Below are 224,542 nucleotides of genomic sequence, written 5' to 3' on the forward strand. Positions count from 1 at the left end.
CCGCCGCCGAATACCACGGTGCGCTGGAGAGCATCGCGCAGGACGTGACCGAGCTCGAGGAGCTGATCGACATGAGCCTCACGTATGCGCGGCTCGAATACAGCTCGCTGCAGTCGAACCTCGAACTGACCGCGCCGGTCGCGTGGTTCGAGCACCAGGTCAGCGACGCGCAGCTGCTGTATCCGGAGCGCGCGATCGAGTCGCGCATCGCGATCGCGTCGGACCTGCGCGTGAAGATGGACCGGCGGCTGATGTCGTACGCGATGCGCAACCTGCTGCGCAACGCGAGCAAATATGCGGCGTCGCGGATCGTCGTCGGGATCGCGATCGAGCACGGCAACATCGCGATCTTCGTCGAGGACGACGGCCCGGGCGTGCCGGAGAGCGAGCGCGAGCGGATCTTCGACGCGTTCGTGCGCCTCGACCGCCGCACCGGCGGCTACGGGCTCGGCCTCGCGATCACGCGGCAGGTGCTCCACGCGCACAACGGCCGGATCGCGGTGGTGGATCCGGTCGAACTCGGCGGCGCGCGCTTCGAGATCAGCTGGCCGATCTGAGCGCCGTCAATACGTGCGGCCGAGCTGCAGGTAGATGTTGCGCCGGCCGCCCGGCGCGAGCGCGACACCCATGTACAGCGGACCGAATGCGGTCGACAGGCTCGTGAAGAACGTGTAGCTCTGCTTGAGCGTGCCGCCGCCGACCTTCACACCGCTCGACCACACATTGCCGACTTCCGCGCTGGCGCCGACCGACAGCGCCTTGATCGGGGACGCGTTGAACGTCATCAGCTGGTTCATGTACGTCACGTTACCGTACGCGAGTTCATTGCCGGTCAGCTGGTCGGCCGCATACGCGGCCAGATGCTGGAACCCGCCGAGCGTGAAGTTGAACGCGTTGATCAGGTTGGTGCCGCCGATGCTCTTGCCGCCCTCGATCGTTGCGCTGACGCTGTGCCGGCCGAACTGCTGCGCGATCATCGCCTTGCCGTAGAGCTCGGTGTAAGGCGTGTTCGACGTATCGGCGAGGTCCTCCGCGGACTGGCTGTTGTGCGACCACAGCGATCGTTCGACGCGGAATTCGCCGTAGTAGCCGCGGCGCGGGAACATCGGATCGTCGAGCTGATCGATGACGAGCCGCGCCCGCGCGGTCAGCGCCTGCGACGTGAAGCTCGGCCATATCAGCGTCGAGCTGCCGTCATCGAACGGGAACGGCAGGTTGTAGTTCGGCGAGCCGTGCCCGGTCGCGTAGCCGATGCCCATCCGGAAGTCGCCGAGCCGGGCGATCGGCAGGCCGAAGTCGAGCCCGGTGCGCGCCGTCTGCATCAAGTACTGATTCAGCTTCACCTCGCCGCTGTCGTCGTACAGGTTCACGTAGCGGCGCTGATATTCCGCATAGGGCGAAATGTACAAGCCGTATGCGGCCGGCAACGGCTGGCGCAATTCGACGCGCGCCGACTGCAGATCGCTGCCGATCGTCGTGTCCGCGCGGAACTCGAGGCCCGATTCGGTGAGCCACGGCCGCCGGTAGCCGATGTGCAGGCGGAAGCCGCCCTCGTCGGTCGAGCTGCTCGACATCCCGACGCCGAACAGCAGGAAATTCGGCCCCCAATATTTTTCCCGCGCATCGATCTCGAGCACATTCTCGTCGCCGTGGCTCACGATCTGCTGCGTCACGCTCTCGAAATTGCCGCCGGTCGTCAGCCCGAGCAGGTCCTGGCTGACGGTCGCCGGATCGTAGGTGTCGCCCGGTTTCACGTGCAGCGCGTCGCTGACGACGCGCTTCGGCACGCCGCCGGTCGTCTTGATCTCGACCCGCGTGATGCGGATCGGCGGCGGCAGCGGCTGCGCATGCGCGGACCGGTAGGCCGCGTACTGTTCCGGGGTGAGCGCAAAGTGCCTGAGCCGCGGCAGCGCCGCGGTCGCGGCGGCCGCGCCGGCGGCGATCGCCTGTTTCGCGTTCTGGAAATCGGTGAACGCGAGCGTGCCGAGGTCGGGGGTGAGCAGCACGTCCTGCGCGGCGAGTTGCTTGCGCTGCAACGTCACGTTCTGGCGGATCAGGATGCCGACCATCTGCTGCATCACGTCGGCCGGCGACGCGAGCGCGTCGAGCGGGCGCAGCGGCGAGCCGATGTCGACGGCGATCACGACGTTCGCACCCATCTGCCGCGCGGTGTCGACCGGCAGGTTGCTCACGAGGCCGCCGTCGACGAGCGCGCGGCCGTTGATCTCGGCCGGCGCGAACAGCCCGGGCATCGCCATGCTCGCGCGGATCGCGAGCGGCAGCGAGCCGTGGTCCAGCACGACCATCTGACCCGTTTGCAGATCAGTTGCGACCGCGCGATACGGGATCGGCAACTGGTCGAACGGCTGATTGGTCGGCACGGCGGCCGTCCAGTTCGCGAGCAGCGCCTGCAGCCGGTTGCCCTGCACGAGGCCGACCGGCGCCTTCACGCCTTTCTTGCCGAAGCCGAGTGTAAGGCTGTTGATGTAGAGTCGCTCGTCCTCGCGGCTGCTTTGCGGCAGGTCCGCGCGGTCGGTCACGTCGAACGCGATGTCGGCCAGGTTCACCTCCGACAACTGCTTCTGCATCTCGTCGGCGGCCATCCCGCTCGCATACAGGCCGCCGACCACGGCGCCCATGCTGGTGCCGGCGATGCAATCGATCGGGATGCGGTTCTCCTCGAGCACTTTCAGCACGCCCAAGTGTGCGTACCCGCGGGCGCCGCCGCCGGACAGCACGAGGCCGATCGCCGGCCGGCCGGCCGGACCGCCGTCGGCGTTGCAGGTCGGCGCGGGCCTGGCGGTGGGGGCGGCGGCTGTCGTGACGGGGGCGGCCGGCGCGGCGGAAGTGGCCGCCGTCGCGGTGCGGGGGGCGGTGTCGGCTGCCGGCAAGGGCTGCGCGGCAACGGTGCAACACCAGAGCGCAACGAGCGTTGCGCCCAGTTGGCGCACCCCGAGCCAGCGGGGAAAAGCGGTCGCTGTCATGGAGGAATACCTGGCGTGATCGGGCGTCGGACGCCTGCCGGGAGCAGGCAAGACCGAGAGATTACCGTGTTTTACAAGCCCGACGCGAGAGGCCGATGCGTAGCCGCGGACCTGCCGAAACACACATTCGGCAATCTCGTCGCGAAAAGATCATCGGAATTGTCTAAAGTACAGGGGCGATTTGCCGCTAAATCCCTGATGGGGCGGTAAAAGCGCGCCGCGGGGATGCGGCCTGGCCGTTTCGGCCGGTTTGTTCAAATAAAGGCTTGATATGTCGACACCGCTGTTCGGAAAGTTGTTTGCGCAACCCGTTGCGATCGACCCTGGAACGGCGAGTACGCGGATTTATACGCACGAGCGCGGCGTGGTGCTGAACGAGCCGTCGGTCGTCTGCTTTCGCAAGGGCGGCGCGGCGGACGCGCGACCGACGCTCGAAGCGGTCGGCGAGCGCGCGAAGGCGCTGCTCGGCCGGGAGCCGGGGCATCTGGAGGCCGTGCGGCCCATGCGGCACGGCGTGATCGCCGATGCGCACGCCGCCGAGCAGATGATCCGCCGCTTCATCGACATGTCGCGCACGCGTTCGCGTTTCGGCCGCCGCGTCGAGGTCACGCTGTGCGTGCCGTCGGACGCGACGGCGGTCGAGCGCCGCGCGATCCGCGAGGCCGCGTTCGCGGCCGGTGTATCGGACGTCGAACTGATCGAGGAAGCGCTCGCCGCCGGGCTTGGTGCGGGCCTGCCGGTGACCGAGGCGGTCGGCTCGATGGTGATCGATATCGGTGGCGGGACGACCGAAGTGGCCGTGATCGCGCTCGGCGGCATCGTCTACCGCGAGGCGATCCGCGTGGGCGGCAACCAGTTCGACGCGGCGATCGTCAACCACGTGCGCAACCTGTACGGCGTGCTGCTCGGCGAGCAGACGGCCGAGCGTGTGAAGAATACGATCGGCTCGGCAACCAGCGCGGTGCCGCGCACGTCGACGCGCGCGATCGGGCGCAGCGTCGCGGACGGCCTGCCGCGGTCGATCGAGTTGTCCAACCACGACGTGGCGGACGCGCTGGCCGCACCGCTCAAGCAGGTGATCGGCGCGGTGAAGTCGGTGCTGGAAAATGCGCCGGCCGAACTCCTGACCGACATCGCGCATCGCGGCGTGGTGCTCACGGGCGGCGGCGCGCTGCTCGCGGACCTCGAACGTCTGCTGCTCGACGAGACCGGACTGACCGCGCGGATCGCCGACGAGCCGGCCACCTGCGCGGTGCGCGGCGCGGGGGAGGCGAAGGGTCGGCTCACGACGTGTCCGGTGGATTGACGCCGGCCGGGTCGGCGCATGGGCGTTCCTTGCCGGTCTTTCGAACCCCGAATTTCCCGCATGCCGAACGTCGTGTCGACCTCGTTACCTGGACGGGCCGGCAGCGGCGTGCGTGACAACGCAGTGCCCGGCAACATCCTGTGGACGTTCTGACCGTCGCCTGAAGTGCCTGCGCGCGACCCGCTGCGGCGGCGGCAACGCCGCGGGGGCCGCGTCCTTTTCGTCGCTGCGCGCCCCCCCGGTTCTGGCCTATCCTGTGCGAAACACGCGACGCGCACCGCGCGTTGCGTCTCGACACAGGAGCATCGATGCCGAATCACGCCGAAGCCACCACGACTCAGGCGCCGCAAGTCGCGCCGGTTCCCCCGACCCAGGCGACGGGCCCCGCGTTCATCGCGCCCGAAGCCGATCCGCAGGCACTCGCACGCAACAACCAGTACGTATTGAAATCCGGCGACGCATTCGTGGTCAGCGATGCGCTCGGCGACATCGGCGGCCATGACGACGGCCTGTTCGTCGACGACATGCGCGTGCTGTCGACATGGCGTTTGACCTTCGGCGGCCGCGCGCCGTCGCTGCTGTCGGGCGCGACGAGCGCGGACAACGCGTCGTTTACCGCACACCTGACGAACCGCCCGCTGCCGCCGCTCGGCGGCCGCGAGACGCCCGAGGGCGTGATCCACATCGAACGGACGCGCGTGCTCGCGGGCGACGTGCTGCACGAAGCGCTGACGCTGACGAACTACGGCGCGAGCGAGGCCGAGGTGCCGCTGTCGCTGTCGTTCGCGGCGGATTTCAAGGACATGTTCGAAGTGCGCGGCACGCTGCGCCCGAAGCGCGGCACGGTGGCCGCGCCGCGCGTCGACGCCGGTGCGGTGCGGCTGCGTTACGACGGCCTCGACGAGGTCGAGCGCAACGTGACCGTGCATTTCTCGCCGGCACCCGACGCGCTGTCGGTCGACCGCGCCGATTACACGCTGACGATCGCCGCGCAGGCGTGCGTGTCGATCTACCTGACCGTCGACGCGACGCTCGGCCAGGCGCGCGACGGGGAAGGCCCGGGATGCGGCCGTGTCGCGCTGCGCACCGCGCTCGTCGGCGTGCATCGCGAGATGCGGTCGCGGCGCGAGTCGATGGCGCGCGTGAACACGAGCAATCCGCTGTTCGACGCATGGCTCGACCGGTCGCTCGCGGATCTCGGGCTGCTCACGACGCAGCTCGACACCGGGCCGTATCCGTATGCGGGCATTCCATGGTTCTCGACGCCGTTCGGCCGCGACGCGGTGATCACGTCGCTGCAGATGCTGTGGCTGCAGCCGGCGCTCGCGCGCGGCGTGCTGCGCTTTCTCGCGGAGCACCAGGCGCGCGAGACGTCCGCGTTCCGCGATGCGGAGCCCGGCAAGATCATGCACGAATTCCGCCGCAGCGAGATGGCCGCGACGGGCGAGGTGCCGTTCGCGCTGTATTACGGTGGCGTCGATACGACCCCGCTGTTCATCGTGCTCGCGGGGGCGTACGTCGAACACACCGGCGACGATGCGCTGATCGACGAGCTGTGGCCCGCGCTCGAGCGCGCCGCGCAGTGGGTGATCGACAAGTGCGACCGCAATCCGTACGGGCTGCTCGATTACCAGCGCACGTCGGAGCGCGGCCTCGCGAACCAGGGCTGGAAGGATAGCCACGATTCGGTGTTCCACGCGGACGGCCGCTTCCCCGACGGCCCGATCGCGCTTGTCGAAGTTCAGGCGTATGCGTGCGCGGCGCTCGATGCGATGTCGATGTGCTCGCACCGGCGCGGACACGCGGCTGACGCGACACGCTATGCGTTGCGCGCGAAGACGCTGCGCGAGCAGGTCGAGGCACTGTTCTGGATGCCGGAGTCCGAGTTCTACGGGATCGCGCTCGACGGTCACGGTGACTTGTGCCGCGTGCTGGCGTCGAACGCGGGCCATCTGCTCGCGTTCGGTCTGCCCGACGCCGGGCGCGGCGCGGCGGTCGCCGGCGTGCTCGGCTCGACGCTGTTCCAGACGGGTTGGGGCATTCGCACGCTCGCGGCCGGCCAGCCGCGCTTCAATCCGATGGCCTATCACAACGGTTCGGTGTGGCCGCACGACAATGCGCTGATCGCGCGCGGGCTCGCGCGCTACGGCGACAAGACGGCCGCGGTGAATCTGCTGCGCGCGCTGTTCGAAGCCGCGGTCAGCTTCGAGATGCGGCTGCCGGAGCTGTTCTGCGGGTTCCCGCGCCGGCGCGGCGAGCCGCCGACGGCGTATCCGGTCGCGTGCCTGCCGCAGGCGTGGGCGGCCGGTGCGCCGTTCATGATGCTGCAGGCCTGTCTCGGCGTGAGCGTCGACGCGGCGCGCCACGAAGTGCGTGTCGAACGCCCGGCGCTGCCTGAAGGCGTCGACTGGCTGCGCATCGACGAACTGCGGGTCGGCGACGAGACCGTATCGCTGACGTTCCGGCGCGTCGACGGCCAGGTGTTCGCGGCGGCCACGCAGCCGGGGCGGGTGAAGGTGGTCGCCGTGCTGTAGTTTTGCAGCAGTCTGCACGGACGTTGCGCGATGTCGCGCCACGTCCGCGCGCAGCGGCATAGAATCGTGACATGACCCTTGAACGATGGCGGAGGCACCTACGATGACGACCGACAATCGGCCCGACGACGGCGAGCACAAGCTCGAGAATCTGGAAGCGGCGGTCGACCACCTGCACAAGTCGATCGAGTCGCAGAGCATCGCGGCTGGCGCGGCGAAGGGCATCCTGTTCAGCCTGATCGAAACGCTCGGCGCGCTGATCGGCGATCCCGACCTGCCCGAACATGCGCGCTCCGGATACGAGGCGCTGCGCGACAAGGCGAGCGAATTGCGCGGCGGGCTCGACCGGCATTGATGAACCGGCAGCGCCGGCGTCGGCCGCAGGGCCTGCGCCGGCGCTGCACAATCTTGCGCGGCGCGCACAAAACCCCGTGCGCTCAATGAGTTAGCCGGCCGGTGCGCAGGATATCCACAAGCTTGCCAACACAATCTGTGGAGAACCGTCCGGCCCCCGAGCCGGCGCGCAGGGTGCGCGCCGCGAGGCCACAACCGATGCCGCGTCATTGACCTGTCTGGCCCGATCTACTGAATCCCCTTTTGTATCAGTGTGTTACGCGACACATTGATGGAATATCCACAGGCTTGCCAACAAAATCTGTGGATAAGTCTGACGTGATTGCTTCCTGATGGTTGAGGATTCGGCGCGCGGCGGCCGTTGCGTTCAAGCGCCAGGCGGCACGGGCTGCCCGATGCGTGCATCGGCGCGGTAATTCGTGCGCGATCAATGGGTTAGGCGCCGGGTACCCAGGATATCCACATCCTTGCCAACACAATCTGTGGACAAGCAGGGCCTCATCATTCGACCGGCGCCGCGTCGGCCGCTTCCGCAACGATCCAGTCGCGAAACAGCGTCATTGCAGGCGTGAGCGGCTTCGACTTCAGCGACGTGAGCCAGTAGCCGCCCGCGCGCACGTCGATGTCGAGCGGCCGCGCGAGCTGGCCGAGTTGCAGTTCGCGCGCGAACATGCAGGCCGGCGCGAGCGCGATGCCCGCGCCCTGCATCGCGGCCTCGACCATCAGTCGCGACGAATCGAACACCGGCCCGTTCACTGGCCACGGTTCGAGCTGCGCGGCGTCGAACCAGCCGAGCCATTCGTCGGTGCGGTACGAGCGCAGCAGCGTTTCGTTCGCGAGATCGGTCGGCCGTGCGAGGCGCCGCGCGATCTCCGGCGCGCACAGCGCGGTGAGCGGTGCGTCAAGCAGCCGCTCGTTGCGCGTCGCTGGCCAGTTGCCTTCCCCGAAGCGGATCGCGAAATCGAGGCCCTCGGCCGCGAGGTCGACGACGTTGTTGTTGGTCCGCAGCCGCAGCTCGACGAACGGGTGCGTGTCGCCGAAGCGCTTCAGCCGTGGCATTAGCCAGCCTATGGCAAAGGTGCCGACCACGCCGAGCGTCAGCACCTCGTGGAAGCGTCCGCCCTCGAATTGCTTGAGCACGGTTTCGATCCTGCTGAATGCGTCGCTGAGCACCGGCAGCAGCGCGCGCCCTTCGTCGGTGAGCCCGAGGCCGCGCGGCAGCCGCGTGAACAGCGCGCAGCCGAGCCGCTCCTCGAGCGAGCGCACCTGCTGGCTCACGGCAGCCTGGGTCACGCTCAGCTCGAGACCGGCGCGCGTGAAGTTCAGGTGGCGCGCCGACGATTCGAATGCGCGCAACGCGTTGAGCGGAAGATGAGGGCGGAGCTTAGTCATAAGAATTTCTTGTGTCAGCGCTCAATTATCGTTGCTTGTCAGGCAACCGTAAAGTCACGATAGTGCTGTCTCGCCGGCCGGCTGTTCCGCATCCATTCCACCACGAGAGACACGACATGACCTACTCATCGCAACGTCGAACCCTGTTGCTCGCCGCCGCGACGGCGCCGCTCGTCCTGACCGTCGCCGCGTGCGCGTCACCGCCGGCCGCGGGGCAGGACGTTTCGTCCGCGACGTCGTTTGCCGCGCTCGAGCGCGCCGCGGGCGGCCGTCTCGGCGTGTGCGCGATCGACACCGCGAGCGGCCGGCTCGCGCGGCATCGCGCGGACGAACGCTTCCCGTTCTGCAGCACGTTCAAGGCGATGTTGAGCGCGGCGGTGCTCGCGCAGAGCGTCGAGCACCCGGGGCTGCTGCAGCAGCGCGTGACGATCGCGCAGTCCGATCTCGTGAACTACTCGCCGGTCTCGGGCAAGCACGTCGGCACCGGGATGACCGTCGCCGAGTTGTGCGAGGCGGCGATCCAGTACAGCGACAATTCGGCCGCGAACCTGGCGATGAAGCTGATCGGCGGGCCGGCGGCGGTGACCGCGTATGCACGCTCGATCGGCGACGACACGTTCCGGCTCGATCGCTGGGAGACCGAACTGAACACCGCGTTGCCGGGCGACCTGCGCGATACGACGACGCCCGACGCGATGGCCGCGAGCATGCGCGTGCTCACGCTCGGCGAAGCGCTGCCGCCCGCGCAGCGTGCGCAGCTCGTCGCGTGGCTGCGCGGCAACAAGGTCGGCGACAAGCGGATTCGCGCGGGCGTGCCTGCCGGGTGGCAGGTGGCCGACAAGACCGGCACCGGCGACTACGGGACGACGAACGATGCGGGCGTGATCTGGCCGCCGTCGCGCGCGCCGATCGTGCTCGTCGTGTACTACACGCAGGCGCGTGCCGATGCGAAGGCGAAGGACGACGTGATCGCGGCCGCCGCGCGCATCGCGGTCGCGACGTTCGCCTGAGCGGGCGGCGCGGCGTGCGTTCATCGATGGCTGGACGAAGCGATGGAGGCACACCGTGCCGCAGGCGTGACCGGCAGGTCGAAACGTTGTGCGATCAACGACTTAGGTCACGCATGCTCAGGATATCCACATGCTTGCCAACAAAAATTGTGGACAAGCTCGCGAGCGGTCTCGTTCATCGCGCGGCGGGCACGGCGCTCGCGTGCCGCGGGCCTGCCTGCACGGTTCGAAGCGGCACGGACAAAACCTTTCGGATCAAGCGCTTGTGCGTGGTATGCGCAGGCTATCCACACGCTTGCCAACACAATCTGTGGACAAGCGGCGTGGCGCGCGCGACATGCGGTCCGTCGCATCGCATGACGATGCGCGAACGGCATGGTGCCTGCCGCGTGACGCATTCGAAGCGATGGGGACAAAGTCTTTCGGATCAAGCGCTTGAGCGCGGTATGCGCAGGCTATCCACATGCTTGCCAACAAAATCTGTGGACAAGCCCGCCCGATGTTCAGCCATGCCGATCGTCGACCGAGGGCCAGCGCGCGAACGCGAACACCCACAACATGATGAAGTTCAGGACCGGGACGAACATCGTCAGGATCCACCAGCCTGAATGCCCGGTACGCCGAACGATCCGGACATACGGATAGACGACGATCGCGACGAGCACGAGCGAGACGATCAACTGCCCTGCGGTGAAGTGTTCCATGGTCTTCCTCGGATGATGTGTCGTTGTACGATGCGGGCCGAACGGCCCGCACGCCGCGTGCGGCTCGTGTGATCCTGACGTGTCGTATGCACGAACGTCAAGCTGCGTTCAGGGGGCGCCGTTTGCGCCGGATCGTCCGATTGCGCGCGTGAGCGGACCGCGCGCTGCCGCAACGGTGGCGCGGCGCATGAATCATTGGCCGATCAACGGGTTAGGCGATACATGCGCAGGATATCCACAAGCTTGCCAACATTTTCTGTGGGTAAGTGGCGCGACGGTCGCGCCGTGTATCGAACGCGCATCGACGTGGCATCGTGATGCGAAGTGCGGCGAACCGGCGCGTGTGACGGCGCGCCGCGCGCCGCGTCTGCATCACGCGTGCCAAAGTCCGTCGGATCAAGGGCTTAGCGTCGCGGTGCGCAGGATATCCACAAGCTTGCCAACATTTTCTGTGGAGAAGTCCGCGTGGCGATCGCGCGGCGCGGCACCGCGTGCAAACCGTGCGTCGCACCGCCTCGCGCATCGGCTCACGCGGTACACACGCCTGCCACGGCGACTTTCTGGAACAGGTGCGGGCTCGCGACGGCGGACGACGGATAAGCCGACAGTTTCGCGACGAACGCCGGATGCGTGAAGGCCGCGCGAAACGCGTCGGTCGATTCCCAGATCGCGTAGTTGAAGTAAGTCGGACTGTCGCCGAGTGCGCGATGAAGCTGGGTCGAAATGAATCCGGGCTGCCGTTTCATGAACTCGGCGTCGTCCTTCCACACGGCCAGGAAATCCGCTTCGTCGGCTGGATCCAGCGTGAAGACGTTGACGAGGACGACGGGTTGCGCGTCGATGCCGAGCTGTTGCTGGATCGGAAAGGCCGGGTCCATCGGTTTGAATTGAGGCATGAAGCACTCCTGCAAGTAATTGAGGCGATGGCGCGATCACGCCTGCCCGGTCGGCGCATGAGCGCCGGACATCGTCGACAGCACGCGAATCGCCGCATCGAGATCGGCCGAACTGAATTGACCGGCGATGTCGCGGACATGCTGCTGCCATTGCCCGACCACCGCCTGGTAGGCCGCGGCACCGCGCGGGGTCAGCGCGTACAACGGAGAGCGCTTGTGCGTCGGGTTCGGCAGCGGTTGCACCAGCCCTTCTTCCACGAGCACGTTGATCTGTTTCAGGACGGCCTGCCGCGTGATGCCCATGGCGTCGGCGATCTGCGGGATGTTCGGGGCTTCCGGCGCCATCGAGATGGCGCCCAGCACCTGCCAGCGCGCGCTGGTCAGGCCGTGGGGCGCGGCAAAGGTATTGCCCCATTCGATCAACAGGCCGTTCAGGCGGAAGACGGACAGCGCGACGGCAGTCAACTTGGCGGATTTCGTCATGGTCGGGATGCACGATAAATTGACAACCAATTTACGTAATGGGTAACTGGTTGTCAAGTTTGTCGTGGATTGCCGCGGCCGGACGGGCGTGCCGGCCTTGGCAGGAGAGGAGGGATCGGTACGCGATGTCGGGTCCGGACGTGAGCGTGTCCGGCGCGGTCTGGCGCATTCGCTGCGCACGACCGACAAACCCTTTCGGATCAATCGCTTGTCTTCGTTAGCGGCCGGTTGTCCACAAGCTTGCCAACACAATCTGTGGAAAAGCCGCCCGTCGGGCGGGCGTCAGGCCGGCACGGGAAAACGCACCGTCACGGTCAGCCCGCGCCCGCCTTGCGTCGTGCCGAGCGCGACCGTCGCGCGATGCTGTTCGGCGATCCGCTTGACGATCGACAGGCCGAGCCCGCTGCCCGACGACGTGGCAGCCTGCGCGCCTTCGCCGCGATAGAAGCGCTCCCATACATCCGTGCGCTCGGCTTCCGGAATGCCGGGGCCGTCGTCGGCGACTTCGAGCACGGGTGTCGCGCCGTCGAGGCGCGCGGACACGTCGACGCGCGCGCCGTCACCCGCATAGCGGATCGCGTTGTCGACGAGGTTGTTCAGCAGCACGCGCAACGTGTCCATGTTGCCCGTGGCCATCACCGGCGACGCCACGATCGCGCCGAGGTCGATCCGGTGCGCATCCGCGACGCGCGTGCGGTCGGCGACCACCGAGCGGCACAGCGCGGCGAGATCGACGCTCGCGGACGCCGCGGCGGACGCCTGCGCGTCGGGTTCGAGGCGCGCGAGTGTCAGCAACTGTTCGGCGAGGTGGCCGAGGCGTGTCGTGCCGGCCTGGATCTGCGCGAGGATCTGCTCGCGCTCGTCGGCCGTCGACGCGCGCCGCAGCAATTGCGACTGGATCGACAGCCCCATGATCGGCGTGCGCAACTCGTGCGCGGCATCGGCGATGAAGTGCCGCTGCAGCGTGAACGAGCGGTCGAGCCGCGCGAGCAGGTCGTTGATCGCTTCGGCGAGCGGGCGGACCTCGTTCGGCATCGACGCGATGTCGACAGGTTCGAGATTGTTCGCATTCCTGCGCTTAAGGCCGGATGCGATCGTGCGCAGCGGCCGAAGCCCCGCGCCGATGCCGAACCACAGTCCGATCGCGAGCACCGGCAGCATCGAGAACACCGGCCACAGCAGGTGAACCGCGATGCCCGCGATCGCTTCCCAGCGCGCATGGCGCGCCTGCGCGAGCCGGATCGTCGTGCCGCCGCGTTCGGTCACGTAGGTGCGCCACGGCTGGCCGCCGACGTCGACGGTCCCGATGCCCGTCTGCGCGGGCGGCGGCAGCTCGGACTTGCGATCGGTCGAGTAAACCAGCGTGCCGTTGCGCCAGACCTGCAGCAGCACCGCGTCGGGATCGCTGGCCTCGAAGTCGTGCTTGCCGTCGCCGTGATTGCGGAACGACAGTTCGCCGTCCGGGCCGACGACGATCTGCTTCGACATGCTGCGCATCTGGTCGTCGAGGAGATCGTCGAGCTCGCGCAGCGCGCCCCAGTAGGTGCCCGCACTCGCGACCAGCCCGATCACGCACGCGGCCGGCAGCAGCCACATCAACAGGCGCCGCCGCAGCGATGCGCTGCGCCAGCGCGCGATCGCGTGTTGCAGACGCGTCATGCGCCGTCACCGATCCGGTAGCCGACGCCGCGCACCGTGCGGATCATGTCGTGGCCGAGTTTCTTGCGCAGGTTGTGGATGTGCACTTGCACCGCGTTGCTCTCGATTTCCTCGCCCCAGCTGTACAGCCGTTCCTCGAACTGTTCGCGCGAGATCACCGCGCCGGGGTCGCGCATCAGTTCTTGCAGCAGCACGAATTCCTTCGGCGACAGCGTGACTTCGTCGTCGTTGAGCCACACCAGGTGCTTGACGGGATCGAGACGCAGCGGGCCGATCGCGAGCGTCGTCTGCGCGCGCCCCGCGTGGCGGCGGTTGACCGCGCGAATGCGCGCGAGCAGTTCCTCGAGCACGAACGGCTTGACGAGGTAGTCGTCGGCGCCGCTGTCGAGGCCCGCGATGCGGTCCGGCACGCCGTCGCGCGCGGTGATGATGATCGCGGGCAGGGTTTCATCGCGGCGGCGCAGCGACGCGAGCACCGACAGGCCGTCGCGGTTCGGCAGCCCGAGGTCGAGCAGCAGCAGGCCGTAGCCGGTCGAGCGCAGCGCGAGCGTCGCGGCGTCGCCGTCCTTGACCCAGTCGACCGCGAAGCCTTCCTGTTTGAGGCCCTGTTCGAGCCCGCTGCCGATCAGCGGATCGTCCTCGACGAGCAGTACGCGCATGGATTCGTGTCTGTTGGCGGGCGTGGCGCCCGGGGTTCCCATCATAAGCGCAGGTGTCTTAGGCCGAGCTTAAACACGGGCGCTTCCGTGCGTTCGCGCACCGAAACGCCGCGACGGCATGCCGCGGCGGAGGGCCTTCAGGTTTGCTTAATCTTACGCTTCGTAATCTCGGGCCGTCGCGTTCAACGGGAGCGCGACGTACTCGAAAAACTGGAGGAACGAGATCATGAAACACCTGACGAGAATCCTGGCGGTCGCGCTGGCCGTGCTGCCCGCCGCCGTCTACGCGGAATACACGGGGCCGTCCACGCTGACCACGACGACCGTGAAGGAACTGCTCGCGAACGGCAAGGACGACCAGCACGTGCAACTCCAGGGGCGCATCGTCAAGCATACCGGCGGCGAGGACTACGAGTTCGTCGATGCAACCGGCACGATCCGCGTCGAGATCGACAAAAAGCTGTGGGCGGCCGGCCAGCCCGTCAGCGACAAGAGCGAAGTGAAGCTGACCGGCGAGTTCGAGCGCAAGTGGTCGGGCAAGGTGAAGGTCGACGCCGATCACGTCGAAGTGCTGCGCTGACCGGCGCATGGGTGCACCGGTGCATCGGTGCACACGGGGCCGGTGATACCATGGACGACCGGTTCCCGTTCTCACCAAGATGGCTGCCAATTTCGATGAACTCGCGTCCCGGATCCGGGCGCAATTTTCCGAACTGAGCCCGCAATTCCAGGCGGGCGCTGCATTTCTGCTCGATCATCCCGACGAGGTCGCCACCTCGTCGATGCGCAAGGTCGCGCAGCGCGCGCAGGTTCAACCCGCGTCGCTCGTGCGGCTCGCGCAGCAATTCGGTTTCCCCGGCTGGAACGAGCTGCGCGACCTGTGCGTCGCGCGCGTGCGCACGCGTCCCGAGCCGCTCACGCAGCGAGCGCGTTCGCTCGTGCGGCCCGACGCGAAGGCGTCGCTCGCGCACGACCTGCTTGCCGCGCAGCAGCATAATCTCGTCGCCACCTCCGCCCAGAACGAGCACGCGCTCGCCGACGCCGCGAAGCTGATCCGCAAGGCGTCGCACGTGCACGTCGCGGGGTTTCGGTCGTGCTATCCGGTCGCGTTCGGATTCGTGTACGGCTACCGGCTGTTCCGGCCGACCGTGTCGTTGCTCAACGGCGTCGCCGGCTCGCTCGAGATGGAGCTGCGCACGATCGCGAAGCAGAGCGTGACGGTGATCATCAGTTTCGCGCCGTATTCCGCGGAAGCGACGCGTGTCGCGCAGGCAGCGAAGGCGCAGGGCAGCAAGATCGTCGCGATCACCGACAGCGCGGTGTCGCCGATTGCGCTGCATGCGGACGCGCAGCTGATCTTCACGCACGACAGCCCGTCGTTCTTTCCGTCGCTGGTCGCCGCGCATGCAATGGCCGAGGCGCTGGTCGCGCAGTTGCTGGCGCTGGAAGGCAGCGATGCGATCGCGGCGCTCGAGCGCACGGAAGCGGAACTGCATGCGAAGGGCGCCTACGTGGTGTAGCCGCGCGCGGGTCCGGCCGTCTTGCCATCTGCCGTTTTCTTCCTGATTCGACGTAACCGATGACGCTCACCTACGACGTGACCGACGCCGGCGACGCGGACGTCCGCAAGCAGATCGCGGCGCCGCTCGTCCGGTTCAACGAACGCCAGGCCGGCCCGATCGATTTCCGGCCGCTGGCCGTGCGCGTGACCGACGCCGACGGCACGGTCGTGGGCGGCCTGTGGGGCAGCACGGCGTTCGGCTGGCTGCATGTCGACCTGCTCGTCGTGCCCGAGGCCGCGCGCGGCCAGGGAGTCGGCTCGCGCATCATGGATCTCGCCGAGGCGGAAGCCGTCGCGCGCGGCTGCCACGGCGCGTGGCTCGATACGTTCGACTTCCAGGCGCGGCCGTTCTACGAGAAGCGCGGTTATGTCCGTTTCGGCGAGCTGCCGGATTACCCGGCCGGGCATGCGCGCATTTTCCTGACGAAGGCGCTCGGTCCCCGCGCGGCGGCGTGACTGGCGGCACGCCGCGCCGCGCGCGACGCTCCGGCATCCACATCGATATTTCAGCGCGCCCCGAACCGTCGCGGTACCGCGCGCGCGTATGCTGACGTCTCCATTCCGAGGAGACCGCGATGTCCGATTCCAACGTGCAGTTTCGCCAAGCCGAGACCTTCCGTGCGCTGCACACGCGGCCCGGCGCCTTCATCATCCCGAACCCGTGGGATGCCGGTTCCGCCCGGCTGCTCGCGATGGCCGGCTTCGAAGCGCTTGCCACCACGAGCGCTGGCTTCGCCTTTTCGAGAGGGCGGCCCGACAACGCGATCGATCGCGACGAAATGCTCGACCACATCGCCGAGATCGTCGCCGCGGGCAGCCTGCCGGTCAGCGCCGATCTCGAGAACGGCTTCGGCGACGCGCCTGAGACGGTCGCCGAGACGATTCGCCTGGCGGCCGACGCCGGCGCGGTGGGCGGCTCGATCGAGGATGCGACCGGCCGTGCCGATGCGCCGATCTACCCGCACGACCTGGCGGTCGAGCGCATCGCGGCGGCGGTCGACGCGGCGCGCTCGCTGCGGTTTCCGTTCACGCTGACCGCGCGCTGTGAAAACTACCTGCACGGCCGCGCCGACCTGGCCGACACGATCGCGCGGCTGGTCGCGTACCGCGACGCGGGCGCCGACGTGCTCTACGCACCCGGCGTGACCGATCCCGACGACATCGCGGCGGTTACGCGCGCGGTCGGTGCGCCGGTCAATGTCGTGATGGGGCTGCAGGGCGGGTTGCTCAGCCTCGAGGCGCTCGCGGTGCTCGGCGTGAAGCGCGTCAGCGTCGGCGGCGCGCTGGCGCGGGCCGCATTCGGCGCGTTCCTGCGCGCTGCAACGGAAATGGCGCGCGACGGCACGTTCACGTTTACGCAAGCGGCGGTGCCGGGACGCGACCTCAATCGCTGGTTTTCGGCGCCGGACAATTCACCCGTGCGGTTCGAACAATGAGCGCCGAAAAAACGTGGGAACGTTTCCAGCCGGAAACCGATTGACAGTAATCAATCGAAACCGGCGCCGATTTGAAGTTCGATGACGGCGCAAAATTCATCGTTTATTCTCTGCGCTCCGGTTGTTTGACCATAATCGGCGCGCAAGCCACGCCGATTATGGTGTCAGAAGCCCGCCACGCGAACCGGTGCCGCGTCGTGTTGCGATTTTCCGGTCGATGTTTTGGGGTATTCGGGAGTTGCCGGTTATTTGCTGGATTGGTAATCTGCCGCATATCCGAATGGCCTGTCAGCGGGCCGCCGGAAAATGAATATATAAAAAATCGAGAGAGTGATGAAAATCCGAGAAAATCCCAGCAACGGCTTTCGCGTCGGCGATGTCGTGACGCTGAAAACCGGCGGGCCGCGCATGACCGTCACGTATGTCGGGCCGGTCGTGTTCGACGATGCCGACTGGCTGATCTGCCAGTGGTTCGACGACGGCGGCCGCTTCCGGCAGGAAATGTTTCATCACGAAACGGTGGTGCCCGAACCGCGTGCGATTTCCGCCGGGCGCGTCCGCCTGCGCATGCAGGCGCACCGCTACCGGTCGGCAGCCTGACGCCACGTCCGACACGGCGCCGCGCCGCTTGCCGCCCGCAGGTTGCTGCGTCGCAGCAGTCCGCGGTGCCGGCATGAGCATGACCGCGACATCCGCGACATTTCACGTCAACCCGAAACATGCGGCGGCCCGGCGCGCCGATACTGCACGCATGAACCCGACCAATCCGATTGCCGCGGTCACGCACCGCGATCCTTATCCTTACTACTCGACGCTCGTCGACGGGCCACCGCTCGCGTTCGACGCCTCGCTCGGCCTGTGGGTCGCGAGCCGGGCGGCGAGCGTGACGGCCGTGCTCGGCCACCCGGCGTGCCGCGTCAGGCCGCTCGATGCGCCGGTACCGCCCGCATTGCGTGGGACGACGGCGGGCGCGCTGTTCGGCGAACTGGTGCGCATGAACGACGGCGCATTGCGGCACGACGTGCCGAAGCAGGCGCTGCGCGCGGCGTGCGCGCCGATCGACGTCGACGCGTTGCGCGAGCGGGCCGCGCAACTCGCCGGCAGCCGGTTGCGCGTGCCGTACGACGCCGATGCGCTGAACGCGTGGTGCCTGACGGTGCCCGTTTGCGCGGTCGCCGATCTGCTCGGCTTCGACGACACGCAGCTCGACGATATCGCCGCGCTGGTCGTCGACTTCGTCGCCGCGCTGTCGCCGCTGTCGGACGACGCGGCACTGGCCCGCGCGAGCGAGGCCGCGCGGCAACTGCTCGACCGGATGACTGAGCGTGTCGCGCGCACACACGCGCAGGACGGCTCATGGGTCGCGGCGATTCAGCAGGCGGCCGGTGCCGCGGGTTGGCACGCGAGCGGCGCGCTCGTCGCGAATCTCGTCGGGTTGCTGTCGCAGACGTGCGAGGCGACGGCGGCGTGGCTCGGCAATGTGCTGGTCGCGTGGGATGCAACCGGTGCCGAACGCACGCTGCCGGATGCCGCGATGCTCGAGGCATTCGTTGCCGAGGTCGGTCGATTCGATTCGCCGGTGCAGAACACACGCCGCTTCGTCGCGTCGCGCACGACGATCGAAGGCGTGACCGTCGATGCCGGTGCGGCCATCCTGGTCGTGCTCGCGGCGGCGAACCGCGATCCGGCCGTGCATCGCGAGCCGGACCGATTGCTGCCGGGCCGCGCGCCGGGGCCGAACTTCGGGTTCGGCACGGGGCCGCACGGCTGCCCGGGCGAGCGGATCGCGCGGGCGGTGACGGCGGGGGCGTTCGGGGCGTGGCTGCGCGCGGGCGGTGAGGCGCCGCGCGAGAGGCTGGTGTGGGACTACCGGGCCTCGACCAACGTCAGGATGCCGAAGTTCGGCGCGGCGAGGTAACGCAAAGAAAAGGGAACGGCGGGACTGCCTAGCGGCAACCTTGCTTCTCGGCCCATTGCTCCTGGGCGGCGACGCGGCGCTGCACGCGTTCGACGAGGCCGGTCGAGAAAGTCCGCATGCTGATGCCGCGGCGCTTCGCGAGGATGGCTTGCGCGACGTCGGTTTGCGGGTTCGGCTGGCATGCCCAGTAGAGCGTCATCAGCCAGCCGATGCCCGTCCACGCGAACAGCGCGTTGAACATCGCGATCGTCAGCCTGTCGTGCCGGCCGCGCCGGTCGGCGACGATGGCCGGAAGAAAATAGAGCGCGATCGCCGCGACCGAACCGGCCACCTGAATCAGGACTGCGTGTTCCATGTTGCTGCTCCATCCGAACTGCAATGGGGCCGATTGTCGCGCTTTTTCCGTTCGTGTGCCGGAAATTGATTGTTGCGTTTTTAATAACGATCAGCGCGTGGCGACGTCCTCCGGTTGCACTTCGTTGCACAACGCGAAACCTTCGTCGAGCCAGCCGGTGACCCCGCCGATCATCAGCTTCACCGGGCGGCCGAGGCGCGCGAGCCGGATCGCCGCGCGCGCGGCACCGTTGCAGTGCGGGCCGGCGCAGTAGACGACGAACAGCGTGTCGGCCGGGTGGTCGGCGAGCTTGCCGGCGACGATCTTGCGGTGCGGCAGGTTGCGCGCGCCGGGCACGTGGCCGGCGGCAAACTGCTCCGGACCCCGAACGTCGAGCAGCACGAAATCGGGCGCGCCGGACGCAAGCGCGTCGTGCACGTCCCAGCAATCGGTCTCGAAGCGCAGCGATGCTTCGAAGTGCGCGAGGGCGGCGGCGCTGTCGGCGGCGGGGACGTCGGTGACGTAAGACATGAAATGCGCTCCTGAAAGACGGCGCGGAATGCGCCGGGATGAAGGGCAGTATCGCGGTTCGGCGGCCATCGCGGCAGTGGCGCGATCGACAAGTTCCGGTAACATCGCGCCATGCACAATCATCTCGTCGTCGCGCTCGCCTACGATCGCCTCTGCACCTTCGAATTCGGCTGCGTGGTCGAACTGTTCGCGCTCGAACGCCCGGAACTCGGCGTCGACTGGTATCGCTTCGCCGTCTGCGCGAGCGAGCCCGGCCCCGTGCGCGCGGCGGGCGGCATCACGGTCGCCGCGCCGTACCGGCTCGCGATGCTCGATCGCGCGGACACCATCGTGATTCCCGGCTGGCGCGATCCGGACGAACCGCCGCCGGAACCGCTGCTGAAGAAGCTGCGTGCCGCGCATCGCCGCGGCGCGCGGCTCTGTTCGATCTGCTCGGGCGTGTTCGTGCTCGCGGCGGCTGGCGTGCTGGACGGGCTCACCGTCACGACGCACTGGCGCTACGCCGAGCGCCTGCAGGCGCGCTATCCGGCGCTGCGCGTGAATCCCGACGCGCTGTACGTCGACGAACGGCAGATCGTCACGTCGGCCGGCTCGGCGGCGGGGCTCGACATGCTGCTGCATCTCGTGCGCCGCGACCACGGCGGCGCGATTGCGAACCGGGTCGCGCAGCGCCTCGTGCTGCCGCCGCATCGCGACGGCGGCCAGGCGCAGTTCGTGCCGCGACCGGTCGCCCCGGGCGGCAGCGACCGGCTCGCGAAGCTGATCGACTGGATGCGCGCGCATGCGGCCGAGCCGCACACGCTCGCGTCGCTGGCCGCGCAGGCGGCGATGAGCACGCGCACGCTGCAGCGGCAGTTCGCGGACGCGACGGGGATGTCGCCGCTCGCGTGGCTGATCCGCGAGCGCGTGAACGTCGCGAAGGACATGCTCGAAGCGCATCCCGGGATGTCGCTCGCGCAGATTGCCGCGCGCGCGGGGTTCGGTTCCGAGGAGTCGTTGCGCCGGCACTTCCGGCGCGTCGCGGCGACGAGCCCTGCCGCGTACCGGCGCGGGATGGATCGCGGCGTGAGGCCCACGGACGCGTGAGCGTCGCGCCTTGCTTCGCCACATCAGCGCCCGGTCGCCGTTCACTTCCTGCTGACTTCGAGCGCGCGTAAGATGGCGGTCGCCGTGCGGCGATCCGGTTCACGCGCGCCGCGCTTCCTGCGCCGCTGCAACCAGCCGCCATTCATCCATCACAACGACAAGGACAATCGCCATGGGCCTGCTGGGAAAGCTGTTCGGAAAGAAACCGCGTGATGAAGCGGCGACGCCCGCGCCTTCCGCGAACGACGCACCCGACGCATCCGAAGGCGCGGACGATCAGAACGGCCCCGACATCGCGCCCGAGCTCGCGCCCGCGCTGAAGGCATTCCAGGCCGGCCGGCACGAAGCCGCGATCGCGGCCGCCGCGCCGCATGCGGAGCGGCTGGCCGATGCGGCGCGCCTGTGCGCGCTGTCGTACTCGGCGATGGAGCGTTATCCGGAAGCGTTTCCGTACTGGCTTGCGCTGTTCGACCGCGAGCCGAGCGCGCACAACGCGGTGCAGCTCGCGACGACGTCGGTGATGTGCGGCGAAGTGGAGCGCGGCGAAGCGTGGATGCAAAAGGCCGCCGAGGTCAATCACGACACGCACGAGCAGTCCGACGTCGCCGCGCGCGTGAACTTCATTTCCGCGCTGATGCAAAGTGGCCACCAGCGCGAGGCACTGCCGCATCTCGCGTGGGTGCGCGACGTGTACGGCCACGTGCGCATCACCGATTCGACCTTCCTCTACATGCGCGGCATTCCGTTTTTTACGTCGTTCCTCGAGAACAGTCTCGACATCCTGAAGGCCACGCAGCCGGCCGATGCGATCGCGCCGTGGTACGGCGAACTGAAAGGCAAGCTCGACGAAGAAGGCGAAGCGCAGCTCGCCGAGTGGGTCGGTCGCTTGCCGGCATGACCGGCGAGTCGTCACGCATCGCGACGCCGGCCGCGTTCTGCCGGCGCGGCGTCGCGGCGCGCATGCTCAGCGCGTGTTGGTGTCGCGCGCGGTTTTCTTGATGCACGCGATCCGGTACACGCCGTCCTCGACTTCGACGCCATGCGTGTCGTGCGTGAAGCCGGGGAAGCGCAGGTCGTATTGCTCGAGCGCCTTCAGGTAGCCGAGCAGCGGGCCGTCGGCGGGCCCTGCGTTCTCGCCGGGCATCAGCAGCGGAATGCCGGGCGGGTAGGGCACGACGCCTGTCGCGACGGTGCGGCCTTCCATCTCCGACAGCTCCAGCATCTCGATGTCGTTGTGCACGAGATGCTCGAACGCCTCGGCCGGGCTGAAGTCGGGCTGCGGCAGCGTCGAGAAGCCGCGCGACATCATCTCGGTCGTCTTCAGGTCGCTCATCGCGCTGAACATCAGGTCGCACAGATCGCGCAGGCCGAGCTTGCCGTAGCGGTCCGGATAGCGCGCGACGAGTTCCGGCAGCGCCTGTTCGAGCGGCGCGTTCGCGTCGTAGTCGCGCTTGAAGTCGAGCAGCGTGTTGACGAGCGTGCCCCACTTGCCCTTCGTCACGCCGAGCGAGAACAGGAACAGGATCGTGAAGTCGGTCGTCTTCTCGACGACGATCCCGTGCCGGTCCAGATACGCGGTGACGACCGACGCCGGAATGCCGACCGGCATCAGGCCGCCGTGCGGCGCGACGCCCGGCGTGACGATCGACACCTTGATCGGATCGAGCATGCAGTAGTCGTCCTCGATCTCGCCGAAGCCGTGCCACGTCTCGCCCGGATGCAGCACCCAGCACGACGGATCGGTGGCGAGCAGCGTTTCGTCCGCTTCATGGAACGGCACGCGCCGGCCCGTCTTGCGATCGACCACGGTGTCCGGCTGCCAGCCGTTGAAGAACCAGTCGTCGTTCTCCTCGCATTCCGCATGCAGCCGCGCGAGCATCCGGCGGAACGACACGGCCTCGCGGATCGCGTCGGTCGTCAGCGCCTCGCCGCCGGGGCCGTCCATCATCGCGGCGCTTACGTCGTTCGACGCGATGATCGCGTAGTTCGGCGACGTCGACGCATGCATCATGTATGCCTCGTTGAAGCGTGCATGCTCGATCGGATTGCGGCCGTCGCGGACGTGGATGAACGACGCCTGCGACAGCGCGGCGAGCAGCTTGTGCGTCGACTGCGTCGCGAACACGGTCGGCTTGCTTGCGTCGTGCTGCGACGGATCGCCGTGCATCGCGTGACGATCGCGGTAGATCGGGTTGAAGCGCGCATAGCCGTACCACGCTTCATCGAAATGCAATCGGTCGACGCTCTGGCCGAGCAGTTCCTCGACGCGCGCGACGTTGTAGCAGAGGCCGTCGTACGTCGAGTTCGTGATCAGTGCATGCACGGGCGTCGGATCGATGCCGTCGCGCCCGCGCACCAGCGGGTTCGCGTCGATCGCGAGACGCACGGCGGCGGCCGTGAGCCGTTCCGGCATGATCGGCCCGATGATCCCGTAATGGTTGCGTGACGGGATCAGGTAGGTCGGAATCGCACCGGACATCGTCATCGCGTGCTCGGCCGACTTGTGGCAGTTGCGGTCGCACAGCGCGACCTGGTTGCGCGTGACGCTCGCCATCAGGATCACGCGGTTCGACATCGACGAACCGTTCGTCACGTGATACGTGCGGTGCGCGCCGAACACGCGCGCCGCGTAGCGTTCGCTTTCGCCGATCGGACCGGAGTGGTCGAGCAGCGAGCCGAGTTCGCCGACCGAGATCGACAGGTCCGAGCGGAACAGCGCCTCGCCGAAGAATTCGAAGTACGCGCGGCCGACCGGCGATTTCAAGAACGCGGTGCCGCCCGTGTGGCCCGGCGTGTGCCACGAGTATTCGTACACGCGCGAGAACTGCGCGAGCGCGCGGAACATCGGCGGCAGCACGGTTTCGCGGTAGCGTTCGATCGCGGCGACGATCCGCCCGCCGATGAACGCGGTGGTGTCTTCCAGCATCCAGATGAAGTCGTCGGCCTTGCGCATCGCGTCGACGGGAATCGCGGCTGCGCTCGCGCGGCTCGCGAGCAGGAACACCGGCACCGTCGCATTGCGCGCGCGCATCGCGTCGAGCACGGCCTGGGCGGGCGCATGGGCGGGATCGTTGCCGAGCTCCCAGTTGAGCAGCAGGCACTGGATCGCGGGATCGGCGTCGACCACCGCGCGCGCGTCGTCGGCGGAGGTCGCGATCACGACGTCGACGAGCCGCGTGCGCAATTCTTCGACGAGCGCGGTGGCCGCGCGTCCGGTGGCGGTGCGTTCGTCGATGTCGTGCTGCACGAGCAGCGCCTTCATGCCGAGGCGACGGAACGCCGGTTGGGTCAAGGAAGCGGTCATGGGTCATTCCCCCGTTTGCTGGGTTGCCTGGACGCCCGCGGCCGGCGAGCGTGCGTGAAGGATGTCGGCCGTGTGTCGGCCCACGGAGATCCAGAAGGTCGCGACGAGCGCGGCGATGGTGATGCCGAGCGCGAGGTAGCGCACCCAGCGCGGCGAGCGGCCGCCCGGATGGATGTGGGTTTCCTCGATTTCGCGCTGACGGTTGATCGACAGCTCGTAGAACACGATCGTCGCGATCACGAAGATCAGCGACCAGCGCGTCTGCTGGCCGTCGGAGCCGACCATCGCCCACAGCGCGTAGACGGCGCCGATCAGGCCGACGATCGTGTAGAAGGTGAACTGGTGCGACGGCATCTTGCCGTAGCCGAGCACCTTGATCGCGATGCACGAGTAGATGTATGGCAGGAGCGTCATGATCACGGCGATCGACGCGATCTTGCCGAACTGCTCGCTCGCGCTCGGCGACATCGTCGCGAGCACCTGCACCGACATGATGACCGCGACGATCGCAAGGCCGGCCGACGGCACGTTCTTCGAGTTGACGCGGGCGAACACGCCGGCGAACAGACCGTCGTCGGCCGCGGCCTTCGCGGTCTGGCCGACCAGCAGCGTCCAGCCCGCGAGCGAGCCGAGGCAGCCGAGCGCCGCGCAGATCGCGACCGCGTTCGCGGCGGTGTCGCCGAGCGCGAGGCGCGCGGCATCCGCGAACGGCGCGCTCGACGCGAGCAGTGCCTTGTTCGGGATCATCCCCATGATCACGGTCGAGCTGAGCACGTAGCAGACGGCCGCGAGCACGACGCCGCCGACGGTCGCGATCGGCACGTTGCGCGACGGGTTTTCGACGACACCGGCCGACACCGACGCGCTCTCGACGCCGATGAACGCCCACAGCGTGAAGTTCAAGGTCGCGCCGATCGCGCCGAAGCTGCTCGTACCCGACACGTTCCAGCCGGCGAAGTAGACGTCCTTGCTGAACCAGAACCAGCCGAACACGGCCATCCCGAGGATCGGCACGAGCGCGAAGATCGTCGTGACCGACTGCACGCGGCCGACCACGTTCGGTCCGAGAATGTTCGCGTAGGTGAACAACCAGATCACGAAGATCTGCGCGAGCGCGAATACCAGCGGGTCGCGCAGCATCGGGAAGAAGTGCGTGAGATAGCCGAGGCCGGCGACCGCCAGGCCGACGTTGCCGAGCACGTTCGCGAGCCAGTAGATCAGATTGGTCTGGTAGCCGATGTACGGGCCGAACGACTTGCGCGCATACGCATACGGACCGCCGGCGGCCGGGTCGATTGCCGCGAGCTTCGCGAACACCAGCGCGAGCGACACGGCGCCGACGACGGTGATCAGCCAGCCGAAGATCGCGATGCCGCCGGTGGCGGCGAGGTTCGCGGGCAGCATGAAGACGCCGGAGCCCATCATGTTGCCCGCCACCATCAGCGTGGCGGGGATGACGCCGATTTTCGGCGAGGCGGTCGCGGCTGGCGCGACGGTGGAGCGGGAGGGGGACGAGCTGGCATCGGACATGCGAGGCTCCTTGAATGATCGTGATGCGGTTGAGGTGGCGCGGCCCGGCGCCAGTCGACGATTCCGGAATGGTCCGTCGTTTTATTGAACGACAGCATCTTATCTCTTAATTGAATTCGAGTAAGAGTAAACGATGTAATTTAATATCTTGAATATTGATGATCATCATTGATGAAGGTGAAATGTCATGGTGCGACCCGATGGGGGTGCATGGCCCCGCGCGGCGGGCTTGAGCCGGCTCCGGTCATGTTCGCGGGCGAGGTGTCGTGAAAATTGAACGGATAATTGTTTTTTGCCGAACTGGTTAATTCAATTTATGGGCTGAATGACTCGGGAAGTCCTGATTGAATTGGTCGGTTATTATCGAGCGCTCGAAATGCGCTCGCCGGCGCCCGTGATTGTTTATACCGAACGGTGATTCCGATGACGATGCCGCCTTCCCGCAGGCGGTTTGAGCGGGCGCGCCAGGCGCTGCGGGAAACGGGCCCGAACGGACCCCTGAATACGGCCGCGGAAAGCACCCCTGGGGCGGGGCATCGGCGTATCATCCGGTTTTTCGTCAGCCCTATCCAGGCACCCCACCATGACCTCCGTCGACACTACCCCCGTCCTCGACCATGACAAGCTCGTTACCTTCGTCGAGCGCAAGTGGAACGATGAAATTCTCCACGCACTGACCGACTACATCGCGATCCCGGCGAAGAGCCCCGCGTTCGACCCCGACTGGGCGAAGCGCGGGTATCTCGAGCGGGTCGTCACCGATGCCGCGCAGTGGGCCGAACGCCAGCCGGTGAAAGGCCTGAAGCTCGAGATCGTGCGCTTGCCCGGCCGCACGCCGGTGATCTTCTTCGAAACGCCTGCGACGCGCTCGGGCAGCACCGACACGATCCTGCTGTACGGCCACCTCGACAAGCAGCCCGAATTCGACGGCTGGCGCGCGGACCTCGGCCCGTGGACACCGAAGTACGAGAACGGCAAGCTGTACGGCCGCGGCGGCGCGGACGACGGCTATGCGATCTACGCGAGCCTCGCGGCGCTCGGCGCGCTCGACGAGCAGGGCGTCGAACGGCCGCGCTGCGTCGGCCTGATCGAGACCTGCGAGGAGTCGGGCAGCTACGACCTGCTGCCGTACGTCGACGCGCTGCGCGACCGGCTCGGCCAGGTGTCGCTCGTCGTGTGCCTCGATTCGGGCGCGGGCAACTACGACCAGATGTGGCTCACGACGTCGCTGCGCGGGCTGGTGTCCGGCGACCTGCAGGTCGAGGTGCTCGAGGAAGGCGTGCACTCCGGCGTCTTCGGCGGCATCGCGCCGTCGAGCTTCCGCGTGATGCGCCAGCTGTTCGAGCGCCTGGAAGATGCGAAGAACGGCAACCTGCTGCCGGGCGTGTTCCATTGCGAGATTCCCGACAGCCGCGTGCGCGAAGCCGACACGGCCGCCGCGATCCTCGGCGACGCCGTGTGGAAGGGGCTGCCGTGGGCATGCGGCGCGGACGGCAAGCCGGTGCTGCCGACCACGACCGATCCGCGCGAGGCGCTGCTGAATTCGACGTGGCGTCCGTCGCTGTCCGTGACGGGCGCGGCCGGTCTGCCGGCGCTCGCCGACGCGGGCAACGTGCTGCGTCCGCGCACCGCGTTCAAGCTGTCGCTGCGCCTGCCGCCGCTCGTCGACGCCGCACAGGCCGTGCAGCAGCTGAAGGAACTGCTCGAACTCGATCCGCCGTACAACGCGAAGGTCACGTTCAAGCCGGACGCGGGCGCCGCGACCGGCTGGAGCGCGCCGGATCTCGCGCCGTGGCTCGCGTCGTCGCTCGACGCCGCGTCGCGTCGCCACTTCGGCGCGGACTGCGCGTACATGGGTCTCGGCGGCACGATCCCGCTGATGAACGTGCTGCAGGCCGGCTTCCCGTCCGCGCAGTTCATGGTGTGCGGCGTGCTCGGGCCGAAGTCGAATGCGCACGGCCCGAACGAGTTCCTGCACGTGCCGTACGCGAAGAAGCTGACCGCGGCGGTGGCGGACGTGATCGCGTCCGCGCGCTGAGCGTTCGCGCTGCCCGACCCGAACGGATTCGACCGGATTCACCCGGATTCATCCCGACCTCACGGAGCCTTGCCGATGACCGCGCTGCCGACTTCCGATACCGACCCGCTGAGCATGCGCGCCGAACCGCTGCATGCATTCGTCGCGGCACTCTGGGAGCGGGCCGGCAGCAGCGAGCGTGAGGCGCGGCTCGTTGCCGATCACCTGGTCGGCGCGAATCTGGCGGGGCACGATTCGCACGGGATCGGGATGATCCCGAACTACGTGGCGTCGTGGCGGGAAGGGCAACTGCAATTGAACGGGCACGCGTCGATCGTTCGCGACGGCGGCGCGGTGCTGACGATCGACGGCGGGCGCGGCTTCGGCCAGGTGATCGCGTTCGAGGCGATGGTCGAAGGGATCGAGCGCGCGCGACGCATGGGCATCTGCGCGATCGGGCTGCGCGACGTCCATCACCTCGGCCGCATCGGGCACTGGGCCGAGCAGTGCGCGCGCTCGGGGCTCGTGTCGTTCCATTTCGTCAACGTGCCGGGTGACCTGCTTGTCGCGCCGCTGCACGGCACTGATCCGCGTTTCGGCACGAATCCGTTCTGCGCCGCGTATCCGCGCGCGGGCCGGCCGCCGCTGCTGCTCGATTTCGCGACGAGCGCGATCGCGTATGGCAAGACGCGGGTGGCATACAACCAGGGCAAGCGCGTGCCGGCCGGGTCGCTGATCGATCATCGCGGCCGGCCGACCGACGATCCGGCAGTCATGCACGAGCAGCCGTTCGGCTCGCTGCTGCCGTTCGGACTGCACAAGGGTTATGCGCTGGCGGCGATGTGCGAGATCTTCGGCGGCGCGCTGGTCGGCGGGCATACGACCTACGGCGGCACGCTGCAGAAGACGAGCGCGATCGTCAACGGGATGCTGTCGGTGCTGATCGATCCGAACGCGTTCGACGCGGCCGATGCGGAGCGTGAAGCCGATGCGTTCGTCGAATGGGCGAAGGCGTCGCCGCGGGCGGGCGACGCGCCGGTGCGGATGCCCGGCGAGCCGGAGGAGGCGAGCCGCGCCGCGCGCGGCGCGGACGGCATTCCGGTCGATCGTGCGACGTGGCGGCAGATCCGCGAGAGCGCGGCGGCCGTGGGCTTCGACGACGCGGAACTCGACGTGTGGACGCAGCGCTGCATGGGGCTCGCATGAGCTGGCAATCGGAGAAGGCGCACGGCGAGGAGATCGCGTATCGGCTCGCGCCGCTCGGTAACGTACAGGTCGTGCGGTTCTTCAGCGGCGCCGCGATGCGGCTCGACGGCGTGATGTTCGGCTTCATGTCGCGCGGGTCGCTGTTCCTGCGCGTCGACGACGTGAACCGTCCCGCGTTCGTCGCGGCGGGGATGGGGCCGTTCTCGTATGAGCGTCCCACGCGCACCGTTGCACTCGATGGCTATTACGAAACGCCGGCCGACGTGCTCGAGGACACGGGCGCGCTGTTCGACTGGTGTCGCGGCGCGTATCGCGCGGCGCTGCTGGCCGGGGCGCCGAAGCGCAAGGCACGGCCGAAGTCGAAGCCGGCGCCGAAACCGGAAGCGACACGCAAGCGCACCTAGCGCCGAGCGTACGGCGGCGCATTTCCTTTCCTTGCTTTCGAGCCACCGCGGGTGCACGCAAGCGCCGGGTTTGACGCACCGCATGTTCCGGCTGCTTCACAACGGCGGCCCCGGCGTTTATGATCGGCGCGATTGTGTCCATGCCCGGCGCAACCCGAGCCGGTCTCGCTGCCGGCCTCGCGAACGGCGCATCGAAAGCCGCGCGAATGATTCCCAACTCATCGTTCCAGACGGAGATAGCCGATGCTCGTCCTGATTCTCGGTTTAGCGATCTTCCTCGGTGTGCATTCGATCCGGATCGTCGCGGACGGCTGGCGATCCGCGACCATCGAGCGGATCGGCGAGAAACGCTGGAAGGGCCCCTATGCGATCGTGTCGATCGTCGGCTTCGTGCTGATCGTCTGGGGTTACGGGATTGCGCGCCAGGGCGGGACGCTGCTGTGGATGTCGCCCGTCGGCATTCGCCATCTCACCGGCATGCTGACCGCGATCGCGTTCGTGCTGATCGCCGCGTCCTACGTGCCGCGCAACCGCATCAAGACGCTCGTCGGCCATCCGATGGTGGCCGGCGTGATGGTGTGGGCGATCGCGCACCTGCTCGCGAACGGCACGCTGCACGCGGTCGTGCTGTTCGGCGCATTCTTCGTGTGGTCGCTGGTCGATTTCGTCGTGTGGCGCGCGCGCGATCGCCTCGACGGCGTCCGCTATCCGGCGGGCAGGCTGTCGGGCGATGCCGTGACGATCGTTGCCGGGCTCGTCGTATGGGCCGTCTTCGCGCTGTTCCTGCACGGCCCGCTGATCGGCGTGCGGCCGCTCGGCTGAACGCACCCGCCTGCAAGGATCGAAGCGCGGGGCGCGCAAGTTGTCGAAAGCGCCCGCGACATCGAGGCGGGCGCGTGACTCCGCCAGCGCTCGGCGCACGGCCGCTTGCCCATCGCTTGCGAATCCGTCGCGACCGACGGCGTGCGTGTCATCCGCGCGCTCGGCGCGTGTGCATCAGATCGGTTTGACGAACAGCCCGACGGTCAGCGCGGCGCCGATGCAGACGATCGCGATCCGCAGCACGCGCTCGTTCACGCGGTGCAGCGCCCACGCACCGAGCAGGCCGCCGACGATCGCGCCGCCGCCGAGCGCGATGGCCTCGCGCCAGTGCAGGTGCGGCGAGGTCAGGAACAGCACGACCGCCGACGCGTTTATCACGCCAGCGAGCGCATTCTTCGTCGACATCGCGTGACGCGGCGACAGGCCGGCCATCGTCAGCGCGGCCATCATCAGGAACCCGATGCCGCCGCCGAAGTAGCCGCCGTAGATCGCGATCAGGAATTGCGAGATCGCGGCGGTGACGGGGCCGAGATGCTGCGTGCCGGCGCCGGGCTTGCGGAAGAAGCTGCCCCATGCGAACACGACCGTCGCGAACAGCACGAGCCACGGCACGAGGTGCGAGAAGATCGACGACGGGGTTTTCAGTAGCAGCAGGCCGCCGAGCGCGCCGCCGACCACGCTGATCGCGAACAGCGCGCGAAACGACAGCTTGCCCGCGCCGCGCACCATGTTCCGGCTCGCCCAGCCCGTCGTGACCTGGCCGGGGAACAGCGCGACCGTCGACGTGATGTTCGCCGCGAGCGGCGACATCCCCGACACGATCAGCGCGGGCAGCGTGACGAACGAGCCGCCGCCCGCGAGGGCGTTCTGCAGGCCGGCCCACAGGCCGGCGATGATGATGAGGGCGAGCATCGGTGCGGGAGTGCAGAGGTGGCGGGGCGCGCGCGTACGCGCGGTGGACGCACGATGGTAATGCAGGATCGCGGCGGCGCAAAGCGGGGTGAGCGTGCAGCGTATCGGGTGCGCAGCGGGCACGGTCGATCGACGTGGGCGTTGCATCGGGTCTGCGCACCTTCACGCTTTCATGTCGTCACGGCATCACGCGCACGATCGGTGACGCGTCACGCGGTCGGCCGCGCGCCGGCTTCGTCTGCTGGCGCGTCGCCTTCGACGTCCGGATAGACGATCGTCCCGTCGTCCCGGATCGCCGCGCCGGCCGTGAGGCGCGCGGGCTCCACGCGATTCGTGCCCATGATATGCAGCACCGTTTCGCCGCGCGCAATCAGGTAATCGGACACGATGCGCCGATGACAGCGCCACCACACGGCTTCCGAACACATGATCGCGCAGCGCTGCCGGTGCCCTTGCGCGATCAGCCGGTCGAGGCCCGTTCGAAACTCGGGCGACAGCGCGTAGTCGGCGTAGCGATGGAAGCTGCGGTTCGTCCAGAAGCCGTTGACCTCGTCGGGCACGCCGCGCGACTTGCCGCGCAGTCCGCCGAGTGCCGCGATGTGCTCGTACGCGATGTCGACCGCGGCCAGCGCGGCGGGGAGCGTTGCTTCGTTGAACTGCGGATTGGTGCGCGAACGCGTCATCTTCCGGATATCGGCCAGCAGCGCGATATCGACCGCGTCGAGCATCCCGACGAACGCGTCGAGCGTGCGGTTCGAATGGCCGATCGTGTAGAACGGGAGCGTCACGTGTCGTCCTTGTCGGCAATGCGTTCGAGCACGCGCCCGCGATGCGCGGCGATGTGGTCGGTGCGATCGCTCTTGATCTTGTATTGCGGATCGTCGGGCGACGCACGGTGGCGATGGCCCTTGTAGTCGAAATCCTGCGTGTGGATCGCGATGATCGTGCCGGTCACGTAACCGGCTTCGGAATTCCAGCGGACGTGGTCGCCCGGCTTGAACGGCGTCGTCATGCGGGGAGCCTCCTTGCCTCGGTGCGGTGTCGTCGGCCGTTGCCGTACGCATTATCGGCGCCGGCCGCGCATGGAGAAAGATTCAGAGGGCGGGCGCAAGCGTCATGCCCGCAACCGGCGAGGCTTTCATTTATCTGACGATATGTACCCTCAAGTCCCCAGAACCAAATCTCACCCACCAAATTTCCGGGGGCATCCATGTCTGAATTGACCGAATCCAGAAGCGTCTGCGGCGTGCAGCCGATCATCGGTTCAATCGATTCGACTGCCGTTCACATCGAAGGATGTTCGCTACGCTGCTCGCGTACCAGTCGCACTGCACGCTCTCGAACATCCGGGGAAAACGTGCTTGCCTTCTTGTTCATGGCTCGATTCTCTCAAGAATACGCGCCTCCACCCAATTCGGTGCGGTTCAGTGCCGCTGCGCGCTGATCAGATACGAAGGTCGATCTCACCGTGACTGCCTGCCTCGCGTTGCCGAACGGCGTGCTGGGCCAGATCGCATGCAGCTTCAACACGGCGTTTCCCCGTCACGGCGGATCACGGGAACCGACGGCATCCTCGAGACGACCTTCGTCAACAGCCCGCCGCAAGCCGGGCCGCCCGAGATTCATCTGCGCCGCGGCGTTTCGTCCACGACGCCGCAGGAAACCATCGTGCTGCCGGGCGACAGCGGCCTTCTCGCGGAAACCGAGCGCTTCGTGCGCGCCGTCCGGCCCGGCCGGGAGCCGTGGAACGGCAGCACCGAAGCGGAGTCGGTCGATACGATCGCCACGCTCGAGGCGATCGCGCGCAGCATCCGTTCGGGAACCCGGGAACCCGGGAACCCGGGAACGCGTCTTGCGGGATTCACGTCCGTGCAGGCGCTGCAGGCAGCGAATCGGTTGCTCGTCTTGCTTGCGGCAACTGGCGGTGGCTTCTAGAAACGGTCGATCATCCCGAACTGAATTCCGCGCACCGACGCCCCCGGCCACGACGGCGTGAGGCCGATCACGTTCACGCCTTTCAGCGTGAACGCGGCCTGGCCACGGTTATGCAGCCAGGCCGCGCTTGCATAGAGCAGGACGCGCTTCGACAGATCGTATTCGCACGCGGCGCTGAACTGGTCGGCGTCGTTGTCGCCGCCCGATCGGTCACGCAGCCACGTGTACCCCAGCGACGTGCGAAAACGCGCGCTCACCGCATAGCGCGCGGAGGCCGACACGCCGTCGTTGTGGTAGCGGGGCGTTCCGCCGTCGCCATTGAAATACGACAGGAAGCCGGTCACCGGGCCGAATGCATAGGAGGCGCCGCCGAGGTTTGCGCGCAATGCGCCGCTGCCGTGGGTTTGCTGGTGCGCATATGAAATGCGGAGCGGGCCGTCATGCCACGAGAACGTCTCGATGTGGCCTGCCAGTCCGTTGCCGTCGCCGTCGGTTGGCGCGCGCAACGACGCCATGATCGTGGTCGAGAAGCCATGGACCTCGGGTGAAAGGTACGTGATCGCGTTGCTCTCGTACGGCGTGATCTTCGACAGATTGTCGAGGCCCGACGCGATCGTGCCAGCACCGAACGCATCGAGCTGCCCCTTGAACGGGATGTAGATCGGCGAATACTGGCGGCCGATCCGCACGGTGCCGTAGCGCGAACTGACGCCGATCCAGGCCTGGCGGTTGAACAACGTGCCGGCGACGGCCTGACTGCCGTCCGTCGAGCCGAAGCCGTTCTCGAGATCGAACAGGATCTTTACGCCGTTGCCGATATCCTCGGCGCCGCGCACGCCGATGCGCGAGCCGCGATACGCACCGGAATCCATCCGCGCGACGTAGCCGGAGCCCGGATTCGTGATTTCGATGCTCGTGTCGATCGCACCGTACAGCGTCACGCTGCTTTGTGCATGGACCACGGATGCGTGCGCGGCAATGGCCGCGGCTGCGACACCAATGCGGAGCGCGACACGTGTGCCGGCCGCCGGCCGGCGCGCTCGGCCGTTTTCCGACGCGGCATCGTGACGTCGGGGGCGGGAAGCGGGAAGGGAATGACTCATGGGCAAGGGAGGCGGGCAGCCTCGGCAGTGGGGCGACGCGTCGCGTGCGGCGTGGTGCGGCGAGGGTTGCCGCACCACGCCGCACGCAATCCGGTCGAATCAGGCGCTTACTTGTTGTCCGGCAATGCGTAGGCAACCACGTAGTCGCCTCGATCGGGCGACTGGCGCGCACCGCCTGCCGAGATGACGATGTACTGCTTGCCGTTGAGGGTATAGCTCATCGGCGTGCCCTGGCTTCCCACCGGCAAACGCGCCTTCCACACTTCCTTGCCCGTCGAGCTGTCGAACGCGCGCAGGTAGTAGTCCTGCGTCGCGGCGAAGAACACGAGGCCGCCGCCCGTCGTGAGCGAGCCGCCGATGGTGGGCATGCCGATCGGCGACGGCATGTGCATCGGCACGCCGTAGAGGCGCGTGTCCTTCACGGTGCCGAGCGGGACTTGCCATGCGATGCTACGGGTTTTCAGGTCGACCGCGGTGAGACTGCCGAACGGCGGCTTCTGGCACGGGATGCCGAGCGGCGAGAAGAAGCGGTCCTTCAGCACCGAGTACGGCGTGCCGCCGAGCGGCACCGCACCCATGCCTGCGTTCACCGATTCGTTGCCGTTGGATGTACCGCTGCGGTTCTTTTCCTTTTCCAGATGGACCCAGAGGCCGAGGCGCATGTCGTTCACGTAGATCATGTCCGCGTTCGGATCATACGAGAGGCCGCCCCAGTTCATGCCGCCGAGCGAACCCGGGAAGCTGAGCGAACGATCGGTGTCCGGTGCAGTGAAAAGGCCGTCGTAGCGCATGCCGCGGAAGATCACGCGGCACATCAACTGGTCGATCGGCGTGACGCCCCACATGTCCGAATCCTTGAGCACGTCCGCGCCGATCTGAGGCATGCCGACGGACAGCGGTTGGGTCTTCGAATACGGCTCGTTCGCAATCGACGCGGTCTTGACCGGATGTTCGACGACCTTCGTCAGCGGCTTGCCGGTCGCGCGATCGAGCACGAACAGCTGGCCCATCTTGGTGCCGACGATCAGCGCCGGCACGCGCTTGCCATCTTCCATCGGGAAGTCGATCAGCGTCGGCTGCATCGGCACGTCGTAGTCCCACAGGTCGTGGTGAACGGTCTGGAAGTGCCACTTTTCCGCGCCCGTCGTCGCGTCGAGCGCGAGGATGGATGCACCGTACTTCTCGTCGAGCGCGGTGCGCTTCACGCCCCACAGGTCGATCGCCGCATTGCCCACCGGCATGTAGATCGTGTTCGACGTCGCGTCATAGGTCATCGGCGCCCACACGTTGGGCGTCGAGCGCGTGAAGATCTTGCCCGGTGCCGGCTCCGCGTGATCGTCCGGATTGCCCGGATCGAACGCCCACTTCATCTTGCCGGTCATCACGTCGAAGCCGCGGATCACGCCGCCGGGCATGTCGAGCGACACGTTGTCGGCCACGCGGCCACCCGTGACCACCGTTGTGCCCGCGACCGTCGGCGCCGACGTGAGTTCGTACAGCGGGCTCTTCGCGTTACCGAGGCCGGCCTTCATGTCGACGATGCCGTGATCGCCGAATGCGTCGCAGAGCTTGCCGGTGTCGGCATCGAGTGCGACGAGCTTCGCATCGATCGTGTTCATGAAGATGCGGCGGCGGCACACGGCCGGATCGCCGGACGCGGCGATCGGCAGGACAGGCGTCGACCCGGCGACGGTCGGCTGCACGAGCGGCTTGTCCGCGTCGAAGTAGGCGAGGCCGCGGCAGCGCACCCAGACCGTCGTCTTGGTCGGAAACGCATGGCGCCATTTTTCGGTGCCGGTTGCGGCGTCCACGGCGATCACCGTGTTGTGCGGCGAGCACAGGAACAGCGTCTTGCCGACCTGCAGCGGAGTTTCCTGGTCTTCCGAGCCGCCGCCGTCCGGGCTGAGCGGCGTGTCGCCGGTGTGGAACGTCCATGCGACCTGCAGGTTCTTCACCGTGTCGCGGTTGATCTGCGTGTAGCCCGCGAAGCGGTCGCCGCCGGCCGAGTGACCGTATGCCGTCCAGTCCTCGGTGCCTGCGATGCCCGCCGCCGGCGCGGGCGTCTCGGTGCCGAACGTGCCGTGCGGCACGAACATCCCGTAGACGAACACGCCGTTGCAGGCGAGCAGCACGGCGGCGATGCCCCATGCCGCGCCTCGTGCGGGCGCCTTGCCTTCGGCACGGCGCAGCAGCGGCCAGACCGTCACGAGCAGCATGCCGATCATCGAGAACATGAAGATCCGCGCGTTGAGTGGCCAGAACGCGAAGCCGACTTCCCAGACGGCCCACAGCGCCGTGGCGATCAGCATGACGAGGTAGATCGCGACCGCGCTGGAGCGACGGCGGGCGAGCTGGACGCCGGTCGCGCACAGCGCAAGCCCTGCCAGCAGGTAATACCAGCTACCGCCGCGTGCGACGAGCATGCCGCCGCCGATGATGAAATAGAGCCCGAGAAGCAGCGAGACCAATCCCGCGGCGATCAGGCCGATTCGGGCCGAAGCATGAATCGGCCCTGCAGTTGATTGCTTGGACATGAGTGTCTTCTATCCGGTTGCGCCTGGGCTGCATCGAAAGGCAGGAAGAGGGCGCAGCGGGTGGCCCTGTTCGACCACATGGAGGCGCCGCCGCGTTGCATGCATGCGCGGATGCGGGCTTCGCAGATCCTGATCGTGCAGCCTGGTTAGCTGTAGAAATTAACTAAGCGGTGCATTTTAAGGGCGAGCCGCGGATTTTGCTCGCCCTTTTTTTCTTCGATTGTTGTCTGGATGGTTGAAAGTGTGTTGTCGGATTTCGCAACTGGCGCTCGTCGGGATCGGGGAGCGCTGCGGCGGCGATCACGCGGGAAGTGCGTGGTCTGGAGGGGGGACGGGAGCGGCGCGTTGACATGATCTCGCTCGAATAGAGCAAGCGTGGGCAGCGGAAGTCGCGCGGCTGGTGCTTTGGACAGCGCGGGAGCGGCGTGCCTTTGCGAATGCAGGCAGCGCACGCGATGCAGCCATTCGGCGTTCACCGTATCACTCTCGAGTCGCCAGCAGAACGGGAGGTTCGGCATACCGTTTGTTGGCCATTCACCTGATAAAAGCATCTGTCCTATCAACGGGCGCGACCCTGTAATCTCGGAAACGGAGTCGCACTCCGGTTGCTGAATCCATTGAGCGCCGGACCTCGGGGCGTGCGCAATGCCCGCCCCCGGTTCTTCATTCAGCCGGGTCCCACTGCGGCGCGAAAGCCGGGCTGACGAGGCGCTGGTTCTTCGGCAGGCCGCCGATCAGCGCACGATCGGCGTCGTCCAGGTCCACGTCGAGCGATGCCAGGTTGGCGAGCTGATTGCGTTGTCCGGCCGCCTTCGGCACGGCGGCCACGTTCGGCTGGTCAAGCAGCCATTTCAGCGCGACCTGGGTCGGCAGCACGCGATGCTTGTCGGCGATCCGCTGCAGCTCCGGAATCTCCGACACGCGGTTGCGCGCGAGCGGGCTGTACGCGATCAGCGCCATGTCGTGCTCGCGCGCGAATTGAAGCAGCCGCGCCTGACCCAGCAGCACGTGGTACTCGACCTGTATCGCGGCCAGCGGTGCCTGCCGGTTTTCAACGACATCGCGCAACAGCGGAAGCGGAAAGTTCGCGACGCCGATCGCCCGGGCGCGTCCTTGCTCCTTGAACGACACGAGCGTGTCGATCGTCTCGGCAAGATTCCAGTCGGGCGCCGGCCAGTGGATCAGGAACAGGTCCACGTAGTCGGAGCGCAGCGCGCGCAACGTGTTGTCGAGCGATTTCCGCATGCGTTCGGGGCTCAACCGGTCCCACCACACTTTGCTGGTCACGTGAATCTGCTCGCGCGGGACGTTCGACGCCGCGATGGCCTCGCCGACCGCCGCTTCGTTCTCGTACGCGGCCGCGGTATCGAGGTGCCGATAACCCGACTCCAGCGCGAGCGCGACCGCGCGCGTGCAGTCGTCGCCGAGCATGGGCCACGTGCCGAGCCCCAGTTTCGGCATGTTCAACGCGTGGCGGTTGACGATACATTGCATGAACGATTCCTCCTCGATGGGTTGAGCCGGCTCGGCTTGCCCGTGCCGTGCCGGCGCGTTCGTCAGCCGTGGGCGCTGTCGCAGGTCGAGCGATGCGCGGTGGTCGCGGCCGATGTGCCCGTCGACCCCGCGTCGCGTCGCGCGACGAATTTCGCGATGCGCCAGCCGAATACGATGGCCGGGCCGAGCGTCGTGCCGGGGCCCGGATAGGTGCCGCGGAAGATCGACGCGAGATCGTTGCCGCACGCGAACAGGCCGGGAATCACGCGCCCGTCGACGTCGACCACCTCGCCGTTCGCCGTGCCGCTCAGCCCCGCGCTGCACGCGAGGTCGGCGGGCCATACGGTCACGGCATAGTAGGGCCCGGCGCCGATCGGGCGAATGCACGGGTTCGGCTGTTGCGCCGGGTCGCCATTGAAGCGGCTCATCGGGCTGCTGCCGCGCTGGAACGCCGGATCCTCGCCGTTGGCGGCGTCGCGGTTGTAGGTCGCGACGGTACGCGCCAAGCCGTTCGCATCCACCTGCAATTTCGCTGCCAGCTCGGCCAGCGTCGCGCCCTTGACCAGATAGCCGGCACGCTCGAACGCCGCGATGCGCGCCGCGCTGCGCGCCGGCATCAGCAGGCCGAGGCCATAGGTCCGGATGAACGCCGCATCGACGATCAGATGGGCCGGCACGCTGGGCCCGTTGCCGCTGTCGCGCAGCATGCCCATCACAAAGTCGTGATACGAGTCCGACTCGTTGACGAAGCGCTCGCCGCGGCTGTTGACCGCGATGAGGCCGGGTTTCGCGCGATCGAGAATGATGTGCGGCCAGACGCTGTCGCCGTCGCCGCCCAGGGCACGGCGAATCGAGCACGGCATCCACAGCCCCGGGCTGTCGCCGCCGTTTTCGACCCGCGCATCGACGCGCTGCGCGCGGTCGACGCCGTCGCCGGTGTGCGTCGCCGGCGACAGCGACAGCGGCCGGGCCGCGGCGGGGAAGAACTGCTGGCGCAGCGACGGATGGCGCGTGATGCCGCCGGTCGCGAGCACCACGCCGCGCCGCGCGCCGATTCGCCTGCGGCCGCCGTCCGGCGTCGTGACGATGGCGCCGGTGACGCGGCCGTCGTCGCGTATCAGTTCGAGTAGTGGCGTGTCGAAGCGAATCTCGACCTGGCGCTTGAGCAGGCTGTAATAGAGCCGCGCGGCGAGCGCGTTGCCCATTACGAGCTGCGTGCCGCGCGGAAAACGTAGGCGGTCCATCGCATAGCGGCCGACGACCGCGACCGTGCGTTTGAAGTTCGCGGCCGATGCGAACGGCGCGAGCAGCGCATTGAGGTCGGCGCGCGCGACCATCATCCCGCCGAGCCCCATGAACTCCTTGCGAGGCGGGCGCACGCGCGCGAATGCGCGGCCGAGCACGCGCGCATCGAACGGCGCGGGCACGAGCGCCCGCCCGCCATAGGCCGCGCCGGGGCCGTTCACGTAATCGGGATGCGCGGCGGCGGCGACGAACTTGACTTCGCTGATGCGCGCGAGCTCGTCGATCGCATCGGGGCCGCTCTGCAGGAAGGCTTCGCGCGCGTCGTCGCCGCCGCGTGCGCCGACCACCGACTGCAGGAAGCGGCGCGCATCGTCGACGCTGTCGGGCACGCCCGCATCGACGCTCAGGCGGGTGCCCGGCACCCACGTCGTGCCGCCCGACGTGGACGTGATGCCGCCCACCACGGCTGTTTTTTCGCAGACGAGGACCGCAAGCCCCTCGTGATGCGCGACGAGCGCGGCGGTCATGCCCGCCGCCCCCGCGCCGAATACCAGCAGGTCTACTTCCTCGTCCCAGTCCTGTTGCACCGCACCCATGTCCACGTCTCCTTCATGTCGTTCCGTCGCGCACCCGGATTCGATGCGCGGCGGAAGATGCTCCGATAATTATGGAATGTTATTCCAATAAATAGCAAAGTGGAATAGTGTTCTAAAAAGTGGGTGAAGCGGCGTGCGGCGACGTTCAGAAGCGGTGCACGATGCCGACGCCGGCCGCGAACTGGCTGCGCGTGGACGACGGCGCCGAGTTGAAGCCGCCGCCGAGCGTGGCGGTCGCGTCGATGATGTGGTCGCTGCCCGTGGTGGCGAACGGGATTCGGCGGGGCGCGCCGCGCACGGCGCTCGCGCCCCGCCCGCACGCGCTCAGGCGGCGGTATCGATCAGGAACGCGACCATCCGGTCACAGACCCGCGAGAACATCTGCGTGCCCGTGACGGTTCGGCAGCCGCGGGCACGCGCCGCTTCGATGAACGGCGTGAGCGGCGGCTTCGTGACGACGTCGCCGACGAAGGTGGTGGCCGGCACGCGCGATACGTCGACGGGCGGTGGATCGTCCGCCCGCATGCCCATCGGCGACGCATTGACGATCACGTCGAACGATTCGGGCGCGAGGTCCGCGGCGGCGACGCGCACCGTGCCGCGTTGCAGCGTCGCCAGCCGGTCGACCAGCGACGCGGTGCGGGCGGCATCGTTGTCGCGCACGTCGAGCGACGCGACGCCCGCCATCACCAGCGCATGGCCGATCGCCGAGCCTGCGCCGCCCGCGCCGACCAGCAGCGCGCGCTTGCCGCGCAGGTCGCAGCCTGCGTCGCCGAGCGCGGCGACGAAGCCGGTGCCGTCGAACATGCCGCCGTGCCAGCCACCGTCGGCGGTGCGGCGCAGCGTATTGGCCGCGCCGAGGAATGCGGCTTCGTCGGACAGGCTCGTGCAGAACCCGGCGGCGCTGAACTTGTGCGGCACCGTGATGATCACGCCGTCGACGTTGCGCATCGGCGTGATGCCCGCGAAGAACGCCGCGAGATCGTCCGGCGCGACGTGCGCGGGGACGACCAGCGCGTCGAGTCCGGCCTCGCGCAGCGCGGCCGTCACGCCCTTGGGCGAACGGACCTGCGCGATCGGATCGCCGACGATGAAGTGGACGCGGGTCGCACCGCTCAGGCCTTCGTCGAGCGAAACCGGGGTGGTCGGGGTCAAGGGGGCAATCATGCTGTTTTCATCTCCTGGGTGGAACCGGCTTCGTTGTGTACGATGCCGAGCAATTTCGCCTGGGTGGCGGGGTCCTGTTCGAGCGCGACCGCGCTGCTTTCGTGCGCGACGCGACCGTTGACGAGCACGTATGCGCGATCGGCGATCGGCAGCACCATGTCGGCCTGGTGCTCGACGATCACGACGCTCGCGCGCTCGCGTAGCCTGACGACCGCGTCGAGCACTTCCTGCACGACGGCGGGCGCGAGCCCTTCGAACGGCTCGTCGAGCAGGATGGCCTTCGCCGGCGCCATCAGCGCGCGGGCGATCGCCACCATCTGCCGTTCGCCGCCGGACAGGTGTTCGGCACGCGCATCCTTGCGCGCCGCGAGGCGCGGGAACAGCGTGAACATTTCGTCGACGCTCGCGCCGCCCTTGCGCGCGGCGAGCCGCAGGTTCTCGGCAACCGTGAGGTTGGGGAACAGCCGGCGGCCTTCGGGCACCATCGCGAGCCCGAGGCGATTGATCTCGTGCGCGGGGCGCCCGGTGATGTCGTGGCCGTCGAACACGATGCGCCCGGCCGTGACTTCGGCGACGCCGGTCGCGGCGCGCAACGTCGTCGTCTTGCCGACGCCGTTGCGGCCGAGGATCGCGATGACTTCGCCTTCGTGGAGCGTGAGGTCGATGCCGTCGAGGATCGTGTTGCCGGTGTAACCGGCCTTCACGCCTTCGAGGCGCAGCAGCGGGCGTCGCGCCGGCGCGGCTTCTTCGTGCTGCGCGCCGCGTCGTGCGGCCAGCCGCGCATCGACCGGCCGCTCGCCCTTCGCGTGGCCGAGATAGGCTTCGACCACCTCGGGATGGCGCGCGACTTCGGCGGGCGAGCCGTCCGCGATCAGCCGGCCGCGATGGAGCACGCTGACGCGATCGGAGATCGTCAGCACGCGATCGATGTCGTGCTCGATCAGCAGCACCGCATGATGGTTGGCCAGCTCGCGGATGATCGCCGCCACGCGCACGCGATCGGCCTCGGCAAGCCCCGCGAGCGGTTCGTCGAGCAGCAGCAGGCGCGCGCGGGTCGCGAGCGACAGCGCAATTTCGAGCAGGCGCTGCTCGCCGTGCGACAGGCTTTCGCAGCCGTGCGCCGCGCGATCGTCCAGCCCGACCGCCGCGAGCAGCGACCAGGTCAGCGCATTCTGTTCGCCGAGCGTGTGCGCGTCGCGCCACATGCCGAGGCGATCGTGCTGCGCGGCCTGTACGGCCACGCGCACGTTCTCGAACACGGTGAGGTTGCGGAACACGCTGAGGATCTGGAACGAGCGGCTCATGCCGAGCCGCACGCGGCGGAACATCGCGAGCTTCGTCACGTCCCGGCCGTCGAACGTGATCGTGCCGGCCGTCGGCGACAGCACGCCCGTCAGCATGTTGAAGAACGTGGTCTTGCCCGCGCCGTTCGGGCCGATGAAGCTGTGCAGCCGGCGCGGATGGACGTCGAGGTCGATCTGTTCGGCGGTCACGAGCGAGCCGAAATGTTTCGACAGCCCGCGCACGCTCAGCACGGGCTTGTCGGAATCGGTGTCGATGCCGCCGGCGCGATACGGCGCGATCATGTCGGGACGCGCGGGAATCGTGTCGCGCACGAGGGTCCAGCGCGGGCGTCGCAGCAACCGCTGCACGATGCCGTGGATGCCCTCGGGCGAGAAGAACGCGAACGCGATGATGATCGGCGCGAAGATCAGCCACCAGTGCTCGGTCAGGCTGCTGAGCTTGTCCTCGAGCAGGATGAACGCGATCGCGCCCCACAGCGGCCCGAGAAACTGGTGGACGCCGCCGAGCACGGTCATCAACAGGCTGTCGCCCGCGTGCTCCCAGCTCAGGTTGTTCGCGTATGCGCCTTGCAGCATCAGGCACAGCAGGCCGCCTGCGTAGCCGATCACGGCGGCCGAGATCACGAACGCACGCAGCTTGAGCCGATACGTGTCGTAGCCGAGACTCGCCGCGCGCTGCTCGTTGTCGCGCAACGCCTGCAGCGCCCGCCCGAACGGCGAGTGCACGAGGCGCCACAGCAGATACGCGATGGCGATCACCGTCACGCACGCGAACACGTGGAAGCCGACGGTCGTCGGGAAAGTCGGGCGCGGCACGTTCTGCAGGCCGTTTTCGCCGCCGGTCACATCCGTCCACTTGAACGCGATCTCGAATGCGATCTGCGAACAGGCGAGGGTGAGCAAAGAGAAGTACAGCCCGCGCCGGCGCAACACGATCGCGCCGATCAGCGCGGCCAGCACGGTCGTCACGAGCACGCTGGCCGCGAGCGCGAGCAGCTCGTTGCCGAGCACGCGCAGCAGCGACACGGCGACCAGGTACGTGGCCGTGCCGAAGAACACCGATGCGCCGAACGGCACGAGGCCCGTGTACGCGACCAGCAGGTTCACGCCCATTCCGTAGAGCGTGTAGATCGCGATCTGGGTCGCGCGCTCGAGCGGCGTGCCGGTCGCGGTGAGCGCGAGCGACACGAGGACGAGCGCGGTGGTCAGCACCGCGACAGGGTGGCGGGTCAGATAGTCGGGTTTCACTCGAAGCGCTCCCAGCGTTCACCAAACAGCCCGCGAGGGCGGACGAGAAGGACGAGTGCCATCAGCACGTACATGGCGACTGACGAGCCCTCCGGAAAGAACTGGACGGCCAGCGCGGTCACGATGCCGACCAGCAGGCCCGCGACCACGGCCCCGGCGAACGAGCCGAGCCCGCCGATCGTCACGATCACGAATGCGGGCATCACGGCGGTCGTCGCCATCCCCGGCGTGACCGTGACGAGCGGCGCGGCGAGCACGCCGGCGGAGCCCGCGAGCAGTGCGCCGAGCGCGAAGGCGCCGGTCAGCACGCGCGGCAGGTTGATGCCGAGCAGCCCGACCATTTCCGGATCGCGGCTGCCGGCGCGCAGGATCCGCCCGTACGGCGTGTAGTTCATGAACCACCACAGCACGACGAGGATCGCGACCGTCGCGGCGAGCACGAACAGCCGGTACTTCGTGATCAGCAGCGGCCCGTACACGAGGAAGCCGTTGAGCATTTCGGGCGGGCTGAACGGCAGGCCGCCCGCGCCCCACACGAGGCGCACCAGCGCGGTCAGCAGCAGCGACAGCGCGAACGTGACGATCAGGCCGAGCAGCGGCTCCTTGCCGTACAGGCGTCGGATGAACACCAGTTCGATCAGCACGCCAACCGCCGCGACGAGCAACGGCGCGAGCACGACGGCGGCCCATCCGAACTGCGTCGACAGCGCGATCGCGAAATAGGCGCCGAGCGCGAACAGCGCGCCATGCGCGAAATTCACGATGCCGAGCAGCCCGCAGATGATCGACAGTCCGATCGCGAGCAATACATAGAGGAATCCCAGCACCAGTCCGTTGGCGACCTGGGACAACAACATTTCAGCCATGCCCTTACTCCAGAGTGCGGCCCGCCGCCGCCGCGCCCCGTGGTGACGGGCGAGCGGCGGGCCGCGACGCGCGCGGGATACGCTTGGGGCCGTGTCGATTCGGGCGCCGCCGCAGCAGCGGCGGCGCGCGGGCTCAGCGCGCGGCCATCCGGCAGCCGATCTCCTGGCGCGTGCCGAACAGGCGGTCGAGCTCGGCGGGGTTCTGCGGCACGACGGAGATCGGGTCGAGCCAGTCCCATTTGTCCGCGATCCGGTCCTTCACCTTGAACACGCTCCAGCGCCGCAGCAGCTGGTGGTCCCACGGGCGGAAATTCGCGGGGCCGCTGCCGTCGGTGAGCTGAATGGTTTCCAGGCTCTGCACGATGTCCGCTCCGGACGTGCTCTTCGCGTGGTTGATCGCCTGCAGCAGCGCGCGCGCCGTGAACCAGCCGATCCAGGCCTTGTCGGCCGGCGGCTTGCCGTACTTCGCCGTGTACTTCCTGACGAACGCGACTTCTTCCGGCGAATGGCCCGGCGAGCTGAAATGCCACGGCTTGCCGTAGTAGCCGGTCGCCGCATCGGCGTTGATCGACCACAGATCCGAGTCGCCGATGATCGGGCACGCCACCGGGATCCGGCCTTTCATGCCCATTTCCGCGTATTGCTTCAGGAACGTCGACAGGTCGCCGCCCGGCAGGCCGAGCAGCACGACGTCGGGTTTCGACTGGCGGATCTTCAGGATGAACGAGCTGAAATCGGTGGTGTTGAGCGGCGTGACGTCGACGCCGGTGATCGAGCCGCCCGACTGCTTCAGCAAGTCCGACATCGCCCGCTGGATGTCCTGCCCGTACGCATAGTTCGCGACGAGGAAGTGCCATTTCTTGCCGATCGCGAGCAGCGACGGCGCGAGCGCGCGGCACGCGACGGGCGTCGGGCTCAACACGCGGAACGTGTACGGGTTGCAGCTGCTGCCGGTGAGCTCGCGCGCCGCGGCGTTCGGTGCGATGTAGGGCGTCTTGGTGCGCCACGCGACCGACGACATCGCCAGCGACGTGCCGCTGTTCGTGCCGCCGATCACCGCTATCGCCTTGTCCTGCTCGACGAGCTTCTGCATGTTCTGCTGCGCCGACTGCGGATTCGGTTCGTCGTACCAGACGAGATCGACGCGCCGGCCGCGCGCCTGGTTGCCCGCGTCGTCGAGCGCGAGCTTGACGCCGTTCGCGATCACCTCGCCCTGTTCGGTCCACACGCCCTGCTTGGCCATCAGCAGGCCCAGCTTCAGCGGTTGCTCGCCCTGCGCGCGCACGATCGCCGGCGCGGCGAGCGCCGCCGCACCGCCCGCGAGCGCCTTGCCCGCGGTGACGAGCCACGCGCGGCGCGGCAACGCCGGGCTGTCGGGCGCGTCCGCCGGGTGGCTGGAAAGGGTGTCGTTCTGCTCGTGCTGGTCAGTCATGTGTCTGGCCTCCTGTTTCCTGGTCAAGGTCGATTCCGCGCGGTCCTTGGGCAGGCCGCGCGACACGTGTCGAATTTTTTCGTGAATTCTGGTTTGAAGTGGAATAGTATTCAACAATTAAAGTAGATTTCAATAAATCGGGGTATTCACCCGGTCGGTCCGGAATGCGAACGACTCGACGCGATGCGGACGCCCCGAACAACGGAGATGAAGCGATGGCAAGAAGACGGCTGGTAGTGATCGGTGCGGGCGCAATCGGGCGGATGCACGTGGAGCGCGCACGAACGCATCCGCAGGTGGAAGTGGTGGCGATCGCCGATCCATCGCCGGCGGCCGAACAGTTCGCGCGTGCCGAGGGGGTACGCGGGTTCGCCGATTACGCGACGATGCTCGACGCGGTGCGCCCGGACGGCGCGATCGTCGCGACGCCGAATGCGACACATGTGGAGGTCGGCCTTGCGTGCATCGCGCGCGGCGTGCCGGCGTTGATCGAGAAGCCGGTATCGGACAGCGTCGCGGCGGCAGCCGAGCTGGGGCGCGCCGCACGCGAAGCCGGCGTGCCGCTGTTGGTCGGCCACCATCGCCGCCACAATCCGATCCTGCGGCGCGCGCGAGAGATCGTGCAGTCGGGGCGGCTCGGCAAGCCGGTCGCGGCCAATGCGCTCGCGACCTTCTACAAGCCCGACGCGTATTTCGAGGTCGAATGGCGCCGTCGCGCGGGCGGCGGCCCCGTGCTGATCAACCTGATCCACGACATCGACATCATGCGGTTCCTGCTCGGCGAGATCGTCGAGGTGCAGGCCCAGGCGTCCAATCGCGTGCGCGGCTTCGACGTGGAAGACACGGCCGCCGTGCTCCTTCGCTTCGACAGCGGCGCGCTCGGCACGCTGGCCGTGTCCGATTGCGCGGCGTCACCCTGGAACTGGGATCTCGCGGCGGGCGAGGCCTCGCACTATCCACGCCAGCAGGTGAACACGCATTTCCTCATCGGCACAGATGCCTCGCTCACGCTGCCGCAACTCGATCTGTGGGAATACCGCAGCGGGAAGGGCTGGCACGATCCGTTGACGGTCGAGCGCTGCACGCCGCATGGCGCCGATCCGTATCACGAGCAGTTGCGCCACTTCGCGGCGGTGATCGCGGGCGACGAGGCGCCGCTTTGTTCGGCCGACGACGCCGCGCGCACGCTCGCGGCGACGCTCGCCGTGCATCGTGCGGCCGCGACGCGCACGGGCGTTGTGCCCGCGGACGTCGCGGCATAGCCGCGGGGGCGTGCGCCGGCCTAGCGCTGGCGCCGGTAGAACGCCACCGTCTGCCGCAGGCCGTCGTCGAGCGCGGTCCGCGGCAGGCCGGGCAGCAGGCGCCCGAGCGCGGGGTCGTCGGGGAACGCCGTCGCGATCGGCAGCGGCGGCCCGCCGGCATCGAGGTGCGCACCCGGCACGATGGCCGCGATCCGCTCGATCAGCGTGTTCACCGGGGTGATCTCGCCCGCGAGCGTGAACGCGTGCGCGCCGTCGATCTCGGCCAGCAGCGCGGCCTCGTAGGCGGCGGCGACGTCGTCGGCGAACACGAGGCCCGTCGTGCCGGTAAACGGAATCGTGTAGCGCTCGCCGCGCGCGGCCGCCCGGCACGCCAGGCTCGGCCCCGCGCTCGATCCGGTCTCGCGCCCGGCGCCATAGACGACGAGCGGACGGAAGCCCACGCTCGCGATCCCGTGGTCGTGCCAGTACGCGCGCGCCGATCCTTCGCACGCCAGCTTGAACGCACCGTAGTGGGTTTGCGGTAGCGGCACGGCGCCGTCGTCGGGGCCGAATACGCCGGCGCTGCTCGCATAGAGCACGCGTCGCAGCCCGGACGCGCGGGCGGCCTCGAATACGTTCAGCGTGCCGACCAGGTTGACTCGGGCGCCGCGCACGGGATCGGCCGCGCAGTCCGTCGTAAGGATGCCCGCGAGATGGATCGCCGCGTCGCAGCCGTCGAATGCGCGTGCCGTGGCGGCCGCGTCGGCGATGTCGCCGGTGCGCCACTGCACGGCCGCGGCCCGCTCTGGCGCGAGCGCCTCGACGAGGCGCGGGTTCGTGCGCACGTCGAAACTCACGCATTCCATGCCGCGCGCGAGCAGCCTCCTGATGATCCATGCGCCGAGAAAACCGCTGCCACCCGTTACCAGTACTCGCATTGCGCTGCCTCCCTTTCGTTAAAGTCTTTGCTAAACTCGATTTAGTGGAATAGTATTCCACTTCGAAAGAATATTCCATAGACGTCGCGATCGGGTCGCATCCGGCGTTGGAGACACTGAACGGGCAGATTGAACATGAAGCGTGAACCGATACTCGATTGCGACGTGCTGGTACTGGGCTCCGGTGCGGGCGGCCTCGCGGCGGCGGTCACGGCGGCGGCGCAGGGCCTGCGCGTGATCGTCGCCGAGAAGGAGGCCGTGTTTGGCGGCACGACCGCGTGGTCGGGCGGATGGATGTGGATTCCACGCAATCCGCTCGCGGCGCGGGCCGGCATTCGCGAGGACATCGAGGTGCCGCGCACGTATCTGAAGAACGAACTGGGCGCGCAGTTCGATGCGGCGAAGGCCGATGCGCTGCTTGAACGCGGCCCGGAGATGGTCGAATTCTTCGAGCGGAACACGGCCGTGCGCTTCGTCGACGGCAACCGCATTCCCGATTTCCACACCACGCCGGGTGCCGGCACGGGCGGGCGCTCGGTCTGCGCGATGCCGTTCGACGGTCGCGAACTGGGCCCGCTGATCGACCGGTTGCGCGAGCCGCTGTCGGTGACGACGCTCAAGGGGATGGCGCTCGCGTCCGGCCAGGATCTCGCGCATTTCTATCGCGCCACGCGCTCGCTGAAGTCGGCGCTGCATGTCGGCCGCCGGCTGGCCGCGTTCGGGTGGCACAAGTTGCGCTACGGGCGCTCGATGCATCTGGTGAACGGCAATGCGCTCGTCGCGCGCCTGCTGAAATCGGCGGCCGATCGCGGGGTCGACCTGCGCACGAATGCGAAGGCGATCGGCCTGGTGCGCGACGACGCACGCGTGACCGGCGCACGCGTGGCGATCGACGGCATCGTGCACGAGGTGCGCGCGGCGCGCGGCGTCGTGCTGGCTTGCGGCGGTTTCCCGCACGATCAGGCGCGGCGCGCGCAGACGTTCGCCTATACGCCGTCGGGCCGCGAACACTGGTCGGCGGCGCCGCGTTGCAATACCGGCGACGGGATCCGGCTCGGCGAATCGATCGGCGCACATTTCGACCGGTCGCTCGATGCGCCGGCGGCGTGGGCGCCCGTCTCGCTGGTGCCGCAGCCGGGCGGCGATGCGGTCGCGTTTCCGCATCTGATCGAGCGCGCGAAGCCGGGCGTGATCGCGGTGACGTGCGCGGGCAAGCGCTTCGTGAACGAGGCGTCGTCGTATCACGACTTCATTTCCGCGCTGCTCGACACGACGCCGGCCGGTGAAGAAGTGTGCGCGTGGCTCGTTTGCGACCATCGCTTTCAGCGGCGCTACGGGCTCGGTTTCTCGAAGCCGTTTCCGTTCCCGACCGGCCCGTACCGGCGCTCCGGCTATCTCAAGCGCGGCGCGACGCTCGATGCGCTCGCGCGCGAATGCGGAATCGACGCAGCCTCGCTGGCGGACACGGTATCGGCCTACAACCAGTACGCGAAGCAAGGCTGCGATCCGGCGTTTCACAAGGGCTCGACACCGTACAACCGCGTGCAGGGCGACGCCGACCGGCAGCCGAACCCGTGTCTCGCGCCGATCGAAGCGGGGCCGTTCTATGCGGTGAAGCTGTTGCCCGGCAGCCTTGGCACGTTCGCGGGCCTGGCCACCGATCGCGATGCACGCGCGCTCGACTCAGCCGGCCGGGCCATCGCCGGCCTCTACGCGGTCGGCAACGATTCGGCCAGCATGATGGGCGGCTGCTATCCCAGCGGCGGCATCACACTCGGTCCGGCGATGACGTTCGGTTATCTCGCCGGCCTTTCTCTCGCCGACGCCGCGCCCGAACCCGCGCGTGCCGGCATCGATTCATCCTCGAGGACAATGCAATGACACTGTATGACGTAGTGACGCTCACGGTGAAGATCGGCGCGAACGCGCAGGTCTTCGAAGGGATTCAGGCCAGCGGCGATCCGCAGGGCGGCAAGCTGCTCGGCGCGTGGTATTCGGACATCGGCACGCTCGGCCAGGTGCTGGTGCTGCGCGGCTATGAATCGGAGGCCGCGCTCGTCGGCGAGCGCAAGCGGATGCTGCTCGAAGGCAACCCGTTCGGCTGCGGCGAATCCATCATCGACGTGAAGACGGCCAGCTATGCGCTGTTCCCGTTCCTGCCGCCGATCGAACCGGCCGTGCACGGCGGCATCTACGAGATGCGCGTGTACGGCACGAAGCTCGGCAGCCTGCAGCACACGATCGATGTGTGGGAACAGGCGGTGCCGGAGCGCACCCGGCGCTCGCCGCTGGTCGGCGCGATGTATGCGCTCGACGGCGATACGCCGCGCTTCCTGAACATCTGGCCGTATGCGAGCGTGGACGAGCGTTCGCGCATTCGCGCCGAGGCGGTCAAGGACGGCATCTGGCCGCCGAAGGGCGGCCCGGCCCATCTCACGACCATGGAGTCGACGATCTGCGTGCCCGCGCCGTTCTCGCCGTTGCGCTGAACCTGCCGCGTGTTACGCCATGACGCTCAAGGAGACGATATGACCCAGCCTCAATCCCGCGCGCTGTCGCTGTCGGCGCTGACCGTGCTCGAACTGAGTCCGCCGCGGATGGTGCAATGCGCCGTCGACGCGGGCTACGACTACGTCGGCCTGCGACTGCTGCCGGCCACCGACACCGAGGTTCGCCACGAGATCATCGGCGATACGCGGCTCAAGCGCGAAACGCTCGCGGTCCTGCGCGATACCGGCATGCGCGTGCTCGACGTCGAGATCGTGCGGCTGAAGCCCGATACCGACGTGACGCACTACCTGCCGATGCTCGAAACGGCGGCGGAACTCGGCGCGCGCTACGTCCTCGTGGCCGGCAACGATCCCGACGAAGCGCGCACCATCGACCGGCTCGGCCGGCTGTGCGACCTGGCCGCGCCGCTCGGCCTGTTGCCGTCGCTGGAGCCGATGCCGTGGACCGACGTGAAGGACATCGGCGCCGGGGCGCGCATCGTCGACGCGTGCGGCCGACGCAACACCGGGCTGATCGTCGACCCGATCCACTTCGATCGTGCCGGCTCGTCGCCTGACGCGTTGCGGGCGTTGCCGCACGCGTACTTCGGCTACGTGCAGTTCTGCGATGCGCCGGCCGAGCGGCCGACCGACGTCGACACGCTGCTGTTCCAGGCACGCTGCGCGCGGATGGTGCCGGGCGAGGGCGGGCTCGATCTCGCGGGCATCCTGCGCGCGCTGCCCGCTCACTTGCCAGTGAGCGTCGAGGTGCCGAACGAAGCGTGGGCGAAGACGACGCCGGCCGTCGAGCGGGCGCGCCGCTTGCGCGAGGCCACCGTTGCCGTGATCGACGCGGCGGCCGTGCCGGCCTGAGCACACGCCGGCCGCCTTCGCGACCCAACGGGCCCGATCGGCGCCAGGCATCGTGCCGGCGCGCGGATCGGGCATTCGACACGACGACAAGAACAACATTTCCGGAGACATCAGCATGACTTCCTCGCAGACGGCCCGAAAGCCGAAGCAGACTATTCAGGATCGCGAATCGAAAGACGCGCGCTCGCTCGACGTTCAACAGTTTCTCGATACGCGGCCGGTGGGCGCGTTCCAGTGGCTCGTGCTGTTGTTGTGCATGCTGATCGTGATGCTCGACGGGCTCGACACGGTGATGATCGGCTTCATCGCGCCGTCGATTTCCAGCGCGTGGTCGATTCCGCGCGACGCGCTGGGGCCGGTAATGAGCGGCGGCCTGCTCGGTCTCGCATTCGGCGCGCTCACGGCCGGCCCGATGTCCGACCGCTTCGGCCGCAAGACGGTGATGGTCAGCGCGGTGGCGTTCTTTGGCCTCTGGAGCATTGCGTCGGCGTTTGCGACGGGCGTGGTGTCGCTGACGGTGCTGCGCTTTTTGACCGGCATCGGCCTGGGCGCGTCGATGCCGAACGCGGCCACGCTGATGGCCGAATATGCGCCGCCGCGGCGGCGCGCGCTGATGGTGACGGCCGTGTTCTGCGGCTTCACCTTCGGTGCGGCAGGCGGCGGCTTCGTGAGCGCGTGGCTGATCGAAACGTGGGGCTGGCATTCGGTTCTGCTGCTCGGCGGCGTGCTGCCGATTGCGTACGTGCCCATCCTCGTCAAATGGCTGCCGGAATCCGCGCGCTATCTCGCGCTGTCGGAGCAGCGCCGCGCACGGCTCATCGGCGTGCTGAACCGCGTGCAGCCCGGCGTTGCCGACGCGCGCACGCGCTTCGTGTCGGCCGAGCCGGTGCGCGATGCGCGCAGCCCCGTCCGCGCGATTCTGTCGCGCGAACATGCGTTCGGCACGGTGATGCTGTGGATCTGCTACTTCGCGGGCTTGCTGACCGTGTATCTGCTCGGCAACTGGTTGCCGACGCTGATCCGCGGGCTCGGGTTTTCGCTGGCCGAGGCCGCGATCGTCGGCGCGCTGTTCCAGGCGGGCGGCACGGTCGGCTCGCTGCTGATCGGGTGGCAGATGGACCGTTTCAATCCGCACGCGGCGCTTGGCGCGACCGTGCTCGCCGGCGGCGCGCTTGCCTGGTACATGGGCGTATCGGCCCATCCGTTCACGGTGATCTGCGTACTGGCGTTCGGCATCGGCTACTGCATGAACGGTTCGAATACGGGCTTCTGCGCGCTGGCGGCCGGCTCCTATCCGACCGAGATGCGGGCCACCGGGACCAGCTGGATGCTCGGCGTCGGCCGTTTCGGCGGCATTGCGGGCGCGATGCTGGGCGCGGCCATGCTCCATGCGAACTGGAGCTTCGGCCAGGTCTTCGCGGCGCTTGCGGTGCCGGCGGCCGTGGGCGGCGCAGCGGTGCTGCTCAAGGGCGCGCGCCATCGCGGCACGTTCGTGGCCGTGAGCGGGGCGGCCGGCCATTGATGGCGGGCGCGGCGCCGCGGCCACGGTCTCGGCGCCGCGCAAATTCGCTTGAATTCCAGTATGGAATTATGTTCTTATTTGACATTCACCATACGGACGAGAAGGCGCCATGGCAGGAAACCTCGAGCGTGCGCTCGCAGTGCTGGAATTGCTGGCAAAGAACGGCGGCCGCATGCCGCTGGCCACCATTGCAGATACGCTGAACATTCCCCGCAGCGGCACGCATCGCCTGCTGTCGATGCTGATCGATGAAGGGTTCGTGCGTCAGGATGAAGAGCACGGCGAGTACATGCTGGCGCTGAAGCTGGTGTCGCTCGCGCTGATCTACCTGTCGACGAGCGGGGTGTTCGACATTTCCCAGCCGGTGCTCGATCGCCTGGCCGAGTCGTCCGGCGAACTGGCGCGGCTCGGTGTGGTCGAGGACGATCACATCACGTTCGTCGGCAAGGCGCAGGGTGCGAAATCCGGCCTGCGTTACGACCCGGACATGGGCAGCCAGCCGCCGCTGCATTGCACCGCGAGCGGCCAGGCATGGCTCGCGACGCTGCCCGACGAGCGCGCGATCGAGCTGGTGTCGAAGCAGGGCGGGCTCAGCGCGAAGACGCAGAACGTGCCGCGCGCGCCGAAGACCATCCAGCAATTCCTGAAGGACCTGAAGGGTGCGCGCGAGCGTGGCTACGGCGTGGCGATCGAGACGTACGAGATCGGTATGACGTCGATCGCGGCAGCGGTGCGTAATCCCGTGACGAACGAAGTAGTCGGCATCGTGAGCCTCGCCGGCCCGACTAGCCGCTTGCCGGAATCCCGGCTGAAAGAGCTCGCACCGCTGTTGCTCGCCTCTGCGGCTGACATGAGCGCGGCCACGCTTGGTTCGCCCTGGTTCAAGCGGACGGCACTGGCGTCGACGCAAGCCTCACCGATTGCGACTGCGAAGGCGGCACCGCGCGGGCGCTCGTCGAAGCGTTAGGGAGCTTCGCAAAGCGGCGTTGCACCGGCTGCGCGCTGGTGCATGGTCGCCGCATTCGAATGTTGACCATCATCGATATGTGGAACCGGGCGTGCCCGCACATCGAGGTCGACTTCTCGCTGACGGGTGTTCGCGTGAAGCGTGTGCTCGAGCAGTCGCGGCAGCGAGGACGGCGCCCCAATCTGATTCAGGTGGATAACGGCCCGGAGTTCGTCAGCAGGGCGCTCGACGCCTGGGCACACGAGCACGGCGTAAAACCGCAGTTCATTCGGCCCGGCAAACCGGTGGAGAACGCTCACATCGAGAGCTTCAACGGCCGACTGCGTGAAGAGTGTTTGAATCAGCATGCGTTCGTCAGTCTCGACGATGTACGCAGGCGAATCGAAGCGTGGCGCGCGACCACAACTCGGTGCGTCCGCATAGTGCGTTGGGGCAATTGGCGCCGGACCAATTCGGGCAATTGCATCAACCGAAAACCGGCGAGACCACTAACTTACGAACGGCGTACTCGGCGGGGCAAGGTCACCTCGGACTCCAGGGTCACGTCGGATTTCCTCGGACTTCATTCTCCCGCTTGCCCTCGTGAAATTGTCGTGCTAATTTTTCATGAAAGTTGGCGATGAAAATTTCACGGGAATCCGCATGTTCGTGCAGTCCGACCGTCACGTCGCAAGCTACTACGCCGGCACTTATCCGGCGCCGATTTCGCGGCGTCCCGAACTGGACGAACGCGTCGACGCCGACGTACTGGTCGTCGGCGCGGGCTTCAGCGGGCTGCATACGGCATTGCGCCTCGCGCTCGCGGGCAAGCGCGTGGTCGTGCTCGAGGCGAGTCGCGTCGCGTGGGCCGCATCGGGCCGCAACGGCGGACAGGCGCTGCTCGGCTGGTCGTGCGACATGCAGCCGCTCGAGGATTCGCTCGGCCGCGACGGCGCGCGCGTGCTGTGGGGCAGCATGCGCTGGGCCGCGGCCGAAGTGCGCGAACTGCCCGCGCGGCATGGCTTCGACATCGACTACCGGCCCGGCAGTCTGTGGGCCGCGGTGCGGCCGCGTCGCGTCGCGATGCTCGCGCAGGCCCGCGACGAGGCAGCGCAGCGCTGGGGCTACGACCGCCTGCGCGTGATCGGGCAGGACGAGATGCCCGAGTGGATCGGCAGCGCGCGCTATCTCGCCGCGCTCCACGATCCCGAGGCCGGCCATCTGAATCCACTGAAGCTCGCGCTCGGTCTCGCGCAGACGATCGAACGGGCCGGCGGCCGCATCTTCGAGCAGAGCCGCGTGCTCGAGTATCGCGAGACCGAAGGCGGTCACGTTGCCCGCACCGCGCACGGCGAGGTGCGCGCGGACGTGCTGGTGCTCGCGTGCAACGCGTATGTCGACCGGCTCGATCCCGAACTGTCGCGCCGGTTGCTGCCGGTCGGCACCTACCAGGTCGCGACCGCGCCGCTCGCGCCGGAGGTCGCACGCTCGCTGCTGCCGCGCAACAGTTGCGTGATCGACAACCAGTTCGTGCCCGACTACTTCCGCCTGAGCCCCGACAATCGCCTGCTGTTCGGCGGGGGCTGCACGTATCTCGGCGGGATTCCGGCCGACATCGCGGCTGCGACGCGCCCGCACCTTGAACGCGTGTTCCCGCAACTGGCCGGCGTGTCGCTCGACTACGCGTGGGGTGGCCACATCGACATCAGCATGCGACGCACGCCGGACATCGGCCGTCGCGGCCAGCGTTTCTGGCTGCAGGGCTTCTCGGGGCACGGTGTGTTGCCGACGCTCGCCGGCGCGCGCGCGGTCGCCGACGCCGTGCTCGGCGACGATCGCCTGCTCGCGCTGTACCAGTGCATCCGCAACCCGCGCTTCCCCGGCGGCGACCGCCTCGCCGCGCCGCTGGAAGCGATCGGCAAGGCCTGGTACCGTTTGCGCGATACCGTCTGACGCACCGGAATCCATCATGAACGAGCAGGAAGAGATAGAAAGTCTGGCGATCCTGATCCGCGATCTGCGCAAGCATCGCAAGGTCACGCTCAACGATCTCGCGGAACGAATCGGCCGCTCCGTCGGCTTTCTATCGCAGGTCGAGCGCGGGCTGTCGCGCCCGACGGTCGCGGATCTCACCGCGATCGGCGAGGCGCTCGGCGTGCCGACCACGTATTTCTACAGCCTCAGCAAACCGCGCAGCGTGCCGTGGGTCACACGGCCCGACGAGCGGCGCACCGTGTATTACGCGGCCGGCATCACGGACATCCTCGTGTCGCCGAACATGCGTTCGCGCTTCTCGATTCTGGAGAGTCATCTCGCGCCCGGGGCGAGCAGCGGCGAGCGCTCCGTCGACGACAGCGACGAGCAGGGCGGCTTCGTGCTCGAAGGCGAGCTGACGATCTGGATCGACGGCGACGACACACCCATCACGCTCGGCCCGAACGACGCATTCCAGCTTCCCGCGCACAAGCGGTTCCGTTACGCGAACCTGGGCGATGCCCCGGCGCGCGTGATCTGGGTGTTCACCTAAGTTTGTGGGCCGGCGGCCCGAGGGGCCGTCTCGCCGTGTTGCCGGTTTGCAGTACTGACCGATATTGGGCATGTGACGTGCCGCATGCCGGTGAGTCCGGTTCGCCGCGTTGCGGCACCGCCATACAAGACATGGAAAGGATGAGACATGGCTGACGTCGTTCCCGTGCTGGTCGATGAAATCCGCGCATTCCGGCAGGCGCATCCCGAGATCCGTTATGTCGACCTGATCTGTCTCGACCTGCCGGGCCATTTCTACGGCAAGCGCTATCCGATCGATGCGCTCGAGAAGGTCGCGTCGGGTTCGCTGCTGAAGCTGCCGCAGAACTGCGTGCTGCTCGGCACGCAGGGCGGCCTCTACAAGATCGGCGATTACTGCTTCAACGACGGCGACCCGGACGCGCCGCGTCGCCTGATTCCCGGCACGCTGAAGCCGGTGCGCTGGGAGCGGAAGCCGCTCGCGCAGATGCTGATCAGCTCCGATGGCACGGATGCGCCGATCGAGTTCGAGCCGCGCGAAGTGCTGGCGCGCGTGCTGCGGCGGTTCGCGGCACGCGGCATCCGACCGGTCGTCGCGTTCGAGCTCGAGTTCTATCTGTTCGCTGCGCAGCTCGCGGACGGGATGCCGCAGTATCCGCGCGATCGCTTGAGCGACGACCGCGACGACCAGCCGAACATGCACATCGAACGCCTGTCACGGTTTTCCGACGTGCTGCACGAGATGGTCGAGGCCGCGTGCGAGCAGGGTGTCGACGCGACGGTGATCACGGCCGAGCTCGGGCCCGGCCAGTTCGAGATCAACTTCGGCCATACCGACGACGCGTTGCGCGCGGCCGACTGGTCGGCGCTGTTCTGCCGCAGCACGCGCGGCGTCGCGTTGCAGCACGGCTATCGCGCGAGCTTCATGGGCAAGCCGTATCTGCATGCGCCGGGCAGCGGGATGCATGTGCACGTGAGCCTGTACGACGACGCGGGCCGCAACCTGCTCGCCGCGGATGGGCAGCGGCCGCTACGGCATGCGGTGGCCGGCTGCCTCGAGCTGCTGCCGCACTGCATGCCGGTGTTCGCGCCGAATCACAATGCGTTCCGGCGCTATGGATCGATGGTGAACGCGGCGAGCCGTGCAAGCTGGGGCTTCGAGGATCGCGACGCGTGCATCCGGATTCCGGAATCGGATGCGCGCAATCTGCGGATCGAGCATCGGCTCGCGAGCGCGGACGCGAATCCGTACCTCGTGCTCGCGGCGATCCTCAGCGGGATGGAGCACGGGCTCGACGCACGGATCGAGCCGATCGCGCCGCTGAACGACGATCGCGGCAGCGGGATCGATTTTCCGAAGGAGATGCTGTCGGCCGTCGCGGCGATGCAGGATCACGCGGCCGTGCGTGAAGGGCTCGGCAGTGAATTCGTGATGGTGTATTGCGAGAACAAGCGGCAGGAGGAGCTGGATTTTCGCAACGAGATCGGGGCGCGGGAGTATCGGTGGTTCCTGTGACGACGCGACGCGTGACTTCGCAGTGGGCGGAATCCTTGCCGGTGTCGCACGTTGGACCCTCTCGACGTCGTCGATATGCCGTCGGATTTCCGCATCACCGATGGTGCACGAAAGAAGGTACCGCACCGCGAATCGGCTCACGGCACGGCACCCGAGCAGCCCTTACTCCCCGAGCTTCGCCGTCACGCACCCCGTGCTCGAGCATTCGCGCTCGCGTTCGCGCAGGAACGACAGGCGCGATTGCGTGAAGTCGATCGCGCATTGCAGGTTCACGAGATAGCCGTCGTCGCGCGTTTCGCTGCAGCGGTCGTCGCGCTGCTTCATCCACGCGAGCTGGCCCGTCTTCAGCTTGGCCTGCTGGTCGCCGCTCAACTGCTTGCGCACGCGGCCGTACTCGTCGTTCAGTTCACGGTCGAGCTGCGAGAACTCGTTGCTGCTGCAGTACACCTGGTCGAACGCGCTGCGCGGTTTACCGCAGCCGGCCGCATGCGCGGCGAACGGCGCGGCGAGCGCAAGCAGCGCGCAGGATACGAGCAGATTCTTCTTTTTCATGGGGCGCCTCCTCACTGGGTGAAAACCGTTGAAGCCAACGGGCATTACCTTTACCTGGCCGCCGTACAGGCGTCGATCCCGCTCGCGATCGCGGTGGCGAGGCGCTGGATCGTTTCGCGCTGCGCGAGCCGCTTTTCCTCGTCGGGATTGACGATCACGCCGGCCTCGACCAGCACGGCCGGAATCGGCGCGGTGCGCAGCACGACGAGATCATCGAAGCGGTGGATGCCGAGTTGCGGATCGATCAGCGGACGGTTCTCGCCCTTGATCGGCTGCGCGTGATACAGCGACGGCCGTTCGCCGGCCGCGACCAGCCGCTCGGCGATCGCCTTTGCGCAACGCAGGCTTTCCGCGTAGTGCGGATTGCGCTCCGACACGAACACGGCGAAACCGCGGAATTCGCGTTGCCGCCCCGCGTCGATGAACTGCTGCTGCATCGAATCGTGATGGATCGACACGAACAGGTTCGCGTCAGGCGCCTGCGTCGAGCGCTGGTCGAGCGCGATCTCGCGGCCGTCGGCCGACGTGCGCAGCACGCGATCGCCGTGCGCGGCGAGTTTCTCCGCGACGGCGGCGGACAGGTCGAGGTTGTACCGGTATTCGACGCGGCCGCTGGCGCCGGTGGCACCCGGGTGGGCCGGCGTATGGCCGGTGTCGACGACGATGTAGCGGCCGGAGGCCGGCTGCGCATCCGGGCTTGCGGCATCGGCCGCATGCAGCGCCGGCGGCACGCCCAGCAGCGGGGCGCACGCGAGCAGACGCGCGGCGGCGCGCACGAACGGGCGAAGGCGTCGAACGGTTCGGTTTGTCATTGTTGTCGTCGAGGAGGACATGCGGCGCGTCGCACGGCGCGCACCGTCGGCCTGCTCAATGCAGTCGGAATGTCGCGCGATTATAGCGGTTGCCGGCGGCGCCGCAATGACGCCATGACCACTGCCGCACGGAAGGCGCGAACCGGCAATCAGGCGAGCATGCGCCGGGCGGCGAGCATGCCCCAGTACGACGCTTCCTCGAACAGCGACAGCCCGGACAGGTCCGCGTGCGCGAACACGACGGGGCCGTCTGCGTCGCGCAGCGCGAGCAGCCCCGGCCGGCTCAGGAAACCGACGTCGGGCGTCGCCATCGCGTGGCCGCGCACGGTGATCTCGAGCGCGGTCGCATGTTTCCACAGCTCGCGTCCGTATACGGCCTGCAGGTCGATCGCCGCCTGCTCGCGCAGCGCGTCGGGTTTCGCCTGCGCGAGCCAGCGACGCGTGTCGTCCGGCGCGCGCGCGCTGAGCGCCTGATAGGCGGAGAACACCGAACGCGTCGGCGGCGACATCCGGATCAGCTGGTGCGTCGACACAACGTAGCCGAGCCCCGCGCCGTCGTAGACGACGTTGTCCCATGCAAGCGGCACGCCGGCTGCCTCGGCCGGCATCCCGTCGAGCAGGAAATTGGACACGAGCCACGGCGCGCGCGGCGGCAGGTCGCGCACGGGATCGAAGCCGTATGCGTGAAGCTGCGGAAACACGCGCGCCGCGACGAACAGCGGCATCGCGCTGACGACCCGCCGCGCCTTCAGCGTGAACGTCGTCAGCGTACCGTCGTCAGCGACGCGCGCGCACAGCACGTCGATGCCGCCGCTGCGTTCGGTCGCGCGAACGGCGAAGCCGTCCCGCGACCACGCGTTCGAGCCGGTGCGCGCGGTGATCGAGTCGCTCAGCTTCGTCGCCATCGTGTGCAGTCCGTCGGGCCAGGTCAGCACCGCGCCGTCGCCCGCATCGCTCGCGTGACCGCCGCGCGACGAGAAGTAGTGCAGGCCGGCCCACGCGGACACGTGCTCGTAGCCCGCGCCGTAGTCGTCGCGGCAGCAGTAGTTCAGGTACCAGTGCAGCGCGCTCGCGGTGTAGCCCTCGTCGAGCAGCCACTGTTTGAACGAACGCCGGTCGAGCGCGCGCCAGCGCGTATCGCGCGACGATTCGGCGATCGGGATGCAGAACACTTTACGGCCGTCCGCGCCGCGCGCGGTGCGCAAACTGTCGGTGTAGGCGAAGAAGCGTGTTTGCTGCGCGAGCGCGGCGTCGTCGAGGCCGGTCGTCGGCATGATGCCGTCCTGCCACTGGCCGGCGATGAACAGCCGCTCGTCGGGCGCGTGCACGAGCGCGCGTTCGTCGTACACGGGGCGCGCGGAGAACGGCGCCGATTCGATCACGCCGAGATCGGCGAGCATGTCGCGCAGATGCGCGGATTCGAGCGACGGCAGCGGCAGGTAGTGTGCGCCCTTCGGATAGCCGAGCTGGCCGAAGCGGCCGCCGGCCATATTGCCGCCGAATTCGGGGCCGGCGAGCACGACGAAGCGCGTGTGACCGGCACGCGCAAGCTGCCACGCACACGACAGGCCGGCCGCGCCCGCGCCGAGGATCGCGACGTCGGTCTCGATCGTGCCGGACGGCGGTGGCAGCGCTGCGTGATCTCGCAGCGCGTGACCTTCGCGCATGCCGGGGTAGCCGACGCGCGGCGTCGTCTCGATCCAGCCGGTGCGGCCGCATGCGGCAAGCGACGCGGCCGCGGACGCGAGGAGGAACGTGCGGCGATCCATCAGCGCAGCACGTGCTTCCAGTCCTCGTCGAAGCGGCGCACGAGCGGCTGGTCGTTGAGTTCGTTCGGCGACATCGGCAGCGCCGGCATGTCGGCCGGGAAATGAAACATCTCGGCGGCCGTCTGCGCGTCGAGCCAGCGCGTCGGCACCGAATAGCGCGTCGGCACGGTGAAGTCGCGGCGTTTGCCCGCGATCACGAAGCCCCAGTCGCCGAACGACGGCACGTAGCAGTGGTACGGCCACGTGTTGAGCCCGGCTTCGTGCAGCGTCGCGATGATCGTCCAGTATGCGTGCGGCGCGAAGTACGGCGACGTCGACTGGATCACCGCATAGCCGTTTTCCGACAGGTGGCGGGCGAGCAGCCGGAACACCGGCACCGAATAGAGGCGCCCGAGCCCGAAGTTGGTCGGATCGGGGAAGTCGACGACGATCGCGTCGTACACGTCGGCATTCGATTCGAGCCAGCGCACCGCGTCGTCGTTGATCACCTGCACGCGCGGGTCCTTCAGGGCGCCCTGGTTCAGTTTCACGAGCGGCGCGGAGGTCGAGAACAGCTTCGTCATCGCGGGGTCGAGATCGACGAGCGTGATCCGTTCGAGGTTGCGGTGCTTGAGCAGTTCGCGCACCGCGAGGCCGTCGCCGCCGCCGAGCACGAGCACGCGTTTCGCCCACGGCAGCGCCTCGATCGTCGGATGGATCAGCGCCTCGTGATAGCGATGCTCGTCACGCGACGAGAACTGCAGGTTGCCGTTCAGGTACAGCCGCATGTCGTCGTGCCATTGCGTGAGCACGATGCGCTGGTATGGCGTCGTTTCGGAATAGATCGTCTCGTCGCCGTACACGCCGTGCTCGGCCCAGTGTGTGATGCGGTCCGACAGCGCGAAGCCGGCGACGAGCAGTCCGATCACGAGCGACGCGCGCATCAGCTTGCCGCGCACGTTGCGGATCTCGTCGCGGAACAGGTGCGTGGTCCACAGCGCGACGAATGCGTTCAGCAGCCCGAACAGAAAGCTCGTGCGCAACAGGCCGAGACGCGGCGCGAGCACGAGCGGGAAGATCAGCGACACGGCGAGCGAGCCGAGATAGTCGAAGGTCAGCACCTCGCTGACGGTATGGCGAAACGCCTGGCGGCGCTGCTGGAACGCGCGCATCACGAGCGGGATCTCCATCCCGATCAGCAGGCCGAGCGCGAGCACGAGCGCGTAGAGCGCCGCGCGGAACGGCGCGGCCAGCCACGCGAACACCGCGAAAAGGAGTGCTGCCGACACGCCGCCGAGCAGGCCGACGAGCAGCTCGATGTCGACGAAGCGGTCGAGCACGTCGTTGTCCTCGACGAACTTCGCGAGCCACGAGCCGATCCCCATCGCGAACAGGTAGCAGCCGATCACCGACGAGAACTGCAGGATCGAATCGCCGAGCAGGTAGCTCGACAGCGCGCTGCTGATCAGTTCGTAGCCGAGCCCGCACGACGCGAGCACGAGGATCGACAGGACGAGCGCGCGCTTATGCAGCATGGCGCGTCCGTTGTGCAGGGCTCGTCAATGTCGCTATACTGGCGCGGATTTCCGAAGGGCGGCCCGCCATGGGCCGGCCGGCGAGGGGGCGGCGAACCGAGCACAAAATCCGAGGAAAAGAATGAATAGTGCCTATCTTTATGCGGTTCATTTGCTGTCGGCGTTCGTGCTGCTTTTCGTGTTCGCGGCAGTGTACCTGAAGGTCACTCCGTTCGACGAACTGGCGCTGATTCGCGACGGCAACGCGGCCGCGACGCTGTCGTTCGGCGGTGCGCTGATCGGCTTCTGCCTGACGCTTGCCTCCAGCATCGCGCACAACTCGACGCTCGGCGAAGTCGTGCTGTGGGCCGTCGGCGCGATGGCCGTGCAACTCGTCACCTATGCGGTGCTGACTCGCCTGATTCCCGGCATGAACCATGCGATCGAGGATCGCAACGTCGCGATGGGCGGCCTGATGGGCACCGCGTCGCTCGTCGTCGGCATCATCAATGCCGCCTGCCTGACCTGACGCGCCACGCGCGCGAGGAGACCGACATGAGTCTGGGTTCGTTTATCCGCAAGCAGTTCATCGACGTCCTGCAATGGACGGAAGACACCGACGGCGTGCTCGCCTGGCGCTATCCGATGGAAGATCAGGAGATCCAGTACGGCGGCCAGCTGACCGTGCGCGAAACGCAGGTCGCGATCTTCGTCAACGAAGGCAAGGTCGCCGACGTGTTCCAGCCCGGCCTGTACAAGCTGGAAACGCGGACGCTGCCGGTGCTCACGTACCTGAAGAACTGGGACAAGTTCTTTCAGTCACCTTTCAAGTCGGATGTGTACTTCTTCAGCACGCGGCTGCAGCTCGGCCGGCGCTGGGGCACCGCGCAGCCGGTGACGATCCGCGATCGCGAATTCGGCTTCGTGCAGCTGCGCGCGTTCGGCATCTACTCGTACCGGATCGTCGACGCGGCCGCGTTCCACCGCGAGGTGAGCGGCACGCGCGCGCAGTACACGGTCGACGATCTCGAACAGCAGCTGCGCAACCTGGTCGTCACCGCGATGAGCACGACGTTCGGCTCGGCCGACGTGCCATTCGTCGACATGGCCGCGAACCAGACGCTGCTGTCGCAACGCGTCGCCGAGGCGCTGGTCCCGGTGTTCACGCGCTACGGCCTCGCGCTCGATGCGTTCGCGGTCGAAAGCGTATCGCTGCCGGCCGAGCTGCAGAAGGCGCTCGACCTGCGAATCGGCGCGGGGATGGCCGGCGATCTCGCTCGCGCGACGCAATACCAGACGGCACAGGCGATCCCGCTGGCCGCGCAGAACCCGGGCGGCATCGCGGGCGTCGGCGCGGGGCTCGCGGCCGGCGCGGCGATCGGGCAGGCGATGGCTGGCCAGATCGCGGGCGCCGCGCATCCGGCGCAGGCCGCACCCGCACCCGCCGTGGCACCGGTCGCTGCCGCGCAGCCGGCCGCGCCGGCCGAAGGAACCGATTACGTGCAGCGTCTCGAACAACTGAAGGCGTTGCTCGACAAGGGCCTTGTGACCGAAGAAGACTATTCGCGCGCGAAGGCGGAAATCCTCGCGAAGCTCACCCGGTAAGCGTCGCGCATGTTCAGCACTTCGTGCCCCCAGTGCGGCGCGCCGGTCGAGTTTCGCTCGGCGGCGGCGGTGATGGCCGTCTGCGCGTTCTGTCGCAGCACGCTGCTCAAGCGCGGTGCCGATGTCGAACGCATCGGCGAGCTGGCCACGGTGCTCGACGACGCTTCGCCGATCCAGATCGGCACGGCCGGACGCTACGGCAAGCGCACGTTCACGGTGCTCGGCCGTCTCCAGATGACCTACGACGCCGGCGCGTGGAGCGAGTGGTACGTCGTGTTCGACGACGGCGCGTTCGGCTGGCTGTCGGATGCGTCGGGCCAGTATGCGGTCACGGTGCGCGAGCCCGACGACGCATCCGGCGGCGCGTGGCCGGCGTTCGGCACGCTGGAACCGGGCATGCGGATCGACCACGGCGGCCGCGCGTTTCTCGTGTCCGACGTGCGCACCGCGCGCTGCACGGGCGGCGACGGGGAGTTGCCGTTCCGCGTCGACGCGGGCTGGGAAGCGCGCGTCGTCGACCTGCGCACCGGCAACGCGTTCGCGACCTTCGACTATTCCGACGCCGATGCGAACGGCGGGAGCCCCGCCGTCTATTCGGGCGAGGCACTGGAGTTCGACGCGCTCGCGTTCACCGGGTTGCGCGATACCGAAACCGATACGCGCGAGAAGCGCGGCGCGGAGATGGTGCCGTTCGCGTGCCCGAGCTGCGGCGCGCCGCTGACTTATGCGCCGAACGTGGCCGATTACGTCGTGTGCGGCAGCTGTCATGCGGGCGTGCAGTGCACGGCCGAGCAGCAGACCGTGTTCGCGGCGCAGCGCACGCTCGAATCGGTGAAAGGTGCGCTGGAGCTGGGCGCGATCGGCACGTTCGACGGCGTGAAGTACACGGTGATCGGCATGATGCGATGCCGCGTGCCGGGCGACGAAGAGACGTGGGACGAATACCTGCTGCTGAACCCGAAACGCGGCTTCCTGTGGCTCGTGCAGAGCGAAGGGCGTTGGGAGCGCGTGCAGGTGCTCGACCATTGGCCGACGATCGGCGGCGAGTCCGACGTGACCGACGGCGGCAAGACTTACCGCCTGCGCGAGGCGTATGAATCGGAGGTCGTCTACGTGGTCGGTGCGTTCAACTGGCGCGTGCAGGTGGGCGATCGCACGTCGATCATCGATTACGGCTGGCAGAAGGACAAGCTGACGCGCGAGCGCAGCGCTGCGGAGATCGTGTGGTCGCGCGCGCAACCGTTGTCGGGCAGCGCGCTCGCCGAGCGCTTCGGCACGCCGGCGCTCGCGACGGCGGCTGCGACGGGCGCCACCGCGTCGACGGGCCTGTTCGGCGGGAAACACCCGCACAGCTTCGCGCCGCTGCCGTGGGTGTTCAGCGCGCTGCTCGTGATTTTCAACATGGACTCGCTGTTCTCGTTCAGCGGCCGCACCGTCTACGTGCTGGTCGGCCTGCTGGTGCTGTGGCTGCCTGAATGGCTGTGGAAGGGTTTCGCGTCGGACGGGGGCAACGCGTAATGCGCTACATCCTCTACGGACTTTACGGGCTGATCGTCGTCACGTTGTTCAGCTGCGCGTCGCTCGGCGGCAGCGGGTCGGGCGGCAGCGGCTGGGGCAGTTCGTCGGCGCGCAGCGGCTACTCGTCGTACGGGTCGCACAAATGACCGCCCGCGACGGTCTTGCCGCGCCGCGTGCGATGGTCGGCGCGCACGTGCTGGCCGACCTGGCCGGCATCGACGCGGCGCTGCTGCGCGATGCCGCGCGGCTTGAAACGATCCTGACCGAAGCGGCGCAACGGGCAGGCGCGCGCGTAGTCGGTGCGCACTTTCATCATTTCGGCGGCGAGCATGGCGTGACGGGTGTCGTGCTGCTCGCCGAATCTCACATCACGATCCATACGTGGCCCGAGCATCGCTTCGCGGCCGTCGATGCGTTCATGTGCGGCGCGGCACGCGCGGCCGATGCGGTCGACGCGATCGCCGCTGCGCTCGGTACGCAGGCGCAGGTCCGGCAGCAGGTGGCGCGCGGCGGCACATTGACGTGAGCGAACGCGTCACACTGACTGCTGATATGCATACAGGAATTCGATTCGCCGCATTGCTCGGCTTTGCACTGTTGAACGGCAGCGTTGCCGCGGAGTTGTTGCCGAAGCCGCCCGGGCCCGTCGTGATGGTCCATTTCGACTACTACGAGAAGGACCAGGCGCGGCTTCATGCACTGGAACATCGGCTGGATCGCGCAGTGAGGCAGGCAGGCGCGGGCGAACTCGGCGAGACCGAACTGCATCGCGACGGCAACGACGGCTATCTGTACCTGTACGGCACCAGCGCCGATCGGCTGTACGCGCTCGCGCGCCCGATCCTGAAATCGTCGGGATGGCTAACCGGTACGGAAGTCACGTTGCGCCGCGATGCCGGCACGGAAACGTTTCCGATAGGCCGGGGCGGAGTACGTTAGCGCCCGGGCCGTCCGAATGCCAGATGCCCGATGGCGCGGCCATCGTGCATTCGAATCCATTCGGAGGGAGAGGGCGCAGATGCGCCGGGCCGCGCGGCGGTGCGTGTCAGCGCGTGTCAGCGTGGCAACGCTTCGGCTTCGGCCCAGCGCTTGAACGAATCGAGACGCCGGCGCGTGTGCACGAGATAGAACGCGCCGATCAGCGGTTCGAGCAGCCAGCGCAGCCAGGACGGCTGCGCGCGGAAGTGGTACGTGAATTTCACTTCGGTCGAACCCGGCGTGTGTTCGGTGAAGTTCCAGCTGCCGCTGAAGCGTTCGAGCACCTTCGGCCCTTCGACCATTTCGATGGCCGCGACCTGCGGCGGGCGGTACGAGATGTAGCGCGACACCATCGTCGCGCCCGACTGACTGCGGCAGAACGCGTCGACGCCGACGTCGGCCGTCGTTTCGTCGAGCAGATAGGCATCGGTGAGGAAGTTGTCCCATACGAGCCGCCGCGCGTAGTCCTGCGACCACGTGAAGAGGCGTCTGCGATCGACACCGACGGTCCGGCTGACTGAGATCCTCATGATGGCGGGCACCGTGGCGCGGATTGGAATGAAATCGAGTGTAACCCGCCAATAACGCGCCTTTCGTCAGACTTCGTCAAGTCGAGCGCGTGCTCGATTGACCTTCTCCGGGAATTCCCCTACGATCGATTCCATGCCTTCGGGATAGACCCGAAGCGTTTCAATCTCTTGAGGGAGCCTCATGAGTACGCAACAGAACCGGCGCTTCGACGCGCTCGTTTTCATTGGTCGTTTCCAGCCCCCGCATCGTGGTCACCTGAACGTGCTGAAGTCGGCACTGAGCCGGGCCGAGCGCGTGTGCGTGCTGATCGGGTCGACCGACAAGCCCCGCACCATCAAGGATCCGTTCTCGTTCGACGAGCGCTGCCAGATGCTGGCCTCGCTGCTCGAGCCGTCCGAGCGCGAGCGCGTGACGGTCGCGCCCGTGCAGGATTCGACGTACAACGACGGCGACTGGGTGCGCTGGGTGCAGGATGCCGTGGCCGCCGCGCTCGGCGACGTCGCGCAGCGCAAGGTCGGTCTTATCGGCCACGAAAAGGACGCCACGTCGTATTACCTGCGGATGTTCCCGCAATGGGAGCTCGTCGACGTCGATGCGACCGAAGACATCTCCGCCACCGAAATCCGCGACCAGTATTTCGCCGAACGCACCAACAGCTTCGTGCAATGGGCCGTGCCGGAACCCGTGTTCGGCTGGCTCGAGCATTTCCGCACGCAGCCGCAATTCGCGCAGCTGAAGGCCGAGGCCGAATTCATCGCCGCGTATCGCAAGGCATGGTCGGCCGCACCGTATCCGGTCACGTTCGTGACGGTCGACGCGGTGGTCGTGCACTCGGGCCATATCCTGCTCGTGCGCCGGCGCAGCGAACCGGGCCGCGGCCTGTGGGCGCTGCCGGGCGGGTTCGTGAACCAGGACGAACGGCTCGACGCGGCGTGCATCCGCGAATTACGCGAGGAAACCGGCCTGAAGCTGCCGGAGCCCGTGCTGCGCGGCTCGATCAAGGATCGCCAGGTGTTCGATCATCCGGCCCGCTCGCTGCGCGGCCGCACGATCACGCACGCGTGCCTGTTCAACTTCCCGACCGGCGAGCTGCCGCGCGTGAAGGGCAGCGACGACGCCGACAAGGCGCGCTGGGTGCCGCTCAACGAATTCGCGCAGATGCGCAACGTGATGTTCGAGGATCACTTCGAGATCGCGTATCACTTCCTGGGGAAGCTGTGACGCGCTGATTCCCCGGATTCCGGTCCGTCGCGACAGACGCGGCGGCACTTCAACGGCCTAGAGGAGCTCTAGCCATGCAAAACGATCCCGGCGGCTTTGCCGCGGTTCTCGCCAATCCGATCCTCAACACGGATTCGTACAAGGCTTCCCACTTCCTGCAATATCCGCCCGACGCGCAGGCGATGTTCTCGTACGTCGAATCGCGCGGCGGCCGCTACGACCGCACGCTGTTCTTCGGCCTGCAGATGCTGCTGAAGGAATATCTGTGCCGGCCCGTCACGCACGCGATGATCGACGACGCCCGCGATTTCTTCGCGGTGCATGGCGAGCCGTTCAACGAGGACGGCTGGCGCCACATCGTCGAGCACTACGACGGCTACCTGCCCGTGAAGATTCGCGCGGTGCCGGAGGGTTCGGTCGTGCCGGTGCACAACGTGCTGATGACCGTCGAATGCGACGACCCGAAGGTGTTCTGGCTCGCGTCGTATCTGGAGACGATGCTGCTGCGCGTGTGGTACCCGGTGACGGTCGCGACGCGCAGCTGGCACCTGCGGCAGACGATCCGACGCTTTCTCGAGAAGACCGACGACGATCTCGCGCAGTTGCCGTTCAAGCTGCACGACTTCGGCGCGCGCGGCGTATCGAGCGCGGAATCGGCCGCGATCGGCGGCGCCGCGCATCTCGTGAGCTTCATGGGTTCGGACACGGTGCTCGGCGTGCTGGCCGCGAACCGCTTCTATCGCGAGCCGATGGCCGCGTATTCGGTGCCGGCGGCCGAGCACAGCACGATCACGTCCTGGGGGCGTGAGCACGAAGCCGATGCGTATCGCAACATGATCGCCCGCTTCGGTCTGCCCGGCGCGATCGTGTCGGTCGTGTCGGACTCCTACGATCTGTTCGCCGCACTCGAGATGTGGGGCGGCGAGCTTCGGCAAGCCGTGATCGATTCGGGCGCGACGCTGGTCGTGCGCCCAGATTCGGGCGACCCCGTGGCGATCGTGCTGCAGACCGTGCGCGCGCTCGACGCATTGTTCGGTTCGTCCGTGAACGGCAAGGGACGGCGCGTGCTGAACCATGTGCGCGTGATCCAGGGTGACGGCGTCGACGAACTGTCGATCGACGCGATTCTCTCCGCGCTCGACGACGCAGGCTATGCGGCCGGCAACGTCGTGTTTGGCATGGGCGGCGCGCTGCTGCAGCAGGTGAACCGCGATACGCAGCGCTTCGCGATGAAGTGCTCGGCGATCCGTCGCGGCGACGTATGGCACGACGTCCGCAAGGATCCGGTCACCGATCAGGGTAAGCGTTCGAAGAAGGGGCGGCTCACGTTGCTGCGCAATCGGCGCACGGGCGAATACCGGACGGTGACGCTGCCGGTCGCATGGGACGATCGCGCGTTGGAAGGCGAATGGGACGAGGCGCTCGAAACGGTGTTCGATACGGGGAGAATGCTGGTCGATACGACGTTCGCCGAGGTGCGGGCGAGGGCGCACGCGGCGCAAATGTGAGGGCGTCGGCGGGGCGTTCGTGCGCCCCGCCGCGCTGGATGTTCATCGGTCGCCGGCCGGTGTGCGGCCGCTGCGCTCCGCCGCACGCGTGGCATCCATCGCCCGCGCCAGCGCATCGAACACCGCCGGCCCCTTGCAGCGCGACACGTTGAAGCGCATGAACGACGTCGCGCCGTGCGACGCACTGAACACGTTGCCGGGCGCGAGCACCACATCGTGGTCGAGTGCATGACGCGCGACGCGCGCGGCATCGAGCCCGTCGGGCAGTTCCGCCCATACGAACAGGCCGCCGCGCGGTTCGGTCCAGATCCCGAGCCCGGCGCGCGCGAGCCGCCGGATCGTTTCGCCCATCGCATCGGCCAGCTGCGCACGCAGGCCGTCGAGATGGCGCCGGTAGGTGCCGTCGATCAGCAGCCGGTGCACGATGTTCGCGCCGATCTGCGCATTGCCGAACGACGTCGCGAGCTTCAGGTCGACGAGCGCGTCGATCCATTCGGGGCGCGCCGCGACATAGCCGCAGCGGATTGCGGCCGACAGCGTCTTCGAGAAGCTGCCGATCGACACGACGCGCGACAGCCCGTCGAATGCCGCGAGGCGCGGCGCGGGCGTGCTCTCGAAATCCGCGAAGATGTCGTCCTCGACGATCAGCAGGCCGTGCTCGGCCGCCAGCGTCAGCAGCCGGTGCGCGACCGGCGGCGCGAGCGTCGCGCCGGTCGGGTTGTGCAGCGCCGCGTTGGTGATGTACAGGCGCGGCCGATGCTCGGCAAGCACCTGCTCGAAGCGTGCGAGATCGGGGCCGTTCGGCGTGTACGGCACGCTGACGATGCGCGCGCGATGCGCGCGCAGCAGCGCCTGGAAGTTGAAGTAGCACGGATCGTCGAGCACGACGGTGTCGCCCGGCTCCAGCAGCAGCCGGCACACGAGATCGAGCGCGTGCGTGCCGCCGTCGGTCAGCATGATCTGCGTGGGTTCCGCATGAACGCCGTGCTGCGCGAGCCGCCACGCCAACTGCTGGCGCAACGCGGGCAGCCCGAGCGGCGTCGCGTAGTCGGTCAGCGCGTCGGCTTCGTCGCGTGACACCGCGCGCAGCGCACGTCGCAGGCTTTCGTCCGGCAGCCACGACGACGGCAGCCAGCCGCAGCCCGGCTTCACCGAGCTCGGCGCCGCCTCGAGCGCCTGGCGCGACAGCCACAGCGGATCGAGTTCGCGATCGAGGCGCGGGCCGAGTTCGGCGAGCGCGAGCGGCGGCGCGTGCCCCGACACGTAGAAGCCGGAGCCGCGCCGCGCGACGAGCACGCCTTCGCTCGCGAGCCGCTCGTATGCGTCGACGACGGTCGATTTCGACACGTGCAGCGAGTCGGCCATCATCCGGATCGACGGCACGCGCGCGCCGGGCATCAGCGCGCGGCTCGCGATCCGCGCGCGCAGCGTGTCCATCACGGTTTCCACGCGGGTGCGCGACGGCGCGGGCGGAGCAGGAGCTTGCAGGGAACGGCTCATGGCGAGAGGGAACTGTACGGACGGTTGTCCAGTACAGTTCGTCCGAATTGTATTGGGCTGTAGCTTACGCGCTTTTCACGGGCGGCGGATCATCGGTCATTCACCTTTTCCGATCAGGATTTCCCGTGCAAAAGACGACCGACGGATGGCTCAGCGGCCTGCTGGGCGTGATCATCTTCAGTGGCTCGCTGCCCGCGACGCGCGTCGCGGTGCAGGGGCTCGACCCGCTGTTCCTCACGTTCGCGCGCGCGACGATCGCCGGCGTGCTCGGCCTGATCCTGCTCGTCGCGCTGAAACAGAAGCGGCCGACGCGTACCGAGACCGCGTCGCTCATCGTCGTCGCGCTCGGGGTCGTGGTCGGTTTCCCGTTGCTGACGGCGCTCGCGCTCAAGCACGTGACGTCCGCGCATGCGATCGTGTTCGTCGGGCTGTTGCCGCTCGCGACCGCGCTGTTCGGTGTCTGGCGTGGCGGCGAACGGCCGCGGCTGCCGTTCTGGATCTTCTCGCTGCTCGGCAGCGGCGCGGTGGCCGCGTTCGCGCTGCGCAACGGCGCAAGCGCGTCGGTGGTGGGCGATGCGCTGATGCTGGCCGCGATCGTCGCGTGCGGGCTCGGTTATGCGGAAGGCGCGCGCCTGTCGCGCCAGCTCGGCGGCTGGCAGGTGATCTCGTGGGCGCTCGTGCTGTCGCTGCCGGTGATGCTGCCGCTCGCGTGGTTCACGTGGCCCGCGACGTTCGACGGCGTCGACGCTGCCGCGCTGTGGGGGCTCGCGTACGTGTCGCTGTTCAGCATGCTGATCGGCTTCGTGTTCTGGTATCGCGGCCTCGCGCTCGGCGGGATCGCGGGCGTCGGCCAGCTTCAGTTGCTGCAGCCGTTCTTCGGTTTCCTGCTCGCGGCCGGGCTGCTGCACGAGACGGTGCCGCCGTCGATGCTCGCCGTGACGGCCGTGGTTGTCGGCTGCGTCGCGGGTGCGAAATACTTCTCGAAGATGACGCCCGTGCAGCGCGCGGGCTGACGCGCCGGCGCGCGACGACGTGACGGGTGCCACCCGTTCGCCGTCGCGCGGGCGTGGCTTGCGGCTTACCCCATCACCACGTTCGCGAGCCGGAACTGGTACGCGGTCGCGGTGGTGCCGCCGCCGCCGCCCGTCATCACGATGTCCGCGCTCTTGATTCCCAGCAGCGACAGTTCGGTGTTGATGTCGGACAGCACGGCCGAATTCATCACCGCGCCCTGTTCGATCTGCGACGCCGTGCCGATCCACAGCGTGGGCTTGAACTCGAACACGGCTTTCTGCCCCGGCACGATGCCCGTCTTGTGCGCGAGCAGCCGATTGTCCTTGAAGACAGATGCGGTGATCGCCCCCTGGCTCAGGTCGTTGCGCAGCTGGATCTCGCGCGACGTCGGCGCCGGGCCGGCCAACGCGAGCACGTTGCCCGACGTCGAGCGCGACACGTTGAAAACCTGTCCGTTGTCCGCGCGCTTCTGCGGCATGTAGTTGCCGTCTGCATCGCTCGCGGAGACGGTCGTCAGCATCGGGAATACGAACGGATGGTTGTCGCCGCGCCCGCAGTTGGTGATGACCTTCCACGCGATCGCGAGCTCGTCGAAGTCCGTCGACACGTTCTTCTGGAAGATCACGATCTGGCTGTTGTTGACGTCGTTCGACAGGTTGACGAAGTTGAGATTGATGTCCATGAGTCACCTTGGTTAGATTTGGATAACTGATTGAATGGGCGCCGGCCGTGCGTCGCCGGCGCACGAACCGTTACGCCATCACCACGTTTTCCAGCCGGAACGTGAACGGCATCGAGCGCGGGCCGGGGCCGCCGCCGGTCATCACGATGTCGGCGCTCGCGATGCCGAGCAGCGACAGTTCCGTGTTGATGTCGGAGATCACCGCGGAGTTCATCAGCGCACCCTGTTCGATCTGCGACGCGACGCCGATCCAGATCGTCGGCTTGAACTGGAACACGGCCTTCTGGCCCGGCGCGACGGAAGTCTTGCGCGCAAGCGCGCTGCCGTCCTTGTAGATCGTCGCGTTGATCGCGCCGGCCGGCAGGTCGTTGCGCACCTGCACCTCGGAGCTTGCGCCCGGGTCGCCGCCGAGTTGCAGCACGTCGCCCGAGCTGGAGCGCACGACCTGGAACACCTGGCCGTTCGAGGCGACCTGCTGCGGCATGTAGTTGCCCCAGCTGTCGCTCGCGCTCACGCTCATCGTCATCGGAAACTTGAACGGATGGTTGTCGCCCTGGCCGCAATTGCGGATCACCTTCCACGCGATCGCGAGTTCGTCGAAGTCGGTCGCCACGTTCTTCTGGAAGATCACGACGCTCGAGTTGTTCGCGTCGTTCGAGCGGTTGATCAGGTTCAGTTGGATATCCATGTCGTTGCTCCTTGAGTTTGAAAAGACGGCAGTCGGTCTGCCGCACACCTTTCCCGCCGGCCCGGCCGCGAAGCCGTGCCGTCAAGCCGGTTCAATCCGTGTCTGGCGGCGCTAGGCGCGCACGATGTGTTCGAGCGCGAATGCAAACGGCTGCGCGTCGGTGCCGGTGCCGCCGCCCGTCATCACGATGTCGGCCGCGGCGACGCCCGCCAGCGGCAGAAGGGTGTTCGCGCTCGAGATCACCGCCGCGTGCAGCGCGCGGCTTTCCTGTATCTGCGACGCCACGCCGATCCACAGCGTCGGCGTGAAGCGAAACACGGCCTTCTGCCCGGGCGCGACCGCTTCCTTCACCGCGATCAGCCGGCCCGCGCTGAACGCATTGACGTTCACGGCGCCGCGCGGCATCCGGTTGACGACCTCGATGTCGCCACCCGGCGCGTCGGCCGGGTCGGGCACGAGGCGGCCGCGTCCCGTCGGCTGCGCGTCGACCACTAAGCGCACGCCGGCGGGCGCCGTGACGCGCGGCGAGAAGTTGCCGTGCTCGTCGCCGAGCGCGACGTCGATGTCGGTCGAGTAGTCGAACGGATGGAAGCAGTCGCGTCCGCAATGACGGATCACCTTCCACGCGATCGCAAATGCGTCGAGATCGGGGATCACGTCGCGCTGGAACAGCACGACCTCGCTGTTGCCGCAGTCGTTCGAGCGGTTGACGAAGCGGAGCTTGATGTTCATGACGCCTGCTCCTGATCGGACGTGCCGCGATCGTCGCGCAGCGTGCGCTCGGCCCACTGCGCAAGCGCGGGCGCGACGCCGTTCGCGAGCGACGCGACGTGCAGCGCATGTGCACGCGCCTGGGCGTGAAGGTCGCCCGCGAAGCGGCCGAGCGCCATCACGGCATCGGCGGGGCCGCGCGCGCGGCCGAGATCGTCGAGATATTGCGCGGCCGCGTCGGCCATCGCGCCCGCATGCTGCAAATGGCTCTGCGTGACGCGTGTGGCGAGATCGGCGTTCAGTGCCGCCAGCTCCTTGACCGCGGCGGCCGAACTGCCGGGCGCGAACCGTTCGAGCTGGCCGCGCCACAACGCGTCGGTCGCGGCCTGGCAGGCGTCCGTGTAACGGTGGCAGGCGAGCAGCGCGGTGTGCGCGAACGCGCGCCACGCGGGGCCGCCGGGCGTGCAGCCGGTGCCGGTCGTCTGCGCGGCGACCTTGCCGAACTGCTGGAGCGCGTCGGCGTGCGCGCGTTCCCATTGGGCGATGAACGTGGAGAACATGGCGATTCCTCGTGATGAAGGAGCGGTGACGGCGCGATGGCGGCCGATACGCGGATTACTGACGCGCGGCGCCGAGGCGCTGCACCATCCGCATTACGGCGGCCATCTGCGGCGCGTCGCGGCGGTAGAAGCCTGGGTGGAGCGGATCGGTGCTCGTATAGCCCCAGAAATCCCAGCAGCCGAGCGGATTGACGGCCGATTTTTCGACCTGCGGATAGAGCACGATCAGCCGGTTCGTATCGGCGATCTCGTTGTAGCCGACGCCGCGAATCATCTTCTCGCCGACGGCGGCGACGTTCTGCACGCAGCCGTGGAACACCACGTGCACCGCGCAGGCCACGCGCTCGCAGTCGGCCGGCACGTATGCGTAGCCCGTGTCGCCGAGCGCCGCGCGGCGCTGCGGATCGAACGCGCGCTGATCGAACTTCAGCAGCTTGCCGCCTGCCTGAACGGCCGGTGGATTGAGCGGCTTGTCAGGTGTGCCGTAGATCCAGCGCACGATGTCGTGCGCCTGCTGGAAGCCGCAGTTGTCGATATACGGGCTCGCGTTCGCACTGCATGCGTTGTCTTCGGGGCGGTTCGTGATGAACGCATGCCCGGCGTCCGGCGATTCGCGTTACTGGAGGTTCGCGGCCGGGACTTGCGCGAGCGTGTAGAAGCGCGCGGTCTGGTCGACGACGCGCGTCGACACCACCGTATCCTTCGCGCCGCTGAACACATAGATGCGCTGACCGCGCAGCGCGGCCGGATCGTCGATCTCGCCGCGCTGCGCGAACATGCGCGCGGCGCGCCATGCATCGGCCGCGGATGGCGCGGGGCCGATCGGCTGCATGCACAGCGTGGTCGCGGCCACCGCCGGCGGGATAAACGCGCTCACGCCCGCGCAGTAGAACGGCCCGCCCGCCACGATGCCCGCGCCGATCAGCCGGCTCGAGAACGCGACGTCGAACTGCGCGGCCATGAAGCCGCCGGACGACAGCCCCGACACCGACGTGCGCTGGAGGTCGGCGCTGTATGCGGGCAGCGGATCGGCGGGGGCGGCGACGGCGTGCGGCGCGACCGACGCCACTGCGGCAACGGCGACGCATGCGGCGCCGAGCACGCGGCGCAGCGTGCGCGAAACGATGGAACGGGGCGGCGTCGTGCGGCCGGGCGAGCAAGTGACCTTCATGCGGGACTCCTGTCGTGACGAGTAACGAATGGCGAATGACGAACGGCTGGAACGGATGCGGCAAGACTTCAGCGACGGTTTCAGCTTACGGGCAGCCGACGACCTGCGAAATGGCGCGAACGACCTGCGCGGCGACCCGTGACGTTCGGCCGGTGCGGTGCCCCGGCGCTCACGATACAAACAGCGCGCGCTCCGCCTGGCGGCGCTTGGTGAGCCCCGCGAGCGGCTTGCCGCCGGCCTTGTTCCAGACGAGGAACTGGTCGGCCGCACGCGCGCCCGCGCCGGCGTTCAGGTAGCGCAGCAGCGTGGACGAGCGCAGCCGTCCCGCGCCGAGATTGAAGACGAACGACATCAGCGCATCGAACTGCTGCTGCGTGACCGGCACGCGCAGCAGCTTGCGCAGGTTCAGCTCGGCGACGCGCAGGTCGCGCCGCAACAGCGCTTCGGCTTCGGCCGGCGTGAGCGGTCGTGTGAAGCGCTCGTTCGGCAGGATCAGGTGCCCGTAGCCGATCGTCGGCTTGCCGACCGCGTCGAGATAGCGCGCGAGCCGCAGCCCCTCGAACTGCTTGATCAGCGCAATGCCTTGCTCACCGGTGTGTTCAGGCTGGTTCGCCATCGTCGTTCTCCTTGCTGCCCGGCCGTGCGCGCGGCACCAGGCGATGCGTGTATTCGTCGATCACGCGCATGATCGCTTCGGGCGGCGGCAGCGCCGCGAACTGCATTTCGATGTCGATGTGCTCGGTGTCGCGCTGCCGCGCGTTGCCCTGCGCGTCCTTCTTCGCGGAGCGCGGCGCGAACGTCACGTAGAAGCGGCCGCGCTGGTCGTCGTCGCCCGCGACACCGCCGGCCGGCAACGCCTCGGTGAAGTCGCCGCGCACGGTCAGGTGCACGATCATCCGGTCGAGCGCGAGTCCGCGCGGCGTGGCGAGCGCGACGAGCGGCACCGGCATCGTGTGCTCCGCATCGAGCGCGACCGTGACCTCGCGTGGCGCGAGCAGGCCGTCGTCGCGCAGGTCGAAGAACTGATCGAGCACGGCCGTGTACTGGTGCGCGAGCAGTTGGTTCGCGGCGGCCGCCGCGTGCTGCATCCCGCGCGCGATTTCGTCGAGCGCGATGCCACGTGGCGGCGGGCGCTCGTCGTCGGCCGGCGTGCCGGGCGGCGCCGGCGGGGCGGGCGGAGCGGGGGGCAAGCCGCCGGCGGACGCGCCGGGCGCGGTGCCCGGTGCGTCGTGCGTGCCCGGCGCGGCCCCGGCCGGAGAGCCGGAGGCCTCGGGCGGCACGTGGCGCACCGGATCGGCGGTTGCCGCCGCCGAGGCGCCGGTGCCTGAGACCGTCCCGGTATGGCCTGCCGCCGCACCGGCCGGCGGCGGGGCCGTCCCGTCCGGTTCCGGTCGGGCTGTGCTGCCGCCCGGACGCGTATCCCCGTCGTCGTGCCCGCCGTCCGCGCGGCGAGACCGTCTGAAGAGCCTGAACATGGCCGGCCCGCGCGCTTACGCGTGCGCCGGCTGCTGGGCGTCCGAACCGGCTCCGGCAGGCGCGGCCGTGCCGCCGCCCGCCGCCGACGCATCGCCGACCAGCTTGCCGTCGGTCGGCGTCGCCGGCAGCGGCTTCACCGCCTTCGCGTTGCCTTCCGTGACGACCGGCTTGGTCGCGGCTTCGGTCAGGAAGTCGATCACGCGCATCAGCGCTTCGGGCGGCGACTGGCGCTTCACCTGCGTATGGATCGAATATTTCGCGCGCGTGTCGGTGCTGCGCGTCTGCTCCGCCTTGTGCGACACACGCCCGGACACGCTGACGCTGATCGGTCCCCAGCCGAACTTCGCCTGGAATTCGCCGCCGGCCTCGGTCGACGACGACGACTTCTCCGATTGCGTAATCTCCATTTCGAAGTCGATCGTGCCTTCCTCGATCGCGATGATCGGATGGACGATCGCCGCGAGCAGCGGGATGCGCATCGTCTTCTGCACGACGCCCTTCGACACGCCGGCTTCGTCCACCAGCGTCTCGTCGTAGTCGAACTGGACGGCCACGGCCTTGCCGCCCTGGATGCAGACCTGCATCAGGAAATCCGCGTAGCTCTTCGCGGCCTGCGTCTGCGCACTGATCATCGCCTTTAACGGGCCGGCGATCATTTGGTCCATGGGTAAAGCGTTAATCACTGAGCCGATGAAATTCGCGTCCATGAATAAACTCCTCTTCGTGTTGAAGACAACGGAAATTCGTTGTCTTTATTTACATTAGGAAATAGAAGACGTTTACAAAATATGACGTCCGTCACGTCAGGCGGCCCTGGCAGGCCCGCGGCGGGCATCGGTACGCGCGGCGGGGCGCGGCGTGGATGAATTAGGCCATTCGTCACGGAGCGACGGGCCTAGTGCGCGGCGGGTAAAACAGCGGTAAAAAAACGCAGGGTAGGGAAGCAAAAAAACCTAAACCGAGCATCCCGATTTCGAGGAAACCGCGCAATGAACGTTCTGATGATCGATAGCCCGCCGTTATTCGTCGCGGGCGTGGCGGACGTACTGTGTAAACGCGATGTCAACTGGCATGTGTGGTCGGCCCGCCGTCCCGAGGACGTCTTGCGCTTGCGCGACGCGTTGTTGCCCGGGACGGTCGAGGCGATCACGATCGAATGCGACGAGCACGCCGCGCGGCCGAGCTGGCCGAGCGTGCTGAACGAGACGTTCGCCGGCGCGCCGTGGTTGTGCGTGGTGGCCACCGTGTGCCGCCGCACGATTGCCGATGCGCTGCTGGCGGGGGCGGCCGGCATCATCGACCGGCACGCGAGCGCCGACGAGTTCGCGGACGCGCTCGGCCGGGTCGCGGCCGGTGCGATCTACGTGCCGCCGAACGACGGCGGCGCGACGCAGGCGCGCCCGGGCGGCGCGCCGGCCGGGGACGATCGCGCATTCGAGCGTCTCACGCCGCGCCAGCGCGACGTGCTGCGGCTGCTGGCCGAAGGCAAGTCGAACAAGCAGATCTGCCGCGTGCTCAACGTCGCGGAAGGCACGATCAAGAACCACCTGTATGCGCTGTTCCGCCAGATCGGCGTGAGCAACCGGACCGAGGCCGCATTGTGGCTCGCACGCCACGTGCCGTCCGAGCCGGCGGCATTCGCGTTCGCGCCCGTCTGCAGTTCGCCCGGCTGATGCGGGTCGCGGCGGGCCCCGGTGTGTGCCAGCATCCGGTGTCGCGTTGCGTTGAAGTCCATCGGGCCGGAGGCGGGGTGCCCGGGCCGGCCATCGGTCGCGGCGAGCCGCGTGGCCGAGTACATCGCGCGCGCGGCGACGTGCGTGCAGGAAGAGGCGAACGGGCCGCGCCGGCCGCGCGCCCCGTTCGGAGGCGCCCGTCGAGACCGGGCGCCGGCGTGCTTACGCGACGTGCGCGACGCCGTATTGCGAGGAAAGGTAGCGCCGGATATCGGCCGGCGAATCGATGAAGCGGCGGCCGTTGTGTTCGCGAATCCCGACCGCGTCGTCCTTCGGCACCTGCCCGTCGCCCAGCACGAGCACCGGCGCGGATTGGTTGTCCTCGCCGATCAGCGCGACGATCGGCCGGCGCGGGCGCGGCGCGTCGACGTACTCGACCGAGACGGCATCGCGCAACTGCGGATAGAAACTCAGCAGCCCTTCGACGGCAACCGAGTCGCCGCAGTAGAACGGACCTTCGGAGTCCTTGAAGAAACCCGGGCGGAGAATGAACAGCGTGTCTTTCATGATGGTCTCGCTATCAGTGGTGGTCGAACGTTGAAAAAAACGGGAGTGCGGGGTGATGCGCGCGACGCGCCCGATGTCAGGCTTCCGCGAGCGCGGCCGCGGCGGCACGCATTCTCGCGAAACCGGCGTCGAGGTCGGTGATCATGTCGTCGGGATGCTCGAGCCCTGCGTGGATGCGCAGCAGCGGGCCGGCTGCCAGCCATGGCGTCGCGGTACGGTGGCGCGACGGATTCGACGGGATGATGAGGCTTTCGAAGCCGCCCCAGCTGTAGCCCATGCCGAAGCACGTCAGGCCGTCGAGCAGCGCGCGCACGGCATCGTCGGGCTGCGGATGCAGCACCAGGCCGAACAAGCCGCACGCGCCCGTGAAGTCGCGCCGCCACAGCGCATGGCCGGCATCGCCCGGCCGGGCCGGATACAGGATCTGCGCGACTTCCGGCTGCCGCGCGAGCCATTCGGTCAGCACGTGCGCGTTGCGCTGGTGGCGTTCGAGGCGCACCGACAACGTGCGCAGCCCGCGCAGCGCGAGATACGCATCGTCGCCGCTGACGGTCATTCCGAGCTGCCGGTAGCAGCGCGTGACCTTCTGAGCGAGCGCCTCGGTGGTCAGGATCACGCCCATCAGCACGTCGGAGTGTCCGGCGATGTACTTGGTCGCCGCGTGAATCGACACGTCGACGCCGTGCGAGAACGAGCGGAAATTCAGCGGCGTGCCCCACGTATTGTCGAGCAGCACGACCGCATCGTGCTGGTGCGCGACGCGGCAGATCGCGGGAATGTCCTGCACCTCGAAGGTCAGCGAGCCCGGCGATTCGGTAAAGACCGCGCGCGTGTTCGGCCGCATCAGCGACGCGATGCCGGCGCCGATCGACGGATCGTAGTAGGTCGTCTCGATGCCGAGGCGCGCGAGCGTTTCGTCGCAGAACGAGCGGGTCGGGTCGTACACCGAGTCGGCCATCAGCAGATGGTCGCCGGGGTTCAGGACCGCGAGCAGCGCGGTCGTGATCGCGCTGAGCCCGCTCGGCGTGAGCAGCGCGGCGTGCGCGCCTTCGAGGCGTGCGAGCGCCTTTTCGAGCGCACGCGTGGTCGGGCTGCCGTGGCGTCCGTATGCGAGCGGAGTGCCGCGCACCGCGTCGAGCGCGTCGGTGCCGTGAAAGAGCAGCGTCGACTGGCGATACACGGGCGGGTTCACCGGCGAGCCGGGCTGGCCGTGCGCGCGGCCTTCGTGAGCGAGCAGGGTATCGATCGAGTGCGGTTGGTTCAAGATGTCGTCCTTTGAAAGTCGGTCAAATCGGAGCGAAGCCGTCGCGCGGTCAGTGCAGGATCTTGTCGAGGAAGTCGCGCGCGCGTTCGGAGCGCGGCGCGGCGAAGAATGCTTCGCTCGCCGCATCCTCGACCACCGCGCCCTGATCCATGAAGATCACGCGATGCGCGACCTTCCTCGCGAAGCCCATCTCGTGCGTGACGCACACCATCGTCATGCCGTCGCGCGCGAGCTCGACCATCACGTCGAGCACTTCGTTGATCATCTCGGGATCGAGCGCGGAGGTCGGTTCGTCGAACAGCATCGCGACGGGGTTCATCGACAGCGCGCGTGCAATCGCGACGCGTTGCTGCTGCCCGCCCGACAATTGCCCCGGATACTTGTGCGCGTGCGCCCTCAGGCCGACGCGATCGAGCAGCTTCATCGCGTTCTCGATCGCTTCGTCCTTGCGACGGCCGAGCACCTTGACCTGCGCGAGCGTCAGGTTGTCGGTGATCGACAGGTGCGGGAACAGCTCGAAATGCTGGAACACCATGCCGACGCGTGCGCGCAGTTGCGCGAGTTTCGCGGCGGGATCGCCGAGCCGCATGCCGTCGACGACGATGCTGCCTTTCTGGAACGGCTCGAGGCCGTTGATCGTCTTGATCAGCGTCGACTTGCCGGAGCCCGACGGCCCGCAGACGACGACCACTTCGCCTTTCGATACCGTCGCGCTGCATTCGGAAAGGACCTGATGCTTGCCATACCACTTGGAAACGTTGTCGAGCGTAATCATGGTTGTCCGTGGTTGAGGTTCGGGTTGAACGAGGTGCGCATGCTCAATGCGTGGACGGCAGCGAGAGGCGCGTCTCGACGCGGCCCTGCAGCCGCGTGAGCAGCGTGCTCAGCACCCAGTAGATCGCGGCCGCCGCGAGGTAGAGCGGCAGCGGCTGGAACGTCGCGGCGATCACTTCCTGCGTCGAGCGCAGCAGCTCGGTGACGGTGATGACGGACACGAGCGACGTGTCCTTGATCAGGCTGATCAGCGTGTTGCCGAGGCTCGGCACCGCGAGGCGCAACGCCTGCGGGCAGACGATGTAGCGCAGCGTCTGCACGTGCGTGAGGCCGAGGCTGTGCGCGGCCGCCCATTGTCCGCGGCCGATGCCGAGGATCGCGCCGCGCATGCTTTCCGACAGGTAAGCGCCGGCGTTGAGCGTCAGCGTGAAGATGCCAGCCGTCGTCGGATCGAGCGTGATGCCGAGATCGGGCAGCCCGTAGTAGACGACGAACATCTGCACGAGCAGCGGCGTGCCGCGCATCAGGCTGACGTAGCCCTGCGCGAGACCGGACGCGAGCCGGTTGCTGCCGATCCGCATGATCGCGACCACGAGCCCGACGACGAGGCCGAGGGCCATCGACGCCACCGCGAACTTCAGCGTGAGCAGCGCGCCCTTCACCATCACGGGCAGGGTTTGAATGACCAGATCGAGTGCTTCCATCGCGTGTCTCCTGATTGTGTGTCGTGTGCGCCGGGGTGGCGGCCGGCCCGCGCGAGCGTGTGCGCGGCCGCGTGACGGCTGCGTTATTGCGCGATCGGTTTCGTCGTGTCCGAGCCGAACCACTGCATCGAGATTTTCTTCAGCGTGCCGTCCTGCTGCAGCGACGCGACCGCGTCGTCGATCGCCTTCGCGAACTTCGGGTTGCCCTTGCGGAACGGGATCCCCATCCGGTCCTCGCCGCCGGCGAGCACGGAACCGGGGCGTAGCGGCAGGTGCGAGTTCTTGATCAGATAGCTCAGCATCAGGCGGTCGTTGACCGCCGCGTCGATACGCCCCGCCGCGAGGTCGCGCAGGTTTTCCGGTGTACCCGGATAGACCTGCAGATCGATCGCGGGCACGGTCTTCACGAGATCGACGTAGTTGCTGCCCATCGTCACGCCGACCTTCTTGCCCTTCAGCTCGTCGAGCGACTTGAACGCACGCGTGTCGTTCTGGCGCTGCAGCAGCTGCGCGGAGGAATACACGTACGGCGTGCTGAAGTCGAGCGCCTGCTGGCGCGACGGCGTGATCGCGACCTGGTTGACGATCACGTCGAACTTGCCGGCCTGCAGCCCGGCGAGAATCCCGCTCCATTCGGTCGTGACGAACTGCGGCTTCACGCCGAGCCGTGCGGCGACCGCCTTCGCGACGTCGACGTCGAACCCTTCGAGTTGTCCTTCGGCATTGCGGTAGTCGAACGGCGGGTAGGTGCCTTCGAGCGCGATCTTCAGCACGCCGGCCTGCTTGACGGTGTCGAGCAGGTCCGCCGCGTGCGATGCGGTGGCCGCCACGCAGAGGAGGGCGGCGGCGAGGCCTTGCTTGAGCGTCGGGGTGAAGGGCTTCATGGTTGTCTCCGGGGTTGTTGTCGAAACGTCGTTGTCGAAAATTCAGGGTGAGCGCGTCCGCGGCGACGGGCGGCGTCGCCGTGGGCGGGAAGCGGGAAACAGGGCGGCGAGAGACGGCGCGAGCCGTGTGCCGCGAGGCGTTACGGCATGCGTTCGCGCACGGTGGCGTAGCGTTGCGCGGCGAAGAGTTCAAGCATCGTGTTCATGAGTGCCCGTGCGGCTTGCGAGTGGGGTAGACCGGCTGCATCGTCGATGCGTGTCCGGTGACGCAAATGCTGAACGACTGAGGGCAATCTTAGTTTTGTCAAAAAGGAAAGTGCTTCCAAAAATGCAGGGACTTTCCACGCGGCGTGGAAAGTTTTTCTCCATGCGTGAAGCACGTTGCATGCGATCTGCTGCGGTTGTACGGGGTGCGCAGCATCGGGTGCTACGGCGCGGTCGAGTGGTTGCGCCCGAAACGATCGATGAAAAGCAGAACGGCCAGGCATGCCGGTAGTGGCAAGCCTGACCGTTGGCGTCCGCCGCGTTGAACGCGGCGCGAAGGCGCGTTTTACTCGAACGTTTCGAGCGCAAGCAGTTCGTCGATCGTCTGCCGGCGGCGGATCAGCCGCGGCGTGCCGCGATCGACGAGCACTTCCGGCGCGAGCGGCCGGCTGTTGTAGTTCGAGGACATCGATGCGCCGTATGCGCCCGCATCGTGCAGGAACAGCAGGTCGCCGATCTGCGGTTGCGCGAGCTTGCGGTGCGTGACCACGCCGCCCGCGTCCTGCGTGAACACGTCGCCCGACTCGCACAGCGGCCCTGCGATCGCGATGTCGACGAGCGGCCGGCCGTCAGGCAGCGCGCCGTCGTGCGTGTGCACGGACACCGCGTGGTAGCTGCCGTACATCGACGGACGCATCAGGTCGTTGAAGCCCGCGTCGATCAGCACGAAGTCGTGCTTCGGCCGGCGGTTCACGGCCTGCACTTCGGTGACGAGCGTGCCGGCTTCCGCGACGAGGAAGCGGCCCGGTTCGATCTCGATGCGCACCGCGTGGCCGAGATGCCGTTCGATCCGCTTGCGCGCGGCGTCCCACTGGCTGAAGTAGTGACCGACGTCGACGCGCGGCTCGCCGTCGCGATACGGAATCGACAGCCCGCCGCCGGCGGAGATGGCTTCGATGTCGTGGCCGAGCGACGTGACGAGCTCGACCATCGCGTCGCACACCTGCGACAGATGGCCGTAGTCGACGCCCGAGCCGATATGCATGTGGATGCCGACCAGCTTCAGCCCGTACTGGCGCACGATCTCGATCGCGCGCGGCACGTCGTCGATCCAGATGCCGTGCTTGCTCTGCGGACCGCCGGTGTTGGTCTTGTTGCTGTGGCCGTGGCCGAAGCCCGGGTTCACGCGCAGCCATACGCGGTGGCCGGGCGCATGCTCGCCGACGCGCGCGAGCATGTCGAGCGAGCCGGCGTTCACGGTCACGCCGTGCTTCAGCACGGCCGCGAGCGTCGGGCGGTCGATCAGGTCGGCCGTGAACACGACGCCTTCCGGTTCGCCCGCAGGACTGAACCCGGCCGCGAGGCTGCGCTCGATTTCGCCGAGCGACACGGCGTCGACGCACGCACCTTCGTCGCGCATCAGCTTCAGGATATGCAGGTTCGAGTTCGCCTTCTGCGCATAGCGGATCACGTCGAACTGGCGCAGTTGGGCGATGCGGTCGCGGATGACGTCGGCGTCGTACACCCACAGCGGAGTGCCGTATTGCTGCGCGAGCGCCGCGAGCTGGCGGGAATCGAGGGACATGGCGAAGGAATCGGGTCGAATGAACGGATAGCGTGAATGATGCGCCTGAACGTCTATACAGTAAAATGCCTGTTTTTCTAGATTCTATTCATTTTGGATATAAGTCCTCATGCTCACACACCGGCACATCGAGGTCTTCCGCGCGCTGATGGTCACCGGCAGCACGACGCGTGCGGCCGAGATGCTCTATACGTCGCAGCCGACGATCAGCCGCGAGCTCGCGCGCATGGAGCAGGTGATCGGCTTCGCGCTGTTCGAGCGCTCGCACGGGCGGCTGCGGCCGACGATGGCCGCGCTCACGCTGTTCGACGACGTGCGGCTCGCGTATGTGGGGCTCGAGCGCGTCGCGGCGACGGCCGCGCGGCTGCGCGAGTTTCGCGACGGGCAGTTGTCGGTGATCGCGCTGCCGGCGTTTTCGCACGCGATCCTGCCCGGCGCCTGCCGGCGTTTCCATGACGCGCATGCGGGCGTGAGCGTGTCGGTCGCGACGCAGGAGTCACCGGTGCTCGAGGAGTGGCTGACCGCGCAGCGCTACGATCTCGGGCTGACCGAACACGACATCGCGCCGGCCGGCACGGTCCTCACGCCGTTGCTCGAAGTCGACGAGGTATGCGTGCTGCCCGACGGCCATCCGCTGCTCGCGCAACGCGCGATCGATCTCGCGGATCTCGCCGATCGCCCGTTCGTGAGCCTGTCGCTGAACGACCCGTACCGGATCCTGATCGACGAGGCGTTCGCGCAGCTCGGCGTGGCGCCGCGTTCGATCGTCGAGACGCCGTCGGCCGTGTCGGTGTGCGCATTCGTGCGGCAGGGGCTCGGCGCCGCGATCGTCAACCCGCTGACCGCGCTCGATTTCGTCGGGCGCGACCTGCACGTGCGGCCGCTCACGCGCTCGTTTCCGTACCGCGTCAGCGTGATCGTGCCCGAGCACCGGCCGAAGAGCCTGCTCGTCGACGCATTCGCCGACGCGCTGCGCGGCGAAGCGCACGCGATTCGCCAGCGGCTCGCCGCGCTGCCCGGCTGACGCCGGCAGTATGATGGGCGTTTCTCTGCGCGGCGGGTCATCCTCCGCGTCATCTTCATGGAAACGGAACCGGACATGACGGACGCTTCATCCTCCCTCGAACAACCGACGCTCACCGGCGAGCGCATCGTACTACGGCCCCTCGAGGCATCCGACCGGCAAGCGTTGCTCGATGCGGCGGCGGACGGTCGGCTGTGGGACCTGAAGGTCACGGTCGTGCCGGGCGAGGACACGGTCGACGCCTATATCGACACGGCGCTGCAAGGTCGCGCGGCCGGCACCGTGATGCCGTTCGTGATCGTCGATCGCGCGTCGGGCCGCGCGATCGGCAGCACGCGTTTCTGGAAGATCGACCGCAACAATCGCAAGCTCGAGATCGGTCACACGTGGCTGAGCGAATCGGCGCAGCGCACGCGTGCGAATACCGAGGCGAAATGGCTGCTGCTCGCGTACGCGTTCGACACGCTGCACTGCGTGCGCGTGCAGTTCACGACCGATGAACTGAACGAGAAGTCACGCGCGGCGATTCTGCGGCTCGGCGCGAAGCAGGAAGGGATCGTGCGTCACGAGCGGATCATGCCCGACGGCCGCAAGCGCAATTCGGTGCGCTTCAGCATCATCGACGACGAATGGCCGGACGTGAGCGAGCGGTTGCGGGCGAAGCTCGCGACGTAACGCGAACCGGGGGGGCGCCGGCGTCGCGCCGCCGAAAGGGGGCGGCGACGCGACGAGCGGGGAAGCGGGGAAAAGGGGGCACCGCGCGCGATGCGCGGTGGAGCATCGCGTTACTGTGCCGATGCGAGGTGGTGACGCTGCGCGAGCTTCTGCGCGTCCGCGTAGTGCGCCTGCAGCATCGGCAGCGCCTGGCGTGCGACTTCCTTCAGCTTCGTGTCGCGGCCCGAGGCGATTTCAGCCTGGAATGCCGAGATCGTCTTTTGCTGGCCGGCGAGCGCGACCTGCTCGATGTATGCCTTGTCGAATTCCGCGCCGCGCAGGTTCTTGATGCCGTCCAGCACGGCCGTGTCGGGATCGTTGGCCGGCACGTCGATGCCGCGCGGGCTGGCCGCGCGCATCGCCTGGATGATCTTCTCATCGTCGGTCGACACGCGCTGCGCGAACGCCTTCACCTGGCTGTCCGACGTGCGCGAATTGGCGATGCGTGCGGCATCGTGCTGCGTCGACACGGTTTTCGTGCCGTCGTTGATGAAAGTCTGGTCGGCTTCGTGGATGCGCGTTTGCGTCGCGGCGGCCGGTGCGGACGGCGCCGGTTGCGCGGTTTGCGCGGTCGCGGTCACGGCGACGAGAAGCAGGCCAGCGGCAGACAATGCAAGGCGCGAGACTTGGGGAAAGCGGTTCATGGGACCTCCTTTCTATCGGGGCTCTGATTAACGGGCGGATCGGGCGATCCGCAGCTGTGCGAGAGACCGGGCGCGCCCGGGCCGGACTCGGTGGCCGCTCTGCCGCGGCGGCGTTCGAAGTGTTTCCCGGCCCGACTGATTCTAGGAGAGCGCTCGGATAGCAGGTGCAACCGCGCTGTGGTTTGTGTAACGGTTGGTAAGACGAATCGATGTGTGTGCGTGCGGGCCGGTAGAGCGTACTTGTCGCGCGCATCGTGGCGGAAATTTTTGCGTGCGCGGCGTGCACGCAATGGCTGCGATGTGAGCGCGTGTCATCGGCGTTTCATCGTCTCGCGGGCAGCGCGCGTCGGTTGCTTCGCGATCCGTCGAATCGAACGCGCGATTCGCGCTGCGTCCTCACACGCGGTCGAGCAAGGCGTCGAGATGCGGCAGCAATGGCGTCGCGCAATGCGCCTGCAACGCATCGGCGGCCGTATAACCCCACGAGACACCCTGGAAGGCGATCCGCGCGCGGCGAGCCGCTTCGGCGTCGCGGATTTCGTCGCCGACATACAGCACGTCGTCGGGCTGCATGCCCGCTTCGCGCACGAGCGCGCGCAGCCGACGTGCCTTGCCGAACAGCGGAATGCCGCACGCGAACGTGTCGACGCATCGGCTCGCATGCGGGCCGAGCCGGTCGCGCACGATGTCCTCGCTATTCGACGTCGCGATCGCGATGCGGATGCCGCGCGCGACGAGCGCGTCGAAGGTCGCGTCGACACCCGGGAACAGCTTCACGTGCGCGATGCGTGGCCGCATCAGCCGGCGCATGTCGAGCGTCACGCGCGGCACTTTCCACATCGGCACCTCGAGCGCGCGAATGATCTCGCGCGCCGACATGCCGCGTAGCGCCGGGCGAAGATCGGGTGTCGCGTCGCGAAAGCCGTGCATGCGCGACGCTTCGGTCAGCGCCGCGAGAAAGCAGTCGAGCGAATCGGCGAGCGTGCCGTCGAAGTCGAACGCGATGAGTCGATAGGGCATGAAGCGATGCGGCGAGTTCATTGAGCCGGTGACGATATCACCGAATCGAACCGCGTGGCCCGTGCGATCGATGGCGCCCGTGGCGAGGCGAGACGAGACGGTCGGGCAGACGCCGGAGAGCGTCGCGCGGTGTTCGGTTGCTTCGGCGGGTCGAGTCGCGCTATCGTTGCTGCTCCGCCCCCGACCCGAACGGAGAGCCGACGTGCCCGCAGCCACGCCCGCCACGCTGAGATTTTCCACCGACAAGCGCGAACTCGACATCGACGCGATCTTCGATTTCCTGCACCGGGACGCGTACTGGTCGCAGGGCATTCCGCGCGACGTCGTCGAGCGTGCGATCGACGGATCGCTGTGCTTCGGCGCGTATGTGGGCGACCGGCTCGTCGGGTTCGCTCGGCTCGTGACCGACCACGCGACGTTCGCGTACCTGTGCGACGTCTTCGTATTGCCGGCCGACCGCGGCAACGGCTATGGCCGCGCGCTGATCGACCACGTATTCGCTCAGCCGATGGTGCGCAGCCTGCGCCGCATCATGCTCGTGACGACCGACGCGCACGAACTGTACCGGCCGGTCGGCTTCGGGCCGTCCGCGAATCCCGAGCGGCTGATGGAGATTCGCCGCCCCGACATCTACGCGAAACGCTGACGCGCGGCGAGCGCCTACAATACGCGCTTTCGTTTTTGCCGAAGGGAAGCAGATCATGACCGAACAGGAAGCCGAACAACTCGCCACGCATCGCCACTACAAGGGCGGGCTGTATCGCTACATCGGCGTCGCCCGTCATTCCGAAACCGAGGAATCGGTGGTGGTGTACGAGCATCTGTGGCCGCATGCGCGCGGCTTGTGGGTGCGGCCGGAAGCGATGTTCAACGAGAACCTGCCGGACGGCACCCCGCGTTTTCGAAAACTGCGCGACTGAGTCGCGGCAGGCGGAGTGAGACGGGCGCGCCGCCGCGCAATCGCAAGCGGCGCGCCCGTCGCTGTTGCCCGTCGCGCGGCGTGGCTCCGCCGGCCTTATGCGCCGGCCAGCGCCTTCGACAATTCGGGCGGCGCGTGCGCGACCGTCACCTCCGGCGTGCCGTGCCACGCCGCCAGCCGTTTCACGGCCTTCGCGACGTCGGCCGCGAGCCCCGTGCCGAACCGCACGCCCGGCTCGACATGCACCGCCTTCAATTCGAACGTGCCGAGCGCGCGATGCGCTTTCGCGTCGACACGCCCGATCAGCCGGCCGCGATGCAGCACCGGCAGGCAGAAATAGCCGTAGCGCCGCTTGTGCGCGGGCGTATAGCACTCGATCGTGTAGTCGAACCCGAATAGCGTCGACGCGCGCCGCCGGTCCCACACCACCGGATCGAACGGCGACAGCAGCGTCGTGACGGTCGAGCGCAGCGTATCGGCCGCGGCGGCCGGCAGCAGCGCTTCGAGCGAGCGATGCACGTAGGCCGGCTCCTTCCAGTCCGCGATCTCCACTGGAATCAGCTCGCCCGCATCCGCGAGCCGCTCGAGCTCCGCGCGGTACGAACGGCGCGGCAGCCGGTAGTAATCGGCCACCCAGTCCGCGCGCACGATGCCGAGCGCGCGGCATGTGTAGTCGAGCAGCGCGGGCAGCACCGCGTCGCGCGGCGGCAGGTCGCGTGCATCGTCCCAGCCGGGCAGCACGCGCTCGCGCACGTCGTAGATCCGCTGAAAGTTGCGGCGTTCCGACACCATCAGGTCGCCGGTGGTGAACAGTACCTCCAGGTGCTTTTTCTCGGGCTTGCGGTCCCACCATCCGTTGCCCTTCGCGCCGTCTTCGCGAATGAAATCCGCCGACCGCACCGGGCCTTCGTCGCGAATTCGCGCGAGCATGCGGTCGATGTCCGCGCGATTTTTCTCGTGCCATTCGGCCGCATATTTCCAGCCCATTCCCGACGGATCGAGCATCTTGTAGCGCATCAGCCCGAATTGCTCGACCGGCAGGAAGCACGCCTCGTGCGACCAGTATTCGAACAGGCGCGCCTCGGCGAGATGTTCGTCGAGCCACTGCGGGGCGAAGTCGCCGAGGCGGCTGAACAGCACGAGATACGGGCTGCGCGCGACGACGTGAATGGTATCGATCTGCAACTGCGCCATCCGGTGGATCGTGTCGAGCACATCGGCCTTGGTGGCCTTGCGGCGGGGCGGGGTCAGCAGGCCCTGCGCGGCGAGATGCAGCGCGCGGGCGGCGGCGGGCGTGAGCGTAAGCATCGGAACGGCGGCTGAGGGTGGCAGTCGGGCACCACTTTAGCGCGAAAGCGGCGCACGTGTGCGACGCATGCACGCAACGCGTCTGACAATGGTTGACAGATGCGCGGCGCGACTTTCCCTATAGTGCAGTCATGGCGCGACGAAATGTGCGCGCAACGATTCGGCTTCCGACGCACATATGTCCATGGCACGCAGGAAGCAGATCCGGGACTCTCTACCCCCAATGAGAGACCGGAGCCCTGAGCGGACATCCATGCGGCTGTGCACCGGCCCCGTGTGGATGTCCGCTGATTTTTTTGTTTTTTCGGTTGTTCCGCTGCCAGCCCTTTCCCGGACCGCCTGTTTATTGCCGCTTGCCGCGCGCGACTTCATCGCCGGCGCCGGGCGGCAGCCGTCGCGTGATCGGAATCGACGCGAACGAACATAGCCCGACCACGACGAACGCGGGCCAGAAATCCGACCACACCATCGTCTGATGCCCCTGCAGCCAGTGCGACACGTGCAGCACGAGGCCCGCGACCGTCACGCCGAGCCCGAGCGACATCTGCTGCACGACACTGCCGAGGCTCGTCGCGCGGCCTGCATCGGCCTGCGAAATATCCGCGTAGATCATCGAATTCAGGCTCGTGAACTGCAGCGCGGGGAAGATGCCGCCGACCAGGACGATCGTCCAGATCGCCCAGGTCGCCATGCCCGGATGGAACACGCCGTAGGCGGCGATCGCGAGCCCGGCGAACGCGGCGTTATAGATCAGCACCGTGCGAAAGCCGAAGCGGCGCAGCGTATGAGTGGCCGTCGAGCGGCTCACCGCGCCGCCGAGCGCGGATGCGCAGGTGATCAGCCCGGAGTGGAACGCGCTCATCCCGAGGCCTTCCTGGAGCGCGAGCGGCAGCAGGAACGGCACCGCGCCGAGGCCGATGCGGAACAGCGACCCGCCGACCACGCTTGCGTGATAGGTCGGAATCTTCAGGAAACTGAGGTCGAGCACCGGACGCGCCTTGCGGCGCGCGTACGGCACGTAGAGCGCGAGCATCACCGCGCCGGCCACGCACATCAGCAGCGCGTTGCCGCGCGACGTGAGCGAGCCGTCGATCAGCGTGAGGCCCATCAGCAGCAGTGCGGCGCCGCTTGCCGACAGCAGGAAGCCGAACCAGTCGAGCGGGCCGGGATCGGCCTCGTGCGTGTTCGCGATGTGCTTGCTCGCGAGGTAGATCCCGTAGATGCCGATCGGCACGTTGATGAAGAAGATCATCCGCCAGTGCAGGTAGGTCGTGATGAAGCCGCCGACGAGCGGCCCGACCGTTGGCCCGAACAGCGCGGGAATCGCGAGGTAGTTCATCGCGCGCACGAGATCGGAGCGCGGCACCGCGCGGAAGATGATGATCCGGCCGACCGGCACCATCATCGCGCCGCCGACGCCCTGCACGAAGCGCGCGAACGTCAGCACGCCGAGCGAGTTGGAGGCCGCGCACATCAGTGAGCCGGCGACGAAGATGCCGATCGCGGTGCGGAAGACGGTGCGCGCGCTGAAGCGGTCGGCAAGCCATCCGCAGATCGGGATGAATACGCCGAGGCCGACCACGTAGGCCGTGATCGCAATGTTCAGCGTGACGGGGTTGTGCCCGAAGTCCCTCGCCATCGCGGGCAGTGCGGTGACGATGATGTTCGCGTCGACGCTTTCCATGAACAACGCACAGGCAACGATGAGCGGTGCTAGAAAGACGGGCGACATGGGCAGGGCGCGCGGTAAAGACGCCATTATGCCCACAATGTGGTCGTTGCGTCACGCGGGACACGGGTTGTTCCGCATGTTGCAACAGTCGTTCTTGTTACCGCGCGTGAAAGAAGGAACGACTGCGATGCCGGATGCGGTTCGTGACTCGGCACATGACGTGCGCTCGCCGTGGCCGCCGCGAAACTTGCGTGCGATGCGCGTTTCGTGCGACAGTCGGAACGCATCTGCGTAATACAACGACGCGCATCGATCGACGGCCATCGAGACGAGCGCACGCGCGAACGAGACCCCTGCCGAACCATTCACCATCGAAAGGAGGGGACACGTCATGACGTCACGTCGTGCCGCATCGACCGCATCGCATCCTGCCTCGCATCCGTCCGTTCCCGCGCCGCGTCTGCGCTGGGCCGCCGTCCTTGCCGTTGCTTACCTCGCCGTCACCGGTTGCGCGGCGCAGGCCGACAGCGCGAATCAAGCCTCGATGCAGGCGGCCAGCCAGTCCGCCGCGTCCGCCACGGCGACGCTCGCGAGCCCGGCTTCCGGCACGCTGCTGCCGCCCCCTCGCCAGCTCTACGGCGACTTGTTCGTCGCGGTGCAGACGGCTCAAATCTATCCCGATCAGAAGACCTTCGTCGACGCGACGCCCGACACCGATCCGGCGACGATCGTACAGTTGTATCAGCAACAGAAGTCGCAGCCGGGCTTCTCGCTGAAGGCGTTCGTCGACCAGCACTTCACGCCGCCGCCGGAAGGCGGCGTCACGCCACCCGCGAACCAGACGCTGCGCCAGCACATCGACTGGCTGTGGCCGCAGCTCACGCGCACCAGCATGACGGTGCCGCCGTACGGCTCGCTGATCGCGATGCCGAAGCCGTACGTGGTGCCGGGCGGCCGCTTCCGCGAAGGCTACTACTGGGATACCTATTTCACGATGCTCGGGCTGCAGGTGTCGGGGCGCGAGGATCTCGTCGACGACATGCTCGACAACTTCGCGTATCTGATCGACACGATCGGCCACATCCCGAACGGCAATCGCACGTACTACGCGAGCCGATCGCAGCCGCCGTTCTTCGCCTACATGGTCACGCTCGCCGCGCAGGCCGAAGGCGACAAGGTCTACCAGAAATATCTGCCGGCGCTGCGCAAGGAGCATGCGTACTGGATGCAGGGCGAAACCACGACGCCGCGCGGGCAGGCGGCGCGCCACGTGGTCGCGATGCCGGACGGCGCGGTGCTGAACCGCTACTGGGACGCGAGCGACACGCCGCGCGACGAGTCGTATCTCGAGGACGTGACGACCGCGAAGGCGGTGCCGAATCGCCCCGCGAACGAGGTGTACCGCGACCTGCGCGCGGGCGCCGAAAGCGGCTGGGACTACAGCTCGCGCTGGTTCGGCGACGGCAAGACGCTTGCGACGATCCGCACGACGTCGATCGTGCCGGTCGACCTGAACAGCCTGATGTTCCATCTCGAGACGACGATCGTGAAGGGCTGCGCGGTCACGCGCGACATCGCGTGCGTGGCGGATTTTTCCGGCCGGGCGGCGCGGCGCGCGGCGGCGATCAACCACTATCTGTGGAATCGCCGCGGTTATTACGGCGACTACGACTGGCAGTTGCGCAAGCCGCGCGACGGCGTGACGGCGGCCGCGCTGTATCCGCTGTTCGCGGGTGTCGCATGGCCCGAACGCGCGAAGGCGACCGCGCGCGAGGTGCGCAAGACGCTGCTGCAACCGGGCGGCCTCGCGACGACGACCGAGAACACCGGCCAGCAATGGGACGCGCCGAATGGCTGGGCGCCGTTGCAGTGGATCGCGATCGACGGGCTGCGCCGCTACGATGAACCGGCGCTCGCGAAGGACATCGGCACGCGCTTCCTGGCCGACGTGAAGCATGTGTATGCGACCGAAGGCAAGCTCGTCGAGAAGTACGTGGTCGAAGGGGCCGGCGCAGGCGGTGGCGGTGGCGGCGAATATCCGTTGCAGGACGGCTTCGGCTGGACCAACGGCGTCACGCTGAAACTGTTCGGCCTGGTTGGCGAGTGACGGGCGCGTGCGTTGCACGCGGGCACGCAGGCACGTAAGCGGACACGGGCCGGATCGCCGCGCGAGCGGCAGTCCGGCCCGTGTCGCATGCGCGGGTGTCAGAACGTGATCGTCGTGCGTACGCCGACCACCGTTTCGTCGCCGATGCGCGCGCCGTCCTGGTTCGGATTCGGGATGCCGCCGCCGGGCCGGAAGAAGTGCTGCAGGTCGGCCTGCAGTTGCCACCACGGTGTGACCTGGTACTGATAGGTCGCCTCGATCACCGTTTCCGCGCGACGCACCGGATAGCCGGGCGTCGTATACGTGCCCGTATCGCCGTCGAGCGCACGTGCGTGCGAGCCGATCTTCGCGTAGCCGATCGCGATGCCCGCCGTATCGTCGTCGCGGCCCTTGAACGGCGCCTTGAGCGTCACGCCCGCATTCGCCGCGAAATCGACGACGTTGCGATCGCCCGGCGCGCCCATCACGCGTGCGAACACGCCGACCGAACGCGGGCTGTCCGCCGACGGCCGCCACACCATCTGATCCGCGACCGCATAGAAACCGTAGTTGCCGCGATGCATGGCGGGGATTCCGTTGCTGGCCGGATTCGCGAGCGACAGCCCGTCGGTGCCGACGCGCGGATCGTTCGCGTGCTGCGACTGATACCAGAAGCCGAGCTTGTACGTGCCCGGCAGGCCGAGCGGTTGCGGCGCCTTCGGATCGGCCGGCGGCGCGTTCAGCGCGTACTGGAGTTCGCCGATCACGAACGCGCCGCTGCGCAGGTTGAAGTTGGTGCCGTGCGCGTTCAGCACCTGTGCGTCGCCGTCGCTGCGGCCGGCCGGGTTGCCGTCGAACACGCCGACCATCGCGGTCCACGCGTCGGCCGGCTTCAAGCGCAGCCGCACGCCGAGCGACGACAGCGGATACGCGGCGCCGCCGGACGGCAGGTCGGTCGACGGCAGCACGGGCCAGCCGAACGTCGCGTTCATGAAGGTCGCCGCGTACTGGCTCACCATGAATTCCTGGTCGACGCTCTGCTGGCCGACCCGCACGTCGGCCTTGCCGGCGAGGAACGCCTGCTGGTACCAGAGTTCCCACAGCCGCGTGGTCGAATTCGCCTCGATGCCGGTCGCGGTCTGCAGCGTCTGCAAATAGCGCTGCGTGAGGTTGGTGCCGTGGATCTGCAGCGCCGACACGTTGAACGTGCCGCCCGACAATCCGATCGCCTTTTCCGTATCGACGTTGAAGCCGAATTGCGTGACGCCCTGATAGGCACCGCCGCGTTGCGTGCCGCCTGCGGCGTTGTACAGGTATTCGCTGGTTTCCTGCAGGTTCAGCGTGATGCCGTGATCGCCGAGCACGTCGCGCAGGCCGCCCATGTTGCCGAGCAGGTTCGAGCGCTCCCAGAAACCGGTGGGCGCCGGCGCGGCAGCATCGGCGGCCGGTGCGGGGGCGGCGTCGCTGACGCCGGCCGCCGGCTCGGCCGTGGCGGACGCTGCGGCCGGCGACGACGATTGCGCGAACGCGGGCGCGGCGGCGAGCGACAGCAGCAACGCGGCGAGCGCATCGAGGCGCGGTGTACGCGGTGCGGATTCGAAGCGATTTTTCATGCGGGCTCCGTTGTTTGATTGATTTGCTTGGACTGAAGAAACGGGAACGTGAAGCGATGGCCTCGGTGCGGGCAGCGGCGCGCAGGCATGCCGCGCGTGGCGCACGCCGGTTACGGCAGCCAGCCGCCGATCCGCCATACGTGTGCGAAGCCGAGGCGCGACGCGGCCGTGCAGAGCAGCGCGACGAGCGCGACGGCGGCGGCCATCGCACCGATCAGCACGCAGTCGAGCGGGCGCGGTGCCGCCGGCAGGTGCGCGAGGGCGCTGCCGCGCCAGTTGCCGAACGCGTGGACGAGCGGCGAAAGGGCCGAAACCAACAAGCGGTCGGACGCGACGTGTGCGCGTCGCTTGAGTCCGGCCGCGAACGATTGAAAGAACATGACGACTCTCCGTCCGGTCCGGCACATGCCGGACGACGTGATCGAGCGCGGGTGCATGACGCGACCTGCGATCGGCGGTTGGAACGTAACGGAGCGTGCGACGGACGAGCCGGCTATGCCGGCATCGGGGGAAGCGCGCTAACCCGACGAATGCGAGCTAGCGGCGAATGACATGCGTCTGGCTGCTATCTCGCGATGGCTTGGCCGGCCTGGACCGGCATCGAACTGCAACTGGAGCATGTGTCCACGAAGGGACTCCCTTGATGAATTGGGGCGGATTGTAGTCGCGAGCTTTGCTGCGGTGCAAGCAAAAAAGCAGCGGTGTTGCGCATATTGCATCGGCTGCGTCGCCGCCCCGCAAGCAGGCCGATGCCCGCCACGGCCGCCCGCCGGCGGCAGCGGCGACTGTTGCTCGCGCGCATCGGCGGCGCGCGCGCTGCGACGCGTTGAAAGGTTGCGGCGCGCCATTCCGGGCGCGAATCTTTCAGTGTGTAGGGGACAGAAAAAAAATTCCCCGCAGCGCATGCCAGAGGGTTGACTTGCGTTTCTGCCGGTCAATAGAATCGGGCATCTTCACTCTTGGGGCCGCCGCCTTGGACGCTTGCAGTAGTCGATCTTCGACCGAAATTTCCGCCTGAGCGACCGACGTCCGCGCCTCATCGAAGCCGCCGTTTGTCGTCCAGGCAAACGGTGCGCGCAGCAGTATTCCGCAGCAACTCCCTACGTGCACCCTGATTCGCGCCGGTTAGCGTGATGCGTTTTCGCATGCGCCTTCCGGTTTTGCCGCCGCCCGGCGCGCGGCCGCGTTCGCGCATGCGTTTCGCATGCACCCGAACGGCGGAGCGCGCCTGACGGCAGTCAACCGTGTTCTCCGGAACATCGCACAAGGAGCCGCCGTGAACGACAGTGACAGTTGTCCCTTATGCCCGTTGCATCAACAGACCCTTTTGAACCCGGGTCGCAGGGACATGCCGGCCGACTAGCCTGACACTCCGTTCAGGCCCCGGACTGGCCCCGCGCCCACCAAGCGGCCGGCACGCATGCCGTTGCCGCCAGGAGCCAGACCATGAACTTCGGCCTTCTGCTGTCGAACCTCCCGCACGTCACGGAATCGCGTCCGCATTACGACGCGATGCTGACGCTCGACGCCCGTCCGCGGGTGTTCTCACGTTTGCTTGACCAGCTGAAATCGTTGTTCTGCTGAAGAAGCGCCGAGCGTGTCTCGGCATGCGCGCGCGGACCCATTCTGCGCGCGTATTCCAAGGCCACACGCTTGCCGGATAAAAAAACCAGCCGTACGGAATTCATCATGTCCACGCCATCGAACGTCTCTCCACCGATCGCCGTCGAACGCAGCGCCGTGCTCGACGAAGCCCATCTGGGCGACATCCGCGGCGCGCTCGGCACCATCGCGCATCACGACATCGCCGCGCGCGGCACGTGGTGGGCGCGCCTGCGCACGCTGCTCGCGATCATCGGCCCCGGCCTGATCGTGATGGTCGGCGACAACGACGCCGGCGCATTCGGCACCTATACGCAGGCCGGCCAGAACTACGGCACGACGCTGCTGTGGACGCTGCTGCTGCTCGTGCCGGTGCTGTACGTGAATCAGGAGATGGTGCTGCGCCTCGGCGCGGTCACGGGCGTCGGCCATGCGCGCCTGATCTTCGAGCGCTTCGGCAAGTTCTGGGGCGCGTTCAGCGTAATCGACCTGTTCCTGCTCAATGCGCTGACGATCGTCACCGAGTTCATCGGCATTACGTTCGTGCTGGCTTTCTTCGGTCTCCCGAAGGTTGCGGGAGTCTGCGTGGCGGCCGCGTTGACGATGGCGGCGGTGAGTACCGGCGACTTCAGGCGCTTCGAGCGGTTCGCGATCGTGCTGTGCGTGATGAGCCTGCTGCTCGTGCCGGTGCTCGTGTCGATCCACCCGCCGGTGGCGCAGATGTCGCGCGATTTCTTCGTGCCGAACTGGCCCGCGCACACGAAGCTGTCCGACGTGATGCTGCTCGTGATCGGCATTGTCGGCACGACGGTCGCGCCATGGCAGCTGTTCTTCCAGCAGAGCTACGTGATCGACAAGCGCATCACGCCGCGCTTCATGAAGTATGAAAAGGTCGACCTGTGGATCGGCATCGCGTTCGTGCTGATCGGCGCGGTCGCGATGATCGGCTTCAGTGCCGCGCTGTTCGGCGGTCATCCGGAAGCGGGCAGCTTCACCGATGCGGGCGGCGTGATCGCGGGCCTCGAGAAATATGCGGGCCGCACGAGCGCGACGCTGTTCGCGGTCGCGCTGCTCGACGCGTGCATCATCGGTGCGGCGGCGGTGTCGCTGTCGACTGCGTACGCGATCGGCGACGTGTTCAAGATCCGTCATTCGCTGCATCGCGGCGTGTCGGATGCGAAGGGCTTCTATCTCGTCTACTTCGGCATCGTCGCGGCGGCTGCCGCGCTCGTGCTGATTCCCGGCAGCCCGCTCGGCCTGCTGACCGAAGCGGTGCAGACGCTCGCCGGTGTGCTGCTGCCGAGCGCGACCGTGTTCCTGCTCGTGCTCTGCAACGATCGCCAGGTGCTCGGCCCGTGGGTCAACTCCACGAAGCTGAACGTGTTCACGGGCGCGGTGATCTGGGTGCTCGTACTGCTGTCGATCATCCTGACCGCATCGGTGATGTATCCGGACATCAGCGGCGAAGCGATCGTCGACGTGCTGATCGGCGGCACCGTGCTCGCGATTTCCGGTTATCTCGCGACGGTGCTGATTCGCCGCAACAAGCGTGTCGTCGACCCGGGCATCGACCGCACGCTGCGCGAAACATGGCGCATGCCGCCGCTCGATTCTCTCGAGCCGCAGAAGATGACGGTCGCGACGCGCGTCTGGATGGCCGTGATGCGCGGCTATCTGGCGATCGCGGTCGGCCTCGTGATCGTCAAGGTCGTGCAGATGACGCTGCTGAAGTAGTGCCGTACGGCGTCGTCGCCAGGTGTGCGTATACGCGGGTTCGTCGCGCGCGTCAAATCAGTTCGAGCTTCGACGTCAGGTACGTGAGCTGGATGCGGTTCGCGACGCCGAAGCGCTTGCGCAGCTTGCGCAGGTGATAGTCGACGTTGTGCGCGCTGGTGTCGAGGCGCCGGCCGATCTCCTTGTCCGACGCGCCTTCCGCGATGCCCAGCAGCAGTTCCTGTTCGAACGGCGTGAGCCCGTTCACCGCGCGTTCGCGCGACGTCGCGATCAGTTGCGGCGATGCGAACTTGTGCACCGACAGCCCGATCGACAGCGCCTGCTCGATCGTCGCCGGCGTGATCCACTCGCGCGTGCGGCGCGGCGCGGTGAAGCTCATGAACGCGTGCAGCCGCGTGCCGGGCACGGCCATCGAATACATGATGCCGCTGCACATGCCGTCGTCCTGCATCGTCTGCAGGAAGCCGTCGAGCGCCGCCGGCGTCACGCACGGCGCGTCGTTGCGCTCGCGGTGTTCGCGGCGCAGCTGCTGCAGATCCCACACGATCGGCATGTTGCACACGCGCGCGCCAAGCGTGCGCGGATCGATGTCGTGATGGTTGTGCCTTACGTAGTCGCCGCGATAGGTGGCCGGCGTGAACGCCTCGTGGAGGTAGAGACTTTCGACGCGCTCTCGCGAGAATTCGAGCGCGAAATACGCGAACGTCGAGAAGCCCGTCAGGTGCAGCAGGCTTGCGACGATCCGGTTGCGCTCCGCGGTGCTCTGCGCGTGCGCGAGCGTATCGGCGACGCCAAGCTTCGGCGCGTGCGGCTGCGCGATGTCGCCGCGCGTGATGTCGTCGCACCAGACGACCTGCACCGGGCGTTCTCTCGACGCGTCGGAGCAGGCGGCCGTCCGCCGCGACGAACGGGACAACGTTGGGGCGACCGCTTCTTCTTGCAATGCAATATCGGACATGAGCCATCCCTCGGAATCGACGCGCATCGCGTGGCGGCAGCCGTATCGTGGACGGCACTCGCGACGATGCGATCGAGCATCCTTATGATATGCGTCGATCGTCATCCTGACGAAACGCGGGGGCATTGTACAAAAATGCCGGTGTGCGCGTAATATGCCGTAATACTAATTCGGGCGAAAGGTTCATATTCGCGCCGGTATAGAGAAGACCAGAAAAACATAAAGAAAAGACCAGATCGTGACGGGGCAGGTTCACATATTGGGAAAGGGTGGGCTCCTCATGACATATGCTGACGACGCGCCACGCGTCGAGTGGTTCTCGCAAGCCGATATCGCTGCCGCTGCTGCTTATTCAAAAGAAATTCATGCAATCGAGCGCGACGTTTTTACCGGCATTCAATTCGCGCCCGGTAAATCCGACCTCGCTCCTGTCGATTTCACTCAATGCCATGCCCGATTGCGGCAAATCGGTTTCAGCACACTCGGTTACGGCGCATATGAAATGATCGGGCGGCGCATTCTGTGCGCGCATCTGCTGCGCGACCTCGCGCCCGCGACGTTCGTGCAGCCGTATATCGAGGGCATGCTCTACGAGAGCGACCCGCGTTTCGCGCAAGTGCGGCAAAGCGGCTTTCCGGTCGCGTGGCGGCTCGACGAGATCGAGTCGTCCGCGCAGGGCAGCGGCGACCGCAAGGTGCTCGCACTGGCCGGCCATCTGCGTGCGCATGCGATGAACAGCGGCGTGATCTTCAGCTTGTCGGCGCCGCGGCTCGACCTGCGCGTCGCGGTGAACGTGACGTCGGAAGCGCACGGTACCGAGTGGATCGACGATCGCGTGATCGGCGGCGCCTTGGCGGTGAGCCTCGCCGTGCATCGCGTCGCGCTGCCGTTTCTCGAGGCGCGCATCGCGCGCATGCGCGGCTTCGCGCTGGGCGACGAGCAGCAGCAGGTGCTCGAGCGCCTCGTGTGCGGGCTGTCCGACCAGGAGATCGCGAGCGCGCTGCGCACGTCGCTGCACAAGGTCGGTCACCATATCCGTTCGCTCGAAAAACTTTTCAACGTCCGGAATCGCGCGCAGCTCGCGTATCTCGCCGCACGTCGTCTGGAGTCCTGACCCTGCCTGCGCGCGCGGCGCCCGCCGCGCGATGGAAGCGGTTCCGGCGATGTGCGCGAGCAGGCGCCGCCGGGTTTCGTAGTCGGATTCGATCGTCACCGGAAAACCGCCGCGCCGCTACGAGGCGCATCCGTTTTTGCGCGGTGTCGCGTCGCTACACTCGTCCCATTCAACGGTCCGCGCGACACGGGGCATGACGGCCCGTGCCCGCCGGCGACAACGACAGGACGACGGCACGATGGCAGAACCGAAGGCGCTCCCTCGCGACTGGCAGTGGCTCTTTTCCGCCGCCCGCAGCGTGTCCGGGCGACGTCTCGGGGCATCGCCGCGCGCCGACCTGTTTCTCGCCGCGTTCATCGTGTCGGTGGTCGCGCTGTTCATCCTGCCGCTGCCGCAAGCCGCGCTCGACGGGATGATCTCGCTGAATCTCGCCGCGAGCGTCGTGCTGCTGACGGTGTCGACTTACGTGCCTTCGGCGGTCAGCTTCTCGTCGTTCCCCGCGCTGCTGCTGTTCACGACACTGTTCCGGCTTGCGCTGAACATCGCGTCGTGCAAGCTGATCCTGCTGCACGCGAACGCGGGCCACGTGATCGACGCGTTCGGCCGGCTCGTGGTCGGCAACAACGTCGTGGTGGGCGGCGTGGTGTTCCTCGTGATCGCCGTCGTGCAGTTCATCGTGATCGCGAAGGGCTCCGAGCGGGTCGCCGAAGTCGGCGCGCGCTTCTCGCTCGACGCGATGCCGGGCAAGCAGATGAGCATCGACGCGGACCTGCGCGCGGGGATCATCAGCGCCGACGAAGCGCGCGAGCGTCGCGAGAAGCTCGAACAGGAATCGCAGATGCACGGCGCGATGGACGGCGCGATGAAGTTCGTGAAGGGCGACGCGATCGCGGGCCTGGTGATCGCGTTCATCAACATCGTCGCGGGCATCGCGGTCGGCACGCTGATGCACGGCATGGACATCGGCGAGGCGCTGCAACGTTACGCGATCCTGACGGTCGGCGACGGGATGGCGTCGCAGATCCCGTCGCTGCTGGTGTCGATCGCGGCCGGCATCGTGACGACGCGCGTCGCGACGCGCGACACGCGGCAGCGCCAGCTCGGCGAACAACTGGGCGAGCAGCTCGGCGCGCATCCGCGCGCGCTGCTGATCGCGGCGCTGGTGCTGGCCGGCTTCCTCGTCGTGCCCGGTTTTCCGAAGTGGTCGTTCGCGCTGATCGCGTTCGGCCTCGGCGCGTTCGCATTCACGCAGCTGAAGCGCAAGACGACCGCGCCGAGCTTCAACCTGATTCATATCGCGGGCCGCATCGGTGCGACCGACGACGGCCAGCCCGCGAAGGTGTCGCATGCGGCGGGCGTCACGTCGCTGATCGCGGTGTCGCTGTCGGACGACCTGCGCACGACGCTCAACCTTGCGCAGCTGCAGACCGCGCTGTCGAGCGCGAAGGCGCGCGTCGACGCGGGTATCGGCACGGTATTTCCGCGCATCACGCTGAACGACGACGAAGGAGCAGCGGCCGGCACGTACCGGATCTATCTGCAGGACGTGCTCGCGGCGCATGGCGCGCTGAAGCCGGGCTGGCTGCTGTGGGACGGCGTCGCGCCGCTGCCCGAGCGCGCGGAGCGCCAGCCGGCCGAGGCGTTCGGCCCGTTCGCGACCGCCCTGTGGATCAAGCCCGACGGCGCGGCGCCGGACGGCAAGTGGCTGACGAGCGAAGGCGCGCTCGCCGCGCACGTCGAGCAGATCGTGCGCCAGCATGCGGACGAACTGATCGGCATCCAGGAAACGCAGGCGCTCGTGCACCTGGTGCGCCGCGAGCATCCCGAACTCGTCGGCGAACTGACGCGGCTCGTGCCGCTGCAGCGCGTGACCGAGGTGCTGCGCCGGCTGCTTGCCGAACAGGTGCCGATCCGCAACCTGCGCGTGATTTTCGAAAGCCTCATCACGTGGGCGCCGAACGAGCCGGACGACGTGATCGCGCTGGTCGAGCTGGTGCGCGTCGACCTGCGCCGGATGATCACCGATCGTCATGCGGGCGCGACGCGGCAGCTGCGCGTCGTGCTGTTCGAGCAGAACCTGCAGGAGCGGATCGAGAACGCGGTCATGCGCACGAAGCAGGGCAATTTCCTCGCGCTGTCGAGCGCGATCAAGCAGGACATCGGCGAACAGGTGCGCGCGATCGTGCAGGCGGCGACGTCGGCGCAGCCCGGCGCGGGCGGCCATGGCAACGCGCAAGGCGCCGCGCGACTCGCGGTGATGGTCGCGCTCGGCGCGCGTCGCTACGTGAAGACGATCCTGCAGCCGGTGCTGCCCGAACTCGCGGTGCTGTCGTACCAGGAGGTCGAGGAGGACGTGCAGCTGCATACGGTCGGCTGGGTGAAGAATCCGCCCGACGACGGCACGCTCGGCGCGGGCGCCGGCGTGCGTGCGCCGGGAGTCGCGCAATGACGAGCTCGACGATCCTCGACCTGACCCGGCAGGCGCTGATGCTGGTGCTGCTGCTGTCGCTGCCGATCGTGCTGATCGCCACCGTCACCGGCCTCGTGGTCGCGATCCTGCAGGCGGTCACGCAGGTGCAGGACGCCAATATCGGCATCGCGGTGCGGCTGATCGCCGTGATGGTCGCGCTCGTGCTGCTGTCGGGCTGGCTCGGCAGCGAGGTGCTGCGCTTCGCACAGCAGGCGCTTGAACGCATGTTCGTTTCTTCCACAGGAGTGCTTTGATGCGCCGACGCGTCACCCCGATCCGGTTTCAACCGCGCCGCCTGCAACGGGCCGCGCTCGCCATGTGCGCGACCGCGCTGCTCACGGCAGCGCTGTGCATGACGGTCGCGCAGCCGGCGCGCGCGGCGGACCTGCGCTGGCGCAACAAGCCGTTTACGATCGTCGCGAACGGCAAGAAGATCGGTGACTTCATTCGCGAGCTCGCATCGTCGCAGGGTGTGACGGCCGTGGTCGACCCGAAGGTCGACGGCGTGATCAGCGGCCGATTCTCGGGCACGCCGCAGCAGACGCTCGACACGATCTGCTCGACCTACGGGCTCACGTGGTACTACGACGGCTCGTTTCTGTACGTCGACCCGGCCGACCAGTCGCAGACGCAGATGATCCCGATCCCGCCGAACGCGGCCGGAGAGATCGGGCGCGCGCTGCAGGCGATGCAGATTCCCGACAAGCGCTATACGCTCGTGATCAACGACCGCGCGAACAGCGTATACGTGGCCGGCCCGCGCCGCTACGTGGAGCTCGTGCGGCAGGCGGTCGGCTCGGTCGGCGATCCGTCGGCGAACGGCGCGCATGCGGACATCCGCGCTTTCCGGCTCAGGTACGGCTGGGCGTCCGACTTCACGATCAACCGCTCGGGCAAGGAAGTGACGGTGCCGGGTGTCGCGACGATCCTGCGCCGGCTGTTCGGCAGGGGCGGCGGCACGAGCGAACTGCCGTCGAGCACGCCGCTCGGGCAGGCCGCGCGTCAGGTGAAGCTCGGCTCGGGGCTGACGATCGCCGTGCCGCGGCTCGACTTCCCGGACATGTCCGGCGGCCCGCGCCAGGGCGGCTATGGCGGCGCGGACAGCAGCGCCGGCGGCTTCTCGCCGTTCTCGAGCGGCGGTGGTGGCGACACGCTGCCGCAGATCGTTGCCGATCCGGCGATCAACGCGGTGATCGTGCGCGACCTGCCGGAGAACATGTACCGCTACCAGTCGCTGATCAACCAGCTCGACGAGCGGCCGCGCATCGTCGAGATCAACGTGACGATCATCGACATCAACGAGGATTCGCTCGACAGCCTGGGGATCGACTGGCGCCTGCACACGACGCACGGCGACGTGCAGATCGGCAACGGCCAGAATCCGCTGAACGGCAACACGCAGTTCAATGGCGCCGGCAATCCGCCGCTGACGTTCGGCATCGGCACGTCGGAAACCGGGCAGACCGGCGCCTTCATGCCGACCGGGATCGCGCTGACCGCGTCGATCGGCGGCTCGCTGCGCAACTACCTGCTCACGCGCGTGAATGCGCTCGCGCAGAAGGGGCAGGCGCAGCTGCGATCGAAGCCGAAGGTGCTCGCGCTCGACAACACCGAGGCCATTCTCGAAAACCTGACGCAGTTCTACGTTCAGGTGCAGGGCTACCAGGATTCGTCGCTGTACAGCGTGACGACCGGCACGAGCATCAAGGTGACGCCGATGATCGTCGACGAGGCGATCCGCAACGCGGCCGCCGTCTCCGGCAACCCGCAGAGCGTGATGATGTCGATCGACATCCAGGACGGCAACATCGTGCCGGGGCAGGCCGTGTCGAACGTGCCGGTGATCCAGCAACGCAACATCGTCACGAAGACGATGATCGACGAAGGCAAGAGCCTGCTGATCGCGGGCTTCAACGACGACGAGGTGAGGCTGAACAAGAGCGGCGTGCCGTGGCTGTCCGACATCCCGCTGATCGGCAACCTGTTCAAGTACACCGACAAGTCGGGCAACCACATGGAGCGGTTCTACCTGCTGACGCCGCGCGTGGTGACGACCGCGTCGATGTATGCGCCCGACGGCTCGCCGGTGAATCCGGGCGCGGACGGGCCGGCCGGTTCGAACGGCACGTCGATGTACCGCCCGCCAGACAACGACATCGCGGTGCCGCTCACGCCCGCGCCGCTGCCCGGCACGAAGTTCGGCCCGCCTGCGCTGCCGCCGCCGAAGGATTCGGCCGCGCAGCCCGTGGCGACGACCGCAGGAGCGTCCACTCATGTCGACGACCATCATTGATCCGCACGGCGACGGCGCATTGCCCGGCGGCGCGGGAGGCGCCGCGGCCGGGTCGGCCGCGCTCGCGTCGCCGTGGAACCTGTGTTTCCTGAGCGGGCCGATGTACGGCCGCACGATGTCGCTCGCGCGCGGCGCGAACTGGGTCGGCACCGCGGCCGACTGCGAGGTGATCCTGCCCGATCGCGAGATCGGCGCGAAACAGGTGTGTCTGCAGGTCGGCGCGCTCGCGGTGACGGTGCAGAACCACGGCGGCGACGGCGGTGCGCCGGTGCTGTTCAACGACGAGCCGCTCGGCGCGGGCCGCCGCTCGCTGACGCCGCATGACGTCGTGACGGTCGGCTCGATCCGGCTCGGCATCGCGCGGCACGCGCAGGCGAGCGTCGCGCTGCCGGATGAAACCGGTGCGCCGGATGCCGCGCGCGAGGCCGCGTGGCTCGGCTGGCTCGCAGGCGGGCTGCGTCGCCTCGGCAGCCGGCGGCTCGTGATCGCGCTGGTCGCACTGTGGCTCGGCGTGCTGCTGGGCGCGCTCGGCTACGGCTTCGTCACCTGGTCAGGGCGCCTGCCGTGGCAGCACGAATCGGTGCTCGCGCGCACGCACCGGCTGCAGCAACTGCTGCACGCGTATCCGGAGCTGGCCGTCGCGCCGCGCGACGACGGCGTGATCGTGTCGGGCTACGTGAGCGACCCGGCCGCGCGCGAACGCGTCGCGCAGATCGTCGCGGGCGTCGACAACGCGGCGCTCGGCAACATCTACGTGGTCAGCGACCTGGTCGCGACCGCGCAGACCTATTTCAGCGACACGGCGCTGACGGTCGCGTACCTCGGCCGCGGCCGGATCGAATTGACGGGCGCGGCCGAGCGCGCGCAGATCGAGCCGCGCATCCGCAACTACATGAAGGACGCGCGTCCGGCGCTCGAGGTGGTGGACCACGTGCGCGACGCCGATGCCGCCGCGCCGCGCACCGCGACGACGCTCGGCGGCGTCGCGGGGATTCCGGAGATCACGACGGTATTCGCGGGCGACGGCGACCAGCGCTACATCGAGATGGCGGACGGCAGCCGCTATTTCGAAGGCGCGCGGCTGAAGGAGGGGCCGACCGTCGTGTCGATCGGTCCGGACGCGGTCGTGTTCGAGCGTAACGGCCAGCGCATCACGATGCCGCTTGGCGGCCCGTCCGCGAGCGCGCCCGAGCGCGCGCCGGCGCCGCCCGTGCCGCCGCTCGCGAGCGGTGCGGCGGCAGGCGTCGCGCAGCCGGTGCCGGGCCCGACGCTGCTGCAGGATGCGCCGGCCGTCGCGGCCGCTGGTGCATCGAAGGAGGCGGCGCACTAGCGTCGCGACAGGATTTGCGCATCGCGTGTCGCGCGGTGCGCGCATTACGCGACACGCCGCCTGCATGCGGCGCGTCACGTCGCTGGCGGGGCATGGGGCCGCCGCCGGAAAGTGGATGACGTTCTTCACGCAAAAGGAGCGAAATATGGGTGCCTCAGCAGCCGGTAGCACGGGTGGTCCGAACGACACGACCCAGGTCCAGCAGCAGGCGGACGACCTGACCAAGACGCAGCTCGAACTGACGAAGATCAACTTCCAGGTCCAGCAGTCGACCGCGACGTTCGAAACCAGCAACGCAGTGACCGCGCAGGAAGGGACGGCGAACGCCCAGGTTGCGCAACACCTGAGTTCCGCCGGCCGCGCATGACGCCGGACGCCGGCCGCGCCGCGCGACGCCGCATGCCCGGGCAGCCCGTGCAGGGTGCCTGGCGGGGCGCGCGTGCGTGCCGGCCGGCTCGTTTCCGGCGCTGCCGGTCAAGGAGGACACGATCATGTCGGTAACAGGCGTAGGTGCGGCACCGCCGGGCGCGGCCGCGCTCGCGGGCGCCGTGCAGCAGGCGGGCACGGCGTCCGATCCGGCGCAGGTGCGCCAGTTCGATGCGTTGATGCAGCCGGGTGCAGCCGCGAGCGCACCGTCGGCGTCGGGCGTCGCGATGTCGCGCGTGCCGGCCGATGCGGCGCCGGCGGTGCAGATGACGCCCGCGACACCCGCGCAGGCGAATCATGCGTCGCTGGTCGAGCGGTTGCGCACGTACGGCAACGATCTCGACACGCGGTACGCGAACATCGACAAGCATCGCACCGAGATGCTGACGTCGATGGCGGACAACCGCAGCGATCCGCTGATGACGATGGTGAAGGCGATGGATTTCCAGTGGACGGCGACCACCACGATTTCCGAATACCAGTTGAGCCTGTCGGTCGCGCAGGCGGCGAACGGCTTCACGCATACGGTGCTGAAGACGCAGGAGTGACGAAGGCCGGTGCGTGTGCCTGAAGCGGCCGCGCGCCCTGAAGCGGACAAACGATGACGACGATCGATTCGACGCCGCGCATGCACGCGTGGCGCAGCCGGGCGGCGCGTGCGCTGCTCGCGGGACTGCTCGCGCTGCTGGCCGGCTGCCAGAAGGAGCTGTACTCAGGCCTGTCGGAGCGCGACGCGAACCAGATGGTCGCCGTGCTCGGCGATGCGGGCATCAGCGCGTCGAAGGACAACGACGCGCGCGACACGTCGGATCGCAACGCCTGGCAGGTGAGCGTCGCGGACGGCGACATGCAGTCGGCGCTCACCGTGCTGCAGGCGAACGGGCTGCCGAAGCCGAGCTACGCGAGCCTCGGCGAGCTGTTCCAGAAGCAGGGGCTCGTGTCGACGCCGGCCGAGGAGCGCGTGCGCTACCTGTACGGCGTGTCGCAGGACCTGTCGCGCACGCTCCAGGACATCGAGGGCGTGGTGGTCGCGCGCGTGCAGGTCGTGATTCCGGAGAACGATCCGCTCGCGGACAAGATCAAGCCGTCGTCGGCGGCCGTGTACATCCGCTACCGGCCCGGCGTGGACCTGCGCGCGATGGCGCCGATGGTCAAGGATCTCGTCGCGCACAGCATCGAAGGGCTGCAGTACGACAACGTGTCGCTGTTCCTGCAGCCGGCCGCCGCGCGCACGACGCGCGTGGACGGCATCGGCAGCGCGGTGTCGGACATCCTGCGGCTGCGCTCGCCGCTCGGCTGGCTGGTGTTCGCGCTGATCCTGCTGACCTGCGCGGTGATCGCGCTGTCGGCCGCGCGGCGCGGGATGTTCGGCGCCCGGCTGGCCGGGCTGGCCGGCACGCCGCGCGGCGCGAACGGAACCGGCGGCGCGTCCGCGTCGTCGGGTAGCGGCCTGCGCACGCCGGACGGCGCGCGCGACGGCGCATGAGCGAACACGCCGCGCTGCCGCCGGGCGCCAGGCCGGATGCCGCGCCGCTGCCGTGGCTGCAACCGCTCGCGCCGCCGCCGCCCGCGCGGCGCGCGGCGTTTCACGCGCTCGTCTGCGAATTCAACCTGCGCCCCGACCGCTATCTGCACGTGACGCGCGTGCCGGCCGAGTGGCCCTCGCGCTATCGCTCGCCCGACGCGTTCGGCCCGGCCGGCCGCAAGCTGCTTGCCCGTCACCTGCTCGATGCGAACGGCGTGGCCGGACACCACGACTTCGACGTCGCCAATCCGTGTGCGCGGCTCGCGCTGCTGCCCGGCGCGGCGCTCGAGCAGCTCGCGTCGTATGCGGGGCTGCTGCTGCATCGCGGCTGGCTGCGCGACGCGCTGACCGTGCGCCGCATTCGTGCGGAAGTCGCGGCGAAGCTCGGCGGCGACGCGCTGGAGCTCGCGCTCGAGCGCGCGCCGGAATTCGGCGCGCTCGCGGACACGCTCGAACCGTGGCGTGCCGATCCGGCCGCGCTGCCGATGGTGATTCGTGCGCGCGGCGGGCGACTGCTCGCGGATTTCATCGGCGTGGCCGGCGATGCGGTCGCGCGGCGCGCGCGCCTGAAATTCAACCGCACGATCGACAACGAGGCGCCGTACTGGCTGAATCGCGCGCAGCGCGACCAGTTCGGCGAATTGCTGTTCCTGTTTCTGATTCCCGAGAGGCTTGCGTCATGGGACTGGCTTTTCTGATCACGAGCGACAACCTGCAGCTGCTGTCGGAGCGCAAGGTGCTCAAGGAGCGCGAATACGCGGCGCTGCTCGACGCCTCGGCGGTGATCGCGACCGCGCGCGACGAGGCCGCGCGCATCGTCGCCGATGCGCAGCGCGAATTCGACAGGCGCCAGGCGGCGGGCTACGACGAAGGAATGCGCCGCGCGCAGCGCGAGCATGCGGCGCAGGCCTACACGCAGGCGCTGGCCGCTGCCCGGACGATGGAGTCGATGAAGGATTCGATGGCCGATATCGTCGTGAAGGCCGTGCGCGCGATCGTCGGCGAGATGGGCACGCAGAAGCTCTACGAGGCCGCACTCGCGCGGATCGCGCCGCTCGTGCGCGACGAGGCGTTCCTGATCGTGCGGGTCGCGCCGGGCCGCGCGGACGAGATGCGCGACGCGCTCGACCGCGCGTTCGCCGGACAGTCGAATCGTCAAAGGATCCGCATCGTCGAGGACGCACAGCTCGAACGCCATGCGTGCACGGTCGAGACGCCGTCCGGGCGCATCGACGCGAGCCTCGACCTGCAGATCGACGCGCTGCGCCAGGCGATCCGCCGCGATGCGCTGAAGGGCACGACGCGATGAACGCGCCGCTCGACGATCCGCAGTCGTTCGGCGGTGACAGCGACGACGATGCGGCGCCGTTCGATCGCGGCCGCCTCGTCGGCGACCTCGACGCGGGGCTCGCGTTCTTCTCGCCGGTGTCGGTGCAGGGCCGCGTCAATCACGCGGTCGGGCAGATCCTCAACGCGACCGGCATCCGCGCGCGGCTCGGCGAGATCTGCGAGTTGCGCACGCCGAATCAGCCGACGCTGCTCGCCGAAGTGGTCGGCTTCTCGCGGCAGACCACGCTGCTCACGCCGCTCGGCGACGTGGCCGGGCTGTCGCCGGAGACGACCGTCGTGCCGTCCGGGCGCGAGCACGTGTTCCCGGTCGGCGAAGCGCTGTTCGGCCGCGTGCTGGACGGGCTCGGCCGGCCGCTCGACGATCGCGGGCCCGTGACGGGTGCCGCGTGGGTATCGACGCAGCAGGACCCGCCGAACCCGCTTGCGCGCCAGATGATCGACACGCCGTTTCCGACCGGCGTGCGCGTGATCGACGGCCTGATGACGCTCGGCATCGGCCAGCGCGTCGGCATCTTCGCACCGTCCGGCGTCGGCAAGAGCACGCTGCTCGGGATGATCGCGCGCGGTGCGCAAGCCGACGTGAACGTGATCGCGCTGGTCGGCGAACGCGGCCGCGAAGTGCGCGAGTTCATCGAGCACAGTCTGTCGCCGGAGGTGCGCGCGCGCTCGATCGTCGTCGTGTCGACCTCCGACCGTCCCGCGATGGAGCGCGTGAAATCCGCGCTCGTGGCGACCGCGATCGCCGAGCACTTCCGCGATGCGGGCAAGCGCGTGCTGCTGCTGGTCGATTCGCTGACGCGCTTCGCGCGCGCGCAGCGCGAGGTCGGCCTCGCGAGCGGCGAGCCGCCGACGCGGCGCAGCTTCCCGCCATCGACGTTCGCCGTGCTGCCGCGCCTGCTCGAACGCGCGGGCCAGGGCGCGACCGGCTCGATCACCGCGCTGTACACGGTACTCGTCGAAGGCGATGAGGAATCCGATCCGATCGCCGAGGAAGTGCGCTCGATCCTCGACGGCCACATCGTGCTGTCGCGCAAGATCGCGCTCGCGAACCGCTATCCGGCGATCGACGTGCTCGCGAGCCTGTCGCGTGTGATGCCGCTCGTCGCGAGCCGCGCGCATCAGCAATCGGCCGCGCGCGTGCGCGAGCTGATCGCGAAGTATCAGCAGATCGAGCTGCTCGTGCAGATCGGCGAGTACCGCGAAGGCAGCGACCGGCTCGGCGATCTCGCGCTGCGTGCGCGCGATGCGATCGGCGCGTTCTGCGCGCAGGCTTCGCACGAGGACGTGCGTTTCGACGCGCTGCTCGCGAAGCTGACGAAACTCGCGAACGATCATGTCTGAAGCCGACGACCGTCTCGTGCTCGCGACGCTTGCGCGCCTGAAGCGCGTGCGCGAGATGCGCAGCCAGATCGCGCGCGTTGCCGCCGCGCGCCAGCAGGGCATCGCCGCGCAGAGCCGCCGCGCGCTCGATGCCGCGCACGCGCGGCTCGCTCAGCAGGTCGCCGCGAAGGCCGCGATCCAGACGCGGCTCGCGGACGACCTGCGCGAGGCGCGCGCGCTGCAGAACGCCGCGACCGACACGCGCACGTTCGATCGCCACATCGGCGTTGCGAATGCGTCGGTCAGCGAAGCCGCGCACGCGCACCGCGATCACGAGGCGACGCTTGCCGACCTGCAGCGCGCCGCGCGCAAGGCGAAGGCCGCCGAGGACAAGCTCGACAAGGCTGGCGAGAAGGCATTGCAGGCGCGTGCCGCGCGGGTCGAGCGCGACGCTGACGAGGTTGCGGATGCGCATGCGGTGCGGCGTTTCGCGACGGCGGGCGTCTGGGCGGGCGATGCGCAGGCGCATGCGTCGGGGCAGCCGGAGATGGCCGCCGCATTCGATGCGCAGATGGTGTCGCGGCCGGCGGATGCGGATGCGGCGGACGCGGCCGACACCCCCGACTCGTCCGCCGCCGACCCGGCACCCGCCGCCGCGGATCGCCGATGCTAGACCACGCCGCGAGCTTCAACGACATCGCCGGCACGCTGCGGCCGCTGCTCTACGTGATGCCGCGCCTGCTGCCGATCATGTTCGTCGTGCCGGTGTTCAACGAGCAGATCGTCACGGGCCTCGTGCGCAACGGCATCGCGGTGGTGATCGCCGCGTTCGTCGCGCCTGTGATCGACCCGGCGCAGGTCGCCGCGCTGCCGTTCCTGATGTGGTGCCTGCTCGTCGCGAAGGAGGCGGTGGTCGGCATGCTGCTCGCGGGCGCGTTCAGCGCGGTGTTGTTCGCGATCCAGGGTGTCGGCTACCTGATCGATTTCCAGACCGGCAGCGGCAGTGCCGCGTTCTTCGATCCGATGGGCGGGCACGAGGGCGGCCCGACGTCGGGCTTCCTCAATTTCGTCGCGATCGCGCTGTTCGTCACCGCGGGCGGCCTGCAGGTGCTGGTGCAACTGTTCGCGCAGTCGTATGCGTGGTGGCCGATCGGCTCGCTCGGCCCCGATTTTGCGTCGATGCTGGAGACCTTCGTCGTGCGGCAGACCGACACGATCTTCGAATGGATGGTGAAGCTCGCCGCGCCCGTCATCATCGTGCTGGTGCTCGTCGAACTCGGCATCGGTCTCGTCGGGCGCGCGGTGCCGCAGCTGAACATCTTCGTGTTCGCGCAGCCGGTGAAGAGCGCGCTCGCGGTGCTGATGATGGTGCTGTTCCTGCCGGTGGTGTACGCGTCGCTGCATGCGCTGCTGAGCCCCGACAGCGGGCTGATGGCACTGCTGCGCGCGCTGTTCGCCGCGCACGGCGGCGCGTGACGGCCCGCCGGAACCGGAGCGCCCATGTCCGAGAAGAACCAGCAGCCGACCGCGAAGCGCTTGCGCGAGGCGCGCCAGAAGGGCGACGTGCCGAAGAGCGCGGAGACGATCTCGTCGGCATTCTTCGTCGGCGTGTGCGTCGCGCTCGCGGTGGGGCTCGGCACGGTGTTCGCGCGGCTGCAGGCGCTGTTCCGGCTCGTGTTCGATGCGGCCGGCGCGGCCGATCCGTCCGCGCGGCTCGCCGTGCTGATCGACGGCGCCGCGCGCGACTGGGCGCTGCTGTCCGCGCAGATCGTCGCGGCCGGGCTGCTGGCCGGCGTGCTCGCGGGCTTCGTGCAGGTGGGCGGCGTGATGGCGTGGAGCCGGCTCGTGCCGCAGCTGTCGCGGCTCAATCCGGCCGAGGGGCTGAAGAACATGTGGTCGATGCGCAACCTCGTGAACCTCGCGAAGATGCTGCTGAAGACCGTGCTGCTCGCCGCGACGCTCGGCTGGCTGATCGTCGAGTCGCTCGACCCGTCGGTGCAGGCCGGCTTCACGCGGCCGATGTCGATTCTCGCGCTGATCGTGAAGCTGCTGATGCTGCTGTTCGGCTGGGCCGCGCTGATCTACATCGTGATGGCGTTGATCGACATCGTTCACCAGCGCCACGCGTTCAACCAGAAGATGAAGATGTCGATCGACGAAGTGCGGCGCGAGCACAAGGAAGACGAGGGCGATCCGCACATCGAGGCAAAGCGCCGGCAGCTCGCGCGTGAAGCGCAGTTCTCGTCGCTGCCCGACCGGATCGGCTTCGCGTCGGTGGTCGTCTATTCGTCGAGCGTCGCGGTTGCGCTCTATTACGGCGGGATCGGGACGCTGCCGTGGGTGCTCGCGCGCGGCGAGGGCGAGGCGGCCGAACGGATCGTGCGGCTCGCGCGCGACGCGCTGCGCCCGACGCTCGCGAACGCCGGCCTCGCGCACGCGCTGTACGAGAGCACGCCCGAAAAGGGCACGATCCAGCAGCAGCATTTCCGCGAGGTCGCGCAGTTGCTGAAGTGGGCGACCGGCGCGGCATGACGAATACGACGCGTCGGGCCCGGAACGCCGGCATGCACGCGAGTAGCCGATGCGCTGAAGCGCCGATACGCCGTGATGCGGACCCGTTTCCTGCTCGCGAGGCCGATGGCACGTCGGGCTTGACGCGGTTTTTTTTCCGGATTTGTCCGACATTCACCCATGAATTATTGCTGATTTATTTCTTCGTAATATGGCTCGACCGTCAACCGGGCGGCGGGCTGCAAGATTGCGCCGCCGCTGACGGAACAGGTCAACAGGGGCAGACAAATCAATGTGCGGAATCGACGGCTTTCTGAATAGCGTCGCCTGCGATGAGGAGACAGCGCGCGGCACGCTCGCGCGAATGACGGCGAGCCTCGCGCATCGCGGGCCCGACGGGCAGGGCCTCTGGGTCGACCCGGAGGCTGGTATCGCGCTCGGTCACCGGCGGCTTGCGATCGTCGATCTGTCGGTACACGGCCGGCAGCCGATGGCATCCGCATGCGGCCGCTACGTCATGGTCTTCAACGGCGAAATCTACAACCATCGCGAGTTGCGCGCGGAGCTCGAGCGTGCGGGTCGCGCACCGGCGTGGCGCGGCCATTCCGACAGCGAGGTGCTGATCGCGGCGATCGTCGCGTGGGGCGTCGAGGCGGCGCTGCGGCGCGCGTCCGGCATGTTCGCGTTCGCGCTGTGGAGTCGCGCGTCGCGGGTGCTGACGCTCGCGCGCGACCGGATCGGCGAGAAGCCGCTTTACTACGGCCGGATCGGCGACGCACTCGTGTTCGCGTCGGAACTGAAGGCGCTGCGCGGGTATCCGGGCTTCGACGGCACGATCGATCGCGACGCGTTGTGTCTGTACCTGCGCCAGTCGAGCGTGCCGGCGCCGCATACGATCTATCGCGGCATCAGCAAGCTGCCGCCGGGCACCTTCGTCCAGTTCGAACATGCGCGCGACACGCCGCGCCTGCGCGCGTACTGGACGCTCGAGCAGGCGATCGAAGCGGGCCGCGAGCGGCCGTTCGAGGGGAGTGCCGACGAGGCCGTCACGCAACTCGACGCGGTCCTGCGGCAGGCCGTCGCGCGGCAGATGGAAGCCGACGTGCCGCTCGGCGCGTTCCTGTCGGGCGGTATCGATTCGTCGGCGATCGTTGCGCTGATGCAGGCGCAGTCGGCGAACCCGGTCGACACGTTCACGATCGGCTTTCACGAGGCCGGTTACGACGAAGCCGGCTACGCGAAGGCGGTTGCGCGCCATCTCGGCACGCGCCACACCGAGCTTTACGTGACGGCCGACCATGCGCTCGGCGTCGTGCCGAAGCTGCCGACGATCTACGACGAGCCGTTCTCCGACGCCTCCCAGATTCCGACCTTCCTCCTGTCGGAGATGACGCGCCGGCACGTGAAGGTGAGCCTGTCCGGCGACGGCGGCGACGAACTGTTCGGCGGCTATACGCGCTACTTCCTGACGCCGCGCCTGTGGCGCAAGCTGCATCGCGTGCCGGCGGCGGTGCGCGCGCGGATCGCCGCCGCGCTGCATGCGCTGCGCCCCGATCATGCCGACCAGCTCGCGGCGGTCGCGCAGGGCGCATGGGGCGGCGTGGAAGCGCGCGACTCGGCGACCCGCATCGGCGACCGGCTGCACAAGCTCGGCCACGTGATGACGGCCGAGAGCCGCATCGGGCTGTACCGGCTGCTGATGTCGTCGGTACATCATCCGGAGCGCATCGCGCTGCGCGGCCAGGAGCCGCCGACGCCGCTCGACACGGTGTCCGCGTGGCCCGCGAACCTGAGCTTCGCCGAGCAGGCGATGGCGATCGACACGCTCACGTACCTGCCGACCGACATTCTCGCGAAGGTCGACCGCGCGGCGATGGCGGTCAGCCTCGAGACGCGCATGCCGTTCCTCGACCATCACGTCGTCGAATTCGCGTGGCGCCTGCCTGCGTCGGTGCGGTTGCCGGAAGGGCAGTCGAAGGTGCTGTTGCGCCGGCTGCTGGACCAGTACGTGCCGTCGTCGCTGATCGACCGGCCGAAGCAGGGCTTCTGCGCGCCCGTCGATCACTGGCTGCGCGGCGCATTGCGCGACTGGGCCGACGCGCTGCTCCAGCCGTCGCGGCTGCGCGACGAGGGCTTCTTCGATGCGGCGGCCGTCGAGCGGCTGTGGCGCCAGCACCAGACGGGCCGGATGAACTGGCAGCATCAGCTGTGGACGGTGCTGATGTTCCAGGCGTGGCTGGAACATCAGCGCGCCGCATGAAGCGGGAGGACGCGGCGAGCCGCGTCACGTCATGTTGGTGTCCGGCGCTCGCTCACTGATCGAGGCACCGCACGCACAGCCGCTTCGCCTGGCTCGCCGGCAATCCGCGGCACATCATCACGACCGGTCGCGCATGGCACGACGGCGCGTCGGCGGAGGCGGCGGGCGACGCGAGCCTGCGCGCGCGTTCGGGCGGCGTGGTCGCGGCCGCGTCCATGCGCCTTTGTCGCGCGGGTGGCGGCATGTCGCGCACCACCGGAATCGGTTCGACGCCGCCTTCGCGTGCGTTGCGCTGCGCGCTCGCGACGACGCGGCTCACATAGCCGCTCGAGAACCCGGTCGTGAAGTTGCCGCTGTAATAGCACGACAGCGCCGCGCGTAGCGCGGCCTGCGCGGGGCGGCCGGTGTTCGACGAGCGCGTGAAGCATTCGGTCAGGATCGCGCCGCCTGCCCGCAGGTTGCGACACGGTTCGAACATCGTCGTGTCGTCGAGGCCGTATTTCGCGAAGTTTCGTTCGTTAACCTGAGCGAGGCCGACGCTGTAGCTGAAGCCGCGTGCGGCCAGCTCGCTCGCGGTCGCGCGCGCTTCGTCGAGCGACGCGGGCTGGCGCGTCAGGTGGCCGCCGACCACGCCGATCGCATACGGATTGAAGCCGGATTCGGTGCGCACCAGCGCGGCGAGCGTGTCGGGATCGACGTTCGGTGCGCAGGCGCGCGCGAGTTGCGCGAAGCCTGCGGCGCTGCCCGCCGCCTGCGCGCCGCGCGGCTGCATGCCCGCGCATGCGAGCGCCAGCGCGAGCAGCGTGCACAGGATCGCGGCGACGCCGCGCGGGCCACGCGCGCTCATCCTGCCCCCGCCACGCGATACGACAGCACGAGCCCGTGCACGAGCAGCGACCAGCCGTCGAGCGCGACGAACAGCAGCAGCTTGAACGGCACCGAGATCGTCGTCGGCGAGATCATCTGCATGCCTAATGCAAGCAGGATGTTCGCAACCAGCAGGTCGACGACGATGAACACGATGTAGATCACGAAACCGATCTGGAATGCCTTCGTCAGCTCGGCGAGCGTGAAGCTCGGCACCAGCACGAGCAGGTCGTCGTCCTTGATGCCGTCCGCGCGGTTCTTCGGCCAGACCGACGTCGCGGTGCGCACGAAGAATTCGCGGTCGCGCTGACGCGTATGCGACACCAGGAAATCCTTGACCGGGGGCAGCGCGGCATCGGCGAGCGCGCCGATGTCGGCGGTCGACAATTGTCCCGATGCGTCGAAGTGGCGTGCCTGCAGCGCGTCGCGGATCGACATGCCGACCGGCGCCATGATGAACAGCGACAGGATCAGCGCGATGCCGTTGAGCACGAGGTTCGGCGGCACCTGCTGGATGCCGAGCGCGGAGCGCAGCAGGCCGAGCACGACCACGAGCTTCGTGTAGCTCGTCACCATCAGCGCCGCGAACGGCGCGATGCCGAGCGCGGCGATCACCGCGATCAGCGCGACCGGATTCGGCAGGCTGCCCATCGTTCAGCGCTCGCGCGGCGCGGGCTGCGTCAGCGTGACGACGCGCACGCCGAGCTTCTGGCCGACCGCGATCAGATGGCCGGTGCCGATCAGCATCCCGTTCGCGACGAGATGGATCACGCTCTGGTTGATGCCTTGCAGCAGTTCGATCACCGCGCCGGGCTGCAGCGCGCCGAGTTCGCCGAGCGGGATCGACGTGGGCGGCAATTCGAAACGCAGGTCGACCGCGAGGCCGTCGAGCGAGCGCGGCGCATCGTCGGGCGACCCATCCTGCGCAGTCGCGGGCGGGGTGTCGGTGCGGGTCGGTTCCAAAGGCATCTCCCTGATTCGTTCGACGGTCAGCCGGTTGCCCGACGGCCGTCCGGTGATCTCCCACGCCGGCGCGGCCGGCACCCGCGCGACGCACAGCAGGTTCTGCTCGTGCGCGCGCCAGCGTTCGATCGCGATGATGTCGCCACTGACCACGTCGGCCAGCTCGGCCATCGTCAGTTCGGTCCGGCCGATCTCGAATACCAGCGGCACCGGCAGGCTTGCATACGCGGCGCGCGTGCCGGGCCGCGTGGCCGCCGGCGCCGCGAAGAACACCGCGAGCGCGTCCGGCGCATCGAACAGCAGCGCGCCGTGGCAGCGCCACGCGCCGTCGGCGCGACGCAGTTCGAAGCGCAGCGCGGCCGGCGCGCTGCGCCACGTGGGCACGCTCGTCGGCGGCGGCAGCAGTTCCACGCGCTGCCGTGTCGCGGCCTGCAGCACGGCCGAAAGCGGTGCGGCGAGATCCGCGAGCAGCGCCGCGCGGATCACGGCCGGTACGGCCGGGTCGGCCGCGTCGTCGAGCCATGCGCTTTCCGCGACCGGATCGATCCACAGCGTGCCGGTGGCCGGGCCGATGACGAAGCGGTATGCGTGCGCGTCGGCGGCCGGTTCGGCGTCGACGCGCCAGCGCACCTCGTACGCGTGTTCGCCGAGCGTGACCGGGACCGCGCCCGTGGCACCGTACGCATGCGACAGCCCGCGCGCGGCGGCGGCGGACAGGCGCGGCAGCCAGGGCGACGCGTCGAGCGCGACCACGGCCGGCGAGGGCGGGATGGCGGGCGCCGCGGCGGGCGGGGTGGCAGCGGCGGGCGAGGCCCGGTTCGCGGCGTCGCCGGCGTCGGCATTCGTCAGGGACAGCGCAGGCACGGCGGGATCGGGGCGGATTCGGCGTTGGTTCGACGGGTTGTTGTGGCCGGCGGCGCGGGGGGCGCGCGGCTGCTGCGTCGATTGTAGGGACGGCGCCGGCCGCGTGCCGCGCCGGAATCCGTAGTCGCGCGCGTGCGCCGGCGGCGCGGGCAGCGGCGAGCTACGAAGCCTGCCGCGCGGGGCGGCGTGGCCGCGTGCGGCGCGTCGCACGCACAAAGGCGGCCGCCGCCCGGAGGCGGCGGTCGTGGCGCGGCGGGCACGCGTGCCGGGCCGCGAGGCGTCGCACGTCGGACGTGCGGCGCGGTGGGGAGCCTTGCCGGCGCGCCGCGCGGTGGCGGCGCGCGGGTGAGCCGTTACGCGTAGTCGGCAGCCAGCGCCTGCTGCGGCGCGGCGCGCAGGATCGGCGCCGCGTCATGGCGCTCGACGTGCGTCATGGCCGCGCCGAACAGCACCAGCCGATAGCCGACCGCATAGATCGGGATGATCCGCAGGTTCTTGTCGTGATCGAGCTGCAGCTTCGAACGGATGCGCGAGATGTGGGTGTCGAGCGTGCGCGACGACACGCCGAGCTCGCGGCCCCAGACCGCTTCCTGGATCGCTTGCCGCGGCACGATCTTGTTCATGTTCTCGAGCAGGAATTCGACGACGTCGAATTCGCGCGGCGTGACGTCGACGACTTTGTTGTCGATTTCGATCGTGCGGCGCACGAAGTTGATTTTTATATTGTCGATGTACAGGTATTTGCAATCCATGTTGGCCCTCGCATGTCCGTAAAGGAGTGTTTGCGGGTCATGTACCGCAACTTCCGGGCCAGGGATGGTCTGTCAGGTGTCGACGGGTGGAGGGGGCGGGGCTGGCGGTACGCCGGCCTTGAATCTAAAAGAATTTTTAACGCAGGACGCGCGGCGCGCTTCGGAAGGGTCGGAGCAACATTGAAGGATTGTTACGTAGCATCCGGCGGGAACGTTACGGGCGTTACGGGCGGTGTTACGTGGGGGCGGGAAATTCCCGCCGATCAGGCAGGGCACCGACCGGACGGCGAACCCTGCATCGAACACGCCCGTGCTGGACGCATTGCAGAGTGGAATCAATGGGTTAGGGCAGATTTTTGCCCATGTCGGACCGTACGCCGGGGCCTGCCCCGGCAGAAAGAAAACCGGTCGCGCGACACGCCCGCCGCGCGACCGGCGTTTCACCTGCGCGTCAAGCCTTCGCGGTGTCGCCCGAATCGAACGGCAACACGTAATGGCGCTTGCCGGTCGCCGCGAAGATCGCGTTGGCGACCGCCGGGCCCACCGGCGCGACGCCCGGCTCGCCCACGCCGGTCGGTGCCTCGGCCGACGGCACGATATGCACCTCGACCTTCGGCATCTCCGCCATCCGCAGCACCTGATAGCCGTCGAAGTTGCGCTGCTCGACCTGGCCGTCCTTCAGCGTGATCGCGCTGTGCAGCGCCGCACCGAGCCCGAAGCCGATGCCGCCTTCCATCTGCGCGGCGACGATGTCGGGGTTGATCGCGATCCCGCAGTCGACCGCGCACACCACCCGTTCGACCTTCACCTTGCCGTCGGCGTCGACCGACACTTCCGCGACCTGCGCGACATAGCTCTTGAATGCCTCGGCCACCGCGATCCCGCGCCCGCGTCCCTTCGGCAGCGGCTTCGCCGGATCCCAGCCGGCCTTCAGCGCGGCCAGCTCGAGCACCGCGCGCATCCGCGGCTCCTTCTCGAGCAGGTCGCGGCGGAACAGGTACGGATCCTTGCCGGCCGCGTGCGCGGCTTCGTCGATGAACGCCTCGACCGCATAGGCCGTGTGCGAGCTGCCGACCACGCGCCACCAGAGGACGGGCAGGCCGACCTTGGTGGTCGTGAGTTCGACCGACACGTTCGGCACCGCGTACGGCAGGTTCGCCGCGCCCTCGACCGATGTCGCGTCGATCCCGTTCTTGACCATGAACGCCTCGAACGGCGTGCCGGCGAGAATCGACTGGCCGACGATCCGGTGGCGCCAGCCGACCAGCTTGCCGTCCGCGGTCAACCCCGCGTCGAGCTTGTGGAAGTACATCGGGCGATAGAAGCCGCCCTGGATGTCGTCCTCGCGCGTCCACTGCAGCTTGACCGGCTGGCCGTCCGCGCCCAGCGCCTTCGCGATCGACACGGCCTCGACCACGTAGTCCGACCACGCGTTCGCGCGGCGGCCGAAGCTGCCGCCCGCGTAAAGCGTGTGGATCTGCACCTGTTCGGGCTTCAGGCCCGCGACCCGGGCGGCGTTGCCCTGGTCGATCGTCTGGAACTGGTCACCCGCCCAGATCTCGCAGCTGTTCGCGGTCAGCTTGACGACCGCGTCGAGCGGCTCCATCGGAGCGTGCGCGAGATACGGGAATTCGTAGGTCGCGCTGACCTTGCGCGCGGCACCCGCGATTGCCGCGTCGGCATCGCCGTCCTTGCGCGCGGACGCGCCGGGTTTCGCGGCGAGCTGCCGGTACTCGCGCATGATCTCGGCCGAGCCGCGCTTTTCGGCGTTCGTTTCGTCCCAGTCGACCTTCAGCGCGTCGCGGCCCTGTTTCGCGGCCCAGAAGCCGGTCGCGACGACCGCGACGCCGCCCGGCACCTGCACGACCGACACCACGCCCGGCACGGCCTTCGCGGCCGTCGCGTCGAACGACTTGACCGTCGCGCCGAAGCGCGGCGGGCGCTGCAGCAGCGCGACGCGCATGCCGGGGAAGGTCGTGTCGAGCGTGAAATGCGCGGTGCCGTTCGACTTGGCCGACCCGTCGACGCGCGGAATGCGATGGCCGATCAGCTTGAAGTCGGCCGGCTGCTTCAGCGTGACCTTGTCGGGCACCGGCAGCTTCGACGCGTCGGCCACCAGCGTGCCGTAGGCGGCCGTCTTGCCGCTCGTCGCGTGCGTGACCACGCCGTTGGCGGTGGTCAGCTCGCCGGCCGGCACCTTCCAGCGCGCCGCCGCGGCCGACACGAGCATCGCGCGGGCCTTGCCGCCCGCTTCGCGCAGTTGCTGCCACGAGTTCGACATGGCCGAGCTGCCGCCCGTGCCCTGGATCGTGCCGAAGGCGAGGTTCGCATAGCGTTTCGCATCGGCCGGCGCGCTTTCGACGCGTACGCTCGACCAGTCGGCGTCGAGCTCCTCGGCGACGATCGTCGCGATGCCCGTGTATGCACCCTGGCCCATTTCCACGTGTTTCGCGACGACGGTGACCACACCGTCGGGCGTGATGCGCAGGAATGCATTCGGCGCGAATTCGGCGGCGGGTGCGGTCGCGGCGAGCGCGCGGCGGCCGAGGCCGGCCCATTCGAAGCCGATCGTCAGGCTGACGGCGGCCGCGGCGCCCGCGGCTTTCAGAAACGTGCGGCGCGACGGTCGCACCGAACCGCGATTCTCGAGTTCGATCGTCATGGTCAGGCTCCCAGTGTCGCTGCCGCGTCGTGGATCGCGGCCCGGATGCGGGCGTAGGTCGCACAGCGGCAGATGTTGCCGTTCATTGCCGCGTCGATGTCGGCGTCGGTCGGCTTCGGATTCTGTTCGAGCAACGCGGTGGCCGACATGATCTGGCCGGACTGGCAATAGCCGCACTGCGGCACCTGCAGCTTCACCCACGCGGCCTGCACGGCCTGCGCGGGCTTGCTCTGCAGGCCTTCGATCGTCGTGACGTGCTTGCCCGCGATGCCGGCGAGCGGCAGCACGCACGAGCGCACGGCCTGGCCTTCGAGATGGACGGTGCACGCGCCGCACTGCGCCATGCCGCAGCCGAACTTCGTGCCGGTCAGCCCCGCGTGCTCGCGGATCGCCCAGAGGACGGGCATCGACGGATCGGCGTCGAGCGTAACGTTCTTGCCGTTGAGGACAAACGAGGTAGGCATGTTTGTATGTCTCCATGGGGAAAACCCGGCATGCGCCCGGTTAGCGGGCAGTGTGCGCGAGCGCGCGATTTTTGCGTCTACCCAATCCTGCAAATTTATTGAACAATCCTGCAAATCCCCGGCGCGACGGCAAGCGATTCGCTATGCTCGCGCGGTTCAGGGGAAACGAAGCGAGGAACCCGTCATGGACATGACCGAAATCGCGGCGTCGCGCGAATCCGGGCGGCGCGAACTGGCATCGCTGATTGCCCGCTTCGCGCCGACGGACGGCTCCCACTCGACGGCCGTGCCCGCGCTGATGCTGCATCGGCATGGGCATCCGGTCGATCTCGGCTGCGGCGTGTCGCGCGCCGCGCTCGTGATCGCCGCGCAGGGCGCGAAGCGTGTGATCGTGGGCGGCCAGGCTTACGAATACGACACCCGGAACTGCCTGATTGCGTCGATCGACTTGCCGATTCTCTCGCGCGTCACGCAGGCGTCGCCGGACGCGCCTTACCTGTGCCTGTCGCTCACGCTCGATCCGCAACGCATCGTCGAACTCGCGGCCGAGATGCGGCTGCCGGAGCCGGACGCCGGCCCCGAAGGCGAGGGCATCGCGCTTGCCGAGCTGACGCCGCCGCTGCTCGATGCCGCGCTGCGGCTGTTGCGGCTGCTCGATACGCCGGCCGACATTCCGGTGGTCGCGCCGCTGATCGAAAAGGAGCTGCTGTACCGGCTGATGACGAGCGGGCAGGGCACGCGGCTACGGCACATGGCCGTCGCCGGCAGCCAGACGCACCGGATCGCCCGCGCGATCGAATGGATCCGCGATCACTACGCGGAGCCGATGCGCGTCGACACGCTCGCGCAGGCAGTCAACATGAGTGTGTCGTCGCTACACCACCACTTCAAGCACGTGACCACGCTGAGCCCGCTGCAGTATCAGAAGCAACTGCGGCTGCACGAAGCGCGGCGGCTATTGCTGCGGCAGGGCGGCGACGTCGGGTCCGTGGCCGCGACCGTCGGCTATGAAAGCGCGTCGCAGTTCAGCCGCGAATACAGCCGGCTGTTCGGCGCGCCGCCGATGCGCGACGTCGTGCATCTGCGCAAGAAGGAATTGCTCGGCACGTAGCCACGGCGCCGGTCCGTTCGCGATGACGGTCGTCTGCAGGAAAGCCGACGTGATCCGCCGGTTTGGCACGTCGTTCGCCGGCCATGTGCCGGGCGTATCCGGCGCGTTGAAATGGCGCACGGCCATCAGCAGCGGATGGCGCCACGGCGACCGCTGGCGTTCATCGAACCCGGTGCGGCGCGATGTCCCGCGCGGCGGCCTCCACGTGCTGGAGATCGGCGCGATCGGTGCCCGGGATCGCCGGCGTGCCGGTCGAAATCCTGTCATTCATGGTCGCCTCTGTCGTCGAGCATCGTCAGGCGTACGCAGTCGAGCTCGTCGAAGAACGCGCGAACGCGCTCCATCCCGCCATACGGGCATCGTTTCGGCATGCGGCGGGCCACGTGTGCCGATGTCGACGAAGCGCCACGACGAGCACTTCGGTTTCGCTGACTTCCACACTGATGCTTGATCGACGCGAACGTCGATCGATCGCTGACGCGCTTCATCGTCTTGCCCCCGGATGGCTTGTTGAGGAGAGCGCCGTCGTCCGTCTTCTTCGGGACGTGACGCGGCGCTCACGTGAATCGGACATCAGGCAATCGGCATGCCACGAAGGCCGCGCGCAAGTGCCAGCAGGGCCTCGCGTTCGCGGCCGCGCGACGCAGGTGCTTTCTGTTTCATGCGTGAATCGTCGCCACGGCCGACGTGTCGCGACAAACGTCGAGCAACGGGAGTAGCGCTGGCGAAATACACGGAAAATCAAGCGCGCTGCGCGAATTCGGCAATGAATTGAATCGAGAATGACGATGTTTCAATGATGAAATTGGTGGTCGATATCGATTGAAAATGTTTCCGTGATGTGTCGTGTGTCGTGTGTCATGCGATTCATCGATTCAAAAGAAGTATTTTTGACGGGGGAATTAGATTTGAAGGGGAATGGAAGGATTGAAAACTGACCGCGTCGAGCGGGGTGAATGGGCGCTGCCGGTTTCGCGTGAATGCCGATCGGGAATGGCGAGCGTGGCGGTCAGCCACCGGATTTTCTCTTTCTTGATCGTGTATTCGAACGGGTGAACGATGCGTGATCGCGTCAGTATTTTCACGGATGAATCACTCGTGTGATGTCTGTCCCGAAGATTCCGGCGTGTAAACGTATCGATGCCCATGGCGACGGGCTCGGCAAAGCGGTCGCCGAGCGGTTTGATTCCCGCCGATTCGGGTCGCGCGACCCCGCCGAACGAGCCGCGGCGGGCCGTTCGGGCGCCCAGGAGCGTCGAACGGCCGTCGGGCGCGGCATCGCGCATCGCAAGTTTGAAACAACCGTTCGCGAGCCCGTTGCGTGGTGGGCGACGGCCTGCATTCGTCCGTCTTTTCATGGGACTGCTTCGCCGTGTTCGATGATCGCGGCAGCCCGCCGGTCGTTGCCGCGATACATTCCTGAAACAAAAAATGCGATTTTTCGCGAAATGGTCGGCTGCCGCGCCGGCGGGCGGCGCGCAACCGTCGGTGGAATAACGCATGGCATGCCGCTTGCGACATTGGGCGTATCGGCGAGCGGTCGACGCGATGCGACAAAGATTTGGGGGCGACCACCTCGTGCATAAGCCAGTCGGGGAAGGGCGATGAAGACCATAAGCAGTATCATTCGCGCGTGGTTTGCGCAACATTGGGGTAGTGGGACAGATGGGAGCATGACTCGCGACGCAGTGCCAGCTTCGCGGGATCCCCATTGCCGGTCTTACGGCCTGCGCGCGGTGCACGCGCCAGGAACCCTGTCTCTCCGCACGGCTACCGGCCGACAGCGGTGCTCACCTTCATTCAATTCTCCCGAGCGGGTCAAGGTGTTCGTGCCGGACATCTTGATGCCGATTCGTCTTCGACCGTGCAGGGCTGTATCGAAGTCGCCGGACAAGTGCCGACGCTGGCTGGACTAGCTCGAACACCCCTCGGCCGGATTGCCCGGAAGATATTTGATCTGTAGCTCAGGGAGAAGCGATGCCACCTGACTGTATTGCAGGCCCGTTATCGCCGCGATAGGGCGGACGTTTTCAACGGTACTGCATTTGCGGTGGAAAAATATATTCACGCATTTTCGATCGCGGAAGCGCATGCCATGTGCCGGCACGTCGCGGCCGTGCATATCGAGACAAATAAAACCGGAACGTTGAAAGACTGTTTCCGGTGCGTGAGACGATTTGTTTTGTGGCAATTGAATATCGATAAGCCTTATCGAAAACACCTATAAAAAATTCGAAAAATTAAAAAATACGAAACTACACTTCGACTGGAAAAACATTGCGTGGTGTCGGCCTGGATATGAGCCGATTCTTCGTAATTAAATAGTGATCCGTATTTATAGGATTGCTTAAGGTGGGGAAGTTGAAGGCGTGCAGCTTTCCTCTCTTGTTCCATCCACGCCGTTATGGAGTCGACCATGAAGAAGCTTCTCATTGCAGCAGCAGTTCTGGCGGTTTCGGGTGCAGCGTTCGCCGGCAGCGGCACGGTGTCGGGCAGCACCTCGTCGAGCGGCGGTTCGACGATGGCCGGGGTCGCCGGGTTCGGCCACTTCAGCGCGACCGATTCGGGTTCCGCACTCGGCGCAGCCGGCGCGATTGCCGGCGGCCCGGGCAGCGGTTCGATCTCGTACACGAACCACACCCAAACCTCGACGGTCGGCGGCTTCGGCTTCGGCGGCGCACAAGCGAGCGGCAACAGCGGTGCGAATGCCGGCTCGATGGGCTGGACGTATCACCACTAAGCCGCGGCGTGTAGCGTTCGTCATTGGCTGGCGGCACGGATGCCGGGTTCTGCCCGGTCAGGGCAGACCCGGCTCCGTCACCGCCGAACCTTCGCAGAGCAAGGGATTGCTATGAAAGCCAAAGTCATTTTAGCGACAGCGCTTACCGTCTTATCGTCGGCCGTACTGGCCGCTGGATCGACCACAACCAACCAGACGCAATCCGTTGCAGCAGGCGTCTCCGGTTCGGCACTGGTCGGCTCCGGCAGCTATACGAGCAATTCGAATTCGGTCGCGGGCGCAAGCGCGGGAGGTACCGTGACACCCGCTGGTTCCACCGGCACGGCAACCGCCTATCACAACTCGACTTCGACGGCCAGCGGCTGGGGCTCGAACGGAGGCGCGTTCGCGGCAGGCGGCGGTATCGGTGCCGCAGGCTCGTACGGTGGAAACAGCAGTACGAACGAGAACGCGAATGCGCTTTCGGGAGGGGTGACCGCCACGATCGTACTCGGCGCGAACCACTACACGGCTTCGGGCGGGAACGACCAGGGTGTCGCCAACGCGGGTGCCGCCGGGTTGACGGGCGCTGGTGGGTCCGGCGCGATCGCGGGTTCGAATCACTACAACTCGTCGACCGTGTGGAGTACCGGACCGGCCGGCTCGCCGTCTGCCGCGGGCGGAAGCCAGGGCAGTTCGAGCGCGACCGGGAGCAGTCATTAGACAGGCGCGGGGGACCAGTTTCCCAGCGACGCTGGTCTCTTTTCCCGCGCTGTTGTCCAAGTAAGAAGGAGTTGGCATGAAGCAGAAACTGATTGCCGCCGCTCTGATGCTCGCGTCTCTGACGGCATATGGCGCTGACCGTGCTGCCGAGGACGTGCAATCAAATTTGCAGACATCGAACCCTACAACCAACCCGTCACAACAACAAACGCTTTCATCGGGCAGCGCCATCGGCGCACCGGATTCCCAGGCATGGCAGGGAATGTCGGGTGGCTCATGGTCCCAGCTGGGTAGCGGCTGGAAGCAGTTCGGGGAAGCACGTAAAGCTGAAGGAATTCAGGGGAAATGACTCGGTTGCCTGGGTGGGAGGTCGAACCTCGTCCGGAGATTGAAATGAACAGCAACAAGATCAGGGTGGCATGCGCGGCAATGTTCGCGATGGCCACGATCGGTGCCCAAGCGCAGACAGCCGACTCGACTTCAAGCGCGCAGTCCTCGACGTCGTCCACGGCGATCAGCCAGGGTGGCGGCTCGAGCATGAACACGAACATGACGAGTTCGCGCGGCGGCAACGCCACCAGCAGCAGTGGCGTGCGTGGCAGCGGCAATTCGACCGTGCAGGTCAGCTTGACGGTGCCGTCTTCCACGAGCGGCGGCTCGAACGCGACGCCGCAGAGCGTGAGCGCGCTTCAAGCGGCCGGCTCGCCCGGTACCAACCCGTACAACACCCAGTCGGCGGAAAACGTCAACTACTCGGGCACCCAGACGATCAAGACGAACCCGGCGATCCAGGCGCCGGGCCTCACGACCACGCTGTCCGATACCTGCATGGGTTCGGTGAGCGTCGGCGTGTCGTTCCCGGGATTCGGCGCGACTGGCGGCACGACCCTGGTCGACCAGGCGTGCGTGCGTCGCCTCGATGCGCGTGAATTCCGGGCGATGGGGTTGACCGACGTCGCGCTCGCGCTGCTCTGCCAGAGCGATGCGAATCGGCGTGCGGTGGAAGCGACCGGGCACCTGTGCCCGGGCACGACCGCGCCGCTTGCGCGCTCGAACGTGGCGCCCTCCGCCGAAGCGACCGTGGCCGACGACGTGAAGTATCGCGACCCGCTCGTGCGCAACCGCATGGGCCTGCCGCCGCTCGACGCCGCCGCGCCGGTGCAGACGCGCCCGGTGGCGACGACCGCGGTCCAGACGGCGCCGATCCCGGTACCGGTGCCCGCGCCGTCGATCGCCGTGCCGGCCGTCAGCGCGGTGCCTGCCGCACCGCAGGCGGCTGCCGCGAAGGCATCGCAGGCAGCAGCCGTCGTGCCTGCCGCCGCACCGGTTGCCGCAGCGGCACCGGCGGTGAGCGCCGCGCCGGCCGCGATGAGCGCGGTGCCCGCTGCCGCGATCGTTGCAGTGCCGGCCGTCGCCGAGAAGGCGCCGGAACCCGCGCCGGCCGTCGCCGAGAAGGCGCCGGAGCCTGTGCCGGCCGTTGCCGAGAAGGCGCCGGAGCCCGCACCGGCCGTTGCCGAGAAGGCGCCGGAGCCCGCGCCGGCCGTTGCCGAGAAGGCGCCGGAACCCGCGCCGGCCGTTGCCGAGAAGGCGCCGGAGCCCGTGCCGGCCGTTGCCGAGAAGGCGCCGGAGCCCGTGCCGGCCGTTGCCGAGAAGGTGCCGGAGCCCGTGCCGGCCGTTGCCGAGAAGGCGCCGGAACCGGCACCGGTAGCAGCCGAAGCGCCTGCACCGGAAGCCGCGCAGCCCGCCGCAGCGGCGGCCGCTGCCGACACGCCGGCCGCCGACGCGAAGGCGACGGAAGCCGTCGAATCCGCTGCCGCGCCCGCACCGTCCGCCGACATGCCGGCCGCATCCGACCCGGCGCCGGCCGCGGTTGACCAGCAGGCCGCCCCGGCCGCGCCGGTGATGCCGGCGCCGACCGCTATCTCGACGAGCACGTCGTCGTAATCATGCGGACAAGGCTCGCGTGCGATCGGCATGCCGGTCGCACGGGAGCCGCCGGGATCCGCGGCGCGACGCAGGTCGCAAGTTTGACGGGTGTTGGTCCCTCCCCGAGGTCAACACCTCTTTTTGCCTGACGAGGGTACGAGGAGGCCTCAATCATGAGGATCTTTTTGGTCGCGCTGCTGCTGGTCGGCACACAAGCCGCCGCGCAGTCTGTTTTTCAGAACCCTGCAGTCTTCGTCATCCTGAGCGAGCAGACCCTGGCGAATGCCGCGAGCGTCCAGCAGGCGCTGACGACGCTCGGCCGCCCGGACAACACGGCATGCGTGCCGATGATGATGGTCGGCGATCCGCAGATGATCTACATGATGCCGGCGGAAGGACACGCACCGTCGTGGCAATCGCCGGTGTACGGTCGTGGCGCGCCGTTCGAAGCGCAGAACGGGCCAACGCCGACCGGCAAGACGATCGGCGCGATGCAGCACGCGCAGGACATGCAGACGCAGCCGTGGAGCGACAGCAGCGCGATCACGCAGAAGATCGCCGGCGAGTCGAGCGTGTCCGCGTCGGCGCGAGTCAGCGACTGGCAGCGCAAAGGGCTGAACACGATCGAGACGGCGCGTGCGACGGAAGTGACGGTGAACGGCAAGACCTACCGTGCTTATCGCGAGGATCTCAACCAGGCCGCGCGGCCCGTCGCCGAACCGCAGATCTACACGCAGCGTGTCGTGTTCTGCCGATGACGAAACTTTCCCGAGCGGACATGCCGGCCGCGTCGCGCGTGGGCAACGCAGGCCCGCCGCGCACCGTTTCGCGCCGTCCATTCCGCCAGACAACCCCATGCGGCGAGGCCATCGTGAACCATTGCTGCCGGATCAGACTGTCAGGCCCACAGGAGGGTGAATGGGTCCCATACGCGCCACCGTTCGTCGCGGTCCCGCGTCTCCATAGCGTGCCGTTACGCCCGCTCGTGTATCTGTCGCAGCGTCCCGATGCGGGGCTCGTCGACTGTCTCGCGTCCCGCGGCTGGGACATATTGCGCGCGAAATCCGTTGCGGACGCACTCAATCTCGTGAAGGCGAACCGCCCGTATGCGGGCATCGTCGATTTCGACGACTTCGCGCCGCCCGACGTCGCGTCGTTCGAGGCGCTGCTGCGCGATCCGCGGATCGGCTGGGTCGCGCTCGCCGACGACGAGCGACTGCGCGATGCCGCCATCGCGCGCCTGATCCGCCAGTGCTGCTTCGGCTACGTGCACGATGCGACGGACTATACGACGATCGGTTATCTCGTCGGCCATGCGTACGGGATGCTGAAACTGGAGGAAAGCGATCCGGCCGTCGATGCCGCGCCGCCCGGCGGCACGATGATCGGCGCGTGCGACGCGATGCGCCGTCTGTTCGCGACGATCCGCAAGGTCGCGAACACCGAGGCCACCGTGTTCATCGCCGGCGAATCCGGCACCGGCAAGGAGTTGACCGCGTCGGCGATCCACCGGCATTCGTCGCGCGCCGACGCGCCGTTCGTCGCCGTGAATTGCGCGGCGATTCCGACGGCGCTGCTGCAGGCCGAGCTGTTCGGCCATGAACGCGGCGCGTTCACCGGCGCGCATCAGCGCAAGATCGGCCGCATCGAGTCTGCGAACGGCGGCACGCTGTTCCTCGATGAGATCGGCGACATGCCGTTCGAGAGCCAGTCGAGCCTGCTGCGGTTCCTGCAGGAGGGCAAGATCGAGCGGCTCGGCGGGCATGTGTCGACGCCGGTGGATGTGCGGATTGTGTCCGCGACCCACGTCGATCTCGAGGCCGCGATGCACGCGGGCCGGTTCCGTGCGGACCTGTACTACCGGCTGTGCGTGTTGCGTATCGACGAGCCGCCGCTGCGCGCGCGCGGCCGCGACATCATGCTGCTCGCCGACCACATATTGCGGTGCTATCGCGGCGACAGCGCGCACCGGATTCGCGGCTTCACGCCGTGCGCGATCGAGGCGATGCACAACTATCCATGGCCCGGCAACGTGCGCGAACTGATCAACCGGATCCGCTTCGCGGTCGTGATGACGAATGGCCCGCTGATCTCGGCCGTCGATCTCGAACTGGGCCAGTACACGTCGCGCCGGCCGCCGACGCTCGCGGAATCGCGCCGCCTGGCCGAGCGGCGCACGATCGAGGAAACGCTGTTGCGGCATCGGCGCCAGCATGCCGATGTCGCGGCGGAACTCGGCGTCTCGCGCGCGACGCTGTACCGCCTGATGACCGCGCACGGCCTGCACGGCTGACGCCGGTTGCGCCCGCGCGGCATGCGGCCCGGGCTCGCGCGGGCGCCGGCCCGTGGCGTCAGGCCGGCCGTTCGAAGCCCGATTCGACCCAGCGTGCGGCACTGGCCTTGTTGAGCTTGAACCCGGCGGAGACCTTCGCGTCGGCCAGCAGCTCGCCGTACGGGTCGAACGCCTTCAGTTGCGCATACGGCTCGAACTCGTCCGGCACGATGTCGAGCGTGACCGACACATCCTGTCCGGCGTCGTCCTGCACCGTCACTTCCTTGTGCAGCATCGCTCGGCGTTGCTGCTCGTGCCGCATCAGCACCTCGGTCGCGGTCTTCACCAGCGTGCGGAACGCATTCGCGTCCATCGGCTTCGGATTCTTCTTGTCGCGACCCATCGTCCACGGGCCGACGAGCGCGGGCTCGGCTTCGCCGTCCTTGATCATCTCGACGGCCCAGCCGTCGTCGTCCTCGTTCTTGATGATGCGGGCCGTCCAGCCGTTGTCGCGCCAGAGGCCGTCTTCGTGGATGGTGGTGTCGTCGGATTGCAGATCGGATTCGGTCATGGGGAAGCGGGGAGTGCGGGTAGCCGGCGAACGGGCGGGCGCGCGGCCGGGAATGGCGCGCTGCCCCTGGCCGGTCGCCCGGAATGGCATGCAAAGGCCGCAATTTTACCCCGCGGGCCGTCCGTGCGGCCCGCGCGACCCGCAACGTCGGCCGTCCGGCCGACCCCGGCTGCCGCCGAACGAGCCGACCGGCGCCGATATCAAACTCGTATCACGCCTGCACGGATTAATTCAGACGGCGCCCCATATCCCGGCCGCGCGTTGCTGCCTAGAATGATGTCCGGGATAAAAATATCCTGAACTTCGATTCAATGCCGATCCGGCCGCGCACGCATTTCGCGTCGTGCGGCCCGGCGAACCTTCTGGAACTGCGCATGGGGAAATTCAGAATTCGCACTGTTTTCGCGTACGACTCGCCGCTGACGCTCGCAGGCATGGAGCACATTGCCGGCGACGCGTGCGCAATCGATCTCGTCGGCGTCTCCCGGACCCCGGGCGATCTGATCGAGGTGCTCGGCAGCCTCGACTGCGACATCGTGCTGGTCGACTATCCGATTCGTGGCGACGTGCAGATGGACGGTCTCGCATTGTTCGACTGGCTGCACAGCACGCGCCCGAACGTCGGAGTCGTCGCGCTCGTCGGGAACGAGAATCCGGTGATCTTCCGCTCGATTCTCGCGAAAGGCGGCGCGAGCCTCGTCAGCAAGTTCGACGAAGTCGGCCACATCGTCACCGCAATCCATTCGAGCTACAGCGGCGGGCGCTATCAGTCGCCGCTCGTTCGGCGCGCGCTCGATGCGGTCACCGAGCGCGACCAGGCGCCGGTGAAACTGTCGACACGCGAGATCGAGGTGATGCGCCTTTATCTGGCCGGCCTGCCGATCAAGGCGATCGCGCAGCGGTTGAACAAGGGCAAGCAGACCGTCAGCGCGCAGAAGATCAGCGCGATGAAGAAACTCGGCGTGACCAACGACATCGAGCTGGTCCAGCGGGCGGCCGGGATCGGGTTCGGCGGTGTCAAGGCCGTGAGCCGGCCGGGCGGAGCGGGGTAAGCGTGGACGAAGCGCGCAAGTAGCGTGGAAGAAGCGCGCAAGCAGCGCGAGAGGGGCCGGGGTCGTGCAGGGGTTGGCCGCGTATTGCCGCCGGTCAGGCGAAATCCGTCGGAATCCGGCGGGATGCCGACGGATGAGGCGACGTCAGGCCGGCAACGCGAATCGCGTGACGGCGTCGCGCAGCGCTTCGGCCTGGTCGCGCAGCGAATGCGCGGCGGCCGCGGCTTGCTCGACGAGTGCCGCGTTCTGCTGCGTGACCTGGTCCATCTCGCCCACCGCGCGGTTGACCTGCTCGATCCCCGCGCTCTGCTCGCGCGACGCATGGCTGATCTCGTCGAGGATCTCGTTCACACGCCGCACCGACTGCACGATCTCGGCCATCGTCTCGCCCGCGTGCGTGACGAGCGACGCGCCGTGCTCGACGGTTTCGTTCGACGACACGATCAGTGACTTGATCTCCTTCGCGGCCGTCGCCGAGCGTTGCGCGAGCGAGCGCACCTCGGCCGCGACCACCGCGAAGCCGCGGCCCTGTTCGCCCGCGCGTGCCGCTTCGACGGCCGCGTTCAGCGCGAGGATGTTGGTCTGGAACGCGATCCCGTCGATCACGCCGATGATGTCGCCGATCTTGTGCGAGCGGTCGGTGATCTCGTTCATCGTGCGCACCACATCGTCGACCACCTCGCTGCCGCGCGTCGCGACCTGCGCGGCCTGGCCCGCGAGCGCCGCGGCCTGGGCGGCGCTCTCCGCGTTCTGCTTCACGTTCGCGGTCATCTGGTCCATGCTCGACGCGGTCTGCACGAGCGCGGCCGCCTGTTCCTCGGTGCGCTGCGACAGATCGGTGTTGCCCGACGCGATCTCGCTCGCGCCGACGTTGATGTTCTCCGTGCCCGTGCGCACGCGCGACACCATGTCGATCAGCCCGCTCTGCATCGTATGCAGTGCATGCAGCAGGCTGCCGCGGTCGTCGTGCTTCACGCTCACGCGCGCGGTCAGGTCGCCCTGCGCGATGCGCTGCGCGGCGTCGAGCGCCACTTCGAGCTCGCCGCCGAGGTTCGCGCGCACGCTTTTCAGCACGAGTACCATCACGACGGTCGAGATCGCGCCGAGCACGGCCGTGATCGCGAGCCAGCGGCCGACGCTCGCGAGCACGGTCGAACGCACGTCGTCCATGTACATGCCCGTCACGAGATACCAGTCCCACGGCGCGAAGCGCTGCACCGCGCTGGTCTTGTCCTGCGGCTTGTCGGCACCCGGCTTCGGCCACAGATACTCGACGAAACCCTTGCCGCCCTCCGCGTTGCCGGCCTTCACGATCTCGACGAACAGGTGCTTGCCGTTCGGATCCGTGAAATTCGACACGTCCTTGCCGTTGAGTTCGGTCTTGATCGGATGCATCACGATCGCCGGCTTCGAATCGTTGATCGAGATGTAGCCGTCGGCGCCGTAGCGCATCGCGGCGATCGCCTCGAGCGCCTTCTGCTTTGCGTCCGCCTCCGGCAATGCGTTCTGTTGCGACAGCTTGTAGTAGTGGTCGGCGACGTTCGTCGCCTGCGCGACCAGCGACGCAAGCTGGTCGCGGCGGTCCGAGATCACCGATGCGCGCGTCTGCCACGCGCCGATGCCGGCGATCACGAGCAGGCCGAGCCACAGGATGACGACCATCGAGGCGAGTTTCTGGTTCAGGGAAAGGGTGCGCATGGGTAGTGAGGTCGGTCAGTCGAACGAGCGCGCCGGAACGGCGTGACGGGATAATTCTTTGACGGCGTGCAGCGGACGTTGCCGTAGGCGGGAAATCCCTTAGAAACGGCAGCGGCGCGATACCGTCGCGCGCGGTGCGGGTATCTATGCATATACATATTCGGCGTCGCTATACTGTCGGGCGATGGCGGTTGCGCGTCGTGCCCCGACGGTCGGGCGAACGGCGGCGTCGTCGAACGAACCCGAAAGGAGGCAACGATGCGAATTCTGGTGGTGGGGGCCGGCGCGGTCGGCGGATACTTCGGCGGCCGGCTCGCGGCGGCGGGGCGCGATGTGACGTTCCTGGTGCGCGACGGCCGAGCGGCCGCGCTCGCGCGCGACGGGCTCCTGATTCGCAGCCCGCGCGGCGACCTGACGCTCGCGAACGTGCAGACGCTGCGCGCGAGCGACGCGGCCGCGCCGTTCGACCTGGTGCTGTTGAGCTGCAAGGCGTACAGCCTCGACGATGCGATTGCATCGTTCGCGCCGTTCGTCGGGCCGACTACGCTGATCCTGCCGATGCTCAACGGGATGCGTCATCTCGACGTGCTGCGCGACCGGTTCGATGCCGCGCAGGTGCTCGGCGGCCTGTGCGTGATCGCGGCGACGCTTGATCGCGAGCAGCGGATCGTGCATCTGAACGACACGGCAGGGCTGTCGTTCGGCGAACTCGCCGGCGGCGAATCGGCGCGCGTGCGCGCGGTGGCCGAGGTGCTCGGCGGCGCGGGTTTCGATGCGGCGCTCAGCAACGACATCGCCGCGCGGATGTGGGACAAGTGGGTGTTCCTCGCGACGCTCGCGGCGAGCACGTCGCTGTTTCGCGGTTCGATCGGCGACATTCTCGCCGCACCGGACGGCCGCCGCCTGCTCGAGACGATGCTCGACGAATGCAGTGCGATCGCCGCGCATAACGGTTACAGGCCCGATCCCGCCGCGGTCGAGCGGATGCAGCGGATGGTGTTGACGCCGTCGCCGCTGACCGCATCGATGCTGCGCGACGTCGAAAACCGCGCACGGGTCGAAGCCGATCACGTGATCGGCGACCTGCTTGCCCGCCGTGACCCGCGGGCGGCGGATGCGTTGTCGTTGCTGCGGATCGCGTACAACCACCTGAAGACGTACGAGGTGCGTGTCGCGCGGGAAAGCGCGGCGGCGTAGCCGAGGCAGCGGCCGTCGTCGGCCCGCATGGCGGCCGTTCTCCGGCGCGCACGGGATCCGCGTGAACAGCGTAAACCCGACCATTACGCTCACGCCAATGGTGCAGTTCGCGTGGAGCGAGCCGGAAAAGCGCGCGCCGATGCTCGCGGCGATTCCGCTCGGGCGATTCGTGGAACCGGACGAGGTGGTCGAGCCGATCCTTTTCCTGCTCAGCGACGCAGCCTCGATGTTCAGCGGCGTGCCGCCGGCGATCGACGGCGGGTATACGGCGCGCTAGCCGGCGCGCGGGCGACCGGGGGTTGCCCGTTCTCGTCGTCGCGCGTGCCGACGCCGGCTAAACGGGATCCTTGCTCGGTGGCCCGTCGGGTTGCTGCGGGTTGTCGTGCGGATGCCCCGGTGGCGGTGGCGACAACGGATCGTCTTCCGGATCGCGGTTCGGGTCGGCCGGGGGCTCGGGCATCGGGGTCGTGTGGTCCATGGAGCGCTCGTGTAGTGCGTGACGACGGTGGCGCGGCGGCCGCGCCTCGTCTTCGTTATAGGCAATCGGACGAGCGTTTGCAGCGGGATTCTCGCGGCGGCATCCGGATTGCAGATGATAGTCGAGTGTCTGCGGGTATCGCGTCGGATCTTGCGCCGGATCTCGCGGTGGCACGTTTGTGCAATGCGCTGCGTGGCCGGCGCGCGCCGGCGTCAGCGTAGATCCGCCGGCGTATCGACGTCGCGCAGGATGCCGGGATCGTCGACGTCGAGCAGGTTCACCGACCCGCTGACGAATAGCGCGCGGGCGCCCGTATCGCCGTCGAGCGCGGCGAGCGCATCGTAATGGTGCGCGGCGAAGCCGACCGGATGACCGCGTACGCCGCGATGGACGGGAGCGACGATCGACGCGTCATCGGCGTCGAGCGCGCGCGTGAGCATTTCGTAGGTAGATGCCGCGATCCACGGCATGTCGCCGAGCGCGACCAGCCAGCCGGTTGCTTCCGGCGTCGCGCGGACACCGGCCGCGAGGCTCGCGCCCATGCCGCGCATCGTGTCGGGCGCGTAGACGACCTGGCAGCCGGCTTCATTCAGCAGAACGGCGAGTTTTTCGGCGCCGGGGCGCACGACGGCGATCACGTCGGCCGTGGCCGCGGCGAGGCGACGGGCAGCCGCGACCGCAACCGGCGTGCCGTCGGGAAGCAGCGCGAGCAGCTTGCTGTGCAGACCGCTTGGGTCGAAGCGTTGACCGAGACCGCCGGCGAGCAGGACGCCGGTGGCGAGTGACGCATAGGACATCGGCGCGGGGGGAGGAAGGCAGGTGGGCCGATTGTGCGGGAGTGGGCGGGGATCGGCAAGTGCGGATGTCACCGATGCGTGCGCATTGCCGCCGGACAGAATGTTCGCGGGCAGCTTCGTCGAGCAGAGTGTGCTCGACAGGGCTCGATATGGCGAGCGATTCGCTTTGCATCACGAGGCAATCGCGGCCGTAGCGCTGCCAATGCCGCTATTCGCGTGGCAATGCGTGAAACCGGTATGGGGCGGCGCGTTGATCGATAGCGGACGGTGTCGCGCGAGCGTCGCCATCGGTTCGGTCAGACGAATCGCCTGTCGACCGAAGTCCGGCTCCGTCGGTGCGTGATCTGGCCGACGGGTAGATGTCGGTCATCAAAGCGTCTTCACGTGCGCATACGCACGAATCCGAAAAACCGCCTTAAGCATCCGCCCACTTCCTCAACAGGTTGTGATAAACCCCCGTCAGAGAAATGACCATCGGATCTTTCGCGCCTTTGTCCGCCGACAACGCCTGAATCTGCGTATCGAGCTGAAACAGCAGCGTGCGATTGCCGTCGTCGCGCACCATGCTCTGGATCCAGAAGAACGACGCGACCCGTTCCCCGCGCGTCACGGGCGTCACCCGATGCAGGCTCGACGCCGGATACAACACGAGATCGCCCGCCGGCAGCTTCGCGCGATGCATGCCGTATGTATCTTCCACGCACAGCTCGCCGCCGTCGTACGCGTGCGGTTCCTCGAGAAACAACGTCGCCGACAGGTCGCTGCGCACGCGAAAATCCGTACCGCGCAGCAGCCTGATCGCGTTGTCGACATGCGTGCCGAACGCCTCGCCGCCTTCGTAGCGATTGAACAGCGGCGGAAACACCTTGAGCGGCAGCGCCGCCGAAAAGAACAGCGGATGTCGGGCCAGCGCATCCTGGATCGCATCGCCGACCGCGCGCGCGACCGGCGAATCTTCCGGCAACTGCCGGTTGCGTTTCGCGAGCGCCGACTGCGTGCCGGACGTTGCGTTGCCGTCGACCCAGTCGGCGGCATCGAGCATCTCGCGGCATTGCGCGACCTGCGCCTTGGTCAGCACGCCGGGGATATGAAGCATCATGATTCGGACTCCATACCATGAGGCGGCAGCTGCAGCGCCGCCGCGCGCAACGCATCGAGCGGCGACGACGCGAGATACGCGCGCATCTTCGCGACGAACGCGGGGGTGGCGGTGGCCGGCACGCGCGCGAGCCAGACGAGGGCTTCGTCAACGCGCCCGCGATCGGCGAGCAGCCGCGCGTAGTTGAACTGGCCGCGAAAATCACCGGCCTCGGCGGCGCGGCGATAGTGGTCGAACGCGGCATCGATATCGACGGCCACGACCCAGCCGTCCTCGTAGAAGCCGCCGATCAGGTTGATCGATTTCGCATGGCCGAGCGCAGCGGCGCGGCGAAACCATTCGAGCGCGGCGGCGCGATCCTCGGCGATGCCGTTGCCGAGCGCGAGCGCCGTCGCATGGTTGTACATGCCCCAGTCGAGGCCGGCTTGCGCGGCGAGCCGGTACCAGTACACGGCCACCGGTGCGCATGCGGCCGTGCCCCAGCCGAACTCGTAGCAGCGGCCGAGCATGTTCATCGCCATCGGGTGACCGGCTCGTGCCGCATGCCGGAACCAGCCGAATGCGGCGGCCGGATCGCGCGCGACGCCGTGCCCGTCGAGCAGGTACTGGCCGTAGACGGCTTGCGCGTCGACGATCCCGTTTTCGGCGGCTGCCGCGACCCACGCCGCGGCGCGCTCGGGCGGCCCGGCCAGGATCTCGGCGAACGCACGCGGCGACACCGACGCGAGCGCCTTCAGCGAGACGGTCTCCATCGATCAGTAGCGCGCGTTCAGCGTGACGAACGCCGAGCGGCCCGGCGCGATCGACGCATAGTGTGCCGGATACGCCTGATCGAAATACGCGCGGTTGAACAGGTTGTTCACGTTCAGTTGCAGATCGAGCTTCTTGTTGATCCGGTATTGCGCCATCGCGTCGAAGCGCCAGTACGACGGCACCGCACGCAGGTTCGCGGGATCGCCGAACACTTCCGACATGTAGAACGCGCCGCCGCCGACGGTGAACTTCGGCGTCACGTCGTAGTTCGACCACATCGTCAGGCTGTGCTTCGGCGTATTGGGGAACCGGTTGCCGTTGTTCGCGGCATCCTTGCCGTTGTCGCGCAGCTCGCTCTTCATGTACGTATAGCCGCCGAACACCTGCCACTGCTTCGTGATCTGCCCGGCGACGCCGAGCTCGAGACCCTGCACGCGCTTGTTGCCGACCATCGCGTACTGGTTGTTCGGCAGCGTCACGCGGGCGTTCGTCGTGTCGATCTGGAACAGCGCGGCGGTCAGCGACAGCTTGTCGTGGAGCACGTTCCACTTCGTGCCGAGTTCGATGCTGCGGTTCTTCTCCGGCGACAGCTGATCGGCGTTCGCCCCGACGCCGCCGCGACCCGGCGTGAGCGATTGCGTTTCGCTGCCTTCGCCGAGCAGCATGCCGGCCGGCATCGACGACGTCGCATACGACGCGTAGATGCTGCCGTTCCGCGCGGGCTTGAACACGACGCCGGCCTGCCAGTTCACGAGCGTGTCGTCGCGCGTGTAGGTCTTGCCGCCGTTCGCCCTGGTGTCGGTGAAGCGGGTCGAGTAGTCGTCGACGCGCACGCCGGCGTTCACTTGCCAGCGCGGCGTGAGCTCGATCGTGTCGAAGCCGTAGATCGACTTGGTCGTGGTTCGCGCATGCGCATAGTCGTTGTTGCGCGTGACGGAACCGGCCCACGGATCGTTCGGGTTCGGCGACCACAGGCTCGTGCAGTTGTAGCCGGACGGCGCGCCGATGCCCTTCTGACAGATCGTGCCCGTGTCGGTCGCGACCGTGTACGAATCGCGCTTGCCCCATTCGCGCGACAGCTCGATGCCGGTCGTGAAGCTGTGCTTGAACGGGCCGGTGCGGAATTCGCCGAACAGTTCGGTCAGGTTCGCGAGGCTGTTGATCGAGCTGTTGCGGTTGTTGTTGCGGCGCCAGACCTTGCCGTTGACCACGTTGCCCTGGCTGTCGTCGGGCTGCGTCCAGATGTAGTCCTGCGTCGATTCCGTGTAGCGCGTGGTGTTGCGCACCGTCAGATTCGGCGTGATGTCGTGCTCGATCCTGATCGTGCTGATGTCCGACGTGGTCTTGCGGAAGTCGCGGTCGATCAGGCCGTAGAAGTTGTGGCGGTCGACGGGCGCAGGATGGATCGTGTCGACGTTCGCGGGCTTGTTCGACGTCGTGTAGAAGTAGGGGATGCCGCTGTCGGGCAGGTCGTCGGTCGACAGGTGGTAGTAGCTCGCGGTCACGCGCGTCGGCGTGCCGAGACCGAACGCGATCGACGGCGCGACACCCCAGCGCTCGTTGTTGACGGCGTCGCGGCCGGCGACGTCGTTGTTGTGGCTCATCAGGTTCAGGCGGAACGCCGCGTGATCGGCGAACTGCCAGTTGCCGTCGGCGGTGAAGCGGCGGTAGCGGTCGGTGCCGAGGCCGGCGCTCGCGGCAGCCGTCGTCCCGAGGTGCGGCGCTTTCGTGATCAGGTTGATGCTGCCGCCCGCGCCGCCGCGGCCGCCGTATGCGCCGTCGGAGCCCTTGGTGATCTCGACGCGCTCGGTGTTGAAGATCTCGCGCGTGGTCGCGCCCGTGTCGCGCAGCCCGTCGACGAACATGCTGCCTTGCGTGTCGTAGCCGCGGATGAACGGACGATCGCCGAGCGGGTTACCGCCTTCGCCGGCGCCGAACGTGATGCCCGGCACGGTGCGCAGCGCTTCGGTCAGCGTTGCCGCACCGCTGTTCTGGATCAGCTCTTGCGGGATCACGGTCACGGACTTCGGCGTGTCGACGAGCGGCGCGGTGAATTTCGTGGATGCGGAGAAGTCGGCCTTGTAGCTGTGCTCGGTCTTGCCCTGGACCTCGATCGGCGCGAGATGGCCTTCGGTGCTGACCGGTGCGGGCAGCGGTGTGCCGTCTGCGAACGCCGGGCTCGCGGCGAGCACGCTGCACAGGGTGGTGAATTTGCCGAGCTTCAGCTCTTCAGAACGGGACTTCATGATGCGCTTCGACCTCGCAGTGTGGCCCCTGGAACGACGCGCTACGGGAATGTGCACGCCGCCGGGGATTATTACAATTTGTTTTCAGGCGGCATTCTATGTAATTTCAAGTTAAATGAGAAGCGTTCTTGTTCGCATTTGTAGCAAGAACGTTGACGAATGTTGCAGAGGGTGTGAACGCTGGCGGGGCGGGCAGGCGGGTCGAATCGGTCTCGCGAAAATGCGATTCGGCGTGGCGGCGTTGCCGGAAGGGCGGAGGCGGGACTGGCTGCACCCAAGCATCGAGGAGCGCATCGTGCCGCTGTTTCGCGGCCGGGTCCTGCCGTTCGATGTTGCAGCCAGCAAAGCGTATGCGAGCCTTCGTGCGAAGGCTCGTGCGACGGGCAACGCGCTGGCATCGGCCAACGGCTCTATCGCCGCAACAGCCGCAGCGAACGGCTTGATCGTGGCCGCACGCGACGTCGCGCCGTTCGAAGCGGCGGGCTTGCGTGTGATCGACCCGTGGGCCAGCCGACGCGGGGCCGGCCGCTCCCGCATTGTCCGCATCGAAAATGAAAAACGCGCCGTGCGAGGCGGCGCGTCGTGTGCGTTACGTCCGTGCGCGGCCCTTGAGCCGAAGCGGTCTCGAGACCGGACGGGCGCGACCCCGGATGCGGGTCAATCGATCCCGTGAAACACCGCATCCTCCGGCCCGAGGTACGCCGGTGGGCGCCACGTCGCGTCGCGCATCGAATGTTGAACCAGATTCTCAACGCCGAGCAGCACCGCGAAGATCGCCATCCGCACCGGAATGCCGTTGTCGGTTTGCCGGAAGATCGCGAGGCGCGGATCGCGGTTCAGGTCGACCGACAGGTCGTTCGCGCCGGGCCGGCTGTCGCGCGGCAGCGGGTGCATGATCAGCGTGTCGGGTTTGCAGACGGAATCGACGAGCGCCTGGTTGATCTGGAAATCCGGCGTGTAGCCTTCGAACGATTCGTCGGTGAAGCGCTCCTTCTGGATCCGCGTCGCGTAGACGACGTCCGCGCCGCGCAGCCCGGCCGCGAGGTCGTTCGTCTGCTCGATCACGTGGCCGTTCGTCGCGATCTGGTCGATGATGTACGCGGGCATTTCGAGCGTCGGCGGCGACACGAGCGTGAACTTCAGCCCGCGGTACAGTGCGAGCAGCTTGACGAGCGAGTGCACGGTGCGGCCGTATTTCAGGTCGCCGACGAGCGCGATATGCGCGCCGTCGACGATCTTGCCGAGTCGCGAGAACTCGCGCTGGATCGTATAGAGATCGAGGAGCGCCTGGCTCGGGTGCTCGCCCGGGCCGTCGCCGCCGTTGATCACCGGCAGGTTGGTCGCGCGCGCGAACTCCGCAACCGAGCCTTTCTCCGGGTGGCGGATCACGAGCGCGTCGACGTAGCCGGCCATCACGCGGCTCGTGTCGTAGATCGATTCGCCCTTGGCCATCGACGAGAACGTGAAGCCGGTCGTGTCGCATACCGAGCCGCCGAGCCGGCAGAAAGCCGCGCCGAACGACACGCGGGTGCGCGTGCTGGCCTCGAAGAACAGGTTGCCGAGCACGGCGCCTTCGAGCACGCGGGAGATCTTGTGGCGGCGCGCGATCGGCTGCATCACGTCGGCGACGCGGAACAGCGCCTCGACCGAATCACGGGAGAATTGGTCCACGGAAATCAGCTGCGGCTTGCCTTCGAACAGGAATTGCTTCGCGAGCCCCTGCTTTTCTACGCTTTGCGTATAGTCTCCGCCGTCCGGTACCGCGCGTTCGACGATTTCCGACACGAATCGCTCGACGATCTCGGGCATGCCGCGCGATTCCTGCGAATCGTCGGGCAACAGCCACGTGTCCAGCGCACGGCGGCTGACGCCGATGCGGTTCGCGAACGCTTCGCGAGTCATGTTGAGGCGGCGCATCGCGTCGCGCAGGAAGGCTTGCTGGGGAACGGTCATCGGCGGCACCTGATGAGAAATATACGCGGTGCGTATATTAGTTCGAGGCCGGCCGAAGTCAAGGAAAATCTGCGCGACGGCCCGTGTGGCCTGCGTCACACCGGCTCGGCGAACACTGGCGCGCGGCGGCTGTCTCCGTATAATCAGGTCAGGCCCCGTGTCCTGCGAGCCGCAGGGCACCACGCCGCATACGATTCGCCCGGTCGGGCATGTTGACTCCAAGGAGAATGAGAATGACGCGTACGATTGCTGCAGTGCTGCTGGTCGTGACCGCCGCACTCGCTGGTTGCAATACCGTTGCAGGCGTGGGACAGGACATTTCGAAGGGTGGCCAGGCAATTAGCGATACCGCCGAGAAGGCGAAGTAAGCCACCGGGTTCCGGAATGTAGAAGGCGCCGGGCCGCCACGCGATCGCGGGGCGGCCCGGCGCCTTTTTCATGGCGCGCGGGAGGCGGCGTCAGGCGCTTTCCACGAACGCGTAACGGCCCTCGACCTTGCGCGGCGTGAACCAGCCGAAGTCCGGGAACAGTCGGTTGCGGACGAACCAGACGTAGCCGACCAGGATGACCGTCACGCCGAGGGTCGGCAGCGCGGTCGACGGGTCGCGGCCGAGATCGGCGATGGTCTTCGGCACTTGCAGCAGCGACAGGATGATGAACGCGTGATACGCGCCGACGCGATGGGTCGCGAAGCCCCAGATGAACAGCAGCGACAGCGGCACCGTCAAAGCGAGGAACAGCACCGCGGCGCCTATGTTGAGTCCGTTCACCAGGATCAGATAGGCGAGTGCGACGCTGATCAACAACTGCGCGACGCCGAGCGCGATCAGGACCCGGGTATGCACCTTGTTTTTCCTGCACAGTTCGGGGTCGGGGCGCGACGCGATCAGGCGCGCGAGCACGCGATCCTTGAGGCCCTGTCCGGCCAGCTCGGCAAGCACGTCGGCTTTCCTCGCGCCCGCGGACAGCAGCGCCGCGATTCTTGTTTTGGCTTCCTTCTTGTTCATGGCGATGCGAATTATTGTTCGATGGTGGTCAAATGGCCCGGCCACGCGAATATTGCATCTTGCGCGACGGTACGCAACGATTTTGCCGCGTGCGGACACATTCCTACAGTCGTCGATGGCGGACGGTGATGACCGATCGACGAACGCGCTAGCCATCGAGACAACCGGCTGACGTGACGCGTGCCGGCGGCTCGCGCCGCCGCATCGCACCCACCAGCATCCCCGCGACGACGAGCGCGATGCCGAGCACGCGCGTGCCGCCCAGCGACTCGCCGAACAGCGCGACCGCGAACAGCACGGCCGAGACTGGCGCGACCGCCGTGAACAGCGCGGCCTCGGTGCCGCTCGTGCGAGCCGAACCCGCGTACCAGCACAGATAGCCGAGCACGGTCGGCACCAGCGCGTAGTACGCGATCGCCGACACCGCGCCGATGTTCCAGCCGGTCGCCAGCGCGTGCCATTCGAATGCGGCCGGCACCAGCGCGAGCGCGAAGCCGAGGCCCGACATCGCCGTCGACAGCGCGAGCGGCGGCAACGGCGCCGACAGCCGCCGGTTGAGCAGGATGAACACGGCTTCGCAAGCGACGGCGGCCAGCACCAGCGCGTCGCCGGCGAGCGTCCGGAGCGACGGCATGGCCTGGCCGGGCGCGAACGTGACGAACAGCACGCCGGCGGTAGCCAACGCGGCCGCGCCCCAGTCGCGCGGCGTCTGCCGCTCGCGCAGCACGACCGCCGCGATCAGCGTCGACATCGCGGGCAGCGTGCCGAGCATCACGCCTGCATCGACGGGCGACGACAGCTTCGTGCCGATGATCAGCAGCACCGTATAGCCGACACCGCCCGCCGCCGCCTGCACGACCAGCAGCACGGCGTCGCGTGGGGAGACCCGCGGCCATCGCATTCGCTGCGCTCGCATCAGCGCGAACAGCAGCGGGGTTGCGATCAGGAAGCGCAGCGCGGTGGCCGCGAACGGCGGCAGGCCGCCGGCCGCGAGGCGGCTCGCGATGACGGTGCTGCCAACGCCTGTCATTGCGGCGGCGAGATAGAGATAGCCGATCAGTCGTGTCTTCATGTGCCGCATCGTCGCGTGCGACGGCACGGGCGTCTTGAACGAAATTGCAGCGGCGTCGGCGAGCGGGGCGGGTGAGCGGGAGGGCGATGTGCCCGGTGTCTCCCGTTGACCGGTAGCGCCGCCATCCAAGGTGCCGGACGGCGACGATCGACGTCGTCGCGCACCGGTGGCCGCGCCGCGACGGCGAGGCCTGTTCAGCCTGCCTGCGTGAATCGTCCCGGCGTGATCCCGAACTGGCGTGCGAACGCGCGCGTCAGGTGGCTCTGGTCGGCAAAACCGGCTTCGGCCGCGGCATCCGCGATCGGCCGGCCGTTCGCGAGCAGTGCGCGCGCCAGCCGCGTGCGCGACTGCATCAGATACGCGTGCGGCGTGATGCCGAGTTCGCGCGCGAATCCGCGTAGCAGCTGGAAGCGGCTCACGCCGCTCAGGCCGGCGAGTTCCGCCAGCGAAACGGGTGCGGCGGGCGCCGCGTCGAGCCGCTCGCGGGCGACTCGGATCGCCGGGGCGACGCCGGCGGGCCGCAGCGCGCGGTTCGAGTGCCGCGCAAGCAGTTCGGCGACCAGCGTGACGAGCGCCTCGTCGCGGGCGAGCGGCAGCGTGTCGCTTCCTGCGACGATCCGTGCATGCAACCGTCCGAACGCGGCCGCGAGCCGCGCGTCACGCACGGCCGGATGCGCGAGCTCGACACCCCCGAGGCCTTCTTCCGCCGCGACGCCCGCGACCAGTGCGGGCGCGAGGTACAGCATCTGCCAACGCCGGCCGGTGCCCGTTTCGATCGGCATGCCGTCGTGCATCTCGCCCGGATTGACCATGATCGCGTCGCCGGTCAGCGCGTCGACCTGCCCGCGGCCGCTCCAGGACCGGTGCGCGCCGCTGACGATCACGCCGACCCCGAAGTCGTCGTGCGCGTGCCGCGGAAACGTGCGGTCGGACTCGAGGCTGATCGCCTCGATGCCTTCATCGGTGCGTCGGTAGTGGGTGACACGGTGCATGGGTGCTCCTCGCGCCGGCAGCGGCGCGGATCACGTGCACTTTAGCGCGTTCCGGCGCCGCGCGCCCTTCATCCTTTTGGCCGATACCGCGCGGCGTGCGCAGCCCGCACCATGTGCACATGAGCAGCGTACACGGCCCGCCGGGCCTGAAGCTGCGCGGGAGACGGCAGGTGGAACGACAGGACACGGTATTCATTCAGGTGGGCGCGCTCGCGGACGGCTTCGCGCCGGACGCGAACATCCTCGCGCCCGTGGACGAACTCGTCGGGCGGTCGCTGGCCCTCGACGACGCATCGGGCGCATGGCGCGTCTATACGTTCGAAGCGGGCGCGCTGCAATGGCGCGACGCGGCGACCGGCACGGGCGGCCGGGCGCCTTGCCGTGTCACGCGGCTGCGCGACGACCTGTACTTCGTCGACTACATCGACCCGGCAGCACGCGCGACGTCGGTCAGTCTCGTGATCGACGTCGGCGGCGGCGTGTGGACGTCGGTGATCGGCACGCTGCCGACCGAAGCCGATACGCATGTCGACGCGTTCACGCGCGTCGCGCGCGGGCTGCCGCTGACGGGTGTCGATGCGACGTTCCGGCACGGCACGCTCGGCGGCCATGCGCAGCCGGGCCCGCTGCACGGGCCCACGCGCGAACTGATCGGCAAGCGGACGATGTATCGCTACAGCCCGACCGAATGCTACGAGCACATTTACCTGAATGAGAACTTCTACGCATGGCAGTGTCTGCAGGGCGTCGAAGGCGGGCTGGCCGACGTGGACCGCTGCCATTACTTCGGGCTCGCCGAGCAGTTGTATCTGTTCGTATGGCGCGAGAAGGTGGTGCCGACGCTCGGCGTCGTGCTGATCGACCTCGCACAACGCAAGACGGACGGCAAGATCTTTGGATACCAGGGCGGCGATTTCGGCGTGCTGTCGAATTTCCCGATCGGCGCGCATGCGCAGGTGCTGAACGAAACCGTGCATCCGATCGCCGGCGAGGCGCAGCGATGAACGCCGTGCCGGGCAGCGGCCGCCTGCGTGCGGATTTCAGTGGCCGCGTCGTGCTCGTCACGGGCGCGGCGCAGGGGATCGGCGCGGCAATCGCGCGCCGTTTCGCGCAATCCGATGCATTCGTCGCGCTGGCCGATCTCAACGGCGATGCCGCTGCCGTGCAGGCGAACGCGCTTGCCAGCGCGGGCGGCGCTGCGCGTGCGTATCGCGTCGACGCCGCGAGCCGAGACGAACTCGTCGCGCTCGTCGCGGCGGTCGAGCGCGACGGTGGCCGGCTCGACGTCGTCGTTCATAACGCCGCGTACTTCCCGCTGACTCCGTTCGAGCAGATCGATGCGCCGCTGCTCGAGCGCACGCTGTCGGTCAACCTGTCGGCGCTGTTCTGGCTCGCGCAGGCCGCGCTGCCGGCATTCGAGCGTGCGGGGGCGGGGCGGCTGCTCGTCACGTCGTCGGTGACCGGGCCGCGCGTCGTCTATCCGGGGCTCGCGCACTACGCGGCGTCGAAGGCAGGCGTAAACGGCTTCATTCGCGCGGCGGCGCTTGAACTCGCGCGCCGCAACGTGACGGTCAACGGCGTCGAGCCAGGGATGATCCGCACGCCGGCGGGCGGCAATCTCGGCGATGCGTCGGTCGCCGCGCAGATCGCGCGCGACATTCCGCTTGCGCGAATGGGCGAGCCGGAGGACATCGCGAACGCGATGCTGTTTCTCGCGTCGGCCGATGCGGGGTACATCACCGGGCAGACGATCGTCGTCGACGGCGGCGCGACGTTGCCGGAGAGCGGAGCCGTGCTGGGTGACGGGTAAGGGCCGCGCGCGCGATCGTGCGACGAGGGCCGTCGAATGGGCCGGCAGGGGCGCAGTCGGTGCGACCCGCGCACCGTCGCGCCGGTCGCGCCCGTCGCTACTAAAGCCAGCCGTTATGAATGAACTCGACGATCGAGTACCGGCGAGGTTCGAGTTCGTGCTGCCGGACGGCCTCGACGATCCGCGACACGCCATCCGCGTAAGGCGACGCGCCGTACACGCGGGATTCGAATTGCAGGCTGCATGCGCCGTCCTCGATGCGGATCCGGTGGAACGCATGGCGGCTGAGCTGATCGTCGGGAATCTGCAAGGCGTCGCGCTGCTCGGCGGGGTCCCGCACGGAGTGGATGTCCTGCGCCGGAACGCCGAGCGACTGAGCGACGCCGACTGCGGTGCCGGGCACGGACGTCTTGCTGGCCTGGTGCGACTCCGTCACGCTGATGTGGCAGTCGCGAAAGAGATGGCCGCTGGTTTCCAGCATGCTCATGAACTTGAGCATCAGGATGTTCGTATTCGGACAGAGCACGACGGGGAAGTCGTGCGATGCGGTTTCGAGGTCGGAGCCGGTGGACAGCTCGACGAGCGGCGACCCCGTGGCGCGGCAGAATTCGATCGCGGCAGGCAGCTCGCGGCCGGATCCGGCGTGAACGACGATCGAACGGACGTTGCCACGGGCGGGGTCCGACCAGGCCATCACGCGACAGGTTGCCGGTGCGAGCCGGTGCGAGCCGAGCAGTTCGGTTGCCAGCTTGCCGGTGCCAACGACGAGTACTTGCATGGGATAGACGGGTTGAGGTTCGGGTTTCGATACGGAAACGGCGCGGGTCGTTCGACGACCCGGCGCGATCACGGCGCACCGCGCGGCGCGCCGTGATCGCGCATTATGCCCGGCGGCCTGCCGCTGTGTGTGGTGCGCACCTGCACGGCCGCGGCGGATCAACAGATCGACCTCGTCGATGATGACGCATCCGTCGCAGCACACACGGAAGCGTGAATGGCGCTACGCTGCCGAAACACCGGCCGGGCATGCCCGTGTCGCGGCCGGCATCGCACCGAACCGCGTATCATCCAACCCCCTTCGACCCTGGAGAGCATATCGATGGAACACGACCTGAAAGGCAAGGCAGTCGCGATCACCGGCGGATTCGGCCACCTCGGCGTCGCAACAGCCGCCTGGCTCGGCCAGCGCGGCGCTCGCGTCGCGCTGATCGGCCGTGGCAGCGCGCCGGACGCGCAGGCGTTGCCCGGCGTGCCGGCCGATGCGCTGCGCCTCGGCGGCATCGATCTCGTCGATCCGCAGGCAGCTGCACGCGCGCTTGACACCGTGAATCGCGAATTCGGCCGGGTGGACGCGCTGCTGAACATTGCAGGTGCGTTCGTGTGGCAGACGATCGCCGATGGCGACGCGGCCACGTGGGACCGCATGTACGAACTGAACGTGAAGACGGCACTGAATGCGTCGAAGGCCGCGCTGCCGTACCTGGTGGCGAGCCCGGCGGGCCGCATCGTCAACATCGGCGCGGGTGCGGCGTTCAAGGCAGGCGCGGGAATGGGCGCGTATGCGGCCGCGAAGGCGGGCGTCGCGCGACTCACCGAGGCGCTGGCGGCGGAACTGCTCGATCGCGGCGTGACCGTGAATGCGCTGTTGCCCAGCATCATCGACACGCCGCCGAACCGTGCGGACATGCCCGATGCGGATTTCACGCGCTGGGTCCGGCCCGAACAGATCGCCGCGACGATCGGGTTCCTGCTGTCGACTGACGCGCAGGCGATCACCGGCGCATCGATTCCCGTGAGTGGTCGCGTGGCGTAGAGGCTGACGGGCGATCGCACTTGAGTACGACGTCAGGGCATGCGAAATCGCGCACGCGGAATGTGCGCGATCGCCGCGATGTCGATCAGCAGGTTGCACGGCTGCATACGGCCGGCTGCCTGCATGCCGCGGACCATCACCGTATACTGGGCGTTCGACATCATGTGACTGAAGCCGTGACCAAGCCTGCCTCCGCGGATACGCTCGCCGACGATCCGCGTCCGACCCCGCCCGAACAACCCGAACTGGAAGACTGCTGCAACAGCGGCTGCTCGCCGTGCGTTTTCGACCTGTACGACGAAGCGCTGGCGCGCTATCGCGTCGAGCTGGCCGAATGGGAAGCGCGGCACGCGCAACTCAAGCATCACAAATGAGCTTGATGCCCGCAAGCGATCGCGCATGCCCCGATTCGCTGCCGGCGATGTGTGGCTCGACTCGTGTCGTCACGCACCGGCGCGCACGCGTCGATGCATCGGTCCCAGCGCGGCAGACAACGCGACGCACACGAGCAGCACGACCGTCAGCGCCCACATCGCCGTCCTGAAGCCCTGCACGTAGTCGAGCGCACCCGGCTGCGCGCCGAGCCGCGCGAAGAACAGCCCGCCAAGTGTCGCCGCCCCGACGGCCGCACCGATCTGCAGCATCGTGCTGACCATGCCCGATGCGACTCCGGCGCGCGCCGCGTCCACTTCCGCGAGCACGATCCGCACGACCGACGGCAGCACGAGGCCTTGCCCGATGCCGATCGCCGCGATGCCCGCGTAAAAGCCCGGGCCGGGCGCGTGTTCGCCGGCCAGTGCGGCGGCGGTCGCGACGCCGGCCGCGAGCATCGCGAAGCCGAGCATGAGCACGCGATGGCCGCCGAACCGGTCGACGAGGCGCGGCATCAACAGCGGGCTCGCGAGGAAGCCGATGCCGAGCGGCAGGATCGCCAGCCCCGACGCGAGCGGCGACCAGTCCAGGCAGCCCTGCAGATAGATCCCGTAGCTCAGGAAGAACGCGCTCAGCATGTAGAACAGGAACGCGAGCATGAGCCCGAGCACGACGACCGGATTGCGCAGCAGGCGCACGTCGAGCAGCGGATCGCGGCCGCCCGCGATCCGGCGCGCTTCCACCGCCAGCAGCGCGCCGAGCATCGGCAGCGCCCCGGCGATGCACGCGACCATCCACAGCGGCCAGCCCGCCTCGCGTCCGTGCGTGAGCGGATAGACGAGCATCAGCAGGAACAGCGACAGCAGCACCGTGCCGGGCACGTCGATACGCTGGCCGCGTGGCGGCCTGCTTTCCGGGATGAAGCGCCAGCTGCCAAGTAGCGCGAAGACGCCGATCGGCACGTTGACGAGGAAGATCGCGCGCCAGCCGAGCCCGAACGGATGGAGGCTGATCAATGCGCCGCCGCCCAGTTGGCCGATCACGGCCGCGAGACCGAACACGAAACCGTAGAAACCCATCACGCGCACCTGCTCCTGCGGGCTGAACACGCTGCGGATCGTCGCGAGCACTTGCGGCGCGAGGACCGCGGCGAACAGGCCCTGCAGCACGCGGCCGCCGACCAGCACCGCGCCGCTGCCGGCGAGCCCGCACAGCGTCGATGCGACGACGAAGCCGGCCATTCCGATCATGAACATCCGCTTGCGGCCGTACAGATCGCCCAGACGCCCGCCGGTGATCTGCACGACCGCGTTCGCGCACGCGTAGGCCGACACGACGAGCTGCAGCTCGGACGGTCGTGCGCCGATGCCGTCGCGGATGGCCGGCAGTGCGAGATTCACGATGAAGTAGTCGAGCGGCGGCAGAATGGCGCCGACCAGCAGGACCACGAGCGCCCAGCCGTGATGGCTGCGCGGCGGTGCCGCGGCGGCCGTGCCGGCCGGCGCGCAAGGGGCGAGGGTGTTGTCGGTCATGAACGGAAGTCCGGAAGAATGAGGGCTGCAACGCATGTCGAAGCCCGTTGAACCGGGCTCGTGCGGGCCGTTGAACCCATATTCTGCGGATTGCCGATGAATCGGAAAAGCGGGAATTGGTGGTAGCATCCATCGGGTTATTCGATGGATGGAGAGGGCGATGCGCGGTTTCGACCTGGATCAGTTGCGCACTTTCGCGGCGGTGGCGGATGCGGGCAGCCTTACGGCGGCTGCGCCATTGCTGCATCTGTCACAGTCGACGGTGAGCGAGCAGGTGCGCAAGCTCGAATCGCGCGCCGGCGTGCCGCTGTTCGTGCGCAGCAAGCGCGGCGTGGAGCCGACACCGGCCGGCGCGCGTTTGCTGCAGCATGCGCGCCGCATCGTCGCGCTGAACGAGGCTGCGTTCGACGAAGTGCGCGGCCAGGCGATCAAGGGCGAGTTGCGCGTCGCGATCACCGATTACTACCGGACGCACGAAGTCGCGGGCCTGCTCGCGCGGTTGCGGGAGTGCTACCCGCAACTGAGCCTGCACGTGAGCGCGATGAAGAGCGCGGAGATCGAAGCCGCGCATGCGCGCGGACAGATCGATCTCGGCGTCGTGATGAACCTGTCGAGCGGCCCGTTCCGGCCCGCGTCGGCCGATACGCGCTGGGTGCTGCGGCGCGAGCCGCTGTCGTGGGTTGCATCGCCCGCGCTCGCCGAGCAATTGCCCGAGCCGTTGCCGCTCGTGCTGCTGCCGGACGACTGCATGATGCATCAGATCGCCGTGCGCTCGCTCGACGAGCAGCACGCGCCGTATGTGCTCGTGCACAGCGCGTCGGGCGTCGCGGGGCTGCAGTCGATGCTGGCGGCGGGGCTCGGCGTCGGCTGCCTGTGCGCATCGGCGATCGGCGAGGGTCTCGTGCGGCTCGGCGCGAAATACCGGCTGCCGGCGCTGCCCGACGCCGTGTTCTCGCTGACGCCGCCGATGCCGGGCGAACGCGAGACGGTCACGCAGGCACGCGAGGTGCTGTCGCGGCAGTTGCTGATGTGACGCAGCCATGCACTTCGGCGCAGGCGCACGTATTCGACGGGAGTCGGTACCGATGAAAATATCGAGAGATTTCGGGATTGTCGTTCGACGCGCGGCGCTGGTCGAGAAAGCGGTCGACCTGTCCGCAGTCATGCGCGAATTCAATTTCGCCGAGTATTTCGACGAGTCCGACCGGCTGGTGTCGCTCGGCCCGTTCTTCGGCGGCGACGCGGCCGATGCGTGCATGAGGTCGCTCGAGCGGCTCGGGCTGGTCTACTTCGACGATTTCTTCATCGTCGAGGAAACGTATCCCGCTTGGTGCGAGGTGCAAGCTTTCTGAACGTTGCGTAGCAGGGGACGATACGCATGAACGACGAACTGAAAAGCAAGATGGCCGCGCGGCTGCAGCACGCGCTGGAGCGGGTGGTCGACGAGCGCTCGCTGATCCATTTCCTGCGCGTGCTGGGCAATGACTGGCACAAGGAGCGCCAGCTCGACGCCGACCTGCCGCCGTCGCCATTCGGGGCCGCCGCGCTCGGCTGGGAAAACCGCTCGATCGGCGAGTACCTGGAGGCGATGGTCGACTGGGCCGAGGCGTCCGAGGACGGGCCGCGCTGCGACGACCTGCCCGACAACCCGTGGCGGCGCATGGCCGACATCCTGTTCGCCGGCAAGATCTACGAATAGCGCATCGCGGCGACCGGCGGGCGCAGCGGGTTGGAACGGCCTAGTCGGCCGCCCCTTCGGCATACGCGCGCAGCCCGGTCGCCACTGCATCGAACACGGCCCGGCAACGCGGGCTCGCCCGCAGATCCTCGTGCATGACCACCCAGGTTTCCAGTTTCATCGCGGGCCCGTCCGGCAGCACGCGCACGAGCCGCGCATCGCGCTGCGCGAGCCGGTTCTGGCAGAAGCCGATCCCGTAGCCGGCGCGAATCATCGCGAGCTGCGCGAGATTGCTGTCGGTGCGTAGCGCGAACGCATCGCGCTTCCACTGCGGCATCCCGCGCGCCGCCGAGCGGATGAACGGCGTCACCGTATCGAAGCCGATCAGCGCGTGATGCGCGAGTTCGTCCGTCGACGATGGCGTCCCGTTGCGCGCCAGGTAGTCGTCGCGGGCATACAGCGCCACCTCGATCTCGCCAATGCGCCGTGCGACGAGCGCGTCCTGCGCGGGCGGCGCCATCCGCACTGCGATGTCGGCCTCGCGGTTCAGTATGTCCTGGATGCGGTCGGTCGGCACCAGTTCGATGACGAGCCCCGGATGATCGCGCCGCAACTGCGCAAGCATGGGCGGCAGGACTTCGACCGCGATCACGTCGCTGGCCGAGATCCGCACGGTGCCGCGCACGCCCGCGCCGTGGCTCGCGGCCGCGCGCTCGAACGCGGCTGCCGCGCTGCGCAGCGCCTCGGCGTGACCGCGCAGCGCGAGCGCTGCCTCGGTCGGCAGCAGCCCCGACGGCGAGCGCGTGAAGAGCGTCTGGCCGAACGTGGCCTCGAGCGCCGCGACGTGACGGCCGGCCGTTGGCTGCGTGATGCCGAGCGCGCGCGCCGCGCCCGACAGCGAGCCTTCCGTCAGCACGGCGAGGAAGGTGCGGTAGCGTTCCCAGTTCAGATCGATGGCCATACATAAATGTATAGCTAATCAATTATGTTCGGCAATTCCTTGCTAGGCGGCCTCGCGCCAGAATGCGTGCAGACAACGGTTCATTCACGGAGAACGACCATGACGGCAAACGCAGGCGGAACGCAACGACAGGCACTCGTGCTCGGCGCGAGCGGAGGCATCGGCGGCGAGGTCGCGCGTCAGTTGCGCGATGCCGGCTGGCAGGTGCGCGCGCTCAAGCGCGCGCTCGACCCCGGGACGGTGGAGCTCGACGGGATCGCATGGATGCGCGGTGACGCGCTCGATCGCGAGGCGGTGGTCCGCGCGGCGCGCGGCTGCAGCGTGATCGTGCATGCGGTGAACCCGCCCGGTTACCGGAACTGGTCGACGCAGGTGCTGCCGATGATCGACAACACGATCGCGGCGGCGACGGTGGCGCAGGCGACCGTCGTGCTGCCGGGGACGATCTACAACTACGGCCCCGACGCGTTTCCCGTGTTGCGCGAAGAGGCGCCGCAGCATCCGGTGACGCGCAAGGGCGCGATCCGCGTCGAGATGGAGCGGCGGTTGCAGGCGGCGACCGCGCAGGGCGTCCGGACGATCATCGTGCGGGCCGGCGATTTCTTCGGGGGGCACGCGGGCAACACCTGGTTCGGGCAGGGGCTCGTCAAGGCCGGGCAGCCCGTCGCGGCGATCAGCGTGCCTGGGCGGCCGGGCGTCGGCCATCAATGGGCGTACGTGCCGGACGTCGCGCGCACGATGGTCGAGCTGCTCGAGCGACGCGACACGCTGGCGCCGTTCGCGCGCTTCCATTTCGGCGGGCACTGGGACGCGGACGGCACGCAGATGACGCAGGCCGTGCGCCGCGTCGCGCAGCGGCACGGGATGCGGCCGACGGTGCGGCGATTTCCGTGGTGGCTCGTGTGGGCCGCGGCGCCGTTCGTCACGACGATGCGCGAGATGCTCGAGATGCGCTATCTGTGGCGCGAGCCGCTCCGGATGGACAACGCGCGGGTGACGGCGGTGCTGGGCCGCGAGCCTATGACGCCGCTCGATACCGCGGTGGAGGCGACGCTGGCCGGGCTGGGCTGCTTGCGATGACGGCGAGCGAAGCAGATGGATGGCGGGCGCGTATGCGGCTCACGTCCGTGATCGCATGCGCGCCTGCCACCTGCCGTCACGCGACGACCGGCAATACCTCGACCGCATACCGGTGCCGAAGACTGCGCCCGAGCACTGGGTCGTGCAGTTCCATCTCGAATATGTCACCGTCGCCCATCGCCGCGATCGCACCGTGCACGGCGACCGTGCCGCCGAACATCGCGCAGCGCGCGGGCATCGTGCGACGGTCGTCGAAGCGCTGCCACAACGCATCGGGCGCAAGCAGCCCGCTGACGGCGCCGTGCTGATACGCGACGCGTTCTCCGCCGGGTCCGATCAACCATGAACGCATCTCGATCGCATCCCAGTGATCGGCGACGTCCGCATGGCGCCACGCATCGCGGCCGAGCGGTTTCGCGCATACCTGCTTCGACACCGCGACGCCGTAGGCCTCGACTTCCCGATCCGTATGATCGGAGCCGACCGTCACCAGCGTGCCGACCGGGCTGTCGATCAGCACGCACTCGATCTCGCCGCCCGAGCGCGCGCCGAGCACGCCGATCGACGCCGCCTGCGTGAGCAGCCCGGACGACACGCGATAGAAGCACGGCGTGGTCGACGGCGGCGCGACGCCGAGCGCCGCGAGTTCGTCGATGTGCGCGCGGATCGCCTCCGGATCGCGGCCGGCCCAGCCGGCAATCACGACACGTTCGATCTCGACGTCGACATGAGCGGACGCCCCTTGCGGGGACATCACGTTGAACGACAGGGCTTGCATGCGGGTATCCGTTTGAAGTGCGAATGAATGAAACGATCGGCAGGGAAGCTCAATCCGCGAGCGGCCGGTGCGCGGTCTCGCGCGCGGCCAGCAGCGCGATCGACGTGACGACGAGCGATGCGGTGACGTACAGCGACACGGCCGTCGTCGTTCCCGTCTCGCGGAACAGCGTCGCGATCACGAGCGGCGCGAAGCCGCCGCCGACGATGCCAGCGAGCGTGTAGGCCAGCGACGAGCCCGCGTAACGCACACGCGTCGGGAACTGTTCGGTGACGAACGCGCCTTGCGGGCCGTACATCGCCGCATGGATCACGAGGCCGATCGCAACCGCCGCGACGATCGCACCCGGCCGCGCCGAATCGAGCAGCATGAAGAACACGAACGCCCACACGATCCCGGCGAGCGCGCCGGCGAGGTACACGGGGCGGCGTCCGAAGCGGTCCGACAGCGCGCCGAAGAACGGCACAGCGAGCGCGTTGCACGCCGTGCCGATCATCACGGCCGTCAGTGCGACGGGGCGCGACAGGTGCAGCACGGTCGTCACGTAGGTCAGCGTGAACACGACGATCAGCGCGTACAGCACGTCGGAGCCGATGCGCGAGCCGCCGGCGATCAGCAGGCGCCGCCAGTGGCACTTCAGCACTTCGGCGACGGGCACCTCGGCGGTCGCGTGCGATTCGGCGAGCTGCTCGAACTGCGGCGTTTCGTCGACGCCGCGCCGCAGCCAGAAACCGAACACGACGAGCAGCGCGCTGGCCGCGAACGGCACGCGCCAGCCCCACGACAGGAAGTCGCCCGACGTGGTCGACAGTGTCACGAGCGCGATGCAGCCGGTGCCGAGCAGCGTGCCGAACGACGGGCCGATCTGCGTCCACGATGCGGACAGCCCGCGCCGCTTCTGGTCGCCGTGCTCGACCGACAGCAGCACCGCGCCGGCCCATTCGCCGCCGAGCGCGACGCCCTGCACGAAGCGCAGCGCGACGAGCAGGATCGGGCTCAGGATGCCGGCCTGCGCATAGGTCGGCAGCGCACCCATCAGCGCGGTCGTCACGCCCATCAGCACGAGCGTGAGCATCAGCACCGCACGGCGGCCGATGCGGTCGCCGAGATTGCCGAACACGAAGCCGCCGAGCGGGCGCGACACGTAGCCGACCGCATAGGTCGAGAACGCGAGGATCGTGCCGGCCAGCGGATCGACCGACGGAAAGAACAGATGATTGAAGACGAGCGCGGCGAGCGTGTTGTAGATCGTGAAGTCGTACCACTCGAGCGACGTGCCGATCATGCTCGCGGTCGCGAGTCGACTGTTGCGGACGCGGCGGGGTGCGTGGGCGGCGGGCTGGACGAGAGTGCTCATGGTGTCGGGCATGTCGTGAAGGATGACGGGATGACGCGCGTGCCGATGGCGGATGACGCGGCCGGTGGCGAAGTCGGGGCTCAGGCCGGCAGGGCGGCGGCGGCCGCTTTCGTTTCGGCATCGCGACCGGCCACCGGCGGTGGCGCGGCGGCGCGCCAAAGCAAGTCGAAGGTGCGCACTTCGTCGTGACCGGCGATGGCGGTGGCGACGCCGCGGGTGGCCGCCGCGTCGCTGCCCTCGATCAGCACGAGCGCGTCGGCGGCCGGACGCGCGGTCGCATCGGCGCCGATCGGCGCGGACAGTTCGGGCACGGTGCGGAACAGCCGTGCCGCGTGGATGCCTGGTTCGCTCAGCACCGCGTCGAAGCGCTCGCGCAGGTGCGGCACGTCGATGCGCTCGGGCTGCAGCACGAACAGCGCGAGATGCATGCCTTCGCCGTCGCCGGCCTCGATCGTCAGGTCGCCGACTCGCCGCTGCGTGTCCGTCATCCGTTCGAAGTTCGCGAGCGACCAGGCGGTCTGCCGCGTGAATGCGCGCCGATACGCGTCGCTGCGGAACACGTCGAGCGTGTCCGTCACGTAGAGCGCGAGGTACTTGCGCGGGCCGCCGTCCGTCGCGCGAAACCGTCGCGCATGCGTGAAGCCGGGAATCGCGACACGCTCCTGCATGTGCTCGCGGTCGTACCACGCGTTGAAATCGGCTTCGTGTGCGGGGTCGATGTCCGTCCAGACGCAGAGCTGGCCGTGTGGAAGGGAAAGGCGGGTCATGGCGGGTTCCTCGTGACGGGGTGTGTCAGGAACCGCAGTGTCCCGAAGACGGGCCGTGGCCGTCCAACAAGAAAACAAATTCGCGGTGAACAGGTTTTCTTATGAGCGGCGCGGGCGGCGCTTCGCCGGGGTGGCGGGCGGTGCGGATTCCGGCGTGCGTTTTGCCGCTGCGGTCCGGGTTTTTCCTGCCGGGCGGACGGGCGCTTTGCCGACAGCCTCGGCCTTTGCCGATGCGCCCGTCTTCGCGTGACTCGACGCGGCCGGCATCGCGCGTGCGACTTCGCTCGCCAGTTCCGCGATACGCGCGGCGACCGGCAGGCCCTGCGTGCGATACGACGCGACCAGCGGCAGCGCGGGGAATTCGGGTTCGACGTCGAGCAGTTCGAGCGAGCCTTCCTGCAGTTCGCGCCCGATGATCGCGGGCGGCAGCGCGGCCACGCCGAAGCCGTCGGCGACGAGCCGGATCATCGCGGCGACCGACGTGATGCAGTTGATGCTGGCCGGCCGTTCGACGGCCGCGAACAGCCGCTCGATCGTTGCGTGAGGCCCTGAATGACGCGAGAAGCTGATGATCGGATACGCGGCAAGCCGCGCGATGTCGAGCCGTTCGCCGGCGAGCCCGAGGCGCGGGCTCGCCGCCCAGCGCACCGGGAATTCGCACAGCGGCAGGTTCGTGAAGTCGGGGCCCGGCATCGGGTCGGTCTGCAGGATCAGGTCGACGCCGTCGGTGCTCAGCAGCCGGATCAGGTGTAGCGTCGTGTCGCTCGTGATCTCGACGTCGAGGCGCGGATAGCGCTCGCGCAGTTGCGCCATCAGCGCCGGAAACCAGCTGTGAACGATCGATTCGATCACGCCGATCCGGATCAGGCCCGCGTCGCTCGCCGCGTCGATGTCGCGCCGCATCTCGCTGTCGAGCCGCACGATTCGCTCCGCGTAAGCGAGCATGCGCCGCCCCGCTGGCGTCAGCGTGGCCGAGCGCGTGTTGCGGTCGAACAGACGCACGTCGAACGCTTCTTCGAGCGACGCGATGCGGCTCGACACGGCCGCCTGCGTCGTGTGCAGTTTCTCGGCCGTGAGCCGGAAGTTCTCCAGCTTCGCGAGCCAGACGAAGGTTTCAAGAAACCGGATGTTCATCGAATTCCGAGCGGTGAGGCAGTGCCGCGCGGCGGCGGCGGGATCGGTCGATGTTAGCGGATTTCCGGGGCGTGAACGCGCGCCGTGCGTGCCGGGGCGGGGGCGGGCGTCCGAGTGCCGGAACGCACGCGCTCGGCGTTGTGCGGCCGCCCGCAACGCGGTGTCACGTGGGCTTCGTGTCTTCAGGCATCACGGCTTGTCGAACGCGAGCGTCGGCACATCGACGACCATCGCGCCGCCGTCGGCCACGAGCGTCGCGCCGGTCACGAACGACGCGTCGGGCGAGGCCAGGAACGCGCACACGGCCGCGATCTCGTCCGGATCGGCCGCGCGCCGCAGCGGCACGTCGGCACTGACGCGCGCATAGGCGCCGTCGAGCGTGTCGCCGTGAGCGGACATCAGCGGCTCCATTTCCGCATCGGCCATCGGCGTGCGGACCCAGCCCGGGCACACCGCATTCGCGCGCACGCCGTGCGGCCCGTAGTCGCGCGCGAGCGAACGCGCGAGCCCGAGCAGCGCATGCTTGCCGACCGTATAGCCGCATACGCCGGGGCCGGCCGCGAGCGCGGCGATCGACGCGACCAGCACGATGCTGCCGCGCCGCGCGATCAGGTCGGGCAGGCACGCGCGTGCGCTGACGAACGCGGTGTCGAGGTTCGCGTGCATCGCGTCGCGCCATTGCGCGTCGTCGGTTTCGTCCGCGCGGCCGAGACCGTGGCCGCCCGCGCATGCGACGAGCGCATCGACGGGGCCGAACCGTGCAGCGATCTCAGGCAGGAAACGGGCCCAGTCGGCCGTGCTCGCGGCGTCGCCGGCGAGCGCGAGGCCGCCCGTCTCGGCGGCGAGCGCGTCGAGCGGCGCCCGACGCCGCCCGATCAGCGCGACGCGATCGCCGCGGGCGGCGAAGCGGCGCGCGCACGCGGCGCCGATGCCGGTGCCTGCGCCGGTGATCGCGATCGTGCGGGGTTGCGGGTGCGTCATGTCGTTCTCCGGAAGGTGTCGTTTCCGGTCACTTTAGGTGGCGCCGACGCATGCCGGTATCCGCCGAAAGGATGAACGCGTACCGGCCGGACGGTCGAGGGCGGTATCGCGCACCGGGCCGACCGGCCAGATCGCGGTCATTTTGCAAAAGCTGACGATGTCCGGCGCCGATTCGCTCTATCCTCCGTATTTTTGCGATGCGTCGCAAAAGCCCGGCAAAATGGCGCGGGCGCGCCCGCCCATCAGTGCGGGGCGCGACGGCCGCCCGATTCCGTCGTGCAAGCGGAGCGGTTGGCGGCAAGATCGGCGTGCGCATGCGGCCGATACGGATACATCGCGCGGCCGATGGCGCAGGGCGCGGTGGCTGATCGCCCGGTCGCGTATCGCGCGGCCGGACCATCGACAGGAACAGGGAGGGGCCGGCAATGAGGCTGGACGACGAAAGAGAAAGCGTGAACGTCGAGGATCGACGCGGCGGCGGCGGGTTCGGCGGCGGGCGCGCGACGATCGGCATCGGCACGATCGTGGTCGCGCTGGCGGCATCGTATTTTTTCGGGATCGACCCGCGCGTCGTGCTCGAAGGCGCGTCGGCGCTGCAGGGCCGGCAGCAGCAAACCCAGCCCGCGCCTGCGCAGCACCAGGGCGCACCGGCGAACGATCCCGGCGCGGTGTTCACGCGCAAGGTGCTCGGCAATATCGAGCGCACGTGGACGAGCGTCTTCAACACCCAGTTGCATGCGCAATACCAACCGCCGAAGCTCGTGATGTTCACGAACTCGACGCCGACCGCGTGCGGCACCGGCCAGACCGCGATGGGGCCGTTCTATTGTCCCGGCGACCGCAACGTGTACATCGATCTCGGCTTCTACGACGAACTGCGCAAGCGCTTCGGCGCGGGCGGCGATTTCGCGCAGGCCTACGTGATCGCGCACGAAGTCGGCCATCATGTGCAGAACCTGCTCGGCATTTCCGACAAGGTCGATGCCGCGCGCCGCCGTTCGAGCGAAGCGCGCTCGAACGCGCTGTCGGTGCGGATGGAACTGCAGGCCGACTGCTTCGCCGGCGTGTGGGCGAACAACGCGCAGCGCGCGAACCAGCGGCTGATGGAGCCAGGCGATTTCGAGCAGGGGCTGAAGGCGGCCGCCGCGATCGGCGACGATCGGCTGCAGCAGCAAGGTCAGGGCTATGTCGTGCCGGAGAGCTTCACGCACGGCACCAGCGAGCAGCGCGTGTACTGGCTGCGGCGCGGGATGGAATCGGGTGAAGTGAGCGCCTGCGACACGTTCGCCGCGAACGCGCACTGATAGTCACTGACAGGGCGGGGCGCGCATGTTGCCGCGCCTTCGTTTCGAGGCCGCCCGCGCGGCCGCTCCGGTAACTTCGCAGATCGTTCCGATCGCGCTCGATCGGCGCGCGCGATGTTCCGCGCCATCTTCGATGTCCATTCCCGGTCCTGCGGCTCACGTCGCATGTCTTCCCGACGCAGATTCCGTCGCCGAGACACGACCGGTTGCGTGCGATGTCTCGCGCCACCCTCGACGGCCATCGCCGACCGCAGGGTTCGCGGCGCATGATGTCCTGACGTCGTTCGGTTGTCGCAACACGGCCGGCGTGTCCGCCATCCAGCACGCGCAGACGAATTGCCGATTTGTGCTCACCGGCCCATTTCGGCGCCGGTAGGCTGGCCCGAACTTCGACGCGTGCGGCCGCCGGCCGCTCCCATCATGCCGACCTCATCCGTTCCCGCCGATCACGAAGCCGCCGACTGGCAGCGCGCGCTGCGCGCGTGCGTCGACGCGTTCGACGCGTTTGCGAGCCCGTCCGCGATCGTGTTCTACCGGCTCGACCTGAGCGGAGAGCCGGCCGATTTCGAGCTGTTCGGCATGCCCGAGTCGATGCATCGCACCTACGTCGCGCGCTACCGGATGCTCGATCCGCTACACCCGTCCCGCTGCGCGGCAGGCGCTCACGCGGTCGTGACGCTCGCTTCCCAATTGCCTGAGGAAAGACGCGATGCGTCCGCATACTGGACCCGTTTCCTGCGGCGGCACGATGTCGCCGACGTCGTCGAGATCTGGCTGCGCGACGACGCGGGCCGGACGATCGGCGCGTTTTCGCTGCTGCGCTTCGGGAAGGGCGAAGCGGGCGGTGGCGTCGGAAACAGCACGGCGGGCCGGTTCGCACCGGGCGAGATCGACGCGCTCGCACGGCTGCAGCCCGTTGCCGAAGCCGCGCTGAGCCCGCTGCTGCGCGCACGGCGCGGGATTCACCGGATCGATTGCGAGGCGCGGCTGACCTACCGCGAGGAGCAGATCGCCCGCCTCGTGCGCGACGGCCGTTCGAACAAGGAGATCGCGCGCGATCTCGCGCTCGGCCAGCCGACCGTCAAGACGCATCTGATGCGGATGTACCGCAAGCTCGGCGTGTCGAACCGCACCGAGCTGGTCGGCACGTTGTTCCTGTAGTTTCCCGCATCCGCGTGCATCCCGCGCGATTCATCCGACGATAGCGCGGCGCTCGCACGCCGCGATTCCCCGTACCCGACTCACCCGCGTTTCGATCGCCCGCGCGCTTGCCAATTTGCGCTCACGGGGCGCGATCCCTCGTCGATACAGTGGTTCGACACCCGCATGCCGGAGCGCACGCGGCCCAGCCACGACAATCATCGAGACGCCCATGAGCACCACAAACTTCGTCGCGGTCAGCGACACCGTGCGCACCTTCGTCGCACGCGATTTCGGTCTTTTCATCGACGGCGCGATGCAACCCGCGCACGCGGCCGCGCGACTCGACGTGTACGACCCGGCGACGGGCGAGCGGCTCGCGACGGTCGCGGATACCGACGCGCACGACGTCGACCGCGCGGTCGCCAGCGCGAAGCATGCATTCGACACCCGCGTGTGGAGCGGCCTGCGCCCGGCCGACCGCGAGCGCATCCTGCTGAAGCTCGCCGACCTGATCGAAGCCGACGCCGAAACGCTCGCGCAGCTCGAAACGCTGAACCAGGGCAAGTCGATCCACGTGTCGCGCGCGATCGAGGTCGGCGCGAGCGTCGAATACGTGCGCTACATGGCCGGCTGGGCGACGAAGATCACGGGCCAGACGCTCGACGTGTCGATCCCGTTCCCGCCCGGCGCGCGCTACACGGCCTATACGCGCAAGGAGCCGGTCGGCGTGGTCGCCGCGATCGTGCCGTGGAATTTCCCGCTGATGATCGCCGTGTGGAAGCTGATCCCGGCACTCGCGGCCGGCTGCACGATCGTGCTGAAGCCGTCGCCGGAAACGCCGCTCACCGCGCTGCGCCTCGCCGAACTCGCCCGCGACGCCGGCGTGCCGCCCGGCGTGTTCAACGTCGTCACCGGCGGGCGCATATGCGGCGCCGCACTGTCGAGCCACCCGTCGATCGCGAAGATCTCGTTTACGGGTTCGACCGCGACCGGCAAGCTGGTTGGCGCGGCGGCCGTGCAGAACATGACGCGCTTCTCGCTCGAACTCGGCGGCAAGAACCCGATCGTGATGCTCGACGACATCGACGTCGCGCAGGCGCTCGACGGCGTCGCCGCCGGTGCGTTCTTCAACCAGGGGCAGGTGTGCGCGGCCGCGTCGCGCATCTACGTGCACCGCAGCAAGTTCGCGCAACTCGCGGACGGCCTCGCGGGCGTCGCGCAGTCGATGAAGCTCGGCGCGGGCCTCGACACCACCGCGCAGATCAACCCGCTCGTCTCCGCGCACCATCGCGACAAGGTCGTCCAGCACATCGAGGGGGCGCGCCGCGCGGGCCTCACGTTCCTCGCGGGCGGCACGCCGGCCGACGACCTGCCCGGCTACTACGTGAAGCCGGCCGTGATCGCCGATCCGCATCCCGACAGCGCGATCGTGCGCGACGAAGTGTTCGGCCCGGTGATCGTCGTCGTGCCGTTCGACGATGCGGCCGACGCCGTGCGTCTCGCGAACGCGTCGCCGTACGGCCTCGCCGCGAGCATCTGGAGCAACGACCTGAAGCGCGTGATGAATCTCGTGCCGCAGATCGAGGCCGGCACCGTGTGGGTGAACTGTCACATTCCGCTCGACCCGTCGATGCCGTTCGGCGGCTACAAGCAGTCGGGCATCGGTCGCGAGTTCGGCCAGTACGCGATCGAAGGCTTCACCGAAACCAAATCCGTGTGCATCGCGCACTGACGCGCGGCATCCGTTCCGACCCCCCGAAAACCTCGAGCCCCGATCCTCGACCGCGAGCGATCGAGGTTCAAACGATCCGAAAGTGGAGATTGCAATGAGCTACAACGAAGCGAAGTTCTGGCACCCGATGCTGCACCCGAACGAAATGAAACAGCGCAAGCCGATCCGCATCGTGCGCGGCGACGGCTGCTACGTGTTCGACGAAACCGGCAAGCAGCTGGTCGATGGCGTCGCGGGTCTGTGGAACGTGAACGTCGGGCACAACCGCCAGGAAGTGAAGGACGCGATCGTGCGCCAGCTCGATGAACTCGAATACTTCCAGCTGTTCGACGGCATCTCGCATCCGCGCGCGGAAGAGCTGTCGAAGAAGCTGATCGACATGCTGGAGCCGGAAGGAATGCGCCGCGTGCTGTACAGCTCGGGCGGCTCCGACTCGATCGAGACCGCGCTGAAGATCGCGCGCCAGTACTGGAAGGTGCGCGGGCAGGCCGATCGCACCAAGTTCATCTCGCTGAAGCAGGGCTATCACGGCACGCACTTCGGCGGCGCGTCGGTGAACGGCAACACGGTGTTCCGCCGCAACTACGAACCGAACCTGCCCGGCTGCTTCCACGTCGAGACGCCGTGGCTGTACCGCAATCCGTTCACGCAGGATCCGGAGGAACTCGGCCGGATCTGCGCGGAAATGCTGGAGCGCGAGATCCAGTTCCAGAGCCCCGACACGGTCGCCGCGTTCATCGCCGAGCCGGTGCAGGGCGCGGGCGGCGTGATCGTGCCGCCGGCCAACTACTGGCCGCTCGTGCGCGAGGTGTGCGATCGCTACGGCGTGCTGCTGATCGCCGACGAAGTCGTGACGGGCTTCGGCCGCAGCGGCAGCATGTTCGGCAGCCGCGGCTGGGGCGTGCGCCCGGACATCATGTGTCTCGCGAAAGGGATCTCGTCCGGTTACGTGCCGCTCGGCGCGACGGCCGTGAACGCGCGGATCGAGGATGCGTTCGCCGCGAACGCGGACTTTGGCGGTGCGATCATGCACGGCTACACCTACGCCGGGCACCCGGTCGCCTGCGCGGCCGCGATCGCGAGCCTCGACATCGTCGTGAAGGAAGACCTGCCGGCGAACGCGGCGAAGCAGGGCGCGTATCTGCTCGAAGCGCTGCAGTCGTTCCCCGAACGCTTCGCGGCGGTCGGCGAGGTGCGCGGCAAGGGGCTGATGCTCGCGCTCGACCTCGTCGCGAACAAGCAGACCCGCGAGCCGATCGACCCATTGTCGGGCTACGCGAACGCAGTCGCGGAAGTGGCGCGCGAGCATGGCGTGCTGGTGCGCCCGGTCGGCACGAAGATCATCCTGTCGCCGCCGCTCGTGATTCAGCGCGAGCAGCTCGACCGGATTGTCGACGCGCTCGCGGCGGGCTTCGAGGCCGTGCCATTCGCGTGAGGCCGTAAAGCGGGATTCGCGTGACGCCGAACCGGCGGTGGAGGGCGGGATAACCCGTTCTCCACCGCCGGTTTGCCGATTTGCGCTATGACCGGATTATTTTGCCTGCGTATTTTTTCGACATCGGATCCGGATTGGATCGACTGGGGCTCCGGTGGCGACGCGCTGAAGCGTCGCCCCGGGCCGACCGCGAAGCACGGAACGGAGCGGGCGCCGCAGCGTCGGCGCCGGCCCAAAAAGGGAAGGAGACGAACATGTCGGGATGGTCTGGAGTGACCGGCGCCGCGGGCGATACGCCCGCCGGCAAGTCGGCTGAAGCCGGCGGCGGCACGGTGCTGAAGGCGGGCGCGGTCGGTTTTCCGACCGCGCTGGCGAGTGCCGTCGGCCTCATCATGGCGAGCCCGGTGATTCTCACCGCGACGTCGGGCTTCGGAATGGGCGGCTGGGCGTTCGCGGTCGCGATGATCATCGCGTTCGTGATGATGCAGGCGCAGGCGACCACCTTCTCCGAAGCCGCCGCGATGCTGCCGACCGCCGGCTCGGTTTACGATTACCTGTCGTGCGGGCTCGGCCGTTTCTGGGCGATCACCGGCACGATTTCCGCGTATTTCCTCGTACACGTGTTCGCCGGCACGGCGGAGACGATCCTGAGCGGCATCATGGCGCTCGTCAACTTCGAATCGCTGAACGCCGCGTTCGAGAAGCACAACAGCTCGTGGCTCGTCGGCGTCGGCCTCGTCGTCACGTTCGCGATCACCAACATCATCGGCATCAAGGTGTTCAGCAAGCTCGAGATCGTGCTGACGGCCGGCATGTGGCTGTCGCTGATGATCTTCGGCATCCTAGGCCTGGCGGCCGCGCCGGCCGTGCATCTCGACGGCTGGTTCGGCGGCTCGGAAGTCGGCACGTCGGTGCCGGCGGTGCTGTCGCTGGTCGGGATGGCGATGTTCATGTTCGTCGGCTGCGAGTTCGTCACGCCGCTCGCGCCGGAAATGAAGGCGCCGGGCCGCACGATCCCGCGCGCGATGGCGCTCGGCCTCGTCGGCGTCGCGATCTGCATGTTCCTGTACGGCGCCGCGATCCGCCGTCAGGTCGCGAACGTGCCGGTGAGCCCGGACGGCCTCACACACCTGCTCGACACGCCGGGCGCGATCCCCGCGTTCGCGCTGCAGGTGCTGGGGCCCTTCGGCCGCGTGTGGTTCGGCATCGCGTTCCTGTGCGCGGGCGCCGCGACGATCAACACGCTGATGGCCGGGCTGCCGCGCATCCTGTACGGGATGGCGATCGACGGCGCGCTGCCGCGCTGCTTCGCGTATCTGCATCCGCGCTTCAAGACGCCGGTGGTCGGCATCGTCGCGTCGGCGATCGTGCCGATCTTCCATGCGTGGCTGATCAACGGCAACCTCGACAGTATCCTGCACCTCGTGCTCGCCGCGACCTGCGCGTGGGGCACCGCGTATCTGCTCGTCACCGCGTCGGTCGTGATGCTGCGCATCCGCCGCCCGGATCTGCCGCGTCCGTATCGTTCGCCGCTGTTCCCGCTGCCGCAGATCGTGTCGAGTGTCGGTATCGTGCTCGCGATCTGGTACATCACGCCACCCGGCATGAACGCGCGCGACATCTACGTGCCGTTCGGCGCGATGCTCGGGCTCACCGCGCTGTACGCGCTGTTCTGGACGGTGGTCGTGCAGCGCCGGCATCCGTTCAAACCGGTGCCGGTCGAGGAAGTGCTGCGCAACGAGCACGTCGCGTCGTGAGGCTCGCATTCACCCGGTGGCGCGCGGCGCCCGACACGCCGCCGCCCGGCCACCGGCCCGGCGCGATCGCCGCGCGCGTGCTGGCGGACCTCGGCGCAGTGCGCGATGCGCACTGCGCCGCTGCCGAACCCCTGGCCCGGCTGCCGAACGGCGTGCGCGTGAGCATCGAGGAACGCGTCGACCGTCAGTTCCTGATGCATACGGTCAGTGTGCAGGTGTCGATCATCGCCGACGGCCCGGCCGGGCAGGGTCATGCGCGCGTGCTGCAGACCGGCTGGCTGCGGCGTACCGGCATCGCGGCCGAGCCCGCGCCGGGATGCGCCCCCGGATTCGTGAGGGCGGTGGCCGCGCTCGTCGCCGATTCGTCACTTGCCGATGCGCTACGTCCGCTGCACCTGACCGACTGCACGATCGCCGCGCACGATGGGCGCTGGACGCTCGCCGTCGTGCCGTTCGGCGGCAGCGAGATCGTGAACCGGATGCCGTCGTTTCGGCGTTATGTCCGTCTGACCGGCGAGCAGGCCACCGCGCTGTCGGTAGCCTGCCTTGCATTCGAAACTGCACTACGCGGAATTTTGCGGGGGTAAGCTGTGGCGCTGCGCGCCGTGCGGGCGCAGCGTGGATTCAGGGTTTCACCGGAGATGCCGATGCTGTTCCAGTCACGCTCACACGAAGACGTGCATGACCACGGGCTCGCGATCGCGGGTTGGCATCAGGTCTACCGCCAGATGACGCCGGGCCGGTTCAGAGGCACCGTCACGCAGGTGCTGTACGACGAGTTTCATTTCTTCCGCGAGACGACCAACCGGCGTGTCGCGCAAACCGGCCTTGCGCCGGCCGGGCGTACGTCGCTTGCGGTGCCGCTGTCGATGCCGCTCGCCGGCACGTTCCAGGGCCAGCCGGTCGACGGCTATGCGCTGCTCGCGCTGCGCGCCGGCGAGGATTTCGAATTCCACACGCCGGAAGGGATGGGGCTCGTCGGGATCAGCGCCGCGTCGGACATGATCGACGAGCTGTGCGAAGCCGAGTTCGGCGCGGCCGGGGCGCGCAAGCTGCGGCACGTCACGCGGCTGTCGGACGCGCAAGGCGTCGCGCTCGGCGCGCGGCTGTCGTCGCTGATCGACGAAGCCCAGCGCAACCCCGGCTGCCTCGAATATGCGGCCACCCGCAAGATGTTCCGCGACGCGATGCTCGACATGTTCCTCGATGCGCTCGATCAGGGCATCGGCGCCGAGCGCCGCGACATCACGCACGCGACCTACAGCGATATCGTCAGCCGTTGCGAGAAACACCTGCGCGACCGGCCCGAGGAACCCGTCACCGTGCTCGAACTGTGCCGCGCGCTGCGCTGCAGCCGCCGCACGCTGCAGACGAGCTTTCAGCGCGTCGCCGACGTCACGCCCGTTGGCTATTTGCGCACGATCCGGCTGAATGCGGTGCGGCGCCTGCTGCGCACGACCTCGGCGCAGCAACTCGGCGTCGGCGAGGCCGCCGCGAGTTGGGGCTTCACGCATCTTGGCTATTTCGCACGCGAGTATCGCGACCTGTTCGGCGAGTTGCCGTCGCAGACCCTGCGTCCCGAATGACGTTTGCGCATCGCGCCGGTGGCGCCGGTCGCGGTCGCAGTCGCGTGTTGCCCGTTCGCTTCATCATTTGCTGATTTGGGATAGGGGTCCCGAATTTTCGCTGGATAGAGTCCTGTCACCCATATCGACAACACCATCGATCTGCACTGCGAATCGATGACATCACAGGGGCAGGACATGACGATCGGACTAAGACTGGCCGCGGCCGCGGCCGCGCTGGGCTGCATGAACGCACACGCGCAAACATCGGGCAGCGTGACGCTGTACGGTACCGTTGACACCGGCATCATCTATTCGACGAACCAGCAGTTCACGCGCGCCGACGGCAGCACGGGCGGCGGCCACGCATGGCAGATGGGCGGCGGCAACCTCGTGCCGTCCCGCTTCGGATTTCAGGGCGCCGAGCCGCTCGGCGGCGGGCTCGACGCGGTGTTTTCGCTCGAGCAGCAATTCCTGTCCGCGAACGGGCAGGCGCTGCAGGGCGGCACCGCGTTCAGCCGGCAGGCGTGGGTCGGGCTGCGCCAGGATTCGATCGGCACGCTCGGCCTCGGCCGCCAGTACGATTCGTACACGGACATGCTCGGCGCATACGTATCGAGCAACAACTGGGCGACGCCGTACGGCTCGCATCTCGGCGACGTCGACAACCTGAACGCCGCGTTCAACTTCAACAACGCGGTGAAGTTCACCAGCGCCGACTTCAACGGCCTGACGTTCGGCGGCACGTTCAGCTTCGGCGGGCAGGCCGGCGATTTTTCCGCGAAGCGCGGCTATTCGGTCGCCGCGACCTACACGCGCGCGCCGGTCGCGTTCTCGGTCGGCTATCTCGACCTGCACCAGCCGCTCGACGCCGCGCTCGGCGGCGCGAGCGGCTATATCGGCGACTTCGCGTGCAGCAATCCGGGCGCGATGTACTGCCTGCTCCAGGACGCCGGCTCGATGCGTGCGTTCGGCGCGGGCGGCTCGGTGACGCTCGGCGCGGCGACGGTCGCACTGACCTACACGCACACGCGCCTCGGCGACAGCCGCTACTTCTCGACCGACGCGCAGCCGCGCAAGCAGGCGTTCACGTTCGACATCGGCGAGCTGAACGTCACGTACATGTTCACGCCCGCGCTGCAGGGCGGCGTCGCATACATCTTCAATGCCGCGCATACGGACGGTCGCGGCACGACGCGCTTCCATCAGGTCAACGTCGGGACGAACTACAGCCTGTCGAAGCGCACCGCGCTGTATGCGGTCGCGATCGGCCAGATCGCGAGCGGCACGGGGCTCGGCACCGACGCGAACGGCAATGCGGTGAACTACGCGCAGATTCCGGTGCTCGCGAACAGCAATTCGAGCCGGCAGCTGGCGGTGATGGCCGGGATTCGCGTGAACTTCTGACGGCGCGCACGTGGCGATGCGGTCGGGGCGGCCGGCTGCGATGGCCGGCCGCTTCCGCCGCGTGCCACAAATTCTTAACGATCGACGTGAACAATGGCGTTCGCTTCAGGACGCCCGAAGCGTCGCCCGTGTTGCACACGTGTGCAACGCGAGGCCGACCCGCCACCACGCCGATCGAGAGAGACCACATGACCCTGCTGAGCCGCCTGCGCGCACTGTCCGCCGCCGTTGCGCTGTCCCTTGCCGCCTCGCACGCCTTCGCGGCGGATCTCGTCATCGCGGGCCGCGACGACATCTATGGCAAGGGGCTCGCCGACGCCGTCGCCGGCTTCACCAAGCTGCATCCGGGCACCGACATCGAGCTGCTCAAGCTGCCGAACGCGAACCTGTACCAGAAGCTGAAGCTGTCGATGCGCGAAGGAACCGGCACGTACGACCTCGTGATGATGGACGACACGTGGGCGCCCGAATTCATCGGCAACGGCTGGCTGAAGCCGCTTCCGGCATCGCTCGCGGACGCCGATCTCGTGCCGTCGGCGGTTGCGCTGGGCCGCAACGCGGCGGGTGCGCTGTACGCGCTGCCGATCGTCGGCAACGTCGAGATGTTCGCGTACCGGAAAGATCTGCTCGCGAAATACAAGCTGCAGCCGCCGCGCAACTGGGACGACGTGCTGAAGATCGCGCAGACCGTCGGTGGCGCGGACAAGAGCGTGTCGGGCGTCGTGTTCCGCGGCACCAAGGGCAACCCGGTCGTGACGGGCTTCCTGCCGATCCTGTGGGCCTATGGCGGCGACGTGTTCGACCATGCCGGCAACGTGACGATCGATTCGCGCGAGTCGCAGGCCGCGCTGAAGACGTTCCTCGCGCTGAAGGCCTCCGCGCCGAAGGACGTCGACGTGTACGGCGCCGCCGAAGTGCGCGATGCGCTGCAGCGCGGCACGGCCGCGCAGTCGATCGAGGTGTGGCCGGCGTGGATTCCGGCGCTCGACGATCCGAAGCAGTCGCGCGTGGTCGGGCAGATCGCGTTGCAGCCGCCGCCCGGGCAGACGGCCGGCCCGGCGCCGATGCTCGGCATCTGGCAGATGGGTATTCCGAAGGACGCGCCGCACGCGAAGCTCGCGCAGGACTTCCTGGCCTACCTGAGTTCGCGCGACACGCAAACGCGCCTTGCCGGGATCGGCATTCCGCCGACGCGCCGCAGCGTGTTCGCCGATCCGGCGCTGGTGCGCCAGTACCGCTGGTATCCCGATCAGTTGAAGGCGCTCGAGGCCGGCCGTGCGCGGCCGCGCGTGAAGGACTGGCAGCAGGTCGAGAGCATTCTCGGCGACCAGCTGCAGCTCGCGCTGACCGGGCAGGCCGCACCCGACGCCGCGCTGCGCCAGGCGCAGCAGAAGATCGCGCAGGCGATGGCCGCGGCGGGCAAGTGACGGCTTGCCGCCACGCGTCATCCGGAATCCGCGCATGAAAGCCCTCGGCCGCAGCCTGCCGTTCGTCGCGCTGCTCGGACCCGCGCTCCTGGTGCTGGCCGCACTCGCGCTGTACCCGGTCGCGCAGGTGCTGATCGACTCGTTCTGCCAGGTCGACTACACGGCGGGCCGCCGCGCATTCGCGGGGCTCGCGAACTATCGCGCGGTGCTCGGCGACGACGCGTTCGCGGCCGGCTTCGGCAACACGCTGCGCTTCACGATCGCGGCATCGCTCGTCGAAGTCGCGCTCGGCTTCGGTCTTGCGCTGCTGTTCGTGCGCGCGTTTCCGGGGCGCCGCATTGCGCTGCCGCTCGCGATCCTGCCGATGATGTTGTCCACGCTCGTGTGCTCGGCGATCTGGCGCAACTGGCTCAATTTCGACGGCTTCCTCAACGCGCTGCTCGCCGCGTTCGGCCTGGAAGGCGTGCGCTGGCTGTCCGATCCGCATCTCGCGCTGTGGTCACTCGCGCTCGTCGACGTGTGGCAGTGGACGCCGATGGCGTTCCTGATCGTACTGGCCGGGCTGCAATCGATCCCGCAGGAGCTCTACGAAGCCGCGCGCACCGACGGCGCGAGCGAGTGGCAGTGCCTGCGCGACATCACGCTGCCGCTCGCGGCGCCGCAGATCGGCCTCGCGCTGCTGCTGCGCTCGATCGACACGTTCAAGCTGTTCGACAAGGTCTATGCGCTGACGGGCGGCGGCCCCGGCAACGCGACGCAGACGCTGTCGACCTATATCTACGACACGGGCTTCCGCTTCTTCAACGTCGGGCCGGCGAGTGCCGCGTCGGTGCTGATGCTCGCGGCGTCCGCGCTGCTTGTTTCGGGGTACGTATGGCAGACGGTTCGCAAGCGGCGCGCATGACGGCGCGATCCGCGGGCATCGCGCACGCGCGAACGCGTGCCGCATTCGGTTGCGCAGTGCCGTGGATGCTGCGCGCCGCCGCGCTCGCGCTGTTGCTGCTGCCGTGCCTGTGGATGGCCGGCGCGGCGTTCATGCCGACGCTCGAGCGCCTCGATCATCCGCTGCGGATCTTGCCGGCCGCGCCGACGCTCGAGCATTTTGCGTCGGTCTGGTCGAACGGCATCGGCGCGCCGCTCGCCAATTCGCTGCTGGTCGGGTTCGGCACGACGCTGCTCGCGCTGACGCTCGCGCTTCCCGCCGCGTATGCGCTCGTGCGGCTGCGGTTTCCGGCCCGGCTCGACTTGCTGTTCCTGATGCTCGTGCTGGCATTGAAGCTGATGCCGCCGATCACGATCGCGGTGCCGCTGTTCGCACTCGCGAAGCGGCTGCATCTGCTCGATTCGACACTCGGGCTGATGCTCGCTTACCAGATCTACGCGCTGCCGATGGCGATCTGGATGCTGCTCGCGTTCGTGCGCGACGTGCCGGTCGAATACGAGGAGGCCGCATGTATCGACGGTGCGGGGCTCGCGCGGCGGCTCGTGCAGATCGTGCTACCGCTGTGCGCGCCGGGGGTGATCGCGACCGCGATCTTCGTGTTCATCGCCGCCTGGAACGAGTTCCTGATCGCGCTGCTGTTCGTGTCGACGCCGAGCCGCTTCACGCTGCCGCTCGCAATCGCCGGCTACGTGACGGAGAACGGCATCGACTGGGGCGACCTGATGAGCGCCGGTTTGCTGGCGTCGCTGCCGACGCTCGCCGTGGCCGGCTACGTGCAACGCTACCTGCTGCGCGGCTTCGCGGGCGGGCTGAAGTGACGCGACGCGTTACACGCAGCTGTGCCGGACCACGTGCGTAACCGGCACGACGCGCGTGCGCGATGCGCCGTCGAACGTCTGGATCCGGTCGGCGAGCAGGTCGACTGCCGCGTGCGCGAGACCTTGCGTGTCCTGGCGCAGCGTCGTGAGCCGATATGCGTCGTATTCGGCGGCGGGGATGTCGTCGAAGCCGATCACGCGCAGGTCGTCGGGCACGCGCAAGCCGAATGTGCCGCGGGCGGCGTCGATCACGCCGAGCGCGAGCAGGTCGGACGAGCAGAACACGCCGTCCGGGCGGTCGCCGGATGCGAACAGTTGCCGCGCGGCATCGATGCCGCATGCATGGGTATCGGAGCGCGTATCGATCATCTGGACGAGTGCCGCATCGAACGCGTCGCCGCGTTGCAGCGCCAGCTCGAACGCATCCGCACGTGCGCGTGCGCTGTAGCTCGCCGTGCGCGGCCCGACGAACGCGAGCCGGCGCGCGCCGGCCCGCACGAGCCGTTGCGCGGCATGGGCGGCGCCCGCCGCGTTGTCGCTGATGACGACATCCGCACCGGGCAGGTTCGCTTCGCGATTGATCATCACGACGGGAATCCGGTGATCGAGATACTGCCGTGCGACCGACAGCGGCGGCGACGCGGACGTCATCACGAGGCCCGCGATCCGGTAGCTGAGCAGGCGCTCGAGCGATTGCCGGACCTGGTGCGGATCATCCGCGTTGGTGACGAGCGGCGTGAACGCGCGCTGACCGAGCGCGGCCATCAGGTCCGACAGAAGCCGCGCACGGAACGGATTCTCGAACCCGGCCGTCACGACGCCGATCATGCTGCTGCGCTGCGTGATCATGTCGCGCGCGATCAGGTTGACCTGGTAGCCGAGCGCACGCGCGGCCACCATCACGCGTTCGCGCGTTTCGGGTGCGATGCTCGCCGTCGGCGAGAACGCACGCGACACCGCCGAGCGCGACACGCCGGCCCGCACGGCGACATCCGACGCGGTCACCCACGTTTTTCTTTCCTTGTCACTCATCGATTCATGATCCCTTCGCGATACGAAGCTTCCACGCCGCTGGCCGACTGGATGTCGGCGCTCGACGACGCGCGGCCGCTGCATACGCTGACCCTACCGGGCAGCCATGACACCTGTGCGTATACCGTCGACGATCCGCTCGTGCGCACGCAGCGCGCATCGCTCGCCGCGCAGCTCGCGCACGGCGTGCGGCTGCTCGACATCCGCTGCCGGCACCGGTGCGATGCGTTCGACATCCATCACGGCGGGATCGCGCTCGGCATGTCGTTCGACGACGTGCTCGCGGACTGTACGCGTTTTCTCGATGCGCATCCGCGCGAATGCATCGTGATGTCGGTGAAGGACGAATGGCCCGCGCAGGCGTGCACGCGCAGTTTCGATGCGACGTTCGACGCGCATCGTGCGCGGCACCCGCGGTTGCGCTGGCATGCGGGCGGCGCGCTGCCGGCGCTCGGCGACGTGCGCGGCGCGGTGGTGTTGTTGCGGCGGTTCCGCAGCAGCCGGCCGCTGGGCATCGACCTGACCGCGTGGCCCGACAACGCGACCTTCACGATCGATCATCCCGATGCGGCGTTCGTGATCCAGGACGAATACCGCGTGCCCGTTGCCGGGTCGATCAACTACAAGTGGCGCGTGATCGATGCGCTGCTGACCGGCATGCCGTCGCCGGAAAGCGGCCGCTGGGCGATCAATTTCTGCAGCGGTACGGGGATGGGCGCGAATCCGTCGGTGGTCGCGCGCGGCGATGGCAGGGTGCAGGGGATTCACGCGCGGCTCGCGGAGCGGTTGCGCGAGCAACGGGGTTCGTATGGCGCGATGCTGCTCGATTTCTGCGACGACGATGACTGGGCGTTGGTGCGGGCGCTCGTTGAATGCAACGATCACGTGCCCGAGCCGGGTGTCAGGCGCAGGCTGGCGGGGTGCTAGTGAAGACGGGCAGGGCGGGCGTTTGGTGGAAGGTTGGGCAACCGGAATCTTGCGCGTCGGTGCCGACACGTGGCCTGCGGCCCGCTGCATGCCTGCGCCTCCTTTTGCGCGGCGTGTGGCGGGACGCCCGCTTCCCGTGAAGATCGGCACGTTGCCGAATGTGTGACGAGCGGCCCATGTTGGGAACCGAGGCCGATGGATAAGGTTGAACCGTTCGTGGCGGGCGCGGTTCGATCGAGTCCGTCGCGGATATCCGGATGTTTCTCAACCCGGCGGGAGGCAACGGGCACTGTGTGCCCGGCATCGCGCCGGCTCATGAACGTCGTCGTGGAAGGCAGCGCCTGCTTCGCCGCGAATCGTCCACGACGCAGGACTGCAAGGAGAGAGGTCATGGCAACGCTCGTCAACATCGTGAAGGACACCCCGAACGCGGTGCAGATCTGGGGCTTTCACGGCCCGTGCAACGTCAGGGACGTCGCAGCGGCATTGAATACCATCGCGTCCGGATTGAGCGGTGACGGTCACACGATTCACATCATGTCGGGAACGCACGGCTATTGCGACGGGCAGGTCGGTGCAGTCGCCACGCGCGATCAGCGATTCGCCGCGGAAGACCGGGCGCTGGCTTCGCCGAAGACGAAGGACAACAAGCCGGTCGCGGTTGCGGTACACGACTTCAATACGGCGAAGCTGCCCGCGCCGGATTACGTGACGGCAGCGATGGCGAAGCTGAACGGCGACATGCGCGCGATCGTGCAGGGCGATCCGGGCACCGCGACGTTCCTGCTCGCGTATTGCTGCAGCGCCGGGACACCGTAACGCGCTGTTATGTGCTGACGGGCGGACGCGGCGGTCCGCCCCGTTTCGCAACGACGTGACGTCGTGCGGATGCGCGTGCGGCGGTGCCGTTCAGCGCGTCGCGATCGCCACCGCCGCACCGGCCATCGCCGTTGCGCTCGTGCGGTTCGCGATCCGCTTCGCGCGTGCCGACGTGAGGAACGCACGCGCACGCGAAGCGAGCAGCGACCAGAAGCAGTCGGCCAGGATCAGGACCGCGAGCATCGTGCCGACGAGCTCAGTCCACGCGAGGACACCGACATGCGTCAGGTCGACGATCGTCGGCAACAGTGCGAGATAGAAAAGCATGATCTTCGGATTGCCGAGCGTGACCAGCGTGCCCGCGACGAACATGCGCCACGGCGACTGGCCGCGCGGCAGGTCGCCGGCCTTCGTGTCGGTCGGCGCGGTCCACATCTTCCACGCGAGAAACAGCAGGTACGCGACACCGAGCAGCTTCAGCACGAGCAGGCCCGTCGCGAACGTGCGCGCGAACGCGGACAGCCCGGCAACCGCCAGCGTGAGCCACAGCGCCTCGCCGATCCACATCGCGGCGAGGAACGGCAGCACGTCTCGCACGCCGTTCGTCAGCACGCGCGCGACGAGCGCGGCGACGCTCGGGCCGGGCGTGCCGGCGGTGACGAGCAGGGCGATGGCGAACACGGCGAGTGCGGACAGCGTCATGACGGACCTCGTGGGCAGGGCGTTCGAAACGTATGAACTTTCGATTATAGTGACGGCCGTTCCCGTCTGCCTACCTCGTCGTGATGACAGTATCGATCCGGATTCGTCCCGCCACGCGGGAAGACGCGGCCGCGATGGCCGCCGTGGAAGTGGCCGCCGCCCAGCGCTTTCGCGACATCGGCATGGCCGACATCGCCGAAGGCGAGCCGACCGATGCGGCCGACCTGCGGATGCGCATCGACGACGGTCGCGCGTATGTCGCGACGGACGAAGCGGGGACGTGTGTGGGCTTTGCGTTCTACAGGCTGCTCGATGCGCGGCGGCTTTATCTGGAGGAGCTGGATGTCGCGCCGTCGCACGCGGGACAGCGGATCGGCGCTCGCCTGATCGAACGGATCATGACGCGCGCCGCGCAAGACGGCATCGCACAGGTCGTGCTGTCGACGTTCCGCGACGCGCCATGGAATGCGCCGTACTACGCGCGCCTCGGCTTCGACATCATCGACGACGCATCGCTCGACGACACGCTGCGCGCGATTCGTGCGCATCACGTGGCACGCGGGCTCGACGAGACGCAGCGCGTGTTCATGCGCGCTCACGTGCGCGCATGAACGCGTCGCCGGCCGTCAGGCCGCGTCGCTGAGCGCCGGGTAGTCGGTGTAGCCCGTTTCGCCTTCGGCGTAGAACGTCTCCGGCACCGGCTTGTTCAGCGGTGCGCCGAGTTCGAGGCGGCGCGGCAGGTCCGGGTTCGCGATGAACAGCTTGCCCCACGCGATCGCGTCGGCGTGACCGCTCGCGAGCGTTTCCTGCGCCGATTCGAACGTGAATTGCTCGTTCGCGATCAGCGGGCCGCCGAACGCCTCCTTCAGACGCGGGCTCAGGTGGTCGCCCGAATACGATTCACGCGTGAAGATGAACGCGATCTTGCGGCGGCCGAGTTCGCGCGCGACGTAACCGAACGTCGCGGCCGGGTCGGAATCGCCCATCGTATGCGCGTCGCCGCGCGGCGCGAGATGCACGCCGACACGGCCCGCACCCCACACGTCGATCGCCGCGTCGACCACTTCGAGCAGCAGGCGCGCGCGGTTCTCGATCGGGCCGCCGTACGCGTCGGTGCGGTGGTTGGTGCTGTCCTGCAGGAACTGGTCGAGCAGGTAGCCGTTCGCGCCGTGGATCTCGACGCCGTCGAAGCCGGCCTTCTTCGCGTTTTCGGCGCCCTTGCGGTACGCGGCGACGATGCCCGGAATTTCATCGAGTTCGAGCGCGCGCGGCGTCACGAACGGTCGCGGCGGCCGCACGAGGCTCACGTGACCGCCGGCGGCGATCGGGCTCGGCGCGACCGGCAGGTCGCCGTTCAAAAACACCGGGTCCGAAATCCGGCCGACGTGCCAGAGCTGCAGCACGATGCGGCCGCCGGCCGCGTGCACGGCCTGCGTCACGCGCTTCCAGCCTTCCACCTGCTCGTCGGACCAGATGCCCGGCGTGTCCGCGTAGCCGACGCCCTGCGGCGTGACCGAGGTTGCTTCGCTGATGATGAGGCCGGCCGACGCACGCTCGGCGTAATAGCGGGCCATCAGGTCGTTGGGCACGCGCGCGCTGCCTGCGCGGGCACGGGTGAGCGGCGCCATCACGACGCGGTTCGGCAGGGTCAGGTCGCCGAGGGTAACGGGATCGAACAGAGTGGGCATGGCAGATAACCTTTTCAGAAAGGCGGGATTACCGCCGCGTCGTGCGCGGCGTGCGGCCCGCATGGCCTGGGTCAGAGTTCACGGCGCAGGGCGTCGAGAAATGCATCGATGACGGCCTCGTTGCGCCGGAAGAACGCCCACTGGCCGATCCGCGTCGACGTCACGAGCCCCGCGCGCTGCAGCGTCGCGAGGTGCGCGGAGACGGTCGACTGCGACAGCCCGCAGCGCGCGTCGATCTGCCCGGCACAGACGCCGTGGTCATACGGCAGCGTTTGCTCCGGGAAATGCGCGCCCGGCGTTTTCAGCCAGACGAGGATTTCCCGGCGCACGGGGTTCGAAAGCGCTTTCAGGATCGCGTCGATGTCGAGTTCGGTCGGCATGGAAGGGTGTGGTGTTTGGGGCGTTCGTCCGGAAAACCGGTGCAAAAAGGTATCGTCGATTGGCGAATCATATATCGGAAAAATACGATGCGCATGAAGGCACTGATCGAAGTGGGGTTGTTCATCGGTCGGCGCATCAGCGAGTCACGCGCCCCCATATTGCGCAAATAGCCAGCGGCGCATGGCCCCGAGCGCTTCCGAATGGGCATTGGCCTGCGGAAAGACGACATAAAACCCGAGCGACATCGGAAACGAAAAATCGAACACGCGGCGCAGCCGGCCTTCCGCGATATCGCGTTCGACGAGCGGCTCGCTGGTCAGCGCGATGCCTTGACCCGCGACGGCGGCGTCGATGGCGAGCAGCGACTGGCTGAACCGCGGCCCTTTCGTGGGATCGGTCTGCCCCTTTCCGCCGAGCTTCTCGATGAACTCCGGCCACAGGTCGTGCGCGTCGTGCAACAGTGCATGCTTCGACAAGTCCGCGGGTGTGCGGAGCGGCGGGCCGCTTTTGAGCAGTTTCGGGCTGGCGACGGCGAAGATGTCGAGCGGAAACAGCAATTCCGCGACCAGGCCGGGCGGGAACGCGGGCTTGCCGAGCCGGATCGCGATGTCGACGCCGTCGGCCCGGAACGACGCAAGGCGCTCGTCGGCGATGACGCGAACCTCGATGTCGGGATGCAGGCGGCCGAAGTCTGACAGGCGCGGGATCAGCCACTTCGACGCGAACGACGGCGTCGTGCTGACCGTCAGGACCATGGGACGCTGGCCCAGTGCGTCCGTGGCATCGGCGATTATCTGCAGCGCGCGCTGGACCGACGAAAAGTACTCGAGCCCTTCGCGCGTCAGCGCCAGCCCCCTGGGCAGCCGCCGGAACAGTTGAATCTTCACGACGTCCTCCAGATGCCTGACCTGCTGCGCCACCGCGCCCTGGGTCACGCCGAGTTCGTCGGCGGCCAGCCGGAAGTTGAGGTGGCGCGCGGCGGCCTCGAACGCGCGAAGCGCATTGAGCGGCGGGAAGCGACGGGTACGCGACAGAGCCTTCATGCAGTAGAAAATCTACAGTGTGTGTGGAGAAATCATCGTTCGACAACGCGATTATAGAGTCCTAGAGTGGCGCTTCAGGACGATGATCGCGGCGTTGAGCCGACCTATTCGGGAGAACAGCATGACTGTAGAGAAAGTGGCATTGGTGACGGCGGCGGGCAAGGGCATGGGCGCCGCGATCGCGCGGGATCTTGCGAGCAACGGTTATCGCGTCGCGCTGATGTCGCCGTCCGGCAGCGCGGTCGAGCTTGCCGGCGAACTCGGCGGTTTCGGTATGGCGGGGTCCGTCACCGAGGACGCCGACATCGAGCGTTTCGTGAGCGGGACGCTCGCGAAGTACGGTCGCATCGACGCGGTCGTCAACAACACCGGGCATCCGCCGAAGGGCGACCTGCTCGCCATCGAGGACGACAAGTGGCACGAAGGGCTCGACCTGATCGTGCTCAACGTCGTTCGCGTGCTGCGCCGGGTGACGCCCGTGTTCCTGAAGCAGGGCGGCGGCGCGGTGGTCAACATTTCGAGCTTCGCGGCCGACGCGCCCGAGCAGGCGATGCCCGTGTCGTCCGCGCTGCGCGCGGCGCTGAGCTCGGTCACGCGCCTGTACGCCGATCGGTATGCGAAGGACAACATCCGCATCAATTCGGTGCTGCCCGGCTTCATCGACAGCTGGCCGGAGACGCCCGAGATCGTCGCCCGCATTCCGGCCGGCCGCTTCGGCAGGACGCAGGAGATCGCGCAGACGGTGACGTTCCTGCTGTCGGAAGGCGCCGGCTACATCACCGGGCAGAACATTCGCGTCGACGGCGGCATCGTGCGCGCGCTGTAAGCGGAAGGCGGGGCGCGACGCACGCGGCATCAGTCGTGCTGCTCGCCGCTCCGGTTTTCTTCCGGACTCCACACGCTGAGCCCCTCCGTCGGGTCCATCGGCAGATCCCAGGGCCGCGCGGCGATCGCCTGCATCGCCGCGTCGAATCCGGCCTGCCGGCGGGCCGCGATGCCGGCGGGTGTGAAATCGATGTCCTTCCACTGATCGTCGCCGTCGAGCCGGGGCGCCGCGAGCTTGATCACGTGCATCGTGGTCTGGCAGCCCCACGCGGCGAGTGCTTTCACCTCGGCCGACGTGCGCTCCGCCTCCGGCAGCCGCATGACCAGTTCCCGGATCACGTGGCGCAGCCGGTGAATCTGCTGCTGCCGCGCGATGTTGCTGTCCGTGCGGCTCGCGTACTGGATGTCCTTCTGTCGCTCCGACACCTGCCAGATGCTTTGCGGCTCCGGCCCGACCGGATTCCACATCTGCACCGAGAAGATGATCGAGCTGCGACGCGGCGCGTCGTCCAGCACGACCTCGACCGGCGTATTCGAGTAGATGCCGCCGTCCCAGTAGGGCGTGCCTTCGACACGCACGGCCGGGAACGCGGGCGGCAGCGCGCCCGAGCTCATCACATGATCGATGCCGAGCGGCCGGTCGCGCGAATCGAAATAACGCATCGCGCCCGTGCACGCGTTGACCGCGCCGACGGTCAATCGTGGGCGGCCCGCGTTCAGCAGGTCGAGATCGACGAGCGACGCGAGCGTGTCGCGCAGCGGCTCGACCACGTAGTAAGACGCGCGCTCGACGCCGACCCGCGCCAGCGGCCCGAGCCATGCGGCGGGATTCGGCCGGAAGAATCCCGGCAGGCCCGCGCCGATGACCGCGAGTTCCGAGCCGATCTTGTCCCAGCTCGTCGGGAAGCCCGGCACATTCACGGTGGGTCGTTCGGTGACGTGTCGCCAGAATTCGGCCATCCGTTGCGCGCGCTGTCCGGGCGCGTTGCCGGCGATCAGCGCCGCGTTGATCGCGCCGATCGACGTGCCGATGACCCAGTCGGGCTGAATGCCCGCCGCCTCCATCGCCTCGAATACGCCGAGCTGGTAGGCACCCAGCGCGCCGCCGCCCTGGAGCACGAGCACGACCTGGCCCGGCAGTTTCGGATGTGCGGGTTGACTTGCCGTCATCGCTTGCCTCGTGTTCGGTGACGGCCGGCGGGCGCCGGCCGGATGGAACCAGTGTAGGCGATCGTCGGGCAGCGTCCGCGGCGCCGGATGGTCGCGGGGCCTTGCGGCGCGCCGCGTCATTCCACGGTGATGGTCTCCTTCATGTACGGATGAATCCCGCAGAACACCTTGTAGACCCCCGGCTTGTCGAAACGGAACGAGTAGGTCTCGTCCTGGTCGAGCGCTTTCGAGTGGAAGATGCCCGCGTCGTTGACGACGGTATGCGGCTCCGCGTCGAGGTTTTTCCACGTGACCGTCGTGCCGGCCTTGATCGTGGTCGACATCGGCGAAAACATGAAATTGTGGATCGTCACGAGCGGGCCGGCCGGGGCCTGCGCGAACGCGGCGAGCGGCGTGCCGACGGCGGCCGCGCTCAGGATCAGCGCGGCCGCCAGCGTCGAGGGCTTCAGGGAGGTCATGTCGGTCTCCTTGTGTATCGGCATCAGGCCAGCGTCGTGTCGTGCAGCGACGCAGCGACGGGATGGCCGGCGAAGTCGACGGTCGTCACGCCGAGCATCGCGGGCAGCCGGTCGCGCGGCACCGTGAGCGGCACCGGGCCGGGGCCGTTGCCGGCGGTCGGTTGCGGGAACGCGGTGGAGCGCGCGGTGTGGAACGTCACGTTGCCCTCGACCTTCGACACGATCTGGTGGATGTGCCCGTTCAGCACGGTGACCGAGCCGAAGCGGCGCAGCAGCGCCATCGTCTGCGGCGCGTCGCCGGTGCCCCAGCCCCACGGCTCGTAGATGGTCCACATTGGCATGTGCGAGAACACGACGATCGGCGTGCTCGATGATTGCCCCTTCAGATCCTGCGCGAGCCACGCGAGCTGTTCGTCGCCGAAGCTGCCGAGCCCGTTGGGCTTGAAATGCATCACGTTGACGAGTGCGACGAAGTGCACGCCCGCGTGATCGAAGCTGTAGTAGCCACGGTTGTCGGAAGCCTTGCCGAACCGGCTGAAATATTCGGCGCCCGAGCCGTCGGTCACGTCGTGTTCGCCGGGCACCGTGTGCAACTCGGGCACGCGCAGCGCGGACAGCAGTTGCGACGCGTGGTCGAACTCTTCCGCCTTGGACAGGTGCGTGATGTCGCCGGTATGGATCGCGAGCGCGGGCGCGGCAGGCATCCCGTTCACCAGATCGATCGTCTGCCGCAGCGTGGCCGCGACGTCGGGATTCGCGTCCTTGTTGAAGCCGATGTGCGTGTCGCTGATCTGCACGAACAGCGGCCGGCCCGCATTCGCGGGGAGTGCGGCGCCGCTTTGCGCGAGCGCGAGATCGAACGGTGTCAGGATGCCGCCCGACAGCGTAAACAGCGTGCCGAGGCCGCCGAACGCCATGCATTGCAGGGCCTTGCGGCGCGACGGGCGGGTGGGAGTCGATGAAGACATGTAAGCCTCGCATTCGTATGACGGAACCGGACGGCCGGATCGTCCTGGAATTAGCCGGCGCCTTCGCATTCCATACCGATGCGGCGACGGATTTATTCCCGCTTCTTTGCGAGGCCTGACGCGGCCGTTCGATGCTTGCGGAGCGCTGATGGATGGCCCGTCAATGTCCTGTAAGTGACACGTCACGTTTGCGTCATGTTTGCCCGATAGCCTGCGACACCGAATCATCTATCCGGAGCCCCTCATGCCGAATCCTGCGGCAACGGAAACCAGCGGTGCGGGCGGTCGAGGCACCCGCACCATCAGTCTCGCGTTGTTCTTTCCGATCGTTGCCTGCGGCATCGTCCACGTCGGCGCTCACCTGAGCGCGGATCCCGGTCTGGTCAAGGAAAGTTCGGTCCTCCCGATCGTGCTGCTCTTCGTCGCGCAGTCGGCGGCACTGTACTGGGCGCTCCACGAGCGGTTCTGAGCCGCGCCGGCCGATGCCATACCCGGCCGCGCGGCGCGCGGCCGGTCCCATCGATTTTCAATTCGACCAAGACGCTACCGATGGATATCCGTTTCTTCGATCCGAATCGCACCGCCAACGCGTCCGCGTGGCGCGTGCTCCCCAACCGCTGGGATGCGGTCGCGTTTCCGCTGATCATCGGCATACTCGCGATGGCGATCGTCGGCTTTCACGAGACGATGGCGCCGATCACGACCCTGCAGACGCAGAAGATCTCGCTCGATCCGTCGAACCTGCCCGAATACGCATTGCGCACCACGCTGCGGATGCTCGCCGCGATGGTCGCGTCGCTCGCGTTCACGCTGATCTACGGCACGCTTGCCGCGAAAAGCCGCCGCGCGGGCATGGTGCTGATTCCGATCCTCGACATCCTGCAGTCGGTGCCGGTGCTCGGCTATATCTCGTTTACGGTGACGTTCTTCCTCGCGCTGTTCCCGGGCCGCGTGCTCGGCGCCGAGCTCGCGGCGATCTTCGCGATCTTCACGAGCCAGGCGTGGAACATGACGTTCAGCTTCTACCAGTCGCTGCGCACGGTGCCGCGCGACCTGAGCGAAGTGTCGCGCGGCTTCCACCTGACGTCGTGGCAGCGCTTCTGGAAGCTCGAGGTGCCGTTCTCGATGCCGGGGCTGATCTGGAACATGATGATGTCGATGTCGGGCGGCTGGTTCTTCGTCGTCGCGTCGGAGGCCATCACCGTCGGCAACCAGACCATCACGCTGCCGGGGATCGGCGCATATCTCGCGCAAGCCATCTCGGACAAGAACATCGGCGCGGTCGGCTGGGTAATCGTTGCGATGTCGGTCGTGATCCTGGCCTATGACCAGTTCCTGTTCCGCCCGCTCGTCGCATGGGCCGACAAGTTCCGGATGGAGAACACCGCGTCGGGCGACGCGCCGCAATCCTGGCTGCTCGACATGATGCGCCGCACGCACCTGATTCATCAACTGCTCGTGCCGGCCGGCTGGCTGCTGTCGCAGGCCGCGCGGATTCCGTTGCGCGTGCCGGCGTTCGGCGGTAACGGCGCGCGTGGCGCAGCGGGCCATCGCTCGTCGCGCATCGGCGACATCGTGTGGGGCGCATTCGTGATCGTGCTGACCGCGTACGTCGCGTGGCGCGTCGTCAACTTCGTCGCGACCGGCGTGACGATGAGCGAGGTCGGCCACGTGCTGATGCTCGGGCTGATCACGCTGCTGCGCGTGCTCGTGCTGATCGCGATCGCGTCGGTGATCTGGGTGCCGCTCGGCGTGCTGATCGGGCTGCGCCCCGCGCTGGCCGAGAAGATCCAGCCGCTCGCGCAATTCCTTGCCGCGTTCCCGGCGAACCTGCTGTTTCCGGTGTTCGTGATCGTGATCGTCCACTTCCATCTGAACGCGGACATCTGGCTGTCGCCGCTGATCGTGCTCGGCACGCAGTGGTACATCCTGTTCAACGTGATCGCGGGCGCGATGTCCTATCCGAACGACTACAAGGAAGCGACGAAGAATTTCCGCATCCGCGGCTGGCAGTGGTGGCGGCAGGCGATGCTGCCCGGCATCTTCCCGTATTACGTGACCGGTGCGATCACCGCGTCGGGCGGCGCGTGGAACGCGAGCATCGTGTCCGAGTTCGTGCAGTGGGGCGACACGAAGGTCGTCGCGCACGGCCTCGGCGCATATATCGCGCAGACCACCGCCGCCGGCGACTTTCCGAAGATCATTCTGGGCATCGCCGTGATGTCCCTGTTCGTTACCCTGTTCAACCGCCTGCTGTGGCGTCCGATGTACGCCTATGCGGAATCCCGGCTCCGTCTCGATTGAGAGTAAGCGCGATGCAAAATTCGACCATAATCAACGCCCCGGCCCAGACGTCCCAGCCGCTTCAGCCGCCGCGCCTCGGGGAGCAAATCCTGCGCGTGGATCACGTCTGCCGCGGCTTCAACAAGACGCAGGGCGAACTGCTCGTGCTCGACGACGCGAACCTGTCGCTGCGCGAAGGCGAGATCGTCGGGTTGCTCGGCCGCTCCGGCTCGGGCAAGTCCACGCTGCTGCGGATCATCGCGGGGCTGATCGAGCCGACCGGTGGTGAAGTGACCTACCTCGGCAAGCCGCTGACCGGCCCGGCCGAAGGCGTCGCGATGGTGTTCCAGACCTTCGCGCTGTTTCCGTGGCTCACCGTGCTGCAGAACGTGGAAGCCGGGCTGGAAGCGCTCGGCGTCGGCGCACGCGAGCGGCGCGAACGCGCGCTCGCCGCGATCGACCTGATCGGTCTCGACGGCTTCGAGAACGCCTACCCGCGTGAGTTGTCGGGCGGCATGCGTCAGCGCGTGGGTTTCGCGCGCGCGCTCGTGGTCGACCCGACGATCCTGCTGATGGACGAGCCGTTCTCGGCACTCGACGTGCTGACGGCCGAAACGCTGCGTACCGACCTGCTCGACCTGTGGACGCAAGGCCGGATGCCGATCAAGTCGGTGCTGATCGTCACGCACAACATCGAGGAAGCGGTGTTCATGTGCGACCGGATTCTCGTGCTGTCGTCGAACCCGGGGCGCGTGATCGCCGAGATCAAGGTGCCGTTCAAGCATCCGCGCAACCGGCTGGATCCCGATTTCCGCAAGCTCGTCGACGACATCTACGCGAAGATGACCGCCCGCCAGACCGGCGAGGCGACGAAGAAGGGGCTCGAGCTCGGCAGCTGGATGCCGCGCGTGTCGACCAACCTGATGGCCGGCCTGATCGAGACGCTCGCGATGGCGCCGTATCACGGTCGCGCCGACATGCCCGAAATCGCGCGCACGCTGCATCTGGAAGTGGACGAACTGTTTCCGATCGCCGAAGTGCTGCAGTACCTCGGTTTTGCGGACGTGCGCGAAGGCGACGTGTTCCTGACGCCGCCAGCGCGCGTGTTCGCGGAATTCGGCACGCAGGAACGCAAGCTGATGTTCGCGGATCACCTGCTGAAGCACGTGCCGCTCGCCGCGCGGATCAGGAAGGTGCTGAACGAGCGCCCCGGCCATCGCGCGCCGCGTGTGCGCTTCGAGCAGGAGCTGGAGGATTTCCTGTCGGATGACGCGGCGGAGGAAACCCTCGACGCGGTGATCGACTGGGGGCGTTACGGCGAAGTCTTCTCGTACAACGACAAGACCGAGGTGTTCAGTCTCGAGGATGTGGAGAGCTGAGATCCGTCGACGGGTAAGGCGGCCCTGGCTTTGATTTGAACCAGTTCCAGACATCGAAGCCAGCAACGGCTGCTTCGTACGATGCGCCTGAGCGAATCGCTCAGGCGCATGCGTCCGCGTATTCGCTGCCGAAGGGCCCAAGGGAAAATACGTCCGGCCCGACAGCACTTCAACGACCTGTTAGCGCGGGCGGCGGTGTAGGCGATGGCGGGAACAACCATGCGACGCATGGCTCGACGCGCGGGAAGAATGCCGGTGGCGGCCAGCCGCTCTACGTGAGCGAGAGCGATAGCAGCAGCGCGACCGCATGCCGCGCATCTCGACGCGGAACCGGAGCGCCAGAACCGCGATCCGGCGCATGGCGCCGGCCGGGCGACGTCCGTTCAAGTCTCAGCCGCGTCGTCGATGCGCGCGGCAAGCACCATCGCGGCGGCGTTGCCCGGCGCCGAGCCGAGCAGTTGCGGCGCATAGACGCTGTCGCCGATCTCGATCGGCTGCCCCGACAGCGCGCACACACCGCGCTTGCGCGTGGTGAACAGCCGCCACTTCTGATAACCGTAGTGCCCGGTGCATGCGTCGCGCCACGAAATCATCACGGTGTCGGCCGTGGGCCGCTCGAGCACGCTGATCGTCGGCTTGCTCGTCGCGTCCCACGACGGCAGCCGGTCGCGCGTGACGCTGCGCCGCCGCGGCACGCCCCACGAGACGGATGGCATGTCGAAGCTGCCGATCGCGGCGACGGTCACGAGCCAGGGCGCTAAACGGTTGTTCATGTCAGTTTTCCTCGAAACGTTGCGCGACACCGCCATACGCGGCATCACGACAGGCGGATGCGCGGCTGCGCGCAGCCGTTGATCCGTTCGGCGATCCACAGCAGGGTCGCCTTGGAGAAGCCGTGCAGCGCCTGCTGGTGCCGCCGGTAGAGCATCAGGTGGCTGAACTGCGCGAAGCGCCCCTGAATGAAGCCGCCGCGAAAGAACCCGAACTGCCCGAGCGTGCCGAACGCGTCGTAGTCGCTGATCGACACGAGCGAGCCGAAATCGTGGAATGCGAACGGCGGAATCGGCGTGCCGTCGAGCCAGGCGGGCAGGTGCTTCGCGAGATGCTCGGCCTGCTGCGTCGCGACCTGCGCGGTCGGCGGCAGCGGCCGTTCGTGGCCGTCGAGCAAGAGGCTCGCGCAATCGCCGATCGCGAACACGTGCTCGTCGCCCGTGGCCTGCAGCGTGGGGCCGACGACGATCTGGTTCGCGCGGTTCGTGTCGAGGCCGCCGAGCGCCTGCATGAAATCGGGCGCCTTCACGCCGGCCGCCCAGACCATCAGGTCCGCTTCGGCAAACGAACCGTCGCCGTAGTGGAAGCCGTTCGCGTCGGCCGACGTGACGCGGGTCGACGTCAGCACGTGAAAGCCGATCTGTTCGAGCCGCCGCTGCGCCGACGCGGAAATCCTCGGCGGAAACGCGGCGAGGATGCGTGGGCCGCTTTCGAGCAGCGTGAGCTGCAGCCGCTCGCGCACCGTCGCGTCGCCATACGCCTGCGCCACTTCCAGCAAGCGGCTCAGCTCCGCCGCGAGTTCCACGCCGGTCGCGCCCGCGCCGACGATCGCGACGCGGAACGGCTCGTCGCGCGCGATGCTGCGAAAGACGCGCATCCGCAACGCTTCGTTGAAGGTCTCGGCCTGCTGCTGGCTGTCGATGAAGTAGCAGTGCTCGCGCACGCCCGGTACGCCGAAATCGTTGGCCTGGCTGCCGAGCGCGAGGATCAGCACGTCGTATTCGAGTTCGCGTGCCTCGAGCACGAGTTCGCCGTCCTGCGAGCGGATCTCGCCGAGCTGCACACGGCGGCGTGCGCGATCGAGCCCCTTCAGTTCGCCGGGCTGGTACGTGTAGCCGTGGTCGCGTGCATGGGCGAGGAAGATCACCTGTTGCTGCTGGACATCGCGCGTACCGGCCGCGATCGTGTGCAGCATCGGCTTCCAGATGTGCGTCGGACTGCGGTCGACAACCGTGACTTGCGCCCGCCCGGACCGGCCGAGGCGCTCGCCCAGACGGGTCGCGAGCTGCAGCCCGGCGATTCCGCCGCCGACGATGACGATGCGTGTAGGGGTTGTCATGGATAAATCATCACGTGATGAATAAGGTATGATCCTAGCGCTTCCCGGCTTCGCGTGTCAACGGAGCGGGGCGGCAGTCCCATGCCGGGGAAGTGAAACCGGGCCAGAACGCGGGCATTCGAACCATTCAAGGGGAGCAGGAAAACGTGGCTGAAGTCACTGAGCGCGCGCCGTCGAAGCGGCGTACGCGCGGGCGGCCGCTGGCGGACGCATCCGTCGGTCCGGACGTGATACTGCGCGCCGCGCGCCGCACGTTTGCGAAGCGCGGCTACGACGCGACGAGCGTGCGCGAAGTCGCGCGCGAGCTGGGCATCGACGCGGCGTTGATCGCCCATCACTTCGGCACGAAGGAAACGTTGTGGCTGGCGGTCGTCGAGCAGATCGTCGAGCTGGCCCAACCGATGTTCGACGCGCTGCGTGCATTGCGCACGTCGTCGCTGCCGCATCGCGAGCGCGTGCGGCGCGCGCTCGAGCTGTGCGTCGATCACGAATTCGACGAGCCCGACATGGGCATGTTCTTCTCGACGGCGGCGACCGAGGAGGGCGCGCGGCTCGACCGGCTGCAGGAGCGGCTCGTGCGCCCGTATCACGAGGTGATGTTCCCGCTGCTGGCGGAAGCGGTGGAGGCCGGCGAGATTCGGGCGGCGGACCCCAACGTGTTGTTCTTCATGATCGCGAGCGCGATCGGCATGACCGTGTCGTACAGCCACATGATGCGGGAGTTCACGTCGCTGCCCACGCGGCAGCACGAATTCAGGCAGGCCGTGCTCGCGGTCGCGCTCAATATCCTCGGCGATTGAGCGCCGCGCGCGCGATGCGCGCGGTCATGTCGCCGCAATCGGCCTCGGTTCGTGCACCGCGTTGCGCGCGCTTTCGCGCAGCGCATCGACGAGTGGCGACGGCGTGCGGTACGGGATCGTCAGCTCGTATGCGAGCGGGCTGCCCGTGCCGGTCAGTTCGCATAACGTAATATCGTGCGTCTGCATCGGCACGAACAGGCGCGGCATCAGCGCAACGCCGATGCCACCCGCGACCAGCCCGGCCGTCGTCTGCATCTGGCGCGGCTGCTGGACCACGCGCGGTGCGAAGCCCGCCTGCGCGCACGCCGTCACGAGTACGCGTCGGCGAAGGCCGGCGTCGAAGGGTTCACCGTCGCGCTCGCGCGCGAACTCGGGCCGCGCGGTGCAACGGTCGATACGTTTGCGCCCGGTTACATCGCCGAGACGCGCTTCTTCGGCGACGGTGGCGTCGCGCCGGTCATCGCGGCGACCAATCGCGAGCGGACGCCGGCCGGCCGCGCTGGCCATCCGGACGATATCGCGGACGCGGTCGCGTGGCTCGCCGGGCCGCGTGCGTCATTCGTCACCGGCGCGACGATCGCGGTGAACGGTGGTTGGCGCGTCGGTTGAGGTGAGGGGACAATGCGGCGCCGGGCAGCGCGCATCAGTCGAGATCCGGCGGCCCATCGCCGAGCCAGCGCCGCGCGCCAGGCCCGTTGCGGCCCGCGCGGTCTTCCGGGTTCGTCAGCTTGCAGCGCTTCAGCGACAGGCAGCCGCAGCCGATGCATTCGTCGAGGTTGATGTAGAGCCGCTGCAACTCCTCGATCCGGTTCGCGACGCGCTGCTTCCAGCCGCGCGACAGCCGCTGCCAGTCCTTGTTCGTCGGCGCGGTGTCTTCCGGCAGGCTCACGAGTTGCTCGGCGATCTCGTCGAGCGAATAGCCGATCTTCTGCGCGAACACGATGAACGCGATCAGCCGCAGCACCGCACGCGAATAGTGACGATGGCTCGAGCCGTTGCGGTGCGACTTGATAAGCCCACGCTTCTCGTAGAAGCGCAGCGTCGATGCCGGCACGCCGCTGCGCGCGGCTACTTCGCGGATCGACATCAGCGGCCATTGCGTGGTTTCGTCGATACCCATGACGTCCTCCGGAAAAGCTTGACTTGAAGTTAACTTCAACTTTTATGCTACGCGGCAGTTTAACCCGTCGCGAGGCATCATGCTCTTCTTATCCCCAGGCAGGACGTCGCCTTTGAGCGCGGCCTGCGCGTTGCTGCTGACGTTGTCGGGCTGTCATGACGGCAAAGGCGAATCGTCGGTCCATCCTCTGCCCGAAGTCGGCGTGACGACCGTCGCGCCGCGCACGGTCCGCCTCGCGGACGAATTCAACGGACGCGTCGAAGCGGTCGACGCGGTCGAGTTGCGACCGCGCGTGAGCGGCTATCTGCAGCGCATCGCGTACAAGGAGGGCGACCTCGTCGCGCAGGGCGCGGTGCTGTTCGAGATCGATCCACGCCCGTACCGGATCGCACTCGACCGCGCGAACGCGCAGCAGCAGCGGGCGCGCGCGGCCGCGAGCCTCGCCGATGTACAGCTCAAGCGCGTGCGGACGCTGATCGATGCGCATGCAACCTCGCAGGAGGAACTCGACAACGCGCGCTCGACCGCGGAGCAGGCGCGCGCCGACCTGCGGGCGGCCGACGCGGCCGTCGCGGACGCGAAGCTCAATCTCGGCTTCACCGAAGTGCGTTCGCCGATCTCCGGGCGAGTCGGCCGCGCGATCGCGACCGCCGGCAACCTCGCGCGCGCGGACGAGACGCTGCTGACGACGGTCGTGTCGCAGGACCCCGTCTACGTCTATTTTGACTGCGACGAGCAGAGCTACCTGCGCTACAACGCGCGGCGCGACGACCGGAAGCATCGGGCGATCGGCGCGGACCCGGTGCGCGTGGGCCTCGCGAACGAGACGGGCTTCCCGCACGCGGGCACCGTCGATTTCCTCGACAACCGGCTCGATCCGCAAACCGGCACGATCCGTGCACGCGTGCGGCTGCCGAACGCGGATCACGCGTTCACGCCGGGCCTCTATGCGCGGGTACAGCTCGTCAGCGGCCGCGACCAGGACGCGCTGCTCGTCGACGACAAGGCGGTGCTCACCGACCAGGATCGCAAGTACGTATACGTGATCGGCGCCGGCGACAAGGCGCTGCGTCGCGACGTGACGATCGGCCGTGTGCTGGACGGCGAGCGGATCGTCGAGAAGGGGCTGCAGCCAGGCGATCGCGTGGTCGTCGACGGCGTGCAGCGGATCTACTATCCAGGTGCGCAGGTGAAGCCGAAGGCGCTGGCCGTGCATGCGGACGCGGGCACCGGGCCGGGCAGCGGCATGCAGGCCGTGGCCGACGCCGGCGCGCCGGTCGCGCAATAACGGGAGACCTGCGATGGATTTCTCCCGATTCTTCATCGACCGGCCGATCTTCGCGGTCGTGCTGTCGATCGTCATCTTTGCGCTCGGCCTGATCTCGATCCCGATGCTGCCGGCCGGCGAATATCCGGAAGTCGTGCCGCCGAGCGTCGTGGTGCGTGCGACGTACCCGGGCGCGAACCCGAAGGAAATCGCCGAATCGGTCGCCGAGCCGCTGGAGGAAGCGATCAACGGCGTCGAAGGGATCATGTACATGAAGTCGGTCGCGGGCTCGGATGGCAGCCTGCAGGTCGTCGTCACCTTCCTGCAGGGCGTCGATCCCGACACGGCCGCCGTGCGCGTGCAGAACCGCGTGAGCCAGGCGCTGTCGCGCCTGCCCGACGAGGTGCGCCAGTACGGCGTGACCACGCAGAAGCAGTCGCCGACGCCGCTGATGTACGTGAGCCTCTATTCGCCAGACAACAGCCGCGACTCGCTGTACCTGCGCAACTACCTGACGTTGAACGTGAAGGACGAGCTGTCGCGCCTGACCGGCATCGGCGATGTCGGCGTGTACGGCTCCGGCGACTACGCGATGCGGCTCTGGCTCGACCCGAACCGGCTGGCATCGCGCGGGCTGACCGCGAGCGACGTGATCGCCGCGGTGCGCGAGCAGAACGTGCAGGTATCGGCTGGCCAACTGGGTGCGGAGCCGACGCCGAAGAAGAACGACTTCCTGCTGTCGATCAATGTGCGCGGCCGGCTGCGCACGGTGCAGGAATTCGGCGACATCGTGTTGCGCAACGGCGACGACGGCCAGGTCGTGAAGCTATCCGACGTCGCGCGCGTCGAGCTCGGCGCGGGCGACTACACGTTGCGCTCGTATTTCAACGACCGGCATTCGGCCGTGGTCGGCATCTTCCTGTCGCCGGGCGCGAACGCGCTCGAGGTGGCGAAGGCCGTGTATGCGAAGTTCGACGAGTTGTCGAAGCGTTTCCCGCCGGGCATCGCGTATCGCCCGGTGTGGGATCCGACCGTGTTCGTGCGCGAATCGATCGGCGCGGTGCAGCACACGCTGATCGAGGCCGTCGTGCTGGTCGTGCTCGTCGTGGTCCTGTTCCTGCAGACGTGGCGCGCGTCGATCATCCCGCTCGTCGCGGTGCCGGTGTCGGTGGTCGGCACGTTCGCGTGGCTCTATCTGCTCGGCTATTCGATCAACACGCTGACGCTGTTCGGGCTCGTGCTCGCGATCGGGATTGTCGTCGACGATGCGATCGTCGTGGTCGAGAACGTCGAGCGCAACATCGCACAGGGGCTGAACCCGCGCGACGCCGCGCATCAGGCGATGCGCGAGGTGTCGGGGCCGATCGTCGCGATCGCGCTCGTGCTGTGCGCGGTGTTCGTGCCGATGGCGTTCATGTCGGGCGTGACCGGCCAGTTCTACAGGCAGTTCGCGGTGACGATCGCGATCTCGACGGTGATCTCCGCGATCAATTCGCTGACGCTGTCGCCCGCACTCGCCGCGAAGCTGCTGCGCCCGCACGGCACGCCGAAGGATGCGCTCGCGCGCGTGCTCGACCGCGCATTCGGCTGGCTGTTCCATCCGTTCAACCGCTTCTTCGAGCGCAGCTCCGACCGCTATCACGGCGTCGTCGGTCGCGCGCTGAAGCGGCGCGGCGTGGTGTTCGCCGTCTATGCGGTGCTGCTCGCGGCGACCGCGCTGCTGTTCAACGCGGTGCCGGGCGGCTTCATCCCCGTGCAGGACAAGCTGTACCTGTTCGCGGGCGCGAAGTTGCCGGAAGGCGCATCGCTCGCGCGCACCAGCGAGGTGACCGAGCAGATGACGAAGGTCGCGCTCGGCACTGACGGTGTCGAGATAGTGCCGGCATTCGCCGGGCTGAACGCGCTGCAGGGCGTGAACACGCCGAACATCACGAACTCGTACGTGATCCTGAAGCCGTTCGACCAGCGCCACCGCAGCGCCGCGGAAATCAACGCGGACCTGAACGCGCGCCTCTCGGCCATCGGTGGCGGCATTACCTATGCGCTGATGCCGCCGCCGATCCAGGGCCTTGGCAACGGCTCGGGCTATTCGCTGTACCTGGAGGATCGCGGCGGGCTGGGCTACGGCGCCTTGCAGAACGCGCTCACCGCATTCCAGGCCGCGGTCGCGAAAACGCCGGGGATGAGCTACCCGGTCAGCTCGTACCAGGCGAACATCCCGCAACTCGAAATGAAGGTCGACCGGTTGAAGGCGAAGGCGCAGGGCGTCTCGCTGACCGACCTGTTCAGCACGCTGCAGGTCTATCTCGGCTCGATGTACGTGAACGACTTCAACCTGTTCGGCCGCGTGTACCGCGTGATGGCGCAGGCGGATGCCGGTCACCGGCAGACGGCCGCCGACATCGCGAATCTGCGCACCCGCAACGCGAAGGGCGAGATGGTGCCGATCGGCTCGATGGTGACGGTCGTGCCCGCGTACGGGCCGGATCCGGTCGTCCGCTACAACGGCTATCCGGCTGCGGACCTGATCGGCGACGCGGACCCGAAGGCGATGTCGTCGTCGCAGGCGATCGCGAAGCTGCAGCAGATCGCGAAGGACGTGCTGCCGCCGGGCATCACGCTCGAATGGACCGACCTCAGCTATCAGCAGGTCACGCAGAGCAACGCGGCGATCGTCGTGTTCCCGCTCGCGGTGATGCTCGTGTTCCTGGTGCTCGCGTCGCTGTACGAGAGCTGGACGCTGCCGCTCGCGGTGATCCTGATCGTGCCGGTATGCATGTGCGCGGCGCTTTTTGGCGTATGGCTTTCCGGCGGCGACAACAACGTGTTCGTGCAGGTCGGTCTCGTCGTGCTGATGGGCCTCGCGTGCAAGAACGCGATCCTGATCGTCGAGTTCGCGCGCGAGCTTGAAATCCAGGGCAAGGGCGTGATCGAAGCCGCGCTCGAGGCGTGCAGGCTGCGGTTGCGGCCGATCGTGATGACGTCGGTCGCGTTCATCGCGGGCGCGGTGCCGCTGTTGATCGGCAGCGGCGCGGGCAGCGAGGTGCGAGCGGCCACCGGCGTCACCGTGTTCGCGGGGATGCTCGGGGTCACGTTGTTCGGGCTGTTCCTGACGCCCGTGTTCTATGTGGCGATCCGCAAGCTCGCGGGCGGCACGCCGGCCGTGTGGAGCGAACAGCACGGCACCCTCGAAGGAGAAAACCGATGAGCGCCGCTTTCCGTCTTTCCGCGCTCGTGATGTCGTTGACGCTCGCCGCGTGCGCGGTCGGCCCCGATTTCAAACGGCCAGACACGGCGGCTGCCGCGCGCTTCGCACGCGACGCGCATCCGGCCACGCAGGACGCGACGTCGCCGGACGCGTCGGCTGCTGCCGATGCCGCGTTCTGGGGCGGCTTCGGCGATCCGGCGCTGACGCAGCTGATCGACTCGGCGCTCGCGGCGAACCACGACCTGCAGGTCGCCGTCTCGCGCTACGACGCGTCGAACGCGTTGCTGTCGCGTGCCACGTTCGACCGCTATCCGACGATTACGGCGAGCGGCCAGGTCGGCCACCAGCTAATGAGCAAGGACCAGGCGTTCGGCGCACCGCGCAGCCAGCGCGATACGCCGATGTCCAATGTCGGGATCAACGCGGCGTGGGAACTGGACCTGTTCGGACGCGTGCGCAGGTCGATCGAGTCGCAGCGTGCGGAAACGGCCGCGAGCGCGGCCGACGTACGCGCGGTGCGTGTCGTGATCGCGAGTGAGGTCGCGAGCACGTACGTGGATCTGCGCGGCTCGCAGGAGCGGCTGCGGATCGCACGCGAGAACGCCGACAACCAGAAGCAGACGCTCGCGCTGATCAATGCGCGCGTCGGCGCGGGGCGCGGTTCCGAGCTCGATGCGGCGCGTGCGCGCGCACAGTACGAATCGACGATGTCGCGGATCGCCGTGTATGAATCGGCGATCGGCGTTGACGAGCACCGGCTCGCGGTGCTGACCGGACAGACGCCGGATGCGCTGATCGGCCGGTTCGACATCCCGAACGACGACGCATCGAAAGGCACGCCGGTGCCACTGCCGGCGCTTGCCGCCGACATCGATCCCGGCACGCCGGGCGACCTGCTCCGCAGGCGCCCCGATGTCGCGGCTGCCGAGGCACGGCTGCACGCGGCGACCGCGCGGGTCGGCGTCGCGACGGCCGACCTGTTTCCGCGCTTTACGCTGTCGGGGCTGCTCGGCAGCGCGACGAGCAGCTACGGGTTCTTCCGTGCGGGCAGCGACACGAACCTGATCGCGCTCGGCGTCGACTGGTCGTTCCTCGACGTCGGCCGCGTACGCGCGCGGATCGCGGCGAGCGACGCGGAGGCGGCCGGCCAGCTCGCGCAGTACCGGCAGACCGTGCTCGGCGCACTGGAGGAAACCGAGAACGCGCTGCTGCGCGTTGCCCGCACGCGGGACGAGACCGCGCACCTCGTGCGGGCGGCGGACGACAGCGCACGCGCGGCGCAGCTTGCGCAGACGCGCTTCGCGGCGGGCGCGATCGACTATTACGAAGTGCTCGACGCGCAGCGGACGCTGCTGCAGGCGCAGGACGCGGCGGCCGACGGGCGGATGCGCAGCGCGGCGTCGACGGTCGTGCTGTACAAGGCGCTCGCGGGAGGCTGGCCGGCGGGAACGGCGCAGGCCGCACCGGGGCCGGTCGCGCGATCGGTGCAGTAGCACGCCGGGCCGCGAGGCAGCCTGGCGCGGTTCGTCCGCCCGCCGTTCAACTGGGGGCGGAGCGCCGACCCGATGTCCGCTGACGGCAGCCCAGCGCTTCGCCGCCGCACCTGCCTTGCATCGCCCGCACCGCATGCGCGGCGAGGCAAACGGACGATTTCCCGCCGCGAAACATTGTTCTCCTTCGTCGTAAACGTCTCGAATGCGTGATATTTGCGCCGCCCGATCCGGTTTAGAGTGGCCGCAAATCGATGACGATGTGTCGTATGGCCGAAGTCGCAGGCCGTACCGATGCACCAGAGGAGCTGGAGACAAATGGCTGAAGGCAGGATTACGCAAGTTGAATCGTTCGGTTTCGAGCGGATTCCCGACGCATCGCGCTATGCGCGGCCGATCGATCTGTTCCGGCTGCTGTTCGGCGGCTGCAATACGTTTTCCACGTCGGTGCTCGGCAGCTTCCCCGTGCTGGTCGGGCTGTCGTTCAAGGCGGGCGTCGCCGCGATCGTGCTCGGCGTGCTCGCCGGCACCTGCATCCTCGCGCCGATGAGCCTGTTCGGTCCGCGCAACGGGACGAGCGACCCCGTGTCGTCCGGCGCGCATTTCGGCATCCACGGCCGGATCGTCGGTTCGTTCCTCGCGCTGCTCACGTCGATCGCGTTCTTCTCGCTCGCGGTGTGGAGCTCGGGCGACGCGCTCGTCGGCGGCGCGCACAACATGGTCGGCGTGCCCGTCAACGGCTTCACGCTCGGCGGGGCCTACATGGTGTTCGCGGTGCTCGTGCTGATCGTCTGCATCTACGGCTTTCGCTTCATGCTCTGGGTCAACAAGATCGCCGTGTGGGCGGCGAGCCTGTTGTTCGTCGCCGGCCTGTTCGCGTTCGCGGGGATGTTCGACATCAACTACGCGGGCAAGCTGAGCCAGGGTAGTGCAGGTTTCTGGGCCGCGTTCGTCGGCGCGGTGCTGGTCGCGTTGAGCAACCCGGTGTCGTTCGCGTCGACGCTCGGCGACTGGGCGCGCTACATCCCGCAACAGACGCCGAAGCGGCGCGTGATGGGCGCCGTGTTCGCTGCGCAGATCGCGACCTTCGTGCCGTTCTTCTTCGGCCTGGCGACCGCGACGATCATCGCGTCGAAGGCGCCCGCGTTCATCGCATCGAACGACTACGTCGGCGGGCTGCTCGCCGTGTCGCCGCGCTGGTTCCTGCTGCCGATGTGCCTGATCGCGATCATCGGCGGGATGTCGACCGGCACGACCGCGCTTTACGGCACGGGCCTCGACGTGTCGAGCATGTTTCCGCGCTTCCTGAACCGCGTGCGTGCGACGCTGCTGATCGGCACGATCGCGATCGCGTTCATTTTCGTCGGCCGTTTCTGGTTCAACCTCGTCGAAAGCGTCGCGACGTTCTCGACGCTGATCGACACGTTCAGCTGCCCGTGGATGGCGATCATGGTGATCGGCTACGTGACGCGTCGCGGCTTCTATCTCGCCGACGACCTGCAGGTGTTCAACCGCGGGCTGCGGGGCGGCCACTATTGGTTCACGCACGGGTGGAACCTGCGCGCGATGGGCGCGTGGCTGCCGGCGGCGTTCATCGGGCTGTCGTTCGTGAACCTGCCGGGCCAGTTCGTCGGGCCGCTCGGCAACCTGGCTGGCGAGCTCGATCTAAGCGTGCCGGTGTCGCTGCTCGTCGGCGGATTGCTGTATTTCGTATTGCTGACGCTGCATCCGGAAGCGGAAGGTGTGTACGGCCCGAACGGACGCTTCCTCGTGCGCGGCCGCAGGCAGGCGGAGCGTGGCGTCGGCGCGCCGGCGATCCAGCCGAAGGGGTATTGAGCGCCGCATCGCTTGCTGCTTCGTTTCGGAAGCCATCGTGCCGCCGCGCGGGAAAACCGCCGGCGGCATGATCGTTTTCGGATCCGTGATGGTCGGTGCGGATGAGAAGCCTGACCTGTCCGTCGACCCCGCAGCGGATCAGTGGAACGTGCTGCCTGCGAGCATCCCGCCGTCGACGATGAATTCCGCGCCCGTGCAATACGCGGATTCGTCGGACGCGAGAAACAGCACGAGGCTCGCCACTTCGTCGGGCTTGCCGATGCGCGCGATCGGCAGCCCGCTGTAGATCGACGATGGGTCGAAATCGGCGTATTCCGGCGGGCGTGCCATCACCGTGTCGATGCCGCCCGGATGGACCGAGTTCACGCGGATTCCATAGCGGCCGAACTCGAGCGCGGCTGCCTTCGTCATCCCGCGCACCGCGAACTTGCTCGCCACATACGCGCTGCCGCCGGCCACGCCTTCCATGCCGGCCGTCGACGACACGTTGACGATCGAGCCGCCGCCCGCGTCCTTCAGCGCGGCCAGTGCCGATTTCATGCCGAGCCAGCAGCCGACCTGGTTGACGTCGATCACCTTGCGATAGTCGTCGAGCGAACAGGACTCGATCGGCACGAGCTTCAGGATCGCCGCGTTGTTCACGAGGATGTCCAGCCGGCCGAAGTGCGCGAGCGTCGCATCAACGGCGGTGTGCCAGTCGTCTTTGTTCGTCACGTCGAGATGCTGGTAGCGCGCGGCGTTGCCGAGTTCGGCCGCGACGCGTTGTCCGGCGTCGTCCAGCACGTCGGCGATCACCACGCGTGCGCCTTCGGCGACGAACCGGCGTGCCTCCGCCTCGCCCTGGCCGCGGGCACCGCCCGTGATCAGCGCCACCTTGCCTTCGAGTCGTTTCATCGTGTTTGCTCCTGTGAGTGAAAGGGGACGCACGAGCCCGCTCATGCGGCGGCCGACGCGTCGATGATGCTGATGACCGGTCCGGCGCCATCCCATGCGCGTGTTTCGGTGATGCCGCGCGCGATCGTGTCGCGCATGCCGGCGCCTTCGATCACTTCAGCGCGCACGCCGGGATCGCCGGCGTCGTCGAGGTAAGCGACGCGCGTGACCGGGTTGCGCGCTTCGAACACGACGCGCAGGTCAAGCGCCGTGAGTTGCGCAACCGCGGCATCGAGATCCTCGACCCCACATGCGACGTGATGCAGGCCCGCGAGCGGTTGCACGTGCATGCCGTGGTACGGCGACGGCGCGTCGTTCGTCACGTGGATCAGTTCGATCTGCCGGTCGTCGGGATACGCGAGCCCGACGTCGATCGTGACCTTCACCGCTTCACCGAGGTAGCGGCCGTCGAGACGCGCGTCGCGGGACACGGTCCACCGGACCGCATCGTGGCGGGCGCCAGCGCGCGATGCTGCGGTCGAGATCGGCAATCGCATAGCCGATCTGGTCGACGGGGCTTTGGACGGGCGCATTCATGGTGTCTCCGTGGCGGGGGCGCGAGCGGGCGCGGCGCCGTTCGATGCGGCATGCGACGAATGACGGCCATGATGACAACAAACCTGGCGCTTCGTGCCATCCATACGGACTAGCCGCGGGGGACACGGCGCGGTGAGGGAGAAGCGAGTGGGCGCCGCCGCGTGTTCGGGCTCTCGACCGTCACGTATCCGCTGTTTTCGTGGCGCGCGGCCGCGCTGTCGTAGACGGCAGCACGGTGCCGCACCGCGATCTCCATCGCGCCACGCTGGCCGCGCTGTCGGACACGTTCGGCGACGTGCTGACGACCGGACAAGTGCTCGCGCTCGACGTCGCCTGATGCGCGCGCGGCCGGGCTCGAGCCGTGCGCGGCGGCGCGCAGGCGGACGACGGTCCTGGTGCGGTCAGGCGGGTCGAGGCGGCGTGGCGGCGAAGCCCGATGCGGGGGCGTTCGCGCGTGCCGGGCAGCACTCAGCCGCGAGGTCGGCCGCGCATCGGTGCACGGCCCGCCCGATCAGAACATCGTGTTTGCGTTCGCGGCGTTTTCGGGCACCGGCTGGATCACGTCCCAGTGCTCGACGATCTTGCCGTCCTTCACGCGGAAGATGTCGACCACAGCGTCGCCGCGATCGCCCGGCCGCTCGGTCGCATGCACATGCAGATAGACGAGGTCGCCATCGGTCGAGCTGCGGACGATCTGCGCGCGTGATTCGGGGTTCTTCTGGAACGCACCGACGAAGTACGACACGAACGGCTTCTTGCCGTCGGGCACGTGCGGGTTGTGCTGCTTGTAGCCGTCGGCGACGACGGCGGCAGCCGCGACGGCTTCGTGCTTGTTGAAGAAGCGGTCGTAGAACGTCAGCACGAGCTGGCGGTTGGCTTCCTCGGCGGCCAGGTCGCGCGTGACATGACCGGCGGACAGCGCAGCCGTCGATGCGGCAAGCAGGACGAACGCGGCAACGGCGCGGACGGGGGAGCGGAGCGATGACATGTGGCGGGTTCCTTGTCTGGTGATTCGTGGGTGGGCGCACGGTGCGCGACCGCGGACGACGCCGATCGTCATCATCGGCGGGCGAAGGGGGCAGTGGCGCACAACCGCATGCTTCGCAGAACTTGAAAATCCGTGCGGCCATCGAGTCGATCGAATGGTACAGTTGCCGCGAACCCGTCACAAGAAGTCACTGCGGTGTGAACAGGTCACGCCGCGGTGACCTGCATTGCCCGTGAAAGAGAATCCAGTCATGTCGTTTCCGTCCGCCGACGAATCCGTCGAACTCGTTCAGCCGTGCCCGATCCGCGATGTGCTCGACCGCATCGGCGACCAATGGAGCCTGCTCGTGATCGAGGCGCTGTCCGGCGGCACGATGCGTTTCAATGAACTCGCCCGCACGATCGGCGACGTATGGAAACAGATGCTGTCGCGCACGCTCAAGCGGCTCGAGCAGGACGGCTTCGTCAGCCGCACACTCTATGCCGCGGTGCCGCCGCGCGTCGAATATGCGCTGACGGACCTCGGGCGTTCGTTCCTGACGCCGATGGACGTGATGATCCGCTGGGCCGACGAACATCATCGTGCGATATGCGCCGCACGTCGCCGCGCACGCGAGTTGGAGAGCAGCGGGCGTTGAGCGGAGTGCGTCGTGCGGGCGTGTGGCGCTCTGCGACTGTATGCGTGTGTTGCTGCAGTATCGGATGATTTCGTTATCCGAACGTTGTGAGTGCGTGGTTTACGCATGCGGCGTCGCGAAGGGGGCAACACACGCGCGACGATTGGCGTTTGAAGGATATGAACGGTCGTGGCGGGGGGGGGCAGGCGGGATCCGCATCCACCCGGTCGGTCGGTTCGTATGCAGGACAGGGCGGCGTGTCGATCGACAAGTGCATGGAAGCGGCGGCTCCGCGCCGACCGATGGCCGGCGCGGGCGACTCATCGCCAGGTACCGTCGACGTAGACCCACACTTGACCCTGGCGCCGCCAGTATCCAGGCACCCACCTACGCCCGGGGCGGCGGGCGACCCAGCGGCCGGACACCCATATATAGCGGCCGCGCTGCCAGCGCCAGTAGCCGTCGGTCCAGATATAGCCGTGCGGCCGCGGCGGCGGTGGCCGGCGATCATGCCTCGGTGCGGGCGGCGCGAAGCCCGGGCGATTGGAATGTGGCGGCCTGCCGGGGCCCGGAGGCGGTCCGGGAGGCCTATACCTGGGCGGTGCGGGTTGGGCCGAGGCGGTGCGCAGCCAACCGCCGGTGGCGGCGACGGCGGCGGTCAGTCCGATGGTGCGCAACAGCGAACGCCGATTCATGGCGAGTCCTCTATCTAATATGTAATCGGGGCTGCCGTTACATTAGCCTGCCGGGCCTGCGGCCGGGTTACGCGGGTCATCAAGGCTGTTACCGCATGTCACGACGGCTTGCTGGCAGCCGGGGCGCTTGCCGCCGGTCCCACGCGGCAGGCGCTGACGGCCCAATAGGGTCGGCCACGGCCACACGGCCGTGTGTTTACGGTTCGGTCGCAGCGTTTTAGGCGAGCAGGCCCAATATTTGAGACTGATCCGGGTAAAAATTACCGGTTTTGCGTGATTCCATCGATTCCGTTTGTTGTTTCTATGCAACCGTCAAGACGATGACACGAAAGAATGGTGGGATCAAAGCCTCCAAAAAGCATCCGTCAATCAGTCAAAAAAAGACGTTAAAACAAATACTTATAACGTGCCCCCACTTTCATTATTTCTAGTTCTGGAAAAGCTTATTTCTTTATTTGCGGATCGCGCCCCTAGGGTACACCCCTAAACTCACGGTTCCCAAACGGGCAACTATCCGGGCGCGGCCAGTAGGACCGATGGCGTTCCCGGGCGGTTGCAGACCGTTTATGAACAAGGTCGCGAGACCTGCCTCTTTTTAGAAGGGAGCTCCACGAATGAACAAGACTCTGATCGTTGCAGCAGCTGCAGCATCGTTCGCTACCGTCGCTCACGCGCAAAGCAGCGTCACGCTGTACGGCGTGCTGGACGCAGGCATCACCTACACGAGCAACGTCCAGCCGGCACTCGGCCAAGCTGGCAAGTCGCGTTGGGCGATGGGTTCGGGCATTGACCAGAGCCGTTTCGGCCTGCGTGGCTCGGAAGACCTGGGTGGCGGCCTGAAGGCAATCTTCACGTTGGAAAGCGGCTTCGGCATCGGTAACGGCAAGCTGGGCAACAACGGCGGCATGTTCAACCGTCAAGCATTTGTCGGTCTGTCGAGCCAGTACGGCACGGTCACGCTGGGTAAGCAGTATGACGCAACGCAAGACTACCTGGCGCCGCTGACGGCAACGGGCTCGTGGGGCGGCACGTACTTCGCGCACCCGCTGAACCTCGACCGTCTGAGCACGACCGGTGACGTCGCAGCGAACAACACCATCAAGTTCACGAGCGCGAACTACGCTGGCCTGCAATTCGGCGGCACGTACTCGTTCTCGAACAACACGAACTTTGGTAACAACCGTGCGTACAGCGCAGGCGTTGCATACCAATTCCAAGGCCTGAAGCTGGCGGGTGCATACTCGCAAGCGAACCTGGGTGACGGTACGAACGCAAACGGCGCGACGTCGTCGGCAATCGGTGGCATCGCTAGCCAAGGCCGCGTCCGCACGTACGGTGCTGCTGCCGGTTACGCATTCGGCCCGGCACAAGTCGGCGCTGCATGGACGCAAGCACGTCTCGACAACAACGCAGTTGGTCTGGGCACGCTGCGCACGGACAACTACGAAGTCAACGCGAAGTACAACCTGACGCCGGCTCTCGGCCTGGGCGCTGCTTACACGTACACGAACGCGAAGATCAACAACGGCAGCACGCACTGGAACCAGTTCGGCCTGCAAGCTGACTACTCGCTGTCGAAGCGCACGGACGTCTACGCACAAGCTGTGTACCAGCGTGCAGCGAAGAACGGCATCGGCGCGTCGATCTACAACGGCGACAGCTTCAGCAACAACCTGCCGAGCTCGTCGATCAACCAAACCGCAGCAACGGTTGGTCTGCGTCACCGCTTCTAAGCGTGACAAGCGGGGTAACCCGCTTCGCAGTATCGAAAAGGCGCCTTCGGGCGCCTTTTTTTCGCCTGTCGAATACGACGACGCGGGTCGCGACGACGGTGCGTCTCGTCCGGACGCAAAAAAAACGAGGCTCAGAGCCTCGCTTTTTGTTTGATATGGCCGGAGGTACGCTGCCGGCCCGCAGCGGCGTCAGCGCGTGTATTCGCCGTTGGCCTCCGGCTGGAACACGATCGCCGCGACCTTCATCAGCTTTTCGACGCCGCTCGGCTGCATCACCTTCACCAACTGACCGCGTTGCGTGCCCAGCAGCGCCATGCCGACCGGCGAGAACACGTTCAGGCGTCCGAGTTCGAGATTGGCGGCATCCGGATAAACAATCGTCCAGGTGGCCTGTTCCTGGGACGCTTCGTCGAGCAGCGTGATCTGCGAGTTCATCGTGACGACGTTCGCCTTGATGGCGTCGGGCTGTACGATGTCCGCGCGCTCGAGCAGCGTGTCGAGCATCGTCTGGAAGCGCGGGTTGTGTTCGGCGTGCTTCTCGAGACGAGCGACGTCGAGTTCGGTCAACTGGTAAAGGCGTTGTTTCATGGCAGTTCTCCAAATGATCGGCATGGGGCAGGCATGGCGTGCCTATGGGGATCGCCCGGAGCCTGTCTGACCTGGCTCCGGGAGGAGGCCGTGCTGTCAGATCAGGCGCCGGGCAGGGGCGAGCGGTGCCTGGGCCGTGCGTCGAAGGCAGGGGTGCGCCGGATGGCCGGCGCGCGCACGCACGCCGGCCGGGCCGGACAGCGAAACCGAGAGAGGCGTGGGCGCGTGCATGGTGAATAGGGTATCGACGGGCGAATAAAACCTTTCGATTTTACAACACAACCTTCCGGATCGGTGATTAGGCTGTCGGCCTTTCGTCAGGCATTGTTGTGGAAATGATTTAAGTAATGGCGGTCCCGCGCGGAGGCAGCGGTCGATTTTTTCCGAAAATGCAACGCTGTATGTTCAAACCAAGGGTTTCCCCTTGGTATTGCGAGCACTACACTTCATCCATCGCTTCAGACAGTCCCGCCGGAAGCGACGCCAAAAGAGAACATATTTCGGAGGTCCATCATGAAGTCGATCATTTACGCAGCGATCGCTGCATCCGTCCTTGCCGCCCCGATCGCATCGTTCGCGCAGTCCGAACAGGGCTTGACCCGCGACCAGGTCCGGGCCGAACTCGTGCAACTCGAACAGAACGGCTACAAGCCGCTCGCGAGCGATGCGCAATATCCGCAGAACATCCAGGCCGCTGAACAACGGATCCAGCCGAACCAGCCGATGCTCGCCCAAGCCGACGCGAGCGGCTATGGTGCGGTGGCGACGAGCGCAGGCCAGTCGGGCCGCCGCGTGACGCGTGAAGCTCCGAATCCCGTGAACTCCGTCTACTTCGGCAACTGAACATCCCCGGGTCTGCCCGAGCACAGCATGTAACCGACGCGACGCGCGCAACTCGCGCGCGTCTGCGTCAGCAGAGCAGAACCTCCGTCGCCGCATTCCGGCGGCTTTTCCGCCCAGACGCTCACGCGTTTGGGTCTTTTTTGCTGGGATTGGGTCAGGCGGACGTGACCGCCGGGGTGCCGTGGATATAGTGTTCGAGCTGGCTGATCGTGAATTGCTGATCGGCAATCACACTCTTCACGAGGTCGCCGATCGAGATCAGGCCGATGAGCTTGCCGTCCTGGAGGACGGGCAGGTGGCGCATCCGGTGTTCGGTCATCAGCGCCATGCACTCGTCGGTGGACTGCGAAGGTTCGACGTAGCGCACCTTGGCCGTCATGATTTCCTCGACGCGGGTGGCCTTCGACGAACGGTCCTGCAGCACGACCTTGCGCGCGTAGTCGCGCTCGGTGACGATGCCCGCGATGTCGTCGCCGTCCATGACCAGCAATGCGCCGATTCCCTTTTCAGCCATCAGCTTGATGGCGTCATAGACGAAATCGGTTTTCGTGACGGTGTAGATCGTGCGGCCGGAATCCGGCTTGGCTTTGAGAATTTGCGCGACAGTCGTGCTCATGTGCTTTCTCCGTGTGCGGGACGATGCAGGGAAGGCAGGGCGTGATGCGCGGCACCCGACGGGCCCAGTATAGCCGGGCCCGCTACGGCAGTCGCGTGACGTTTCCAGATTAGCGGTAAACTCCGGGCACGCACTATCCACACAACTCCTACATTCCTGATCGTTTCGATTGAATTCATGATGTCTTCGCGTCCCCAATCGCCCACGCAGGGCAAAGTGAAAGTTTCATAGGAATGTTCCTGCCCCCGTTTTCCTATTTTTAATTCCTTGATTTATAATGTAAATTTACGGACCTTCGCCTCTGGCGGGGTTTTGCGTAAGTGGTCTAAAAAAGTGGAAGTTACGCGGTACTGTAAGATGATGACTATTGCTCATCACCGGGGGAGCCGTGGCAACGTCAAAACCAAGCATCCAGTCACGAACCGCTCGCGCCAAGCTTGCCCATCAGAATGAACTGATATCAATAGCAAAGAACGTCTTACCCGCGTTCGAATCGCCGTACAGGATTGAACCTGCTCGTACCGTGAGCAAGCCTTCTACGAGTTCATCGGGGGCTTCGTAGTCGTCCGGCAGTTCATCGGCCATGACAATATTCAGAGAAGTACGGAGCGGTTTGTCGTCGCTCTCATCGCGCAGATTTTCCCGTTTCTTCGCCTCTTGTGCTTCCTTGCGATCTTGCTCTGCAATACGCTGCATCCATTTGTCATAAGCTGACACGGAGCGCTCCCAGCTACCGGGACTACGCTTTTCTGGTGTGCCTTCGTAGGGAAGCTGCGAGATTTTCTCAATTTGATTATAGTTTTTCATGTTCTTTCTCCTTGCCCCGTACTCGGCTCCTACCGGTACGGGGCTTTTTATTTAGTCTGCTTTTGCGTCAGGGTAGATGCTGATTTCGATCAAAGTGCGCAGAAGCTTGGCAACCGTGACGCCGCGTGCCTTAGCGTATGTCTTGAGGTCTGCTTTCATTTTCCTTGGTAAATCGATATTGAAGCGTTCAACATCGGGGGGATTCTTTTTCAGTCTTTCGTCCAGAGTACTCATGGCAACCCCCAAATATTCATAATTAATTAATATTTACGGGTGTTTTTGGGAAATGTATAAATTTTTTTCCTATGCCATGAAATTAGAGCGTGCGCGGGTAAAATGCGGTGTCCGACCTGTACACTTTTTAATAAAAGTCGCTATACAGTACGTTTGGTCTGTAAAAGAATCACTATTCGAACGATTGTTCGCCCGGACGGTCTGTAGAATGGACTCTCATAGTCCCCGCATACCAGCCTCGGTTGTGCGGTATTTCGTGCCTGTGCGTTCACCTTTGATCGCACGGGCTTTTTTATTAAATAATGCGGTAAATCTCAAAGATCATCAGATTCGGACTCATCTGATAGACGCGGCGGGAAAAATGACGTACACATGTTGTGCGTATAATTCATCATACGGATAAGGAGCCTGAGAAGATGCGAAGGAGCTACCTGAAGGTGGGTGACAAGTCGTCGGCCGGTGGGACGGTTATCGAGGGCATACCGAGTTGCTACCATCACGGAACTGAATTGACCTATCTGGGTGCCCAGGTGGTCTGTCCTGCATGCCAGTCAACGGGCCGAATCGTCCCCAAGGGGCCGCGGTGGCCCAACAATATGATGGGGAAAGAGCCAGCGCTGGAAGGCGATTTGTGCGTCTGTAAGTGCTACCCCAATCCCGTCATGCTCGCGTCGCAGAACTCCATGTTTGAGAGCTTCGAGTCTCAGAACCTCGCGGACATGGGATTTGTCGCAAGTGGTCTGGCTTCGGCCGTGGAGTCGCCAAGCGAGCATTGGATTCGCTTCGCACTGAAAGATGCTGGTAGTTGTGAGGGGTTGCGCTGTCTCGCCCATTTCTCTGATGGAACGGTCGAGGAAGGTTTTTTCGACTCCAATAACGTCGCGCATTTCAACCGAACTAATTCCTCACCATGTCAAAAGGTTGAGGTGAAAATCGGATCATCCGGCCAGTCTCAGGGTTCCGTGATGAATAATATTCTTCGTGCGATGGTGGGATAAACGAAATGCCGAACAATACTCATACCGTTGCCGAAGGTTCGTATAACACCAAAAAGACTCACGAAATTAGCGGTGGGATTCTTGAGGGTGCTATTGCTTCCTACGAATCTATCGCTACGACTTTTGCTGCGAATGCCATAGGTGACGATAAGGTTCGTCAGCAATATATTCGCCATATCAAGGAGATTTCCGACCAAGTTAGACAGGACGTGGCGCATGGCAATCTTACAGTAAAAGAGGGTGCCGAATATTGCAGTCAACTGCGGGATAATCTGTTTGTTGAGTATAGAAAATACACTTCAGCTGTTGGAGTGGCTGGCGCGGAAAAGTTGAAACTCGAAGCGCGCGGGTTCGATTATTATTTGAACAAGTACGCACAGGGACAATTCGGCAAAGATTTTGTTCAGCTATCCGAGAAAGAGCGAGCTGCAGTGTATTAAAAAATCTTGCAGAAGGCGGGCGGCGGAAATACAGGGGTAACGGTAAAAGTCAGAAGGCTACAAATTCTTTCGAAAGTTGGGATACTGGTAACGGCTCTCCTTGCGGTTTATGAGGTAACAGGTTCAAAAAACAAAGTGCGTGAAGCTTCGCGCCAAGGGAGCATCATTGCGGGTGGTATGATTGGCGGAAGCCTAGCGGGTCTTGCTGTCTCCTTCGTGTGCGGTCCTGCTGAACCTGCATGTGCTGCTGCGCTTGTCCTTATTGGTAGCGGTGTAGGCGGGATGGCTGGCGAGGTCGCAAATGATGTTTATCAAGATGAGCTAGAGGTTTTTAACCACTGGATCAACAACTAACTCGCAAATCAATATGATCTACAACAGCTTGGTCGCCCTAATCGTTATCTGCCTAGTATTGCTTGCGGGCAGTGCAATAAAGGTTGCCTCGAGTGTGAAGGCTGAGGATTGGGGGTTTGACGATGATTCAGAGTCTGATGATAAAAGGCCCGGTCCGTCTAAATTATCGATCTTTCTATCATTGCCTGTTGTAATAGTATCCGCCTTGATTCTTCTGGTGTCACTGATTGTGATTCGAGTAATTGATTTTAATTGAGGGTGCAATCCCTGAAGTATAGGGATATTGAAGATGACGGTTAAAACACCATACATTGCTCCGCTTTCGCTGTTGGTTGTGGTGCGCCGCCGCGTGCTGAAGTCCGGGCCGTTCATAGAGCCCGCTTGGACAGGATCGGCCCAAGAGGGGATTTCCGGCCCGGTCGTGTTCGTTTCGCGCCTGCTGGCGCACATGTACGCATACCTGCGCAACGAGTACCACAGCGACGACGATAGCGCCCACTGGAAAGCGATTCCGTTACAGGAATTTGACCTGTTGGACCACGCGAACGGCATAGATGGCCCGCTGGTTTGCATGATGGCTTACGGGTTCGCGATGGAGACGCATACCGATGTGATATGCGTGCACGCTCCGCGCGTTCGCTACATACCGATACCGTTCAGCATCCCGGAGAACTCGGGCGAGGTAACGTTCTCGTTCAACCAATGGGCGTTTGACTTCATGCGGGACGAGTGGCAAGCGCTGGGTCTGAAGGGATACGAGCGGGAACTAGAGGCTGTGGACGAACTAGATGAGGCAGCATTCGACCGGCTCTTTCAGACGGCTGTAGCGCGGCTGGGCGTGTGTCGTGCGCGAACCGATAAGGCGGGGCCTTGGGCGGTGTTCAGCACGCAGGACGATACGTGGATAGCTGGATACGCGGATGAAGCGCCGCCAGCGAGAGCGCACGGGCTTCATTGATCGGGCGTCAGTAATCTGATGGGGTGCTATATTCCAAGAGGACGGCCCCGCCATTCAAATCGGATGCGGGGCCGCTTCTTTAGCCTGTTGCCGGACTCTACACGAAAAGCATACCTCTCTATCTCGATATCGATAATCCGTCTCATCTGGGTGGTCCAAGTCCAAGGGCGCGAGGTTGGATATATCTTTGTTATGATCCCCGTGACCTAACCCAGACGAAAATCGGTAATACAACAAGGTCGCTGTGGTCGCGCGCGTGGGAGGCGGCGACTAACCCCTATTACACGCTATTTGCTGCCTTTCACATTCCGTCCGCACTTCATGGTGAAATAAAATCAATTGAGCGGTATGTGACATGGAAATGTGCCGGAAGCAATATTCGTCGCCCGACAGGAGATCCGTCTGAATGGTACAGAGCGCCACCGGGTGATGTGCTTTCGCAAATGGTCGGTAGAGTGTGTAATAGACTGCCCGGTGTATTTGGTGAGGATGATGATTTCGATTACGCACCCTACATTTATCTTCCGGTGATAAATCCATATTTCTTTGAACTGAATGACGGAGTGGGTGAGAAATTCAAGAGGATTTCTGCGCCAGACATTTATATCGAAGAGCTTAAAAATAGACGGACGGTCTGGCCGGAGCGACCGAATTTCTTGGCTGAACTGGCGGAGACGAACGTTGCTGACAGCCTGCTAATTGCCGGTCCTGAAATTCTAAGGCAAAGGTTGAACTATGACGCGGCCTGCCGGGAACCAGTAGTGTCAAGGCGGCGGTAGGGCGCAGGCGAGGCGACCGGTGGGTAACTCTTCGTCACTAAGTAGACTGGGACGATAGTAAAACGCGTAACGTCCCTACGATAAACTGTTCAGTCTATGAATCCCGACTATCTGACGCCCGACGCGCTCGCGCCCATTGCCCGAGCGCCGATCACCGTCGAACAAATCAAGCGCTCCACACGTGAGCGGCCGGACCTTGTGGCGCATATCGTTGCGATCCTACAACGCGATTTACCGATCGTGACCGAGCTTGCGCGCCGCGCACCAACCGTGCTCAATGCGCCGGTCCATGCGGCGATCCGGCAGGAGTTAATCGACCTATCAGCGTCAGTCGTGAAGCAGGGCGCGCGGACCCGCTGGAGTCCAGTTCACGCCAGCCCCAACGAGGTTAGGCAAGTGGCGCGCGGCCTCCTGCGCCAAAGTACCCACCGGGGTCCAGTGAGGTAAACTCCATCAGTCGAGGTCTGTATTTTTGTACTTACGCGACAACTTACGCGACAGACCGAAGAAACTCCATCAAATCAATTGCTTATGACAGATTCAGGTTTGCCCACGCAGGGCAATGGCCAGGCCGACGAGTGCGTGACACTCGTCGCCACCGCGTCGCTGCCCACGCGCTACGGTACGTTCACGTCGTACGCATTCCGCGTATCGGGCAGCGATGCCGAACATCTCGCGCTCGTGATGGGTGACGTCACCGGCGAGCAGTCCGTGCTGACGCGGCTTCATTCCGAATGCCTGACCGGCGACGTGTTCGGCTCCTACCGCTGCGATTGCGGCGAGCAACTCGATCTCGCGCTGCGTTACATCGCGGCGGAAGACCGCGGCGTGCTGCTGTATCTGCGTGGCCACGAAGGGCGCGGCATCGGCCTGAGCAACAAGATTCGTGCATACGCGTTGCAGGAGCAAGGGCGCGACACCGTCGAGGCGAACCTCGATCTCGGCTTGCCCGACGACGCCCGCGAATACGACTCGGCCGCAGCGATCCTCCGGATCCTCGGTGTGACGTCGGTGCGACTGATGAGCAACAACCCGAAGAAGTTCGACACGCTCGTGAAGCACGGCATTCCCGTCTGCGAACGCGTGGCGCTCGCCGTACCCGTACGCGAGGAAAACGAGCGTTACATCCGGACCAAGCAGGCGAAGTTCGGGCATTACTTCGAGGAAAACGAGTAACGAAAACAAGGGACTCTTCGGAGTCCCTTGTGTCATCGGGATTTCGTGCCTTGAAGCCTTTGTGGTCAAGGGTTCGAGCCGAAAGTTGCGTTTTCCAGGTGACTTGTCTTCACTCGACGAGACAGCCGAAAATTTGGCGCTCTGGCGTAGCATTTCGATGCGCCAGACCGAGAATGCTGCGCTGCGGTCCCGGCCAGATGTGCGGATAGCGGAGACGATATGTCCCCGATAAATTATCGCAGGCAAGAAAAAGCCCGCTACTGGAGCGGGCTGAATCCATGTTTGGAGACATGGAGGAGACGGATGTAACTTTAAGGGAAAACCCGAGGGCTGGCAAGCCCTAGTTGTAATTGTGCAACGCAACGTTGGTGAGTTTTCCTGGCTGTGTCCGCGCAGCCGCTGCCGCTCTCACATTCCGCCTGCCCGTGCATGCGCCGCAAACGCGCCGAACCGCTCCCGCGCAACCGGCACCGCGTACTTGTCGCGCATTTCCATCTCGATCCACGCACAGGCCTCGCGCGCGCAGTCGTTCAGCGCGTGCCGCGTCGCGTGTCCGTCGATGTCGTAGACGAAGCGCACACCCACCTCGTCGTCGGTGACTTGCCGTTGCAGCTGGTTGAGCTGCAATTGCGGCCCGTGCCGTTGCGACAGCGCGCGCAGCTCGTCGAAGTGATATTCGAGCCAGTCGGCGAAGAACAGCGCATCGCTGCGGCAGCGCAGACGGAACGCCGCACTGCGCGACGGACGCTGCGCGGCGCCGACGGCCTGCGGCTCGCCGTTCGGCGCCATGGCCGCATCGACGGGCGCAAGCGGCTGCCCGATCTGACGGTACGGTTCGCGGTCGCGCAGCGCGTGCCACAGTAGTTCGTCGCCGGCGGCCCCGGACGGCTGCATCGTCAGGTCGTGCTGGCCGTGGCCGATTGCGGCGACGTCGCGGATCACGAGGCGCAGCGAGCAGAGCGGCTCGTCCGCAACCAGTAGCGTCGCCGCGCGCGGCAACCCGCACACGAGCGGTGCGGCGCCGGCCGCCCGGAACACGAGCCCGTTGCGATCGAGCCGGACGAGCGGCAGCGGCCGCGGAAACGACGGGTAGGTGACTGCGATGCGGGCGCCGCCGCTACCCGTCAACCCGGGCATCATCGCGCGAAAGACCTGAGACTGGTCCACGGTGGTTCTCCTTCGTTAGGATGCCGCCTGGCCGGACTACGCGCGTTCCGGCTCAGGCGGCGATGGCCTGCCGGGCAGCCCGTCCCGGCTCAATTCCAAGTGCGGCAAACGTTTGCGGATCGATATCGATCCAGCACGCGACAACCAGACGACCATCCACCGGTTTCGGGGGGCCTGCCCGGTGCGCGTGCACGCCGATCCGGCGGAACAGCCTCTCCATGCTCGCGAACGTCACGCCGATCAACTGCCGCGCGCCCAGTTGCGCCGCGCATTCGACGACCGCGGCGAGCATCGGGCGGACGGCCCACTCGGCATTGCCCGGAGCGCCTTCGTCGCCGGTTGCCGCGAACCGCGACAGCTCCCAGACGGCTGCCGATTCCGGCAGCGCGACGTCGTCGGCGATCAGGTCGGCGAACAGCGACTTCAGCAGATACGGGCGCGTGGTCGGTAACAGGCGCGCACATCCGCACACGTCGCCGTCGGCGTTTCTCGCGAACACGTAGACGGTATCGTCGCGATCGAACTGATCGCGCTCGAAACTTTCGTTCGCCGACGGGAGCGCCCAACCGAGCTGCTCGACGAACACGCGGCGCCGATAGCGCCCGAGATCCGCTGCAAGTTCGTGTGGCAACCGCCCTTCCTCGTGAACGAAGGTCCGCATGGTGTCCTCGGATCTGTACTTTGGTATGCACGCATTACATCGCGCGTCCCGAGGGGGCGGTAACTGGTAACTCTTACAGGGTGGGAGTGGTCGATACCATTTGACCGATGGTATCGATTTCCTGATCGGCGGGATTGAAATGCGGGCGGCTTTTGCTTATAAAGAGCGCCAGTCGTACGGAAATGTCAGAGGAAAGCGCGGTCGGTTGTCACTGGAGCGTGGGACCGGCATGATAGGCGTCGTTGCGACCGAGCAGCGACGATGCGACCGCGGCCGGCCAGTCGACGTGTACGAGCCGCGCGGCGAGCACGGCGGCGGTGCGGAACATGCCGAGATCGGCGCCGGTGGCGTCGACGGCCATGATGTTGCTGCGAACGTCGCCGCCCGCGATCACGAACGTGCCCGTCGCGCGCTCGAGATACCAGTCCCAGCCGACCGTCAGGTATGCGACGCCGGCACTGGCCGGGCGATGCCATTCGGTGTAGCCGGCCAGGCGCGCGTCGATGGCGCTGTCGCGTAGTTCCGCGAGCAGCGATGCATCGAGGCCGCTCGCGACGTGGTCGAGCACGAGCGCGGCCAGTGCGCTTTCGGACAGGCGCACGTAGCCGTCCGGAGACGGGCCGCGGACCGGATGCAACAAAGGTGAAGTCATGCGCGGAATGTATCAGCCCCGAACCGGTGCTGGCACCTGACAGGTATGACAGCGTAACGTTGTCGGAGATTGAATGGAACTGCGCTGGCAGGATGCCTACCAACAATTCAGCGCCGCGGAAGACGAGCAGCAGCTCTTCCAGCGGATCGCCGCTTATTCTAAACGCCTCGGCTTCGAATATTGCTGTTACGGCATTCGTGTGCCGCTGCCGGTGTCGAAGCCGGCCGTCGCGATCTTCAATACTTATCCGGACGGCTGGATGGCGCACTATCAGGCGCAGAACTACATCGAGATCGACTCGACGGTTCGCGACGGCGCGCTCAGTACCAACATGATCGTCTGGCCGGACGTCGACCGGATCGAGCCGTGCCCGTTGTGGCAGGACGCGCGCGACTACGGGCTGTCGGTGGGCGTCGCGCAGTCGAGCTGGGCGGCGCGCGGCGCGTTCGGGCTGTTGAGCATCGCGCGTCACGCGGACCGGCTCACGCCGGCCGAGATCAACATGCTGACGCTGCAGACCAACTGGCTCGCGAACCTGTCGCATTCGCTGATGAGCCGCTTCATGGTGCCGAAGCTGTCGCCGGAGTCGAACGTCACGCTGACCGCGCGCGAGCGCGAGGTGCTGTGCTGGACGGCCGAAGGCAAGACCGCATGCGAGATCGGCCAGATCCTCAGCATCTCGGAGCGCACGGTCAACTTCCACGTGAACAACATCCTCGAGAAGCTCGGCGCGACCAACAAGGTCCAGGCGGTCGTCAAGGCGATCGCGGCCGGACTCATCGAGACACCCTGATCCGGCGCTGGCGGCGGGGCGATCGTGCCGCGCCGGCCGCCGCCGCTCACTCCATCATCGGCTCCGCTTCCTTCGCGGTCCAGCTCACGCTGGAAATGCTCTTCTCCATGCTGATCCGGCTCGCGATCTGCTCGAGCTTCTGCTGATCCTTCGGATGCAGCTTCAGCGTCGCGGTCACTTTCAGCCGGTCCGGCTGGTCGGGCACGTCTTCGCTCGTCAGGCTCTGGAACGACAGCGGCTTCGCGTACATCGAATTCGACAGCAGCGTGCGGATGTGCACTTCGTCGGCGGCCAGGCAGATCACGGTGATCTGGTATTCGCGCACGAGGTCGGCATTCGACACGGGCGTCGCGTTGATCGCCTGGCTGACGCCGCGCAGCACCGTGTTGGTGAGCAGCACGACGCCCGTGCCGGCCAGTGCCGGCACGAAGTGCCCGGAGCCGGCCAGCACGCCGACGGCGGCCGAGCACCACAGCGTCGCGGCCGTGTTGATGCCCTGGATCGAGCCCTTGTCGCGCATGATCACGCCGCCGCCGAGAAAGCCGACGCCCGACACGACGTACGCGGCGATCTGCGTGACGCCGGCCACGCCGTTGCCGGTCAGCACGCCGAGCGTGACGAACAGGCAGGCGCCGCTCGCGACGAGCGTGATCGTGCGCAGGCCGGCCGTGCGTTGCCGCATCTGGCGTTCGAGGCCGATCGCGACGCCGCAGGCGAACGCGGTGAAAAGACGGAGTGCGAAATCGAGAGTCATGTTTGTTCTGCCGTGCCAAGTGCGCATGGCGGCCCGTGTCGCGGCGGCGCGAGGCCGAACGCGGCACGATGGCCGTCATCGCGCGGTACTGTACCGCGCGAATGCGTCATTCAGTGTGAAACGGATGGCGTGCGGGCTCGCGGAACGCGAGCCGCGGCAGGAGAACTGCGTCGGACAGGCGTTCAGGCGGCAAGCGGCGCACGCAACGGAGTGCTGCAACTGTCCACGATGGTTCCTGAAGGAAGAATGGGCGGCATTCTAGTGGGCCGCCCGCGCAGGCGTCAACCCGTCCGGCGGCCGGCCGCGAACGGCCGGTGCGTCACGGCGACGGCGACTCCGACGCGCCGATCGTCCCCGTCGCGAGCGCGAGCGCGGCGGCGGCCGACAGCGCACCGGCGTAGCTGTCGACTTCCGCGTTGCGGGCCGCGAGCAGCTGGCTTTGCGCGATCGTCGCATCGGTGACCGAGCCGACGCCGTTGCGGTACGCGGTCAACGCCGCGTCGTAGCTCGTCTGCGCGGCATCGACGAGCGCCTTGGCCGCGTCGTGCGACGCGAGGCTCGTCTGCACCGCGTTCTGCGCGGCGACGACCTGGCGCACGGCTTCCTCCTTGGTCCGCGTGAGGCGTGCGGATGCGCTTTGCGCGTCGTTGCGCGCCTGCATCAGTACGGCCGAGCGCAGGCCGCCGTCGTACAGCGGAATCGTCACGCCGAGGAACACGCCGCCGCCGTAGCGGCTGCCGTTCAGGTTGACGGTCGGCGCCTGGTCGCCGATCGCGGGCAGTGCGGTGATGGCCGTGCCGCCGCTTGCATACGACGTCGAAGCGGACAGGAAGACTTTCGGCATGAATGCGGCTTCGGCGGCCTTGATCTTTGCGCGATTGGCCTTTTCGAGCGCAAACGCGCCCTGCAGGTCGGGGCGGCGCGCGATCGCGTCCGACACGATCGCGTCGACCGACGAACCGAGCGCGGGCGGCAGCGGCCGTTTCGGCAGCGCGGCGATCGTCGGCTTCGACAGCGGCGAGATGCCTAGCGCGGAGACGAGGGCGAGGTAGCTGTCGCTTTCCGCGCCGCTCGCCTGCACGAGCGCGAGGTTCGCCTGCGCACGGTTCTGCGTCGCCTGTGCAAGCTCGACGACCGTCCCGACGCCATGCTTGAGTCGCGCGCGGGACGCCGCGAGGATCGCGTCCGCGTTCGCGAGGCCCTGCTGCGCGCTGGCCGCGCGCGAGCGGGCGGCTTCGTAGCGGTAATACGCGACGGTCACGTCGTGGATCACCTGCTGGTGCACGGCCGTGAACGCGACGTTCGACGCGATCGACACCTGCTCGGCCGCTTCGACGCGCGCCGCGCGGCCGCCGAAATCGAACAGCAGCCATTGCAGCGACAGCGCCGAGATCGTGCCGTGCACGGTCGTGTTGCTCGACGCGTCGCCGAGGAGCGTCGACGTCGAGCCGTGGCTCGTCTGGTACGCGCCCATCGCGGTCGCGGAAAGGTTCGGCAGGTACGCGGCCTTCGCGATGCCGACCGCGAGCGCCGCGTTGCGCGCGTCGTTCCATGCGATGCGCGTCAGCGGGTTCGCCGATTCGGCGAGATCGATCAGCTCGGGCAGCGTGTACGCATGGGCGGCATCGAGCGTGGCAGGCGGCGATACCGACGCGAGCGCGGGCGTGGCCGGCAGCGTGTAGTCGTGCGCGCCTTGCGCGGTCGTGAGCGGCGGTGCCGGCAAGATGGCGCCCGCGGCCGATGTTTGCGGCTGCCACGGGCGGTCGGACGCCTCCGGCGCCAGATCGATCGACGACGTCGCGCAGCCGGCCAGCGCGACGGCGGTCGCGAGGGCGGCGGCGGCGATCGAGGCGGCCGGCGGTTCAGGTAGGCGCATGGGGAACAGGCTCCTTCGGTGTGGCTTGACGGGCGTCGTCGGCAATGTGCGCGAGCCGCGTGTCGATCAGGTTCAGCAGCGCGTCGCGTGCGGGGTCGATGGGCGCGGCAGGGGCTGTGCCCGGCGGTGGGGCCGGCGGCGCGGGGGAGTCCGCATGAGGCGCGGCTTCGCCGTCACGCAGGTCGACCACGCGTGCGAGCCGATCACCGATCGCCGCGTCGCCCGGCGCGCGTTCGGCGAGCAGGAACAGCGGCCCTTCGAGCGCGCCGAGTTCCGCGAGTGCGCGCCGTCGCGCGGCGAGCCACGTGGCGGCCGGCCGCACCCACGACGGCTCGTAATGGGTCAGGCCGAGCTCCTGCGCGATCGCGCCGTGGCGTGCGAACGCTTCGGCGGCCAGTGCGCGCCGCTCGGCCGGCTGCGCGATCTGCGCGAGGCGCCGCCACTGGTCGAGCAGCGCCGCGAGCGCCGTGTCGATCTGCTTGCCGATGCTGACCGGCCAGATGCGCGTGAACACGAGATACACGACCACGTTGCCGAGCAGGATGCCGATCGTGCGATCGCGCGCGAGCGTGAGGTCGAAGCCGGGGCCCGCGCCCTGGATCACGCACAGGAAGAACGCGAATGCGACCTGGAAGCCCGCGTATGCGATGCGCGGCGATCCGAGCGCGACCCACGCGGCGAGCCACGCGCCGGCGAACACGAGCGCCATCAGCTCGCCGATCGACGACAGCGACGGCACGACGAACACGAGCGCGGCCGTCCCGATCAGCGCGCCGACGATGCAGCCGGCGATGCGCAGCGTCAGCTTCTCGACCGTTTCGGCCGTCGAGCCGAGCGACACCATGTAGCAGGTGATGAAGCAGGTGTGGATGCCCGGCCAGTCGAGCTGCGAGTACAGCAGGTAGCAGAACATCGCGGCGACCGTCGTTTTCAGCGCATAGCGGACGTGGTCGGGATTGGTGCGCGCATCGGGCAGGAAGAAGCCGCCGCCGGGGGCGGGCGGCGCAGGCGGTGTGGCGGGCTCGGCAGGCGTGTCGGCGGTGGCCGTATCGGCCGATGCGTCGTTCGTGGCCGGTTCCGCGAAATGGGTGATCGCCGTGTGCAGATCCATTGCGACGACGCGCGCGAGCGGCGGCAGCGTATCGGCTGCCGGCAGCGTGAGCGTCACGTCGATCGGATAGCCGCCGCGTTCGAGGATGGCGGCCATGTCGTCGAGTGTCGTCGCAATCGGCTCGACGAACGCGTCGGGCAGCCTTGCGTCGGGCTCGCGGTCGGCGAGCGCGACCGCGACGAGCAGCGCGGTGCTCGATGCGATGGCCTGCCGCAGCGCGACGACGTCGGCGGCCGCCGACGAGCCTTCGAGCTTCGACAGCTTGAGCCACGTGAGCAACTGCTTGTCGCCTTCGCGCAGGCTCGCGTCGAACGCGGCGCGCGCGTTGTCGCCGTCATCGCCGCGCAGCCGCCGCGCGGCGAGCCGCAGCCGTTTCGCGAGCTGCGCCTGCGCGAGCTTGCGCGGCGACGGTGCGATCAGCAGGTTGACGACGATCGCGACGCCGACCGGGATCGCGACCATCAGCCACGCATAGAGCAGCGCGCGCGTTGCGGCTTCGCCGAACGGCGCCAGGCCGAGCTGGTCGAGCCCGAAGCCGACGATCATCGCGAGGATCGCGCCGACCGGGCGCAGCTTGCTTGCCGACGTCAGGTAGAGCAGGCCGACCGACAGCACGGCCATGCACGCGACGCGGAGGATCGAATAGTCGATGCTGAAGATCGCGACGCCCATCACGAGCCCGATGACGACCGTGACGAGCAGCAGCATCGCGACCGCGAGCACGACGCTCGTCACGCGGTCCGCGCGGTTCAGGAAGAACACGATGTATGCGGAGATCGCGGCCTCCGGCGTGCCGTACCCGCTCGTCACCAGCACGACGAGCGCGCAGATCAGCGCGACGCGCACGGCCATCGCCGTGCGCCCGGGAAACGGCGCGAGCAGTCGCAGGACTTCGCGCAGGCCCGGTGAGTGGACCTCAGCGGCAGGCTGAGCCATGCCGGACCTCGACGATCGCACTGGCGCCGACGCGCACGAGCTTGCCGTCGGGTTCGTCGAGCTTCACGCGCACGGGGAAGCGTTGCGCGACGTGCACCCAGTTCACCGAGTTCTGCACGATCGGCAGCGAGCGCGGCAGGTTGATGCGAGCACTGTCCGCGATGCCCGCGCCGATGCCGACGACCTTGCCCGTCATCGGGCGGCTGCGGTCGATCATCGAATAGACGGTCGCGCAGTCGCCGAGCTCGATGCGGTTCAGCGACGTCTCGCGGAAATTGCCGACGGCGAACCATTCGCTCGCGTCGATCAGCGTGAAGATCGACTGGTTCGGTGCGAGGGTTTCGCCGGCGAGCACGGTCAGGCCCGTCACGAGCCCGTCGTGCGGGGCGCGCACGACCGTGTCGTCGAGCGCGTGCTGCGCGCGGGCCAGCGCGGCCTCGCGCGCATGCAGCGTCGCGATCGCGTCGGCGTCGTCGCCGATCGTCTGCGCGGACGCGCGCTGCTGTTCCTGCGCCTGCGCGAGCGACACGGCCGCGTCGCGCTGGCGGACCTTCGCCTGATCGAACTGCTGCGCGCTGACGTAGCCCTGCGCGGCGAGCGGTGCGAGCCGGTTCACGTCGCGCGTCGCGAGGTCGGCGTTCTGCGTCGCGCGCTTGACCTGCTCGGCGGCGACCGCCGCGTTCGAGCGCTCGCCGATCAGCGACCGGCGGCGCGTGTCGAGCGATGCGCGTGCGAGTTCGAGATCGGCCTGCGCCTGCGCAACCGTCAGCCGGTACGGCACCGGATCGATTTCATACAGCAGGTCGCCTTTCGCGACGCGCTGGTTTTCATGCACCGCGAGCCGCACGATGCGCCCGCCGACAGGCGATGCGACATGCACGACGTCCGCGTCGATCGACGCGTCGTCGGTGGACGGGTAGGCCGTCGTGCGGTGGTACGCGTATGCGAGTGCCGCGATGCCGAGCGCGACGATCGCGAGCGCGATCACGCGGCCTTTGATGGACGTGCGGGCAATTCCGGCGGCCTTCATGCGAACGGCCCCGTGCCGGTGAGCCAGACGATCACGGCGACCACGAGCCCGATCGCGGTGCAGACGGCAAGCTGGTAAGGGACCGTGGCGGCCCAGCCGGTCGCGACGAACACGCGGTGCGCGACGATCGCGCCGACGATGCCGACGATCGCGCTGACGAGCCAGAGCGGGAAATACGCGCCGAACAGCTCGTACGACGGTGCGCCGCGCGATGCGCAGCCCGCGAGCGGCAGGGCGGGCGCCAGGACGGCGGCGACGCGCAAGGGCGCGCGCGGCGTTGTTTTTCTCATGGTGTGGCGAGCTCGACGATGGGGGTGGATGCCGGGCGCGGCGCATTGCGGTTCGCCGCCGCGACGACGTATTCCGCGATACGGAGCCGATAATAAAGCAGCGCGATGCGGTCCGCCAGCCGTCCGGCCCGCATGTGCGACACGCCCCGTGGCCGGCCGTGAAAGGCCGGGCGGCCATATCGGCTCGTCCGCTGTCGCGCTTCGGCAGCGGCGTGCGGATCGTCGCGATTCTCCCAGCGTAAGCGCGTGTAGGGTTGCTAACGGACTGTAAAGGATCGTCAGATGAAAGGGGGCGGGCTGCCATTCTCGTGCTGACGCGGCGGAATCGGCGTGGAAACGGCCGATCGCCGCGCGAAGCCACGCGAGCCTCCACCCGTGGCCGCGACCGGTCGTCGTAGCCGGGATCTGTGTACCATCGTACGTATGGCGCGAAGCGCGGCATGGGGCGTCACGGCCCCGTGTGACGGATTTCGCGGAAGCCGTATCGCAACGAAGGTGAGCGTTCCATGCGAAGTTTCTTTGTCCGGTTCATTGCAATCGGCGTGTTGTTCCATCTGTACGTCGGGATGCGGATCATTCCCGACGCGTTCGCGTCGCCGGCGGCGCGCATGATCGCGGCGCTCGTGCTGGCGAGCTTCGTCGTGCTGATTCCGGTCGGCATGTTCTCGCGCCGCTTCGACGAAGGCTGGGCCGCGACGCTGCTCGGCTGGGCCGGCTCGCTCGTGATGGGCTTCTTTTCGTCGCTGCTCGTGCTGACGTTCCTGCGCGAATTCGTGTTGCTCGGCGTGTTCGCGTGGCGGCATCTCGGGCACGACGGCGCGTGGAGCGGCGCTGCAGCCGACACGGCGCTCGGTGTGCTGGCGGCCGCGGTGCTCGTCACCGCGATCGGGTTCGTCGGCGCGCGCCGCACGGCGGCGGTCAAGCGCGTGTCGATTCCGGTCGATGGGCTGCCGGCCGCGCTCGACGGGCTGACGATCGTGCAACTGTCCGACATCCACGTCGGGCCGACGATCAAACGGCCCTATATCGAGAGGATCGTGCGCGCGGTCAATGCGCTCGAGGCCGACCTCGTCGTCGTGACGGGTGACGTGGTCGACGGCTCGGTC

The 224,542-nt window shown here is 67.4% G+C and carries 218 protein-coding genes and 6 pseudogenes (2 of these 224 only partly in view); 117 read left to right on the top strand and 107 right to left on the bottom strand.

From position 1 onward, the window contains the following. A protein-coding gene (locus WS75_RS29120; RefSeq protein ID WP_059685826.1) for an ATP-binding protein crosses the window boundary here: on the top strand, positions 1-557 show its 3' portion. 574 nt of this gene lie to the left of the window's left edge; 557 of the gene's 1,131 nt are visible here — the last part of the coding sequence; its start codon lies off the left edge, out of view; the stop codon is at positions 555-557. A 6-nt stretch (positions 558-563) separates the two neighbouring features. On the opposite strand, the gene WS75_RS29125 is transcribed toward WS75_RS29120, so the two are convergent. Continuing rightward, positions 564-2,984, bottom strand: a complete 2,421-nt coding sequence (locus WS75_RS29125) for a patatin-like phospholipase family protein (protein ID WP_082729782.1) — start codon at positions 2,982-2,984, stop codon at positions 564-566. Between the two features lie 271 nt (positions 2,985-3,255). Here WS75_RS29125 and WS75_RS29135 point away from each other — a divergent pair, with 271 nt between their 5' ends. The 3 genes from WS75_RS29135 to WS75_RS29145 all read left to right on the top strand — a co-directional run bounded on the left by WS75_RS29135 (position 3,256) and on the right by WS75_RS29145 (position 7,179). Continuing rightward, on the top strand, positions 3,256-4,290 hold the full coding sequence (locus WS75_RS29135; RefSeq protein WP_059685833.1) for a rod shape-determining protein: 1,035 nt from the start codon (positions 3,256-3,258) through the stop codon (positions 4,288-4,290). 308 nt (positions 4,291-4,598) lie between these two features. Beyond that, positions 4,599-6,824: an amylo-alpha-1,6-glucosidase gene (locus tag WS75_RS29140; protein WP_059685835.1), complete on the top strand. Its 2,226-nt coding sequence runs from the start codon at positions 4,599-4,601 to the stop codon at positions 6,822-6,824. Positions 6,825-6,927: 103 nt separating this feature from the next. Then, positions 6,928-7,179: a hypothetical protein gene (locus tag WS75_RS29145; RefSeq protein WP_059686370.1), complete on the top strand. Its 252-nt coding sequence runs from the start codon at positions 6,928-6,930 to the stop codon at positions 7,177-7,179. A gap of 500 nt (positions 7,180-7,679) precedes the next feature. Here WS75_RS29145 and penR read toward each other — a convergent pair whose 3' ends face one another. Next, entirely contained in the window at positions 7,680-8,570 is an 891-nt protein-coding gene (penR, locus tag WS75_RS29150) for a beta-lactamase transcriptional regulator PenR (protein ID WP_059685837.1), read from the bottom strand. A gap of 116 nt (positions 8,571-8,686) precedes the next feature. Here penR and blaPEN-bcc point away from each other — a divergent pair, with 116 nt between their 5' ends. Next, positions 8,687-9,580: a PEN family class A beta-lactamase, Bcc-type gene (blaPEN-bcc, locus tag WS75_RS29155; RefSeq protein ID WP_059685838.1), complete on the top strand. Its 894-nt coding sequence runs from the start codon at positions 8,687-8,689 to the stop codon at positions 9,578-9,580. Positions 9,581-10,083: 503 nt separating this feature from the next. On the opposite strand, the gene WS75_RS29160 is transcribed toward blaPEN-bcc, so the two are convergent. The 5 genes from WS75_RS29160 to WS75_RS29180 all read right to left on the bottom strand — a co-directional run bounded on the left by WS75_RS29160 (position 10,084) and on the right by WS75_RS29180 (position 13,981). Continuing rightward, positions 10,084-10,284, bottom strand: coding sequence for a DUF805 domain-containing protein (locus WS75_RS29160; protein ID WP_044847905.1), 201 nt, complete (start codon positions 10,282-10,284; stop codon positions 10,084-10,086). Between the two features lie 527 nt (positions 10,285-10,811). Then, on the bottom strand, positions 10,812-11,180 hold the full coding sequence (locus WS75_RS29165) for an antibiotic biosynthesis monooxygenase family protein (RefSeq protein WP_059685839.1): 369 nt from the start codon (positions 11,178-11,180) through the stop codon (positions 10,812-10,814). A 36-nt stretch (positions 11,181-11,216) separates the two neighbouring features. Beyond that, a complete protein-coding gene (locus WS75_RS29170; RefSeq protein ID WP_059685840.1) occupies positions 11,217-11,663 on the bottom strand; it encodes a MarR family winged helix-turn-helix transcriptional regulator in 447 nt (148 codons plus the stop codon). Between the two features lie 282 nt (positions 11,664-11,945). Further along, positions 11,946-13,322: an ATP-binding protein gene (locus WS75_RS29175; protein WP_059685842.1), complete on the bottom strand. Its 1,377-nt coding sequence runs from the start codon at positions 13,320-13,322 to the stop codon at positions 11,946-11,948. Then, positions 13,319-13,981 (bottom strand): response regulator, encoded by a 663-nt coding sequence (locus WS75_RS29180; protein ID WP_059685844.1) that lies wholly within the window; start codon positions 13,979-13,981, stop codon positions 13,319-13,321. The genes WS75_RS29175 and WS75_RS29180 overlap by 4 nt, the downstream gene beginning before the upstream one ends. 226 nt (positions 13,982-14,207) lie before the next feature. Here WS75_RS29180 and WS75_RS29185 point away from each other — a divergent pair, with 226 nt between their 5' ends. The 6 genes from WS75_RS29185 to WS75_RS29210 all read left to right on the top strand — a co-directional run bounded on the left by WS75_RS29185 (position 14,208) and on the right by WS75_RS29210 (position 18,896). Beyond that, the gene (locus WS75_RS29185; RefSeq protein ID WP_059685846.1) at positions 14,208-14,561 is read left to right on the top strand and encodes a YgiW/YdeI family stress tolerance OB fold protein; all 354 of its coding nucleotides are present in this window, start codon (positions 14,208-14,210) and stop codon (positions 14,559-14,561) included. 79 nt (positions 14,562-14,640) lie between these two features. Beyond that, entirely contained in the window at positions 14,641-15,501 is an 861-nt protein-coding gene (locus tag WS75_RS29190) for a MurR/RpiR family transcriptional regulator (protein ID WP_059685848.1), read from the top strand. A gap of 59 nt (positions 15,502-15,560) precedes the next feature. Next, positions 15,561-15,998, top strand: coding sequence for a GNAT family N-acetyltransferase (locus tag WS75_RS29195; protein WP_059685850.1), 438 nt, complete (start codon positions 15,561-15,563; stop codon positions 15,996-15,998). A gap of 119 nt (positions 15,999-16,117) precedes the next feature. Beyond that, positions 16,118-16,978, top strand: a complete 861-nt coding sequence (locus WS75_RS29200) for an isocitrate lyase/PEP mutase family protein (RefSeq protein WP_059685852.1) — start codon at positions 16,118-16,120, stop codon at positions 16,976-16,978. Positions 16,979-17,311: 333 nt separating this feature from the next. Beyond that, positions 17,312-17,578, top strand: a complete 267-nt coding sequence (locus WS75_RS29205) for a YodC family protein (protein ID WP_059685855.1) — start codon at positions 17,312-17,314, stop codon at positions 17,576-17,578. Positions 17,579-17,729: 151 nt separating this feature from the next. Further along, positions 17,730-18,896, top strand: coding sequence for a cytochrome P450 (locus tag WS75_RS29210; protein ID WP_059686372.1), 1,167 nt, complete (start codon positions 17,730-17,732; stop codon positions 18,894-18,896). A 28-nt stretch (positions 18,897-18,924) separates the two neighbouring features. Here WS75_RS29210 and WS75_RS29215 read toward each other — a convergent pair whose 3' ends face one another. Both WS75_RS29215 and WS75_RS29220 read right to left on the bottom strand, forming a co-directional pair. Further along, the gene (locus WS75_RS29215) at positions 18,925-19,251 is read right to left on the bottom strand and encodes a superinfection immunity protein (RefSeq protein WP_059685858.1); all 327 of its coding nucleotides are present in this window, start codon (positions 19,249-19,251) and stop codon (positions 18,925-18,927) included. Between the two features lie 90 nt (positions 19,252-19,341). Further along, on the bottom strand, positions 19,342-19,761 hold the full coding sequence (locus tag WS75_RS29220; protein WP_059685861.1) for a rhodanese-like domain-containing protein: 420 nt from the start codon (positions 19,759-19,761) through the stop codon (positions 19,342-19,344). Between the two features lie 111 nt (positions 19,762-19,872). On the opposite strand from WS75_RS29220, the gene ftrA reads away from it, so the two are divergent. Both ftrA and WS75_RS29230 read left to right on the top strand, forming a co-directional pair. Then, entirely contained in the window at positions 19,873-20,847 is a 975-nt protein-coding gene (gene ftrA, locus WS75_RS29225) for a transcriptional regulator FtrA (RefSeq protein WP_059685863.1), read from the top strand. Between the two features lie 172 nt (positions 20,848-21,019). Then, positions 21,020-21,745, top strand: coding sequence for a hypothetical protein (locus WS75_RS29230; RefSeq protein ID WP_059685865.1), 726 nt, complete (start codon positions 21,020-21,022; stop codon positions 21,743-21,745). Between the two features lie 66 nt (positions 21,746-21,811). Here WS75_RS29230 and WS75_RS29235 read toward each other — a convergent pair whose 3' ends face one another. Further along, positions 21,812-24,151, bottom strand: a complete 2,340-nt coding sequence (locus WS75_RS29235; protein ID WP_059685867.1) for an Orn/Lys/Arg decarboxylase N-terminal domain-containing protein — start codon at positions 24,149-24,151, stop codon at positions 21,812-21,814. A gap of 3 nt (positions 24,152-24,154) precedes the next feature. Next, entirely contained in the window at positions 24,155-25,681 is a 1,527-nt protein-coding gene (adiC, locus tag WS75_RS29240) for an arginine/agmatine antiporter (RefSeq protein WP_059685870.1), read from the bottom strand. 583 nt (positions 25,682-26,264) lie between these two features. Here adiC and WS75_RS29245 point away from each other — a divergent pair. The 4 genes from WS75_RS29245 to WS75_RS29260 all read left to right on the top strand — a co-directional run bounded on the left by WS75_RS29245 (position 26,265) and on the right by WS75_RS29260 (position 30,130). Further along, positions 26,265-27,719, top strand: coding sequence for a M20 family metallopeptidase (locus tag WS75_RS29245; RefSeq protein ID WP_059600144.1), 1,455 nt, complete (start codon positions 26,265-26,267; stop codon positions 27,717-27,719). Between the two features lie 75 nt (positions 27,720-27,794). After that, entirely contained in the window at positions 27,795-28,904 is a 1,110-nt protein-coding gene (locus WS75_RS29250; protein ID WP_059685872.1) for a malate/lactate/ureidoglycolate dehydrogenase, read from the top strand. Further along, positions 28,901-29,308, top strand: coding sequence for a TfoX/Sxy family protein (locus WS75_RS29255; protein WP_059685874.1), 408 nt, complete (start codon positions 28,901-28,903; stop codon positions 29,306-29,308). Before WS75_RS29250 ends, WS75_RS29255 begins: the two co-directional genes overlap by 4 nt. 243 nt (positions 29,309-29,551) lie before the next feature. Beyond that, positions 29,552-30,130 carry an NnrU family protein gene (locus WS75_RS29260; RefSeq protein ID WP_059685876.1) on the top strand — a complete coding sequence of 193 codons (579 nt, stop codon included), beginning with the start codon at positions 29,552-29,554 and terminating at the stop codon, positions 30,128-30,130. A 174-nt stretch (positions 30,131-30,304) separates the two neighbouring features. Here the strand turns inward: WS75_RS29260 and WS75_RS29265 are convergent, their stop codons facing one another. The 3 genes from WS75_RS29265 to WS75_RS29275 all read right to left on the bottom strand — a co-directional run bounded on the left by WS75_RS29265 (position 30,305) and on the right by WS75_RS29275 (position 32,054). Then, positions 30,305-31,042: a sulfite exporter TauE/SafE family protein gene (locus WS75_RS29265; protein ID WP_059685878.1), complete on the bottom strand. Its 738-nt coding sequence runs from the start codon at positions 31,040-31,042 to the stop codon at positions 30,305-30,307. Positions 31,043-31,251: 209 nt separating this feature from the next. Next, the gene (locus WS75_RS29270; RefSeq protein ID WP_059685880.1) at positions 31,252-31,830 is read right to left on the bottom strand and encodes a DUF488 domain-containing protein; all 579 of its coding nucleotides are present in this window, start codon (positions 31,828-31,830) and stop codon (positions 31,252-31,254) included. Next, positions 31,827-32,054 carry a DUF2945 domain-containing protein gene (locus WS75_RS29275; RefSeq protein WP_059685882.1) on the bottom strand — a complete coding sequence of 76 codons (228 nt, stop codon included), beginning with the start codon at positions 32,052-32,054 and terminating at the stop codon, positions 31,827-31,829. The genes WS75_RS29270 and WS75_RS29275 overlap by 4 nt, the downstream gene beginning before the upstream one ends. A 503-nt stretch (positions 32,055-32,557) precedes the next feature. Between WS75_RS29275 and WS75_RS29280 the strand changes: the two genes are divergently transcribed. After that, positions 32,558-32,977, top strand: coding sequence for a hypothetical protein (locus tag WS75_RS29280; RefSeq protein ID WP_059685883.1), 420 nt, complete (start codon positions 32,558-32,560; stop codon positions 32,975-32,977). On the opposite strand, the gene WS75_RS29285 is transcribed toward WS75_RS29280, so the two are convergent. From WS75_RS29285 to WS75_RS29320, 10 genes are all read right to left on the bottom strand, one after another. Then, positions 32,974-34,080, bottom strand: a complete 1,107-nt coding sequence (locus tag WS75_RS29285) for a porin (RefSeq protein WP_082729783.1) — start codon at positions 34,078-34,080, stop codon at positions 32,974-32,976. The genes WS75_RS29280 and WS75_RS29285 overlap by 4 nt on opposite strands. Positions 34,081-34,187: 107 nt before the next feature. Then, on the bottom strand, positions 34,188-36,614 hold the full coding sequence (locus WS75_RS29290; RefSeq protein ID WP_059685886.1) for a membrane-bound PQQ-dependent dehydrogenase, glucose/quinate/shikimate family: 2,427 nt from the start codon (positions 36,612-36,614) through the stop codon (positions 34,188-34,190). A gap of 146 nt (positions 36,615-36,760) precedes the next feature. Further along, positions 36,761-37,090: a hypothetical protein gene (locus WS75_RS33965; RefSeq protein ID WP_156429914.1), complete on the bottom strand. Its 330-nt coding sequence runs from the start codon at positions 37,088-37,090 to the stop codon at positions 36,761-36,763. 187 nt (positions 37,091-37,277) lie between these two features. Further along, on the bottom strand, positions 37,278-38,108 hold the full coding sequence (locus WS75_RS29295) for an aldo/keto reductase (protein ID WP_059685888.1): 831 nt from the start codon (positions 38,106-38,108) through the stop codon (positions 37,278-37,280). A gap of 62 nt (positions 38,109-38,170) precedes the next feature. Continuing rightward, the gene (locus WS75_RS29300; RefSeq protein WP_082729797.1) at positions 38,171-39,949 is read right to left on the bottom strand and encodes an FAD-binding protein; all 1,779 of its coding nucleotides are present in this window, start codon (positions 39,947-39,949) and stop codon (positions 38,171-38,173) included. Between the two features lie 145 nt (positions 39,950-40,094). After that, a complete protein-coding gene (locus tag WS75_RS33970; RefSeq protein WP_156429915.1) occupies positions 40,095-40,247 on the bottom strand; it encodes a hypothetical protein in 153 nt (50 codons plus the stop codon). 26 nt (positions 40,248-40,273) lie between these two features. After that, positions 40,274-41,116: a shikimate dehydrogenase family protein gene (locus tag WS75_RS29305; protein WP_059685892.1), complete on the bottom strand. Its 843-nt coding sequence runs from the start codon at positions 41,114-41,116 to the stop codon at positions 40,274-40,276. Continuing rightward, entirely contained in the window at positions 41,113-43,668 is a 2,556-nt protein-coding gene (locus tag WS75_RS29310) for a branched-chain amino acid ABC transporter ATP-binding protein/permease (protein WP_059685896.1), read from the bottom strand. The genes WS75_RS29305 and WS75_RS29310 overlap by 4 nt, the downstream gene beginning before the upstream one ends. Next, entirely contained in the window at positions 43,665-44,534 is an 870-nt protein-coding gene (locus WS75_RS29315) for a branched-chain amino acid ABC transporter permease (RefSeq protein ID WP_059685898.1), read from the bottom strand. The genes WS75_RS29310 and WS75_RS29315 overlap by 4 nt, the downstream gene beginning before the upstream one ends. Before the next feature lie 133 nt (positions 44,535-44,667). Beyond that, positions 44,668-45,966: an ABC transporter substrate-binding protein gene (locus tag WS75_RS29320; protein WP_059685900.1), complete on the bottom strand. Its 1,299-nt coding sequence runs from the start codon at positions 45,964-45,966 to the stop codon at positions 44,668-44,670. A 215-nt stretch (positions 45,967-46,181) separates the two neighbouring features. Here WS75_RS29320 and WS75_RS29325 point away from each other — a divergent pair, with 215 nt between their 5' ends. Beyond that, complete coding sequence (locus WS75_RS29325; protein ID WP_059685902.1) at positions 46,182-47,228, top strand: Gfo/Idh/MocA family oxidoreductase; 1,047 nt, start codon at positions 46,182-46,184, stop codon at positions 47,226-47,228. Positions 47,229-47,248: 20 nt separating this feature from the next. Here WS75_RS29325 and WS75_RS29330 read toward each other — a convergent pair whose 3' ends face one another. Further along, the gene (locus tag WS75_RS29330; protein ID WP_059600131.1) at positions 47,249-48,145 is read right to left on the bottom strand and encodes an NAD-dependent epimerase/dehydratase family protein; all 897 of its coding nucleotides are present in this window, start codon (positions 48,143-48,145) and stop codon (positions 47,249-47,251) included. A 135-nt stretch (positions 48,146-48,280) separates the two neighbouring features. On the opposite strand from WS75_RS29330, the gene WS75_RS29335 reads away from it, so the two are divergent. The 9 genes from WS75_RS29335 to WS75_RS29375 all read left to right on the top strand — a co-directional run bounded on the left by WS75_RS29335 (position 48,281) and on the right by WS75_RS29375 (position 57,996). Then, positions 48,281-50,026, top strand: a complete 1,746-nt coding sequence (locus WS75_RS29335) for an FAD-dependent oxidoreductase (protein WP_059685905.1) — start codon at positions 48,281-48,283, stop codon at positions 50,024-50,026. Beyond that, complete coding sequence (locus WS75_RS29340) at positions 50,023-50,634, top strand: NIPSNAP family protein (RefSeq protein WP_059600129.1); 612 nt, start codon at positions 50,023-50,025, stop codon at positions 50,632-50,634. Before WS75_RS29335 ends, WS75_RS29340 begins: the two co-directional genes overlap by 4 nt. 39 nt (positions 50,635-50,673) lie before the next feature. Beyond that, entirely contained in the window at positions 50,674-51,507 is an 834-nt protein-coding gene (locus WS75_RS29345; RefSeq protein WP_059600128.1) for a sugar phosphate isomerase/epimerase family protein, read from the top strand. Positions 51,508-51,622: 115 nt separating this feature from the next. After that, a complete protein-coding gene (locus WS75_RS29350; RefSeq protein ID WP_082728884.1) occupies positions 51,623-53,029 on the top strand; it encodes an MFS transporter in 1,407 nt (468 codons plus the stop codon). A gap of 109 nt (positions 53,030-53,138) precedes the next feature. Continuing rightward, the gene (locus tag WS75_RS29355; protein ID WP_059600127.1) at positions 53,139-53,996 is read left to right on the top strand and encodes an IclR family transcriptional regulator; all 858 of its coding nucleotides are present in this window, start codon (positions 53,139-53,141) and stop codon (positions 53,994-53,996) included. A gap of 77 nt (positions 53,997-54,073) precedes the next feature. Then, positions 54,074-54,619 carry an integrase core domain-containing protein gene (locus WS75_RS35160; RefSeq protein WP_373558520.1) on the top strand — a complete coding sequence of 182 codons (546 nt, stop codon included), beginning with the start codon at positions 54,074-54,076 and terminating at the stop codon, positions 54,617-54,619. A 19-nt stretch (positions 54,620-54,638) separates the two neighbouring features. Beyond that, entirely contained in the window at positions 54,639-55,928 is a 1,290-nt protein-coding gene (locus WS75_RS29365) for an NAD(P)/FAD-dependent oxidoreductase (RefSeq protein ID WP_059685910.1), read from the top strand. A 16-nt stretch (positions 55,929-55,944) separates the two neighbouring features. Continuing rightward, the gene (locus tag WS75_RS29370) at positions 55,945-56,502 is read left to right on the top strand and encodes a helix-turn-helix domain-containing protein (protein WP_059600125.1); all 558 of its coding nucleotides are present in this window, start codon (positions 55,945-55,947) and stop codon (positions 56,500-56,502) included. 147 nt (positions 56,503-56,649) lie between these two features. Continuing rightward, positions 56,650-57,996 carry a glutamine synthetase family protein gene (locus tag WS75_RS29375; RefSeq protein ID WP_059685912.1) on the top strand — a complete coding sequence of 449 codons (1,347 nt, stop codon included), beginning with the start codon at positions 56,650-56,652 and terminating at the stop codon, positions 57,994-57,996. 162 nt (positions 57,997-58,158) lie between these two features. Here WS75_RS29375 and WS75_RS29380 read toward each other — a convergent pair whose 3' ends face one another. The 4 genes from WS75_RS29380 to WS75_RS29395 all read right to left on the bottom strand — a co-directional run bounded on the left by WS75_RS29380 (position 58,159) and on the right by WS75_RS29395 (position 62,643). Beyond that, entirely contained in the window at positions 58,159-58,548 is a 390-nt protein-coding gene (locus WS75_RS29380) for a lysozyme inhibitor LprI family protein (protein ID WP_059685914.1), read from the bottom strand. Positions 58,549-58,598: 50 nt separating this feature from the next. Continuing rightward, positions 58,599-59,360 (bottom strand): N-acetylmuramoyl-L-alanine amidase family protein, encoded by a 762-nt coding sequence (locus WS75_RS29385; RefSeq protein WP_059685916.1) that lies wholly within the window; start codon positions 59,358-59,360, stop codon positions 58,599-58,601. Between the two features lie 149 nt (positions 59,361-59,509). Further along, on the bottom strand, positions 59,510-61,129 hold the full coding sequence (locus WS75_RS29390; RefSeq protein ID WP_059685918.1) for an FAD-dependent oxidoreductase: 1,620 nt from the start codon (positions 61,127-61,129) through the stop codon (positions 59,510-59,512). Then, on the bottom strand, positions 61,129-62,643 hold the full coding sequence (locus WS75_RS29395) for a polyamine aminopropyltransferase (protein WP_059685920.1): 1,515 nt from the start codon (positions 62,641-62,643) through the stop codon (positions 61,129-61,131). The genes WS75_RS29390 and WS75_RS29395 overlap by 1 nt, the downstream gene beginning before the upstream one ends. Positions 62,644-62,764: 121 nt before the next feature. Here WS75_RS29395 and WS75_RS29400 point away from each other — a divergent pair, with 121 nt between their 5' ends. Genes WS75_RS29400 through WS75_RS29420 form a run of 6 tightly spaced genes read left to right on the top strand, consistent with a single transcriptional unit; the run spans position 62,765 to position 66,684 of the window. Beyond that, complete coding sequence (locus WS75_RS29400; RefSeq protein WP_059685923.1) at positions 62,765-63,151, top strand: DUF350 domain-containing protein; 387 nt, start codon at positions 62,765-62,767, stop codon at positions 63,149-63,151. 26 nt (positions 63,152-63,177) lie between these two features. Continuing rightward, the gene (locus WS75_RS29405) at positions 63,178-64,227 is read left to right on the top strand and encodes an SPFH domain-containing protein (RefSeq protein WP_059685925.1); all 1,050 of its coding nucleotides are present in this window, start codon (positions 63,178-63,180) and stop codon (positions 64,225-64,227) included. 9 nt (positions 64,228-64,236) lie between these two features. Then, positions 64,237-65,745, top strand: a complete 1,509-nt coding sequence (locus WS75_RS29410) for a DUF4178 domain-containing protein (protein WP_059685927.1) — start codon at positions 64,237-64,239, stop codon at positions 65,743-65,745. Then, positions 65,745-65,891 (top strand): hypothetical protein, encoded by a 147-nt coding sequence (locus WS75_RS34275; RefSeq protein ID WP_170296473.1) that lies wholly within the window; start codon positions 65,745-65,747, stop codon positions 65,889-65,891. Before WS75_RS29410 ends, WS75_RS34275 begins: the two co-directional genes overlap by 1 nt. After that, entirely contained in the window at positions 65,888-66,271 is a 384-nt protein-coding gene (gene speD, locus WS75_RS29415; RefSeq protein WP_059685929.1) for an adenosylmethionine decarboxylase, read from the top strand. The genes WS75_RS34275 and speD overlap by 4 nt, the downstream gene beginning before the upstream one ends. Beyond that, on the top strand, positions 66,268-66,684 hold the full coding sequence (locus WS75_RS29420) for a hypothetical protein (RefSeq protein ID WP_257129474.1): 417 nt from the start codon (positions 66,268-66,270) through the stop codon (positions 66,682-66,684). Before speD ends, WS75_RS29420 begins: the two co-directional genes overlap by 4 nt. 116 nt (positions 66,685-66,800) lie before the next feature. Here WS75_RS29420 and WS75_RS29425 read toward each other — a convergent pair whose 3' ends face one another. After that, positions 66,801-67,253: a type II toxin-antitoxin system RatA family toxin gene (locus WS75_RS29425; protein WP_059685932.1), complete on the bottom strand. Its 453-nt coding sequence runs from the start codon at positions 67,251-67,253 to the stop codon at positions 66,801-66,803. Positions 67,254-67,434: 181 nt separating this feature from the next. Between WS75_RS29425 and WS75_RS29430 the strand changes: the two genes are divergently transcribed. After that, positions 67,435-68,475 carry a bifunctional nicotinamide-nucleotide adenylyltransferase/Nudix hydroxylase gene (locus tag WS75_RS29430; protein WP_059685934.1) on the top strand — a complete coding sequence of 347 codons (1,041 nt, stop codon included), beginning with the start codon at positions 67,435-67,437 and terminating at the stop codon, positions 68,473-68,475. Positions 68,476-68,549: 74 nt separating this feature from the next. After that, complete coding sequence (locus tag WS75_RS29435; protein ID WP_059685936.1) at positions 68,550-69,983, top strand: nicotinate phosphoribosyltransferase; 1,434 nt, start codon at positions 68,550-68,552, stop codon at positions 69,981-69,983. A gap of 42 nt (positions 69,984-70,025) precedes the next feature. Here the strand turns inward: WS75_RS29435 and WS75_RS29440 are convergent, their stop codons facing one another. After that, on the bottom strand, positions 70,026-71,483 hold the full coding sequence (locus tag WS75_RS29440) for an aminotransferase-like domain-containing protein (protein WP_059685943.1): 1,458 nt from the start codon (positions 71,481-71,483) through the stop codon (positions 70,026-70,028). Between the two features lie 125 nt (positions 71,484-71,608). On the opposite strand from WS75_RS29440, the gene WS75_RS29445 reads away from it, so the two are divergent. Then, positions 71,609-72,496, top strand: a complete 888-nt coding sequence (locus WS75_RS29445; protein WP_059685947.1) for a DMT family transporter — start codon at positions 71,609-71,611, stop codon at positions 72,494-72,496. 65 nt (positions 72,497-72,561) lie between these two features. On the opposite strand, the gene WS75_RS29450 is transcribed toward WS75_RS29445, so the two are convergent. The 8 genes and pseudogenes from WS75_RS29450 to WS75_RS29485 form a co-directional block, all read right to left on the bottom strand. Continuing rightward, complete coding sequence (locus tag WS75_RS29450; RefSeq protein WP_059600109.1) at positions 72,562-73,179, bottom strand: hypothetical protein; 618 nt, start codon at positions 73,177-73,179, stop codon at positions 72,562-72,564. 70 nt (positions 73,180-73,249) lie between these two features. After that, positions 73,250-73,867, bottom strand: a complete 618-nt coding sequence (locus WS75_RS29455; RefSeq protein WP_059600108.1) for a hypothetical protein — start codon at positions 73,865-73,867, stop codon at positions 73,250-73,252. Between the two features lie 111 nt (positions 73,868-73,978). After that, a complete protein-coding gene (locus tag WS75_RS29460) occupies positions 73,979-74,599 on the bottom strand; it encodes a hypothetical protein (protein ID WP_059685949.1) in 621 nt (206 codons plus the stop codon). After that, positions 74,596-75,138 carry a hypothetical protein gene (locus WS75_RS29465; RefSeq protein ID WP_059685951.1) on the bottom strand — a complete coding sequence of 181 codons (543 nt, stop codon included), beginning with the start codon at positions 75,136-75,138 and terminating at the stop codon, positions 74,596-74,598. The genes WS75_RS29460 and WS75_RS29465 overlap by 4 nt, the downstream gene beginning before the upstream one ends. Positions 75,139-75,193: 55 nt before the next feature. Next, positions 75,194-76,309 (bottom strand): annotated as a pseudogene (locus WS75_RS29470) (extracellular catalytic domain type 2 short-chain-length polyhydroxyalkanoate depolymerase). Between the two features lie 169 nt (positions 76,310-76,478). After that, entirely contained in the window at positions 76,479-76,925 is a 447-nt protein-coding gene (locus tag WS75_RS29475; RefSeq protein ID WP_059685954.1) for a lysozyme, read from the bottom strand. After that, entirely contained in the window at positions 76,909-77,589 is a 681-nt protein-coding gene (locus WS75_RS29480) for a DUF2589 domain-containing protein (RefSeq protein ID WP_257129475.1), read from the bottom strand. Before WS75_RS29480 ends, WS75_RS29475 begins: the two co-directional genes overlap by 17 nt. A 210-nt stretch (positions 77,590-77,799) precedes the next feature. Continuing rightward, positions 77,800-78,492, bottom strand: coding sequence for a DUF2589 domain-containing protein (locus WS75_RS29485; protein ID WP_059685956.1), 693 nt, complete (start codon positions 78,490-78,492; stop codon positions 77,800-77,802). A 282-nt stretch (positions 78,493-78,774) separates the two neighbouring features. On the opposite strand from WS75_RS29485, the gene WS75_RS29490 reads away from it, so the two are divergent. Next, complete coding sequence (locus WS75_RS29490; protein ID WP_059685958.1) at positions 78,775-79,458, top strand: helix-turn-helix transcriptional regulator; 684 nt, start codon at positions 78,775-78,777, stop codon at positions 79,456-79,458. 222 nt (positions 79,459-79,680) lie between these two features. Here the strand turns inward: WS75_RS29490 and WS75_RS29495 are convergent, their stop codons facing one another. From WS75_RS29495 to lysA, 6 genes are all read right to left on the bottom strand, one after another. Then, positions 79,681-80,025 carry a DUF3088 domain-containing protein gene (locus WS75_RS29495; protein WP_059685960.1) on the bottom strand — a complete coding sequence of 115 codons (345 nt, stop codon included), beginning with the start codon at positions 80,023-80,025 and terminating at the stop codon, positions 79,681-79,683. Between the two features lie 76 nt (positions 80,026-80,101). Further along, a complete protein-coding gene (gene metC, locus WS75_RS29500) occupies positions 80,102-81,289 on the bottom strand; it encodes a cystathionine beta-lyase (RefSeq protein WP_059685962.1) in 1,188 nt (395 codons plus the stop codon). Positions 81,290-81,338: 49 nt separating this feature from the next. Next, complete coding sequence (locus tag WS75_RS29505; protein ID WP_059685964.1) at positions 81,339-82,064, bottom strand: amino acid ABC transporter ATP-binding protein; 726 nt, start codon at positions 82,062-82,064, stop codon at positions 81,339-81,341. A gap of 43 nt (positions 82,065-82,107) precedes the next feature. Beyond that, the gene (locus WS75_RS29510; protein WP_059600099.1) at positions 82,108-82,767 is read right to left on the bottom strand and encodes an amino acid ABC transporter permease; all 660 of its coding nucleotides are present in this window, start codon (positions 82,765-82,767) and stop codon (positions 82,108-82,110) included. Positions 82,768-82,850: 83 nt separating this feature from the next. Continuing rightward, entirely contained in the window at positions 82,851-83,651 is an 801-nt protein-coding gene (locus WS75_RS29515; RefSeq protein ID WP_059685966.1) for a transporter substrate-binding domain-containing protein, read from the bottom strand. A 550-nt stretch (positions 83,652-84,201) separates the two neighbouring features. After that, the gene (gene lysA, locus WS75_RS29520) at positions 84,202-85,440 is read right to left on the bottom strand and encodes a diaminopimelate decarboxylase (RefSeq protein WP_059685968.1); all 1,239 of its coding nucleotides are present in this window, start codon (positions 85,438-85,440) and stop codon (positions 84,202-84,204) included. Positions 85,441-85,549: 109 nt separating this feature from the next. Between lysA and WS75_RS29525 the strand changes: the two genes are divergently transcribed. Further along, positions 85,550-86,464 carry a LysR family transcriptional regulator gene (locus WS75_RS29525; RefSeq protein WP_059600096.1) on the top strand — a complete coding sequence of 305 codons (915 nt, stop codon included), beginning with the start codon at positions 85,550-85,552 and terminating at the stop codon, positions 86,462-86,464. A 75-nt stretch (positions 86,465-86,539) separates the two neighbouring features. Then, positions 86,540-87,139 (top strand): GNAT family N-acetyltransferase, encoded by a 600-nt coding sequence (locus WS75_RS29530; protein WP_059686378.1) that lies wholly within the window; start codon positions 86,540-86,542, stop codon positions 87,137-87,139. Between the two features lie 110 nt (positions 87,140-87,249). On the opposite strand, the gene WS75_RS29535 is transcribed toward WS75_RS29530, so the two are convergent. Next, positions 87,250-87,822, bottom strand: coding sequence for a DUF4142 domain-containing protein (locus WS75_RS29535; RefSeq protein WP_059685969.1), 573 nt, complete (start codon positions 87,820-87,822; stop codon positions 87,250-87,252). 396 nt (positions 87,823-88,218) lie between these two features. After that, positions 88,219-88,842, bottom strand: a complete 624-nt coding sequence (locus WS75_RS29540) for an HAD hydrolase-like protein (RefSeq protein ID WP_059686380.1) — start codon at positions 88,840-88,842, stop codon at positions 88,219-88,221. Positions 88,843-89,044: 202 nt separating this feature from the next. Between WS75_RS29540 and WS75_RS29545 the strand changes: the two genes are divergently transcribed. Both WS75_RS29545 and WS75_RS29550 read left to right on the top strand, forming a co-directional pair. Continuing rightward, a complete protein-coding gene (locus WS75_RS29545; RefSeq protein ID WP_059685971.1) occupies positions 89,045-89,488 on the top strand; it encodes a GNAT family N-acetyltransferase in 444 nt (147 codons plus the stop codon). 55 nt (positions 89,489-89,543) lie between these two features. Next, entirely contained in the window at positions 89,544-89,762 is a 219-nt protein-coding gene (locus WS75_RS29550) for a DUF1653 domain-containing protein (protein WP_006751720.1), read from the top strand. Between the two features lie 95 nt (positions 89,763-89,857). On the opposite strand, the gene WS75_RS29555 is transcribed toward WS75_RS29550, so the two are convergent. Together WS75_RS29555 and WS75_RS29560 are read right to left on the bottom strand one after the other, a co-directional pair. Then, positions 89,858-91,069 carry a winged helix-turn-helix domain-containing protein gene (locus tag WS75_RS29555; RefSeq protein ID WP_059685973.1) on the bottom strand — a complete coding sequence of 404 codons (1,212 nt, stop codon included), beginning with the start codon at positions 91,067-91,069 and terminating at the stop codon, positions 89,858-89,860. A gap of 343 nt (positions 91,070-91,412) precedes the next feature. Continuing rightward, positions 91,413-92,801 carry an MFS transporter gene (locus WS75_RS29560; protein ID WP_059685976.1) on the bottom strand — a complete coding sequence of 463 codons (1,389 nt, stop codon included), beginning with the start codon at positions 92,799-92,801 and terminating at the stop codon, positions 91,413-91,415. A gap of 331 nt (positions 92,802-93,132) precedes the next feature. Here WS75_RS29560 and treA point away from each other — a divergent pair, with 331 nt between their 5' ends. Then, positions 93,133-94,848 carry an alpha,alpha-trehalase TreA gene (gene treA, locus WS75_RS29570; RefSeq protein ID WP_059685980.1) on the top strand — a complete coding sequence of 572 codons (1,716 nt, stop codon included), beginning with the start codon at positions 93,133-93,135 and terminating at the stop codon, positions 94,846-94,848. A gap of 98 nt (positions 94,849-94,946) precedes the next feature. Here treA and WS75_RS29575 read toward each other — a convergent pair whose 3' ends face one another. Then, positions 94,947-96,440 carry a carbohydrate porin gene (locus tag WS75_RS29575; protein WP_059685983.1) on the bottom strand — a complete coding sequence of 498 codons (1,494 nt, stop codon included), beginning with the start codon at positions 96,438-96,440 and terminating at the stop codon, positions 94,947-94,949. Positions 96,441-96,550: 110 nt separating this feature from the next. Next, complete coding sequence (locus tag WS75_RS29580; protein WP_059686382.1) at positions 96,551-96,820, bottom strand: hypothetical protein; 270 nt, start codon at positions 96,818-96,820, stop codon at positions 96,551-96,553. Positions 96,821-97,886: 1,066 nt separating this feature from the next. On the opposite strand from WS75_RS29580, the gene WS75_RS34280 reads away from it, so the two are divergent. Both WS75_RS34280 and WS75_RS29585 read left to right on the top strand, forming a co-directional pair. After that, positions 97,887-98,024 (top strand): hypothetical protein, encoded by a 138-nt coding sequence (locus WS75_RS34280; RefSeq protein ID WP_179948964.1) that lies wholly within the window; start codon positions 97,887-97,889, stop codon positions 98,022-98,024. Between the two features lie 105 nt (positions 98,025-98,129). Further along, the gene (locus tag WS75_RS29585; RefSeq protein ID WP_059685984.1) at positions 98,130-99,776 is read left to right on the top strand and encodes an Nramp family divalent metal transporter; all 1,647 of its coding nucleotides are present in this window, start codon (positions 98,130-98,132) and stop codon (positions 99,774-99,776) included. 52 nt (positions 99,777-99,828) lie between these two features. Here WS75_RS29585 and WS75_RS29590 read toward each other — a convergent pair whose 3' ends face one another. Then, entirely contained in the window at positions 99,829-100,734 is a 906-nt protein-coding gene (locus WS75_RS29590) for a helix-turn-helix transcriptional regulator (RefSeq protein WP_059686385.1), read from the bottom strand. A 280-nt stretch (positions 100,735-101,014) separates the two neighbouring features. On the opposite strand from WS75_RS29590, the gene WS75_RS29595 reads away from it, so the two are divergent. The 15 genes from WS75_RS29595 (at position 101,015) to asnB (ending at position 117,333) form a co-directional block, all read left to right on the top strand. Next, positions 101,015-101,848: a helix-turn-helix transcriptional regulator gene (locus WS75_RS29595; RefSeq protein ID WP_059685986.1), complete on the top strand. Its 834-nt coding sequence runs from the start codon at positions 101,015-101,017 to the stop codon at positions 101,846-101,848. Positions 101,849-102,086: 238 nt separating this feature from the next. Then, on the top strand, positions 102,087-104,297 hold the full coding sequence (gene sctV, locus WS75_RS29600) for a type III secretion system export apparatus subunit SctV (RefSeq protein WP_059686387.1): 2,211 nt from the start codon (positions 102,087-102,089) through the stop codon (positions 104,295-104,297). Then, on the top strand, positions 104,294-104,572 hold the full coding sequence (sctS, locus tag WS75_RS29605) for a type III secretion system export apparatus subunit SctS (protein WP_006751731.1): 279 nt from the start codon (positions 104,294-104,296) through the stop codon (positions 104,570-104,572). The genes sctV and sctS overlap by 4 nt, the downstream gene beginning before the upstream one ends. Continuing rightward, positions 104,572-106,611 (top strand): type III secretion system outer membrane ring subunit SctC, encoded by a 2,040-nt coding sequence (gene sctC / locus WS75_RS29610; RefSeq protein ID WP_059685989.1) that lies wholly within the window; start codon positions 104,572-104,574, stop codon positions 106,609-106,611. Before sctS ends, sctC begins: the two co-directional genes overlap by 1 nt. Next, a complete protein-coding gene (gene sctD, locus WS75_RS29615; protein WP_059685991.1) occupies positions 106,592-107,941 on the top strand; it encodes a type III secretion system inner membrane ring subunit SctD in 1,350 nt (449 codons plus the stop codon). Before sctC ends, sctD begins: the two co-directional genes overlap by 20 nt. A gap of 145 nt (positions 107,942-108,086) precedes the next feature. Next, complete coding sequence (locus WS75_RS29620) at positions 108,087-108,308, top strand: hypothetical protein (protein ID WP_040141234.1); 222 nt, start codon at positions 108,087-108,089, stop codon at positions 108,306-108,308. Between the two features lie 124 nt (positions 108,309-108,432). Beyond that, complete coding sequence (locus WS75_RS29625) at positions 108,433-108,915, top strand: hypothetical protein (RefSeq protein WP_059686389.1); 483 nt, start codon at positions 108,433-108,435, stop codon at positions 108,913-108,915. A gap of 53 nt (positions 108,916-108,968) precedes the next feature. Next, positions 108,969-109,853, top strand: coding sequence for a type III secretion system inner membrane ring lipoprotein SctJ (gene sctJ / locus WS75_RS29630; RefSeq protein WP_059685992.1), 885 nt, complete (start codon positions 108,969-108,971; stop codon positions 109,851-109,853). Next, positions 109,850-110,590 (top strand): SctK family type III secretion system sorting platform protein, encoded by a 741-nt coding sequence (locus tag WS75_RS29635; protein ID WP_059685994.1) that lies wholly within the window; start codon positions 109,850-109,852, stop codon positions 110,588-110,590. The genes sctJ and WS75_RS29635 overlap by 4 nt, the downstream gene beginning before the upstream one ends. Beyond that, complete coding sequence (gene sctL, locus WS75_RS29640; RefSeq protein ID WP_059685996.1) at positions 110,572-111,201, top strand: type III secretion system stator protein SctL; 630 nt, start codon at positions 110,572-110,574, stop codon at positions 111,199-111,201. Before WS75_RS29635 ends, sctL begins: the two co-directional genes overlap by 19 nt. Then, the gene (sctN, locus tag WS75_RS29645; protein ID WP_059685998.1) at positions 111,198-112,583 is read left to right on the top strand and encodes a type III secretion system ATPase SctN; all 1,386 of its coding nucleotides are present in this window, start codon (positions 111,198-111,200) and stop codon (positions 112,581-112,583) included. Before sctL ends, sctN begins: the two co-directional genes overlap by 4 nt. Beyond that, the gene (locus tag WS75_RS29650) at positions 112,576-113,235 is read left to right on the top strand and encodes a hypothetical protein (protein WP_059686001.1); all 660 of its coding nucleotides are present in this window, start codon (positions 112,576-112,578) and stop codon (positions 113,233-113,235) included. Before sctN ends, WS75_RS29650 begins: the two co-directional genes overlap by 8 nt. Next, positions 113,229-114,038: a type III secretion system export apparatus subunit SctT gene (gene sctT / locus WS75_RS29655; RefSeq protein ID WP_059686003.1), complete on the top strand. Its 810-nt coding sequence runs from the start codon at positions 113,229-113,231 to the stop codon at positions 114,036-114,038. Before WS75_RS29650 ends, sctT begins: the two co-directional genes overlap by 7 nt. Positions 114,039-114,062: 24 nt before the next feature. Continuing rightward, the gene (locus tag WS75_RS29660; RefSeq protein ID WP_059686005.1) at positions 114,063-115,094 is read left to right on the top strand and encodes an EscU/YscU/HrcU family type III secretion system export apparatus switch protein; all 1,032 of its coding nucleotides are present in this window, start codon (positions 114,063-114,065) and stop codon (positions 115,092-115,094) included. A gap of 271 nt (positions 115,095-115,365) precedes the next feature. Then, positions 115,366-117,333: an asparagine synthase (glutamine-hydrolyzing) gene (gene asnB, locus WS75_RS29665; protein WP_059686007.1), complete on the top strand. Its 1,968-nt coding sequence runs from the start codon at positions 115,366-115,368 to the stop codon at positions 117,331-117,333. Between the two features lie 52 nt (positions 117,334-117,385). Here asnB and WS75_RS29670 read toward each other — a convergent pair whose 3' ends face one another. From WS75_RS29670 to WS75_RS29695, 6 genes are all read right to left on the bottom strand, one after another. Beyond that, entirely contained in the window at positions 117,386-118,180 is a 795-nt protein-coding gene (locus tag WS75_RS29670; protein ID WP_059686009.1) for a lytic transglycosylase domain-containing protein, read from the bottom strand. Then, positions 118,177-118,851, bottom strand: coding sequence for a type III secretion system export apparatus subunit SctR (gene sctR / locus WS75_RS29675; RefSeq protein WP_044847619.1), 675 nt, complete (start codon positions 118,849-118,851; stop codon positions 118,177-118,179). Before sctR ends, WS75_RS29670 begins: the two co-directional genes overlap by 4 nt. Before the next feature lie 3 nt (positions 118,852-118,854). Then, a complete protein-coding gene (sctQ, locus tag WS75_RS29680; protein ID WP_059686391.1) occupies positions 118,855-120,027 on the bottom strand; it encodes a type III secretion system cytoplasmic ring protein SctQ in 1,173 nt (390 codons plus the stop codon). 353 nt (positions 120,028-120,380) lie between these two features. Continuing rightward, a complete protein-coding gene (locus tag WS75_RS29685) occupies positions 120,381-120,779 on the bottom strand; it encodes a winged helix-turn-helix domain-containing protein (RefSeq protein WP_059686011.1) in 399 nt (132 codons plus the stop codon). A 451-nt stretch (positions 120,780-121,230) separates the two neighbouring features. Then, positions 121,231-123,441: a xanthine dehydrogenase family protein molybdopterin-binding subunit gene (locus WS75_RS29690; protein WP_059686013.1), complete on the bottom strand. Its 2,211-nt coding sequence runs from the start codon at positions 123,439-123,441 to the stop codon at positions 121,231-121,233. Positions 123,442-123,443: 2 nt separating this feature from the next. Continuing rightward, positions 123,444-123,905 carry a (2Fe-2S)-binding protein gene (locus tag WS75_RS29695; RefSeq protein WP_059468378.1) on the bottom strand — a complete coding sequence of 154 codons (462 nt, stop codon included), beginning with the start codon at positions 123,903-123,905 and terminating at the stop codon, positions 123,444-123,446. A gap of 184 nt (positions 123,906-124,089) precedes the next feature. On the opposite strand from WS75_RS29695, the gene WS75_RS29700 reads away from it, so the two are divergent. Together WS75_RS29700 and WS75_RS33975 are read left to right on the top strand one after the other, a co-directional pair. Beyond that, positions 124,090-125,016, top strand: coding sequence for an AraC family transcriptional regulator (locus tag WS75_RS29700; RefSeq protein ID WP_059686015.1), 927 nt, complete (start codon positions 124,090-124,092; stop codon positions 125,014-125,016). Between the two features lie 22 nt (positions 125,017-125,038). After that, a complete protein-coding gene (locus tag WS75_RS33975; protein WP_156429916.1) occupies positions 125,039-125,467 on the top strand; it encodes a hypothetical protein in 429 nt (142 codons plus the stop codon). 451 nt (positions 125,468-125,918) lie between these two features. Here the strand turns inward: WS75_RS33975 and WS75_RS33980 are convergent, their stop codons facing one another. Beyond that, positions 125,919-126,518 (bottom strand): hypothetical protein, encoded by a 600-nt coding sequence (locus WS75_RS33980; RefSeq protein WP_156429917.1) that lies wholly within the window; start codon positions 126,516-126,518, stop codon positions 125,919-125,921. A 914-nt stretch (positions 126,519-127,432) separates the two neighbouring features. Here WS75_RS33980 and WS75_RS29705 point away from each other — a divergent pair. The 6 genes from WS75_RS29705 to WS75_RS29725 all read left to right on the top strand — a co-directional run bounded on the left by WS75_RS29705 (position 127,433) and on the right by WS75_RS29725 (position 132,677). Beyond that, on the top strand, positions 127,433-127,756 hold the full coding sequence (locus WS75_RS29705; protein WP_059686393.1) for a hypothetical protein: 324 nt from the start codon (positions 127,433-127,435) through the stop codon (positions 127,754-127,756). Between the two features lie 111 nt (positions 127,757-127,867). Next, positions 127,868-128,458 carry a hypothetical protein gene (locus WS75_RS29710; protein ID WP_059686017.1) on the top strand — a complete coding sequence of 197 codons (591 nt, stop codon included), beginning with the start codon at positions 127,868-127,870 and terminating at the stop codon, positions 128,456-128,458. Between the two features lie 76 nt (positions 128,459-128,534). Beyond that, on the top strand, positions 128,535-128,807 hold the full coding sequence (locus tag WS75_RS33095; protein WP_082728875.1) for a hypothetical protein: 273 nt from the start codon (positions 128,535-128,537) through the stop codon (positions 128,805-128,807). A 44-nt stretch (positions 128,808-128,851) separates the two neighbouring features. After that, positions 128,852-130,402, top strand: coding sequence for a hypothetical protein (locus WS75_RS29715; protein WP_059686019.1), 1,551 nt, complete (start codon positions 128,852-128,854; stop codon positions 130,400-130,402). A 155-nt stretch (positions 130,403-130,557) separates the two neighbouring features. Further along, positions 130,558-131,142: a hypothetical protein gene (locus tag WS75_RS29720; protein ID WP_059686021.1), complete on the top strand. Its 585-nt coding sequence runs from the start codon at positions 130,558-130,560 to the stop codon at positions 131,140-131,142. A 113-nt stretch (positions 131,143-131,255) separates the two neighbouring features. Further along, a complete protein-coding gene (locus tag WS75_RS29725) occupies positions 131,256-132,677 on the top strand; it encodes a sigma-54 dependent transcriptional regulator (protein ID WP_059686395.1) in 1,422 nt (473 codons plus the stop codon). A 58-nt stretch (positions 132,678-132,735) separates the two neighbouring features. Here WS75_RS29725 and WS75_RS29730 read toward each other — a convergent pair whose 3' ends face one another. After that, positions 132,736-133,227 (bottom strand): hypothetical protein, encoded by a 492-nt coding sequence (locus WS75_RS29730; RefSeq protein ID WP_059686023.1) that lies wholly within the window; start codon positions 133,225-133,227, stop codon positions 132,736-132,738. Positions 133,228-133,601: 374 nt separating this feature from the next. Between WS75_RS29730 and WS75_RS29735 the strand changes: the two genes are divergently transcribed. Then, complete coding sequence (locus tag WS75_RS29735) at positions 133,602-134,279, top strand: response regulator transcription factor (protein ID WP_059686397.1); 678 nt, start codon at positions 133,602-133,604, stop codon at positions 134,277-134,279. Between the two features lie 144 nt (positions 134,280-134,423). On the opposite strand, the gene WS75_RS29740 is transcribed toward WS75_RS29735, so the two are convergent. After that, positions 134,424-135,977 carry a methyl-accepting chemotaxis protein gene (locus WS75_RS29740; protein WP_059686025.1) on the bottom strand — a complete coding sequence of 518 codons (1,554 nt, stop codon included), beginning with the start codon at positions 135,975-135,977 and terminating at the stop codon, positions 134,424-134,426. Positions 135,978-136,235: 258 nt separating this feature from the next. Here WS75_RS29740 and panE point away from each other — a divergent pair, with 258 nt between their 5' ends. Both panE and WS75_RS29750 read left to right on the top strand, forming a co-directional pair. Continuing rightward, on the top strand, positions 136,236-137,174 hold the full coding sequence (gene panE, locus WS75_RS29745) for a 2-dehydropantoate 2-reductase (RefSeq protein ID WP_059686027.1): 939 nt from the start codon (positions 136,236-136,238) through the stop codon (positions 137,172-137,174). Between the two features lie 43 nt (positions 137,175-137,217). Next, a pseudogene (locus WS75_RS29750) lies at positions 137,218-137,451 on the top strand (SDR family oxidoreductase); the annotation flags it as partial. A 57-nt stretch (positions 137,452-137,508) separates the two neighbouring features. Here WS75_RS29750 and WS75_RS34285 read toward each other — a convergent pair. The 5 genes from WS75_RS34285 to WS75_RS29770 all read right to left on the bottom strand — a co-directional run bounded on the left by WS75_RS34285 (position 137,509) and on the right by WS75_RS29770 (position 142,547). Further along, on the bottom strand, positions 137,509-137,652 hold the full coding sequence (locus WS75_RS34285) for a hypothetical protein (protein ID WP_006752960.1): 144 nt from the start codon (positions 137,650-137,652) through the stop codon (positions 137,509-137,511). Between the two features lie 212 nt (positions 137,653-137,864). Continuing rightward, positions 137,865-138,449 carry a nucleotidyltransferase family protein gene (locus WS75_RS29755; RefSeq protein WP_059686031.1) on the bottom strand — a complete coding sequence of 195 codons (585 nt, stop codon included), beginning with the start codon at positions 138,447-138,449 and terminating at the stop codon, positions 137,865-137,867. Positions 138,450-138,864: 415 nt separating this feature from the next. Then, positions 138,865-139,548, bottom strand: coding sequence for a Fe2+-dependent dioxygenase (locus WS75_RS29760; protein WP_059686033.1), 684 nt, complete (start codon positions 139,546-139,548; stop codon positions 138,865-138,867). Beyond that, a complete protein-coding gene (locus WS75_RS29765) occupies positions 139,545-140,300 on the bottom strand; it encodes a tetratricopeptide repeat protein (protein WP_059686035.1) in 756 nt (251 codons plus the stop codon). The genes WS75_RS29760 and WS75_RS29765 overlap by 4 nt, the downstream gene beginning before the upstream one ends. Before the next feature lie 3 nt (positions 140,301-140,303). After that, complete coding sequence (locus tag WS75_RS29770; RefSeq protein WP_059686037.1) at positions 140,304-142,547, bottom strand: TonB-dependent receptor; 2,244 nt, start codon at positions 142,545-142,547, stop codon at positions 140,304-140,306. A 205-nt stretch (positions 142,548-142,752) separates the two neighbouring features. Here WS75_RS29770 and WS75_RS33100 point away from each other — a divergent pair. After that, positions 142,753-143,055 (top strand): annotated as a pseudogene (locus WS75_RS33100) (VapC toxin family PIN domain ribonuclease); the annotation flags it as partial. 149 nt (positions 143,056-143,204) lie between these two features. Here the strand turns inward: WS75_RS33100 and WS75_RS29780 are convergent. Then, the gene (locus WS75_RS29780; RefSeq protein ID WP_059686041.1) at positions 143,205-144,500 is read right to left on the bottom strand and encodes an aspartate carbamoyltransferase; all 1,296 of its coding nucleotides are present in this window, start codon (positions 144,498-144,500) and stop codon (positions 143,205-143,207) included. 233 nt (positions 144,501-144,733) lie between these two features. Here WS75_RS29780 and WS75_RS29785 point away from each other — a divergent pair, with 233 nt between their 5' ends. Continuing rightward, positions 144,734-144,868 carry an entericidin A/B family lipoprotein gene (locus tag WS75_RS29785; protein ID WP_006752948.1) on the top strand — a complete coding sequence of 45 codons (135 nt, stop codon included), beginning with the start codon at positions 144,734-144,736 and terminating at the stop codon, positions 144,866-144,868. A 90-nt stretch (positions 144,869-144,958) separates the two neighbouring features. On the opposite strand, the gene WS75_RS29790 is transcribed toward WS75_RS29785, so the two are convergent. From WS75_RS29790 to WS75_RS29800, 3 genes are all read right to left on the bottom strand, one after another. Next, positions 144,959-145,507, bottom strand: coding sequence for a hypothetical protein (locus WS75_RS29790; RefSeq protein ID WP_059686043.1), 549 nt, complete (start codon positions 145,505-145,507; stop codon positions 144,959-144,961). A gap of 148 nt (positions 145,508-145,655) precedes the next feature. Beyond that, entirely contained in the window at positions 145,656-146,579 is a 924-nt protein-coding gene (locus tag WS75_RS29795; protein ID WP_059686399.1) for a DMT family transporter, read from the bottom strand. Positions 146,580-146,773: 194 nt separating this feature from the next. Beyond that, positions 146,774-147,571 (bottom strand): AraC family transcriptional regulator, encoded by a 798-nt coding sequence (locus WS75_RS29800; RefSeq protein ID WP_059686045.1) that lies wholly within the window; start codon positions 147,569-147,571, stop codon positions 146,774-146,776. Between the two features lie 170 nt (positions 147,572-147,741). On the opposite strand from WS75_RS29800, the gene WS75_RS29805 reads away from it, so the two are divergent. Together WS75_RS29805 and WS75_RS29810 are read left to right on the top strand one after the other, a co-directional pair. Continuing rightward, a complete protein-coding gene (locus tag WS75_RS29805) occupies positions 147,742-148,575 on the top strand; it encodes a molybdenum cofactor biosynthesis F family protein (RefSeq protein ID WP_059686401.1) in 834 nt (277 codons plus the stop codon). Further along, a complete protein-coding gene (locus WS75_RS29810) occupies positions 148,572-149,381 on the top strand; it encodes an SDR family oxidoreductase (RefSeq protein WP_059686047.1) in 810 nt (269 codons plus the stop codon). Before WS75_RS29805 ends, WS75_RS29810 begins: the two co-directional genes overlap by 4 nt. 100 nt (positions 149,382-149,481) lie before the next feature. On the opposite strand, the gene WS75_RS29815 is transcribed toward WS75_RS29810, so the two are convergent. Then, entirely contained in the window at positions 149,482-150,159 is a 678-nt protein-coding gene (locus WS75_RS29815; protein ID WP_059686049.1) for a dihydrodipicolinate reductase C-terminal domain-containing protein, read from the bottom strand. Between the two features lie 321 nt (positions 150,160-150,480). Here WS75_RS29815 and WS75_RS29820 point away from each other — a divergent pair, with 321 nt between their 5' ends. Further along, a complete protein-coding gene (locus tag WS75_RS29820; protein WP_059686051.1) occupies positions 150,481-151,194 on the top strand; it encodes an SDR family NAD(P)-dependent oxidoreductase in 714 nt (237 codons plus the stop codon). A 32-nt stretch (positions 151,195-151,226) separates the two neighbouring features. On the opposite strand, the gene WS75_RS34845 is transcribed toward WS75_RS29820, so the two are convergent. Then, positions 151,227-151,358, bottom strand: a complete 132-nt coding sequence (locus WS75_RS34845) for a hypothetical protein (protein ID WP_257129478.1) — start codon at positions 151,356-151,358, stop codon at positions 151,227-151,229. A gap of 12 nt (positions 151,359-151,370) precedes the next feature. Between WS75_RS34845 and WS75_RS29825 the strand changes: the two genes are divergently transcribed. Beyond that, entirely contained in the window at positions 151,371-151,568 is a 198-nt protein-coding gene (locus tag WS75_RS29825) for an oxidoreductase-like domain-containing protein (RefSeq protein ID WP_059686403.1), read from the top strand. Positions 151,569-151,637: 69 nt separating this feature from the next. Here the strand turns inward: WS75_RS29825 and WS75_RS29830 are convergent, their stop codons facing one another. Next, positions 151,638-153,098 carry an MFS transporter gene (locus WS75_RS29830; RefSeq protein ID WP_059686053.1) on the bottom strand — a complete coding sequence of 487 codons (1,461 nt, stop codon included), beginning with the start codon at positions 153,096-153,098 and terminating at the stop codon, positions 151,638-151,640. Positions 153,099-153,258: 160 nt separating this feature from the next. Between WS75_RS29830 and WS75_RS29835 the strand changes: the two genes are divergently transcribed. The 3 genes from WS75_RS29835 to WS75_RS29845 are packed head-to-tail and all read left to right on the top strand — an operon-like array spanning position 153,259 to position 154,797. Then, positions 153,259-154,131: a LysR family transcriptional regulator gene (locus tag WS75_RS29835; protein WP_059509127.1), complete on the top strand. Its 873-nt coding sequence runs from the start codon at positions 153,259-153,261 to the stop codon at positions 154,129-154,131. A 52-nt stretch (positions 154,132-154,183) separates the two neighbouring features. Further along, complete coding sequence (locus tag WS75_RS29840) at positions 154,184-154,450, top strand: hypothetical protein (RefSeq protein ID WP_059686055.1); 267 nt, start codon at positions 154,184-154,186, stop codon at positions 154,448-154,450. 26 nt (positions 154,451-154,476) lie between these two features. Then, on the top strand, positions 154,477-154,797 hold the full coding sequence (locus WS75_RS29845; RefSeq protein WP_059686057.1) for a DUF7660 family protein: 321 nt from the start codon (positions 154,477-154,479) through the stop codon (positions 154,795-154,797). A 40-nt stretch (positions 154,798-154,837) separates the two neighbouring features. Here WS75_RS29845 and WS75_RS29850 read toward each other — a convergent pair whose 3' ends face one another. After that, on the bottom strand, positions 154,838-155,737 hold the full coding sequence (locus tag WS75_RS29850; protein WP_059686059.1) for a LysR family transcriptional regulator: 900 nt from the start codon (positions 155,735-155,737) through the stop codon (positions 154,838-154,840). Between the two features lie 99 nt (positions 155,738-155,836). Between WS75_RS29850 and WS75_RS29855 the strand changes: the two genes are divergently transcribed. Continuing rightward, positions 155,837-156,817, top strand: a complete 981-nt coding sequence (locus tag WS75_RS29855; protein WP_059686061.1) for an NAD-dependent epimerase/dehydratase family protein — start codon at positions 155,837-155,839, stop codon at positions 156,815-156,817. A 76-nt stretch (positions 156,818-156,893) separates the two neighbouring features. Here WS75_RS29855 and WS75_RS29860 read toward each other — a convergent pair whose 3' ends face one another. From WS75_RS29860 to WS75_RS29880, 5 genes are all read right to left on the bottom strand, one after another. After that, positions 156,894-157,595, bottom strand: a complete 702-nt coding sequence (locus WS75_RS29860; RefSeq protein ID WP_059686063.1) for a DUF2848 domain-containing protein — start codon at positions 157,593-157,595, stop codon at positions 156,894-156,896. A 49-nt stretch (positions 157,596-157,644) separates the two neighbouring features. Then, positions 157,645-158,964 (bottom strand): MFS transporter, encoded by a 1,320-nt coding sequence (locus tag WS75_RS29865; RefSeq protein ID WP_059686405.1) that lies wholly within the window; start codon positions 158,962-158,964, stop codon positions 157,645-157,647. Positions 158,965-159,032: 68 nt separating this feature from the next. After that, a complete protein-coding gene (locus WS75_RS29870) occupies positions 159,033-159,719 on the bottom strand; it encodes a DUF4286 family protein (RefSeq protein WP_059686064.1) in 687 nt (228 codons plus the stop codon). Positions 159,720-159,818: 99 nt separating this feature from the next. After that, the gene (locus WS75_RS29875) at positions 159,819-160,853 is read right to left on the bottom strand and encodes a LysR family transcriptional regulator (protein ID WP_059686067.1); all 1,035 of its coding nucleotides are present in this window, start codon (positions 160,851-160,853) and stop codon (positions 159,819-159,821) included. A 189-nt stretch (positions 160,854-161,042) separates the two neighbouring features. Beyond that, positions 161,043-161,834, bottom strand: coding sequence for an SDR family NAD(P)-dependent oxidoreductase (locus WS75_RS29880; protein WP_059686070.1), 792 nt, complete (start codon positions 161,832-161,834; stop codon positions 161,043-161,045). 425 nt (positions 161,835-162,259) lie between these two features. Here WS75_RS29880 and ypfJ point away from each other — a divergent pair, with 425 nt between their 5' ends. The 11 genes from ypfJ (at position 162,260) to WS75_RS29935 (ending at position 175,365) form a co-directional block, all read left to right on the top strand. Next, complete coding sequence (gene ypfJ / locus WS75_RS29885) at positions 162,260-163,138, top strand: KPN_02809 family neutral zinc metallopeptidase (protein ID WP_059686072.1); 879 nt, start codon at positions 162,260-162,262, stop codon at positions 163,136-163,138. 420 nt (positions 163,139-163,558) lie between these two features. Then, entirely contained in the window at positions 163,559-164,299 is a 741-nt protein-coding gene (locus WS75_RS29890) for a helix-turn-helix transcriptional regulator (RefSeq protein WP_059686075.1), read from the top strand. A 211-nt stretch (positions 164,300-164,510) separates the two neighbouring features. Next, complete coding sequence (locus WS75_RS29895; protein ID WP_059686078.1) at positions 164,511-166,013, top strand: aldehyde dehydrogenase family protein; 1,503 nt, start codon at positions 164,511-164,513, stop codon at positions 166,011-166,013. 94 nt (positions 166,014-166,107) lie between these two features. Continuing rightward, positions 166,108-167,448 (top strand): aspartate aminotransferase family protein, encoded by a 1,341-nt coding sequence (locus WS75_RS29900; RefSeq protein WP_059599170.1) that lies wholly within the window; start codon positions 166,108-166,110, stop codon positions 167,446-167,448. 254 nt (positions 167,449-167,702) lie between these two features. Continuing rightward, a complete protein-coding gene (locus tag WS75_RS29905; protein ID WP_059686080.1) occupies positions 167,703-169,205 on the top strand; it encodes an APC family permease in 1,503 nt (500 codons plus the stop codon). Next, on the top strand, positions 169,202-169,792 hold the full coding sequence (locus tag WS75_RS29910) for a DUF3156 family protein (protein WP_059686083.1): 591 nt from the start codon (positions 169,202-169,204) through the stop codon (positions 169,790-169,792). Before WS75_RS29905 ends, WS75_RS29910 begins: the two co-directional genes overlap by 4 nt. Before the next feature lie 60 nt (positions 169,793-169,852). Continuing rightward, positions 169,853-170,791: a helix-turn-helix domain-containing protein gene (locus WS75_RS29915; protein ID WP_059686407.1), complete on the top strand. Its 939-nt coding sequence runs from the start codon at positions 169,853-169,855 to the stop codon at positions 170,789-170,791. A 177-nt stretch (positions 170,792-170,968) separates the two neighbouring features. After that, entirely contained in the window at positions 170,969-172,177 is a 1,209-nt protein-coding gene (locus tag WS75_RS29920; protein ID WP_059686087.1) for a porin, read from the top strand. Between the two features lie 188 nt (positions 172,178-172,365). Continuing rightward, on the top strand, positions 172,366-173,604 hold the full coding sequence (locus tag WS75_RS29925) for an ABC transporter substrate-binding protein (protein ID WP_059686090.1): 1,239 nt from the start codon (positions 172,366-172,368) through the stop codon (positions 173,602-173,604). Between the two features lie 34 nt (positions 173,605-173,638). Continuing rightward, positions 173,639-174,508 carry a carbohydrate ABC transporter permease gene (locus WS75_RS29930; RefSeq protein WP_059686093.1) on the top strand — a complete coding sequence of 290 codons (870 nt, stop codon included), beginning with the start codon at positions 173,639-173,641 and terminating at the stop codon, positions 174,506-174,508. Continuing rightward, on the top strand, positions 174,505-175,365 hold the full coding sequence (locus WS75_RS29935; RefSeq protein WP_059686409.1) for a carbohydrate ABC transporter permease: 861 nt from the start codon (positions 174,505-174,507) through the stop codon (positions 175,363-175,365). Before WS75_RS29930 ends, WS75_RS29935 begins: the two co-directional genes overlap by 4 nt. Before the next feature lie 9 nt (positions 175,366-175,374). Here the strand turns inward: WS75_RS29935 and WS75_RS29940 are convergent, their stop codons facing one another. Continuing rightward, positions 175,375-176,397 (bottom strand): LacI family DNA-binding transcriptional regulator, encoded by a 1,023-nt coding sequence (locus WS75_RS29940; RefSeq protein ID WP_059686095.1) that lies wholly within the window; start codon positions 176,395-176,397, stop codon positions 175,375-175,377. Positions 176,398-176,403: 6 nt separating this feature from the next. Between WS75_RS29940 and WS75_RS29945 the strand changes: the two genes are divergently transcribed. Then, a complete protein-coding gene (locus WS75_RS29945; protein ID WP_156429918.1) occupies positions 176,404-177,324 on the top strand; it encodes a phosphatidylinositol-specific phospholipase C in 921 nt (306 codons plus the stop codon). A 390-nt stretch (positions 177,325-177,714) separates the two neighbouring features. Continuing rightward, entirely contained in the window at positions 177,715-178,143 is a 429-nt protein-coding gene (locus WS75_RS29950) for a hypothetical protein (RefSeq protein WP_059686097.1), read from the top strand. 90 nt (positions 178,144-178,233) lie between these two features. Here WS75_RS29950 and WS75_RS29955 read toward each other — a convergent pair whose 3' ends face one another. Beyond that, positions 178,234-178,845 carry a LysE family translocator gene (locus WS75_RS29955; protein WP_059686100.1) on the bottom strand — a complete coding sequence of 204 codons (612 nt, stop codon included), beginning with the start codon at positions 178,843-178,845 and terminating at the stop codon, positions 178,234-178,236. Positions 178,846-178,928: 83 nt separating this feature from the next. Here WS75_RS29955 and WS75_RS29960 point away from each other — a divergent pair, with 83 nt between their 5' ends. Next, entirely contained in the window at positions 178,929-179,456 is a 528-nt protein-coding gene (locus WS75_RS29960; protein WP_059686102.1) for a GNAT family N-acetyltransferase, read from the top strand. A 15-nt stretch (positions 179,457-179,471) separates the two neighbouring features. Here the strand turns inward: WS75_RS29960 and WS75_RS29965 are convergent, their stop codons facing one another. From WS75_RS29965 to gcvA, 3 genes are all read right to left on the bottom strand, one after another. After that, positions 179,472-180,533 carry an alkene reductase gene (locus tag WS75_RS29965; protein WP_059686104.1) on the bottom strand — a complete coding sequence of 354 codons (1,062 nt, stop codon included), beginning with the start codon at positions 180,531-180,533 and terminating at the stop codon, positions 179,472-179,474. A 71-nt stretch (positions 180,534-180,604) separates the two neighbouring features. Beyond that, entirely contained in the window at positions 180,605-180,913 is a 309-nt protein-coding gene (locus WS75_RS29970; RefSeq protein WP_059449595.1) for an ArsR/SmtB family transcription factor, read from the bottom strand. Between the two features lie 144 nt (positions 180,914-181,057). Next, positions 181,058-181,957, bottom strand: coding sequence for a transcriptional regulator GcvA (gene gcvA / locus WS75_RS29975; protein WP_059686107.1), 900 nt, complete (start codon positions 181,955-181,957; stop codon positions 181,058-181,060). A gap of 121 nt (positions 181,958-182,078) precedes the next feature. On the opposite strand from gcvA, the gene WS75_RS29980 reads away from it, so the two are divergent. Further along, positions 182,079-182,783 carry an SDR family oxidoreductase gene (locus tag WS75_RS29980; RefSeq protein WP_059686110.1) on the top strand — a complete coding sequence of 235 codons (705 nt, stop codon included), beginning with the start codon at positions 182,079-182,081 and terminating at the stop codon, positions 182,781-182,783. Between the two features lie 29 nt (positions 182,784-182,812). Here the strand turns inward: WS75_RS29980 and WS75_RS29985 are convergent, their stop codons facing one another. From WS75_RS29985 to WS75_RS29995, 3 genes are all read right to left on the bottom strand, one after another. Then, positions 182,813-183,952, bottom strand: a complete 1,140-nt coding sequence (locus tag WS75_RS29985) for a patatin-like phospholipase family protein (protein WP_059686414.1) — start codon at positions 183,950-183,952, stop codon at positions 182,813-182,815. Positions 183,953-184,068: 116 nt separating this feature from the next. After that, on the bottom strand, positions 184,069-184,410 hold the full coding sequence (locus tag WS75_RS29990) for a cupredoxin domain-containing protein (protein WP_059686416.1): 342 nt from the start codon (positions 184,408-184,410) through the stop codon (positions 184,069-184,071). A 23-nt stretch (positions 184,411-184,433) separates the two neighbouring features. Beyond that, positions 184,434-185,378, bottom strand: coding sequence for a metallophosphoesterase family protein (locus WS75_RS29995; RefSeq protein ID WP_059686111.1), 945 nt, complete (start codon positions 185,376-185,378; stop codon positions 184,434-184,436). 244 nt (positions 185,379-185,622) lie between these two features. On the opposite strand from WS75_RS29995, the gene WS75_RS30000 reads away from it, so the two are divergent. From WS75_RS30000 to WS75_RS30010, 3 genes are all read left to right on the top strand, one after another. Next, positions 185,623-185,847, top strand: a complete 225-nt coding sequence (locus WS75_RS30000) for a hypothetical protein (RefSeq protein ID WP_059686113.1) — start codon at positions 185,623-185,625, stop codon at positions 185,845-185,847. Between the two features lie 80 nt (positions 185,848-185,927). Further along, positions 185,928-187,682: an ABC transporter permease gene (locus WS75_RS30005; protein WP_059686115.1), complete on the top strand. Its 1,755-nt coding sequence runs from the start codon at positions 185,928-185,930 to the stop codon at positions 187,680-187,682. 11 nt (positions 187,683-187,693) lie between these two features. Next, on the top strand, positions 187,694-189,040 hold the full coding sequence (locus WS75_RS30010) for an ABC transporter ATP-binding protein (protein ID WP_059686117.1): 1,347 nt from the start codon (positions 187,694-187,696) through the stop codon (positions 189,038-189,040). A 383-nt stretch (positions 189,041-189,423) separates the two neighbouring features. Here WS75_RS30010 and WS75_RS30015 read toward each other — a convergent pair whose 3' ends face one another. After that, a complete protein-coding gene (locus WS75_RS30015) occupies positions 189,424-189,813 on the bottom strand; it encodes a DUF3331 domain-containing protein (RefSeq protein WP_059686119.1) in 390 nt (129 codons plus the stop codon). Between the two features lie 44 nt (positions 189,814-189,857). After that, entirely contained in the window at positions 189,858-191,150 is a 1,293-nt protein-coding gene (locus WS75_RS30020) for an NAD(P)/FAD-dependent oxidoreductase (RefSeq protein WP_059686120.1), read from the bottom strand. A gap of 146 nt (positions 191,151-191,296) precedes the next feature. Here WS75_RS30020 and WS75_RS30025 point away from each other — a divergent pair, with 146 nt between their 5' ends. Next, positions 191,297-191,950: a TetR/AcrR family transcriptional regulator gene (locus tag WS75_RS30025; protein ID WP_059686124.1), complete on the top strand. Its 654-nt coding sequence runs from the start codon at positions 191,297-191,299 to the stop codon at positions 191,948-191,950. A 24-nt stretch (positions 191,951-191,974) separates the two neighbouring features. Here the strand turns inward: WS75_RS30025 and WS75_RS33105 are convergent. Next, positions 191,975-192,283: pseudogene (locus tag WS75_RS33105) on the bottom strand (LysR substrate-binding domain-containing protein); the annotation flags it as partial. Between WS75_RS33105 and WS75_RS30030 the strand changes: the two are divergent. Next, a pseudogene (locus tag WS75_RS30030) lies at positions 192,266-192,559 on the top strand (SDR family oxidoreductase); the annotation flags it as partial. The pseudogenes WS75_RS33105 and WS75_RS30030 overlap by 18 nt on opposite strands. A gap of 34 nt (positions 192,560-192,593) precedes the next feature. Here the strand turns inward: WS75_RS30030 and soxR are convergent. Then, positions 192,594-193,070 carry a redox-sensitive transcriptional activator SoxR gene (gene soxR, locus WS75_RS30035; RefSeq protein WP_059686125.1) on the bottom strand — a complete coding sequence of 159 codons (477 nt, stop codon included), beginning with the start codon at positions 193,068-193,070 and terminating at the stop codon, positions 192,594-192,596. 79 nt (positions 193,071-193,149) lie between these two features. Here soxR and WS75_RS30040 point away from each other — a divergent pair, with 79 nt between their 5' ends. The 4 genes from WS75_RS30040 to WS75_RS30055 all read left to right on the top strand — a co-directional run bounded on the left by WS75_RS30040 (position 193,150) and on the right by WS75_RS30055 (position 200,871). After that, the gene (locus tag WS75_RS30040) at positions 193,150-194,358 is read left to right on the top strand and encodes an efflux RND transporter periplasmic adaptor subunit (protein WP_059686127.1); all 1,209 of its coding nucleotides are present in this window, start codon (positions 193,150-193,152) and stop codon (positions 194,356-194,358) included. A gap of 13 nt (positions 194,359-194,371) precedes the next feature. Further along, a complete protein-coding gene (locus tag WS75_RS30045) occupies positions 194,372-197,545 on the top strand; it encodes an efflux RND transporter permease subunit (protein ID WP_059686130.1) in 3,174 nt (1,057 codons plus the stop codon). Beyond that, a complete protein-coding gene (locus WS75_RS30050; protein ID WP_059686133.1) occupies positions 197,542-199,038 on the top strand; it encodes an efflux transporter outer membrane subunit in 1,497 nt (498 codons plus the stop codon). The genes WS75_RS30045 and WS75_RS30050 overlap by 4 nt, the downstream gene beginning before the upstream one ends. A 315-nt stretch (positions 199,039-199,353) precedes the next feature. Continuing rightward, positions 199,354-200,871 (top strand): purine-cytosine permease family protein, encoded by a 1,518-nt coding sequence (locus WS75_RS30055; protein WP_257129479.1) that lies wholly within the window; start codon positions 199,354-199,356, stop codon positions 200,869-200,871. A 138-nt stretch (positions 200,872-201,009) separates the two neighbouring features. Here the strand turns inward: WS75_RS30055 and WS75_RS30060 are convergent, their stop codons facing one another. Together WS75_RS30060 and WS75_RS30065 are read right to left on the bottom strand one after the other, a co-directional pair. Further along, positions 201,010-201,765: a glucose 1-dehydrogenase gene (locus WS75_RS30060; RefSeq protein ID WP_059686138.1), complete on the bottom strand. Its 756-nt coding sequence runs from the start codon at positions 201,763-201,765 to the stop codon at positions 201,010-201,012. A gap of 41 nt (positions 201,766-201,806) precedes the next feature. Beyond that, positions 201,807-202,301 (bottom strand): VOC family protein, encoded by a 495-nt coding sequence (locus tag WS75_RS30065; RefSeq protein WP_257129480.1) that lies wholly within the window; start codon positions 202,299-202,301, stop codon positions 201,807-201,809. Between the two features lie 257 nt (positions 202,302-202,558). On the opposite strand from WS75_RS30065, the pseudogene WS75_RS33110 reads away from it, so the two are divergent. After that, a pseudogene (locus WS75_RS33110) lies at positions 202,559-202,678 on the top strand (cysteine hydrolase); the annotation flags it as partial. Positions 202,679-202,852: 174 nt separating this feature from the next. Here WS75_RS33110 and WS75_RS30070 read toward each other — a convergent pair. Then, entirely contained in the window at positions 202,853-203,329 is a 477-nt protein-coding gene (locus WS75_RS30070) for a nuclear transport factor 2 family protein (protein WP_059686140.1), read from the bottom strand. 250 nt (positions 203,330-203,579) lie between these two features. Between WS75_RS30070 and WS75_RS30075 the strand changes: the two genes are divergently transcribed. After that, complete coding sequence (locus WS75_RS30075) at positions 203,580-203,966, top strand: winged helix-turn-helix transcriptional regulator (protein WP_059686143.1); 387 nt, start codon at positions 203,580-203,582, stop codon at positions 203,964-203,966. Between the two features lie 299 nt (positions 203,967-204,265). On the opposite strand, the gene WS75_RS33115 is transcribed toward WS75_RS30075, so the two are convergent. After that, entirely contained in the window at positions 204,266-204,640 is a 375-nt protein-coding gene (locus tag WS75_RS33115; RefSeq protein ID WP_082729788.1) for a YXWGXW repeat-containing protein, read from the bottom strand. Between the two features lie 614 nt (positions 204,641-205,254). Between WS75_RS33115 and WS75_RS30080 the strand changes: the two genes are divergently transcribed. Beyond that, a complete protein-coding gene (locus WS75_RS30080) occupies positions 205,255-206,373 on the top strand; it encodes a porin (RefSeq protein ID WP_012366341.1) in 1,119 nt (372 codons plus the stop codon). A gap of 189 nt (positions 206,374-206,562) precedes the next feature. Here WS75_RS30080 and WS75_RS30085 read toward each other — a convergent pair whose 3' ends face one another. Further along, positions 206,563-206,961 carry a GreA/GreB family elongation factor gene (locus tag WS75_RS30085; protein ID WP_059686146.1) on the bottom strand — a complete coding sequence of 133 codons (399 nt, stop codon included), beginning with the start codon at positions 206,959-206,961 and terminating at the stop codon, positions 206,563-206,565. Between the two features lie 513 nt (positions 206,962-207,474). Here WS75_RS30085 and WS75_RS30090 point away from each other — a divergent pair. After that, positions 207,475-207,804 carry a DUF4148 domain-containing protein gene (locus WS75_RS30090; protein ID WP_059686148.1) on the top strand — a complete coding sequence of 110 codons (330 nt, stop codon included), beginning with the start codon at positions 207,475-207,477 and terminating at the stop codon, positions 207,802-207,804. Between the two features lie 154 nt (positions 207,805-207,958). On the opposite strand, the gene WS75_RS30095 is transcribed toward WS75_RS30090, so the two are convergent. The 3 genes from WS75_RS30095 to WS75_RS33985 all read right to left on the bottom strand — a co-directional run bounded on the left by WS75_RS30095 (position 207,959) and on the right by WS75_RS33985 (position 209,461). Continuing rightward, on the bottom strand, positions 207,959-208,420 hold the full coding sequence (locus tag WS75_RS30095; RefSeq protein ID WP_059686151.1) for a CBS domain-containing protein: 462 nt from the start codon (positions 208,418-208,420) through the stop codon (positions 207,959-207,961). Between the two features lie 444 nt (positions 208,421-208,864). Continuing rightward, on the bottom strand, positions 208,865-209,227 hold the full coding sequence (locus WS75_RS30100; protein WP_156429919.1) for a hypothetical protein: 363 nt from the start codon (positions 209,225-209,227) through the stop codon (positions 208,865-208,867). Between the two features lie 51 nt (positions 209,228-209,278). Next, positions 209,279-209,461: a ribbon-helix-helix domain-containing protein gene (locus tag WS75_RS33985; RefSeq protein WP_156429920.1), complete on the bottom strand. Its 183-nt coding sequence runs from the start codon at positions 209,459-209,461 to the stop codon at positions 209,279-209,281. Positions 209,462-209,877: 416 nt separating this feature from the next. Between WS75_RS33985 and WS75_RS30105 the strand changes: the two genes are divergently transcribed. From WS75_RS30105 to ribA, 6 genes are all read left to right on the top strand, one after another. Beyond that, complete coding sequence (locus WS75_RS30105) at positions 209,878-210,459, top strand: PAAR domain-containing protein (protein ID WP_082729790.1); 582 nt, start codon at positions 209,878-209,880, stop codon at positions 210,457-210,459. Between the two features lie 5 nt (positions 210,460-210,464). After that, a complete protein-coding gene (locus WS75_RS34850; protein WP_257129481.1) occupies positions 210,465-210,899 on the top strand; it encodes a gluconate 2-dehydrogenase subunit 3 family protein in 435 nt (144 codons plus the stop codon). A 6-nt stretch (positions 210,900-210,905) separates the two neighbouring features. After that, positions 210,906-211,253, top strand: a complete 348-nt coding sequence (locus tag WS75_RS34855) for a hypothetical protein (protein ID WP_257129482.1) — start codon at positions 210,906-210,908, stop codon at positions 211,251-211,253. A 289-nt stretch (positions 211,254-211,542) separates the two neighbouring features. Next, entirely contained in the window at positions 211,543-212,211 is a 669-nt protein-coding gene (locus tag WS75_RS30110) for a hypothetical protein (protein WP_156429921.1), read from the top strand. An 875-nt stretch (positions 212,212-213,086) separates the two neighbouring features. Further along, positions 213,087-213,437: a hypothetical protein gene (locus WS75_RS30115; RefSeq protein WP_059686162.1), complete on the top strand. Its 351-nt coding sequence runs from the start codon at positions 213,087-213,089 to the stop codon at positions 213,435-213,437. Between the two features lie 84 nt (positions 213,438-213,521). Next, positions 213,522-214,166: a GTP cyclohydrolase II gene (ribA, locus tag WS75_RS30120; RefSeq protein ID WP_059686165.1), complete on the top strand. Its 645-nt coding sequence runs from the start codon at positions 213,522-213,524 to the stop codon at positions 214,164-214,166. Positions 214,167-214,574: 408 nt separating this feature from the next. Here ribA and WS75_RS30125 read toward each other — a convergent pair whose 3' ends face one another. The 3 genes from WS75_RS30125 to WS75_RS30135 all read right to left on the bottom strand — a co-directional run bounded on the left by WS75_RS30125 (position 214,575) and on the right by WS75_RS30135 (position 216,646). Next, entirely contained in the window at positions 214,575-215,333 is a 759-nt protein-coding gene (locus WS75_RS30125) for a hypothetical protein (protein WP_179948965.1), read from the bottom strand. A gap of 52 nt (positions 215,334-215,385) precedes the next feature. Continuing rightward, positions 215,386-215,994: an acyl-homoserine-lactone synthase gene (locus WS75_RS30130; RefSeq protein WP_059608485.1), complete on the bottom strand. Its 609-nt coding sequence runs from the start codon at positions 215,992-215,994 to the stop codon at positions 215,386-215,388. 208 nt (positions 215,995-216,202) lie between these two features. Then, positions 216,203-216,646, bottom strand: a complete 444-nt coding sequence (locus WS75_RS30135; protein WP_059686171.1) for a DUF4902 domain-containing protein — start codon at positions 216,644-216,646, stop codon at positions 216,203-216,205. A 73-nt stretch (positions 216,647-216,719) separates the two neighbouring features. Here WS75_RS30135 and WS75_RS30140 point away from each other — a divergent pair, with 73 nt between their 5' ends. Beyond that, on the top strand, positions 216,720-217,439 hold the full coding sequence (locus tag WS75_RS30140) for an autoinducer binding domain-containing protein (RefSeq protein ID WP_059686173.1): 720 nt from the start codon (positions 216,720-216,722) through the stop codon (positions 217,437-217,439). A 46-nt stretch (positions 217,440-217,485) separates the two neighbouring features. On the opposite strand, the gene WS75_RS30145 is transcribed toward WS75_RS30140, so the two are convergent. From WS75_RS30145 to WS75_RS30165, 5 genes are all read right to left on the bottom strand, one after another. Continuing rightward, the gene (locus WS75_RS30145) at positions 217,486-218,193 is read right to left on the bottom strand and encodes an MgtC/SapB family protein (RefSeq protein ID WP_059686176.1); all 708 of its coding nucleotides are present in this window, start codon (positions 218,191-218,193) and stop codon (positions 217,486-217,488) included. 319 nt (positions 218,194-218,512) lie between these two features. Next, positions 218,513-220,069: a TolC family protein gene (locus WS75_RS30150; protein WP_059686178.1), complete on the bottom strand. Its 1,557-nt coding sequence runs from the start codon at positions 220,067-220,069 to the stop codon at positions 218,513-218,515. Next, positions 220,056-222,116 (bottom strand): FUSC family protein, encoded by a 2,061-nt coding sequence (locus WS75_RS30155; RefSeq protein WP_059686180.1) that lies wholly within the window; start codon positions 222,114-222,116, stop codon positions 220,056-220,058. The genes WS75_RS30150 and WS75_RS30155 overlap by 14 nt, the downstream gene beginning before the upstream one ends. Next, positions 222,097-223,146, bottom strand: coding sequence for a multidrug transporter subunit MdtN (mdtN, locus tag WS75_RS30160; protein WP_059686182.1), 1,050 nt, complete (start codon positions 223,144-223,146; stop codon positions 222,097-222,099). Before mdtN ends, WS75_RS30155 begins: the two co-directional genes overlap by 20 nt. After that, complete coding sequence (locus tag WS75_RS30165) at positions 223,143-223,436, bottom strand: hypothetical protein (protein ID WP_059686184.1); 294 nt, start codon at positions 223,434-223,436, stop codon at positions 223,143-223,145. The genes mdtN and WS75_RS30165 overlap by 4 nt, the downstream gene beginning before the upstream one ends. Before the next feature lie 506 nt (positions 223,437-223,942). On the opposite strand from WS75_RS30165, the gene WS75_RS30170 reads away from it, so the two are divergent. Next, positions 223,943-224,542, top strand: partial view of a metallophosphoesterase gene (locus WS75_RS30170; RefSeq protein WP_059686186.1) — the 5' portion only. Its footprint extends 549 nt past the window's final position; only the first 600 of its 1,149 coding nucleotides appear in the window; the start codon lies at positions 223,943-223,945; its stop codon lies off the right edge, out of view.

The organism is Burkholderia sp. FL-7-2-10-S1-D7, from assembly GCF_001524185.1.
Lineage (GTDB): Bacteria > Pseudomonadota > Gammaproteobacteria > Burkholderiales > Burkholderiaceae > Burkholderia > Burkholderia diffusa.

Bases quoted from the DNA above. Each gene is read 5' to 3' on its own strand.
- WS75_RS33975 (WP_156429916.1), top strand. From the start codon at position 125,039: ATGACGGTCGTCTGCAGGAAAGCCGACGTGATCCGCCGGTTTGGCACG.
- WS75_RS29865 (WP_059686405.1), bottom strand. From the start codon at position 158,964: ATGCCCGACACCATGAGCACTCTCGTCCAGCCCGCCGCCCACGCACCC.
- WS75_RS30075 (WP_059686143.1), top strand. From the start codon at position 203,580: ATGTCGTTTCCGTCCGCCGACGAATCCGTCGAACTCGTTCAGCCGTGC.
- sctN (WP_059685998.1), top strand. From the start codon at position 111,198: ATGAACGCGCCGCTCGACGATCCGCAGTCGTTCGGCGGTGACAGCGAC.
- sctV (WP_059686387.1), top strand. From the start codon at position 102,087: ATGGCAGAACCGAAGGCGCTCCCTCGCGACTGGCAGTGGCTCTTTTCC.
- WS75_RS29175 (WP_059685842.1), bottom strand. From the start codon at position 13,322: ATGACGCGTCTGCAACACGCGATCGCGCGCTGGCGCAGCGCATCGCTG.
- WS75_RS29940 (WP_059686095.1), bottom strand. From the start codon at position 176,397: ATGAGTGACAAGGAAAGAAAAACGTGGGTGACCGCGTCGGATGTCGCC.
- WS75_RS29870 (WP_059686064.1), bottom strand. From the start codon at position 159,719: ATGACCCGCCTTTCCCTTCCACACGGCCAGCTCTGCGTCTGGACGGAC.
- WS75_RS29560 (WP_059685976.1), bottom strand. From the start codon at position 92,801: ATGTCGCCCGTCTTTCTAGCACCGCTCATCGTTGCCTGTGCGTTGTTC.
- ypfJ (WP_059686072.1), top strand. From the start codon at position 162,260: ATGAGGCTGGACGACGAAAGAGAAAGCGTGAACGTCGAGGATCGACGC.
- WS75_RS29400 (WP_059685923.1), top strand. From the start codon at position 62,765: ATGAATAGTGCCTATCTTTATGCGGTTCATTTGCTGTCGGCGTTCGTG.
- WS75_RS29890 (WP_059686075.1), top strand. From the start codon at position 163,559: ATGCCGACCTCATCCGTTCCCGCCGATCACGAAGCCGCCGACTGGCAG.
- WS75_RS29625 (WP_059686389.1), top strand. From the start codon at position 108,433: ATGTCGGTAACAGGCGTAGGTGCGGCACCGCCGGGCGCGGCCGCGCTC.
- WS75_RS29970 (WP_059449595.1), bottom strand. From the start codon at position 180,913: ATGCCGACCGAACTCGACATCGACGCGATCCTGAAAGCGCTTTCGAAC.
- WS75_RS30050 (WP_059686133.1), top strand. From the start codon at position 197,542: ATGAGCGCCGCTTTCCGTCTTTCCGCGCTCGTGATGTCGTTGACGCTC.
- WS75_RS29355 (WP_059600127.1), top strand. From the start codon at position 53,139: ATGGCAGGAAACCTCGAGCGTGCGCTCGCAGTGCTGGAATTGCTGGCA.
- WS75_RS30005 (WP_059686115.1), top strand. From the start codon at position 185,928: ATGGATATCCGTTTCTTCGATCCGAATCGCACCGCCAACGCGTCCGCG.
- WS75_RS29595 (WP_059685986.1), top strand. From the start codon at position 101,015: ATGACATATGCTGACGACGCGCCACGCGTCGAGTGGTTCTCGCAAGCC.
- WS75_RS33115 (WP_082729788.1), bottom strand. From the start codon at position 204,640: ATGAATCGGCGTTCGCTGTTGCGCACCATCGGACTGACCGCCGCCGTC.
- WS75_RS30065 (WP_257129480.1), bottom strand. From the start codon at position 202,301: ATGCGATTGCCGATCTCGACCGCAGCATCGCGCGCTGGCGCCCGCCAC.
- WS75_RS29860 (WP_059686063.1), bottom strand. From the start codon at position 157,595: ATGCAAGCCCTGTCGTTCAACGTGATGTCCCCGCAAGGGGCGTCCGCT.
- WS75_RS29465 (WP_059685951.1), bottom strand. From the start codon at position 75,138: ATGTTCTCCACGTTCATCGCCCAATGGGAACGCGCGCACGCCGACGCG.
- adiC (WP_059685870.1), bottom strand. From the start codon at position 25,681: ATGTCCGATGCCAGCTCGTCCCCCTCCCGCTCCACCGTCGCGCCAGCC.
- WS75_RS29215 (WP_059685858.1), bottom strand. From the start codon at position 19,251: ATGGAACACGCAGTCCTGATTCAGGTGGCCGGTTCGGTCGCGGCGATC.
- WS75_RS29195 (WP_059685850.1), top strand. From the start codon at position 15,561: ATGACGCTCACCTACGACGTGACCGACGCCGGCGACGCGGACGTCCGC.
- WS75_RS29585 (WP_059685984.1), top strand. From the start codon at position 98,130: ATGTCCACGCCATCGAACGTCTCTCCACCGATCGCCGTCGAACGCAGC.
- WS75_RS29410 (WP_059685927.1), top strand. From the start codon at position 64,237: ATGTTCAGCACTTCGTGCCCCCAGTGCGGCGCGCCGGTCGAGTTTCGC.
- sctT (WP_059686003.1), top strand. From the start codon at position 113,229: ATGCTAGACCACGCCGCGAGCTTCAACGACATCGCCGGCACGCTGCGG.
- WS75_RS33980 (WP_156429917.1), bottom strand. From the start codon at position 126,518: ATGCGTTATTCCACCGACGGTTGCGCGCCGCCCGCCGGCGCGGCAGCC.
- WS75_RS29450 (WP_059600109.1), bottom strand. From the start codon at position 73,179: ATGGACATCAATCTCAACTTCGTCAACCTGTCGAACGACGTCAACAAC.
- WS75_RS29320 (WP_059685900.1), bottom strand. From the start codon at position 45,966: ATGACTGACCAGCACGAGCAGAACGACACCCTTTCCAGCCACCCGGCG.
- WS75_RS29365 (WP_059685910.1), top strand. From the start codon at position 54,639: ATGTTCGTGCAGTCCGACCGTCACGTCGCAAGCTACTACGCCGGCACT.
- WS75_RS29170 (WP_059685840.1), bottom strand. From the start codon at position 11,663: ATGACGAAATCCGCCAAGTTGACTGCCGTCGCGCTGTCCGTCTTCCGC.
- WS75_RS30165 (WP_059686184.1), bottom strand. From the start codon at position 223,436: ATGAGAAAAACAACGCCGCGCGCGCCCTTGCGCGTCGCCGCCGTCCTG.
- WS75_RS29730 (WP_059686023.1), bottom strand. From the start codon at position 133,227: ATGACCGAATCCGATCTGCAATCCGACGACACCACCATCCACGAAGAC.
- WS75_RS30130 (WP_059608485.1), bottom strand. From the start codon at position 215,994: ATGCGGACCTTCGTTCACGAGGAAGGGCGGTTGCCACACGAACTTGCA.
- WS75_RS30045 (WP_059686130.1), top strand. From the start codon at position 194,372: ATGGATTTCTCCCGATTCTTCATCGACCGGCCGATCTTCGCGGTCGTG.
- WS75_RS29235 (WP_059685867.1), bottom strand. From the start codon at position 24,151: ATGACCGCTTCCTTGACCCAACCGGCGTTCCGTCGCCTCGGCATGAAG.
- WS75_RS34275 (WP_170296473.1), top strand. From the start codon at position 65,745: ATGCGCTACATCCTCTACGGACTTTACGGGCTGATCGTCGTCACGTTG.
- WS75_RS29845 (WP_059686057.1), top strand. From the start codon at position 154,477: ATGAACGACGAACTGAAAAGCAAGATGGCCGCGCGGCTGCAGCACGCG.
- WS75_RS29180 (WP_059685844.1), bottom strand. From the start codon at position 13,981: ATGCGCGTACTGCTCGTCGAGGACGATCCGCTGATCGGCAGCGGGCTC.
- WS75_RS29895 (WP_059686078.1), top strand. From the start codon at position 164,511: ATGAGCACCACAAACTTCGTCGCGGTCAGCGACACCGTGCGCACCTTC.
- gcvA (WP_059686107.1), bottom strand. From the start codon at position 181,957: ATGAAGGCTCTGTCGCGTACCCGTCGCTTCCCGCCGCTCAATGCGCTT.
- WS75_RS29460 (WP_059685949.1), bottom strand. From the start codon at position 74,599: ATGAACATCAAGCTCCGCTTCGTCAACCGCTCGAACGACTGCGGCAAC.
- WS75_RS34285 (WP_006752960.1), bottom strand. From the start codon at position 137,652: ATGGACCACACGACCCCGATGCCCGAGCCCCCGGCCGACCCGAACCGC.
- soxR (WP_059686125.1), bottom strand. From the start codon at position 193,070: ATGGGTATCGACGAAACCACGCAATGGCCGCTGATGTCGATCCGCGAA.
- lysA (WP_059685968.1), bottom strand. From the start codon at position 85,440: ATGTCCCTCGATTCCCGCCAGCTCGCGGCGCTCGCGCAGCAATACGGC.
- WS75_RS29905 (WP_059686080.1), top strand. From the start codon at position 167,703: ATGTCGGGATGGTCTGGAGTGACCGGCGCCGCGGGCGATACGCCCGCC.
- WS75_RS29145 (WP_059686370.1), top strand. From the start codon at position 6,928: ATGACGACCGACAATCGGCCCGACGACGGCGAGCACAAGCTCGAGAAT.
- WS75_RS29205 (WP_059685855.1), top strand. From the start codon at position 17,312: ATGAAAATCCGAGAAAATCCCAGCAACGGCTTTCGCGTCGGCGATGTC.
- WS75_RS29390 (WP_059685918.1), bottom strand. From the start codon at position 61,129: ATGGATCGCCGCACGTTCCTCCTCGCGTCCGCGGCCGCGTCGCTTGCC.
- WS75_RS29220 (WP_059685861.1), bottom strand. From the start codon at position 19,761: ATGTCTTACGTCACCGACGTCCCCGCCGCCGACAGCGCCGCCGCCCTC.
- WS75_RS30100 (WP_156429919.1), bottom strand. From the start codon at position 209,227: ATGAAAAACTATAATCAAATTGAGAAAATCTCGCAGCTTCCCTACGAA.
- WS75_RS29135 (WP_059685833.1), top strand. From the start codon at position 3,256: ATGTCGACACCGCTGTTCGGAAAGTTGTTTGCGCAACCCGTTGCGATC.
- sctJ (WP_059685992.1), top strand. From the start codon at position 108,969: ATGACGACGATCGATTCGACGCCGCGCATGCACGCGTGGCGCAGCCGG.
- WS75_RS29345 (WP_059600128.1), top strand. From the start codon at position 50,674: ATGACCCAGCCTCAATCCCGCGCGCTGTCGCTGTCGGCGCTGACCGTG.
- WS75_RS30000 (WP_059686113.1), top strand. From the start codon at position 185,623: ATGCCGAATCCTGCGGCAACGGAAACCAGCGGTGCGGGCGGTCGAGGC.
- sctL (WP_059685996.1), top strand. From the start codon at position 110,572: ATGGGACTGGCTTTTCTGATCACGAGCGACAACCTGCAGCTGCTGTCG.
- WS75_RS29325 (WP_059685902.1), top strand. From the start codon at position 46,182: ATGGCAAGAAGACGGCTGGTAGTGATCGGTGCGGGCGCAATCGGGCGG.
- WS75_RS30140 (WP_059686173.1), top strand. From the start codon at position 216,720: ATGGAACTGCGCTGGCAGGATGCCTACCAACAATTCAGCGCCGCGGAA.
- WS75_RS29495 (WP_059685960.1), bottom strand. From the start codon at position 80,025: ATGAAAGACACGCTGTTCATTCTCCGCCCGGGTTTCTTCAAGGACTCC.
- WS75_RS34850 (WP_257129481.1), top strand. From the start codon at position 210,465: ATGCCGAACAATACTCATACCGTTGCCGAAGGTTCGTATAACACCAAA.
- WS75_RS29710 (WP_059686017.1), top strand. From the start codon at position 127,868: ATGAAAGCCAAAGTCATTTTAGCGACAGCGCTTACCGTCTTATCGTCG.
- WS75_RS29765 (WP_059686035.1), bottom strand. From the start codon at position 140,300: ATGGAGACCGTCTCGCTGAAGGCGCTCGCGTCGGTGTCGCCGCGTGCG.
- WS75_RS29425 (WP_059685932.1), bottom strand. From the start codon at position 67,253: ATGAGGATCTCAGTCAGCCGGACCGTCGGTGTCGATCGCAGACGCCTC.
- WS75_RS29140 (WP_059685835.1), top strand. From the start codon at position 4,599: ATGCCGAATCACGCCGAAGCCACCACGACTCAGGCGCCGCAAGTCGCG.
- WS75_RS29830 (WP_059686053.1), bottom strand. From the start codon at position 153,098: ATGACCGACAACACCCTCGCCCCTTGCGCGCCGGCCGGCACGGCCGCC.
- WS75_RS29535 (WP_059685969.1), bottom strand. From the start codon at position 87,822: ATGAACCGCTTTCCCCAAGTCTCGCGCCTTGCATTGTCTGCCGCTGGC.
- WS75_RS30020 (WP_059686120.1), bottom strand. From the start codon at position 191,150: ATGACAACCCCTACACGCATCGTCATCGTCGGCGGCGGAATCGCCGGG.
- WS75_RS29485 (WP_059685956.1), bottom strand. From the start codon at position 78,492: ATGGACGCGAATTTCATCGGCTCAGTGATTAACGCTTTACCCATGGAC.
- WS75_RS29125 (WP_082729782.1), bottom strand. From the start codon at position 2,984: ATGACAGCGACCGCTTTTCCCCGCTGGCTCGGGGTGCGCCAACTGGGC.
- sctC (WP_059685989.1), top strand. From the start codon at position 104,572: ATGCGCCGACGCGTCACCCCGATCCGGTTTCAACCGCGCCGCCTGCAA.
- WS75_RS29290 (WP_059685886.1), bottom strand. From the start codon at position 36,614: ATGTCCAAGCAATCAACTGCAGGGCCGATTCATGCTTCGGCCCGAATC.
- WS75_RS29690 (WP_059686013.1), bottom strand. From the start codon at position 123,441: ATGACGATCGAACTCGAGAATCGCGGTTCGGTGCGACCGTCGCGCCGC.
- WS75_RS29670 (WP_059686009.1), bottom strand. From the start codon at position 118,180: ATGAGCGCGCGTGGCCCGCGCGGCGTCGCCGCGATCCTGTGCACGCTG.
- WS75_RS29305 (WP_059685892.1), bottom strand. From the start codon at position 41,116: ATGATTGCCCCCTTGACCCCGACCACCCCGGTTTCGCTCGACGAAGGC.
- WS75_RS29530 (WP_059686378.1), top strand. From the start codon at position 86,540: ATGACGGACGCTTCATCCTCCCTCGAACAACCGACGCTCACCGGCGAG.
- WS75_RS30110 (WP_156429921.1), top strand. From the start codon at position 211,543: ATGACGGTTAAAACACCATACATTGCTCCGCTTTCGCTGTTGGTTGTG.
- WS75_RS34845 (WP_257129478.1), bottom strand. From the start codon at position 151,358: ATGATGTCGAACGCCCAGTATACGGTGATGGTCCGCGGCATGCAGGCA.
- WS75_RS35160 (WP_373558520.1), top strand. From the start codon at position 54,074: ATGTGGAACCGGGCGTGCCCGCACATCGAGGTCGACTTCTCGCTGACG.
- WS75_RS29995 (WP_059686111.1), bottom strand. From the start codon at position 185,378: ATGTCTTCATCGACTCCCACCCGCCCGTCGCGCCGCAAGGCCCTGCAA.
- WS75_RS30010 (WP_059686117.1), top strand. From the start codon at position 187,694: ATGCAAAATTCGACCATAATCAACGCCCCGGCCCAGACGTCCCAGCCG.
- WS75_RS29695 (WP_059468378.1), bottom strand. From the start codon at position 123,905: ATGCCTACCTCGTTTGTCCTCAACGGCAAGAACGTTACGCTCGACGCC.
- WS75_RS29230 (WP_059685865.1), top strand. From the start codon at position 21,020: ATGGGCCTGCTGGGAAAGCTGTTCGGAAAGAAACCGCGTGATGAAGCG.
- WS75_RS30135 (WP_059686171.1), bottom strand. From the start codon at position 216,646: ATGACTTCACCTTTGTTGCATCCGGTCCGCGGCCCGTCTCCGGACGGC.
- WS75_RS29760 (WP_059686033.1), bottom strand. From the start codon at position 139,548: ATGATGCTTCATATCCCCGGCGTGCTGACCAAGGCGCAGGTCGCGCAA.
- WS75_RS29815 (WP_059686049.1), bottom strand. From the start codon at position 150,159: ATGCAAGTACTCGTCGTTGGCACCGGCAAGCTGGCAACCGAACTGCTC.
- WS75_RS29515 (WP_059685966.1), bottom strand. From the start codon at position 83,651: ATGAAGCCCTTCACCCCGACGCTCAAGCAAGGCCTCGCCGCCGCCCTC.
- WS75_RS29930 (WP_059686093.1), top strand. From the start codon at position 173,639: ATGAAAGCCCTCGGCCGCAGCCTGCCGTTCGTCGCGCTGCTCGGACCC.
- WS75_RS29715 (WP_059686019.1), top strand. From the start codon at position 128,852: ATGAACAGCAACAAGATCAGGGTGGCATGCGCGGCAATGTTCGCGATG.
- WS75_RS29435 (WP_059685936.1), top strand. From the start codon at position 68,550: ATGCAAAACGATCCCGGCGGCTTTGCCGCGGTTCTCGCCAATCCGATC.
- blaPEN-bcc (WP_059685838.1), top strand. From the start codon at position 8,687: ATGACCTACTCATCGCAACGTCGAACCCTGTTGCTCGCCGCCGCGACG.
- WS75_RS29335 (WP_059685905.1), top strand. From the start codon at position 48,281: ATGAAGCGTGAACCGATACTCGATTGCGACGTGCTGGTACTGGGCTCC.
- WS75_RS29685 (WP_059686011.1), bottom strand. From the start codon at position 120,779: ATGGATTGCAAATACCTGTACATCGACAATATAAAAATCAACTTCGTG.
- WS75_RS29960 (WP_059686102.1), top strand. From the start codon at position 178,929: ATGACAGTATCGATCCGGATTCGTCCCGCCACGCGGGAAGACGCGGCC.
- WS75_RS29260 (WP_059685876.1), top strand. From the start codon at position 29,552: ATGCTCGTCCTGATTCTCGGTTTAGCGATCTTCCTCGGTGTGCATTCG.
- WS75_RS29780 (WP_059686041.1), bottom strand. From the start codon at position 144,500: ATGACCGTTCCCCAGCAAGCCTTCCTGCGCGACGCGATGCGCCGCCTC.
- WS75_RS29555 (WP_059685973.1), bottom strand. From the start codon at position 91,069: ATGCTTACGCTCACGCCCGCCGCCGCCCGCGCGCTGCATCTCGCCGCG.
- WS75_RS29850 (WP_059686059.1), bottom strand. From the start codon at position 155,737: ATGGCCATCGATCTGAACTGGGAACGCTACCGCACCTTCCTCGCCGTG.
- WS75_RS29285 (WP_082729783.1), bottom strand. From the start codon at position 34,080: ATGAGTCATTCCCTTCCCGCTTCCCGCCCCCGACGTCACGATGCCGCG.
- WS75_RS29900 (WP_059599170.1), top strand. From the start codon at position 166,108: ATGAGCTACAACGAAGCGAAGTTCTGGCACCCGATGCTGCACCCGAAC.
- WS75_RS29490 (WP_059685958.1), top strand. From the start codon at position 78,775: ATGAACGTTCTGATGATCGATAGCCCGCCGTTATTCGTCGCGGGCGTG.
- WS75_RS30015 (WP_059686119.1), bottom strand. From the start codon at position 189,813: ATGAACAACCGTTTAGCGCCCTGGCTCGTGACCGTCGCCGCGATCGGC.
- speD (WP_059685929.1), top strand. From the start codon at position 65,888: ATGACCGCCCGCGACGGTCTTGCCGCGCCGCGTGCGATGGTCGGCGCG.
- WS75_RS33095 (WP_082728875.1), top strand. From the start codon at position 128,535: ATGAAGCAGAAACTGATTGCCGCCGCTCTGATGCTCGCGTCTCTGACG.
- WS75_RS29455 (WP_059600108.1), bottom strand. From the start codon at position 73,867: ATGGATATCCAACTGAACCTGATCAACCGCTCGAACGACGCGAACAAC.
- WS75_RS29875 (WP_059686067.1), bottom strand. From the start codon at position 160,853: ATGAACATCCGGTTTCTTGAAACCTTCGTCTGGCTCGCGAAGCTGGAG.
- WS75_RS29880 (WP_059686070.1), bottom strand. From the start codon at position 161,834: ATGACGCACCCGCAACCCCGCACGATCGCGATCACCGGCGCAGGCACC.
- WS75_RS29525 (WP_059600096.1), top strand. From the start codon at position 85,550: ATGCTCACACACCGGCACATCGAGGTCTTCCGCGCGCTGATGGTCACC.
- WS75_RS30145 (WP_059686176.1), bottom strand. From the start codon at position 218,193: ATGACTCTCGATTTCGCACTCCGTCTTTTCACCGCGTTCGCCTGCGGC.
- WS75_RS29380 (WP_059685914.1), bottom strand. From the start codon at position 58,548: ATGAAAAAGAAGAATCTGCTCGTATCCTGCGCGCTGCTTGCGCTCGCC.
- WS75_RS29475 (WP_059685954.1), bottom strand. From the start codon at position 76,925: ATGGCGAACCAGCCTGAACACACCGGTGAGCAAGGCATTGCGCTGATC.
- WS75_RS30090 (WP_059686148.1), top strand. From the start codon at position 207,475: ATGAAGTCGATCATTTACGCAGCGATCGCTGCATCCGTCCTTGCCGCC.
- WS75_RS29505 (WP_059685964.1), bottom strand. From the start codon at position 82,064: ATGATTACGCTCGACAACGTTTCCAAGTGGTATGGCAAGCATCAGGTC.
- WS75_RS29315 (WP_059685898.1), bottom strand. From the start codon at position 44,534: ATGGCTGAAATGTTGTTGTCCCAGGTCGCCAACGGACTGGTGCTGGGA.
- WS75_RS30115 (WP_059686162.1), top strand. From the start codon at position 213,087: ATGAATCCCGACTATCTGACGCCCGACGCGCTCGCGCCCATTGCCCGA.
- WS75_RS29385 (WP_059685916.1), bottom strand. From the start codon at position 59,360: ATGACAAACCGAACCGTTCGACGCCTTCGCCCGTTCGTGCGCGCCGCC.
- WS75_RS29920 (WP_059686087.1), top strand. From the start codon at position 170,969: ATGACGATCGGACTAAGACTGGCCGCGGCCGCGGCCGCGCTGGGCTGC.
- WS75_RS29210 (WP_059686372.1), top strand. From the start codon at position 17,730: ATGAACCCGACCAATCCGATTGCCGCGGTCACGCACCGCGATCCTTAT.
- sctD (WP_059685991.1), top strand. From the start codon at position 106,592: ATGTCGACGACCATCATTGATCCGCACGGCGACGGCGCATTGCCCGGC.
- WS75_RS29935 (WP_059686409.1), top strand. From the start codon at position 174,505: ATGACGGCGCGATCCGCGGGCATCGCGCACGCGCGAACGCGTGCCGCA.
- WS75_RS29955 (WP_059686100.1), bottom strand. From the start codon at position 178,845: ATGACGCTGTCCGCACTCGCCGTGTTCGCCATCGCCCTGCTCGTCACC.
- WS75_RS29740 (WP_059686025.1), bottom strand. From the start codon at position 135,977: ATGCGCACCCTTTCCCTGAACCAGAAACTCGCCTCGATGGTCGTCATC.
- WS75_RS33985 (WP_156429920.1), bottom strand. From the start codon at position 209,461: ATGAGTACTCTGGACGAAAGACTGAAAAAGAATCCCCCCGATGTTGAA.
- WS75_RS29945 (WP_156429918.1), top strand. From the start codon at position 176,404: ATGATCCCTTCGCGATACGAAGCTTCCACGCCGCTGGCCGACTGGATG.
- WS75_RS29580 (WP_059686382.1), bottom strand. From the start codon at position 96,820: ATGTTCTTTCAATCGTTCGCGGCCGGACTCAAGCGACGCGCACACGTC.
- ribA (WP_059686165.1), top strand. From the start codon at position 213,522: ATGACAGATTCAGGTTTGCCCACGCAGGGCAATGGCCAGGCCGACGAG.
- WS75_RS29735 (WP_059686397.1), top strand. From the start codon at position 133,602: ATGGGGAAATTCAGAATTCGCACTGTTTTCGCGTACGACTCGCCGCTG.
- WS75_RS29300 (WP_082729797.1), bottom strand. From the start codon at position 39,949: ATGGGTGCGGTGCAACAGGACTGGGACGAGGAAGTAGACCTGCTGGTA.
- WS75_RS29755 (WP_059686031.1), bottom strand. From the start codon at position 138,449: ATGTCCTATGCGTCACTCGCCACCGGCGTCCTGCTCGCCGGCGGTCTC.
- WS75_RS30150 (WP_059686178.1), bottom strand. From the start codon at position 220,069: ATGCGCCTACCTGAACCGCCGGCCGCCTCGATCGCCGCCGCCGCCCTC.
- sctR (WP_044847619.1), bottom strand. From the start codon at position 118,851: ATGGGCAGCCTGCCGAATCCGGTCGCGCTGATCGCGGTGATCGCCGCG.
- WS75_RS29190 (WP_059685848.1), top strand. From the start codon at position 14,641: ATGGCTGCCAATTTCGATGAACTCGCGTCCCGGATCCGGGCGCAATTT.
- WS75_RS29375 (WP_059685912.1), top strand. From the start codon at position 56,650: ATGGCTGACGTCGTTCCCGTGCTGGTCGATGAAATCCGCGCATTCCGG.
- penR (WP_059685837.1), bottom strand. From the start codon at position 8,570: ATGACTAAGCTCCGCCCTCATCTTCCGCTCAACGCGTTGCGCGCATTC.
- WS75_RS30040 (WP_059686127.1), top strand. From the start codon at position 193,150: ATGCTCTTCTTATCCCCAGGCAGGACGTCGCCTTTGAGCGCGGCCTGC.
- WS75_RS29700 (WP_059686015.1), top strand. From the start codon at position 124,090: ATGGACATGACCGAAATCGCGGCGTCGCGCGAATCCGGGCGGCGCGAA.
- WS75_RS29855 (WP_059686061.1), top strand. From the start codon at position 155,837: ATGACGGCAAACGCAGGCGGAACGCAACGACAGGCACTCGTGCTCGGC.
- WS75_RS29790 (WP_059686043.1), bottom strand. From the start codon at position 145,507: ATGAACAAGAAGGAAGCCAAAACAAGAATCGCGGCGCTGCTGTCCGCG.
- WS75_RS29575 (WP_059685983.1), bottom strand. From the start codon at position 96,440: ATGAAAAATCGCTTCGAATCCGCACCGCGTACACCGCGCCTCGATGCG.
- WS75_RS29430 (WP_059685934.1), top strand. From the start codon at position 67,435: ATGAGTACGCAACAGAACCGGCGCTTCGACGCGCTCGTTTTCATTGGT.
- WS75_RS29840 (WP_059686055.1), top strand. From the start codon at position 154,184: ATGAAAATATCGAGAGATTTCGGGATTGTCGTTCGACGCGCGGCGCTG.
- WS75_RS29590 (WP_059686385.1), bottom strand. From the start codon at position 100,734: ATGTCCGATATTGCATTGCAAGAAGAAGCGGTCGCCCCAACGTTGTCC.
- WS75_RS29915 (WP_059686407.1), top strand. From the start codon at position 169,853: ATGCTGTTCCAGTCACGCTCACACGAAGACGTGCATGACCACGGGCTC.
- WS75_RS29720 (WP_059686021.1), top strand. From the start codon at position 130,558: ATGAGGATCTTTTTGGTCGCGCTGCTGCTGGTCGGCACACAAGCCGCC.
- WS75_RS29835 (WP_059509127.1), top strand. From the start codon at position 153,259: ATGCGCGGTTTCGACCTGGATCAGTTGCGCACTTTCGCGGCGGTGGCG.
- asnB (WP_059686007.1), top strand. From the start codon at position 115,366: ATGTGCGGAATCGACGGCTTTCTGAATAGCGTCGCCTGCGATGAGGAG.
- WS75_RS29370 (WP_059600125.1), top strand. From the start codon at position 55,945: ATGAACGAGCAGGAAGAGATAGAAAGTCTGGCGATCCTGATCCGCGAT.
- WS75_RS29810 (WP_059686047.1), top strand. From the start codon at position 148,572: ATGAACGCCGTGCCGGGCAGCGGCCGCCTGCGTGCGGATTTCAGTGGC.
- WS75_RS29165 (WP_059685839.1), bottom strand. From the start codon at position 11,180: ATGCCTCAATTCAAACCGATGGACCCGGCCTTTCCGATCCAGCAACAG.
- WS75_RS29950 (WP_059686097.1), top strand. From the start codon at position 177,715: ATGGCAACGCTCGTCAACATCGTGAAGGACACCCCGAACGCGGTGCAG.
- WS75_RS29650 (WP_059686001.1), top strand. From the start codon at position 112,576: ATGTCTGAAGCCGACGACCGTCTCGTGCTCGCGACGCTTGCGCGCCTG.
- WS75_RS29340 (WP_059600129.1), top strand. From the start codon at position 50,023: ATGACACTGTATGACGTAGTGACGCTCACGGTGAAGATCGGCGCGAAC.
- WS75_RS29925 (WP_059686090.1), top strand. From the start codon at position 172,366: ATGACCCTGCTGAGCCGCCTGCGCGCACTGTCCGCCGCCGTTGCGCTG.
- WS75_RS29980 (WP_059686110.1), top strand. From the start codon at position 182,079: ATGACTGTAGAGAAAGTGGCATTGGTGACGGCGGCGGGCAAGGGCATG.
- WS75_RS29660 (WP_059686005.1), top strand. From the start codon at position 114,063: ATGTCCGAGAAGAACCAGCAGCCGACCGCGAAGCGCTTGCGCGAGGCG.
- sctS (WP_006751731.1), top strand. From the start codon at position 104,294: ATGACGAGCTCGACGATCCTCGACCTGACCCGGCAGGCGCTGATGCTG.
- WS75_RS30080 (WP_012366341.1), top strand. From the start codon at position 205,255: ATGAACAAGACTCTGATCGTTGCAGCAGCTGCAGCATCGTTCGCTACC.
- WS75_RS29540 (WP_059686380.1), bottom strand. From the start codon at position 88,842: ATGCCCTATCGACTCATCGCGTTCGACTTCGACGGCACGCTCGCCGAT.
- WS75_RS29440 (WP_059685943.1), bottom strand. From the start codon at position 71,483: ATGAGCCGTTCCCTGCAAGCTCCTGCTCCGCCCGCGCCGTCGCGCACC.
- WS75_RS29820 (WP_059686051.1), top strand. From the start codon at position 150,481: ATGGAACACGACCTGAAAGGCAAGGCAGTCGCGATCACCGGCGGATTC.
- ftrA (WP_059685863.1), top strand. From the start codon at position 19,873: ATGCACAATCATCTCGTCGTCGCGCTCGCCTACGATCGCCTCTGCACC.
- WS75_RS29245 (WP_059600144.1), top strand. From the start codon at position 26,265: ATGACCTCCGTCGACACTACCCCCGTCCTCGACCATGACAAGCTCGTT.
- WS75_RS29635 (WP_059685994.1), top strand. From the start codon at position 109,850: ATGAGCGAACACGCCGCGCTGCCGCCGGGCGCCAGGCCGGATGCCGCG.
- WS75_RS30085 (WP_059686146.1), bottom strand. From the start codon at position 206,961: ATGAAACAACGCCTTTACCAGTTGACCGAACTCGACGTCGCTCGTCTC.
- WS75_RS29510 (WP_059600099.1), bottom strand. From the start codon at position 82,767: ATGGAAGCACTCGATCTGGTCATTCAAACCCTGCCCGTGATGGTGAAG.
- WS75_RS29990 (WP_059686416.1), bottom strand. From the start codon at position 184,410: ATGACCTCCCTGAAGCCCTCGACGCTGGCGGCCGCGCTGATCCTGAGC.
- WS75_RS29770 (WP_059686037.1), bottom strand. From the start codon at position 142,547: ATGAAGTCCCGTTCTGAAGAGCTGAAGCTCGGCAAATTCACCACCCTG.
- treA (WP_059685980.1), top strand. From the start codon at position 93,133: ATGACGTCACGTCGTGCCGCATCGACCGCATCGCATCCTGCCTCGCAT.
- WS75_RS29620 (WP_040141234.1), top strand. From the start codon at position 108,087: ATGGGTGCCTCAGCAGCCGGTAGCACGGGTGGTCCGAACGACACGACC.
- WS75_RS29160 (WP_044847905.1), bottom strand. From the start codon at position 10,284: ATGGAACACTTCACCGCAGGGCAGTTGATCGTCTCGCTCGTGCTCGTC.
- WS75_RS29785 (WP_006752948.1), top strand. From the start codon at position 144,734: ATGACGCGTACGATTGCTGCAGTGCTGCTGGTCGTGACCGCCGCACTC.
- WS75_RS29200 (WP_059685852.1), top strand. From the start codon at position 16,118: ATGTCCGATTCCAACGTGCAGTTTCGCCAAGCCGAGACCTTCCGTGCG.
- WS75_RS29255 (WP_059685874.1), top strand. From the start codon at position 28,901: ATGAGCTGGCAATCGGAGAAGGCGCACGGCGAGGAGATCGCGTATCGG.
- WS75_RS29295 (WP_059685888.1), bottom strand. From the start codon at position 38,108: ATGCAATGTATCGTCAACCGCCACGCGTTGAACATGCCGAAACTGGGG.
- WS75_RS29550 (WP_006751720.1), top strand. From the start codon at position 89,544: ATGACCGAACAGGAAGCCGAACAACTCGCCACGCATCGCCACTACAAG.
- WS75_RS29795 (WP_059686399.1), bottom strand. From the start codon at position 146,579: ATGAAGACACGACTGATCGGCTATCTCTATCTCGCCGCCGCAATGACA.
- WS75_RS29395 (WP_059685920.1), bottom strand. From the start codon at position 62,643: ATGCTGCATAAGCGCGCGCTCGTCCTGTCGATCCTCGTGCTCGCGTCG.
- WS75_RS29250 (WP_059685872.1), top strand. From the start codon at position 27,795: ATGACCGCGCTGCCGACTTCCGATACCGACCCGCTGAGCATGCGCGCC.
- WS75_RS29280 (WP_059685883.1), top strand. From the start codon at position 32,558: ATGCAGCTTCAACACGGCGTTTCCCCGTCACGGCGGATCACGGGAACC.
- WS75_RS30095 (WP_059686151.1), bottom strand. From the start codon at position 208,420: ATGAGCACGACTGTCGCGCAAATTCTCAAAGCCAAGCCGGATTCCGGC.
- WS75_RS34280 (WP_179948964.1), top strand. From the start codon at position 97,887: ATGAACTTCGGCCTTCTGCTGTCGAACCTCCCGCACGTCACGGAATCG.
- WS75_RS30055 (WP_257129479.1), top strand. From the start codon at position 199,354: ATGGCTGAAGGCAGGATTACGCAAGTTGAATCGTTCGGTTTCGAGCGG.
- mdtN (WP_059686182.1), bottom strand. From the start codon at position 223,146: ATGAAGGCCGCCGGAATTGCCCGCACGTCCATCAAAGGCCGCGTGATC.
- WS75_RS29265 (WP_059685878.1), bottom strand. From the start codon at position 31,042: ATGCTCGCCCTCATCATCATCGCCGGCCTGTGGGCCGGCCTGCAGAAC.
- WS75_RS29965 (WP_059686104.1), bottom strand. From the start codon at position 180,533: ATGCCCACTCTGTTCGATCCCGTTACCCTCGGCGACCTGACCCTGCCG.
- panE (WP_059686027.1), top strand. From the start codon at position 136,236: ATGCGAATTCTGGTGGTGGGGGCCGGCGCGGTCGGCGGATACTTCGGC.
- WS75_RS29985 (WP_059686414.1), bottom strand. From the start codon at position 183,952: ATGACGGCAAGTCAACCCGCACATCCGAAACTGCCGGGCCAGGTCGTG.
- WS75_RS30105 (WP_082729790.1), top strand. From the start codon at position 209,878: ATGCGAAGGAGCTACCTGAAGGTGGGTGACAAGTCGTCGGCCGGTGGG.
- WS75_RS30070 (WP_059686140.1), bottom strand. From the start codon at position 203,329: ATGTCATCGCTCCGCTCCCCCGTCCGCGCCGTTGCCGCGTTCGTCCTG.
- WS75_RS29275 (WP_059685882.1), bottom strand. From the start codon at position 32,054: ATGACGACGCCGTTCAAGCCGGGCGACCACGTCCGCTGGAATTCCGAA.
- WS75_RS29705 (WP_059686393.1), top strand. From the start codon at position 127,433: ATGAAGAAGCTTCTCATTGCAGCAGCAGTTCTGGCGGTTTCGGGTGCA.
- WS75_RS29330 (WP_059600131.1), bottom strand. From the start codon at position 48,145: ATGCGAGTACTGGTAACGGGTGGCAGCGGTTTTCTCGGCGCATGGATC.
- WS75_RS30155 (WP_059686180.1), bottom strand. From the start codon at position 222,116: ATGGCTCAGCCTGCCGCTGAGGTCCACTCACCGGGCCTGCGCGAAGTC.
- WS75_RS29800 (WP_059686045.1), bottom strand. From the start codon at position 147,571: ATGCACCGTGTCACCCACTACCGACGCACCGATGAAGGCATCGAGGCG.
- WS75_RS30060 (WP_059686138.1), bottom strand. From the start codon at position 201,765: ATGAAACGACTCGAAGGCAAGGTGGCGCTGATCACGGGCGGTGCCCGC.
- WS75_RS29405 (WP_059685925.1), top strand. From the start codon at position 63,178: ATGAGTCTGGGTTCGTTTATCCGCAAGCAGTTCATCGACGTCCTGCAA.
- WS75_RS29350 (WP_082728884.1), top strand. From the start codon at position 51,623: ATGACTTCCTCGCAGACGGCCCGAAAGCCGAAGCAGACTATTCAGGAT.
- WS75_RS29185 (WP_059685846.1), top strand. From the start codon at position 14,208: ATGAAACACCTGACGAGAATCCTGGCGGTCGCGCTGGCCGTGCTGCCC.